Genomic DNA, 225,308 nt, shown 5'->3' on the forward strand with positions numbered 1-225,308 from the left:
ATGGCCGAGCAGGACGCACCAGATGTACCGTTCTGGCCTGCCGTCATGGAGATCCTGGCGTCGGATGAGCGCGTCACCCCGCAGCTTCACGGCTTCCTGAACCTCGCGGTGCCGCAGGGCGTCATCGGCGGGACGCTATATCTCGACGTCCCCAACGACCTCACCGCCGCACAGGTCAACAAGCGCATGCGCGCTCCTCTGCTCGAAGCCCTGTCACGGGTCGACGTGGAGGGAAACCCCGCGGCCAGTGCCTTCCGCGTGGTCGTGAACCCCGACCTCGTCGACGCTCCGATGTCGGCCCCGTCCGTCCAGGGCGCCCCGGCGGAGACCAACGGCACCGCACCGGCGGTCACCGCGCCGCTCACGCCGATCCGCTCGCCCCGCGAAGAGCCGGTCGAGCCGGCATCCGGATCCCGCACCGACACCCGGCTGAACCCGAAGTACACCTTCGACAACTTCGTCATCGGGCAGTCCAACCGCTTCGCCCATGCTGCGGCGGTCGCGGTGGCCGAGGCTCCCGCGAAGGCCTACAACCCGCTGTTCATCTACGGCGACTCCGGGCTCGGCAAGACGCATCTGCTGCACGCTATCGGCGACTACGCCATCAGCCTCTACGCCGGTATCAAGGTGCGGTACGTCTCCAGCGAAGAGTTCACGAACGACTTCATCAACTCCATCGCCAACAACCGCGGCTCGGCGTTCCAAGCCAGGTATCGCGATGTCGACATCCTCCTCATCGACGACATCCAGTTCCTGCAGGGGCGTGCCGAGACGCAGGAGGCCTTCTTCCACACGTTCAACACGCTGCACGATCACGACAAACAGGTCGTCATCACCAGCGACGTGCCTCCGAAGCATCTCACCGGCTTCGAAGACCGCATGCGCAGCCGGTTCGAGTGGGGCCTGATCACCGATGTGCAGGCCCCCGACCTCGAGACGCGCATCGCGATCCTGCGCAAGAAGGCGCAGTCCGAGCGCCTGCACATCCCCGACGAGGTGCTGGAGTACATCGCCACCGTCGTCTCCAGCAACATCCGCGAACTCGAGGGCGCCCTCATCCGGGTCTCGGCCTTCGCCAGCCTCAACCGGTCGAGCCTCGACATGTCGCTGGCCCAGACAGTGCTCCGTGACATCGTCGATCAGGACGACGCGAACATCATCTCGCCGACCGACATCATCACGGCCACGGCACAATACTTCAAGCTCACCGTGGACGACCTCTACGGCTCGAGCAGATCGCAGGCCGTCGCGACCGCGAGGCAGATCGCGATGTACCTGTGTCGCGAGCGCACGAATCTGTCGCTCCCGAAGATCGGCCAGCTCTTCGGCAACCGCGATCACACGACCGTGATGTACGCGTACAAGAAGATCAGCGACCTGATGAAGGAGCGTCGCTCGATCTACAACCAGGTGACCGAGATCACCACGCAGCTCGGTCGCGGCGGGCGCTGACCCGATCGATCCTCGCTGCCGCATGCAACGCGGTGCCGCATGCCCGTGTATGCCGAAATCCGTGCTTGACACGACCCCCTGGGCGACGCCATTATCCGTTTCCTCACAGTGTGGAAAACTTGTGGATAACTCCCCGGCCCTGCGGAATCACTGTGCACGCACCGTGCGCACCTGTGGACAACTGTGGATGACTCAGGGTCGGCGCTCGATCTGTGCACGTCGCCGTCCGCAGCCGATCCACATCTCACACGCGTGTAGTTCCGGTGTGCGCCATGGCATCCACGGAGTTGTCCACAGTTTCCACAGCTGTTAACAAGATGACAGAAATCCTTCTCTAGAAAGCTCATCCGATCACCTCCACAGGCTCGGTCGGTGGAGCGTTCGGGTCCGGATGCCGCCGGATGCGGGCACTAGCATGGGCCAGGCCGACTACTAGCATGAGAAGGCCCAACCCGCCGTCAAGGGAGCGCCCGTGAGGTTCCACGTCAATCGCGATGTGTTCAGCGAAGCCGTCTCGTTCGTGGTGAAGCTTCTTCCGCAGCGCAATCCGCAGCCGATCCTGGCGGGTGTCCTGATCGAAGCGAGTGACGCCGGTCTGTCGCTCTCGGCCTTCGACTACGAAGCCTCGGCGCGGACGACGATCGACGCGACCGTCGACGAGCCGGGCACGATCCTCGTGCACGGTCGTCTGCTGTCCGAGATCGCCAGCCGTCTGCCGAACGCCCCGATCCAGATCGCCGTCGAGGATGACGGCGGAATCCTGCTCACCTGCGGTTCGGCGCGGTTCACGCTTTCGTCCATGCCGGTGCAGGAGTACCCCGCGATCCCCGAGGTCTCGGGCGAATCGGGCCTCGTGCCCGCCGAGGACTTCGCGACCGCCATCGCGCAGGTCGCCTTCGCCGCGTCGCGCGACGACGTCACCCCGGTGCTCACCGGCGTGCAGCTCGAGGTCACCGGCACCCGGTTGAGCCTGGTCGCGACCGACCGGTACCGCGTCGCGCTGCGTGAGATCCCGTGGGACGGCGGCTCCGCAGCATCCGACGACGCCACCACCGCCCTCGTCCCCGCCCGCACGCTCACCGAGGTCGGCAAGACCTTCGCGCACGGTGGCGACATCTCGATCGCCTTCTCGGGAGCCGGAGACCGCGAGATCATCGCCTTCACCGCCGGGAACAAGACGGTGACCTCGCTCCTGATCAAGGGGAACTTCCCGCCCGTTCGGCGGCTCTTCCCCGAGCAGACCGAGCACCACGCGGTCGTGAACACCGCTGAACTGGCCGAAGCGGTCCGTCGTGTCTCGCTCGTCCTCGACCGCTCCGCCCCGCTGCGGTTCACCTTCACCTCCGAGGGTGTGGCCATGGACGCCTCCGGTACCGAACAGGCCCGGGCGACCGAGTCGGTGGACGCCACGCTCGTCGGGGATGATGTGACGCTGGGCCTGAACCCGCAGTATCTGCTCGAGTCGCTCGGCGCGGTGCGCAGCGAGTTCACGCGCATCACGTTCACCTCGAGCGAGAACGCCAACAAGCTGAGCCCCGTGCTCATCACGCCGCAGACCTCGGTCGACAAGGGCGGCGCCGAGTCGTTCAAGTACCTGCTGCAGCCGAACCTGCTGCTGCGCTGAGCGACTGCCGGCCCGGGGGTCGAGGTCGGAGCGTCGAACTAGGCTGTCACGGTGATCGTCGAGCACCTGAGTCTGGTCGACTTCCGCAACTACGCGGCCGTCGACCTGGCTCTGCGCCCGGGTCCGAACGTCTTCGTCGGCAAGAACGGGCAGGGCAAGACCAATCTCGTCGAGGCGATCGCGTTCTTCGCCACGCTGGGGTCGCACCGGGTCTCCAGCGATGCGCCCATGGTGCGCGACGGAGCCGAACACGCGATCGTCCGCGCACGGCTCGCGCACGGCGAGCGTCGTGTGCAACTGGAGGCGCAGGTGAACCGGCGCGGATCCAACAAGGCCCGCGTCAACGGCACCCCCGTGCGCACCGCTGAACTTCCGCGCTACGCGCAGGTGGTGCTCTTCGCTCCCGAAGACCTCCAGATCGTCCGCGGCGATCCGTCTGCCCGTCGCCGTTTCGCCGATCAGCTGCTGGTGCAGCGCGCGCCGCGCATGGCCGGGGTGCTGGCCGACTACGACCGCGTGCTCAAGCAGCGCACCGCGCTGCTGAAGTCGGCGCGCGCCCGGGGTCTGAAGGCCGAGGCACTGTCCACCCTCGATGTCTGGGACGACAAGCTCGTCACTCTGGGTACGGAGATCATCCGGGCGCGCACAGCCCTCGCCATCGACCTCACCCCACCGGTCGCGGCGGCCTACCGGGCGATCGCGGGGGAAGACCACCGTCCCGAGCTCGAGTGGGCGCTGTCGTTCTCCCGCGATGCCGACGGCGATGCCGAGTCCGATGAGGACGATGAGGCGGCGCCGCGAGCGGCGGAGACGGATGCCGCGGCCGCGGTCATGCCCACCGCGGCCGACGTGGTCGCGCAGTTCCGCGCCGCGCTCGCCGCGCGGCGCTCTGCTGAGCTCGACCGGGGCATCACCCTGGTGGGACCGCATCGTGACGACCTGGTCCTGCGCGTGCGCGGGCTGCCGGTGAAGGGGTACGCGTCGCACGGCGAATCCTGGTCCGTCGCGTTGTCGTTGCGCCTCGCATCCGCCGAGCTGCTGCGCGCCGACTCGCAGCTCGGCGACCCGATCGTCATCCTCGACGACGTCTTCGCCGAACTCGACAGCGGGCGCCGCGGGCGCCTGGCCGAGCTCACGGTCGGTTTCGAACAGGTGATCGTGACGGCCGCGGTGGACGCCGACGTGCCCGGCGCGCTGCGCGCGCACACTCTCCGCGTGGAGGCGGGGGCGATCGTCGATCCCGAGGACTCTTCGCCGGTGGGTGCCGGCCGTGGTCACGGCGAGGGCATCGACGGGGGCGCTCATGGCTGAGCGCGGCGAACCCGACACCTCAGGGGGCACCGGGTCGGCGGCCGAGGCGCTGCCCGAGACGATCGCGACCTACCTGCGGCTGCGCGGGCTCGACCCCTCCCCTCGTGCGCTGCGACGTCGTCGCCGCACCCGCGACGTCGACGAGGCGCATCAGCCCTTCGCACCGGGCCGCGATCCCAAGGGAGTCGCGGACGTGCTCGCCGATCTCACGAAGCAGGCAGGGTGGGAGCCTCAGCTCGCCCGAGAGGACGTGGTGCGCACCTGGAACGAGGTGGCCGGCGAGAACACCGCGCAGCACACCCGCCCGGTCGCCTTCGACCGCGGCATCCTCACCGTCCAAGCCGACTCGACGGCGTGGGCCAAACAGCTGCAGTTGATGCGCGCGCACATCCTGTCGGAGATCGTTCGGCGCTATCCCGAGGCAGGGGTCGAATCCATCCGTTTCATCGGGCCGGACGTCCCCTCCTGGAAATGGGGTCCGAGAGCCATTCCAGGGCGCGGTCCGCGCGATACCTACGGCTGAGCCACGTCAGATCCTGTCCGAGCGCATTTCATGCCGCCACAGCGGCGTAGAGGCGTGAAACGAGCCATCCGCTTGATAGACTGTGAAGGTTCGTGAACCGATGTGGAGCGCTGGAATTCTATGACGTCTGTGACCCCTGAAAGCGTTCCCGGAAGCACCGAGCCGCGCAACGCGGACAATCGGGTGGAGGGCGACTACGGAGCCGACGACATCCAGGTGCTCGAGGGCCTCGAAGCGGTCCGCAAACGCCCCGGGATGTACATCGGCTCGACCGGCGAGCGCGGCCTGCATCACCTCGTCTACGAGATCGTCGACAACGCGGTCGACGAGGCGCTCGCAGGCTACTGCGACGCCATCGAGGTCACGATCCTCGAAGACGGCGGCATTCGCGTGATCGACAACGGCCGTGGCATCCCGGTCGACATGCACCGCACGGAGGGGAAATCCACCGTCGAGGTCGTGCTCACCGTGCTTCACGCGGGCGGCAAGTTCGGCGGCGGCGGGTACGCCGTCTCGGGCGGCCTGCACGGCGTCGGCTCGTCGGTGGTGAACGCCCTGTCGTCCCGGCTCGATGTCGAGGTACGGCGACAGGGACACGTCTGGCGGCAGTCGTATCGAAACGGCGGCGTCCCCCAGGCGCCGCTGTCGAAGGATGAGCCGAGCGACCAGACCGGCACGACGGTCACCTTCTGGCCCGACGCCGGCATCTTCGAGAACGTCGACTTCGATTACGAGACGCTGCGCACCCGCTTCCAGCAGATGGCGTTCCTCAACAAGGGGCTGCGCATCACCCTCAGCGACGAGCGCGAGAGCGCGGTGTCGGTCGAGGCCGACGAGACCGGCGAGGAGAAGCCTCACCATCCGCGCAACAGCTTCTTGTACGAGCGCGGGCTCGTCGACTACGTCGAGTACCTCAACAAGGTGCGCCGCGCCGAGATCGTCAACGACGAGGTGATCGCGTTCGAGTCCGAGGACACCGATCGCAAGATCGCCCTCGAGATGGCGATGCAGTGGACGACGAGCTACACCGAGAACGTCTTCACCTTCGCCAACACGATCAACACCCACGAGGGCGGCACGCACGAGGAAGGGTTCCGGGCGGCGCTGACCGCCCTCGTGAACCGGTATGCCCGAGCGAACAACCTCCTGAAGGAGAAGGACGAGAACCTCTCGGGCGAGGATGTCCGCGAGGGACTGACCGCCGTCATCTCGGTCAAGCTCTCGGAGCCGCAGTTCGAGGGTCAGACCAAGACGAAGCTCGGCAACACCGAGGCCAAGGCCTTCGTGCAGAAGGTCGTCGGCGATCGCCTCGGCGATTGGTTCGACCGCAACCCGGTGCAGGCGAAGAACATCATCCGCAAGGCCATCGATGCCGCGACCGCGCGTCTGGCTGCGCGGAAGGCCCGCGAGACCGCGCGTCGCAAGAGCGTCTTCGAGTCGGCGGCGATGCCCGACAAGCTCAAGGACTGCACGAGCAAAGACCCGTCGATCAGCGAGATCTTCCTCGTCGAGGGTGACTCCGCCGGCGGATCGGCAGTGCAGGGGCGCGACCCGCGCACCCAGGCGATCCTCGCCCTGCGAGGCAAGATCCTCAACGTCGAGCGTGCGCGGCTGGATCGCGCCCTCGGCAACAAAGAGGTGCAGGCGATGATCCAGGCCTTCGGCACGGGCATCGGCGAAGACTTCGACATCACGAAGGCGCGCTATCACAAGATCGTGCTGATGGCCGATGCCGACGTCGACGGACAGCACATCACGACGCTTCTGCTCACCCTGCTCTTCCGGTACATGCGAGGCCTGATCGAAGCGGGATACGTCTACCTCGCGCAGCCTCCCCTGTTCCGCCTGAAGTGGTCCAACGCCGATCACGAGTACGCGTTCAGCGATCGCGAGCGCGACGCGATGCTCGTCGAGGGCCAGGCCCGCGGCAACCGGCTGCCGAAGGCCAACGACGGCGGCATCCAGCGGTACAAGGGTCTCGGTGAGATGAACGACCACGAGCTGTGGGAGACGACCATGAACCCCGAGACGCGGATCCTCCGTCAGGTGACCATCGACGACGCCGCGGCGGCCGACGAGATCTTCTCGGTGCTCATGGGCGAAGACGTCGAGTCGCGGCGGGGATTCATCCAGCGAAACGCCAAAGACGTGCGTTTCCTCGATATCTGACGACTCGATCACGGCGCGTCACGTCTCGGTACGACGAGACGGAACGAAGAAAGTAGAGACAACTGATGGCTGACGACGAGCGTCCCGACGCGAACGCCGGACACAACCACGGCCGCATCGACCAGGTCGACCTGCAGCTGGAGATGCAGCGCAGTTACCTCGACTACGCGATGAGCGTCATCGTCGGGCGTGCCCTGCCCCGGGTCGAAGACGGACTGAAGCCGGTGCACCGTCGGGTGATCTACGGCATGTACGACGGCGGCTATCGCCCCGACAAGGCGTTCTCGAAGTGCACCCGCGTCGTCGGCGAGGTCATGGGTCAGTTCCACCCCCACGGTGACGCCCCGATCTACGACACCCTCGTCCGCCTGGTGCAGCCCTGGGCGCTGCGCTACCCGCTCGCTCTCGGGCAGGGGAACTTCGGCTCTCCCGGCAACCAGGGAGCGGCTGCTCCCCGGTACACCGAGACGAAGATGGCCCCCCTCGCGCTGGAGATGGTGCGCGACATCGAAGAGGACACCGTCGACTTCGAGCCGAACTACGACGGCCGCACGCAGGAGCCCGTCGTCCTGCCGGCTCGGTTCCCGAACCTGCTCGTCAACGGGTCCGTCGGCATCGCGGTGGGTATGGCCACCAACATCCCGCCCCACAATCTCCGCGAAGTGTCCGCCGGTGCGCTGTGGGCGCTGGAGCACCCGGATGCCACACGGGAGGAGCTGCTCGAGGCGCTCATGGAGCGCATCCCCGGCCCCGACTTCCCCACGGCGGCGCAGATCCTCGGCACCCGCGGGATCAAAGAGGCCTACCGCACCGGTCGCGGCTCGATCACCATGCGCGCGGTGGTCAACGTCGAAGAGATCCAGGGCCGCACGTGCCTGGTGATCACCGAACTGCCGTACCAGGTGAACCCCGACAACGTCGCGGTGAAGATCGGCGACCTCGCGCGCGAGGGGAAGATCACCGGTATCGCCGACATCCGTGATGAGACCTCGGGTCGGACCGGCCAGCGCCTGGTCATCGTGCTCAAGCGGGACGCGGTCGCGAAGGTCGTGCTGAACAACCTGTACAAGCACACCCAGCTGCAGGAGAACTTCGGCGCCAACATGCTGGCGATCGTCGACGGCGTGCCGCGGACGCTCTCCCTCGACCAGTTCATCTCCTACTGGATCACCCACCAGGTCGACGTCATCGTCCGCCGCACGCGCTTCCGGCTGCGCAAGGCCGAGGAGCGGATGCACATCCTGCGTGGCTACCTGAAGGCGCTCGATGCGCTGGATGACGTCATCGCGTTGATCCGCCGCTCGCCGACCGTCGACGACGCCCGCGAAGGACTGAAGACCCTCCTCGACATCGACGACATCCAGGCCGACGCCATCCTCGCGATGCAGCTGCGCCGCCTCGCGGCGCTCGAGCGCCAGAAGATCATCGACGAGGCGCGCGAGATCGAGACCCAGATCGCCGAGTTCAACGCGATCCTCGCCGACCCGGCGCGTCAGCGCCAGATCATCCGCGACGAGCTCACCGCCATCGTGGACAAGTTCGGCGACGATCGCCGCACCGAGATCCTGCCCGGGTTCGACGGCGACATGTCGGTCGAAGACCTCATCCCCGAGGAGGAGATGGTCGTCACCGTCACCCGCGACGGATACATCAAGCGCACCCGCAGCGACAATTACCGCTCCCAGCACCGGGGCGGCAAGGGCGTGAAGGGCGCGCAGCTGCGCGCCGACGACGTGGTCGAGCACTTCTTCGTCACCACCACCCACCACTGGCTGCTGTTCTTCACCACCAAGGGCCGGGTCTATCGGGCGAAGGCCTACGAAGTGCCCGAAGCCGGCCGCGATGCCAAGGGCCAGCACGTGGCGAACCTGCTGGCGCTGCAGCCCGGTGAGGAGATCGCGCAGATCCTCGACATCCGCGACTACACCGTCGCCACCCACCTCGTGCTCGCAACGCGCAGCGGTCTGGTCAAGAAGACCCGACTCACCGAGTACGACACCAACCGTCAGGGCGGGGTCATCGCCATCAAGCTGCGCGGCGCCGACGAGGAGAACGGCGACGAGCTCGTCAGTGCACTGCTGGTGAACGACGGCGACGACCTCCTCCTCATCAGCAGGCACGGGATGTCGCTGCGCTTCACCGCCACCGACGAGGCCCTGCGCCCGATGGGACGCGCCACCGAAGGTGTGAAGGGCATGTCGTTCCGCGGAGACGACTCGCTGCTGTCGGCCTCGGTCGTCTCCGACGACGGATTCGTCTTCGTCGTCACCGAAGGCGGCTACGCAAAGCGCACCTCGGTGGACCAGTACCGCAGCCAGAGTCGCGGGGGCCTCGGCATCAAGGTCGCACGGCTGACCGAGGATCGCGGCGTGCTCGCGGGCGGTCTCATCGCCTCGGCGGACGACGAGGTCCTGGTGGTTCTTGCCAGCGGCAAGGTGGTACGCTCTGCGGTGGCCGAGGTGCCTGCCAAGGGACGCGACACGATGGGTGTCGTCTTCGCCCGTGCCGGCGACGATGATCGGATCATCGCGATCGCCAGGAACTCCGAGCGCAATCTCACAGAGAACGGCGAGGCACCCGAGGCAGACTCGAGTCTGGCGGCCGATCCAGATCTCCCGGCCGGTACGGTGCCGCAGGAGGCGGATGCACCCGACACCCCCGAGACGCCCGAAGGAAGTACTGACGCATGAGCACGGTAGCCGACAAGCTCGCCCGTAAATCCAGCAGCAAGACCAGCGCCAAGCAGGTGCGGCTGCGGCTGGTGTACGTCGACTTCTGGTCGGCGGTCAAGCTCTCGTTCCTCGCGGCGGTCGCCGTGGCGATCGTCACGGTCGTCTCGCTGGTGATGATCTACCTCGTGGTGTCGACCACGGGACTGATCGCCGAGGTCGACGAGCTGCTGGCGAGCTTCACCGACGGCGGCTTCGTGCTGGCGCAGTTCCTGGGGCTTCCGCAGGTGCTGGCGTTCGCCGCGGTGGTGGGCATCCTGAATCTCGTCGTGGTCACGGTGCTCGGTGCTGTCATGGCGGGCATCTACAACCTCGCGGTGAAGGTGACCGGCGGCCTGCTGGTCGGCTTCACCTCCAACTGACCGATTCGAGAAAACCGGTCGCGTCCGGTAATCTCTTGGAGGTTGGCGACGTGAGTCGCCGCCACAATCGGGGCTATAGCTCAGGCGGTTAGAGCGCTTCACTGATAATGAAGAGGTCCCAGGTTCAAGTCCTGGTAGCCCCACCATCCCAGCCCCGGGGCCTTAGCTCAGTTGGTAGAGCGCCTGCTTTGCAAGCAGGATGTCAGGAGTTCGAATCTCCTAGGCTCCACAACGCGTGAAGGGCCGGCCCGAAGGGTCGGCCCTTCATGCGTTATTCGGGCTGAGTGATTCGAGGAGGAGCCGAGCGAAGCGAGGCGACGGAATCTCCTAGGCTCCACCTACCATCATCCCGAGGCCAGACGGGCTTCTCCCCGCTCCGGGGAGCTACTCCCCGGAGCGCCTGGACGCCACTGTGTGTGCCGGGTCTGTGCTACTTTCCTTTGCCCTGAGGCCGCGAAGAGAAGCGCAGACCGGTGCCGAGACGACGGGAACTTCAGGACGCCGCGGACGGCATCACCGGGCACTTCGTGTTCGACTCTGCCGCCAACCCCGACTGGCCACTGGCCTACGTCGCGTTCGCGGTGCGCGCCGGGCACGGGACGACCTTCTCCTTCGACATGCTCGATGGAACCGTACAGCCCGCGGCGCCTGAGGTCGCCGATCTCGCGCGTTATCTCCGCGAAGATCTCACGCGTCATCTCCCCGCGCGTCGAAGCGACCCAGAATGGGTGGCGGCCGCCACCCTGTTGCTCACAGCGCAGGCCGATATTCAAGGCGCGCGCGTTCCGGTGCGCTGTCAGGTGGCGATCCGTGATGATCGCGGTGTCGTTCACACGTCGACGCGACGCGGAGCGATGACCATTCCTCAGTGGGGGCTCGGCAGGAGGCTGACGCAATGGGTGGGACAGAGCTTCACGACGTCCCGCGGGTCTCGGAAAGACGGCGGGGAACGGTTTCCGGTGCTTTAGGGTCGTCGTGTGGACCTGCGCGTCGCCGCGTACGCGGTCGTCGTCGACGACGCGGATCGCCTCCTCCTCGCACACTGGAGCGAGGGGCGGCGCGCAGCCTGGACACTGCCGGGTGGCGGTCTGGAGCCTGGCGAGGATCCCGCGTCGGCCGCGCGTCGAGAGGTGCGGGAAGAGACCGGGTATGACGTCGAGCTCGATGAGCTGCTCGGCATCAACTCCCGCGTCATCCCGGGCAACCGCCGCATCACACCCGGTGCCACCGAGCCGCTGCACACCCTGCAGATCGTCTTTCGCGCACACGTCACGGCCGGCCGGCTCCGTCACGAGATCGGCGGCAGCACCGACAGAGCGGGATGGTTCCCCCTTGACGGTGTGGCCGGCCTCCAGCATGTGCGGCTGGTCGACGTCGCCCTCGGTATGGCGGGTTACGTCCGCCACGACCCGGCCGCCGCGGGCGCGTCGGACTAGCGTTCCTCCGCGGGTTGCGAGATGTCGGCGACGGTCGCCCCGTAGGCGGCGATGAGCGCATCGGCCTCCACGAACAGGCTGTACCCGTGCGCGCCCGCACCCATGGCGATCCGCTCCCCGACGATGCGCTCGTCGGCGTAGATCGGCCAGTCGGTGGAACTGCCGATGGGCACGATCGTCCCCCGCTCGTAGCCGGTCGCCGCCAGCGCGGCATCCGGATCGGGGAGCTTCAGACGATTGACGCCGACCACGGCGCGCAGCTTCGGCCACGAGATCGCGCGGTCACCCGGAACCAGGGCGAACAGATATGAGTCATCCGCCCTCTTGACCACGAGAGTTTTCACGATCCCTGCCGGAGGGATGCCGAGAAGCTCGGCCGCCTCGGGCAGGCTCCGCGCTGCGGGGCGTTCACGGAACTCGACAGAGAGGCCGCGCGCCTGCGCGGCCTCTCTCACGTGTTCCAATCCTGAGCTCAAGCGTCGGGGGCGCGCAGCGGGTCGTCGGCCACCCACAGCTCGTCGTCGGCCCGCAGAGTCTGCCACGCGGCGTAGAGCACACCGGCTGCAGCGGCGACACCGAGGATGATCGCGATGACCCCGCCGGCACCCATGCCCTGCTTCTTCGGCTCGAGCGCCGAGAACTTCTTCGACAGCGCCTTGGTGGCATCCTTGCCGTACTTCTCGGCCTTCTTGGCGTACGTCTTCGAGTCGGGAAGCGACAGACCCTTGCCCTTGGCGAGCTTCTCGCGGGTGTCGTTGGCCGCATCCCACACCGACATCGCCGAACCGACCACGGCACCCGTGGCGGGAAGGACGCGGTGCGTCAGCACGTCGCGCGAGACGTCGACGCCCTTGCTGATGTAGGGCTGGGCGTACTTGCCGTACGTCGCCTGCACCTGCGGACCGAGGTCTTCGCGACCGTACTTGCCGAGCTGACGACCGGCCTCACGGGCGACATTGGCCGCCTGGCCCACGAGCACCTGCTGCGACTCCCACAGATTGTTGGCTTCGCGCTGAAGCTTGCGGAGTTCCTTCTTGCGCTTACGGCTGAGGCTCACGGGGCCCTCCCTTTGGACAGGCGTGATCGGACGTTTCGTCCATCTTGCCAGACTGCCCCCTGACCGCCAGGGCTTGCACGGGACTCTGAAAGAATGTACTCATGCCCATTCACACCGCTGTCGCCACCATCCACACCAACCACGGAGACATCGTGGTCAATCTCTTCGGCGAGCAGGCCCCCCGCACGGTCCAGAACTTCGTCGGTCTCGCCGACGGTTCGGGCTCCTGGACCCACCCCGCCACCGGCAAGCCGGGCGAAGGCCCCCTCTACAACGGCGTGATCTTCCACCGCATCATCCCCGGCTTCATGATCCAGGGCGGCGACCCGCTCGGGCAGGGAACCGGCGGCCCCGGGTACACCTTCAACGACGAGATCAGCCCCGAGCTCGACTTCAACGCCCCCTACAAGCTGGCCATGGCCAACGCCGGTCTGCGCCGCAACGGACTCACCGGCAAGCCGGAGGGCACGAACGGGTCGCAGTTCTTCATCACCACCGACCCCACCCCCTGGCTGCAGGGCAAGCACACGATCTTCGGTGAGGTCGCCGACGACGACTCACGCGCCGTCGTCGACGCGATCGCGAAGGTTCCCACCGCCGCCGGCGACCGTCCGGTCGAGCCCGTCGTCATCGAGTCGATCGACGTCGTCGCCGCCTGATCGGCGGCGCCGCTGACACGGACGTGACCTCCGACGACCTTCGTCGCAACAGCGACAACTTCTGCTACCGGCATCCCGATCGGCAGAGCTTCGTCCTGTGTCAGCGGTGCCTGCGCACCATCTGCCCCGAGTGCCAGACGCCGGCACCCGTCGGCGTGATCTGCCCGGAGTGCCTCGCCGAGCAGCAGGCTTCGCGCACCCCGGCGCAGAAGAAGGCGGAACGCCGGTGGGCACGGCGCCCCGCCGTGGTCGCCGTCGGCGACACCCGGCCGCTCGCGACCTACGCCATCATCGGCATCACCGCCCTGGTGTACCTCATCTCGCTGATCCCCGGGTTCGGGGGCACCGTGACCGACATCCTGTCGTTCTGGGCGCCGACCCTCTACCCCGAAGCGTTCGGGGTCTTCCAGCCCTGGCGCCTGCTCACGGTGTCGCTCGTGCACTCGGGGTTCTGGCACATCGGTCTGAACATGCTGGCGCTGTGGCTCATCGGGCGCAATCTCGAGCCGCTCCTGGGCCGGTGGCGCTTCGTCGCGCTCTACCTCATCAGCACGCTCGGCGGCTCGGTCGCCGTGGCACTGCTCGCCTTCGGTACGCCGGTGGTCGGCGCCTCGGGCGCGGTGTTCGGCCTCTTCGGCGCGCTCCTCATCATCGGCCGGCATCTCGGCGCTCCTGTAATGGGAATCGCCATCGTGCTCGGGATCAACCTCGTCATCGGGTTCATCCCGGGGTTCAACATCTCGTGGCAGGCCCACGTGGGGGGTCTGATCGCGGGACTCCTCGTCGGAGTCATCCTCACCCAGACGCGCGCGCGGTCGCGGCGGCCCCTGCAGATCGCCCTGCTCATCACGCTGACGGTCGGGTTGCTGGCGTTGCTGCTCGTGCCGCCCGTGCTGTACTTCTGACCGGACTTATCCACAGGTTCATCCCCAGGTGGGGATGAATCACACGAGTGTAATTAGGTCCTGTGGAGAGGACGGATGCTTCGGCATCCGGCATCCGGCTGCTTCGGCATCCGGCATCCGGCATCCGGCATCCCCGGCGCGAGCCCGCGCCAGCGGGCCCTGCCTCCCCGGGGCTGCGTACCCGCCCTTAGCCGTGCCCCTGCCGCGGAGATCCACCGTGCCTCGGCTGGCAGGTGCTCAGGTCACCGAGCTTGGGGATATCGCCGCGGCAGGAGTGCGAGCGTCGTCGACAGCGACGCCGCCCGCGCGGGCTGCACGCCCGTCGCCGTACCCGTCCCGCGGAGATCCACCGTGCCTCGGCTCGGAGGTGCGCAGATCACCGAGGTGAGGGATATCGCCGCGGCGAGGAGTGGGAGGGTTCGGCAGTGACCGCGCCACCGTTCTCGCGGGCGCGGTGCGCAGGGACCACGCCATCAGGCTCAGCGGACTTTCGGAGTCGGGGACGGCAGGTGAGCCGCGTGAGGGTCGACGATGACCGGGTCGCGGCCAGGGGGCTGGGACGGCTAGCGCCAGCGCGTGGTCATGAGGAACCCGATGAACGCGATGCCGAAGCCGATCGCGAGGTTCCAGGCACCGATGCCGGGGATCGGCCACTGCATGCCGCTGATGTAGAACACGAGGACCCAGACGAGTCCGACCAGCATGAGGCCGATCATGATCGGCTTGAACCACACTGGGTTGGGGGCGGCTTCGCCCTCCGCGCGCTCGATGAGCGTGTCGTCGTCCCTGCCTGAGCGTGCCATGGCCCCATTCTATCCGGCAGCGGCATCCCAGCGAGAGGTGACTACAATCGCCCCGTGGGTGACGAGCGTGACGAGCGGATGACCGAGCCGGCGCTGCGCCGCGATCGCACCGCCCGGAGTGCTCCACCGGAGGCGCCGCAGGCGACGGAAGCGCCCCGCCGCGCGAAGCCGCGACCTCGCCTCTCGATCGTCGGGGTGTTCGGCGAGCTGCTCATCACCGCCGGCGTCGTGACGCTGCTCTACGTCGGCTGGCAGATGTACTTCGGTGACCTGATCTTCGGCGCGCAGGCGAACGCCGAAGGTCAGGAGCTGTCGGAGCAGTGGGCCGAGCAGTACGCCGAGAGCCTCCCCGAGACGGTGCCGACCCCCTCCGGCGAACCGACCGCCGAGGCCGAGGCCGCGCCACCCGAGCCGGTGATCCTGCCCGAACCGACCGGAACCGAAGACTTCGCCATCATGCGCATCCCGCGCTTCGGCGCGGACTACGAATGGATCATGGCGGGCGGAGTCACCCGCGCCGGCACCCTCGACAACTTCCGCATCGGCCACTACCCCGGCAGCAAGATGCCCGGCGAAGTCGGCAACTTCGCCGTCGCCGGGCACCGCACCACCTACGGAGCCCCCTTCAACCGAATCGCCGAGCTCCACGTCGGCGACGCCATCGTCATCGAGACCCCGGCGGGATGGTACACCTACCGCTTCCGCACCCTCGAGTACGTCACGCCCGACGAGGTCGAGGTTCTCAGCGCTGTTCCCCAGATGCCCGACGTCCCGGCGAACGGGCGCTACATCACCATGACCAGCTGCAGCCCGATGTTCTCCCTCGCCGAGCGGATCGTCGCCTACGGCGTCTTCGAGTCGTTCCAGCCCTATGCTGACGGACCGCCGGCGTCGCTCACCGAGGCGGTGAGCTGATGTACGCCGCCTTCTGGCGCATCCTTCCCGGCCCCTGGTGGGTGCGGCTGTTCATCGTCATCGTCCTGGTCGCGGCCATCCTTTACGGGCTGTTCTTCTACGCCTTCCCGTGGGTGAGCCAGTTCGTCAACCCGCAGGAAGTCACCGTCGAGTGACGGCTGACGTGCTGGTCGTCGACAACCACGACAGCTTCGTCCACACCCTTGTCGGGTACCTCCATCAGCTCGGGGTCACCACCGTGATGGTCGAGGCCGATGCACTCGATCCGGCCGCGCTCCCGGGCGCCCTCGACGCTCACCGCGGCATCCTGATCTCCCCCGGTCCCGGCACTCCTCGCGAGGCGGGGGCATCGATCGAGGTCGTCCGCGCGGCGGCGGCCCGCGGCATCCCTCTTCTCGGGGTGTGTCTCGGCCACCAGGCGATTGCCGAGGCGTTCGGTGCGCGGGTCGGACACGCCCCGGAGCTGATGCACGGGATGACCTCGGCGGTCCGTCACGACGGCAGCGTCCTCTTCGCGGGCCTCGCCGACCCGTTCACCGCCACCCGGTACCACTCCCTCGCGATCGAGCGCTCGACCCTGCCGCCCGAGCTCGAGGTCACGGCCGAGACCGACAGCGGGGTGATCATGGGGATCGCGCATCGCTCGGCGCCCGTGCTCGGTGTGCAGTTCCACCCCGAGAGCGTGCTGACGGAGGGGGGCCACCGCCTGCTCGGCAACTGGCTCGAGTCCGTCGGCGTCGTCGGTGCCGCCGCGCGCGGAGCGCGGCTCAGCCCGCAGCGCTGAGACGCGCGGGCGCGCCCGACGCATGGCCGCGCGCCGTCCGCACGCGCGCAATCGGTCGAGGCGAGGACGATCCCGTCCCGAATGTACGCGTCCGAGCCGAAGACGCGCGTCTGAGCCGGTCGTCCGGGCGAGGAATCAGGATGCCGCGGGCCGGCCCGCGCGGCAGACCCGCCGGAGCGTCAGGCTCCGGTGCAGTAGGTCAGTGTGATCGTCGAACGCACCGGCACGTCGCCGGGGGCGAGGGACTGCTGCGACACCGTCGCGGGGTCGGTCGCGGGGCACCCGGGGTCTTCAGCCGTCTCGACGGTGAGCCCCAGCTCTTCGGACTGCAGCTCGCGGGTCGCCGCGTCGACGGTGTAGCCGCGGTAGTCGAGGATTGTGACGTTCCCGGTGGCGACGACGAGGTTCACGACGGTTCCGGCGGGCACCTCGGTGCCGGCGTCGCGATCGGCCGACAGCACCATCCCCGCCTCGCGGCCGGGATCGTTCTCGGTGCGGATCGTCCCGACCCGCAGTCCCGCGGCGCTCAGGGCCTCTGCCGCGGCATCGCGTGTGAGTCCTTCGAGGGTCGGCACAGTCGAGAGGTCCTGCCCCTGCGACACCACGACGAGCACGCCCTGGCCGGGCGAGACCGAGACGCCCGATGCAGGGTCGGTGCGGATGACCGCGCCCTCGGGCACGTCGACGCTCGGCTCGGTGATCTGGGACGGAACGAGGTCCTGGGCCTCGAGCTCGGTCACCGCGCGCTCGTAGGTCATGCCCGACACGTCGGGGACGATGCGCGCGCTCGAGGGCACCTCGTTCGCCGGCTGGATCGTGACCACCCAGAACAGCACCGAGATGAGAAGGACGGCCAGAAGCGCGACCCCGGCCCAGATCCACGCCACCGGTGGGCCCGCCTGGGTGCGCTTCATCGTCGTGTCGGTGCTGAGCTGGCGCAGCGACCGGGCGGTTTCGGCGGCGGCACGGGGATTGGGGCCGTACAGCTCGCTCGTGAGGGCGCCCACCTGGCGCTTGGAGGGCGTGCGCCCGTCGATGGTGGCATCGAGTGCTTCGCGGAAGCCCGCGGCATCCTGATACCGCTGGAACGGATCCTTCGCCAGCGCCCGCAGCACGACGGTGTCGAGCGCGCGGGGAACGGTCTCGACGACCTCGGACGGGGCGAGCGGCGTCTCGCTCACGTGCTGATACGCCACCGCCACCGGCGACTCGCCCCGGAAGGGCTGACGACCGGTCAGCAGCTCGTAGAGCACCACGCCGGTGGAGTACAGGTCGGCACGGGCGTCGACCGGCTCGCCCTTGGCCTGCTCGGGCGAGAAGTACGCGGCGGTGCCGAGGATCTGGGTCGTCTCGGCGACGGTCGACGACGAGTCGGACACCGCGCGGGCGATGCCGAAGTCCATCACCTTCACCTGACCGGCTTCGGTGACCATGACGTTGCCGGGCTTGATGTCGCGGTGCACGACACCCGCACGGTGCGAGTACTCCAGGGCTTCGAGGATGCCGTCGACGTATCGCACCGCGTCGGCGACGGGTACCGGGCCTGCGGCGATGATGTCCTTCAGGAGGCGCCCTCGCACGAGCTCCATCACGATGAAGGGCACCGGCCGTGTCACGCCGTCGACGCCCGACTCGGAGTCCTCGCCCGCGTCGTAAACGCGGACGATCGCGGGATTCGCCATGCGCGAGGCGGCTTGCGCCTCGAGGCGGAAGCGGGTGCGGAAGGCATTGTCGTCGGCGAGATCGCGGTCGAGGATCTTGATCGCGACCTGACGGCCGAGCGTCAGATCCTCGCCGCGGTACACCGTGGCCATGCCGCCGCGACCGATGATCTCGTCGACGCGGTATCGCCCTGAAAGCACGCGCGTCTCAGTGGTCACAGTCACCCCCTGGTGGAACGGGTACAGCCTAACGGACGGTCCCGGCGGTCTCGCTGGGACCGGAATGGATGCCGCGGGTCAGCCGTCCGCGCCGTCGTCGCCCCCGCCTTCGCCGCCGTTGCCGTTGCCGTCGCCGTTGCTCGCGGACGGCGAGGGCGACGCCGCCTGGACCGACGCCTGCGCTTCAGGAGACGCACCCGAGGTGCGCTCACCCGAGGGCCCGCCGGTGCAGGTGACGGTGTAGGTGACGAGCACCGTGCCGCTGGCGTTGTTCGGCACCGTCAGCTGGGCCTGCCGCGTGTTGGTGTCGAAGGGCATGGTGTTCTGGCCGTTCGAGAACGTCCCGTTCACCGCGGTGAGCGTGTAGGCACCGGGTGAACCCTCGCCGGCCGGGCAGGAGTAGCCCTGCCAATTGACGGTGAGGTTGCCGCCGGGCGCGACCGTCGCCGAGCTCAGCGTCGGGGCGGTGGGCTGCGGGAGCTCGGTCTGCGGGCCGTAGAACGACAGCGTCAGCACCTGGTCGGGGGTGACCGACCCCTGCGGTTCGTAGTCGTACACCAGGGACACATCGTCCGCGGTCGGAGCGGCGTTGCCCTGCTGGCAGTTGACGGTGAGCACACCGGCATTCAACGCCGCCGCCCGCGCGGTGTCGCAGTCGACGCCGACGAGACCCAGCGAATCGAGGTCGATCCGGTCCTGCGTCGGCGTCGCCGACGGGGTCGTCTGCGAGGGCGACGGACGCGAAGTCGAGGTCGATCCCGAGGGGTCGGGCGACGCGCCGCCCTGATTGGCGAAGAGGGCCCAGAGGGTGCCGCCGAGGACGAGGAGCAGGATGACGATGAGGGCGACGAGCGGCCAGGTCCAGCGGCTGCGCTTCTTCTTCTCCGGCTCCTGCGGCTCGGCGTAGTCGGGAAGCGGCGCCGAGAGGATCTGCGTCGCGGCCGCGGTCGCGCCCGCGGGGGCGAGGAGCTGGGTGGCGTCGTCGGCGAGCGCGGCCGCTCCCGCGATGGCGGGCACCGCGGCGGCGGCCGCCGCGAGGTCGCCCCGGCGAAGAGCCGATGCCGCGCGGGCGACCGCGGCGGCGGAGGCGGGCCGATCCTCGGGCTTCTTGGCGATCATCGCCATGACGAGGTTCTGCACCGGCTGCGCGACCGTCGGCGGAAGCGGCGGCGGCTGCTCGTTGATCTGCGCCATCGCGATGGCGACCTGCGACTCGCCGGTGAAGGGGCGCTTGCCGGCGAGGGACTCGTACGCGACGATCCCGAGCGAGTAGATGTCGGTCGCGGGCGATGCGGGGTGCCCCGAGGCCTGCTCGGGCGAGAGGTACTGCACCGTGCCCATGACCTGACCGGTGGCCGTCAGCGGCACCTGGTCGGCGATGCGCGCGATGCCGAAGTCGGTGATCTTGACGCGGCCGTCGGGGGTGATGAGCAGGTTCCCCGGCTTGATGTCGCGGTGCACCAGGCCCGCCGCGTGCGCGGCCTGCAGGGCCGCCGCGGTCTGGGCGACGATGTCGAGCGTCTTGTCGGTGGACAGGGCGCCGTCGCGTTCGAGGATCGTCGACAGCGCCTCGCCGGGAACGAGCTCCATGACGAGGAAGGCGGAGCCCGCCTCCTCGCCGTAGTCGAAGACGCTCGCGATGCCCTCGTGGTTCACGAGGGCCGCGTGCCGGGCCTCGGCGCGGAAGCGCTCGAGGAACCCGGGGTCGCCCATGTACTCGTCTTTCAGGATCTTGATGGCGACGGTGCGTCCGATGACGTGATCGGTCGCCTCCCAGACCTCGCCCATCCCGCCGATGGCGATGCGCGAGTCCAGTTCGTAGCGTCCTCCGAAGGTCACTCCCTGCGTCGGTCTCATCTTCCCAACACCGCCTCCATGACCGTCTTCGCGATGGGCGCCGCGATTGTGTTCCCGCTGCCGGACTGGCCCTGTCCGCCACCGTCTTCGATGACCACCGCGACGGCGACCTGGGGATCGTCGGCGGGTGCGAAACCGGTGAACCAGAGCGTGTACGGCTCGTCTGATCCGTTCTCCGCCGTGCCGGTCTTCCCGGCCACGTCGACCCCGTCTATTCTTGCACCGCTCGCCGCGCCGTCCTGGACATTGGCGACCATCATCGTCACCATCTCGGCAGCCAGATCCTCGTCCAGCGCACGGCCGAACTCGGTGCTCTCGAAGGTTTGCTGCACCGACAGGTCGGGCCCGATCACCTGATCCACCATCCGGGGGGTCATCACGACGCCGCCGTTGGCGATGCCCGCCGAGACCATCGCGATCTGCAGCGGCGTCGCGTCGACCTGCCCCTGGCCGAACCCGGTGAGGGCGGTCTGCGGATCATCGAGTGCCCGGGGGTAGGGCGAGGCGGTCGAGGTGAGCGGGATGTCGAAGCTGCGGTTAAAGCCGTACTTCTCGGCCTCTTCGCGGATCGCCGTGTCGCCGAGTTCGACCGCGAGCTCGGCGAAGGGGATGTTGCAGCTGAGCCGCAGCGCGTCGGCGAGGGTCACCGTCTCGCCCGGGCCGCAGGCGCCCCGGCTGGCGTTGAAGACCACGTTGCTCGACTGCGGCAGCTGGTAGACGGCCGGGTTCGGCAGCTCCGACTCGGGGGTGTAGTCACCCGAGGCGAGGGCGGCCGAGGCGACGACGAGCTTGAAGGTCGACCCGGGCGGGTTCAGGTCGCCGCCGATCGCGCGGTCGATGAGGGGGTCGGCGGGGTCGGCGAGCAGCTGCTCGTAGGTGGCGTTGACCTGCTCGGGGTCGTGGATCGCCAGCTGGTTGGTGTCGTAGCTCGGGCTCGTCACGAGCGCCAGCACGCGCCCGGTGTCGGGCTCGATTGCGATGACCGCGCCCTGAAGGTCGCCGAGGGCGTCGTAGGCGGCCTGCTGCACCGTGGCATCCAGACTCAGTTCGACGTTCGAGCCGCGCGGCGGCTGACCAGTGAAGATCCGCTCGATGCGCGAGAGGAACTGCGAGTTCGAGGTGCCGCTGAGCTCGCCGTTCATGGCCTGCTCGATACCGGTCGTCGACCCGAGGGCCGGGTTGATGTACCCCGTCACCGGAGCCCACATGTCGCCGTTCTGGTACACGCGCTGCCAGCTGTAGACGTCGTCGGAGGGGACGGATGACGCGATCTCGATGCCGCTCGCGACGATCGAGCCGCGCTGCACCTCGTACGAGTCGTAGAGGGAGCGGGTGTTGGCGGAGTTCGCGGCGAGGGTCTCGGCCTGGATGACCTGGATGATGCTCGTCGACCCGAAGAGGGCGAGGAACATCAGCAGCACGATGATGCTGAGCCGGCGGAGTTCCTTCGTCATTTCTCTCCACCTCCCAAAAGGCGCGAGGCGAGCGGAGCGGTGCCGGTTTCGGCGACGCTGGCATCGGGTCTGGCGGGAGCCGGCCGCAGGCCGGCGGGGGCATGCGTCGCCGAAACCGGCACCGCACAGCGCACACCGAGACGCGTCATCCGATCACCACCCGGGGCCGGCTGCGCACGGCGTCGGAGATGCGCAGGAGGAGGGCGACGATGATCCAGTTCGCAACGAGCGACGACCCGCCCGCAGCGAGGAACGGGGTCGTGAGGCCGGTGAGGGGGATGAGGCGCGTGACGCCCCCGACCATGATGAACACCTGCAGCGCGATGGTGAACGCCAGGCCCGTGGCCAGGAGCTTTCCGAAGTCATCCTGCCCCGCCAGCCCGATGCGGATACCGCGACTGACGAAGACCATGTACAGGCACAGGATGGCGAAGACGCCGACGAGCCCGAGCTCTTCGCCGAGGCTCGGGAGGATGTAGTCGCTCTGCGACAGCGGCGTGATGTTGGGGCGGCCCTGACCGAGCCCGGTACCGATGAGTCCGCCGTGAGCGAGCCCGAAGATCCCCTGCACCAGCTGGTAGCTGCCGCCGGAGCGCTCGATGATCTCGGGGTCGAACGCGTTCAGCCAGTTCGCGAACCGCCCGCCGACGTAGGGCAGCACGCGCGAGGCGAGGAAGGCACCGGAGGCGGCGAGAGTCACACCGATCAGCACCCAGCTGGTCTTCCCGGTGGCGACGTAGAGCATCGCGACGAACATGCCGAAGATGAGCGTGCCGGTGCCGAGGTCGCGCTGCATCACGATGATGCCGAGCGAGACGAGCCAGATCACCAGCAGCGGCCCGAGCTCGCGGGCGCGCGGCCAGGTGATGCCGAGGAACCGTGTTCCGGTGGAGGTGAGGCTCTCCCTGGTGCGGACGAGGTAGCCCGCGAAGAAGATGGCGAGGGCGATCTTGGCGAGCTCCCCGGGCTGGAACGACACGAATCCGAGCGAGACCCAGACGTCCGCATTGGCGTTGGTGCCGAGGCCCGGAACGATCGGCAGGAGCAGCAGGGCGATGCCGGCGAAGCCGGAGACATAGGTGTAGCGGAACAGCACCCGGTAGTTGCGGAGGAAGATCACCACGACCACCGCGGCGACCACCGCGATCGCCGCCCACGCCATCTGACGGGTCGAGGCGGCATCCCATCCCTGGGAGCCGATGGCGATGTCGATCCGGTAGATCATCGCGATGCCGAGGCCGGTGAGGATCGTCGCGATGGGCACCACGAACGGATCGGCGTCGCGAGCCCGGAAGCGCAGCACGATGTGCAGGGCGAGCACGAGGACGGTGAGCCCGCCGCAGTAGTAGAGGAACGTCGGCTCGATCGCGCCGATCGCACCCAGCTGCACCAGGGCGACCGCCCCCCAGGTCAGCGCGCACGCGAACAGCAGGAGGAACAGCTCGCGGTTGCGCTGGGTCTGCGGCACCTTCAGGCGCTTCAGGGCGCGCAGCACCGCGGTGTCGGTCGACGGGGCGTCCGGGCGGGTGATGCCGGGAGGGGCTGCGGTCATGAGTTCGCCTCCGCGGCGATGCGCAATCGGTCGGCGATCGTCCGCGCCTCGTCGAGCGAGTCGGCCGAGATCGTCCGCTCGACGGTGGTGCGCGTGAACGGGGGAAGGTCGGACAGGTCGATGCCGGTGTCCTCGTAGGGGGTCGACAGCGGCAGGGGGCCGATGTCCTGCTGCACGCCGCGGTAGATGACGACGGTGTCGTCGTCGGCGCCGACGAAGTAGCGGGTCTGCGTCCACTGGTAGGCCAGGATCAACGTCGTCGCGAGGGCTGCGATCACGAGGATCAGCCCCGCGAACCAGGCGATCCGGCGCCGGCGGGCGCGGCGGCGGTCTTCTTCGATGAGCTCTTCGAGGAACTCGGCGTCAGGCTCGAAGTGGGTGGGTTCGTTCGCCGCGCCGCGGTTGGGGTGCAGCCAGCTGCTGCGCCCGGGACGGGCGGCGGGCACCTCGACTCCGATGGGGTTGGAGGCGGAACCGACGATCGTGGGGGTGCCGAAGAAGACCGGATGCTGCCCGCCGACGTCGACCAGGACGATCGTGACGTTGTCGGGGGCTCCGCCGTCGAGGGCCTGCTTCAGCAGCGAGTCCGCGGTGCGGCCCGGGGCGAGCCCGAGTCCGAGGGCCTTGGCGGTGTGGGCGTCGTCGACGACGCCCGACAGTCCGTCGGAGCACAGCAGCCACCGGTCGCCGGGTTGGGTGGGCATGATGAACGTGTCGACCTCGGGGTCGGGATCCATGTCGCCGAGCACCCGCATGAGCACCGAGCGGCGCGGGTGGTAGCGCGCCTCCTCGGGGGTGATGCGGCCGGAGTCGACCAGGCGCTGCACGAAGGTGTGGTCGGTCGTGATCTGGGTCAGCGCGCCGTTGCGGTACAGATAGATCCGCGAGTCGCCGATGTGGGCGATCACGGCGTAATCGTCCACCATCAGCAGCGCGCTGACGGTGGTTCCCATACCGGCGAGCTCGGGTTTGACCCCGACGGTGTCGATCAGGTGCTGCGCGGTCTCGGCGATGGCGTCGCGCAGCGCGCTCTCGGCGGCCGAGGTCGAGGTGAACGAGTCGTCGAGATCGCGGAGGCGTTCGATGGCGAGGCTCGAGGCGACATCGCCCCCGGCGTGGCCGCCCATGCCGTCGGCGACGACGAAGAGGTTGGATCCGGCGTAGCCGGAGTCCTGGTTGTTGGAGCGCACCTTGCCGGTGTGCGAGATCGCGACGCTCGAGCCTTGGAAGACCATGAAGGAGGGGACCGCCCGCTACTTCCGGAGCTCGAACGTGGTCGCCCCGACGCGGATGGGCGCACCGACGGTGATGGCGACGGGCGCCGACACGCGGGCGCCGTCGTGCCAGGTGCCGTTGGTGGAATCGAGATCCTGCAGCATCCACTGGTTGCCCCAGAGCATGATGCGGGCGTGGTGGCTCGAGGTGTAGTCGTCGCGGATCACCAGGCCCGATTCGCTCGAGCGCCCGATCGTGAGCGGCTCGGTGCCGAGCGGCAGCTCGAGGCCGGCCTTCGGGCCGCTGGTGATGACGATGCGCGACACGGTGGTCGGGGTCGCCGGGCCCCCCTTCTGGGGAGCGGCGGGTGCGGCGGCCGCGGCCGGGCGGGCGCGGGCGACGGGTTCGGTCATCGCCGACGGCGAGGCGGGCGACTTCGTCACCGCGGGCCCCGCAGGCGCCGCCGCGGCGGCCGCGGGCTCGGGCATCTTCCGGGCCTTCATGCCGAACAGGTCGGCGCGCAGCGAATAGACCACCGCGAAGACGAAGAACCACAGCAGCACCAGGAAGCCGATGCGCAGCAGCAGCAGGGTCAGTTCACTCACGGCAGCGGCCCCTGTTCGCGGATGTCGAAGGCGCGCGTGGCGTCGGGAGCCGGCCGGGACGGCCGCGGAGGTACCGCCTGCGCCACCACGCGGAAGACGATATCGGTTCGTCCGATCGTGATGGTCGAATCCGGAGAGAGCGGCGCCTCGCTGACGCGGCTGCCGTTCAGCAGCGTGCCGTTGGTCGAGCCGAGGTCGCGGACCATCGCGCGCTCGCCGTCCCACAGCACCTCGACGTGCTTTCGGCTCGTCCCGGCATCCGAGATGGTGACGTCGGCGTCGCTGCCCCGGCCGATCACGGTGCGGCCCTTCGTGAGCGGGTGGCGCTTGCCCTCGACGTCGATCACGCCGCGCCACGACACCGCGCCCTCGGCGCTGGAGCTGTCGACGCGGAGCGTGCCGGTGGAGAGCTGGTCGTCGCGCTCGAGGGTGATCGTGACCGGGCCGGCGAAGCTGTACCCCTGAGCGCGGGCGTGCTTGTGCACCAGCGACTGCAGCTCCTCGCCCAGGGCGGGGCCGATCGCGCGCATGCGCTCCTCGTCGCTCGGGGCCAGGCGCACCGTGAACGTGTGCGGGGTGAGGATGCGGTCGCGGCTGACGACGGCGGCCTTCTTGTCCAGTTCGCTGCGGAGCGCGGACGCGATCTCGACAGGCTGGATCCCGCTACGGAAGGTCTTGGCGAAGGCGCTGTTGACGGCGCGTTCGAGTCCCTTCTCGAAGCTGTCTAGTAGTCCCACGGGGCTCCTCAGGCAGGCGATCCAGTCGGTACATGTTAGTTGTCCAGCCTGGACAGGCCATCCACACCCCGGACGACACGCGCCGGCGGGCACGCCGGCCGTCGCCGCACCCCGCCGCACCCCGCCGCGATCCGTCAGAGAATGCGGTCCCCGAGACGCCGACGCGGCAATTTCTGACCGATCGCGAGGGTGGAGGGTCGAATGCCGCGGGCGGGTCGGGTCGCTCGGGCGGGTGGGCGGCGGGGCGAAGGACGGATGCCGCGGGCGCGGCCGAAGGCGGGGCAGGCGGCGTGATATCCTCGGGAAGTTGAGTTCTGCGGGTCGATGACCCGCGGCTCGCGCGAGTGGCGGAATAGGCAGACGCGCTGGCTTCAGGTGCCAGTGCCCGAAAGGGCGTGGGGGTTCAACTCCCCCCTCGCGCACAGCGACGAATCAGCCCCCGACCGGGGATTTCCCGGACGGGGGCTTCGTCATTCCCCACCCGCGGCGCGCGCGACGCGCGCATCCTGGCGGAAAACACCTTCCTGTCAAGGCGTAGAGCGGCGGCGGTCCGAGGGTCATGCTCGGACCAGGAGGCGCGATGCGCGTACGCGTCGCGCACGACGAGAGGACGACGATGTCAACGAACAGGGCTGTCGCATACAAGGGTCCCGGGGTGGTCGAGGTGATCGACACCGCGTATCCGGAGTTCGAGCTCAAGGACGGGCCGGGCGTGAACCCGGCGAACGTCGGCCGGAAGGTTCCGCACGGCGCGATTCTCCGGACGGTGTCGACGAACATCTGCGGATCGGACCAGCACATGGTGCGCGGTCGCACGACGGCGCCCGAGGGCCTCGTCCTCGGACACGAGATCACCGGTGAGGTCGTCGAGGTCGGCCCCGACGTCGAGTTCATCAAAGTCGGAGACATCGTCTCGGTCCCCTTCAACATCGCATGCGGCCGTTGCCGCAACTGCAAAGAGGGCAAGACCGGCATCTGCCTCAACGTCAACCCCGATCGGCCGGGAAGCGCCTACGGCTACGTCGACATGGGCGGCTGGGTGGGTGGCCAGGCCGAGTTCGTGCTCGTGCCCTACGCCGACTGGAACCTGCTGAAGTTCCCCGATCGCGAGCAGGCGCTGGAGAAGATCCTCGACCTGACGATGCTCTCGGACATCTTCCCGACGGGGTTCCACGGCGCCTACACGGCGGGGGTCGGACCGGGCTCGACGGTGTACATCGCCGGCGCAGGACCGGTCGGGCTCGCCGCCGCCGTCGGTGCGCAGCTGCTGGGTGCGGCGGTCGTCATCGTCGGAGACCTCAACGAGGAACGGCTCGCGCAGGCCCGCTCGTTCGGCGCCGAGACCGTCGACGTGTCGAAGGGCGACCCGAAGGATCAGATCGAGCAGATCCTCGGGGTGCCCGAAGTGGATTGCGCCGTCGACGCCGTCGGTTTCGAAGCACGCGGGCACGGGGCCGACGCGGCGCACGAGGCACCGGCGACGGTGCTGAACTCGCTCATGGACCTCACTGCCGCCGGCGGCGCACTCGGCATCCCCGGTCTCTACGTCACGGGCGATCCCGGCGGCGTGGACGACGCGGCGAAGGTCGGGTCGCTGTCGCTGAGGCTCGGTCTCGGGTGGGCGAAGTCGCTGTCGTTCACGACGGGACAGTGCCCGGTGATGAAGTACAACCGGCAGCTCATGATGGCGATCCTCCACGACAAGGTGCAGATCGCGCAGGCAGTGAATGCGACCCCCATCGCGCTGGATGACGCGCCCCGGGGCTACGAGGAGTTCGATCAGGGCGCCGCGCGCAAGTACGTGCTGAACCCGAACGGATACATCAAGGCCGCGTGACCTGAGGAAGGCGGACGAGGGGTGGCCATCCGGCGTCAGCGGTCGCCGCCGGCGAAGTCCTGCGCGCCGACGACGCCGAGCAGCCGGATCTTCTCCTCGTCCGCCGATCCCGGAACAGCCGTGAGCACGAGGAGGGCCTGCCCGCGATCGTCCGTGTAGAGCACCTGGCAGTCCACCTCGATCTCCCCCACCTCGGGATGGATCAGCACCTTGTGGTCGGCGAAGCGGTGCGCGACCTCCTGGCGCTCCCACAGATCGGCGAACTCCGCACTGACCCGTTCGAGCTCCCGCGCGAGGTCGCCCGCGGTCGAGCCCGCTCCCAGCGCCCCGTACGCATCGCGGAGCCCCGCGACGAGCGCCCGGCTCTGGCGGTCGTGGTCGGCAGCCGGGTAGTGGGCGCGCTCGGTCGCCGGACGGGTGAACCATCGGTACACCTCGTATCGGCTCCACCCCGTCTCGCCGCGGTGGTCGCCGAGCAGGGTGAGGGCGAGGGCGTTCTGGGCCAGCGTCTCGCCGAGGCGCGAGATGATCAGCGCGGGGGTGTCGTCGAGCCGATCGAGCACGCGCTGGAGGGCTGGCGCGACATGCGACATGGCGCTGACCCGATCGGGCACCGCGTGCCCCGCCATCCGATAGAGGTAGTCGCGCTCGTCCGCGGTCAGCCGGAGAGCCCGCGCGAGGGATGCGAGGATCTGGTCGCTCGGCTGGGGTCCCCGCTGCTGCTCGAGACGCGTGTAGTAGTCGGTCGACATCAGGGCGAGCGATGCCACCTCCTCGCGGCGCAGTCCCGCGGCACGGCGCCTCACCCCCGGTCCGAGACCCACGTCCTGCGGACGGAGGCTCTCGCGGCGACGACGGAGGAAATCGGCGAGGGCGGCGCGGTCCATCCGTTCATGATGCCTGCGGTGCGCCGTGGCAACCAGGGACCGGCGATCCCCCGATCATCCGTCTCTCGTGCGGCTGCGTCCGCCGCGGTGGACTCGTGTCATGCGAATCCACGGAAACGTCATCTTCATCCCCGGTGCCACGAGCGGGATCGGCCTCGCGCTCGCGGAGCGACTGCACGACGAGGGCAACACCGTCATCGTCGGCGGGCGCCGCGCAGACATCCTCGACGACATCGCCGCCCGGCATCCCGGCATCGACACCGTGGTGATCGACGTCGCGGACCCCGCCTCGATCACCCGAGCGGCGGGCGAGGTCCTCGCGCGGCATCCGGATCTGAATGTCCTCGTGACGATGGCGGGCATCATGCGCGTGGAGGACTGGACGACCGCGAGCGGTTTCGTTCACAGTGCCGAGGAGGTCGTCACGACCAACCTCCTCGGCACCATCCGACTCATCGGCGCCTTCGTCGAGCATCTGCAGACCAGGCCGGACGCGACGATCATGACCGTGTCGTCGGGCCTCGCCTTCACGCCGCTTCGCACGACACCCAGCTACAACGCCACGAAGGCGGCCATCCACATGCTGAGCGAAACCCTGCGGCTGCAGCTGGCCGGCACCTCGGTGCGGATCATGGAGCTCGAGCCGCCGTCGGTGGCCACCGACCTCTTGCCCGGCCACCGGGACGAGGCATCGGCGATGCCGCTCGACGCGTTCATCGACGAGGTCATCGACATCCTGCGCGAGAACCCGGATGCGACCGAGGTGCAGGTCGAGCGGGTGAAGTTCCTCCGTTACGGCGAGGCGCGCGGCGACTACCCGGAGGTGGTCGCCGCGCTCAACGCCCCGGCGTGAGCGGGGGTCAGCGGAACCGCCGTCGGTACGCCAGCGCGGCGCCGAGGTAGGCGGCCACGAGGATCCCGACGCACCAGGCGAGGGCGATCCACAGATCCGCGCCCGGGGTGTCGCCCGCCAGAAGGGCCCGTATCGCGTTGACGATGGAGGTCACCGGCTGGTATTCGGCGAACCACCGCACCGGCCCGGGCATCGTGTCGGTGGGCACGAACGCCGAGCTGAGGAACGGCAGGAAGATCAGCGGGTACGAGAACGCGCTCGCGCCGTCGACGGTCTTCGCCGAGAGGCCCGCGATCACCGCGAGCCAGGTGAGGGCGAGGGTGAACAGCAGCAGGATGCCGCCGACGGCGAGCCACGCCCCGACGCTCGCGGGGCTCCGGAATCCGATGACGAGGGCCACGGCGACCACCACCGCCAGCGACACCGCATTCGCGACGACGGAGGTGAGGACGTGCGCCCACAGCACCGACGACCGCGCGATGGGCATCGATTGGAAGCGCTCGAAGATCCCGCCCTGCAGATCGAGGAAGAGCCGGTAGGCGGTGTAGGCGACGCCCGAGGCCACGGTGATGAGCAGGATGCCGGGAAGGAGATAGTCCACGTACGACTCGCCGCCCGTCTGGATGGCCCCGCCGAAGACGAAGACGAACAGCAGCAGGAAGGCGATCGGCATCACCGCGGTGGTGACGATCGTGTCGGGGCTGCGCAGGATGTGGCGGAGCGACCGTCCGGTGAGCGCGGCGGTGTCGCCGACGACGTGCGTGGTCATGGGGTGTCCTTTCCGCCGACGATCGCGAGGAAGATCTCCTCGAGGGTCGGCTGCTTCTCGACGTACTCCACGCGCGCCGGCGGAAACCGTCGCTTGAGGTCGTCGAGGGTGCCTTCGGCGATGATGCGGCCCTCGTGGAGGATCGCGATGCGGTCGGCCAGCTGCTCGGCCTCGTCGAGGTACTGGGTGGTGAGGAGGATGGTCGTGCCACCCCGGGCGAGTTCGCGGACGGCATCCCACACCTCGATGCGAGCCTGCGGATCCAATCCCGTGGTCGGCTCGTCGAGGAGCACGACGGGCGGCTCGCCGATGAGGCTCATCGCGATGTCGAGGCGCCGTCGCATCCCGCCGGAGTAGGTCGCGACGCGCCGGCCGCCCGCATCCGTCAGCGAGAACCGGGCGAGCAGCCCGTCCGCCACGGCTCCCGGCTCGGCGACATGACGCAGCCTCCCGACGAGGATGAGGTTCTCGCGGCCGGTGAGCACCTCGTCCACTGCGGCGAACTGGCCGGTGAGGCTGATCGCCTCTCTCACGCGCGCGGCCGCGGTCGCGGCATCCTGTCCCTGGACCTCGACGGTGCCCGCGTCGGCGCGGAGCAGGGTGGCGAGGATGCGGATCGCGGTCGTCTTGCCCGCGCCGTTGGAGCCGAGCAGGGCGTAGATCGTGCCGGACGGCACGTCGAGATCGACGCCCTTCAGCACGGAGAGGTCGCCGAAGGCCTTCTCGAGCCCGCGGATCCGCACCGCGGGGCGATCCGCCGTTGTCGCCGCGGTGTTCACGACGTCTCCTCCTTCTCGGCCTGCTCGATCGCCGCGGTCAGCCGCTTCTGCTCCTTGGTGATCCACGAGCCGATGCCGTAGTTGGATTTGAAGGTGTCGACGAATTCGACCGGGTCGTCGCCGACGATCTCGCGCACCGGCGTGCCGTCGGCGGCGGCGCCCTCGAAGAGCTCGGCCAGGTCGTCGAACATCTGCAGCAGCAGTTCGCCCTGATCGGTGCCGCCGTTGTACATGAGGTAGCGCTCGACGCCCTTGGCGGCGGTGCGGTACGGGGCCGGCAGCGCCTCGACGCGGGCGCGGTAGGCGCGCCAGCGGCGTTTGTCGGCGAGTGAGCCGGTCACCCATTCGATCCAGTTGGTCATGATGATCCCCCTTCGCGGAGCTGTTGCAGTCGTTCGGAGAGGAAGCTCCAGGTCCTCCAGAACTCGTCGAGGTAGTCGCGGCCCGCGGCGTTGAGGCTGTAGACCTTGCGCGGCGGGCCCTTCTCCGACGGCACCTTCTGGACATCGACCAGCCCGCGCTGCTCGATGCGCACGAGGAGCGCGTACACGGTGCCCTCGGCGATGTCGGTGAAACCCTGGTCGCGCAGCCACGTGGTGATCTCGTAGCCGTAGGCGCGACGGGTGGCCAGGATCGCGAGCACGATCCCCTCGAGGATGCCCTTCAGCATCTCGGTGGTCTGCTTGCCCATCGGTGTCTCCCTCAGTACTCAGTGTTGATGAGTACTGGTACATAGTATCGCTGACTAGCGAGAATGCAAGGGGCAGGCGTGAGCAACTGCGGGGATCATCGCCGACTCGCCGCCCCGCGGCATCCGTCTCCGGGGTGTCGGTGGACCGACCCGCTGTTGTGTGCAGCCGGGCGGGTGGCAGCCGGGCGGGTGGAGAGGGGAAGGAGGGATGCCGCAGCGCGGCGTCAGTTGCCGTCGAGGACGGGGAGCAGCGTGTAGACGGCTTCTTCGACGTCGCGCCCGACGCCCGGAGCGAACGACGTCGTCCGGGACACCTCGGTGAAGCCGCATCGGGTGAGGACCGCACGGGACGCGGCGTTGTGCACGGCCACGCGCGCGAAGAGCGGACGCACGGGCTCGCGCGAGACCAAAAGGCGCAGCGCCTGCGTCGCCACGCCTCTCCCCCACGCATGCCGCGCGATCCAGTAGGTCACCTCGCGGTCACCGTCGACGGTGAACGACCCGACGGCTCCCGCGAAGGCACCGTCTTCGGTGACGACGCGGTAGAGCACGTCGTCGTCGCTGCGGATGCGCGCTGTCCAGCGATCGAAGGCGCCGCGATCATCCGGATCGTCCGCGGTGAAGGCGGCCAGTTCGACCGCGGCGGGGTCGCGCATCATCTCGAACACGGCGTCGAGATCGTCGTCGTCGAGCTCTCGCAGTTCGATGTGGCCCACGAGGCCAACCTACCGAGGGTCTGGCCCGCAGGGGGACGGGAGGTGGTTCAGCTCCATCAGCAGGCGTTCGGCCGCGTGGCCGTCGCGGGCGACGACGGCCTCCCGCAGGCTCCGGTAGCGCGCGGTGCGGACCTCGACGTCCTCGTCGGGCTTCGTCCACCCCTGGAGGTTCCGCTGCAGGGCGAGGCCGGCCTCCCGCATGATCGTGATGAACACCCGGTTGGCCGTCGCGCGGATCAGCAGCTGATAGAAGGCGGTCGTGCTCCCCAGGATCCCCAGGCCGTCGTCGCGCTCCGAGCAGTCGATGAGGGCGTCCACGGCGTCGACCAGGTCGGCGTGCTCCTGCTCGGTCGCGCGCGCCAGCCCGAGGATGGCCGCGTCCCCGGCGACGTAGGTCATGAACTCGGTGGTGTGGGCGTAGGCGTCGGGATGCGGCGCGCTCACCCGGGTGTACTTGTTCGCCGCGACCTCGATGAGACCGAGGCGCTCGAGGCGCTGCAGGGCCTCGCGCACCGGGGTTCGGGAGACGCCGAGGCGCGAGGCGAGTTCGACGTCGCGGAGGCGGTCGCCCGGTCGCAGGGTGCCCCGCAGAATGGCCTCGCCCAGCACCGCGTAGACGTCGTCGCCGAGGGCCGCTCCCTCGCGGGGCGTCAGCGGTGTGAAGGCGGTGTCTGACATGACGGCACAAGTGTATTCATCCGTCATATGAACTCGCATCACCGGCGATATATCAGTACAGTGTGAGTTGTCGCGACACGCGCCGTCCCTGCGACGGCGCCGCGACACATCCGGGGGGATCCGTCGACGCCCGGGCCTCGAGCTCTCTGGCTCGGCCCGGGCGGACGATGGAACCGGATGCATCGGCTGGTCGCGGCACCCGTCGGCGCCTCGTTTCGCAACGTTTCCGTCACCATCTCGCTCCTGTGGGGGCGGCCTTCGTTAGCGTGGGTGACGCAGCGCGGGCATCGGGCTCGCGCGCCGAACGAAGGCAGTAGATGAGCACGCAGGGCACGGTCAAGTGGTTCAACTCCGAGAAGGGCTTCGGTTTCATCGCACCGGATGACGGGAGCGCCGACGTGTTCGCGCACTACTCGGCCATCGAGGCCAGCGGATACCGTTCCCTCGAGGAGAATCAGCGCGTGGAGTTCGACGTCGTGCAGGGTCCGAAGGGCCTGCAGGCCGAGAGCATCCGCCCTCTCTGACGCGGGTCAGTCCTTCCCCCGCACCAGCTCCAGGCCCGCGCCCGCGAACTGACGGAACGTCGCGTCGGGCAGGAACGCGCGGGTGAGGCCGGCGGCGATGCGCGACAGGTCGCCCTCGTCGCGGTAGAGCAGGTACATCGTCTCGTAGCGCGGGTTGAACTTCTGCTTGAAGCGGTGCAGCGAGCGGAACCCGTAGACCGGCTCGAGCATCTGCGCGAGCCGATCGGTGAGATCGGCGATGATCCCCGCATCGGCGGGGTTCTCGTGAGCGAGCGGTGCGCCCGACAGCGACAGCACGGCCGCCCCCTCGTCGGCGAAGTGCCGCGCGGACGAGCCGATGAGGAACTCCATCACCGGCCCGAATCCGCCGTCTCGACGACGCATGAGATCGAGCGTCCATCCGCGCACCGCACCGCCCGGGCCGTAGACCGGCAGCCACGAGAGGAAGCCGTCGACGTCGCCCGCGGGTGAGAGCGCCAGCGCCATGCGCACCTCGGGGTCGGCGGCCTCGATGAGCGTCCCCAGAGTGAATCGCATCTCGGGAAGTCCCTTGTCGCCCACCCACGACTCCGAGATCGCGCGCAGCTGCGCCTGGACGCCCCACGGCTCGTCGCCGAGCCGCGTCATTCGGAACGACATCCCCTCGCGCTCGGCGCGATTGAGCGACGAGCGCACCGCGCCCCAGGCCTTGCCGGTGAACTGGAGTCCGGGCAGGTCGACGATGGTGTCGTCGGCGACGACGAGGCTCCGCCATCCGTCCGGGACCGCGGCGCGGGTGGCCTCGCCGGCACTGAAGAAGCAGGGGATGAGCCCCGCGCGCTCGGCCGCGTCGGCGAACCCGCGCACCGAGTCGGCCCGCGAGTCCTCGGGCCCGAGCGGATCGCCGAGGGCGATCGCCGTGCCCAGGTGCCGCTGGTAGGGGACGACGCCCCCGGTGGTCCGGGCGTAGGCCATCCCCTCCCACGTCGCCATCCACGACAGGGTGCCGCCGCCGTCGGCGCGGATCAGGTCCTTCACCTCGGCCACGGTCGGTACCGGCGCCGCGCCGAGCCCGCGCCGGGGCTTGGCGCGGAAGGCGGCCCGCACCCAGATGAGGTAGATCACGAGCAGCAGCCAGAGCGCCGCCGAGACGAGGCCGATCTCGGTCTCGCCGTCGATCACGACCTCGACCTGCGCCTCGTTGCTGAGGGCGATCGCGACGACGATCAGCACGCCCACCAGCACGTTCAGGGTGCCGAGGATGACCGCGAGCACCCACGCCCACCGGCGCCCGAGACGCAGCCCGTTGGCGATGACCGCGATCACGATGGTGTCGAACGCGACGTCGAAGAACCCGCCCGAGACCGGCTCGGTGGGGCCGAACGGCCCGTTGGTCGGCACGATGACCAGAGCGATCTGGATGACACCGAGCACGAGGATCGACACGAAGGCCAGCAGTCGCTGCTCGCGCACCGTGATGCGCTGCACGCGCAGCGACCGGTCGGCGAAGAGGATGAGCACGACGGCCACGACGTGCTCGAGGTCGGGGAGCGCCCCCCAGAACAGCAGCGCGACGAAGACGAAGCCGAGGAGCACGAGCCACGCGCGCACGCGCCAGGGCGGCGGGAAGAGCCCCACTGCGGCCGCGATGCACGCCATCGTCCCGCCCGAGGCGCCGACATCGAGCGCGGCCGCCTCGGTCTGGGCCCATTCCCAGGGCAGCAGCGCCGCGAACCACAGCAGCAGCGCCGTCGCGCACACGGCGAAGAGCTGTCCGATCCAGAAGTACGCCAGCGCGACGCGCGTGCCGCGGTGGTACTCCAAGTACGCCATGCCCCAGAAGCCGGCGATGGTGAAGACATACACCCACGGCTGGTTGACGAAGAAGGTGCCGGTGACCGGCGTCCACCAGCGTCCTTCGAGGAGGGCGGGGAGGCCGTAGGCGACGGTGTCGTAGAGCTCGGCGTCCTCGAAGGGCCGCCAGAGACCCTGCCAGATCACCCCCGCCGCGAGGATCAGGGCGACCAGGGCGAGGGTCGCGGGGATGCGGCCGATGACCCGGAGGATCGGACCCGCCGTGCGCGGCGCCGCGCCCGCGGCATCCTTCGTCGTGGTGCCGCCCGCGTCGTCGCCCGCCCCCGCCATGGCACTCACCCTAGCGAGGGCCCGGCACTCTCACACGGGGTCGCCGGCGCCGCCCTCGTCGGCGGCGTACCGCGCGAGCGCCTGGGCGTCCTCGGCGTGCCGGAGCGCGCGTCGCGCAGCGTCGAGGGCCTCGACGGGATCCTGCGCCTGCCGCGCCGCCGCGAGGTCGCGCTGCGCCGAGATGAGGCGGGCCCGCGCGTCTGCGCCGGGGCGCACGCCCGACATCGCCGCCTCGGCGAGGGCGACGCCGTTGCGCGCGGCGGCGAGCGTACCCGGCAGGGCGGTGCGGGCTCCGCGGAGCCGTTGCTGCGCGGTCCGTGCGTCGCCCAGAGCCGCGTCGAGGCGGTCGCGCAGCCGCGCGATCTCGCCGATCGTCTGCGTGGGGCGGCGGGCAGCTCCGCTCTCGAGGGCATCGAGGGATGACGCGACGGCGCGGATCTCTTCGCCCAGACGCTCCGCGTGGGCGGGTTCGAGCTTCGCCCGTGTTGCCGTGGCGGCCCGCAGCGCGCCACGCGCGGAATCGAATTCGTCCGGGAGCGCCTGCGACGCCTGAGTGATGAGGCGATAGGTCTCTTCGAGCGTGCGGGCGTCGGCCTCGGCGCGGCGGAGGGCGCGCTCGCCGGCGGCGAGGTCGGCGAGGGCGTTCCGGCTCGGGTCGGCGGCGGAGCGGGACGCCTCGGCGAGGCGCTCCTCGGCCTCATCGGCCTCGGTGACGGCGGCGCGGGCTGCCGCCGCGGCATCCTGCCATTCGCGCTCGTCGAAGCGGGCGAGCTGCGCGATGAGTGCCTCGGGATCGCCCATCGCGGCGCGCACCTCGGCCAGCCGCGCCTGCGCCGCGCGGACCTGTTCGGCGGCCGAGACGTGCGAGGTCACCCACGCGGCGTGCGCGGTGCGCGCGACCTCGACGGTGCGCAGTGCGGCATCGACGCGTCGGGTGATGGCCTCGGCGCTCCGGCGCACTCGAGCCGCCTCCTCGCCGCCGGCCAGTCGGTCGGCGAGGCGCCGGTACTCCTCGAATCCGTCGTCGCGGACGTGCTGGGCGGTCATCCGGGCGCGCCGGAGCGCCGTGGGGGCGTCGCCGCCGTACAGCGCACCCGACAGACTCACCTCCACATCGAGGTCGTCGACCGCGTCGTCCAGGCGCACCAGCGCGCGTCCGGCCTCGTTCTGCGCCGCCTCGGCGGCCGCACGCGCCTTCGGAGATCGGCGTGCGCGCCGCAGTGCGAGAAGTCCGGCGATCACCGCGAGCGCGGTCACCCCGAACACGACCGCGGCGGGAATCACCCAGCGGAGGAACTCATCGGCCGGCTCGGTCACGGTGCGCCCCGCTCACCCGTCGCCGCGGCCGGCGTCGTCGTCGGGGAGGAGCAGGAGCCTCCGCAGCGCCGCCGGATCCTCGACCACGGCCTGGGCGCCCTCGGCCTCGTGCGGCCAGCTGAAGCCCCAGGTCACGAAGATCACGGGCACGTCGTGCTCGGCGCCGCCCTCGATGTCGTGGTGGCGATCGCCGATCAGCACCGGACGGTCGGTGTCGACGCCCGCGGCCTCGAGGCGGCGGAGCGCCTCGGCGACGATGTCGGACTTCGCGCTCAGCGTCCTCTCGTCCGGGGTCGCCCCCGCGATCGCCGTGAACAGGGGTGAGAGGTCGAAGTGCTCCATGAGGGCGACGACCTGCACCTCGGGCTTCGAGCTGGCGGTCGCCTGCGGGATGCCGGCGGCGTGGGCATCGCGGATGATCTCGGCGATGCCGGGGAAGAGCCGCGCGTCGGTGGTGTAGCCGTCTTGCTTGCCAAGGGTCCGGTAGAAGGCCACCGCTTCGGTGGCCTCGGCGGGCGTCATCCCGACGTTCACCTGGAACGACTCGTACATAGGCGGGCCGATCCAGTGGGCGAGCTCCTCGCGGGTGGGCGCGGGCTTTCCGAAGTGCTCGAGCGTGATGGTCAGGCGGCGGAGGATGCCGACCGACGCGTCGATGATGGTGCCGTCGACATCCCACAGGATGCAGGTCCAGGGTGAGCGCGTCGACATGACCTCCACGCTACAAGTCCGCAGCGGGCGCGCGGACCGCGGGTCAGAACAGGCGCAGGTGCCCCGAGTCCACGCCCTTCATCTCCTCGTAGTCGAGGGTGAGGCACCGGATGCCGCGGTCTGCCGCGAGCACGCGCGCCTGGGGCTTGATCTCCTGCGCGGCGAAGACGCCGCTCACCGGCGCGAGGTGCGGGTCGCGGTTGAGCAGCTCGAGGTAGCGGGTGAGCTGCTCCACGCCGTCGATGTCGCCGCGGCGCTTGACCTCGATGGCGATGGTGCCGCCGTCGGGATCGCGCAGCAGCAGGTCGACCGGGCCGATCGCGGTGGGGAACTCGCGCCGCACGAGCGAGACCCCCTCCCCCACGAGGGCGACCTGCTCGGCGAGGAGGCGCTGCAGGTCGGCTTCGACGCCGTCCTTCTGCAGACCCGGGTCGACGCCCAGGTCGTGCGACGAGTCGTGCAGCACCTCGTAGAGGTGCACCAGCAGCGCATCGCCGGTCTTGGCGTGGGTGACGCGCCACTGCTCGACGACGCCCGCCGCCGCGGCATCCTCATCCGGCGTCTGCACCGTGAGCGTGCAGGGCGGACTCATCCAGTTCAGCGGCTTGTACGAGCCGCCGTCGGAGTGCACGAGCAGACTCCCGTCGCCCTTGTGGACGAGCAGCCGCGTCGCGAGCGGCAGGTGAGCGGTGAGACGGCCCGTGTAATCGACGGAGCAGCGAGCGATGACCAGGCGCACCCGTCGAGCGTAGTCGCCGGAGGTGCATGGTGCCGGTGGATCGGTGGTTCGCCGGAGCTCAGCGCTGCGGGTGACCGGCGCCGACGGTGGAGCCGGCGATCGGGCGCGCGGCCGGCGACGCGATGCCGGATGCCACGATCAGCGCGACGAGGATGAACAGCGTGTTCAGCAGACCGATCTGCTCGCTGATGAACCCGAGGATCGGCGGCCCGCAGAGGAACGCCACGTAGCCGATCGTCGCGGCGGCGCTCACCCGGGCCGCTGCGCGGGCGGGGTCGTCGGCGGCGGCCGACATCCCGAGCGGGAAGCCGAGCGACGCGCCCGCTCCCCAGAGCGCGGCGCCGACGAAGACGAGCGGCAGGTTCGGGGCGAGGATGAACAGCAGCAGCCCCACCGCGGCGGTGACCGCGAGGATGCGAAGGGTGTTCACGCGACCGAAGCGGTCGACGAGGGGTCCGCCGAGCACGCGCACGACGGTCATGCTGACCGAGAACACGGTGAGCCCCGCCGCCCCGACGGCCTCGGTGGCACCGTGCCCTTCGACGACGCCGAGCGCCAGCCAGTCGTTGGCCCCGCCCTCGGCGAAGGCCATGCCGAGCATGATCACGCCCAGCGCGTAGGTGCGCGGCTCGCGCCAGGCCGAGAGGTTGGTGTGCAGGCGCTCGCGCCAGCCCGCCCGCTCCCCCGGGGCCGGGTCCTCGGCGAGGTCGCGCGCCGGCACGGCCGGGTAGGTGGTCAGCGCGATTACGACCACGACACCGGCCATGGTCACGGTGTGGGCGAGCACGTTGATCCCCGCCGCCGCGGCGAGGGCTCCGACACCCGCGCCGATGACTGTGCCGAAGCTGAAGAACGCGTGGAAAAGCGGGAGGATCGTCTTGTTCGACTGCTTCTCGATCGCCGCGCCGTCGATGTTCATCATCACGTCGACCGCGCCGTTGCCGAAGCCGAACAGGCAGAGGCCGAGCAGCACGATCCCGTACGAGGGGACGGCGTCGGTGCCGACTCCCACGATCGCGACGCCGATCGCGAAGGTGATCATCGCGCCGAGCATGCCGCGCTTCGCGCCGAACCGGGCGAGGACGGCCGACGCGATCGACAGCCCTACGATCGAGGCGACGCCGGCGCCGAGGAGGAGGAACCCGATCTCGACGTTGTCCACGCCCAGCGCGCTCTTGATGGCGGGCACCCGCGAGGCCCAGGTGGCGATGCTCAGTCCACTGGCGAGGAAGATCGCGAAGACAGCGGTGCGCCAGCGCACGAGCTGAGGACGGGTCAGGACGAGTTCCACCCGTGAAGGATACCGAATCGTTTCGATCCGCGGAACGGCGGGCGGTTACGCTGGACGGATGAAACGCACCGACGAGCGTCGCCGCGCCACGATCGCCGATGTCGCCCGTGAGGCCGGCGTCTCGGCCTCGACGGCATCGGTGGTCTTCAGCGGCAAGACGCCGGTGTCGGATGCGACCCGCGCGCGCGTGCTCGCCGCCGCGGCGGCCCTGGGGTACACCGGACCCGACCCGCGGGCGGCGTCGCTGCGTCGCGGCCGATCGGGCATCGTGGGCGTCGTCTTCGAAGAGCACCTGGGCACCGCCTTCCTCGACCCGGTGAAGACCCTCATGATGGACGGCCTCACTGAGGGGGTCGCTGGACTCGGCGCCGGCCTGCTGCTCCTCCGCGACGACGAGAGCGCCGAGACCGGGCCGTCGCTCACCACCGCGCCGATCGATGCCGCCGTGCTCATCGGGTGCAGCCCGCTGATGCGGCGATCCCTCGACACGGTGCGGGCCCGTGGCATCCCGGTCGTGGTCATCGAGGGGGATGCCGGAGGCGACATCCCCCGCATCGGGCTCGACAACCGCGAGGCCCAGCGCCACGCCGCCCGGCACCTGCGCGCCCTCGGTCACGAGCACGTGGTCATCCTCACGCTTCCGGTGAACGCCGATCGCCCACGGGGCTTCTTCGGGGCCGACGCCGAGGTGACGGTGGATGTCACGCGCGACCGACTGGCCGGGGCACGCGACGTCTACCCCGGGGCCCCCGCCTACGCCGCCGCGGGCAGCTTCATCGACGAGGGGCTGGCGGCGGGGCGCGTGCTGCTGGCGGGGCCTGACCGGCCCACCGCGATCATCGCCCAGAGCGATCTGCTCGCGGCGGGCGTCATCCGGGCCGCCGAGGAGCAGGGCCTGAGGGTGCCCGACGACCTCAGCGTGACGGGTTTCGACGGCATCGTCGTCGACGGCCTGGCGCCGTACGCGCTGACCACCCTCGTGCAGCCGGCCGCCGACAAGGGCCGCGCGGCCGGCCTCGCGGTGGCGAGCATGCTCGAGGGCGCGAGCCCGGTCTCGATGCACTTCACCTGCGCGTTCCGCGAGGGGAACACGTCGGGCCGCGCTCCTGCTGCCCAATAGAATGGACGCGACCCCGATCGCCTGAGTCGCGCCGCCCCGCACGACCGACGACCCTGAGGAGGCCGCAATGCTGGTCTTCCTCGGAGTGTTCGCGGCCGCCGCGCTCGCGCTTCCCTGGCTGGTCCACCGCCTGGGCGCTCGCGCCTTCTTCTTCGCCGCGGCCGTGTCGGCGGCGGCCTTCGTCTACACCGTCGTCCTCGGGCCCGCAGTCCTCGCCGGGGATATTCCGTTCGAGTCATACGAGTGGATCCCGCCGCTCGGCATCGAGCTGTCGATGCGGATGACCACGCTGTCGTGGATCCTCGCGCTCGTCGTCACGGGGGTCGGGGCGCTGGTGCTGCTGTACTGCCGGTGGTACTTCCGCGACAGCGCCGAGGGCCTCGGGCAGTTCGCCGCCGTCCTGCTCGCCTTCGCGGGAGCCATGTACGGTCTCGTTCTCACGGACGACCTCGTCGTGCTCGTGATGTTCTGGGAGACCACGAGCGTGCTGTCGTACCTGCTCATCGGGTACTACCACCGCCGCGGCGCGAGTCGCCGCTCGGCCCTGCAGGCGCTGCTCGTCACGACTCTCGGCGGTCTGGTGATGCTGATCGGCGTCGTGCTGCTCGTCGTCGACACCGGCACGTCGAGCATCTCCGAGATCCTCGTCGCCCGCCCCGAGGGGCCGGCTGTGGTCGCGGCTCTCGTGCTGCTGCTCGTCGGCGCGCTGAGCAAGTCGGCCGTCTTCCCCTTCCACTTCTGGCTTCCCGGTGCCATGACCGCCCCGACGCCGGTCAGCGCGTACCTTCACGCCGCGGCGATGGTCAAGGCCGGCATCTACCTGATCGCGCTGTTCGCCCCGTTCGAGGCGAACGAACCCGGATGGCGCCCCATCATCGTCTCGCTCGGCGTCTTCACAATGCTGCTCGGCGGCTTCCAGGCGCTTCGTGAGACCGACCTCAAGCGGCTGCTCGCGTTCGGCACCGTCAGCCAGCTCGGCTTTCTCACCGTCATCCTCGGCTACGGCGTCCGTGACACCGCGCTCGCGGGACTCGCTCTGCTCCTCAGCCACGCCCTGTTCAAATCCGCCCTGTTCCTCGTCGTCGGCATCATCGACCGTCAGCTCGCCACGCGAAACATCGGCGAGCTCTCCGGACTCGGGCGGCAGGCACCCCTCCTCGCGACCGTGTCGATCGTGGCCGTCGCGTCGATGGCGGGTCTGCCGCCCACCATCGGCTTCGTCGCCAAAGAGACCGCCCTCACCGCCCTTCTCCACGAGGCCGTGGGCGGCGAGGCGTGGGCGATCGTCGGCATCCTCGGTGTCGCGGCGGGTTCGGCATTGACGATGGCCTATGGCATCCGCTTCGTCTGGGGTGCCTTCTGGACCAAGCGGACAGTCCCCGACGGCACCCCGCCCGCCCGGACGGAGTGGCCGGGCGCGCCGGCGGGCTTCCTCGCCGCCCCGGTCATGTTGTCCGCCCTCACCCTCGTCGCCGGGCTCGCCGCCCCCGCCCTGGACACCGCGCTCGCCACGTACGCCGACGAGGCTCCGCTCGCGACTCCCGGCGTGGCCGAGCCCGAGCCCTACTACCTCGCCCTGTGGCACGGCCTGGAACCGGCACTCTTCCTCTCGATCGGTACGATCGCGCTGGGCGCGGCGATCTTCTGGGCGACGGTGCGGCGGGATCTTTCCCGGCGCGTCCTGCCCTTCGAGGCGTTCGACGTCTACAACGCCGTGCTCCGCGGCATCGCCCGACTGTCGGTGGCCACGACTACGTTCACCCAGCGCGGGTCACTGCCGGTCTACATCGGGACGATCTTCATCGTCTTCGTCGTCGCCGAGGCGACCGCCCTCATCGTCGGCGGTCCGGAGTGGCGCGCCGACGTCGACCTGTTCCAGAACCCGGCCCAGCTGGCGATCGCGCCGGTGATGATCGTCGCGGGCGTGGTCGCCGTTCGGGCCAAGAAGCGCTACACCGGTGTGGTGCTGGTCTCGGTGACCGGGCTCGGCATGGCGGGGCTCTTCGCCATCAGCGGCGCCCCCGACCTCGCCCTCACCCAGATCCTCATCGAGACGGTCACCCTCATCGCGTTCGCCCTCGTCCTGCGGCGGATCCCGTCGCGGATGGGCGAGCACAACGCCTCGGTCGCCTCGATCCCCCGGGCTCTCGTCGCCGGCGCGGTCGGCGTCACCATGATGGCCGTCGCGGTCATCGCGACGGGAGCCCGCATCCACGACCCGATCTCGGTCGCCTGGCCCGAACTCGCGTACGAACTCGGTCACGGGCGCAACGTCGTCAACGTCGCCCTGGTCGACATCCGTGGGTGGGACACCATGGGCGAGCTCGGGGTGCTGATCCTCGCCGCCACCGGTGTGGCATCCCTGGTCTTCGTCACCGACCGCAAAGACAACCTCACCGCCACCAACGCCCTCCCCCGGGTGGGAGGCCGCGATCGCCGGCTCCTCGTGGAGACCCCGTCCGGCGTGAAGCCGCGCAACGCCGACGGCGGCCGGCAGCGGATGGCCTGGCTCGTCGGGGGCCAGCAGGTGCGGCCGGAGAACCGCTCGATCCTGCTCGAGGTGATCGTGCGGATCCTCTTCCACTCGATCATCATCGTCTCGCTCTACCTGCTCTTCGCGGGCCACAACCTTCCCGGCGGCGGCTTCGCCGGAGGACTCGTGGCGGGTATGGCGTTGGTGATGCGCTACGTCGCAGGAGGTCGCTACGAGCTCGGCGTCGCCGCCCCGACCGACGCCGGGCGCCTGCTCGGTGTGGGCATGTCGATCGCCGTCGCCTGCGCGATCGTGCCGCTCTTCTTCGGCGCGCCCCCGCTGACCAGCGCCTTCGTCGAAGCGGAGCTGCCGGTCCTCGGCCACGTCGAGTTCGTCACCACGACGCTGTTCGACATCGGGGTGTACCTCGTCGTCGTCGGACTCGTGCTCGACGTGCTGCGTTCGCTCGGCGCCGAGGTCGACCGTCAGATGCAGCGCAGCAAGGCCAGCGGGGTGAGCGTGTCGTGAGCGTCTCTCTCATCCTCATCGTCATCATGGGCGTCCTGTTCGCCTGCGGCGTCTACGCGATCCTGGAGCGCAGCCTCACCCGCGTGCTCATCGGCTTCCTCCTGCTCGGGAACGCGGCGAACCTCTTCCTCCTCGTGGTCATCGGCGAGCCCGGGATCGCACCGTTCTTCGGCTCCGGCGAACCCGAGGAGATGTCCGATCCCCTCCCCATGGCGCTGACCCTCACGGCGATCGTCATCACCTTCGCGGTGTCGGCGTTCCTCCTCGCCCTGATCTACCGCTCGTGGCAGCTCGGTCAGGCCGACACGGTCACCGACGATGAGGCCGACCTGGCGGTGCGCGACCGCGGCGCCGCCGAGGAGGACATGATCGACGACGAGACCGAGATCGAAGACACCGACGACGACGCGACCACCGACTTCGTCGGTCTCGACACCGCACCCATCACGGTGCTCGGCAGCCGCGACATCTCCGGCCTGCAGGATGACGCGCCGGTGAACCTCCCCGAGGCGTCGTCGCGTCGATCCCGGCGGACCGACACGACCGAGCGGGGGGATGACGGATGATCGCCCTCGTCCCGCTCCTGGCGACCCTGCCGATCCTGGGCGCCGCACTCGCCCTGGTCGCCGGGCGGCACAGGCGCACCCAGGTCGCCATCTCGATCGTCACGCTGACGACCGTCACCGTCATCGCCGCCATCCTGCTCGTCGTCGTCGACCAGGGCGGTGAGGCCCTCGCGGTCTCGGTCGGGGATTGGCCGATCCCCTTCGGCATCGTGCTCTACGTCGATCGGCTCTCGGCGCTCCTCATCGTCGTTTCGAGCATCGTGCTGCTCGCAGTCCTGCTCTTCTCCGTCGGACAGGGCGCGGCCGACAACGACGACGAGACACCGGTGTCGATCTTCCACCCGTCGTACCTGCTGCTGGCGGCGGGGATCTTCACCGCGTTCATCGCGGGCGACCTGTTCAACCTCTACGTCGGGTTCGAGATTCTCCTCGTCGCGTCGTACGTGCTCATCACCCTCGGCAGCACCGAGAACCGCATCCGCACCGGCGTCGTCTACATCGTCGTCTCGCTGGTCTCGTCGATCCTCTTCCTCGCGGCCATCGCGGCGATCTACGGGGCGCTCGGCACCGTCAACATGGCGCAGATCTCCGAGCGGATGATGGAGCTCCCGCAGGACACCCAGACGGTGCTGCACCTGATGCTGCTCGTGGCGTTTAGCATCAAGGCGGCCGTCTTCCCGCTGTCGTTCTGGCTGCCCGACTCGTACCCCACCGCGCCGGCTCCGGTCACGGCGGTGTTCGCCGGCCTGCTGACCAAGGTCGGCGTCTACGCCCTCATCCGCACCGAGACGCAGCTGTTCAACGAGAACGACCTGAACTTCCTCCTCATGTGCGTGGCGCTCGCCACGATGATCGTCGGGGTCCTCGGCGCGATCGCGCAGGCGGAGCTCAAGCGCATCCTCTCGTTCACCCTCGTCAGTCACATCGGGTACATGATCTTCGGGCTCGCGATCGCAACCCCGGCGGCGATCGGCGCGACGATCTACTACACCGTGCACCACATCGTCGTGCAGACGACCCTCTTCCTCGCCGTGGGACTCATCGAGCGTCGTGCCGGCAGCACGTCGATCCTGCGGGTGAAGGGGCTCATGCGGGCGGCGCCCGTCATCGCGGTGCTCTACTTCATCCCGGCCGTGAACCTCGGCGGTCTCCCGCCGTTCTCCGGCTTCATCGGCAAGTTCGCTCTCTTCGACGCCGCCGCCGAGGTCGGAACCCCGATCATGCTCGTCCTGATCGTCGGCGGCGTCGTCACGAGCCTCCTCACTCTGTACGCGCTGATGCGCGCGTGGAACCTCTCCTTCTGGCGCGAGGACGAGGACTCCACCGAGACCGAGGCGCGTATCTCGTACCTCGGCAACGCCCCCGCCGCCGGCATCCAGACCGAGCGCCGCGCGATCCCCCGCATCATGACCGCCGCGACGACCGGGATGGTGGCGGTCACGGTCGCCCTGACGGTCTTCGCCGGGCCGCTGTACGGCGTCTGCGAACGGATCGGCGCGGCGCTTCTGGAACCGATCCAGCTCGTCCAGCTCGAGCAGGAGGTCGATTCGTGACCGACGACCGCGAATCCGCCCCCGTGTCCCGCGGTGTGCTGGGTGTGACCTGGCGTCAGCTGCCGTTCTTCCTGTGGCTGATCGCCCTGTGGATGCTGCTGTGGGGCCAGTTCACCCTGCTCGCGTTCCTGACCGGCCTGGTCGCGGCGGTGGTCGTCACCCGCGTGTTCCGGCTTCCGCCGGTGTCGCTGTCGGGCCGGCTCAACGTCTGGTTCGGGCTGGTCTTCGTGCTGACCTTCCTCGTGTCGCTGGTGCGCGGCTCGCTGCTGGTGGCCTGGCAGACGATCCGCCCCGGGAAGCTGCCGGGCGCGGCGATCATCGCCGTGCACCTCCGCACCGACGACGACCTGATCATGACCCACACCGCGGTCACCTGCTCCCTCATCCCCGGTTCGCTCGTCGTCGAAGCCGATCGTGATCGTCGCATGCTCTACCTGCACGTCATCGGCGTCGACGACGACGATGACATCGAACTGCAGCGCCGGACGGTGCTCGGCTGGGAGGCGCGGATCGTGCGTGCCGTCGGATCCACGGCGCAGCTCGACGTCATCCGCGAGGCGACCATCGACACCCCTCGGAAGGGAGGAACACCGACATGAGCACCGTGCTCCTCATCGCCATCTTCGTGGTGTTCGTCGTCGCGGCACTCCTCACCCTCTGGCGGATCATCGTGGGACCTTCGATCCTCGACCGCGCCGTGGCATCCGATGTCCTCCTCACGGAGGTGCTGTGCGTGCTGGGGGCCGAGATGGCCATCAACCAGCACACGCGGACCCTTCCCGTGCTCCTCGTCATTGCCGCAGTGGGGGTGTTCGGGTCGATCTCGATCGCCCGGTTCGTCGCACGGAAGGACACCGTGGAGCGATGACCGACACCCTCGACCTCATCGCCCTCGTGCTGATCCTCGCGGGGGCCCTGCTGTGCCTCACGGCGGCGGTCGGCCTGCTGCGCTTCAGAGACGTCGGCTCTCGGCTGCACGCGGCGACGAAGCCGCAGATCCTCGGTCTGCTCCTCATCTGCCTCGCGATCGCCCTGGCCCTGGAGTCGTGGCCGGTCGTCGCCTTCCTCGTCCCGGTGATGCTGCTGCAGATGGCGACCGCCCCGCTTTCGGCGCACATGATCGCCCGCCAGGCGCACCGCAACAGAACGATCGACGAGCGGGACCTTCTCGTCGACGAGCTCGCCGAGCAGGAGCGCACCCCGCCCGCCGCCGGCGGGTGACGCGTCAGGCGGAGGGGTTGCACGGCGCTCGCCGCGCCGGTTAGCCTTGCTCGCGACGCCGGGCCGGGGGGCCGGAAGGCGGGGCCGGGGGGCCCGACACGGCCGAAGGCCGTGGATTCGAGACGCGCCGGTGAGCAGCTGGGCGGGCGCACCGGGGGAGTTGCCATGCGTGCACTGTTGCGTCGGATGGGGGCCGTGGTCGCCATGGTCGTGGCTGTGTCCGCCGTGTCGGGCACCGCCGCGATGGCGGAGAGTCGGACGGGAGCGGCTGGGAGCGACATCACCAGACCCACCGCGACGATCACCGCCCCCACGGGAGGCACCGTGACCGGCTCGACGACGGTGGTGGTCAGCGCTCGGGACGACGTCGCCGTCGCCTCGGTCTCGATCTGGTCGGGATCGTTGCGCGTCGGCAATGCAGTGCCCCGACCTGACGGCCACTGGGCATTGTCGGTCGACTCCCGCGCCTGGCGTGACGTCGGCTACTCCATCACCGCCCGCGCCACGGACGCTGCCGGGAACGTCGGCACCAGCCCAGCCGTGAGGGTCACCGTCCGCAATGCGAATCCGACCCCTGGGCCATCCCCGACCCCGACGGCGACGCCCACCCCGCCACCGCCGACTCCATCACCGTCGCCGACGACGAGTCCGTCGCCGACGCCGAGTCCCACGCCCACGCCGAGTCCCACGCCCACGGCGACCACGACTCCGTCGGCGACGCCCACTGCCACGCCCGCACTGCCGACGGGTTTACCGGCGCCCATCGCTGAGTGGCGCTTCACCGAGTCGGCGGCGCCCTACCGCACCACCGACGGGGATCTCCCGCTCACGCAGGCAGGGCGCACCACGGCGACGTCGACGACGACAGCGTGGGGAGGGGGTCTCGTCCTGGACGGGCGCAGCTACCTGCGGCTTCCCGCAGAATCCGTCGAACGCCTCAACGTCGGAGCATCCACGAATCAGGTGACGGTCGCCGCATGGGTCTACATGACTGATTCGAGTACCGGCGTGATCGCCGGGATCTGGCCCGAGACCGCCACCGATCCGCGTCGCTCCTACGCCCTGTTCTACGATCTCGGCCTGTACGGCGGCGATGAGCGCTCGAACTTCCACGTCTCGAAGCATGGTGGTGCGACGGCGGGGTACCCCTACAACCGCGACTATTCAGCATCCGGACAGGTCTTCCAACGCCGCACCTGGCAACTTCATGTCGGCACCTACGACGGTCAGCAGGCGGTCTCGTATCTGGACGGCACCTCGGTGCCCATTCCTCGATTCACGGACAACAAGCGGCAGACTTACGCGAAGAACCCGTACATCTACCGCGAGGGACTGAACGCAGAGCCCGCCGACTTCACGGTGGGAGCCGTGCAGCTGGCCAGCGGGCCCGGCAACTTCGGTCAGGGCACGATCGCCAAGCTCCGAGTGTGGGATGTCGCACTCACCCCCGAGCAGGTGTCGGCCCTGCACGCCGCGGAGTCACGGCTCCTCACCCGTTCGGGATGAGCCGGAGCGTGTGGGTCGTCGTTGCGGCGACCGCGTCAGGCGTGAATGCCCAGGGGAAGAGCTCGGCCCGCTGCCACGCCGGTGTCTGGTCGACGTAGTTCGGGTGGAACGCGTGCCCGCTCGTGCCGGTCAGGTGCTGCCAGCTCGAACGGTCGAGGTCGCCGAGGTCGACGATCATCCGCATCGACGGCACGGTCACCGTCTCGAAGCCCTGACCGAGCACCCAGCCCGTCGCATTCGCCACCGACGACCCGCCTCCGACGGGGTAGGGGCCGCGGTTGAACAGCATCTCGATCGGCGCGATGCCCGATGTGCCGAAGGTGTCGTTCCTCAGGGTGAGGGCGTGGAGGTCGCCCCACTCCCACATGGCGGGGGTGTCGCCCTGCAGCTCGACGAGCCGCGCGTAGGCGTCGGTGGCGCTCCGCTCGAGCATCTCGGCCTGCGACGTCACGTCGAGTCCCTCGTTCTGCCACCACGGCGACGACGCATCGGCGAGCAGCGTGTCCACGACGAGGAACATGCGGGCCTGGTTGCCCGTGGGCGCGGGCGACTCGCGCTCTCGCACGAAGACGTTCTGGACGAGCTCGTCCCAGAGCACGTTGGCGTAGGCGGCCGCGGCCGACCCGGAGTGGTTCTGGGCGTCCCAGCCGCCGAGCAGGTCGAGGGCGGCATCCGTCCCCTCGTCGCCGGTGCGGATGCCCGCGTAGGCGGCGATGAGACGCGGACCCATCCACATGGCGTTGTCGGCCTGGATGTCGCGCATGTCCGTCGCGGTCAGGGGGCCGGCGGCGATGCGCCGCTCCAGCATCTCCACGATGCGCGCAGCGCGCCATCCGTAGTCCCAGTCGCGCGTGAGCTGGTAGGGGTAGTCCTCACCCACGATGGGGTTGTTCGCGGTGACGATGTAGCCCGCAGAGGGGTTCAGTGACACCGGCAGCTCCTCGAACGGGATGTAACCCTGCCAGGCGTATGCGGAGTCCCACCCCGGTTGCGGCAGCGACCCGTCGCCGGCGCCGCGGATCGGGAGCTTGCCGGGCGTCTGATAGCCGATGTTCCCCGCCGTGTCGGCGTAGACGAGGTTCTGCGCCGGCACGTCGAAGAGTGATGCGGCGATGCGGAACGAATCGAAATCGGCCGCCTGGTTGAGGGCGAAGATGGCGCTCGCCGTCGTGCCCGGCTCGAGCGCCGTCCATCGCAGGCTCACGGCGTACTCCCCGTCGGGGGCGCCGCTCGGCGCGGCAGGCACGCCCTCGGTGCCGACGAACGGCTCGTCGGCGATGCCGGCGTACTCGCCGCTGGCGTCGGAGATCAGCGGGCCGTTCTCGGTCGCGCGCACCGTGATCTCGACATCGTCGCCTCCGGCGACCTCGATGGTCTCCTGCCGCGTCGTGAGGGGCAGCAGCTGCCCGTCGCGCCAGTACGCGTCATCCTGCACCCGCTCCAGGTACAGATCGGTGACGTCGGTGGTGAGGTTGGTGAACCCCCAGGCGATGTCGGCGTTGTGGCCGATGATGACGCCGGGCATGCCGGAGAACCCGAAGCCCGCGACGTCGAACGGGCAGTCCTGCTGCACCCGTTCGCACTTCAGCTGCACCTGGTGCCAGACGCTCGGAAGCGAGGCGCCCAGGTGCGGGTCGTTGGCGAGGAGCGGCATCCCGGTGTCGGTGAGGGCCCCCGACACCACCCACGAGTTGGAGCCGATGCCCTCGCCGATGGGTCCGACGAGGGTGCTGACGGCTTCGACGACGTCGCCGACCTCGGCCCAGTCGACGGCCGCTTCGACGTTCGGTGCGGTCTCGGCCGAAATGCGCGCGCTCGCCGGGAGCGGCGTGCCCGCCTCGTCGATGACCGGCACGATCACGGGGTTCCGGTCGAAGGGGTAGGTCGGGTAGAGGTCCGCGAGCTGCTCGGGGGTGAGGGATGCCGCGGCGACGGCCCGGTCGGTCTCGTCGCCGATGTTGGAGCGGAGGTCCCAGGCCATCGCCTTCAGCCACGCCACCGAATCTTCGGGCGTCCACGGCTCGATCTCGTAGTCGGGGTTCTGGAGGCCGAGGACGGCGTACTCGAACGAGGCGTCGGGGCCCTGGTGATCGGCGAGATACGCGTTCACCCCGTCGGCGTAGGCGTCGTAGTACGCCCGGACGGTCGGGTCGAGCGAGGCGACCTCCTGGGCGGCGACCTCGCGCCATCCGAGGGTCCGGAGGAAGATGTCGGTCTGCAGCTGCGACTCGCCGAACAGCTCGGACAGCCGGCCGCTGGTGACGTGTCGGCGGAAGTCCATCTCCCAGAACCGGTCCTGCGCGTGGACGTAGCCCTGGGCGTAGAAGAGGTCGCGCGAGGTCTCGGCGGTGATGGTCGGGATGCCGAGGGCGTCGCGTTGCACGCTGACCTCGGCGGTGAGGCCGGGGAGGGTCTTCTCGCCGTCGAGCTGCGGGAAGGACCGCTGGATGGAGAACACCACGACGCTCGCCGCGATGAGGGCGAGCACCACGAGACCGACGAAGACGGCGTAGAGAGTGATGGCGATGCGGCGGCCGAGGGAGCGCCTGGCGGGCGGCTCGGGGTCGTCGAACTGTGCGACGTCATCGAGTACGTCTGCGGGCTTCGTCATTGAAGGGGACCTCCGGTCGCGAGACCCAGTGCCGGAGAGGATGAGTCTCGGTGCCGTTCGGGCGGCACCGGAGAATCGTAACCCCTGGTCGGCGGTGCGGCGTGCGGGGTCAGTCGGTGCCGGCGTCGAAGGCGGCCGCCTCCGAGGCGGCGTCGGTCGCTTCGGCCAGCCGGCCGCGCTCGTCGGGCTCGGCCGGCTCGATGATCTCGTCGGCCCCGCCCTGCTCGAGCGTTCCGACCAGCTCTCCGGTGGCGCCGCCGATGAGGCCGAGCCCGGCGAAGAGCTCGAGACGGGCACGCGAGTCGGCGATGTCGAGGTTGCGCATCGTCAACTGGCCGATGCGGTCGGTGGGCCCGAACGCGGCGTCCCCGACCCGCTCCATCGACAGCTTCTCGGGGGCGTACGACAGGCCCGAGGCCACCGTGTCGAGGATCGTGTAGTCCTCGCCGCGGCGAAGGCGCAGGGTGACGGTGCCCGAGATCGACGACCCGACCCACTTCTGGATCGACTCGCGCAGCATCAGCGACTGCGGCTCGAGCCACCGTCCCTCGTACATGAGACGCCCGAGGCGACGGCCCTGCTCGTGGTAGGTCGCGAGGGTGTCTTCGTTGAGGATGCCGTTGACGAGGCGTTCGTACGCGATGAACAGCAGCGCCATCCCCGGCGCCTCGTAGATGCCCCGCGACTTGGCCTCGATGATGCGGTTCTCGATCTGGTCGCTCATGCCGAGGCCGTGGCGCCCGCCGACGGCGTTGGCCGCGCGGACGAGCTCGACGGGGTCGCCGAACTGCTCTCCGTTGATCGCGACCGGTCGGCCCGCGTCGAACGTGATGCTGACGTCTTCGGGGGCGATCTCGACGGAGTCGTCCCAGAAGCGCACGCCCATGATCGGCTGAACGGTCTCGAGCGAGACGTCGAGGTGCTCGAGGGTCTTGGCCTCGTGGGTCGCGCCCCAGATGTTCGCGTCGGTCGAATACGCCTTCTCGGCGCTGTCGCGATAGGGGAAGCCGTGCGCGACGAGCCACTCGCTCATCTCGGTGCGACCGCCGAGCTCGGTGACGAAGTCGGCGTCGAGCCACGGCTTGTAGATGCGCAGCGCCGGGTTCGCGAGCAGACCGTAGCGGTAGAACCGCTCGATGTCATTGCCCTTGTAGGTCGACCCGTCGCCCCAGATGTCGACGCCGTCGTCCTTCATCGCGCGCACCAGCAGCGTGCCGGTCACGGCGCGTCCGAGCGGCGTGGTGTTGAAGTAGGTGCGGCCGCCGGAGCGGATGTGGAACGCCCCGCACGCCAGCGCCACGAAGCCCTCTTCGACGAGGGCGGTCTTGCAGTCGATCAGGCGCGAGATCTCGGCGCCGTACTGCAGCGCGCGGTCGGGGATCGAGGCGATGTCGTCCTCGTCGTACTGACCGAGGTCGCCGGTGTAGGTGCAGGGCACGGCGCCCTTGTCGCGCATCCACGCGACGGCGACGGAGGTGTCCAGGCCCCCCGAGAAGGCGATGCCGACGCGCTCGCCGACGGGCAGGGACTGGAGGACCTTCGACATGCCCTCAAGTCTAGTGAGCGGGCGTTTGCGCCATTTCCCGCGCTAAGGGAAAGTGGGGTGATGACGATGCATGTCGATGTCGACACGTTCGTGAGAGCCGAGACCGATCGGATGTTCGCCGACATCCAGCGGGATGCAGGCGGGGTCAATCTCTTCCGTCACAACCGGGAGCCCGCCGAGGTCGCGCATCAGACCGTCATCCGACTGAACCGCGACACCCTCTACAGCTTCGCGATCGTCGATCTCTCGGACGGGGCCCGGCTGACGATCCCCAACGCCGCCGGCCGCTATCTGTCGGTCATGGTGCTCGATCGGGATCACTACGTCCGGGCCGTGCTGCACGAGCCCGGCGACCACGACGTCGCGGATCTCGCACCGGACGCCGACTACGTGCTCATCGCCGCGCGGACCCTGGTCGACCCGACCGATCCCGCCGACATCGCCGAGGTCGCCACGCTGCAGGACGGGCTGACGGTCGAGGCGGGGGCGGCGACGCCGTTCGAGCCGGGTGAGTGGGATGCGGCCTCGCTGAACGCCACCCGCGACGCACTGCTCGCGCTCGCGCGCGGGCTGCAGCAGTTCGATCGCACCTTCGGCGGCCCCGACGAGGTCGATCCGGTGCGCCACCTCATCGGCGCCGCGGCCGGATGGGGCGGGTTGCCGCTGTCGGAGGCGTCGTACATGGGCGTCGAGCCGAAGGTGCCGTTCGGCACCTATCGGCTCCGGATGGCCGACGTTCCCGTCGACGGGTTCTGGTCGGTCTCGGTCTACAACGCGCAAGGCTACTTCGAGGTCAATCCCGAAGGCCGATACAGCGTCAACAGCGTCACCGGGGTGCGCGACGAGGATGGCGCGATCACGGTGCGCTTCGTCCCGCCCGGCGGCGTGGAGGGCGCCAACGACATCCCCGTGCCCGAGGGCTGGAACTTCCTGGTGCGGCTCTACCGGCCGCGCGAGGAGATCCTCGAGAGGCGCTGGACGGTGCCCGACCTCGTCGCCGAGGAATCACCCGAGGCGCCCTGACCGCGCCTCCGTCCGACCCCGACGACGATCGTGGCGGTGACGATGATGCCCGCGGCGATCGCGACCACCCAGAAGGCCACGCCCCCGTACCCGGGGAAGATGAGGTCGGGGTTGTTTGGGTTCAGGAACGGGTACGGGTACCAGAACGGCTGCTCCGAAACGGGGTTGGTGATGAGCGGACCGCGCACCAGGGTGTACACCACCCACAGGATCGGGAAGATCAGGATGACGCCCACGTCGCGCCATGGCAGAGCGCGGCGTCCCGGGCCGAGGAAGAGATCCAGCAGCAGGAAGAGCGGCGCGACGACGTGGAGGATCTCGTTCGACCAGGGCACCGTCGTCCCCTGCGGGAGGTCGACGTTGCGCAGCAGGGTGTTGTAGACCACGCCCGTGATCACCATGTAGGTCGTCACGCTCGCCAGCGCGACGGCGAGGGCGGCGGGATCGGTCGCCGGCGCGGCATCCGCTGTCCTTCTCCGCCCGACCGACACCCACCCCGCCACGGCCCAGAGCAGCACCACCGCGGCGGCGCAGTTGGAGAGGATCGTGAAGAAGCTGAAGAAGTTCGTCACGACCGTGGGAAGGTGCTGGCCGGCGTCGATGCCGATGCCGATGGTGCGAGCGGCCTGACCGATGACGGCGGCGATGATGGCGATCGCTGCGAGAAGGCGCAGCACCGTCCATATCAGCGCCCAGCGCGAGGTGCGGAGCATGCTGCGACTTTATCGGCGGGGCGAAGGCCGCGAACCCGGGGCGGGCGAGACACGCCCGATAGGATCGGGTGTAACCGTCCGACAACGGGGGAGTGGGCCATGCCAGGCATTGTGATCGTCGGCGTCCAGTGGGGTGACGAGGGCAAGGGCAAGGCCACCGACCTTCTGGGTGACCGCACCGACTGGGTCGTGAAGTTCAACGGCGGCAACAACGCCGGCCACACCGTCGTCATCGGCGACGAGAAGTACGCGCTGCACCTGCTGCCCTCCGGCATCCTGTCGCCGGGGGTCAACGCGGTCATCGGCAACGGCGTCGTGATCGACCTCGAGGTGCTCTTCGCCGAGCTGAAGGCGCTGCAGGCGCGCGGGCTCGACACGTCGCGACTGAAGATCAGCGCGAACGCGCACGTGATCACCCAGTACCACCGCACCCTCGACAAGGTCACCGAGCGCTTCCTCGGCAAGCGCCAGATCGGCACCACCGGCCGCGGGATCGGTCCGGCCTACGCCGACAAGATCAACCGGGTCGGCATCCGCGTGCAGGACCTCTTCGACGAGAACATCCTGCGCCAGAAGGTCGAGGGGGCGCTCGATCAGAAGAACCACCTGCTGCTGAAGGTCTACAACCGCCGCGCGATCGCCGTCGAAGAGGTCGTCGACGACCTGCTGTCGTACGCCGAGCGTCTGCGTCCCATGGTCGCCGACACGTCGCTGCTGCTCGACGAGGCCCTCGACCGGGGCGAGGTCGTCGTCTTCGAGGGCGGCCAGGCGACCATGCTCGACGTCGACCACGGCACGTACCCGTTCGTCACGTCGTCGTCGGCGACCGCCGGTGGCGCCGCGACCGGCTCGGGGGTCGGCCCCCGGCGCCTGGACCGTATCGTCGGCATCGTCAAGGCCTACACGACCCGCGTCGGGTCTGGTCCCTTCCCCACCGAGCTGTTCGACGAGCACGGCGACTTCCTGCGCTCGCGCGGTTTCGAGTTCGGCACGACGACCGGGCGCCCGCGCCGCGTCGGCTGGTACGACGCGCCCATCACGCGGTACGCCACGCGCATCAACGGCATCACCGACCTCGTGCTCACCAAGCTCGACATCCTCACCGGCCTCGACGAGATCCCGGTGTGCGTCGCCTACGACGTCGACGGTGAGCGGTTCGAGGAGGTGCCGGTCAACCAGACCGACTTCCACCACGCGCGGCCGATCTTCGAGATGTTCCCCGGATGGAAGGACGACATCTCGGGCGCCCGCTCGTTCGACGATCTGCCGCTCGCCGCGCAGGACTACGTGCTGGCGCTGGAAGAGATGAGCGGCACCCGCATCTCGGTGATCGGCGTGGGCGCGGCTCGCGACGCGGTCATCGTGCGCCACGACCTGGTCGACTGATGCGCTTCCTCGTCGGCGGGTACTCCGCTGACAGCGGCGGGATCGCCACCGGGATCGGGGTTCTCGTCGCCGGTGAGCCTGGCGCCGCCTCGGCCGGCGGGCCGCTCGCCATGGTCGGGGATGCGGTCGCGGCCAGCTCGCCGTCGTGGGTCACCTGGAGCGAAGGGACGGATGTCGCGTACGCGACCCTCGAGGCGGAGGGAACCGTGCAGGCCTTCCGGCGCATCGGTGAGGCGCGGTTCGCCCCTCTCGGCGACCCCGTCGAGGCGGGGGAGGCGGTGTGTCACGCGGCGGTTTCTCCCGACGGGACGATGCTCGTCGCGGCGTGCTGGGGCGATGGCCGGGTGGTGCGGTACCCGCTCACCGCCGATGGCCGCATCGGCCGCCCATCGTTCGCGCCGGCCGCGACAGATCCGTACGCGGATGCGGTGACGGGTGGGCAGCCGCGGTCGGACCTCGAGGCCGCGGCGGCCGAGGTCGGCATCGACCTCGCCGCTCTCGGACTCGGGGGGCGTGAGGATGACGGGTCGTTCGGGCTGAGCGGGTCGGGCGGGTTCGGCGGTGTGGGCGAGTTCGGCGGTGTCGGCGAGTTCGGCGGTTCAGGCGGCTTCGATGGGCGCGAGCTGCGCGGCACCGCGTCCGACCCCTTCGGTGCTGCGGGCGGGGCGCGCGCTGCTGCGGCGTTCGGCGACGGTGGACCGGCCGCCGGTGATCCGGCTTCCGCGTCGGCGCCGGTCGAAGAGCGGGTCTCGCGGGCGCACCAGACGGTGTTCCTGCCGGGCGGGCTCGTCGCGACATCCGATCTGGGGTTCGATCTCGTCCGCTTCTGGCGACTCGTCGAGGGACGGATGCGGCCGCTGCACGACGTCGCCCTTCCGCTCGGCAGCGGCCCGCGGCACATGGTGTGGCATCCGAGCGGGCACCTCTACGTGGTGACCGAGTACAGCTGCGAGGTCTTCGTGCTCGCGCCCGATGAGACCGGGCGCTGGCGCATGGTGGCGGGCGTGCCGCTCGGCGCCGGGACGCTCGCCGGCGACAGCGCCGCCGAGCTCGCGGCTTCGCGCGACGGCGCGTTCCTGTACGCCGGTGTGCGTGGCAGCAACACGATCGCCGTCGTCGCCGTGCGCGGTGCGGGCGAGACCCTCGCGCCCGCCGCGCTCGTCGAGGCGGGCGTCGACTGGCCGCGCCATCATCGCGTCGTTCGCGACACCCTGCTCGTCGCCGGTGAACGTTCCGACGACGTCGTGTCGATGACCCTCGACATCCGGTCGGGCGTCCCCGGTCGCGCGCGCTTCCGCGCCCCGGCGCCGTCGCCGACCTGCCTGACACCCCTCGCCTGAGGGCGGGATTGGTGGCGCTCGGGGCTCGGGGCTCGGCGGCGATTCCCCGGTATCCGCGCCCCGCGGCGCGTCCCACCCCCGCGATCCGTCGATTTCTGCGGTGCGGATGTCGCGCGAGCGACGTTTTCTGACGGATCGCGGTGCCTCTGAGGCCCTCGGTCGGGTCGTGGACCGCGCGGATCGCTCGAAACCGACCTCCGTTGTCGAGACCGACCGTCGCGCGGTGGGTTTCGACGGGGCGGCTGGGTTTCGGCGGGAAAGCCGGGGAGGGTGTGGGTCGTCGGCAGCGCGACGAACCTCACCCCCGCGATCCGTCGATTTCTGCGGTCCGGATGCCGCGTGAGCGACGATTTCTGACGGATCGCGGTGCCTCTGGGGCCCTCGGTCGGGTCGTGGACCGCGCGGATCGCTCGAAACCGACCTCCGTTGTCGAGACCGACCGTCGCGCGGTGGGTTTCGACGGGGAGGGTGGGTTTCGGCGGGGCGGGCGGGGGCGGCGACGGCGGCGGCGAGGCGGCGAGTCGGCGGGTCGGGGTGCGCGCCACCCGCGCCGGGCGGACCGCCCGCTACAGCTTCGCGTCCTGCCGCGGGATCACGACCTGCTTGATGATGAGCAGGATCGACGCGGTCACCGGGATCGCGACGAGCGCCCCCAGCAGTCCCAGCAGCGTTCCGCCGACGAGGGCGCCGATGACGACGAGCGCCCCGGGCACGGCGATCGCGCGGCTCATCACGCGCGGGGTCAGCACGTAGGCCTCGATCTGGATGTACACCAGGTAGGCGATTGCGAAGATCAGCGCCGTGAGGGGGCTCGTGAACAGGGCCAGGATGCTGGCGAAGATCCAGTACAGGACCGGACCCACCAGCGGGATCAGCGTGATGGAGAATGCCGCGACCGCCATCAGGGCGGGGAAGGGCAGGCCCAGGATCAGGTGGAGGAAGAACGCCACCAACGAGTTGAAGAACGCCAGCACCACCATGCCCATGAGGTATCCGCCGATGGAGTCGGTGATCTCGTCGGTCATCGACCGCACCTTGACGCGGTACCGCGCGGGGCTCAGGCGGGTGAACGCCACTTTCATCGTGTCGAGCGACGCGAGGAAGTACAGGCTCAGCACGAGCACGATGAGCAGGCCCGAGACCGTGGTCGCGATGGTCGCCCCGACCTGCAGCACCCCGCCGCCGATCGCGGCGATGTTTGCGGGGTTGGTGATGAAGGTCTCGAATTCGCTGAGGAGGTTGCCGATCTGGTCGCCGAAGGTGTCTTGCAGCCAGGCGTAGACATCGGACGACTGGAAGGTGTTGATGGTCGCGGGCAGATCGCTGAAGAACTGCGTGATCTGCCGCACCAGGGTCGGCACGACCAGCGACACGACACCGACGAGGATGACCGCGAACCCGGCGAACACGATGAGGATCGCCCAGCCGCGCCCGAGCCCGCGACGCTCGAGGAAGCGCACGATCGGGTCGAGCCCGAGTGCGGCGAAGAGGGCGAAGGCGATGTAGATCAGCACCGTGGACAGGTTGATCACGGCGACGCCGAGTCCGAGGGCGACGAGTCCGCCCAGCGTGAGGAAGAAGCCGATCGCGAAGGGGTTGCTCACGCTGGCGAAGAGGGTGCGGCGCGGCACGTACGTCGTCTCGACGGGGGTGTCGGTCCCGCCGGCGGGCGCGTCGTCCGCGGGCGGCGGAACAGCCGGGGTGGCGTCGGTCATGGTCACACTCTAGGGGCGCGGGGCCTGCGGCCTCAGCGGCGCTCGGGACCGCGCGGTATGGTCGTGGATCGGGGGAAGGACTGCCATGACGACTGAGGATCCCACGGCCACTCTGCGGCGCTTGCGAGCGAGCATCGACAACGTCGACGCGGCGCTGGTCTTCCTTCTGGCCGAACGCTTCCGCTGCACCCAGCAGGTGGGTGCCCTGAAGGCCGTGCACGGGATGCCCGCCTCCGACCCGGGACGCGAGGAGCAGCAGATCGCGCGCCTGAAGCGACTGGCCCAGGAGGCCGACCTCGACCCGGAGTTCGCCGAGAAGTGGTTCAACTTCGTCGTCGCCGAGGTGATCCGCCACCACACCGCCGCGGGGGCCACGGGCGCCACCGACGTCGTGCGCGAGGGGCACTGACATGACCGACCGTCTCGAGATCGGCGCCCTCCTCGAAGCCGTCGACCCGGCGCCCGCGCATGTGCTCGCGCGGAAGCTCAACCGGCACACCTTCTGGTGCGGCCAGAGCGGGTCGGGAAAGACGTACGCCCTCGGCGTGCTGCTCGAGCGCGTCATCCTCCACACCCGCCTGCCCCTGGTCATCCTCGATCCCAACTCGGATTTCGTCGGCCTCGGCACGGTGCGCCAAGGAGCGGATGCCGCGGTGAAGGCGGCCTGGGAGGAGCGCGACATCCGCGTGTTCCGCCCGGGGCGCGACCGGCCCGACGCCCTGCAGGCGCGCTTTCTCGACATGCCCTGGCGCTCGCGCGCTGCGCTGCTCGATCTCGATCCCATCCGCGACGCGGAGGACTACAACGCCCTGGTGCGGCTCGAGGACGAGCTCGAGATCATCCGCCGCGGGAGCCTCATCGCCCACCTGCGATCGGGTGACGACCCGGCGCGCCACCGCCTCGCGACCCGGCTCGAGAACCTCGGCCTGGGCGGATGGGGCCTGTGGGCCTGGCGCGGCCGCAGCGTCACCGACGACATCGCCGAGCAGCCCGACGCCACGGTGCTCGACCTCGGCGGCTTCCCCACGAGAGCAGAGATGCTCGCCGCTGCGCTCGCGGTGCTCGATCATCTGTGGGAGCACCGCGCCGACCGGGTCGGCCGCCTCATCGTCATCGACGAGGCGCACAACCTCGTGCAGCCGAACCCGGTGACGCCGGTCGAGAGCGAGCTCACCGAGCGCATCGTGCAGATCGCCGCCGAGGGGCGGAAGTACGGGCTCTGGCTGCTGCTCTCGACGCAGCGGCCCTCGAAGGTGCACCCCAACGCCCTGTCGCAGTGCGACAACCTCGCCCTGATGCGGATGAGTTCGCCGCGCGATCTGGCCGAGCTCGGCGAGGTGTTCGGGTACGCGCCCGCGGCGCTCGTCGAGCGCTCGCCGCTGTTCTCGCAGGGTCAGGCGCTCTTCGCGGGCGGCTTCGTCGAGACGGCCGGGCTCGTGCAGATGGGCGAGCGCTGGACGGTCGAGGGCGGTAGCGATGTGAGCGTGCCCATTCGATGACCTCGGCCGGCCGGGTTGTCAAGGGGCGGACGGATGTCGGTGATCCGACGTACCGTCGAACACATGTCCGATAACACCTCCGGCGCCGAGACTCTCGGTGCGACCACGTCCGGCGATGGCAGCAATCCGGCAGAGAAGGATCCGGCTGACTGGGTCACCGGTGACGAGCCGATGACCGCCGCGCAGCGCAGCTACCTCGACACCCTGGCCCGCGAGGGGGGCGAGGAGCTCTCGGCCGACCTCACGAAGGCCGAGGCCTCCGAGCACATCGAGCGCCTGCAGGACAAGACGGGCCGCTCGTCGAGCTGACCCGGCGCGCGACGCGCGGGCGATTCCGGGACGATGACATCATCGGAGCGTGAAAGGCTCCGACCGTTTCGAACTGGATCTTCTTCGTCGGCGGGCGTACGGGCCGGCCGCCGACATCGACGACGATCCGGACGCGCTTCGCCGACTGAGGGAGCTCGAGCAGCAGACGAGGAGTTCGTCTGCCGACGGCGTCCGGTCCGGGCCATCCGACGTATTGCGGGCGTCGCCGTCGACACGGGATGCGTCGTGGGAGGCGACTACTCCGGTGGAGACGCCGGCAGTATCGGAGCGCGTACTGCGGGTGGAGGCCCTGCCGGGGGAGGCCCCGTCTGGGGAGGCATTGTCTGGGGTGGCACTGTCGGGGGAGGCCCTGCCGGGGGAGGCCCTGCCGGGGGAGGCCCTGCCGGGGGAGGCCCTGCCGGGGGAGGCCCCGTCGCGGAATCCGTGGTCGGATGGGCGCGTCGTGTCGCGTGATTTCGAGGCGCCGCCCGTCGGACTCGACGCGGTGGCGGCCGGGCCTGTTGCCTCGATCGGGGCACCGCGGCATCCGATCCGCTCTTCCCCCCGCCTGAACGCGCCCGCCCTCATCTGGGTCGGATGGATCGCCTCCCTCGCCGCGGTGGCGGCCGTGACGGCGGTGGTGACCTTCGGGCTGGTCCGTCTGGCGCCGGTCGAGTCATCTCACGGCGCGTCCCAGATCGCGGCCCTCGAGCCCGATCCGACGACGACGATCCCGACCGGGTGGTTCGGAGTGGGAGCCAGTTCCGCGGCGTACGAGTTCTACGGGCTGACCCTGTTCCAAACGACGACCGGGTTCTACGGCGTCGGCGGTGACTGCTTCACTGTCGTCCTGACCGCCGACCTGCCGGCGGATGAGGAGGCTGCTCAGAACGGCTATTCGACGTCCGGCCCCGTGTACTCGGGGTGCCGTGTCGGCGAGTTCCCGGCGACCGTCTCGTTCGCGGTCGACAGCGGGTCCCCTCCCGAGCTGCGGGAGCGATTCCCCGGTGCGGCGCTGCAGTTCGTGAAGGTGGACGACCGGATCGGGGTGTTCCTGGGATCGCTCCCCTCGGACTAGGACTGCGTCCTGACCCCGCGGCCCTCGTTCGATCGCTCCCCCGTCACGTTCCGCCCTCGTTCGATCGCTCCCCCGTCACGTTCCGCCCTCGTCGGAAGAGGAGGGGGGCAGAACGTGACGGGGGAGCAGAGGGCGGAGGCCACGCATCGGACGATCAGGGCGTCGCGCGACGGAGCGTGGCGAAGGCGGCGGCCCCGAGGGCCGCGGCGGCGACGAGTCCCCACGCCGCCATGCCCAGGGGGCCCTGCTCGCCGATCCATTCGAACACCTGGCCCCAGGCGTTCAGTCGGCCGATGACGAAGAGTGCGGCGACCAGCAGAGCACCCAGCCCGATGAGGCTGACGGTGAAGATGGTGGGCCCAAACCGCTTGTAGATGGTCGCGCCCGTGAACCCGAGCGTGAACATCAGCATCGCCACGGTGAAGAAGATGAAGGCTGCGCCCAGCGGGCCGCCCTGCCAGATCTCGGCGGAGTAGAAGAAGTAGCCGTTGAGTCCCCAGCCGCCGGTGAGGGTCTCGATCCACCCGCCGATGACGAAGATCACCGCCAGGCTCGCCGCGCTGAGCGCGGCGATGAGGTAGGTGCCGAAGAAGAACTCGCGCCGCGTGACGCTCATCGCCTGCGAGAACGGGAACGTCAGGGTGAGCGCCTGGACGCCGACCACGGCGAGATACCACAGTGGCGCCTGGGCGCCGCCGCCGTAGAAGTTGCCCGTCACGCCCGATCCCGAGAGGATCCACCAAATGGCGACCGACAGGACGAAGGCGCCGCCGAGGACCAGGAGCGGTACCCAGACGTAGGTCTGACGGTTGATCAGCTGCATCCGGACGACGCGAAGCGTGCGGTTCATCGGAGTGCTCCTTCCTCGAGCGAGGTGAACGAGCCGCCCTGCTCGGCGGCGTGCTGGGTGGTGCGGACGATGAGCTGCTGCAGCGAGACGGGAGCGACGTCCAGTCCGGCGGCAGCCATGCGGGCACGATCGTCGGCCGAGAGTCGACCGAGGACCGTGACCGAGGTGGTGCGCCCGAGGCTCTGCCGGTGGATGATCTCACGGCCGGCGGCGAAGCTCTCGACGGCCGCGGCGTCGCCGACGACGTTCGTCGCGCGATCGCGGATCTCGTCCGTCTCTTCATCCATGACGATGCGGCCGCGATCGATCACCAGCACCCGGCCGAGGAGGTTGGACACCTCGTCGATCAGGTGGCTGGAGAGGATGATCGTGCGGGGGTGCTCGGCGTAGTCGCTGAGCAGCCGGTCGTAGAAGATCTGGCGAGCGACCGCGTCGAGCCCGAGGTACGGCTCGTCGAAGAAGGTGATCTCGGCGCGCGAGGCCAGGCCGATGATGACGCCGACTGCCGAAAGCTGACCGCGCGAGAGCTTCTTGATCGTCCGGCCCTTGAGCGGCAGCTGGAAGTCGTCGACCAGCTGGTCGGCGAGCTCCTGGTCCCAGTGGGGGAAGAACAGCCGGGCCATCCGCAGCGCGTGACGCGGAGTCGCGTCATCCGGGTACTTCTGGCTCTCGCGCACGAAGCACATGCGCTGCAGCACGCGCGCGTTCTCGTAGGGGTGCTCGCCGAACACGCGGACCGTGCCGCTCGTGGCGAAGTTCTGCGCGGTGAGGATCGACATCACCGTTGTCTTGCCGGCGCCGTTGCGGCCGAGGAGGCCGTAGATGGTGTCCTTCTCGATGGAGAAGCTGACGTCGTCGACCGCGACGGTGTCGCGGTAGCGCTTGGTCAGGTGCTCCACCTCGATCACGTGCGTCATCGTGGTGTCCTTTCGGAGGTACGGGGAACTCAGGGTTCGGTGACCGCGGCGCGGTCGTTGATCAGGGCGGTCAGGTCGGCGGGGCCGAGGCCGAGCTTGCGTGCCTCGGCCAGCAGCGGTTCGACGTACCGGTCGGCGAAGGCGGTGCGGCGCTCGTCGAGAAGACGCTCGCGGGCGCCGGGGGCGACGAACATTCCGATTCCGCGGCGCTTGTACAGCACGCCCTTGTCGACGAGCATGGTCACTCCTTTGGCGGCGGTGGCGGGGTTGATGCGGTGGAAGGCGGCGAGCTCGTTCGTCGACGGCGCCTGGCTCTCTTCGTCGAGGCTGCCGTCGATGATCGCGTCCTCCACGCTTTCGGCGATCTGGAGGAAAAGCGCTCTGCCTTCTTCGACCACGGTGTTCCTTACTGGTTCATTAGTTGACTAACTAACCATGCAACACCGGATGCCGCGATGTCAACCCCGCGCGGGGCGAACTGCCACGGGGAGGCTGTCCGCCCGCCGCGTCCCCCGTCGCGTTCGGCCCCGATTCCGCGGGGGTAGGGGCGCATTGCGCCGGGGGAGCGGGAGGGGCTTGTCCCTAGGTTGCTTCCCCCGTCAGGTTCGGCCCCGATCCCGCGGGGGTAGGGGCGGATTGCGCCGGGGGAGCGGGAGGGGCTTGTCCCTAGGTTGCTTCCCCCGTCAGGTTCGGCCCCGATTCCGCCGGGGTAGGGGCGGATTGCGACGGGGGAGCGGCGAGGGGGGACGCGGGAGCGAGGGATGCCGCGGAAGCGGCGTTCAGGCGGGTGTCGGCGGCGCCGCGGGCGGCGCGGCGGGCGGCGGCGCGGTGGAAGGACGCGCGGGAAGCTCGTGCGCCACCTTCTTCTCGAGGACCTCGATCGCGTCATCCGACAGCAGCAGCAGGCCATCGAGCTCTTCGCGCACACGCCGGTACGCGAGCTGTCGCTCGGCGGGGGTCGCCGCCTCGTCGATCGCGACGGTGAGCAGCTGCTGGGCGGTGTCGAGGCGCTTGCGCTCCTCGGCGCTGAAGTTGGCGTCCTTCACCCGCCGCGCATCGCGCTCGGCCAGGTCGAACGCGACCTCGTAGTCGGTCACCGCCTCGCGGTACTCCCTGAGCTGCTCGGGGCTCAGCCGCGCCGATGCGGAGGGCGGCCGCAGCCGATCAGCGACGCGCTTGGCGCGGAGGAAGGCGGCCGTCAACGGCTGTCGTCCATCGCTCATCGCGGGAAAGGCGATGAGCTTGGCGACATCCAGCTCGTAGTCGAGCCAGCGGGCCGTGACGTCGTCGTGGATCGCAAGCAGCCGCGTGAGGGGCGTGTCAGCGGATCCGGATGCCGCGGCGTCGGCGTCCGCACCCGTCTCGCGCCCCGTGTCCTGTGCCGTCGCCCGCCCCGACCGCACCGCCGGCACGGTGCCCGCCCGCAGCTCGGCCTTCGCGTGAAGCATCTCCAGGCGCCTCCGGTGCCGGCGCTCCGACAGTCGGTCGAAGGACTTCACTGCGCCGCCGAGCGCGGCGCCGATCGGGAAGATCAGCCACCAGAACCACCAGATGTTCGACCAGTCCACCCGTCACCCCCACTCGATCGTCATCGGCACACACCGCATGCGGCGATTCACTCCGCTTCGCGCCGCGCTCCGCGCGAGGGCACGGGCCACACCGGCGTCCGGGGCTGCTGGGGCGCGCGGGTCTCGTGCGGCTCGGCGCCGGCCGGGTCCGGCGAGGGCGACGCTGCCCCCTCGGCGCCGCCCGCGGCATCCGATCGCCCGCTGCCGCGTTCGCGGTTGCGCGCGTTCGACTCCGCGACACGGGCGATCGCCTCGGTCCCGCGGGCGATCACAGTCTGGGCGACCGACTGGGCCAGGTCGACCCAGTGCGGGTCGTCCTGTCGCGACGGACCCGAGCCCGCGCCCGCCGCCCGCCACGCCTCGCGCTCGGCCCGCTCGAACAGCTTGCCGAGGTTCTCGACGGCGGCGCGGTACTGGGCGAACTCGGCCGGGGTCATGCGGGTGGTGGCCGTCGGCGGGCGAAGGCGACCGGCTTCGGCGCGCGCGGCGAGGTAGGCCGCCGTCGACGGCTGACGCACATCGCTCATCGCCGGGAAGGCGATGCGTTTGGCCGGGTCGGTCTCGTACTCCAGCCAGCGGGTGTCGATCGCGGTGTGCGCGGCCATCAGGCGGCCGAGCGGCAGAGCGTCGGGGGTCGACTTCGCGCGCGGGATCGTCGCCCGTGCCGCCGACACCTGGATGCGGCGCAGGCGGATCTCGGCGTGCGCTGCGCGCACCTCGCGCTGAGCCTGCTGGAGTCGTTGCCGGGCGAGGGACACCTCGGATGCCGGGACCCGGTCGGCCGCGCGATCGGCCTGCGCCCGGGCGAGCTCCGCCCGCGCGACCCGCACCTCGACGCGCGAGGCGGTGACGACGTCGCGCGCTTCGCGCAGCTCGTGGCGGGCGGCCTGGAGCCCGAGTCGCCTCGAGCCCTTCGCGCGCTGAAAGCGCAACCCGAACCATCCGATGGTTCCGGCGCCGGCTGCCGACGCCCCGATCCACCAGAACTCGGCGATGGCCGTGATCGGGTCCACCCGGCCATGCTAGCCACGGTGGCTGGATGCGGGCCACGAATCCCGAAACCGGCGTCGAATCCTAGCGCGAGTGCGCGGGGCGAGCCCGAGCGACGACCGGCCTCAGCCGAACAGCAGCGACAGGACCGTCGCGCCGCCGCCGACGAGGATGAGCGAGAGGATGACGACCCACGCCACCGCCTTGATCCGGCGCTGGCGCGCGTCGCTGTACAGGGCGAAATCGTCGTCGTCGCTCATCGGCTCTCCGTCCGGGGGTCTCGTCCAGTCTAGAGAGCGCCCCGCGGCATCCGTCCTCAACGACCGCAACCTCGACGACCGCAACCTCGACGAGCGCAGACGCGAGCGCGCGACGATAGCCGACCGATCGGCGGGCGTCAACGCCGCCGTGTCATCCACCCGCGCTCGATAGGTTTCCAGCGACGGGGCCGACCCCGGCTTCGTCGACGAAAGGAGCGCGACATGGCGCGCATCATCGAAACCGTCGATGTCGATGTCCCGGTCTCCACGGCCTACAACCAGTGGACCCAGTTCGAGACCTTCCCCGAATTCCTCAGCTTCGTCCAGTCGATCACCCAGCTGGATGACACCCACAACCACTGGCGCGTGAAGATCGGCGCTGTCGAGCGCGAGTTCGACGCCGAGATCACCGAGCAGCACGCCGACGAGCGTGTCGCGTGGCGCAGCACCGGCGGCGAGGACCACGCCGGTGTGGTGACCTTCCACAAGCTCAGCGACACCGAGACCCGCGTCACGGTGCAGCTGGACTGGGAGCCGCAGGGCTTCGTCGAGCACGTCGGGGATGCCCTCGGCATCGACGACCGTTCGGTCAAGAAGGACCTGAAGAACTTCAAGACGTTCATCGAGTCGCGCGGCGCCGAATCCGGCGCGTGGCGCGGTGACGTGCAGGCCTGACACAGGTCTGCAGGCGGGGGCCGGAAGAGCCGGGAGCGCGACGCTCCCGGCTCTTCGCCGTCTCTCGGCGCCTCAGCGGGCGACCGGCTCGGTGACGGTGGGCCCGAAGGCGTCGGGCAGAGTGGCGCGCGAGATCATCCCGAGCTCGGGCACCGGCACCGAGAAGAGCCCCTGCACCTGCAGCTCGGCGTCGCCCTCGGCGGGGGCGTCGGTCACGCCGATGCGCAGCACGGGGTAGCCGCGGCCTTCGCAGAGCCCGCGGAACTTCACGTCGTCCTCGCGGGGCACCGACACCAGCACGCGACCGGTCGACTCGGAGAAGAGCGCGGATGCCGCATCGACGCCGTCGCGCTCCATGATCTCGCTCAGCCACACCCGCGCGCCGACGCCGAAGCGCAGCACGCAGTCGGCGAGCGCCTGCGCGAGCCCGCCCGTGGAGAGGTCGTGGGCGCTGGAGACGAGCGCCTGCAGCGAGGCCGCGTGCAGCAGTTCGGCCAGGCGCTTCTCCTGCGCGAGGTCGACTGCCGGCGGGCGCCCGCCGAGGTGGGAGTGCACGGTCTCGGCCCACGCCGATCCGCTCAGCTCGGTCGAGGTCACCCCGAGGAGGTAGATGTTCTCGCCGGCGTCCTGCCAGCCTGAAGGGATGCGGCGGGCGACGTCGTCGATGATGCCGAGCACACCCACCACGGGGGTGGGGTGGATCGGCTGGTCGCCGGTCTGGTTGTAGAACGACACGTTGCCGCCCGTGACCGGGACGCCGAGCTCGAGGCATCCGTCGGCCAGTCCTTCGACCGCACGCGAGAACTGCCACATCACCTCGGGGTTCTCGGGGCTGCCGAAGTTCAGGCAGTCGGTGACCGCGGTCGGTTCGGCGCCGGTGACGGCGACGTTGCGGTAGGCCTCGGCGAGGGCGAGCTTGGCGCCCTCGTAGGGGTCGAGCTGGCAGTAGCGGCCGTTGCAGTCGGTCGCGATGGCGAACCCGAGGCCCGATTGCTCGTCGACGCGGATCATGCCGGCGTCGTCGGGGAACGACAGGGCGGTGTTCCCCATCACGTAGTAGTCGTACTGGTTGGTCACCCACGACGGGTCGGCGAGGTTCGGGCTGCCGACGAGCGCGAGGAACTGCTCGCGCAGGCTCGCCGGGTCGTTCTGGCGGGGGAGGGCGGCGGCCGAGTCATCCCGCAGCGCGTCGATCCACGCCGGGTAGGCGACGGGCCGCTCGTAGACCGGGCCGTCGACGGCGACGGTGGACGGATCGACGTTGACGATCTCCTCGCCGTGCCAGAAGATCTGCAGCCGTCCGTCGCCGGTGACCTCGCCGAGGACGCTCGTCTCGACATCCCACTTCCCGGTCACCGCGAGGAAGGCGTCGAGCTTCTCGGGGGCGACGATCGCCATCATCCGCTCCTGGCTCTCGCTCATGAGGATCTCCTCCGGCGTGAGCGTGGGATCGCGCAGCAGCACCTTCTCGAGGTCGACCCGCATGCCCGACCCGCCGTTGGCGGCGAGCTCGCTCGTCGCGCACGAGATGCCGGCGGCGCCGAGGTCTTGGATCGCTTCGACGAGCTCGTCGCGGTAGAGCTCCAGGCAGCACTCGATGAGCACCTTCTCGGCGAAGGGATCGCCGACCTGCACCGCCGGGCGCTTTGTCGGGCCGGTGGCGTCGAACGAGTCGGAGGCGAGGATGGATGCTCCGCCGATGCCGTCGCCCCCGGTGCGGGCGCCGAACAGCACCACCTGGTTGCCGGCGCCCGAGGCGTTGGCGAGCTTCAGGTCCTCATGGCGGAGGACGCCGACGGCGAGGGCGTTGACGAGGGGGTTCCCCTGGTACACGCGGTCGAAGACAGTCTCGCCGCCGATGTTCGGCAGGCCCAGGCAGTTGGCGTAGAACGAGATGCCGCTGACAACGCCGTGAACGACGCGCCCGGTGTCGGGGTCGTCGATGGCGCCGAAGCGGAGCTGGTCCATCACGGCGACGGGCCGCGCACCCATCGAGATGATGTCGCGGACGATGCCGCCGACACCGGTCGCGGCGCCCTGGAAAGGCTCGATGTAGCTCGGGTGGTTGTGCGACTCGACCTTGAAGGTCACCGCCCAGCCCTCGCCGATGTCGACGACGCCGGCGTTCTGCCCCATGCCGACCATGAGGCGCTTCTTCATCTCGTCCGAGACCTTCTGGCCGAACTGGCGCAGGTAGATCTTGCTGGACTTGTAGGAGCAGTGCTCGCTCCACATGACGGAGTACATCGCCAGCTCGCCGCTGGTGGGGCGACGACCGAGGATCTCGCGGATGCGGTCGTATTCGTCGGGCTTCAGACCCAGCGCGGCGTACGGCTGCTCCTTCTCCGGGGTAGCGAGGGCGTTCGAGACGGTATCGGCCAAGGAGGCGGAGGGGGTGGTCACGCGGCTGAACTCCTGAGAATCGCGGGGCGCCGGACGCGATCAGTCTAGTTGTGCCCCCGACATCCCTTGCGAGCCGTCGTGACCCTCGTCACCACACCTGGTTGACGAGCGCACGAAGGTCCGCCGCCAGCTCGGCGGGCTCCTCCATCGCCGCGAAGTGTCCCCCGTGATCGGTGACCTCCGTCCACCGCACGATGTCGACGTCGCGCTCGGCGAGGCGGCGGATTCCGATGTCGTGGGCGAACATGATCGCGCCGACCGGCTGCCAGGGTTTCTCGGGCTGCGAGCCCCAGTCGCCGGATTCCGCAGCGTAGACGGTGTAGGCGGCCGAGCCGGCGCTGCGGGTGAGCCAGTAGAGGGTGACGTGGGCGAGGATGCGGTCGCGCCCGAGGCGACCGTCGGGCTCGGCGTCGAAGGGGAACGTCCAGGCCCGGAACTTATCGAGCATCCATGCCAGCTGTCCCATCGGGCTGTCGGTCATCGCGACGCCGATCAGCTGGGGACGCGTCGACTGGATGGCGATGTACCCGAACTCGGACTGCATGAACTCCGCGACCCGCCGGTACCTGTCGAGTTCGACCCCGCTGCTGCGGTTCTTCTCTTCGTCGTCGGGTTCGCCCATCGGCGCGCCGATCGAGCCGTTCACGTGGATCGCCGCGCAATGGTCGGGGTCGAGCCGCCCCATGGCGGGTGCGACCCCGGCGCCGTAGTCGCCGCCTTGCACGACGTATCGGTCGTAGCCGAGGTGCGCCATGAGCTCGGCGAACGCCCCGGCGACGCGATCGGTCGTCCAGTCGCCGTCCCTGAGCGGCGTCGAGAAGGCGAACCCGGGCACGCTCGGGATGACCACGTGGAACGCCGGGCCTGAACCGGGGTCGGTGAGCAGCGGCACGATGTCGAGGAATTCCAGGTAGGAACCCGGCCACCCGTGGCAGAGGAGGAGGGGCACGGCATCGGCCTGCGAGGAGCGGACGTGCGCGTAGTGGATCGGTTGTCCGTCGATCTCGACGAGGAACTGCGGGATGCCGCGGAGCCGCTCCTCGATCGCGCGCCAGTCGAACTCCTCGGCCCAGGTCTGCGCCATCGACGCGAGGACGGACAGGGGCACGCCGGTGCCCCAGTCGTCTCCGGCCAGGGGAGCCGGCGCACGCCACGCCCTGACACGCGCACGGAGGTCGTCGATCTCGGCGTCGGAGGCTCGGACGATGAAGGTCTCGGGTTCTCGTGTGATCGTCATTGCACCAGTGTCCGGAGGTCGAGGACGTCGGGTGACCTCATTCCCGCGGGTCGTGCGGACCTCTGGCGGGCCGCGAGGGGGTGGCGTAGCGTCACACCATGCTGACCGTCGGATCCGTCGTCATCCGCGTCGACGACCTCGAGAAGCAGATCGCGTTCTGGACCCGCGCCCTCGACTACGAGGTGCGCGAGCCGAGGGATGAGGATTTCGCGCTGCTCCGGCCGCGGCGCGGTTCGGGGCCGAACGTTTCGCTGGACGCGGTGCCGGCGCCGCGGACGCTGCCGCCGAAGATCCATCTGGACCTCTACGCCGAGGATCAGGATGCCGAGGTGGAGCGGCTCTCCGCGCTCGGCGCGCGCGTCGTGCCGTGGGACCGCATGCCCGATGACGCGGACTTCGTGATCATGGAAGATCCCGAGGGCGTACGGTTCTGCGTCATCGACGCCGGAGATCAGCGCTCCAGCACGAACCCCGCGTGATGCAGCTGATCGCCGTGGAACTGTCCGAACGCCCAGAATCCTGAGTCGTCGAGGTAGGTGATCCTCGACCTGTCGATCCAGAACTGCCCGGTCCAGGCGTCTCGCCGGCCGCCGCGGGTCTCGCTGTACCTGCCGTCCGCCGTCAGATACTGAGTCATGTCGCGGCGCGTATCGGTCCACGCCGTGAGGCGCGGATCGGTGGAGCTCAGACCGACGCCCGCCGGGCGGAGTGCATGACCGTCTCGGACGATCACCGCACCGTCGACGACGACGGCGCGAAGTCGCTCGGGGCGGACGACGAGCATGTGTCGGATCTCGTCGGGCCCCACCCCGCCGTCGACGACGGCGAAGGTCGCAGGGTTCCCCGGGGCGAGATCGAACGCATCGGAGGCGGGTGGCTCGGGCGCGGCGAACACCGTCTCGACGAAAAGCGGTACGACCGAGGCGCCTCGCCCGTCGATGACCGCCGGATCAGCTGCCGGGGATGCCTCGGCGACGATCGTCGAGTCGCGGCTGACGAGGTCGCCGAGGGCGGTATCGGTGGCCGTCCCGTGAACGCTGGCACCGGAAACGATGAGGTCGGTCATCCCAGGGATGCTACGGCCCGCTCGTGGCGTTCGCGACGACCGACGTCGGCATCAGGCCGCTCGACGGGAATGATCCTCGCGGCTGTGCGTTAATACGCATCGATCGGTGCATAAATAGCCCCGACGCCGCGACGAAGGAAAGGGCATGATGTCCGAGTTCGACATCCGAGAGTTCTACGACCGTTACGTCGATGCGATCAACGCACATGCGTGGGACACGATCGGTGACTTCATGGCTGACACCGTGCTCTACCACGGGCAGACGGTGACGCGTGGGGCGGGAGTCGGGAATTTCCGCACCATCACCGACGCAATGCCCGACTACAGGGTCGAGGTGAGGGCCACCGTCTACTCCGGTGACACGGTCGGAACCTACTCCGTCACGCGTGGGACGCCGGTCACTGACTGGCTCGGTCTCGCCCCGAACGGGAAGCTGATCGAGATCGAAGAAGTCACCGTCTACAAGATCGAGAACGGCAGATTCACCCAGATGTCGAACGTCTGGGACATCGACGCTCTGCGCGACCAGCTCACCCGCTGACCGAACCCCTCCACACCATGCCCCACGAGGGCGAAAAGAAAGAAGTGACCCATGTCCAGCCCGTACGAAGGATTTCAGACCTTCGTCGACCAACTCCCTGAGTTCCTCCAACCGCTGCTCGTCGCTCTCCTCGGGATGATCCCGTACGTGGAAGGCGAGGGATCCGCAGCAATCGGCATTCTCGGCGGTATTCATCCCGTCGTCGCCGCGCTCGCCGGTATCGCCGGCAACCTCCTGAGTGTCGTTCTCGTCGTCCTGCTCGGCTCCCGTGTCCGGGAGTCGGTGGTCGCCCGCCGAGCCGCGAAGACCGCCGTTGCTTCTACGGGTCCGCACACCACCAAGACGTCGACGATGGTGATGGAACGGCCGACGGCCACCGACGCCGACACCGAGCGCGATTCGCGGCGGGCGAAGGGCCGTCGCCGCCTGCAGCGGTGGCTGGTCCGATTCGGCGTCCCGGGCGCGAGCATCATTGCGCCGTTCGCACTGCCGACCCAGCTGACCGCAGCGTTCTTCGTCGCCTCCGGCGTCAAGAAGGGGTGGGTGATCCTCTGGCAGGGGGTCGCGATCGTGCTGTGGACGGCTCTCGTCGCAGCCGCAGCGCTGGGAGTGGTCAACCTCTTCGGGTGGCAGTGATCACCCGCGTGGATCACGCCGGCATCCAAGACACGACGCTCGCGCTCGGACTGAACCCCGAGCGCGAGCGTCGTCGCGTCCTACCGCCCCGGGCGGGAGGCTTAGGTTGATGTCATGGAGCAGATGAAGCGCGGTCGTCCGCGGTCCTTCGACTCCGATGCCGCCCTCGAGAAGGCGCTCGCCGTGTTCTGGGAGCACGGATACGAAGGCGCAAGCCTCGCGCTCCTCACCGACGCCATGGGCATCTCGCGAAAGAGCATGTATGCCGCATTCGGGAACAAGGAAGACCTGTTTCTGAAGGTCTTGCAGCTCTACGAGAAGGGCCCGGGCTCCTACGCGCGGGAGTCGGTCGCCGCGTCCACTGCGAGGGAGGTGGCTCGCGCGTACCTCGACGGGGCCGTTCGGGCCGGTACGCAGCCCGGACGACCGTCCGGATGCTTCGGGGTGCGCGCGGCTCTGGCCGTCGGCGTGACCGGCGAGACGGCGCAAGGCATCCTCACGACGTGGCGCGCTCGGACGCGATCCGACCTTCGCGACCGCTTTCGGCGCGCCATGGCAGAAGGGGATCTCCCGGCCGACGCCGATCCCGACCTGATCGCGCGATATCTCACGGCGGTCGCGGATGGGGTATCCGTCGAGGCGGCCGGAGGAGCCTCGGCGCACGAGCTGCAACGGGTCGTCGACGCGGCGCTCCTGCACTGGCCGCCGAGCTGACCTGTCAACGCCGCCGGGGGTCACCACGCGAGCGGCTAGCGTTAGGGCGGGTGGTCTGAGTGGTCGGAACCGATGCTCGGGCCGAGAGGAGAAGCACGTATGTCGGTAGGCCTGCTCGCCGTCGTCGATGACATCCTCACGGCTGCGCTGAAGGCGAGCGCGAAGACCGCCGGCGTCGTCATCGACGATGCCGCGGTGACACCTCAGTACGTCCAGGGCATCACCCCTGCGCGTGAACTCCCCGTCGTGTGGAAGATCGCGCTGGGAAGCCTTGTCAACAAGTTCGTCATCATCATCCCGATCGCACTGCTGCTGACCGCGTTCGCTCCCTGGGTGCTGCCGTACCTCCTCATCATCGGTGGCGGCTTCCTCTGCTACGAGGGCGCCGAGAAAGTGCTCGAGTGGTTCGGCGCGCACCATGAGACCGAAGACGACGAGCCTCGGGACGAGAAGAAACTCGTGTTCGGCGCCATCCGAACCGATCTCATCCTGAGCACCGAGATCATGCTCATCGCCCTCACGAACCTCGATCCCGATTTCGGACTGGGCATGACACTGGCCGCACTCGCTGTCATCGGACTCGGCATGACCGCTCTCGTCTATGGCGCCGTCGCCCTGCTGGTCAAGATCGACGACATCGGGCTCCGACTGATGAAGAGTCCGTCGCGCCGGGTCCGTCGCACCGGCGCGCGAGTCGTCGCCTCGATGCCCGCGGTGTTCCGCGTGATCAGCGTGGTGGGGACGGTCGCGATGCTCTGGGTCGGCGGTCACCTCGTCATCACCAACCTGGCGGAGACGTTCTGGCACGAACCGTACGATCTCCTTCACGCGATCACTCATCTGGTGGAGGCGGCGGGCCCGGTCGTGGTCTGGATCATCGACACGGCAGTCTCCGCCGTTTTCGGCCTCATCGCCGGTCTCCTGATCGTCGGCGTGGTGATGGGTGTGCGCCGCCTTCTTCCCTCCTCTCGGCGAGCGCACGCACCTCGGACACCTTCGGCGTCGGAGTAACCCCGCGAGACAGCTGCCGACGCGCTTCGAACACTGCCACCCAAGATCCCACGGGACCTCTGCGCCGAGGGGTCAGCATGCCGAGTTCGCACGGCTGACCGAACGGGAACTCTCAGAGGGAGCGCTTCCGCGTGATCGCTGCGGCCCTCCCGCGCCAGACCTAGAGCATGGGAAGCCGCCGCGGCCGCGGCCCGACGGGGAACGCCGCGTCGATCCGGGCGAGCTCGGCTTCGGTCAGCCGGAGGTCGCCCGCGCCCGCATTGTCGTCGGCGTGCTCGGCCCGCGACGCCTTCGGGATCGCGAAGACCGGCGGCCGCCGCACCAGGAATCGCAGCGCCACCTGCCTTGCGGTCGCGCCGTGTGCCGCGGCGATCTCCTCGAGAACATCGCCGCCTGGTGTGCCGGGGCCGGGGAAATCGCCGTGTCCGAAGGGACTGTAGGCGACGACGGCGATGTCGTGGTCTTCGCACCACGGGAGCACGGCGTGCTCGATGGCGCGCTCACCGAGGTGGTACAGAACCTGGTTGCACGCGATCCGGCCCTCGCCCCCGGATCTCCATGCCGCCTCCAGATCTGGCACGTCGAAGTTGCTCACGCCCCACGCCAGGATCTTGCCCTGCTCGCGGAGCTGCTCGAAGCCGGCGAAGGTCTCCTCGAGCGGATGCTGCCCCGGCCAATGCAGGAGATAGCAGTCCAGCCTGTCCGTGCGCAGGCGCGAGAGCGAGCGCTCGCAGGCTGCCACGGTCCCGGCGCGCGAGGCGTTGCTCGGCAGGACCTTGCTGACGAGGAAGACCTCCTCCCGACGCCCCGCGATGGCCTCGCCCACGACGAGCTCGGCGTCGCCGTACATCTCAGCGGTGTCGATGTGGGTCATTCCGAGGTCGATACCGCGGCGCAGTGCGGCGACCGCCGTGGGTCGATGCGCGTCGTCGATGTACCAGGTTCCCTGTCCGATCACGGGAATCTCGCGCGGCACCGGACCGAATGGACGTTTCTCCATGACTCTTCCCCGATCCCTCCGACGGTCGTCGTTCCCGCGCGAGCGCCGCCCGCGTCACGCGGGCCGCTTCTCCGCGATAACGTCGAGCTGCTCGATCGTCGGCTCCTCGAAGAGGACCCCTACGTACTGACCGAGCGCCTGCGCGACTCGACCCGACAGGTGCGCTTGACGGCCCGCCTCATCGGGGAAGGCGTCGAAGATCCCGAACGAGGACGGCCCGAACTGAATGGCGAACCACCGGACGGTCTGTGGCTCATCCTCGACGATCGACAGTCCCTGGTTCAGGAAATCGCGAACGTCGTCCTCCTTGCCGGGCAGTGCATCGAGCTGGACCAGAAGCGCTTTCGTGACCTGCGTGGACATCATGGATCTCCCTTGCTCGGTTGATTCTGTTCGACGTCGGAACGCGGATGCCGCGGATGCAACTGCCTCGTCGAGGCTGATCCTCCTCGCCCCTCCCGGGCGCCGTCCTAGTATCTTGACCGATGAACCGAAGTCCGATATCAGGCCCGGGCCTCCATGGCACGGTCGCGGGGGCGAAGACCGCGACGAGCCGCGGGACGACATCGTCGGCGTGGTCACACGCCTTCTTCCCTCGTCCCGAAACGACATCGCACCGCACGACGCGCGTTCGTCGGTGACGCCGCGGTCGGAGTCGGTCCGCAGTGATGGCGGAGCCGACCCCGACGGAGGGTGGGACGTCAACGAGCTCCCGCCTCCGCACGCGCCTTGGGGGCGGTGCGGGCCGCGGTGGCGATGACGTCGGCGACGGTATCGGCCTGAGTGATGAACAGGGCGTGGCTGCCGGGGACGTTGGTGATCTCAGCCCCGATGCGGGTGGCCATGTGCTGCAGCATGGCCTGGTCGAACGCCTTGTCCTCGGTGGCGATGACGGCCCAGCTCGGCTTGTCGCGCCACGCGGCAACCGTGACCGCCTCACCGAAGACCGCCATGTTCACCGGCACCTGGCTGTCGGCCAGGAACGCGGCATCCGCCTCGTCGAGGTCGGCGGCGAACCCACCGCGGAACGCGTCGCGATTGAGGTAGCCGAAGCCGTCCGGGGTGACGTCGATGACGAACTCCGGTGTCGGAGCGAAGCCCTCGTACTGCTGCCCGCTGGTCTCACCGACATCGGGAATGAGTGCCGACACGTAGACCAGCCCTGCGACGTTGGGGTGCACGCCGGCTTCGGTGATCACGGTGCCGCCCCAGGAGTGGCCGACGAGGATCGTGGGTCCGTCCTGCAGGTCCAGGACGCGCGTGGTGGCGGCGACGTCGTCGGCGAACGAGGTCAGCGGGTTCTGCACGATCGACACCCGATACCCACGGGCGGTGAGCAGGTCGTAGACCCGGCGCCAGCCGGATCCGTCCGCGAAGGCCCCGTGCACGAGGACGACGTTCTTGATCTCTTCGTTGGTTGTCATGACTCTCTTCCTTTCCGATGCGACTCGTGTGAGCCGGTGGGTGATGAGGGGTACAACATCGACGATCCGCAATATATTGCATATAGGTTCATGACGGGCCGACGGCGTATGTCGAAGTGATCGCGTCGGCGGTTGACCCCTCGCATGACGTGACGATCGGTCTCGCATGATCGAGCACCGGTATCTGCAAAGTGGGGGTTGACCACATCGACGCGGAGGTCTAACGTACAACCAAATGGTTGTACAAACGGAGCTCAGTGATGATGACATCGACCGCGTGTTCCATGCGCTCGCCGCGGCGACGCGTCGCGACATCCTGCGCCGCGCGATCGAGGCCGAGCACTCGGTGTCGGATCTGGCCCGTGAGTACGACATGTCGTTCGCCGCGGTGCAGAAGCACGTCGCGGTGCTCGAAGCGGCCGGCCTCATCGTCAAGCGCGCCGAGGGCCGGGAGCGGCTGGTCCGAGCGGACCCGGCCATGATCGCCCGTGCCCGCGCGCTGTTGGCCGCCTATGAGGCGCTGTGGCGTGCGCGCATCTCGCGCCTCGACCTGCTCCTCGCCGAAGATCCGCCGACACCGGCATCCGCCGCATCCAACGAAGGAGAATGACATGCCCGTCACCGACGTGACCACCGACGCCGAAGCGCTCACCATGACGCTCGAGGCCGAGTTCGACGCCCCCGTCGAGCGGCTCTGGCGCGCGTTCACCGACCCGCAGCAGCTCGAGCGCTTCTGGGGTCCTCCGGGGTGGCCGGCGCGTTTCCCGAAGTTCGACTTCACCGTCGGCGGGCACGCGCGCTACGTCATGACCAGCCCGCAGGGCGAGCAGTCGTGGGGGTCGTGGGAGTTCCTCTCCATCGACGCCCCGCGGGGCTTCACCGTGCTCGACGCCTTCGCCAACGAAGAGGGCGCGCCGCTGGAAGGGATGCCGGTCATGCGCGTCGTCTTCGCCTTCGAGTCGACCGGCACCGGATCGCGCCTGGTCAACACGACCTACTTCGCGTCGTCCGAGGCCCTCGAGCAGGTCGTGGCGTTCGGCGCGGTCGAGGGTTCGACACTCGCGATCAACCAGCTCGACCTCGTGCTGCACGACCTCCGCGACTTCGCCGCGGGGCGCGGCACCGAGCTGGAGCTCCTCGACGATCAGCACGTGCGCATCACCCGTGTCATCCGCGGCCCGCGCGCTCTGGTCTGGAGGGCCCACCACGACTCCGACCTGCTGAAGAAGTGGATGCTCGGACCCGACGGCTGGACGATGCCCGTCGCCGAGCAGGCCACCGCCGTCGGCGACACCTACCGGAACGTCTGGGCTCCCGAGCCGGGCACCGAGGGGGAGGAGTTCGGCTTCGAAGGCGAGCTGCTCCTCAGCGACCCGCCCCGTCGCGAGGTCTCGACCGAGCGGATGATCGGGATGGACAGCCCCGGCACCCTCAACGACCTCTCGTTCTACGAAGAAGACGGGATGACGCTCCTGACGCTCGTCATCGAGTACCCCGACAAGGAGACGCGCGACATGATCCTCGCCACCGGCATGGTCGACGGCATGGAGACCAGCTACGAGCGGCTGGAGGGCGTGCTCGCGACCGTCTGAGCGGCGTCATCCGATCGACGCAGAGATCACGGGGGGTGGCCGGTTCGGTCGCCCCCCTACGATGTGACCGTGGACTTCAGCTTCGCTTTCACGCCCGACCTGATCGCGGTCTTCCTCACGCTGTTCGTACTCGAGATCGTCCTCGGCGTCGACAACGTCATCTTCATCTCGATCCTCGCCTCCAAGCTCCCGAAGGAGCAGCAGGCGCGGGCGCGGAACCTGGGCCTGACGCTGGCGATGCTGATGCGCGTCATCCTGGTGTTCTTCGCCGGCTGGCTCATCACCCTCACCGAAGAGGTCTTCGCCCTCGGCGACCTGAGCTTCTCGTGGAAGGACATCATCCTCATCGCGGGCGGCCTGTTCCTGCTCTACAAGGCCGTCACCGAGATCCACCACAAGCTCGAGGGCGCTGAGGACGAGCACGGAGCGTCCGGCTCGAAGGCGATCTCGTTCGGCGCGGTGATCGGTCAGATCCTCGTGCTCGACCTGGTCTTCTCGCTCGACTCGGTGATCACCGCCGTCGGGATGACGACGAACCTCATCGTCATCGTCACGGTGGTCGTGCTGTCGTTCGGCATCATGCTCTTCGCTGCCCGATTCATCTTCGAGTTCGTCAACAAGCACCCCACGGTGAAGATGCTGGCCCTGTCGTTCCTGCTCCTCATCGGCGTGTTCCTCATCGCCGAGGGCTTCGGGTTCTACATCGACAAGGCCTTCATCTACGGGCCGATGGCGTTCGCGATCTTCGTCGAGGCATTGAACCTCACCTACGCCGCGCGCCGGGCAAAGCGGGAGAAGAAGCCCGAGCGCCCGGTCAAGCTCCGCCCCCGCTACCGCGATGTCGACGAGTCGGTCGCCGTCGCGGCGGCGCTGTCGCGCTCGAAGGACCCGTCGGCTGGTGCCGTCGGCCTCTCGCGCAAGCCCGTCGCCGGCGAAGGTGCTGTCGGCACGGAGCGCGCCGGCCTCGGGTGACGCCGAGGCACGGCTGATCCGACGAGCACGTATCAGGATCACCTCGAGACTCCTCTGCACTGGGGTGGCGGCCGGAGCGGCATGCCATCAGACTCAGCACTGACGACCACGGGCCGTTTCCCGACGCCCAGAACGAGGAAGTTCGCCATGACCCTGTCCGACACCACGATTCATCCCACCGCCCGACCGGGCGCCGACGCGCGGGCAGAGCGCCTCCGCTCCGCCCTCGGCAGCCGCGTCGTGCTGCCCGGCGACGCGGAGTGGGATCTCGCCCGGATGCCCTGGAACCTCGCGGTCGACCAGCGTCCCGTCGCCGTCGCCCGACCCGAAACGGCCGAGGACGTCGTGGAGGTCGTGCGTGCCGCGACCGCGGCCGGTCTGAGGATCGCCCCGCAGTCCACCGGGCACGCCGCCGGTGCCCTGGCCGAGACCGGCCTCGCCGACACCGTCATCGTCAGCCTGGCGCGCCTTCGCGGCGTCACGGTCGACCCCGTCGCCCGCACAGCCCGCGTGCTGGGCGGTTCGCACTGGAACGACGTGCTCGAAGCGACGGCGTCCCATGGCCTGACCGCTCCCCACGGCAGCGCCGGAGACGTGAGTGTCGCCGGGTGCAGCCTCAGCGGGGGCCTGTCGTTCTACGCGCGGACACACGGGCTGGCGGTGAACTTCGTCCGCGCCGTTGAGGTGGTCACGGCCGACGGCGCACTCGTCCGGGCGAGCGCCGACGAGAACCCCGACCTGTTCTGGGCGATCCGCGGCGGCTCCGGTGCCTTCGGGGTCGTGGTGTCGCTCGAGATCGATCTGCTCCCGTACGCGGACGTGTTCGCCGGGATGCTGCTGTGGGATGCCGCGCGAGCGCCCGAGGTCGCCCGCGCCTGGGCCGCGTGGACCGCGACCGCTCCCGAGAGCGCGACGACGACCCTGCGCATCCTGAACCTCCCGCCGCTGCCCGAGCTCCCGCCCTTCCTCTCCGGACGGTCGGTGGTCGTCGTCGACGGCGCGGTGCTCAAGACGGATGACGCGGCCGCGGCCGTCCTCGCGCCGCTGCGCGGCCTCGCGCCCGAGATCGACACCTTCGCCCGCATCCCTGCGGCCGGGCTGGTGGCCGTCCACATGGATCCGCCGCAGCCGACTCCCGCCGTCACGCAGCACGCCGTCCTCGACGAGCTTCCGGATGACGCCGTTGCGGCGTTCCTCCGCGCCGGCGCGAATCGTGACCTCTTCATGACCGAGCTGCGCCACATCGGCGGAGCCGTGGCGCGGCCGGCCGCCCACGGCGGTGCGGTCTCGGCCCTGCGCGGGCAGTACCTGTGCCACACCGTGGCGATGATCCCCGTGCCCGAAGCTGCGGCCGGTGCCACCGCCACGGCCCGGGCGGCCGTGACGCTGTTCGCGCCGTGGCACATCGACGCCCTCGCCCTGACGTTCATGGACGGCGGAGTCGATCGCCGCATCGGGTACGGCGAGGCGGCCGGTCGGCTCGGTGAGCTCAAGCGCAGGTTCGATCCCGGTGCGGTGTTCTCGGCTGCCCAGCCGGTGGGCTGACCTCCGGCGCCGCGGCGGTCACGACGCGGTCGAGGTCAAGCCCGGGAGCGCCTCGCCGAGCGAGGTCACGATCGACTGCACCGCGATCGCGAGGAGGAGCAGTCCGAAGATCCGGGTGAGCACGTTCATGCCGGCGGGACCCAGGAGCTTCGCGACGAACGGCCCGAAGTAGAGCACGACCGAGCAGATCAGCCCGACCACGATCACGATGCCGAGCCCGGCGACGTAGTCGATCACCGAGGTGTACGAGTGGGCGAAGGTGATCGCGAGGGCGATCGCGCCGGGCCCGGCGATGACCGGGATGGCCAGCGGCACGACGACCGGCGACCCCGCCGGGTCGTTGGTGGCGACCGGGCTCGGCCGGGCGAGGAGCATCGCCCATCCGATCGCGGCGACGAGCAGGTTGCCGGCGATCTTGAACGCGGTGATGTCGATACCGAAGATCTGCAGCACCCAGGTGCCGGCCAGGAGCGACACGGCGAGGATCACGATGACCGCGAACCCGACGAGCAGTCCGATCCGGCGCTGCTGCGCCGGGGTTCGCCCCTCGGTCACCTGCAGGAAGACGGGCAGCGTGCCGATGGGGTTGCAGATCGTGAACAGCGCCACGGCGCTCGTGATCAGGGTGGGGGCGGCGATCGCGGTGTCCATATGGCTCCGGGTGAGGACGGGGGCGCCCCTCATCCTAGGAGCGCGGTGGGCGGGGCGGCGAGAAGCCGAGCCCCGTCGACACCCTCACCGTCACAGCCAGCGCTTGTGCTTGAACACCCCGTAGAGACCTGCGGCGACCCCGACCATCAGCACGAGCGAGAAGGGGTAGCCCCACTCCCACGACAGCTCGGGCATGTTCTCGAAGTTCATGCCGTAGACGGTGCCGACGAGAGTGGGCGCGAAGATGATCGCCGCCCAGCCCGAGATCTTCTTCAGCTCCTCGTTCTGTGCGAGGTTGAACTCCGTCATCCGCCGCATCTCGTCGTTCTGCCGCTGCGCGACGAGGGTCGACTCGACGGTGAGGGCGTTCTCGAGGATGGTGCGGAACGCCGCCGACCGCTCCACGACCCGCAGCGCGTGGTCGAGCACGTCCCGCAGGTTGCGCTGGAGCTCGACCTCGACCCGGTACTTGTCCGATCCGCGCAGCAGCGCCTCGAGCATGCCGACGAGCGGCCGCGATGCCCGCTGGAAGTCGATGACCTCGCGGGAGAGCTCGTAGATGCGGCGCGACACGCTGCTCTCGTCGTCGAAGAGCTGATCCTCGATCTCGTCGATGTCGTTCTCGAGCCCGGCGATGACGGGCTCGTACTCGTCGACGACCTCGTCGAGGATGGCGTACAGCACGGCCTCGGGCCCCATCGAGAGCAGCTCGGGGGCGTCTTCGAGACGCCGCCGCACGCGACCGAGGTTCGGCGACTCGGCGTGACGGATGGTCACGACGAAGTCGGGACCGACGAACAGGTGCAGTTCGCCGAACTCGACCCGCTCCTCCGCATCGAGGTAGCGGGCGGGCCGCAGCACGACGAAGAGCGTGTCGCCGTAGCGTTCGAGCTTCGAGCGCTGGTGTCCGCTGAGGGCGTCCTCGACGGCGAGCGGATGCAGCGAGAACTCCTCGGCGACCTGGCGGACCTCCTCTTCACTGGGTCGATAGAGCCCGATCCAGGCCATCGCGCCACGCGCGCGCATGACCTCGAAGGTCTCGTCGAGGTCGGTGGGGTCTTCGGTGCGGACTCCGTTGACGTACACGCCGTTGTCGATCAGCGCCATCATCTCTTCTCCGGTCGGTTCGTGCCGCGCGGGCGGCGAACAGCAAAGGGGCGGATGCCGCGCCACCGCGCTGCTGCGGAATCGATCCGGACGAGCGGGCCGAACCCGCCCGAGGGGCGGGATCAGCGAACCGGGAAGCCCGACACCGGCAGCAGGACGGTGACGCGCGGACTATGACCAGCCATCACGCACCACCTCCTCTCGGCTCGGGACCGCCCCCACGATAGCCCATCAGGCCGCCACCCGCGGGTCGAACCTGACCCACGCCGCCGACCAGGCCGCCTCGAAGTCACCCCGCGAGCGGCGACCCGCCCGCCAGGACTCCTCCGCGTACGACAGCGCGCGGGCCACGCGGTTCAGTTCGCGCCGGCGAAGGTCGGAGTCCTCGCATCCGATCGCGCAGGTCACCCACTCCTCGCGGATGCGGCCGAGGAACGGCCCCATCGCCACCCAGAGGGCGATGGCGGGCGCCAGCCACACCACCGCGGCGAGGATCACCGTCGCGGCCGTTCCCAGGACGTCGGACAGGAGAAGGCCCGCCGCGACCCCCACGACCAGTCCGACGAAGGGCCAGAGCCGCATCAGCACCCACAGGCGCCGTTCGAGGTCGGTGGTGTCAGGGGGGAGGATCACCAGGCGCACGCGCATCTCGCCGTAGCGGGCGATCGTCGTTTCGAGAAACCCCCAGCTACCGCGAAGCGGTCGCGAGCCGGGAGCGGTGGGAAGCGGACGCATGACACGATCCTCGTCACCGGCCGCCCGGCGGTCGCCGGTCCCGACGGATCACCTACGCGACGCGGCGTGATCCTCACGGCTTCCTGACGCCCCGGCCCGGCAGGATGACACCATGCTCACCATTCGCGTGACCGCACCCTCAGCGCTCGCCCGCGAGCTCGCGGACCAGCTGCGGGCGCAGCCCACCGTGATCGATCTCGCCGTGGTGGGGGGTGCGTGCGATGCGGGGAGTGGCGACCTGCTGCTCTTCGACGTCGCCCGCGAAGACGTCAACAACATCGTGCGGCTGCTCCGCCACGCCGGGGTGCCCGCGCAGGGGGCGATCGTCGTCAGCGAGCCGCTGGCGGTGGTGTCGGATGCCGCGGACGCGGCCGAACGGGCCGCCCCGGGGCATCCCGCTGACGGCGTGCTGTGGGCGCAGCTGGCCGGCCGCTCCATGGAGGACTCGCGGCCCTCGTGGAGCTTCTTCGCCTTCCTGCTGCTGGCGACGATGATCGCGGGGATCGGGCGGCTCCTGGATCAGCCGATCCTCATCATCGGCGCCATGGTGGTGGGGCCGGAGTTCGCCCCGATCGCGGCGATCAGCTACGCCCTGGTCCGCCGGAGGAGGGGGATCGTGGGGTCGGCGTCGATCACGCTGTTCGGCGGCTTCGCGATGTGCGCCCTGATCGCCTGGGGGGTGTGGGCGCTCCTCTACGCCCTCGGGGTCTTCACCTACACCCAGGCGACCACCGGTGAGGCGACGCAGTTCATCGTCAGCCCCGACGCGTGGTCGTTCGTGATCGCCGTCCTCGCGGGCATCGCGGGGGTGCTGTCGCTGACGACCGCGAAATCGTCGGCCCTCGTCGGGGTGTTCATCTCCATCACCACCGTGCCGGCGGTGGGCACGATCGGGCTGACCCTCGCGGTCGGCGCCTGGGCCGAGGCCGGCGCGGCGCTCGTGCAGCTCGCGCTGAATCTCGCCGGGCTCCTCCTGGCGGGAACGGTGACGCTCTTCGTGCAGCTGCACGCCGGGCGGGCCATCTCGCGCCGTGTCCAGTCGCGCCGGGTGGCGCGCGCCGCGGCCGATCAGGCGGGGTCGAGCACGAGCCGGTAGCCCATGCCCGACTCGGTGAGCAGATGCACCGGATGCGACGGATCGGGCTCGAGCTTGCGGCGCAGCTGCGACATGTACAGCCGGAGGTACCCCGAGTCCTGCACGTTCTCGCTGGCCCAGATCTCCTTCAGCAGGGTCTGGCGGGTGACGAGGGCACCGGGGTTGCGAGCGAGGAACTCGAGCATCCGCCACTCGGTCGGCGTGAGGTGCACGCGGGTGCCGGCGCGGGTGACGGCGCGCGCCGAGAGGTCGACCGTGACGTCGCCGAAGATCACCATCGGTTCGGATGCCGCGCCGCCGCGTCGGCGCGAGAGCGCGCGCAGCCGCGCGAGCAGCTCGTCGATCTGGAAGGGCTTGGTGACGTAGTCGTCGGCGCCCGCGTCGAGCGCGTCGACCTTGTCGGCCGAGCCGGTGCGCCCCGACACCACGATGATGGGGGCGCTCGTCCAGCCCCGCAGGGCCTCGATCACCTGCATGCCGTCGAGCCGCGGCATCCCGAGATCCAGCAAGATGATGTCGGGATGCGCCTGGGCGGCCATCGCCACGGCGGCGGCGCCGTCGGGCGCGGCCACCACCTCGTAGCCGTGTGCGGCCAGGGTGATGCGGAGAGCCCGGACGAGCTGCGGGTCGTCGTCGGCGAGGAGGATCTTCACGCGCGCTCGCTTCGGGTCGGGATCGGTGCGGGGGTGTCGGCCAGCGGCAGCGAGATCACCATCGTCAGGCCGCCACCGGGGGTGTTCTCGGGGGTGAGCGCGCCGCCCATCCCCTCGGTGAACCCCCGCGACAGGGCCAGGCCCAGGCCGAGCCCGGTGGTGTTGTCGACATCTCCGAGACGCTGGAAGGGCGCGAACATGTCCTCCTGGCGCTCGGCGCTGACTCCTGGACCGCGATCGACGATGCGAATCTCGGCACTCTGTCCGAGACGGCTCGTGGTCACGAGCACCCGGGCGCCATCGGGGCTGTGCCGTCGAGCGTTGGCGAGCACGTTGACGAGCACCCGCTGGAGCAGAACCGGGTCGGCGGTGAGTGCCGGAACGTCGGGGTCGAGCCCGAGCTCGACGTCGTCCGGCCCGAGGTCGAGCTCGTCGAGGGCCGCGAGGACGGCGCCGGCGGCGTCGACGGGAGACAGCGACACCGCGAGCACACCGGCCTGCACCCGGCTGACGTCGAGCAGATCGGTCACCAGCTGCGCCAGGGTGGACAGGCTCTCGTCGGCGGTCTCGAGGAGCTCCCGCCGGTCGGCGGGGCTGAGCTGATCGCCCGCGGCGCGGAGGCCCCCGATCGCGGCGAGGGCGGCCGCGAGGGGGCGCCGCAGATCGTGGCTGACCGCCGACAGCAGCGCCGAGCGCACCTGGTCGGCCTCGGCGAGGGCGTCCGCCGCGCGCGCCGTCGCGGTGAGGTCGGTGTGCTCCAGGGCGGCGGCGAGCTGGGCGGTGATCGCGTCGAGGAGACGTCGCTCTCGGGCGCCCAGCGTCCCGTGCAGCTCGAGGCGGCCCCGGGGTTCGCCGTCGGGCCCGCGGCCGATGTCCATCGTGACGAAGTCGTCGCCGCGCACGGGCTCGCCGTCGGTCGCGATGGTCGTGCCGTCGGCGGTCGCCAGACGCACCCCGGCCAGTCCGAGGGCCTCTCGGGTGCGGGTGACGAGGGCGGGGATCGCGCTCTCGCCGCGCAGCACGCTGCCGGCGACCGTGGCGAGGAGCTCGGACTCGGCGGCCGCGCGCCGGGCGACGCGCGCGGCGCGGGCCGCCTGGTCGACGATGTAGCTGACGAGGATGGCGATGATCACGTAGAGGCCGAGCGCCAGGGCGTGCAGCGGATCGTCGATGGTGACGGTGTAGAGCGGCTCGACGAACAGGAAGTCGAGGGTCAACCCCGACAGCACGGCGGCGAACAGCGCGGGCCAGATGCCGCCGATGAGGGCGACGACCACGACGAGCAGCTGGTAGAAGAGCACGTCGGATGTGATCGACTCCTCGCTGCGGAAGGTGGAGAGCACGGCCGACAGCAGGGGTCCGCCGACGAGCGCGGTGACGAAACCGAGCACGCGGCGTTTGACACTGAGCGCTCCGCCACGCACCCGGGGGAGGGCGAAGCGCCCGCCGGCGGCGGCGTGCGTGACGATGTGCACGTCGATGTCGCCCGACTCGCGGATGACGGTCGCGCCGATGCCCGGGCCGGTGAGCGCGGCAGCGAGCCGCCCGCGGCGGCTCACCCCGATCACGAGCTGCGACGCGTTGACCGACCGGGCGAACTCGACCAGCGCGCGCGGGATGTCGTCGCCGACGACCTGGTGGTAGGTGCCGCCGAGCGACTCGACGAGGGCGCGCTGCTGGGCGAGCGCGGCCGGGCTCGACGTCCGCAGCCCGTCCTGGCTCGACACGTGCACCGCGAGCAGCTCGCCGCCGGCCGAGCGGGCGGCGATGCGCGCGCCGCGACGCAGCAGGGTCTCGCCCTCGGGTCCACCGGTGAGGGCCACGACCACACGCTCGCGGGCCTGCCAGGTGCCCTCGATGCCGTGCTCGGCCCGATAGGACTTCAGGGCGCTGTCGACCTCGTCCGCCAGCCACAGCAGGGCGAGTTCGCGGAGCGCCGTGAGGTTGCCGAGGCGGAAGTAGTTCGACAGGGCCGCGTCGATCCGCTCCGCGGGGTAGACGAGCCCTGACGAGAGCCGGTCGCGCAGCGACTGGGGGGCGAGATCGACCACCTCGATCTGGTCGGCGCCGCGCACGACCGCGTCGGGCACGGTCTCGCGCTGCGGGATGCCAGTGATCTGTTCCACCACCCCGTTCAGCGACTCGATGTGCTGGACGTTGACGGTGGTGATCACGTCGATCCCCGCGTCGCGGAGGGCCTCGACGTCCTTCCACCGCTTGTCGTGCCTGGATCCCGGCGCGTTGGTGTGGGCCAGCTCGTCGACGAGCGCGATCTCGGGGCGTCGCGCCAGCACCCCGTCGAGGTCGAGTCCGGTCAGCTCGACCCCGCGATGCTCCACGATGCGGCGCGGCATGACCTCCAGACCCTCGATCTGCGCGGCCGTCGCGGCGCGGCCATGGGTCTCGACGATCGCGACGACGACGTCGCGCCCCTCTCCTGACAGGCGCCGGCCCTCTTCGAGCATCTCGTAGGTCTTGCCCACGCCCGGTGCCGCTCCGAGCAGCACGCGCAGCCGCCCGCGCTTCACCGTCTCACCCCGGCGAAGGTGATGCGGTGGGCGCGGGCGGCGGGCATGACGGGTGGTCCTTCTGTCTCTGCGGCGTCAGTCCTGATTCCGGGCGTCCAGCGCGAGGTTCAGCTCCAGGACGTTGACGCGCGGTTCCCCGAGAATCCCGAGGTCCCTGGACTGGATCATAGACTCCACCAGATCGCGGACGTCCTCCTCGGGCAGCCCGCGGGCCTCGGCCACGCGCGGCACCTGGAGGAGTGCGTAGGCGGGACTGATGTGCGGGTCGAGCCCCGAGGCCGACGCGGTGACCGCGTCGGCGGGGATCTGTTCGGGCGAGACGCCCTCGAGCTCGGCGATCGCGGCCTTGCGCTCCTCGATCGCGGCGATGAGGTCGGCGTTCTCGGGCCCCTGGTTCGACCCGCTCGAGGCGCCGCCGTCGTAGCCGTCGCCGGCGGCCGAGGGGCGGGACTGGAAGTACTCCGGAAGCGCCTCGCCGTCGGCATCCGTCCAGGACTGCCCGATGAGGGCCGAGCCCACGACGGCGCTCGATGCGTCGCGCTGCAGGGATCCGTTCGCCTGCCAGGGGAGCGCCAGCTGGCCGATGCCGGTGATGAGGAGGGTGTAGCCGAGACCGAGGATGACGGTGAAGGCGACCATCGCGCGGACGGCGACGCCGACGCTGCGAAGGGTGGTGCGGGTGGCGGACATGGGTCGACTCCTTGGACGGGTCTGTGGGGGCGGTTCGTGGGCGACGGGTCAGAAACCCGGGATGAGGCCGACCACGAGGTCGATGAGCTTGATGCCGATGAACGGGGCGATGACGCCGCCGAATCCGTAGATCAGCAGGTTGCGCGTCAGCAGCTGCGAGGCGCTGGCGGGACGGTAGGCGACGCCGCGGAGCGCGAGCGGGATCAAGAAGACGATCACGATCGCGTTGAAGATGATCGCGCTCGTCACCGCCGACGCGGGCGACGACAGGCCCATCACGTTCAGCGCGGCGAGCCCGGGGAAGACCCCCATGAACATGGCCGGGATGATCGCGAAGTACTTCGCGATGTCGTTGGCCAGCGAGAAGGTCGTCAGGGCACCGCGGGTGATGAGCAGCTGCTTGCCGATGCGCACGATGTCGATGAGCTTCGTCGGGTCGCTGTCGAGGTCGACCATGTTGCCGGCCTCCTTCGCCGCCGACGTCCCCGTGTTCATCGCCACTCCGACATCGGCCTGTGCGAGCGCCGGAGCGTCGTTGGTGCCGTCACCGGTCATCGCGACCAGGCGTCCGCCCTCCTGCTCGCGCTGGATCAGGGCGAGCTTGTCTTCCGGCGTCGCCTCGGCGAGGTAGTCGTCCACCCCGGCCTCGGCGGCGATCGCCTTGGCGGTGAGGGGGTTGTCGCCGGTGATCATCACGGTGCGGATCCCCATCGCGCGCAGTTCGTCGAACCGCTCGCGGAGGCCGTCCTTGACGATGTCCTTGAGGTGGATGACGCCGAGGATGCGCCCTCGCGGCTCGCCGGGCTGCGCGCGCTCGACCGGGGCGAGCGTCGCGACGACCAGCGGAGTGCCGCCGGACGACGCGATCACGTCGGTCTCGCTGACGACCTGGGCGCGCACCTGGGTCGACACCGCCGCGCCCTCCGCCTCGAGCCACGCCAGAACCGCCGACCCGGCTCCCTTGCGCACCTGGGTGCCGTCGGGCAGGTCGAGCCCGCTCATGCGGGTCTGCGCGGTGAAGGGCACGGCGACCGCTCCGGCGGGCATCCGGGCGCTGACGCCCTCGGCGGCGGCGAGCTCGACCACCGACGTCCCCTCGGGGGTGGGGTCTGCCAGCGACGACAGCGCCGCGGCCTCGGCCACCTGCCGGGCGTCGACCCCCGGCATCCGCACGAACGCGCTCGCACGACGATTGCCGTAGGTGATCGTGCCGGTCTTGTCCAGGAGCAGCGTGGTGACATCGCCCGCGGCCTCGACGGCGCGTCCCGACATGGCCAGGACGTTCCGCTGCACGAGCCGGTCCATCCCCGCGATGCCGATCGCCGACAGCAGCGCACCGATCGTGGTGGGGATGAGGCAGATGAGCAGGGCGATCAGCACCGGGATGCTCGCGGGGGCAGCGGCGTAGTCGGCGATGGGGTTCAGCGTCAGCACGACGATCACGAAGACGATCGACAGGCTCGCGAGGAGGATGTTCAGCGCGATCTCGTTCGGCGTCTTCTGCCGGCTCGCCCCTTCGACGAGGGCGATCATGCGGTCGACGAACGTCTCGCCGGGCTTGGAGGTGATGCGCACGACGATGCGGTCGGACAGCACCCGGGTCCCGCCGGTGACGGCGCTGCGGTCGCCGCCCGATTCGCGCACGACCGGGGCGGACTCGCCCGTGATCGCCGACTCGTCGACGGTGGCGATGCCGTGCACGATGTCGCCGTCGCCAGGGATCAGCTCCCCGGCCGAGACCACGACGACATCGCCGAGGGTCAGGTCGGCCGACGAGACCGGCGCGGTCGCCGCGCGCTCGGCGGCGGGGTCGCCGGCGGCGTCGTAGCCCGACACCCGGTTCGCCATCGTGGAGGTGCGGGTCTTCCGCAGGGTCGCCGCCTGCGCCTTGCCGCGCCCCTCGGCGACCGATTCGGCGAGATTGGCGAAGATGACCGTGAGCCAGAGCCACACCGCGATGCCCCAGGTGAATCCGGCGGGCACAGGGGTGCCGCCCGACTCGCCCGCGCCGCCGAGGAAGGGCTCGGCGATGGCGATCACGGTGGTGAGGGCGGCGCCGACCCACACGAGGAACATGACGGGGTTCCGCCACAGTGCGGCGGGGCTGAGCTTCTTCAGCGCGCCGGGAAGGGCCTGGGCGAGCTGGGCCGCGCCGAAGGCGCGCGGGGCGCGCGGCTCTTCGGTCGAGCGGGGGGACGGAGTCGAGACGTCAGGGGTGCCGGACGACGTGGTGAGTGTGGACATGTTCAGACGAGACCTTCCGCCAGGGGACCCAGCGTGAGAACGGGGAAATAGGTGAGCGCGGTGACGACCACCGCGAGGATCGCGAGAAGGCCGACGAACTGCGGCCGGTGCGTCGGCAGGGTGCCCACCGTCGTCGGGACGGGCTTCTGGGCCGCCAGCGATCCGGCGAGGGCCAGCACGAGCACCATCGGCACGAAGCGGCCGAGCAGCATCGCCACCCCCAGGGCGGTGTTCAGCCACGGGGTGTTGGCCGTCAGGCCGGCGAAGGCCGATCCGTTGTTGTTCGCCGCCGAGGTGAAGGCGTAGAGCACCTCGCTCAGTCCGTGGACGCCGGGGTTCCAGATCGAGGTCGACTCGACGTCTTCGCGGATGCCGGGGAGGGCGAAGCTCAGCGCCGTCCCGGCGAGCACGAGGGTCGGGGTCACGAGGATGTAGAGGCTCGCGAGCTTGATCTCGCGCGGCCCGATCTTCTTCCCCAGGTATTCGGGGGTACGGCCGATGAGCAGGCCGCCGACGAACACCGCGATGACGGCGAGCACCAGCATCCCGTACAGTCCCGAGCCCACGCCGCCGGGCGCGATCTCGCCGAGCATCATGTTGATCATCGGGATCATGCCGCCGAGGGCGGTGTACGAGTCGTGCATCGAGTTGACCGCGCCGGTGGAGGTCAGCGTGGTGGCGGCGGCGTAGAGCGTCGAGCCGAAGATGCCGTAGCGCACCTCCTTGCCCTCCATCGCACTGCCGGCCAGCTGCGGGGCGGTGCCGAGGGCGAGCGACTCCAGCCAGCTGACCGCGGCGATCGAGACGATCGCGATCGAGGCCATCACGGCGAGGATGGCGTAGCCCTGGCGGTTGTCGCCGACCATGCGGCCGAAGGCCCGGGGCAGCGCCACGGGGATCGCGAGGAGCAGGAGGATCTGCAGCACGCTCGTCCACGGGGCGGGGTTCTCGAACGGATGCGCCGAGTTGGCGTTGAAGAATCCGCCGCCGTTCGTGCCGAGCTCCTTGATGGCCTCCTGCGAGGCGACCGGACCGCCGGGGATCAGCTGGGTGCCGCCGGTGGCGGTGGTGATCTCGGTGAAGCCGGTGAAATTCTGCACGACGCCGGCGATGAGCAGGGCGATGGCCGCGAGGATCGACAGCGGCAGGAGCAGGCGCCCGACGCCGCGGACGAGATCGACCCAGAAGTTTCCGATCGTGGCGGCGCCTCGCCGGGCGAATCCCCGCACGAGGGCGACCGCGACGGCGATGCCGACGGCCGCGGAGACGAAGTTCTGCACGGCGAGCCCGGCGAACTGCACCGTGTAGCCGAGGGTCAGCTCGGGCGAGTACGACTGCCAGTTCGTGTTGGTGACGAACGAGACCGCGGTGTTGAACGCCAGCGCCTCGGGCACGGCGGGGAGACCCAGCGAGTAGGGCAGGAACTGCTGGAGCCGCTGGAGGGTGTAGACGAAGAGCACCCCGACGACCGAGAAGATCAGCACGCTCCGCGCGTAGACCTGCCAGCTCTGCTCGGAGCGCGAGTCGACGCCGATGAGGCGGTAGAGCCCCCGCTCCACGCGCAGGTCGCGGTCGGAGCTGAAGAGGTGGGCGATGTAGTCGCCGAGGGGACGGTAGATCAGCACGAGGAGGAGGACGACGGTGGCGACCTGCAGCACACCGGTCCAGACGGAGGAGGCGTCCATCAGAACTTCTCCGGCTTCACCAGGGCGACGACGAGGTAGACGACGGCCGCCACGGCGAGGGCGGCGGCGATGAGCGAGAGCGCGGTCACAGCCGCTCCACCCCCTTCACGGCGAGGCCGACGAGGGCGAACAGGGCGAGGGTCGCCAGCAGAAAGATGAGATCGAGCACGAGATGCGATGCAACACCCTTGGATGCGGGTGCTCCGGCATCCTCACGGAATCCCTACGGCCCCGCGGCTGCTCCTCACGGGTTGCTCACGCTCGCGTTGCGGGTCTCGCGCGCCTCGCTCTGCTCGCGCCTCTCCTTTCGCGCCTCTCCCCTTTCCCCTCTCCCGAGACGAGGACGATCGGCCCGGGCGCGTACGTTCTGCCGCGAAACGTCCGCGTCTCGGCCGATTGCCCTCGCGCCGCGCGGTCAGGTCACGGTCGCCACAGCCGACTGCGGCCGGCCATGACCCACGCGACGACCAGGAGCACGGCGAATGCCGCCGCGAGCCCTGCGACCCACCCCGTCCCCATTCCGATGACGACCGCACCGATGCCGGCGAGCAGCGTGGTGCCTGTCGCGGTGCCGACGTCCTCCCCGACCCCGAGGACCACTCCGCCGTGCGCGCGATTTGTGCCGTCGAGGCCCCGGAATCGTTCGAACGCCAGCGTCATCACCTTCGGATAGACCACACCCATCGCCATCCCGATCAGTGCCGAGACCAGGCCCAGCCCGATCGCCCCGATCGCCACGCTTTTCGTGAGGCCCACGGCGAACATCGCCACTCCGAGGGCTGCGAGGGGGAAGGCGACGGCGGCCAACAGGTACGAGCCTCTCGCTGACACGCGCGCCCCCAGGCCGCCAGCACTGAACAGCGCCCACGCGAGGGGACCGATCGACACGAGCACCGTCCCGATGACTCCGGAGGCGTCGAGATACGTCGCCGAAAGGAGCGGGACGAGCGCGTTGATGCCGAAATAGCTCCCACAGACGAGCGCCAGAATCCATCCGCCCGCCTGGGCCTGACGCTCGCCCGGGACGGTCAGCCGAAGGGCGCGACGGAAGGGCACGGCGAGAGTCAGGGCGAGGGCCGCCACAGCGATCGCGACGCCGAGCGGTGTCTCCGATGCGATTCCGAATTGGGCGACGAGCACGCCGGCGGCGATCGACAGGAACGCCCATGGTGCGCGAATCTTCGCCGGATCAGGGGGTCGTTGCCATCCGACGACCCGCAGGTATCGGGACATCAGGGCTCGCGCGATCACGATGAGCACGGCCGGCCAGGCCATCGATGCCCGCCAGCCGACGGTGACGAGGAGGACGCCGTTGACCGCAGGGCCGGCAAGGGCGGGTGCCACCCACATGAGCGCGTAGAGACCGAACGCGCGCTCGCGCTCCTTCGCGTCGGGAAAGACGTCGGAGAGCACACCCATCCCGAGCCCGCCCATGATGCCGGCCGCGACGCCTCGCACTGCGAGGCCCGCGATGAGTACCTCCATCGACGGGGCGCCGGCGGAGAGGGCCACGCCGACGATGAGCATGGCCGTGGAGATCCCCAGCTGTGCCTGCGCGCCGATACGGCCGTAGAGGTAGGCACCGAACGCCATGAACGCGATGCTGACCACACCGGTGATGGTGACGGCCGGTCCGTACAGCGCGAGTCCGTCCAATTCGGCCGCTGCTACGGGGAGGACGGCGGCGTAGCTCAGGCCGGTCACGCTCGCCGCGAACTCGGCCAGCAGAAGCGCGGCCAGCAGCCGACCCCGCGGCCCTCGGAACAGAAGGCGGAGTGCGGGGCGATCGGCGGCGGTCATCGCCGACAGCCTAGACAGTCCGGTCCGCTCAGGGTCCGGCCGCAACGATCATTGCGCTGAGACGAGGACGATCGGCCCGGGCGCGTACGTTCCGCCGCGGATCGTCCGCGGCTCGGCCGTTTGTACGCGCGCCGGCAGAGGGGGCCGAGGGGGAGAGGGATGCCGCAGGGTGGCGTCATGCCGCAGGGTGGCGTCATGCCGCGGGGCGGCGTCATGCCGCGGGGCGGCGGCATGCCGCGGGGCCGGCGTCACTCGTCGGGGCGGGCCTCCAGGCTCGAGCGCTCGGCGATCGGAGGCGCCTCGATGTCGGGCTCGAACGGCCGGCCCGCGCGGTCCTGACCGGGGAGCGGGCGCGAGCGGCGTCCGTAGATGAGCTCGGACGAGTCCAGCAGCCACGGCACGAGGGTGATGGTCACGCCGTGGATGAGCATGAGCTGCTGGGCGATGCGCCGCGCGCGGCGGTTGTGCAGCAGGGTCTCCCACCAGTGCCCCACGATGTACTGCGGCAGGTAGACCGTCACCACGGCCGAGCCGTGCTTCTCGCGGTACTGGCGGATGAACTCCGCGACGGGTCCGGCGTAGTAGCGGTAGGGCGACTCGAGGATGACGAGGGGCACCGGCATCCGCTGGTCCTGCCACTCCTGCTGAAGGGCCTCGCCGTCGTCGCCGGCGACCGAGACGTGCAGGGCGATCGTCTTGTCGTGCTTCGCCGCGAGGGCGTAGTCGACCGCCTTGGCGACGGGCTTCTGCAGGCGACTGACCAGGATGAGCGCGATGTCGCCCGACGAGCCGTACTGCACCGGCTCGTCGATGCGGATCTCGTGCTCGACGTCGCGGTAGTAGCGGTTCACCCCGATCATGAGGACGGCGAGGACCGGGATGGCGAGGAAGACCAGCCATGCCCCGTAGACGAACTTCGTCGCCGTGACGATGACGAGCACGGCGACGGTCATCGCCGCACCGGTGGAGTTGATCGCGAGCCCCGTCAGGGCCGAGCGGCGCTCGGCGGCGGCTCGCGTGTCGCGACGCGCCTCGACGCGACTGGTCTGCCGGAGCTCGCGCCGCCAGTGGCGCACCATGCCGATCTGGCCGAGCGAGAACGACACGAAGACGCCGATGATGTACAGCTGGATGAGGGTGGTGAGGTTCGCCTGGTAGACGACCAGCACCACGATGGCGGCAAGGCCCAGGATGATCATGCCGTTGGAGAAGACCAGCCGGTCGCCGCGGGTGTTCAGCGCCTTCGGCGCGTAGCCGTCGCGGGCGAGCACCGAACCGAGGAGCGGGAACCCGTTGAAGGCCGTGTTCGCGGCGAGGAGCAGCACGCAGGCGGTGGCGGCCTGGACGATGAAGAAGGGGATCGAGCCCATGCCGAAGGTGGCCGCGGCGATCTGCGCCATGAGGCTGGGCTGCGGATCGTTCACGCAGTCGAAGCCGACCAGGTTGCACGGGTCTTCGGCGTAGTGGATGCCCGAGATGAGCCCCACCGCGGTGAGGCCTGAGAAGAGCACGATGGCCACCCCACCCATGAGGACGAGCGTCCACTGCGCGTTCTTGACCTTCGGGCGGCGGAAGGCGGGCACGCCGTTCGAGACCGCTTCGACACCGGTGAGGGCGGAGCATCCACTCGAGAACGCCCGCAGGATGAGGAGGATCGTCGCGGCCTGCGTCAGTTCCTCGGCTTGGACGGCGTACTCGGCGCTCGAGGCGATCGGAGGGTCGCCGAGCGCGGTGCGGATGAGGGCGACGACCACCATCACGGCGACCGAGCCGATGAAGACGTAGGTCGGGATCGCGAAGGCGAACGAGGCCTCGCGGACGCCGCGGAGGTTGACGATCACGAGCAGGATGACGAAGCCGACCGCGAACTCGATGCGGAAGGGCGCGAGTTCGGGGATGGCCGAGATGATGTTGTCGACCCCCGAGGCGATCGACACGGCCACGGTGAGGACGTAGTCGACGAGGAGCGCCGAGGCGACGACGACGCCCGGCACCTCGCCGAGGTTCGTGCGCGCCACCTCGTAGTCGCCGCCGCCCGAGGGGTAGGCCTTGATGAGCTGGCGGTAGCTCAGGACCACCACGATGAGGAGCACCACGACGGCGACCGCGACCCCGGGGCTGAAGGCGAGGAACGCCGTGCCGCCGATGAGCAGGATCATCAGGAGTTCCTGCGGGGCGTAGGCGACCGAGCTCAGCGCGTCGGAGGCGAAGATCGGCAGCGCCCGACGCTTGGGCAGCAGCTGGTCGTCGAGTTTCTCGGAGGTGAGGGGGTCTCCCAGCAGGAGGCGTTTCGCGCGAGGGGACTCCTCCACCGGCTCGCGACCATCAGTCGTCACGGCGGATGACATTACGCCTGTCGGGGCTCCAGCGCACGCAGGAAGGGTGCCGCCACGCTGGGCGAGATCCGGCAGTCGAGCAGAACGAGCTCGTCGCGATGCGCCCGGAGGAAGGATGCCGCGATCCGCAGCGTCTCGCGGTCGTAGACCGCGAGGGTCCGCAGACCGAAGGCCCCGGCCACCAGCGCGAAGTCGCGGGCAGGGAAGCGCATCGGTGACTCCGCGAAGCCTTCGGAGCCGAACTGGTGCACCTCTGCCCCGTAGGCGGCGTCGTTGAAGACGACGATCGCGCCGCGGGGGACGAGCCGCGCCGCCGAGTCGAGATCGGCGAGGGACATCAGCAGCCCGCCGTCGCCGACCCCGAGCACCGGGTAGGCGTCGCGCCGCGCGGCGGCCGCTCCGACGAATGCTCCGAGGCCCAGACCGATCGACTGGAACGCCAGCCCAGCGGGCACGAACGACCGCGGCCGACGGGGCCGCCACGACGCCAGCGGCCAGGCCATGAAGTTGCCGCCGTCGACCACGAAGACGGCGTCTGACGGGACGGCGTCGGCGACCGCGTCGGCGACCGCGGCCGGGTGCAGACCGTCGGCGAGCATCGGCGCGGGCGTCTGCGAGCGGACGACCCCGACTCCCCGCCAGCGGTCCGCGCGTCGGGCGCCCGACGAACTCTGCAGCAGCAGCTCGACGAGGGCGTCCTCGGCGTCGGCGGTGACGAACTGGTCGACGCGCGTCGACGTCGGCTGGGGTGCGACATCGATCTGGGCGACGTGCGCCTCGGGGGCGAACACCGAGCCCCTTCTCGTGGTGTGGCGGTTCAGGCTCGCGCCGACCACCAGCACGACGTCGGCACGTCGTACGGCAGCCGCCTCGTCCTCGGTCGCGAAACCGCCGGCGATGCCGAGATGCGCGTCGCCCGAGCCGAACGCACCGAGTGCGAGCGTGGTCGTCGCCGTGCGCGCCCCATATGCGGCCGCGGTGCGTCGAACGGCCTCGGTGGCACCGAGTGCGCCCCGACCGGCGAGCAGGAGCGGGCGGCGCGCGGCGCGGAGCCGGTCGGCGAGGCGGGCCAGCTCGTCGCGGGTCGGCGCCGCGAGAACGGGGGACGGCCCTTCGGACGATTCAGCAGACCGTGCGCGCGCGCCGGGCCGCGTGACCGTGCGGCGGGAGACATCCGCGGGGACGCACAGCACGGCCGGCCTGCTCTCGGCCCGTGCGGTGCGGAACGCCGCCCGCACTGTTCCGACGGTGTCCTCCTCTTCGACGAGCCACGCTCGTGCGCCGGCCAGCGCCGCCGCCCGCCGGATGTCGATGTCTCCCGACCGCGCGCCGCCGAGAGGCGCAGAACCGGTCAGCAGCACGAGGGGCGATCTCGCCCGCGAGGCCTCGGTCAGGGCCGTGAGGGCGTTGGTGAACCCGGGCCCGGACGTCGTCGTGCACACGGCCGGACGATCCGACATCCGGGTGTAGGCATCGGCCGCGGTGATCGCTCCCGCTTCGTGCCGAAGCGGGGAGTACGACATCCCGAGCCGGATCATCCCGTCGATCATCACGGCATTGTCGGCGCCCATCACACCGAAGGCGTGCGCACTGAACTCCAGAGCGGATGCCGCGACGACCCGTCCGACCGCGTCGGCCGGCCGCGCGCCCGTCGAGCGCGCGCGCGGCCGGTGCGGCTGGACCGTCGTCATACGAGCGCCCCGGCGGCCTGGAGGAGTCGCAGGCGCGACGCATCGAGATCCCGGCGGAGGGACGCGAGGTCGTGACCGACGATCCGGCCGCCGCGCTTTCGGAACTCACCGGCGACCAGGACGTGCTCGACGGCGTGCGCGTCGGCGGCGACGATCTGCGATGCGAGGGTGTCGGCGCTCGGAGCGATCGTGGTGTCAGCGCGCAGAACGATGATGTCGGCCTGCTTGCCGGGCGTGAGCGAGCCCGTGACCTCGGCCAGGCCCAGGGCTCGGGCGCCGTCGATGGTCGCCATGCGCACCATGTCGTGGGCGGTCAGCCGAAGGGCGCCGGGCCACTCGTGGCGGCTGAGCGCCGCGGCGTTCTGTCGCGCACGTTCGGCCTCCATCGCCGCGCGCATCTCTCCGAAGAGGGTGCCGGGGATGCCGCTGACGATGTCGACGCTGAGGCTCGGCCGAAGGCCGGCATCCCGCATCCTGCCGGTGGCGGGGTAGCCGTGACCCATCTGCATCTCCACGCGCGGAGACACCGACACCGACCCGCCGGTCTGCGCGATCCGCGCGAGTTCCGCGTCGGTGGCGGTCGTGGCGTGGATGAACTCCAGGTCGTCGCCGAGGAGCCCCCGGGCGTCGAGCTCGGTGACCGCGCGCGCCGCGCCCATCATCCCGACCCCGATGTGCAGCGAGGTGCGCAGTCCCAGCTCGCGGGCGAGCTCGATGTCGCGCACCGTCGTCGGGACATCGGCGAACTCCGGGCCCCAGCTGGCGAGCGCCAGCGAGAGAAGCCCGTCGGGTCGGCGGAAGTGCTCGGAACCGGCCAGTCGCCGGAGGTCGGACTCGAACCAGTCGGCGGCCGGCAGCGCGGCCAGGCCGTACCCGTAGACGGCGCGGACGCCGGCCGCATGGAGGGCGTCGATCGCCGCCTCGGCGTGAGCGGGCGTGTGCACGATGTGCGACCAGTCCATCACCGTCGTGGTGCCGGCATCGAGCGCCTCGAGACTGCCGACGAGACCGGCGATGCGCACGTCCTCGGGCGTGAAGCCCGGACCGATGCCCTGGATCATCCCCGCGACGTAGTCCGACATTGTCCAGTCGGCGGCGACATGACGAAGGGCGGTCTGCCACATGTGGCGGTGGGTGTCGACGAGGCCCGGCAGGACGATGGCGCCCTCGAGGGGGAGGACCTCGGCGTCGGGAGCGATGATCTCGCGGCCGACCTCGCGGATGACGCCGTCGACGATGAGCACGTCGCCCGACGAGAGCTCGCCGAGGCTGTCGTCGCTGGTGAAGAGGGATGCGCCGCGGAGGAGCAGTCGGCGTTCGGACATGGGGTTCCTTTCGTGAAGGCGTCGATCGACGCGACTCATCACGTTAGGAATCAGCGGGTGCTCACCTCTTCGGGGATTGCACGGAGATGTCCACGGAAATGATCAGGACGGCTGCCTCATCAGCACCGCCAGTTCGCTGCGGGACCGGACCCCGAGCTTGCGGTACGCCGCCGACAGCTGCGACTCGACGGTGCGGACGCTGAGGTGGTACTCGTCGGCGATCTCGCGGTTCGTCGCGCCGCGGGCCACGGCGAGTGCGACGACCCGCTCGCGCTCGGTGAGCACGCCCGCCGGTGTGGAGGCCTCGATCTCGGCACGGAGCGGGGCGACCCGCGCCAGCACGTTCGCGTCGGCCGACGCGCGCGCGCTGATCTCCGCAGCGTCGAGCGCCGCGACCGCGTCGTGACGCGCCCGTCGCGCGTGATGGGCGCGGGCGAGCGCGAGCTGCGTGCGGGCACGTTCGACGGGCAGCTCGGCCTCGCGCAGCAGCGCGTCCGCCCGCGTGAGGGCCTCGACGGCAGCGGACGAGTCGTCCCGGGCCAGGGCGATCTCGCCGCGGATGCTCGCGGCGACACCGTCGAGCAGTGGTCTCCGGCCCACCGAGATCGCCTCGAGCCGGGCGGCGACCTCAGCAGCCGCGGTCAGGTCGCCAAGGGCGATCATGCTGCGGGCGAGATCGAAGTCGAGCCAGAGCCGGCGACCCGGCTCGATCATCCCCAGCGAATCGGCGAGCGATCGAGCGGCGGTCAAGGCGGTCAGGGCGGAAGCCCAGTTCTCGCTCCGCGCGGCGGACAGACCGAGAAGCGCCTGTCGCACGAGGCGCCCGACAGCCTCGCCGCCCGGTCCGTGCGGGAGGCGGACGATGCGCTGGATCTCGTCCGCGTCGGCCTCGCGGAGCGCTCGCAGGCCCATTGCGGCGATCGCGCTCGGCGGCGGGGTCTCGGGCCAGGGGGTCACGTCGTCCCACAGCCCCAGCCAGTGGTCGGCGCGCGCGAGGTCGCCGGCGTGGGCTTCGGTGGCGGCCAGGTGCAGCGCGAACACACCCGCCACGACCTCCTGGCCCTGCTCGACCGCGACGGCGTGCACCGCCTCGAGAGCCTGGCGCGACCGCTCCAGCTGTCCGACCTGGTGGGCGTAGAGCCCCGTCATCGCCCGCGCGCTGTCGTTGACGGCGAGAAGGTCGATCTGTCGCTCGAGATCGGCGCACTCGGCGAGGAGGGCGTCGTCCAGGCCACGACCCGCGTCGAGGTCGTCGAGGATGAGCGCGCCGAGTGCCCGGTGCCGAGACACCGGCGCCGCACCGGCCGCGCGCAGCAGCTCGGCCGCTCCCCGCGCGAGAGCCGGCCGGTCTCCGGCTTCGTGGCCTGCCTCGGCCCGGTACGTGTCGTACACCGCCTGCCTGACGGGGTCGTCTGTGGGCGAGATGACGGCGTCGAGCATCGCCCGCGCGGCCGCATCGCCGCGCTCGGCCGCCGCGGCGGTCACCAGAAGCGGCAGTGCGCGATCGAGGAGCGCGACGTCGAGACGGTCGAAGGCGACGTCGCCGAGCGCGTCGAGCACGCCGGCGAAGTCGCCGGCGCGGAGCGCCAGGTCCGCCCACGCGATGCGCCGCCGCGCGACGGCGGGGTCGCCCACGGGAGTGCGCCGCACGGCGCGTTCGGCGAGGTCGGTGGCTTCTCCGGCGGCTCCTCGCGATCGAGCGGCGATCGCTGCGCGGTCGAGCGCTGCGGCGAGCTTCGGCTCCGCTCCGGGCGGCGTGGCACGCTCGAGATGGTCCGTGCGGGCGACGGGGTCGACGACGACCGCAGAGATGCGGGCGTGGAGCGACCTGCGGTCGGGTTCCGCGAGGTCCTGAACGGCGGTGCCCGAGAGCAGGGGATGCCGCGCCATCACCCGTCCTCGATGCTCTTCGACCGCGCCGTCGTCGATCGCCGCGAGGATGTCGGCGGCCGACACCGAGGCCGCAGCCTGCACCTGTTCCCCCGACAGCGGACCGGCGGCGCCGAGCGCGGCGAGGATGCGCCGGGCGGCCGGGGTGGCACGGTCGAGGCGATGCCGCATCGCCTCCTCGAGAGAACCCGAGACCTCCGCGTCATCCACCGTGGCCAGTTCGAGGGCCCACAGCGGATTCCCTCCGCTGAGCGCGTGCGCCCGCGTCGCCGCCCCCAGAGGCAGGGCGCGACCGGTCGCATCCTCGGTGACGACCTGGACGTCGCGCGCGCTCAGCGGCGGGAGTGCGACGACGGGCTCGGTGAAGGCGTCGTCCGGGCGCGGTGTCGCGTAGGCGAGCAGGAGCGACGGAGCTCCTCCCGCCGGATATCGCCGCGACGTCAGATAGCGGACGACCTCTGCCGACTCCGCGTCCAGCGCATCCCAGTCGTCGACGACGACCGCGACCGGGGAGCGCTCCAGGAGGCGAAGGACGACGCTGTGGGTCGACATCATGACCCGCGCGGGCGTCAGCTCGCCCTCGATGGAGGACCGACCGAGTGCGGCGCACAGACCGGAGGCATGACCCGGGGGCAGGTCGAGGGATTTCGGATCCACTCCGGTGAACAGCTCGTGGAGGCCGACGTGGGGGGTCGGCACACTCGACCGCACACCGCGCGCGAACAGCACGCGGGTGCCCGGCGAGCGGGCCCCGACGAGATCGAGCACGCGGTCAACGACGGTCGTCTTGCCGAAACCCGCCTCCGCCGCGACGAGCGTCGTCGTGCCCGGGGTCGCGAGACGGCGGGCGAGGTCAGCCGCAAGCTCCTCCCGCCGCGGCGGCAACCGCGGGTCAGGGGGTGGAACGGCAGTGTCGGGAGAGATTCTCCGTGTCATCTTCCGTGTTTTCTCGGATGGCGCGTGGCCGGCGGATTTCTAGCGTGGAAGGCATGAACGACACGAAGACCCTCACCGTGGCATCGCCCGGCGAATCCCCCTACGCCGTTGCCATCGAAGCGTACAACCTCCTTCCCCAGCCGGCTCCCCGTCGGACGGTGATCGCTCGCTCGGTCGATGACGTGTGCGCCGCCGTCCGCTTCGCGCGCGACAACGACCTCACGGCGAGCGTGATCGCGACCGGGCACTCCGTCGCCACCTCGCAGCCTCTCGACGACGCGCTCCTCATCCGGACCGCGCTCGACGAGCCCGTTGTCATCGACCCCGAGGCGCAGACCGCCACCATTCCCGCCGGGACGCGCTGGGCCGCCGTGGTCGCCGCGGCGGCCGAGCACGGTCTGGCCGTCCTCCACGGTTCCAGCGGGACGGTCGGAGCCGTCGGCTACCTTCTGCGCGGCGGGATCAGCTTCTACGGGCGCACCCACGGCATCGCCGCGAACAGCATCGTGAGCATCCGCCTCGTCCTGGCCGACGGTCGGATCGTCACCGCGAGCCCCGCCGAAGAACCCGAGCTCTTCTGGGCGCTCCGGGGCGGAGGCGGCGGATTCGGCGTGGTGACCTCCGTCACGATCCGGCTGATGCCTATGTGGAAGGTCTACACCGGCATCGCCTTCTGGTCCGCCGAGCACGCCGAGGAGATCATCTCGGCCTGGCGGACGTGGACCGAGGATGCGCCGTGGACTCTGACGACGAGCATGCGCGTGCTGAACATCCCGCCTCTGCCCGGCATCCCCGAGGCGATCGCCGGTCGGACGGTGGTCGCCCTCGACGGCGCCGCCGGCATCCGCGACCCCTACCTGCTCACCGACATCAGCCACCAGGCGGCCGCGCTGCTGGATCCCCTGCGCGCGATCGCCGAGCCAATCATCGACACCTGGGACCTCCGCGACCCGATCGAGCTCCCCCTGACCCACATGGATCCCCCCGATCCGATCCCCTACGTCGGTGACCACCTGCTGCTGTCGGGCCTCGACCAGGGCGACGTGCGGATGCTGGTCGAGATGGTCGGCGCTGCGTCGGGCTCGACTCTGACCAGCGTCGAGCTGCGACACCTCGGCGGCGCCTTCGCCTACCCGCCCGAGAACGGCGGTGCCTTCGACCGCACCGACGCGGAGTTCGCCCTCCTCGTGGTCGGTGCCGTCGGCGGCCCGCTGACACCCGAGATGCAGGAGGATGCCGCTGCCCGTATCCGTCTCGCCTTCGCTCACCGCGACACCGGGCGCACCCTTCCCACCTTCGTCGAGTCGGCCGCCCAGCCGTCTCGGACCTTCGATGCGGCGACGTGGGAGGCGGTCCAGCGGGTACGTCGCTCGGTCGACCCGCGGGGTCTCTTCCTGCCGAACGTCGTTCCGTTCGTGGACGCCGGATGACCCGCGCGATGACGACCCATCCCGTCGCCGAGGGGGTGACGTTCGTCGAGGGTCCCGCCTCGAACTGGACCGTCCTCGTCGGCGACGGAGAGGTCGCCCTCATCGACACCGGCTACCCGAACGACTACGCGCTCGTCGAGGAGTCGATCGCGGCGGCCGGCGGCGCGGGGCTCCCCGTCACGACCGTCCTCATCACCCACGGGCACAGCGATCACATCGGCTGTGCGGGAGCCATGGCCCGGGTGCACGGTGCCCGCGTGTTCGCCCACGACGCCGAGATCCCCAACGTCCGAAGGGACATCGTCGAGCAGATCACGCTGCTCGACCTCCTGCCGTCGCTGTGGCGGCCGCGCGTCATCCGGTGGGCGATGCATGCGATCCGCTCGGGCGGCCTCGACAACGTCGGCGTCGAGGAGGTGCGACCGCTCGATGGTCCGCTCACGGTCGCCGGTCACCGCGTGGTGCCGATTCCGACATCGGGTCACACCCGCGGTCATACCGCCTTCCTGCTCCCGGACGCCGCGGCGCTCGCGACCGGGGACGCGCTGATCACCGCGCATCCCACCGTCCCGGACGCCGGTCCGCAGCTCCTCCCCGACATGTTCCACGCCGATCCGCACCGCGCGGTCGTCGCGCTCGGAGCCCTCGCGTCAGCGCAGGCATCCGTCCTTCTTCCTGGGCACGGCCCGCTGTTGCGGACCGATCCGTTCGATGCCGTCGACGCCGCGCGACTGTCACGGCTTCCCGACGTGCCGCGCCCGCCGATTCCCACGCAGCCCCTTGTGTGGTGGCGCGCCGGGTTGGGCTGAGCCGTCCCCGTGCACAGGGGGACGAGGTCCGGCCCGCCAGCAACGCGCTACGGGCCGCGCGGCTGTCAGACTCGAGCGCGTGGATCGCATCACACCGGGGATCGTCGCCCTCTTCCTCGGCGCAGCCGCGGGCTTCGCGCTGTTCGTGCCGTTCGTCGCGATCTCGTATCGTCGCCGTGGACAGCTCAGCGCCGGCCGACTGGTGCTGTGGTCGGCGGCCCTGGTGTATTTCTGGGCGATCTGGGCGTACACCCTCGTCCCGCTCCCCGACGGAATCGCCTATCGCTGCGCCGGGGTGAACCTCGATCCCACGACGTTCGTCCGTGACATCCGCGGCGCCTTCGACGGCGTGGGGTCGCCGCTGGCCGACCCCGCCCTCCTGCAGCTGGGACTGAACATCCTGCTGTTCGTTCCGCTCGGCTTCTTCCTCCGGGTGCTCGGCGGGCGGGGCATCGTCTTCGCGCTCCTGGTGGGCTTCGGCCTGTCGCTCCTGATCGAGACCACGCAACTGACCGGCGTCTGGGGCATCTATCCCTGCGCCTACCGCGTGTTCGACGTCGTCGACCTCATCACGAACACCCTCGGCGCGGGGCTCGGTGCTCTGCTATCTCTGGCCGTGCCGCGGGCGCTGCGCGGGTCACCCCCGGCACCCGATGCCGACCGACCTCGCCCGGTGACCCGCCGCCGGCGCCTGCTGGCGATGGTGTGCGACGTGCTGGTCTACCTGTTCCTCGGCGCGGCCGTGTCGGTGGCGACGCAGCTGTGGCTGCAGTTCGTGATCGGCGACACCGACGCCGTGACGGACGGTGCGGTCGCGTCCGTCACCGGAAGCGTGGTTGCCATCGGCACCGTGGTCACAGTGATCCTCGTGACCGGGCGTTCCCTCGGCGATATCGCGGTGCAGCTGCGGTACGCCGACGGTCAACTGCCGACGTCGGTCATGCGATTCCTGCGCGCGGTCGGCGGGATTGGCGGCTTCGCCGTCCTCGACGCCCTCACGCGCGACAACGGGGCGTGGGCCTCGCTCTTCGCCGTCGCCGCGATCGTCCTCGCACTCGCGACGAAAGACGGACGCGGCCTGCCCGGACTCATCTCCGGACAGCGACTCACCGACGCGCGAGGAACTCCCGCGCCGCGGTGACGAGGTTCGCCACCCCGTTGTCGAGGGTGGGCTGGAGCATCGGGGCGAAGAAGGGCGAGTGGTTGGTGGGGATGTCGCGTTCGATGCGACCGGATGCGGCGGCCTCGGCGTAGACCTGCGGGTCGACGCCGCCCCAGAACCAGAACACCAGGGGCGCGCCCGCTTCGCGGGCGAACCACGACACGTCCTCGCTGCCCGTGAACATCCCGGGGTCGACGACCTTGTCGTCGCCGAAGGCGCGGGCGAACGCAGCGCGCAGGCGCGCGGTCGCGTCGTCGTCGTTGATCGTCGGCGGCAGGCTGTGGTCGACGCGGATGACCGGCTCCTCCTCGGCGCCGGAGGCCTGCGCCTCGGCCCGGACGATGCGCTCCACCTTCTCCAGCACCCGGGCGCGGGCCTCGTCGTCGGGGTAGCGGAGGCTGAGTTCGAGCACGGCCTCGGCGGGGATGATGTTGTTCTTCAGGCCCGCGTGGATCGATCCGACGGTGACCACGGCGACATCGCGCGGGTCGGTCTCACGCGAGACGACCGTCTGCAGGCGCATCACCGTCGCCGCGGCCATCACGACCGGGTCGATCGTCGAATGCGGGCGCGACCCGTGACCGCCTCGGCCGAGGAGGGTGACCCGCAGCCCGTCGGAGGCGGCCATCTGGGTTCCCGGGCGCACACCGATCGTGCCGGCCGGGAGCGGGGTGACGTGCTGGCCGAGCACGATGTCGGGGCGGGGGAAGCGGTCGAGCACACCGTCGGCGATCATCGCCTGCGACCCGGCGCCGTACTCCTCGGCGGGCTGGAAGACCGCGACGATTGTGCCGCGCCACTGGGCGGTGGTGGCGACGAGGCGCTCGAGGGCACCGAGCAGGGCGGTGACGTGCATGTCGTGCCCGCACGCGTGCATCACCGGAACGGCGAGGCCGTGCGGGTCGATGCCGCGCGCGGTGCTGGCGTAGGCCAGACCGGTGCGCTCCTCGACGGGGAGGCCGTCCATGTCGGCGCGGAGCCACACCACCGGTCCGCGCTCGCCGTCGTCCGCGCCGGAGTCCTGCGAGGCATCGTGGTCAGCTGCACCGTCGTTGCGGATCACGGCGACCAGACCCGTGCGCCCGACGCCCTCTTCGAACTCGATCCCGAGCTCCGTCAGACGCTGCGCGATGACGCCGGCGGTGCGGGTCTCTTGGAATGACAGCTCGGGATGACGGTGGAGGTCGGTGTAGATCGCATCGAGGTCGAGGGCCATACCGCCGAGCCTAACCTGCGGGCGCGCGGCCGTTCCGGGCGGCGTCGCCCCGTGCGGCCGGGTGTCAGCCCGCCGCGCGGGCGGTCGAGCCGCGCACGATCAGCTCGTACGGCAGGCGCCGCGAGGGGCGGTCTTCGGGCGGCACCGTCGCGTCGATCTCGGCGAGGATCGCCGCGGCGGCCCGCTCGCCCTGGCCGAGGGGGAACTGGTCGACCGTGGAGAGCCGGAAGAACTCGCCGAGCTCGTGCCCGTCGATGCCGATGACCGAAAGGTCCTCGGGCACGCGATAGCCGAGCTCGCGCGCGGCGAGCAGCGCCCCGATCGCCATCTCGTCCGAGGCGGCGAAGATCGCCGTGGGGCGCTCGCCGGGGCGTCCGAGCAGCTGCTTGGCGGCGCGGAAGCCGCCCTCGATCGTGAAGTCGGCCGGTTCGTAGAGGGCCGGCCGGGCAGGGAAGCCGGCGTCGGCCAGCGCCTGCTCGAACCCCTGCCGCCGCTGGGTCGGCACGTGGAAGTCGACGTCGAACTCGGGGCTCGCGCCGATGTGGGCGATGTCGCGATGGCCGAGGGCGAGGAGGTGTTCGGTGGCGAGCCGGGCCACGGCGACGTCATCCATCGTCAGGGTGTCCAGCCGCGGGCTCGGCCCCCCGATGGCGATGACCGGCAGATCGAGCTGGCGCAGCCGTTCGAGCTCCTCCTCGCCGAGCTCGAGCGAGATCGCGATGACGCCGTCCACGCGCTGGCGGCGCAGGAAGTTCTCGAAGATCGCGTGCCGCTCGGCGGCGTCGTTGGTCAGGCTGTACAGCGTGATGTCGTAGCCGCGGCGCATGAGCGAGGTCGAGATGCCGCTCAGCACCGTGCTGAAGAACCAGCGGTCGAGGAACGGCACGAGCACGCCGATGTTGCGCCGGCGGCCCGACGCCAGGCTCGACGCCGACGCCGACACGACGTAGCCGAGGCTCTTCGCGGCATCCTCGACCCTCGTCTTGGCTGTGGCCGAGACATGGCCCCGGCCGCTCAGGGCGCGGGAGACCGTGGCGGTGGACACGCCTGCCAGGCGTGCCACCTCATCGATGCTGACCACGTCGCCCCCTCGCGTTAGCCGCGCCGCCCCGCGGGCGGTGCCGTTCAGTCCTCGGTGAGCCAGACCGCGGTGTCGACGGGCAGCGATCGACCGTCGATCGGGCCGCTCGCGACCAGGATCTCACCCGCGGGCAGCTCCACCGGTGCGCCGCCGAGGTTCGCGACCACGCGCACCGGGCCGTTGCGGAACGCCACGACGTCGGCGCCGAACCCGTCGAGCCACTCGAGCTTGCCGGCACCCAGCTGGTGGGTGCGGCGCTCGGCGAGCAGGCTGCGGTAGAGCGACAGGGTCGAGGCGCCGTCGGCGCGCTGGACGTCACGAGCCAGCGTCGTCCAGTCGGCCGGCTGCGGCAGCCAGGCTTCGCCGGTGCTGCTGAAGCCGAATGCGGGCGCGTCGCTCTGCCACGGCAGCGGCACGCGGCACCCGTCGCGGCCGTATCGCTCGCCGCCGGTGCGGAACCAGGTCGGGTCCTGACGGGCGTCATCGGGCAGGTCGACGACCTCGGGAAGGCCGAGCTCCTCGCCCTGGTAGAGGTACGACGACCCGGGCAGGGCCAGCATGACGGTCGTCGCCGCGCGGGCACGCCGCAGTCCGACATCTGGGATCGGCTTGCCGGGCGACTTCGGACCGATGCCGTGGCCCTGCGGGTTCTCGGCCGTCAGCGCCAGGCGCGAGGCGTGGCGGACGACATCGTGGTTCGACAGCACCCAGGTGCTGGGGGCGCCGACGCCCGGGAATGCCCGCAGCGACTCGTCGATGACCTCGCGCAGCTCATCAGCGTTCCACGGCGTGGAGAGGTACGGGAAGTTGAACGCCTGGTGCATCTCGTCCGAGCGCACCCAGAGCGCCGTCTTGTCGGCCGTGGGCAGCCATGCCTCGGCGGCGAGGACGCGGTCGCCCTCGTACTGGTCGAGGAGCTCGTGCCAGTCGCGGTAGACGTCGTGCACGCCGTCCTGGCCCCAGTAGGGGACGTTGACTTCGCCGCCGCCCATCGAGTCGGCGGTGGACGGCGGGGTGTAGTCGGGCAGGCCCTCAGCCTTCACCAGGCCGTGGGCGACGTCGACGCGGAAGCCGTCGACGCCGCGGTCGAGCCAGAAGCGCAGGATGCGACGGAATTCCTCGCGCACCTCTTCGTTGGTCCAGTCGAAGTCGGGCTGCGAGGTGTCGAAGAGGTGCAGGTACCACTGGCCGGGGGTGCCGTCGGCCTCGGTCACGCGCGTCCACGCCGGGCCGCCGAACACCGAGTCCCAGTTGTTCGGGGGCACGTCGCCGTCGATGCCGCGACCCTCGCGGAAGATGTAGCGCGCACGCTCCGGGCTGCCGGGCGCGGCGGCCAGAGCCTGCTGGAACCACTCGTGCTGGTCGGAGGAGTGGTTGGGGACGAGGTCGACGATGACCCGGATGCCGCGGGCGTGCGCGGCCTCGAGCATGTCGTCGAAGTCGGCGAGCGTGCCGAAGAGCGGGTCGACGTCGCAGTAGTCGGCGACGTCGTAGCCGGCGTCCTTCTGGGGACTGCGCATGAAGGGCGAGAGCCAGATCGCGTCGACACCGAGCTCGGCGAGATCGTCGAGGTGAGCGGTGACGCCCGGGAGGTCGCCGATGCCGTCACCGGAGGTGTCGGCGAACGAGCGGGGATAGATCTGGTAGATGACGGCGGTGCGCCACCACTCGGAACCGGGGGTGGAGGCGCGGTCGGCGGGGGTTGTGACCGTATCGGGCGAAGTCATGCGCTCACAATACTGCAAGCGCTTACATTTCCCTGAGTGTGTTTCACGCGCGGCTGTGTTTCGCGCGAGACTAAGGTGGCGGGGTGAACGCTTCCGGCCCCCTCGCTCGCGCCGAATCGCTGATCGCCGTCATCCCCGACTACCCGTCGCCCGGCATCCAGTTCCGCGACATCACGCCTCTCCTCGCCGATGCCGACGCGTTCCGCGCCGTGATCGACGCGCTCATCGCCCCCTTTGCGGGCACCTTCGACGTCGTCGCGGGCGTGGAAGCCCGCGGGTTCCTCCTCGCCGCCGCTGCGGCGATCGCCGCCGACACCGGCGTCGTGCCGGTGCGGAAGGCCGGCAAGCTCCCGCGGCCGGCTGCCGCGGTCGACTACGCCCTCGAGTACGGCCAGGCGACGATCGAGGTGCACGACGACCTGCCCCGCGGTGCGCGTGTGCTGCTCGTCGACGACGTGCTCGCCACTGGCGGCACCCTCGCTGCCGCCCACGAGCTGTTCACCGCCGTCGGCGCCGAGGTCACCGGCACCGCGGTGCTCCTCGAGCTCGAGGCGCTGGGCGGTCGGGAGGTGCTGGGTCGCGTGGAACGCGACATCCACACCGTCTTCCGCGCATGACCGCCTGAACCCGAACCCTGGCGCTTGACCCTGACACGGTGTCAGGCTCTGTCGTGGAATCACCATGTTGAGTATCGGAGAATTCGCCCGGCTGGCCGGAGTGTCGGTCCGGATGCTGCGCCACTACGACCACCTCGGTCTGCTCGTCCCCGAGCGTGTCGACCCCTGGAGCGGCTACCGCTCGTACGGGGCCGCACAGCTCGAGCGCGCCAACCGCATCGTCGCCCTGAAGGATCTCGGGTTCACCCTCGATCAGGTCGGACGGATGCTGGACGGCGGCCTCTCGCAGGAGGACATCGCGCTCCTCCTCAGCGAGCGGCGCGAGGAGCTGAGGTCGCAGATCGCTGCAGACCGGCATCGGCTCGCCGCTGTCGAGGCGCGTCTCCGCGTCATCCAGAAGGAGATTCCCATGACGGAATACATCGAAACCGCTCTGCCCGAACTGCACGTCGTGCAGCAGACCGCGCGCATCGAGGAGATGTCGCAGATCGAGGCCGAGATCGGCTACATGTTCACGCGGGTGAACGAGGCCATCGCCGCCGCGGGGGCGCCGCACGTCGGCCCCGGGGTGGCGATCTACACCACCGACGGCGACGGCATGATCGCCGCCGCGGCGGAGCAGATCGGGGATGCCGAAACCCCGCCGGGGCTCGAGCGGGCCACCGTGCCCGCGGCATCCCGCGCTCTCACCGGACGCTACGAGGCCGACGACCTGCTGGGGATCCAGCGCGCGTGGCAGGACCTCGTCGCCGAGGGCGAGCGACGGGGACTGTCACCGGCCGGGCCTGCCCGCGAGGTGTACCTCGAGACGCCGATGGACCCGGCCGGCACCCGCTGGGTCGTCGACCTGCAGCAGCCGGTCGGCTGACCCGGCGCTGCGCCGCGCCCGCACCGCGCTGCGCCGCACTGCACCCGCACCGCCGAGACCCACCATCCCCGCCGAGACCCACCGCGCCAGGGTGGGTCTCGGCGGCGGAGGTGGGTCTCGGTGGTGAACCGACGAGCTCGGGCGCACGACGGGTGTCGAAAAGCGACACCCGGCTCCGACACACTGAGAGGGCCGCGCGCCGCGGCCGGAAAAGAGGGAGTTCCGATGCAGTACCTGATCCTGATCCACAACAGCCCGGCCGTGATCGACCTGTTCGCGAAGATGAGCGACGAGGAGAGGAAGGCGGCCTTCCAGATCTACTGGGACGTCGAATCCGACCTGCAGGCCTCGGGCGAACTGGTCGACTCCAAGGCCCTCGACACCGACGCCCAGAAGCACGTCGCCCGCGGCGCAGACGGCCCGGTCGTCACCGATGCGCCTCTTCCCGAACTGACCGAAGTGGTCTCGGGCTACTACCTCGTGGATGTCGCCGACGAGGCCCGGGCCGCCGAGATCGCCGCGCTGTTCCCCGAGGCTCTCGTGCCCGGCGGGATGCGCATCGCGCGCATCTGGACTGACGCGGACTTCGCCGCGAACACGTGAAGCCGTCGCCGCTCGGGGCGCTGACCGCCGCCGTGCGGTCGGCCGCCCCGCGCGCCCTCGCGGTGATGGTGCGCCGGACCGGGTCGTTCGACGACGCGGAGGATGCGGTCCAAGAGGCTCTCCTCGCGGCCTGGGCCCAGTGGCCGCGCGAGGGGATCCCCGACCACCCCGCGGCGTGGCTCGTGTCGGTGGCGTCGCGCCGGTACGTCGATGCGGTCCGATCGGATGCTGCGCGGCGGGCGCGCGAGGAGAGGTCGGCCAGGGAGGAGCCGGGCGGCGACGCCGTGCAGGCCGACGACACGCTGCGCCTGTTCCTCCTGTGCTGCCACCCGACGCTGTCGCCGGCGTCGCAGATGGCGCTCACCCTGCGCTGCGTCGGGGGGCTGACCACGCGCGAGATCGCACGCGGTCTGCTGGCCGCTGAGTCCGCGGTCGCGCAGCGGATCTCGCGGGCGAAGGCGGCCCTGCGCGGGGTGCCGCTCGAGTCGGCGGGCGCGCTCGCGGACCGCGTCCCGGTGCTCCTCGACGTGCTGAGCCTCATCCACACCGAGGCGCACTCGGCCGTCGAGGGTGAGGACATCACGCGTCCGCTCCTCAGCGCCGAGGCGCTGCGCCTCGCGCGGCTCCTCCTCTCCCTCGCGCGCCCCGACGATCCCTGGCGTCCCGAGGCGATGGGCCTTGTGGCCCTGATGCTCCTCACCGATGCGCGGGCACCTGCCCGAGTGGACGCCGACGGCGTGCTGGTTCCCCTCGCGCTCCAGGACCGGTCGCTGTGGCGCGCCGACCTCATCGCCGAGGGCGCCGCGTTGCTCACTGACGCGCTCACGCGGGAGCGCGCGGGGCGCTATCAGGTGCGTGCGGCCATCGCCGCCGTCCACGATGAGGCGGTGACGGCGGATGACACCGACTGGCGACAGATCCTCGGACTGTACGAGGTGCTCCGCCGCCTCGACCCGGGTCCGGTGAGCGAGCTCGGCCGCGCCGTCGCGGTGGGGGAGGTGATCGGCCCCGCGGCCGGTCTGCAGATCGTCGCCGCATGGGAGGGGCAGGCCTCGCCGCTTCGCGTCGCGGCGGTGCGCGCACACCTCCTCGATCGGGCGGATCGGGCGGCGGAGGCGGGGCGGGAGTACGAGCTCGCCGCGCGACTCACCCGCAACGGCGCAGAGCGCCGATGGTTCCTCCGCAAGGCCGGTGAACTTCATCATTGACACTGTGATTCAGATACTGAAGTATTGCGGACATGGACAAGCGCACCTACGGCCAGTTCTGCGGACTCACCCGCGGGGCAGACCTGCTCGGCGGTCGATGGACGCTTCCGATCGTGCGCGACCTCCTTCTCGGCCCGGCGCGCTTCGGCGAACTGCAGGCTGCCTTCCCCGGCATCTCGACAGCCCAGCTGACCGCGAGGCTCAAGGAGCTTGAGGCGGAGGGCATCGTGCAGCGCGAGGTCGGCGAGATGCGCGGTGTCCGTTATGCGCTCACGTCCTGGGGGCGTCAGCTCGAGCCGGTCATCACCGCTCTCGGACGCTGGGGCGCCATGCGGATGGATGTGCCGCGCGAGGGCGAGATCGTCACGGCCGCCGGCATGGCCACGATGCTGCGCACCGGGTTCGCCGGCCGCGCCGCCGACGGCCCCGCGCTGCCGACGACGTTCGAGATCTTTGCTGATGGCCTTGTCGCCCACGGCACGGTGATGGGCGACCTTATCGACGTCGCGGTCGGCCCCGCCGACGCCCCCGATCTGCGCCTTTCGGCGGGCGACCACTTCCGCGCGTTCGTCGCCGGCGAGCTGACCGCCGATGAGTACGCCGCCCTGCCCGGCGTCACGGTCGAGGGGGATGCCTCGCTGCTCCCGATGTTCGCCGACCTCTTCCGTGTCCCGTTCGAGCCCGCCGCCTGACGTTCACGCATCCACCCGCCGCATCACTCAATGGAGAACGACATGTCCGGACAGGCCTATCTGACAACGATCGAGCAGCAGACCGGCAAGACGCCCCGCGAGCTCATCGCACTCGCCAATGAGGCGGGGCTCACCTCTGAGTCGAAGGCGGGTGAGATCGGCTCCTACTTCACGAGCGAGCACGGCCTCGGCCACGGTCACGCGATGACCCTGGCTCAGGTCATCCGCCACCTAGACGACATCGACCTCGCCAACGCCACGCCGGCCGGTCCGCCGCCCGGCTCCATCGGTCGTCTCTGGCTCGACGGGGCAGCCACGAACCCCGCCTGAGCACCACGATCAGCCAACCCGCGACAGGTGACACGGGCGACACAGGGGAACAAGGAGAACACGATGGACACCGTCGCAATCCCGGCGGATGCGCTCCGCATCCCCGGCAGCCGCACACTGCGTTTCGAGGGTGCCGCCCACGGCGCCGGGATCTCGTTCTTCCTGGTCACCGCCGATCCCGGCCAAGGTCCCGAGCTGCACCGGCACCCCTATGACGAAACCTGGATCGTCCTCGACGGCGAGGCCACGATAAGGGTGGATGACGCCGAGGTCGTCGCCCGGTCCGGCGACACCGCCGTGGTCGGCGCCGGCCGTTGGCACGGCTTCATCAACAGCGGAACGGGCACTCTCCGGATCGTGTGCATTCACGCGTCCGCCGTCATGATCCAGGAAGACCGGTCACTGGTCGACGGGTAGGTCACGGTTCCTTTCCCACGCGCGGCCGGAAGATTCCTGGCGTCCCGACGCGATGGGCGTTGTGGCCCTCGTGGTCCTCACGCTGCCGGGAACCCACGACGCGCGCGCGAGATCGACGCGCACACCCGTGTCGCCGTCGAGGAACGGTGTGCCTTCTTCGCGGTACTTCGCCCGTGTCGCTTCGACGGCGTGCGGGTACGGGCGCCCATCGGCGGTCACCACTCGCCACCAGGGGATCTCGTGGCCGCCGTGGTGCAGGATCCGTCCGACCCCTCGGGCCGACGTCCCTGTCGCGCGGCCGATCTCGCCATAGGTCGTCACGCGTCCCGGCGGGATGTCCCGAACCACGTGGAGGACGCTCTCCGACAACTCCGTCATGATCCCTCTCCTCGTGCGATCGCCGGCGGCTGAGTCTCCGACATCGTCTGCAGGACGAAGTCGACCTCGGGCGAACGTGCGCCGTTGGCTTCCACCGTCAAGACATGCCTCCCCGGGTAGTACCGGCGTGTGGTGATGCGCCGGAACGAGTGGGTCTTCGACACCGTCACCTCCTCGCCCGCGGCGAGGCTGCGGGTGGCGAGGACGAACGTCTTCGGGCTCATCGATCCGTTGGCGCGCAGGAAGCCGATCGTGTAGTTGATGGAGGCGACGGCGTCGCGATCTCCCTCGTTCTCGATCCGAGCGGTGAAGGTGATCGATCCCTCGGGAGCGACCACCTCTGTCGAGAGCTGGACCGGCCCGACCCTCAGCCGGTCTCCCGAGTATCCGACCAAGGCGAGCGCAGCCGGGTCGGCCCGTTTCACCAGGGTCCGCAACCCGTGCCGGACGACGCGCGCGGTGTTCTCGTCGGGATCCGTGGTCCATGCTCGCGCGTGGGCGACGGCGACAGCCGGACTGAGCCGGCTGAGGTCGTTCAGATGATTGGCCACCGAGCGCCGGACGTACTCCGATCGATCGCGGTAGAGCGCATCGAGGATGGGTCCGGTGGCGTCGGGGTTGTCCACCAACCAGGGAACTCGTCTGCCCCAGGGCAGATGAGAGCGCGTTCCTTCGCTGGCCAGACGGCGCACATGTTCGTTCTCATCAGCCGTCCAGCCCAGAACCGACGTGAGGGCGCGTTCCGGACGCGCGAGGAGCATGTTCCTGATGGCGAACTCGCTGCTCAGTCGTGTGGTCAGTCGCGCGAGCAGCGCCATCGCGGAATCGAAGGCGCGCTCGGACCCCTCCTCCAGGGCTCGCGTCGCGACGAACTCCGTCGTCGGCCAGACGATCCAGCCGGTGAACCGGGGCTGCGAGAGTAGCCCGTCGATGATCTCTTCCGTCGCGACGAAGCCGCCCGGCAGATCGGCCAGCATGGCGCCTCTCACGAGATCCACGCGTTCTCGCAGCCGACGGTCGTCCACCATGACGCGCGTCAGTTCCAGCTGCGGTGTCGCGACCGTCGGCACGACGGTCGAGAGCGATTCGCGCAGGAGGTCGATCGCCGCCGCGTTGATCAGCTCGTCCATGGCTCCCACGGGGTGCTCCTCCCATCATGCGGACGTGCGAAACATTTACTGTCCTCTTGGACAGTACCATAATAATGTCCGCTGGGACACCTTCGTCTGTACAGTGGGGCTGTGGCTGATCAGACAGGCGCGGAGGCGGCGCGACCCCGCCAGGCGAGCGACTTCCCCTATCGTTCGGAGCTGCTGGCGAATCTGAGCGCGCTGATCCTTCTGTGGGATTCACCCGCGTTCCAGGGGCAGATCCTCGCCAAGACCGGGGAGAGCATCGATCAGCAGTCGCATGCCACGCTGCGCCACCTTCTCGCGTGGGGTCCGATGCGACCCACGGCACTGTCGGAGGTGCTCGCCACGGGGGCGTCCCATGTCAGCAAGATCGTCCGACGACTCGAGGCGGCGGGCTGGGTGACGCGGGGGACCGATCCATCCGACGGGCGGGCGACACTCATCTCCCTCACCGAGGAGGGCGAGAAGGCGGCGCACAGCGTCTACGCGCTGGGTGACCGGATGATCGCCGAGGTCCTCGACGGCTGGACCGAGAAGGACGTCCAGGAGTACACGGCGCTGACGTCCCGCTTCGTCAAGGATGCGATCGCCTCCGCAGAGCGGATGCTCGAGCGAGGCCTTCTGCCGGCGGCCACCGAGTAGCCCGTCGCGCGTTCCTCGTGGCCCCGAGCGGGTCGGGAAAACGGAGGAGGCTGTCCCCGTATGGGAACAGCCTCCTCCGCTCCGACGTGCTCAGACCGCCGCGGACGCGAAGTCCAGCGCGACGATCCGGCCGTCGTCGTTCAGTCGGAACTGGTACTCGAGCTCGACGACGCCACCGGGGAAGTCTCCTTCGATCCGGTACGAGGCGCCGACCATCTCGTCGTCCTTCCGTGCCCCCAGGAACGTGACGGTCGTCGAGAACAGGTCGATCGTCTCGTCGACCCACGAGTCGATCTCGTCCTGCCCGCGGTGCGTGCGTCCCTCGTCGGAGACGGTCGCGTCCTTCGCGAAGAGTGCCTTCACCTTCGCGCGGTCATGGGCCTGCCATCCGTCGACGAACGCAGTGACCGCGGTGGGCAGCTGCGTGGCCGGCAGCTGCGTGGTCTCCCGTGTGTTCTCCATCTTCTTCTCCTTCTCTCCCGGGGTGTCCGACGGTCTCGAACACCGCACCTCAAATACCGTCCTATAGGACAGTATTGCACATAGTGTCCTAAAGGACAACATCTGTTCGTCGCAACGCGCATATGATCGAGCCGTGCTCGTGCTCGCGGCGGTCGTCCTCTTCATCAATGCGCTGTTCAACGTCGTGGTGTGGCCGCGGTTCTACCCGCGCATCGCGAACGACCCCCGCGCCCGCGATGCCGAGGGGCGCCGCACGGCGTTCTTCCGCGTGCACGTCGTGCTGATCACGATCGCGCTCGTGCTCGCGGTGGTGAGCGTCGGGGTCGGAATCGCCCTTCTCGTCGCCGGCTGACCCCGGGCCGGATTGCCCGGATGTTTCCGCCGGTGAACGTCGCGCGACAACCGTGGCCGCGCGCTTCTGTCGCGAGCCGGCACCCCCTACCGTCGACCCATGACCACTGACGAGAAGGCGGACGAAGCGACGCAGCCGACGGGCAAGCAGGCCGCCCGGCGCGCCCGCGCCGCCGAGAACACCGTCGACGGCGTCCCGCCGCTCGCGCGGCTCTTCCCCCTGGGTCTCCAGCACGTCCTGGCGATGTACGCCGGCGCCGTCGCGGTGCCGCTCATCGTCGGCGGCGCGCTCGGCTACTCCGCCGAGGACCTCGCGTTCCTGATCAGCGCCGACCTCTTCGTCGCGGGGATCGCGACCATCATCCAGTCCGTGGGGTTCTGGCGCTTCGGAGTGCGGCTCCCGCTCATGCAGGGCGTGACCTTCGCCGCGGTCGGGCCGATGATCGCGATCGGTCAGGCCGAAGGCATCCAGGCGATCTTCGGGGCGACGATCGCGTGCGGTCTGTTCATGATCCTCGTCGCACCGTTCTTCTCGCAGCTGTTGAGATTCTTTCCGCCGATCGTGACGGGCACCGTCATCCTCATCATCGGCCTTTCGCTCATGCGGGTCGCCGCGGGCTGGATCGTGGATGGCTCGGAAGAGGGCGCTCCACCGGTCAACGTCGCCTTCGCCGCCGGCACGCTCCTCGTCATCATCCTCATCGAGCGCTTCGCGCCGCCGGCGCTGCAGCGCGTCTCAGTCCTGCTCGGGCTCGCGATCGGCACCGTGGCGGCGCTCTTCGTACCCGGGATGGTCGACTGGTCGGGCGTCGGCGAGGCGGGCTGGTTCGCCCTGGTCACCCCGTTCCACTTCGGTCTGCCGACGTTCCAGGTCGCCTCGGTGGTGTCGCTCATCATCGTGGGGATCGTCATCATGACCGAGACGACCGGCGACATGATCGCCGTCGGCGAGATCGTCGACAAGCCGGTCACCCGCCGGCGCCTCGCCGACGGCCTGCGTGCCGACGGCCTCGGCACCGTCATCGGCGGCGTGTTCAACACCTTCCCGTACACCGCCTTCGCGCAGAACGTCGGTCTCGTCTCGCTCACCGGCGTGCGCTCACGCTGGGTGGCGACAGCGGCGGGAGTCATCCTGGTAGTCCTCGGGCTCATCCCGAAGATCTCAGCGGTGGTCGAGGGGGTGCCGCGCGCGGTGCTCGGCGGCGCGGGCATCGCCCTGTTCGGGATGGTCGCGGCGTCGGGCATCCGCACCCTGTCGAAGGTGCGCTTCGACAACAAGAACGTGCTTATCGTGGCGATCTCGGTCGGCGTCGCGCTCCTTCCCACCGTCGCCCCGACGATCTACGACCAGTTCCCGCAGTGGTTCACCCTCATCTTCGATTCGGGGATCAGCGCCGGGGCGATCACGGCGATCCTGCTGAACCTGCTGCTGAACACCGAGGAGATGCGGGCGAGCCGGACCGGGCAACCCGCGTTCTCTGCCCACGATGCCGTCCGCGGGCCGGCGGCCGCCGCGCTGGTGCACCCCGAGGCCCAGGGGACGGGCCTCATCCCGACGCAGGTGCTGGATGCCGACCGCCGCGCCGCCGCGGAGACGGATGCCGCCGTGCCCGGCGACGCCATGCCCGAGGAGGGCTCCGGACGGATGCCGCCGGAGCCGCCGACCCGCTGAGCCACCGACCTGCTGGGCCGCCGACCCGCCGACCCGCTGACTCGCCCTACAGCAGCCCCACCCCGAGGTTGATGGGGCTCCCGTCGATGTTGCCGATGATGCCGCGGATGATCGCGGTGCCGTCGGTGCCGCGCAGGCTCTCGTACCAGGCGGCGGTGATCGACGGGTCGTAGCCGTGGGTCTCTTCGCCGCGCTTGCGCGCGCGCAGCACGAGCTCGCCCGCGCGGTCGGTGCGCATCCGCTCGTAGCGACGGAGCGAATCCTCCACCCCGACGGTGTGGGTGGTGAGGCTGATCGCGAGGGCGAAGCTGTCTTCGAGCGCCGAGCAGGCGCCCTGCCCGATGTCGGGCGCGGTGTTGTGGGCCGCGTCGCCGAGGATCGCCACGCGCCCGCGCGTCCAGGTGTGGAGGGGGTCGATGTCCCAGATCTCCACTCGGTTCAGAGACTCCGACGGACGGATGCCGCTGATCAGGCGTCGCACCTCGGGCGACCAGTGCCCGAAGGCGGCCTCGAGGGGCGCGACGCCATCCTCGCGCTCGTACGGCAGCCCGGCGGGCTGGGGGATGTCGAACCAGAAGTAGAAACGGTCGTCGGCGACGGGCATCACGGCGGCGCGCTTGCCCTCGGCGACCCAGGTCGTCCACTGATCGAGCGGCGCGATCGCCGGAGAAGCGGCAACGAGCCCGTTGAAGTTCGTGTACCCCGAGTACTGCCGCTCGACGCGGAACCCGCCCTCATCGGCCCGGGTGATCCAGTCGCGGGTGAGCGAGCGCGCCCCGTCGGCGCCGATCAGCAGATCGGCGGTGTCGGTCGACCCGTCCGCGAACACCGCGGTGACCTTGTCGCCCTCCTCGCGGATGCCGACGAGCTCGCGCCCGAGGTGGATCCGGTCGAGACCGAGGGTGCGCATGAGCAGCGCCTGCAGGTCGGCGCGCGAGACCGGGTAGGGTCGCTGCCCCGTGTGCGCCGTCACCGGCTCGAGGCTGAACCGGCACAGCTGATCGCCCGTGTGGCCGTCGTGATAGGCCATGTGGTCCATCCGGCCCCCGAGGCGGGCGACCTCCTCGCCGAGGCCCAGCCAGTTGAGCACCTTCACGCCGTTCGACCACAGCGACAGGGCGGCGCCGACGGGCTTGTTCTGCCGCATCCGGTCGTAGATCACCACGTCATGCCCGTGTCGGGCCAGCGCGATCCCCGCGCTCGTGCCCCCGATACCGGCTCCGATGATCACGACCTTCACGATTCAGCTCCCGCGGTAGGTGGAGTAGGAGAACGGGCTCAGCAGCAGCGGCACGTGCAGGTGCGTGTCGTCGGTGACGCGGAAGGTCACCGTGACCGAGGGATAGAAGGTCTCCACCCCGAGCCCGGCGTAGTACGCGCCGGTGGCGAAGCTGAGCACATGGGTGCCCGCGTCGAGGAACTCGGGCCCGAGGCTCAAGCGCCCGTCGAGGTCGGTCTCGCCCGAGGCGACCTGCAGGATGCGCGGTTCGTCGCCCATCTTCGACAGGACGACGGCGACCCCGCTCGCGGGGAAGCCGGTGGAGGCATCGAGGACGTGGGTGGTGAGCTGGCTGGTCATGGCATCATCCTGCTCTCACCGTGTCTCGGCCGGCACGGTCTCGGCAGGAACGGCCTCGGCCGACACCGTCTCGCGCAGCCGCAGCAGGGCGATCTCGGCCAGCTGGCCCGCCGCCTCGGCGACCTCGGACTCGGGGGTGTTCGCCAGGCGCCGCTCGAGCTCGGCGAGCATCTCGTCGGCCGAGCGCCCGCGGGCGCGGATGAGGAACACGCGCCCGAACCGCGCCTCGTAGCGGGTGTTGCCGGCCGCGATCCGCTGGGCGACGTCGGCGGCGGCATCCGTCATCGCGGCTTGCTCGCGGCGCGATGCGCGCGCGGACGCGTCGTCACCGGCGGGGCGCTCTCCGATCCGCGGATGCTGCGCCAGCGCCTCGTCGAGATCGGCGGCGTCCCAGGTCGCGGCCTCGGTCGCAGCCGCCTGTTCCAGCGCATCGCGCGTGGGGTAGGGGCGCCCCGCGACCACCGCAGTCACCCACCGCGGGATCGCCGCCCACAGGCTCACCAGATCACGCGCTTCGCCCTCGTCGAGGGCGTTGAAGTCGCCGATGCGCATGACGGTCCTCTCGCGGGGGTGCTGCGTGCGCCCCACGCTACGAAGCGGGTCGACACGTTTCGGTTTCCCTCGTGTAAACATCGCGTTGCCGTGCACCGTTCACACCGCCGAAACGCGTCGGGGGGAGGATGGGGCCTCCACTGGACATCCGCCGCGCAGCGGACACCGACGAAGGAGCGCCGATGGCCTACCCCCGGAGCGCCGGCAGCGGTGTCATCCGCGCGGCGCGCGCGTGGGTCGGCGGCCGGTTCCGCCCGGCCGACGTCGAGTACGTCGACGGTGTGATCACCCGGGTCGACGACCCGTCGGGCAGCGCACGCGGGGCGCAGATCGTTCCGGATGACGCGGTGCTGCTGCCGGGTCTCGTCGATTCCCACGTGCATGTGAACGAACCCGGCCGCACCGAGTGGGAGGGGTTCCGCTCGGCGACCCTCGCCGCCGCGGCGGGCGGGGTGACGACGATCGTCGACATGCCCCTGAACTCGCTCCCACCCACGACGACGGCCGCGGCGCTCGCCGTGAAGCAGGCGGCCGCCGCGCCCTCGGCTTACATCGACGTGGGGTTCTGGGGAGGAGCGGTGCCCGAGAACCTCGGGCGACTTCGCCCGCTCCACGGCGCGGGTGTGTTCGGGTTCAAGTGCTTCCTCTCGCCCTCGGGCGTGCCGGAGTTCGGTCACCTCGACCGCGCCCAGCTCGCCGCGGTGATGGACGAGATCGCCGCGCTCGGCTCGCGCCTGATCGTGCACGCCGAAGACCCTGCGCTGCTCCACGACGACGGCCCGCTCGGCCGCGACTACGCCGCGTTCCTTGCCTCACGCCCCGCCGAGAGCGAATCCTCGGCGATCGACGCGGTCATCGCCGAGGCGCGCCGCTCCGGTGCCCGCGCGCACATCCTGCACCTGAGCGACGGCGGCTCGCTCCCGGCGATCCGGCGAGCCAAGGCCGAGGGCGTCGACCTGACCGTCGAGACCTGCCCGCATTACCTCACGATCGCGGCCGAGGAGATCCCCCCCGGGTCGGCCGAGTTCAAGTGCTGCCCGCCGATCCGTGACGCCTCGAACCGCGACCGGCTGTGGGAGGGCATCGTCGACGGCACGATCGACGCGATCGTCAGCGATCACTCGCCCTCCACGCTCGACCTCAAGCGCACCGGCGACGGCGATTTCGGCCTGGCCTGGGGCGGCATCTCGGGCCTCCAGGTGGGGCTCTCGGCCGTGTGGACCGAGGCGCGCCGGCGTGGCATCCCGCTCGAGACCCTCGTGCCGCTGTTCACGACAGGGCCTGCGGACGTCGCAGGGCTCTCTGCCGGGGTCATCCGGCCCGGCGCCCCGGCGCACCTGACCGTCTTCGGCACCGATGACCCGTACCCGATCAGAGCCGCAGAGCTGCTGCACAAGAACCCCATCACGGCCTACGAGAACCGTGTGCTGCGCGGCCGCATCCGACGGACGTGGCTGCACGGCCGGTCGGTGTTCGACGTCACCGAGGGTGGTCCCGGCGAGGCGCCGGAGTTCCGTGGGGCACCCGGAGGCCGCCTGCTGTCGCGCGAGGGTGCCTGATGGTGTGGGATGAACGAGTGCGAGGGATGACGACGTGCCCGCGGTGACGCAGATCCTGCAGCCGGGCGTCGGCGCGATCCCCGGCGACCACTACCTGCGCGCGACGCCGGAGACCGTGCTGTGGGGGCGACTGCCGTGCGAGACGGATGCCGCGGTGCTGCGGATCCGCTCGGGGGAGTCGGTCACCATCGACACCGTGAGTCACGAGGGCATCCTCGAAGATCACGGCAAGGACCCCCTGGCGTACTTCACGAGCGAGGGCGTCGCGGCGGAGGCGGTGCTCGAGGACGCGATCGCGATCGCCGCGCGGCTCGCGCGCGACCCGGCGACCGATGGCCCGCACGTCGTGACTGGACCGGTCTTCGTCGAGGGCGCGGCGCCCGGTGACGTGCTGCGCATCACGGTGGAGAAGCTCACACCGCGCGTGCCGTACGGCGTGATCTCGAACAGGCACGGCAAGGGTGCGCTCGTCGGCGAGTTGCCCCGAGGAGATGGGCACGTCAGCGTGTTCACGCCTGTCGAGGAGCGCGACGGACGCCTGGTGGGTCTGCTGCCGATCGTCGACGGCGGCGACCGGGTGGTGTCGTTCCCGCTCGCGCCGTTCCTCGGAACGATGGGGGTCGCCGTCACCGGTTCCGAGCGCCCCCACTCGGTGCCGCCCGGATCGCACGGCGGCAACATCGACATCAACCTCCTCGTTGAGGGGACGGCCCTCTTTCTCCCCGTCCAGGTCGAGGGCGCGCTCGCCTACGTCGGCGACCCGCACTTCGCGCAGGGCGACGGCGAGGTCGCGCTGACGGCGCTCGAGGCGTCGCTGCGCGCGACGCTCCGCTTCGACGTCATCCCGCGCGCGCGGGCGCTCGCCGAGTTCGGTGAGCTCGCCGGCCCGCTCGTGCGGACGCCCGACTACCTCGTCCCCACGGGTCTCGACCCCGATCTGAACGTGGCGATGCGCCGCTGCGTCCGCGCCGCGCTGACCCTCATCGAGGCGCGGTGGGGCGTGACCGAACACCTCGCCTACGCCTACCTCAGCGCCGCGACCGACTTCGACATCTCGCAGGTGGTCGACATCGTCTGCGGCGTGCACGCGCGCATCCGCGAGGCCGACTTCGCCGAGGTCGACCGCCGGCGGGGGAGGGCGGTGCCGGATGGCTGATCCGCTCGGCGCCGACCATGTGCCGGCCGATCTGCTCGCGGCGTTCACCGCGTACGAGCGGGCTCTTCAGGAGAACGACCTCGACGCGCTCGATGCAGCCTTCGCACCGGGCCCCGACACGCTGCGGGGCGACGCCGCGGGGCTGCTCGTCGGGCACGAGGCGATCAGCGCCTTCCGCGGCGCGCGCGGCGGCGTCGCCCCGCGGGTGATCGAGCGCATCGAGTACCGTCCGTTCGGGCCCGACGCGGCGCTGCTCGTCTCGGTCTCGCGCTTCGCCGGTGGCGGAACGGGCCTGCAGACCCAGGTGTGGGAGCGTCTCGACGGGCGGTGGCTCATCACCGCCGCCCACGTGACCCCGCGCCCGCAGGCGCTCGACCGCACCGTCTGGCGCACCGTCGGCGATCCGCTGTGGCAGGGCGCGTGGGAGGGACCGCTCGTGGGGCTCACCGTCGCGGTGAAAGACCTCTTCGCCATCTCCGGCTATCGCGTCGGTGCAGGAAACCCCGCCTTCCTCGACGAGGCCCGGCCCGAGAAGACCACCGCGCCCGCGGTCGCCGACCTCCTCCGCGGGGGAGCGTCGCTCCGCGGCATCGCCCGCACCGACGAGTTCGCGTACAGCATCGCCGGCGACAACGCGCACTACGGCACCCCGCCGAACCCCGCCGCCCCCGGTTCGCTCCCCGGCGGTTCGTCCAGCGGACCCGCCGCCGCCGTCGCCCTCGGCCACGCCGAGGTGGGCCTCGCCACCGACACCGCCGGGTCGATCAGGGTGCCCGCGTCGTACCAGGGACTCTGGGGCCTCCGTACCACGCACGGTCTCGTCCCCCGGCAGGGCCTCGTGCCGCTCGCGCAGTCGTTCGACACGGTCGGCTGGCTCGCGCGCGACGGCGACACCCTGCAGCGGGTCGCGGACTGGTGCCTGAGCTACGACTCGTCGGAATCGACCGAGAACGTCTTCGGCGCCTCCGACGACGACCTGCCGTGGCGCTTCGTCGTGCCCTCCGAGGTGCTCGCGGCCGCCGATCCCGAGACCTGTGCGGCCTTCGAGGCGCTGCTGGCGCGGCTGGTGCGGACGGATGCCGCGGACGTCGCAACCGTCTCGATCGGCGACCTCGACGACTACCTCGTCCCCTTCCGCACCGTGCAGGGCGCCGAGGCATGGCGCAATCACGGGGAGTGGGTCGAGGGGCATCCGGGCGCGCTCGGGCCGGCGGTCGCGGAGCGCTTCCGCGCAGCATCCGTCATCGACACCGAGCAAGAGGATGACGCCCGCCGCGCCCTCGCACCGCTCGCCGCGCGCCTGCAGGCGCTCGCCGCCGATGCGGTGCTGCTCATGCCGACCGTGCCCGGGCCCGCACCGCTGCGCACGGCCGCCGGGGCCGACATCGACGCGGCGCGCACCGCGACCCTTCGGATGACGACGCCCGCCGCGGTCGCCGGCTTGCCGTCGCTGTCGGCGCCGCTCCTGAGGGTGGCCGCCGGGGGTGGAGCGACGGCACCGGTCGGCGTGTGCGTCACCTCGCGCGCCGGCACCGACATCGCCCTCGTCCGCCTCGCCCGCCGTCTCGCCGAGGCGGTACGAGCATGACCAGCCCGACCACGACCACCTCGCCCACGACGATCTCGCCCACGACTCAGGACGCGCCATGACCCACCTCCCCGGACCCATCGCCCCGCCCCCGCGCCTCCTCATGGGCCCCGGCCCGATCTCGGCGTACCCGAGTGTGTTGACAGCGATGTCGGCGCCGCTCGTCGGACAGTACGACCCGTTCATGACGGCGACGATGACCGAGACACAGGAGCTGTACCGGCGCGTATGGCGCACGCGCAACGACGCGACGGTGCTCGTGGACGGCACCTCGCGGGCGGGCATCGAGGCGGTCATGGTCTCGCTCATCCGCCCCGGCGACCGGGTGCTCGTGCCGATCTTCGGCCGGTTCGGGCACCTTCTCGCCGAGATCGCCGAGCGCGCGCTCGCCGAGGTGCACACGATCGAGACCGAGTGGGGGCAGGTGTTCCCCGACGCCGTCATCGAAGAGGCCGTCGAGCGGGTGCGCCCGACTCTCCTTGCGCTCGTGCAGGGCGACACCTCCACGACGATGAACCAGCCGCTCGCCGGGATCGGCGAGATCTGTGCCCGGCACGGGGTGCTGTTCTACACCGACGCCACCGCGTCGCTTGGCGGCAACCCGTTCGAGGCCGACGGGTGGGGACTGGATGCCGCGACGGCGGGCCTGCAGAAGTGCCTCGGCGGCCCCTCGGGCTCGGCGCCGGTGACCCTCTCCGACCGCGCGGTGGAGATCATCCGGTCGCGGAAGCGGATCGAGGCTGGCATTCGCGAAGAGGGCGACGAGGCGGCATCCGATTTCATCCGGTCGAACTACTTCGATCTCGGGATGATCCTCGACTACTGGGGGCCAAGGCGCCTGAACCACCACACCGAGGCGACCTCGATGCTCTACGGCGCCCGCGAGTGCGCGCGGCTGCTGCTCGAGGAGGGCGTCGACAACGTGCTCGCGCGGCACGAGCGCGCGGGAGCGGCGATGCTCGCCGGGGTGCAGGGGCTCGGGCTGGTCGTGTTCGGCGACGTGGCGCACAAGATGACGAACGTGGTCGCCGTGGAGATCCCCGACGGTGTGGTCGGCGATGCGGTGCGCAGCGACCTGCTCGAAGACTTCGGCATCGAGATCGGCACGTCGTTCGGGCCGCTTCACGGGCGCGTGTGGCGGATCGGCACGATGGGCTACAACGCCCGCGAGGACGCGGTGCTCACGACCCTCGCCGCGCTCGAGGCGGTGCTGCGCCGTCATGGCGTCGCGGTGCCCGCCGGGGGCGGGGTCGAGGTGGCGACCGACGTGTTCCGCGGTGCGGGGGAGGCCGTGTGGACCGCACACGCGTGACGCGTGCGAGCGTGATGACGCCGGCCGAGCGGGTGATGGCGCGGTGCGACGAGCTCGCGCGCATCAGCAGCACCGAGGGCGGCATCGAGCGGGTCTACCTCTCGCCCGAGCACGCGCGGGTGAACCGGCTGGTGGCGGAGTGGATGCGCGAAGCGGGGATGACCACGAGACAGGATGCCGCGGGCAACCTCATCGGGCGGGCGGGGCCAGCGGCGGGTGAGGCGCCGGCGCTCGTGCTCGGCTCGCACCTCGACACCGTGCCCGACGCGGGCCGGTACGACGGAATCGCCGGGGTGCTCATGGCGATTGAGGTGGTCCGCGCGCTGCGCGCGGAGGCGCTGCCGTTCGCGCTCGAGGTCGTCGCCTTCTGGGATGAGGAGGGCACGCGGTTCGGCCGCGCGCTGCTCGGGTCGTCGGCGGCTGCGGGCGCGTGGGATCCGGGGTGGTGGGAACTGACGGATGCCGCGGGCACGACCCTGCGCGAGGCGTTCCTCGACTTCGGTCTCGACCCCGGGCGCATCGGCGACGCCGCGCGACGGCCGGGCGACCTCGTCGGCTACCTCGAGGCGCACATCGAGCAAGGCCCCGAGCTCGACGAGGGCGACGAGCCGCTCGCGGTGGTGTCGTCGATCGCGTCGGCACGGCGGTTCCGGCTCGACATCGCCGGCGAGGCCCGGCATGCCGGCGGCACTCCCTACGACCGGCGGCGTGACGCGTTGCTCGGCGCGGCCGAGATCGCGCTCGCGGTCGAGCGTGTGTGCCGCGCCGAGCACCACATCGTCGGCACGGTCGGCGAGCTGCAGATCCACCCCGGGGCGATCAACGTGGTGCCGGGCGACGCGCACCTGTCGCTCGACCTCCGCGGCGAGTTCGACGGCGACCGCGACCGGGTCTGGCGGGTGATCCAAAACGAGGTCGCCGCGGTCACGGCGCGCCGAGGCCTGACGTGGTCGGCGCGAGAGGTGCACGAGGCGTCGGCGGTGTTCTGCGACCCGCTGCTGCAGGGCGTTGTCGGCGAGGGAATCCGGTCGGTGGTGCCGGACCGTGCGGGGGAGGCGCCGACGCTCTTCAGTCGCGCGGGTCACGACGGGATGGCGTTCGCCTCGGTGACGGGGGTCGGCATGCTCTTCCTCCGCAACCCCGACGGCATCAGCCACCACCCCGACGAGGCGGTGTCGGGCGCCGACGTCGACCTCGGCATCCGCGCGCTGGCCGCGGCCGTGCGTGCCCGCGCGGTCGCCTGATCGGCTCGCCGTCAGCGGCTCTTGGCATCCCGCTGTTCTGTCGCGGATGTGGCACCCTTGTCGAGCACTTCAGCGGGCGGGTCATACGCGAGTCGGTGACTCAGACGGTACGCCCGCGCTCTTGACGCTGACGTTCCCTCTCAGCGACACCCCGCGCGACGGTCATGCTCAGCGAACGCCGATCCGCCCGAGGCAACCACGCCCGACCGAGGTCCGCCCGGGGTGCGCTTCCTCGATGCTTGCGTGACACGCTAGTATCAGTTGGTGAAGTTCGCGGACCGGGACATCGAGGAGTATTGGCTCGGTGGCCCGGCACCACGCCGAGTCCCGCCCGATGTCCGGAAGCGTCTGGTGCGAAAGCTCCAGATGCTGGACGCCGCGGCGGAGCTGCACGATTTGAGAATCCCGCCGTCTAATCACCTCGAGAAATTGCAGGGTGACCGGTCCGGGCGATACAGCATTCGCATCAACGACCAATGGAGACTGGTCTTCGACTGGGACGGAGGAGAAGCAACCGATGTCACCTTCATCGACTATCACTGACGACCTATCGACGCCGGGCGAGATCTTGCTTGAGGAATTCCTCGAACCGTTCGGCGTGAGTCAGTATGAACTCGCCAAGCGCATCGGCGTCGACCAGACGCGCATCTCACGGATCGTCCGTGGCAAGCAGGCAATCACTGCAGACACCGCGCTGCGCCTCGCCGCGTTCTTCGGCACGACGCCCCAGTTCTGGCTTCGACTGCAGGAAGGCTACGACCTCGCCCTCGCGCGCACCGCGACCCCGCTCAGCTCAATCCGGCCCCTCAGCGCGTAACGAATCCGCACGGAAGACGACCCACTTCCGAGCGGTCACGCAGTCGATCGCGGCGCTCGCCGCAATGCGTAGGCCGTGATTGATCGCCGCTTCGGTGGCACCGTCATTGCTGGATCACGATGCTTCGGCGCTCGCCTCACGCCGGAGTGAACTCGCTTCGCCATCGAATACGCCCGTAGTGGAGAGTATTGCGCGTGCTGCGGATGCCGCGTCCGTCTTGCCGTCGCTCACGTCTCGCGCGACGGTCAGGAGTTGAAGACTCGTCAAGAGGCAGTGACTCCGCGCAGTTGCGTAAGGGACCATCTGGTCGGGAAAGTCGGTCCCACGCTGATCCGGCGCCTTCTCGCGCCAGGTGTTCACAACGAGCACCCCCTTTGCCGTAACGCCGTCTGCCATTTCCTCCGCGACCCACTTCTCAAGTTGCGCCGCGTTCTTCTCGGCGGCGCTCTTGGAAAGTCCCTTTACCTCGACAACGACCCGCTCGGTCTCCCACTGCAGTCTCAGGTCGCTTCGTCCGCGCTGCGCTTCGAGCACAGTGAACCCAAGCACCTCAAATGCGCGGCGGACCTGATCTTCGAGCGACGTTCCCGAGCTGAAGCTCAATCGCTTCCACCGGTCGTCCTCAGCCTGTTCATGTTTCAAAGATTCGACTTTCGTCGCTAACTTCGCGATCGATCGCTCGAGGCGAGTCAGCTCTTCTTGCCGCTGAATCTCGGACGTGAACTTGAAGACTGAGGCCCAGGCTGGGATTGGTTCCAACTCGTGCAGACTCAAACCGCGCGCCCACGCAATCATCTGCGCGGGCACGTCCACGAATCTCTCAAGGTCGTCCTCAGCGACGTCTGTGTCACGGTCCTCAGCATCGCTTGTGCCGCGGGAGCCCTCCCCGGGTTCGTCGTCTTCGTCGTCTTCGCCGTCAACCTCGTCGTCTTCGGCGGGAGTCCACGGCTCCGGAAGCAGCGCGAGCACGCCGCCGTCCGGCGACACCTCTACAGTCGCCACGACCTTCTCGGTGCCCGCCACGACAAACAGCTTTTCGCCCGGGAACTCGTTGAAGAAGCACCGGTAGATCCAGCGATCTCTTGTCTCCCTCCAAAGCGAGGCCGCCGTCGGGCTCACAGGACTGAGCTCAAGGCCCCGGCCCGCAACTGTCGAAACTTGGCCGGGGATCGCGTCGAGCAAGTCAACGTCGTCCACAATCCGGGTGACCTTCTGATTCCTGCCGGTCCCGGATGTGTCCTTCTTGCCCGTGTCGACCCAAATCTTCTGAGGCGGCGAGGCGATCACAATGATGCTCCGCCCGAGGCTCAGAAAGTCAGTGAACTCCTGCTTGCGCCTCGCTAGTGCTTCGAGAAGGGCGACAGACTCGGCTTCGGTCGGCGCTGGCCGTCCCCGATACTGACCTCGGTAAGCCCCTTCGTACTTGTTGCTCGTGCCGACCGGATCCCAGATGACGACGTCGTAGTCGAATGCCGAGACCATGCTGGTGAAAGCGTAACGGTCCGCATCATCTGCCTCGAAGGCGGTATCGAGCAGCAATGTCCTCATGGACATATCTTGGCAAGGTCGTGGGACACGAACCGACGCATATCGGCGTGGTCGAGATCACGTACGGCTGTCGCCGTCAGTTCGATCGCTAGTGAGCCTGCCGCTTGACGGTGCATTCTGTGCGACAGGCGATAGGGCCGCCCATTGCACGCATCGCCCGGACAGGGACCGGGTTACGGGCGTGTCTCCCGCTTCGCCGTCGTGCCCGTGCAGACCCCATGACGTCTCCCGGCTGACAGAGGCTTCAGGTACCTCGCGCGCGCAGTATCGCTTCCAGGTGCGCAAGCGGTGGCATCGCACCAAACGCATCTCTTACGCGTCCATCCGCAGACGACCAGCCTCAAGCATCCCAAGGGTCGTCGGGATCCGCCGTGGCGCGGCGATTGGCCGCACCCGGCGGAGGTTGAGCTTGAGGTCTGGACCTGCTTCACTCCTGGGCCGCTCGGATCATTGCGGGGTTCACGTGCCGAGATGCTCTCGCTCGAACCGTCGCACTTCGGCGAGCAGTTCAAGGTCTTCCGGTGCGGACCCGCCGAAACTCCCATGCGGCATCGCCTCGAAGACATGGAGCTCCACAGACACTCCCGCTTTGAGCAGGCGGCGGTGCATGCGCACGGTGTTCGAGAGGAAGAGGTCTCGGGTCCCGGTCTGCAGAAACGTGGGAGGGAACCCCGTGACATCCCCGAACAACGGGGACAGATACGGGTGGGCCAAGTCCGCACCCGCGGCGTACAGGGCGTTCTCCAGTTCGAACGGGACGATCAAGTCGATTCCGTTGTTGGTCTTGAACGAATCGCCCGATTCGGTCAGATCAAGCTCCGGGGTGAGCAGCACGACCGCGGCCGGCATCGGGAGGCCCTCATTTTTCGCGCGGAGCAGGAGGGCTGCTGCGAGGTTTCCGCCGGCTGAACCACCGCTGACGACGATCTGTTCGGGGCTGCGCTCCGCTAGCGCCCGCTTGTACACAGCGATGCAGTCGTCCAGCGCAGCCGGATATGGGTAACGCGGAGGCATCCGATAGTCAGGCACCCACGTCGTGCCGGCCCGGCCGAGCGCTGCAGGCATCGCAAGCATCCACGCGAGATCACCGCCGCATTGGATCAGCGCGCCACCGTGCAATTCCAGGAACAGCGGTCCATCGGGATCGGCTTCCACCGGGCGAAGCGTGTAGGTGCGAACTCCGTCGGCGTCGATCTCTCCCCGCTCGACCGCCTCAGGCGGCGGCATCAACGGAGCGAACATGTCGATCACCGGAAGATCTCTCGCCCGTATGAACTTCACCCACCCCTCAACATCCTCCAGAGCGGGCTTCTGCATGACATCGATAAACGACGGCAATGAAAGATAAGCCTGGGCTTCCTCACTGACGCTCGAGGGCGCGGGCGGCCGGACCTGCCGGACCGGTGCCGAGCTGGTGGTAGAAGGTTGAGGACCTTCGCTGGTCATGAGACCTGCTTCGGTTCGGTACCCGCGGTGAGTGCGCGACGCATGAATTCGTCGCGTGTCGCATTTGAGGCCGCAGAAATTGCGGCGGGCACCTGGTCGAATCCGTGGAACCCTCCGCCCCACATGTGCAGGTCCACGACCACCCCGGCTTGGCTGCGAGTATCGGCCCGAGCGCAACGATCGACGGGGGCGCCCGGTTCTACAGAGGTGTGGAGGGGACCATGCTGAATGTGTTCGAGACGCCGAACGCGGGATCGACGCGGGCAACGGTCGCCACCTGGTACGTCGACGACATCGACGCGATTGTCGACGAGCTGACCGCAGCAGGCGCTGAGCTCGTCCGGTACGACGGTGCTGGCCAGGACGATCGCGGGATTGGGCCACGTGCGGGCGGTGGGCGCATCGCGTGGGTTGGAGACCCGGACGGAAACATCCTCGCTCTTGAGACCGACACCTAATTACCGCACGCAACACGCCACGGTTCGGATGGGATCTCTATCGGGGCCTTCGCCCCTGCCCGACGGTGGCGCTCGCTAGCATCAACAGATGTCGCGTACATCAAGTGAGATTCATGGCACGAGCCGCATCACGATACATGAAGGCAAGCTCGACGAATTCAAGCGCCTCGCCGCGGAGTGCGCTGCGATCGTGCGCACCAAGGACACCGGAACCATCGAGTACAACATGTACCTCAATGCGACCGGCACTGAATGCTTCGTCCACGAGCGATACAGAGATTCGGCTGCAGGGCTCGAGCATATGAATAACATTGCCGTCATCATGAATTCCCTCTCGCAGGTCTGCACCGTGACTGGTGAGGTCTGCGGCACACCCAGTGCGGATCTGCGTGAGGCGCTCGAGTCGGCTGGCGTGACCATTTACGAACCGCTGGAGTCGATCGAACGCTAATCGCCGCATCGTCCATCCGTGTCCGTGTCACCTAAGAGACCTCGCACCGGTAGAGGTCGTGAGATGCGCGAGGAACACGAAAAATCGTGGGACACATCTTCCGATCACCCACCTCGATGCCGACCCGAGTCTCCGCGTTAGGAGGACCCCAGTGCGCTCGCTGGCGGATCCGCCTGCGCGACAAAGCCGTCGCGGTGAACGACCGGCTTACGGCGCGCGCGCGTATCCCACTTGTAGGCCGAGACAGGTCCATTCCAGTTCGGTCGGCTGCGGAGCAGAGTTTGAGGAAGAGCGAGCCAACAGGAGTGGGCGGGTTCACCTTCAAGAATGGTCAGGTCGAAGAGTTAAAGCGCCTCTCCGAACGCTGCATGCAGATCGTTCGGGAGAAGGGCACGGGAACATTGCAGTACGACATCTTCCTAAGCGACGACCAGTCCGAAGCCGTCGTCATTGAGCGCTACCGCGACTCGCAGGCTCAGACCGAACACCTGGAACACATTGGCCCCGACCTGCTAAGCGCCGTCATCGCGAGCACCGCCACCGTAGACGGCTGGACCCTGGGTAACCCCACCGAGGAGGTACGACAGCAGCTCGCCGGAACAGAAGTGCTAGTGCTGCCAACCTTCCTGTCGCTGAACGGAAACGCATAGCCGGCCGCAAGGCATGAGCGACGACGCCCTACGTCCACCCGTGGCCCTCACGGGCGGCCAGCGCCGCTGAGCCGCAATGAGATCGACACGTACGCAGTGGATACGAGTTGGTCGGGACGGACCGCTAGGGCCACCACGACTTGCTCAGCCTCCGCTGTCCCGCCAGCGAGGTCGTTGTCATCGGCCAAGACAACCTCGAACTCCAAGAAGTCGCCGAGTGTGTCGACCCGGTCGAGGTGGATTCGTGTTCGGCCAGCGATCAAGACAACGTGTCATCTTGTTCGATATCCACTCGCTCTGATCCGCCACTTCAGCTGCCCTCGCGATCAGTGCATCCCGGTCGGCTACGCGGGCCCTGAACTCGATGTTCGTCGGCATCCGGTAAGCCAACACCGCTTGACCTGCGGATGTGGCCGGGTATCCGGTTCGTCAGCATGCAGTCGACGAAGCTCGGGTTCTGGTTCCTCGCCTTGAGCTGCTTTGCGGTGCCGAGATCAGCTCACCTCCGGTGTCGGCGGCGCTAGATCTGCGTGTCGCTCATCCAGTGAGCCGCCTACCACGAGGTATCTGAGGTGGGTGAGCTCGCCCCAGTCCTCGCTGCTGATCTGTTTCAGGTGCACGGAGCCGTCGGGGAGAAGGCAAGTCCCGTTTCCGAGCCAGACGGGTGCGATGAAAAGGTCGAGCTCATCCACGAGTCCGGCTTTGACCAGAGAGTGGGTCAGAGCGAGCGACCCCCACACGACCAGCGTCCCATTGCCCTCGTGTCGGAATCGGCGGACGTGATCTTCGACGTCCGTGACGACGGTGACGGGACGGTGGTCACCCCACGGAGCGGACTGCAAGGAGCGCGATGCGACGATCTTCGGCAGCGCATTGACCCGAGCGGCGATTGGTTCCTCGGCGGTGGGCCAGTACCGGGCGAACGAGCTGTACGTTTGTCTGCCCAGCAGCACCGCAGACACCGCCGCGAGGAAGACCGCGTTGTATGCCTGGCTGCGCCGGTCTGCGTCTTCGGTGACGACGCTCATGATGTCCATTTCATTCCTCGGTCCGGACGCATATCCGTCCAGCGAGACCCACTCCTGCACCACCACGCGTGGACGATCCGTTGCGGTCACGATAACTCCTCTCGATCAGTACTTGCACGGTTCGACGAGTGAATAGGGCGCCAGCCTGTCGATACGAGCAAGCATCGCGATGGCGATCGCCCCGACGGCGTCTCCCAGGGGTAGTCAGGCGCGGGCGACAACGTCGTAGTCGAGGACGATGTTGTCGGAGTCGGGGTAGCGGGTGACGTCGCGGAGTGTGAGCTCGGTGGCCGGTGTATTCGTGAAGACGGGACGGTCGCCGGCAACGAGTTTCGGTCCGATCATGAGCGAAAGCTGATCGAGGAGCCCCGTCTCGAGCAGAGCCGCGATGAGGGCCTGGCTGCCGAAGATCACGGCCGTCTCGTCGGACTCCCGGATCTCGGCCAGTTCCCTTGCGGCGTCGCTGCGACGGATGATGGTCGTCTGCTGACGCCAAGGGCCGGTCTCATCAACGGTGAGCGAGTCGGAGATGACAATGATGGGAATGCCGTCCGCGCATCGTTGCGCGATGTTGCGTTCCGCGTCGGACGCGTTCGGGTCGTCGAGGACGTTGGGCCAGTGAGCGACCATCATCCGATACGTGTCGGCGCCGTAGATGAGTCGGTCGGCGGCAGCGATGAGCTCGGCGTTATGGATATTGAAGGCCTCATCCATCGGCATGACGCTGAGATCGCCGCCGGATCCTTCCGCGTACCCGTCCACGCTGATTGCGAGGGCGGCAATGATTCGTCCCATGGCTTCCTTCTCTCTGTGTGGGGGCGCGTGACTACTGCTGCTGATCGATGCGGGTGGCGACACGGTCGCAGAGGGTGATCCACTCGCCGTCGGGCCGGTACTCCCAGTGGTGGGTTTGCGTGTTGCCGTCGTCGGAGAAGGTGATGGTGGCGCGTTCCGTGTCGCCGGTGAACGTCCAGGTCTGTCCGTCCACGCTGAGGAGGTATTCCCGCGCGAAGCCGTGATTCTCGATGCTCCAAGCGAAGTACGTATCGCGATCGCCGTCCCATCCGAGGAAGCTCATCGTCTCGAACGGGCCGTTGGCCCGCTCATCCTGGATCACGAAGTGCTCGCCGGTGTGCCACCGAGCCGAGTGGATGCTGCGCCACGGCGCCCCCTCGCTGTCGGCGCCATAGGCGGTGCCTTGAGCAGACCAGTCACCCAGGAACGCCGCAAGGTCCTCATGTTCGTTCGTCATTTATCATTCCTCTTTTCGGAATCAGGCGTTCTGATAGTTACGGAACCTAGCATTCTGCTATTCTGGTGTCAACGGTTCGGGGTGAGGGAGACATGGCGGGTGCGGCGGGTCGACCTCGAACTTCGGATGCGGCGATCATCGAGGGAGCTCGTCGCGCGCTGATCGAGAACCCGCGGGCGTCGATGGCGGAGATCGCGCGGAGCGCGGGTGTGGGAATGTCGGCGATCTACCTTCGTTTCCCGAACCGCGTCGCCATCCTCCGACACTTCGCCGACGAAGCGAACGCCGTCTACGACGATGTACTCGACGCCGTCGAACAACAAATGACCGGCAACGCCGACCCCCGGGTCGTTCTTCACCACTTCGTGGCCGCGATCGTCGATAGCGGTGTGCACCGCCTCGTCATCGCCATCGCCGGCACATTCATCCGGACGGATGAGGACATCGCGGAATCGACCCGCCTACGCGACCGCGGACGCCTGTTCATCCGCCACCTGCACCTTCGGCGCGCATTGCGCCCCGGTGTGACCTGGGAAGACCTCGGCAAGCTCATCGAGGCACTCAGCAGCATCCGCGGGGCCGATGACCAGCGGACCGCCGCCTTTCACAGGAGAGCCATCGACGTCGTCGTCACGGGCCTCACCGCCGGCGACCAACCACTCGTCGGCGATCCCGCTGATGCCACCGATTTCCGCGAGAACAGGCCACCGGAATCGCCAACCCACGAGAACAATGACACCCGGCTACGGCTCCTTCCGACCCCACCCCACACCGACTCGCCGGACGACCCAAGCCCATCCTGAGGGTCGGCCGACAGCCGTAGAAGGATCCGCAACGTGACGTTGCTGCCGGTTCTACCGCAGCGCACCGCGCGGCTCGATTCGCGCTTTCCGCACAAGTGTCCAAGTCGTGGCGATGACCGCCCCAGCGAGAGCGAAAGGCGATAGCAGCGCGAGCCAGAACAGGATGGGCGCCACCCCGAGATTCATCGAGGAAGGCACACCGGGGGACGCGATCGAGCCGATCAAGGCACCACACCCGAGCGCGAGTGACCATCCGAGGATCATCACTGCCGCGACCGGTCCTGTGGCGTACTTCCGATCGCGCATGACGCGAGCAGCTACAACTAAGATCACAGCGGCGGGAACCACCAGGAACAGCGCACCGATGGCCATGAAGATCGCCCCGAACGGACCGGCCAGCAAACCGAGCAGCAGCATCACGCCAGCGACAATCGCAGCAGACGCCAGCCAATCCGAGCCAAGAGCGACTTCGTTGGCGCTTCGTTGGACATGGACTCAGTATCGCCTTCAGCATCTACGGGCGCGACTCGGCCGTCGCAGTGAAGGATCGCTCACCGCGACAAGCGGTGGGATAGGGCTTGATCTCTCAGTTCTGTGAGAGCACGGTTGTTGCATGGCTCTTAGTGACCACCCGGTGAGGGCTTCGATCGGGGTGACAGACATCAAACAGTCGGCGTTGTTCTACGAACCTGCAGCTCCGATACTTCGCCAGCGACATGACACTCATCGACAGTCAACGCAACGACTGGCGGGACCGATTCCTGTCTCTCGCCGCCGACGTTGAAATCGGGGAGCAACGAATTCTCGTCGCACACTTAGCCGCCTAGCGGCATCGGCGCGAGGATCGTCGAGCGGGCGTCGGCGCGGAGTTGGTGACATCTGCGCCATAGACCGCTGGGCCTTCGAGCTCTTGTCATTAACCTCGCACGCACCGGGCATCTTTCGTTCCCACCCCTCGAATTGCAGGGCTTCTGAACCTGGACGGCAGGCGAACCGCTGAGCTGCCAGCCTGCGGCCGGCTCACGAGCGAAGAGCGAGCCAACAATGCGAATCCCGCGCGAGGTCGACAGGATGGGGGTATGGCCAAGATCGTTGTGAGCAGCATGGTGAGTCTCGACGGGTACACCGAGGGAGCGGGCGGCGATGTGTCGCAGATGCCCATGGACCGGGCGTTCGCACAGCACAATGCCGATCGGGTGCGCGCCGCCGGCCGTCTCCTCTTCGGCGGAACGAGCTACCGCGGGATGATGCAGTACTGGCCCGATCAGGTCGACAATCCCGAGGCAATCCCCGAGGACCGATACATCGCATCCCGCTACGCGACCGATCTCTCCCTGACAGTCGTCTCCGACACCCTCACTGAGGACGAGGTGACGGTATGGGGTGACCGCACCGAGATCGTGCGCCGCACAGATGCACATGACCGCCTCAGGCAATTGCGCGAACGCGAGACCGACGACATCCTCGTCTTCGGCAGCCGGACGCTGTGGACCGACCTGCTTGCGCACGGGCTCGTCGACGAATTGCACCTCCTCCTTGGCCCGAAGGTGGTCGTCGGCGACCACCGCGCGTTCGACGGAATTCCGCCGCTCGGCTTTGATCTTCTTGGGGTGCGCACATGGAAGGACTCCAGCGTCGTGGTCGTAACGTACCGTCCCGACAATGTGGCCGCTCCGACCGATCGTGGCGTCGACTACAACTAACGTCCCAGGCCGTCGACGAATACTCCAGGCTCCCGTCGAGAGGAACTGACCTCGGCTTCCCGCCGCTACAGATTCTCAGAGAGCGACGGGTCTCGAACGTCGACCGACTTGCCCGCGTGAGGATGGTCTCCGGGACGTGTGACCAAGGTGCAATACGGGGGGTGTCAGCCGTTGGTCTGGGTGTCTTCGGGTTTCACAAACCAGTCGGTGAACGATCGGGCGTGACCCGCATCGGCCAGCCGGATGACCATGAGGTTGTCATAGTGGCGACTCTTCTCGGTCGACGTCGGGTAGCTGGTCCAGCCGCGGACGATGGCTACGTTGCCGTCAACCGCGGTGAGCTCGTACTCGAAAGACCACTTGCCGGGATCATCCTTCTGGGCGAGCCAACCAGCGACGATAGCGTCGTGACCGACCCATGGCTGCGTCGAGGGGCCATCGCGGTACTCCGCGTCCTCCGTGAACAGGGATCGGATGTCGTCCGGGTCGTTTGTCTCCCATGCGTGAATGTAGCGAACAACCCACTTGTTGGCGGCGGCCGCTGCCGCCTCGCGATCCCACATGACCACAGGCTCGCCGACGATCATCGCGAGCGCAATCCGCCACGACTCATTGAGGTCCGGTCAGCGAGACGCTCGGCGCACGTCCAGCCAAACGTGTTCGCTGAGGGACCCTCGGCTGTGCAGGTCGCGCAGAGTCGACCTAAGCGAGCGCGGTTCTCGCAGTCCGGCGGGCGTGTGAGCTGAGATCATCGCCGCGCGCGTTGAGGAACCTCTCGAGCGCGTCTCTGTCGATCCGGCCTATCTCGCGGAGCGCGACACCGACGTTGGTCTGAACAAGGTGTTCCGGGTCGTCGGCGAGCAGTTCGCACAGTTCCAGCGGGTCCGACACATCGCCCGAACGGATGATCCAGAAGGCCGCGGTGATCGCGGTCCTACGATGCCACCGATTCTCGGAACGGGCGAGAGCAAACAGCACGTCTCGCGGCCGATCCAAGAGATACCAGCCGATCACGCGAGGTGCAGCACGATCGATGTAATCCCACGTGTCGATGTACTCGAGATTGCGCATCCATGCGTCGAACAACCCAGCGCGATCGGCACCCTTTGCCCGGGCCTTGAAATCGAGAATGCTCACCCCGACCATCTTCAATTCATAGACACCCGAAGCGAGGAGCCCGTCGACCTCAGTCAACGGCACGCTCATGTACTGTCGCGCGAGATCGAAGACCGTCCCCATTCGCACCCCGATGACCTTGGTAGCCGCATCGGTCATTCGAGCGCGAATCTTCTCAGCTTCGACTTCCGACGACGCAGCCTTCAAAGCTGCGACCAAAGTATCCCGTTCCGCTCCCATGGGCCCCTCCCCAGAGCTCATACCCACCCTGCCTCAGGCTTTCCATTCCGCACCACCGCGCGCTCAGCGACCCCCAGAAGGACAGCGGTGGAGGACTCGTTCTGTGGGGCCTCCACCTGAGTACCTCATCGTTGCGGACGATCCGCCTCGCGCTTCGAAGAGGCGACCGAGCGGGTTTACCAAGGACTAGTGAGATTCTTGAGACGCCAGCGCGGGTAGGGGGTATGTAGTAGGTGAGCCGCGGAGCGAGCGGCAGTGAATGAGAGGACCTCGCATGACCAGCGTGGATGACCGGCTGAGTGATTCTGATCCCGCGCGGGAACTCAGCGACGCCGCCCTCTCGCCCCAGGTCCTCGCCATGTGGGAGAGGGCACAGTCCAGCCCGCCCGTCCGCTCACATCGGAGAAGATGGCGAATCGCGATTCCTGTGATCGTTGTTGGGCTGGTGGCGACCGGCGCGGCGATCGCGTTCCCGATTCCGACGACCATGAATATTGGTGAGCAGGGCACCATCGTTGAGCCCGATGCGCGGATCCCGATCAACTACACCACCCTCACGGGTACGGAAGTCTCCTGCCAATACCTCGTCTACCTCGGAGACGATGTGCGCACGACTCGCGACAGCGAGGTAGCCGCAATCCTCGGAGAAACGGATTGGACAGGCATAGGACAGGACATCTACGACTATGCAATCAACAACCCTCGAGGCCCAGTCGACGGCGAGGTATGGACGAACGATTCCCCCGAGATGCGGGACACGCACTCCTTCATTCTGGCTGTCCAGCCAATGTTTGAGGGGCGTCTTCCGGCCGACATGCAAGGAGACGTCGGCACCTGGCGCATGACCAGCACATGTGAAGGGCCGTACCGGTGACAACCGACGACGTCACCGCGAGATGGGCGACCACGGTCATCGAAGACATGGGGTTGATCTTCTCCGCTACCTCGCGCGCCGCGCCGCCCAAGAGGACGTTCCCGACCTGCTCAACGACACCCTCAGCGTCGTATGGGAGCGACGGGCCGACCTCCCGAGAACCTCGATCGACGCACGAATGTGGGCTTTCGGAGTCGCACGCAACACGCTCCGAAAACACAGACGCAACCACTCCAAGCGCACCCGGCTGACCGAAGCACTGCGTTCAGTCATCCGATCCGGCGGCCACACCAGCCCTCACCCACCCGACCCGGCGGATGCCGCAGAAGGGAGCGAGAGACACGCTGACGTCCGAGCAGCGCTCGAAACCCTTCGGGATAGCGATCGCGAGCTGATCACCCTCGTGCACTGGGACGACTTCACACTCGCGCAAGCCGCCGCTCTCATCGGCATGAACCCCTCCACCGCACGGACGAGATACGCACGCGCAAAAGAGCGCCTCTCCGCGCAGCTAGAGCACCACAGACCCCACTCCCCACCCCACCCCAAGCCCTTTCTTGGCGATGCCCAAGCCCAACCCTGAGCGCCATCGAGCCTGCACCATCAGATCTGAGGGCGTCAGCGCCGTACGCTGACCGATCGGCGTACGGGACCGCCGCCGTCCGTCGCGCGACGCGCCCATCCGCGATGCAGATCGCCATGGGCAAAGGCATGGCTGCACCCGACACGACAATCGTCATGAGTCGAGGGTCGGGGCGCCGTGCGACGATTAGCCATGTCCCAGATCAAGGTCACAGCCGGTCGCACGCTGCTTGAAGGGTACGTAAAGAGCCCTCCTGTGGGTATCTGTGAACTCGTCTGGAACGCGTTCGATGAAGACGCGAAGCTGGTGAGCGTCGAGGTCGAGTCCGGTCCGGTCGGAGGGATCGAACTGATCCGTGTCCGGGACGATGGCAACGGTATGACGCGTGAGCGCGCGGAGCTGGCCTTCTCACGGGTTGGTGATAGCTGGAAGATGCCGGTAGGGACCACGAGCGCCGGCGGCCGTCCCGTTCACGGCAAGTTCGGGAGAGGGCGCTACTCCGCATTTTCGCTCGGGGCTGTCGTGCAGTGGACGTCCACGAGCGAAGCAGTGGAAGGCGGCGCGCTCGCGACGATTCAGGTGCGCGGCAGCTACTCGAGTCTGGACCAGTTCGAGATCGACGACGTTGCTGTTCCGGAGACGGAGTCCGGCACCCGAGTCGAGGCCGTCTCGATAACGCCCGAAGCTGCAAATGCCTTTGAAGAGCGGGAGCAGTTGCGACAACGACTTCTAACGGAATTCGCCTTGCATCTTGAGCGCCATGAGGACTTTTCGATCGAGTTCTTGGGCTCGCCGATCGATCCATCCACGGTGGTTCAATCCCGTACGCCGATTTCACTGACGCCCCTCGAGGGCGTCGAGGGCGAGGCCACGCTGACGGTGATCGAGTGGAAGCTCAGCAACGTTGAGCGCCGGCTATACCTATGCAATACGCGAGGCGTCGTCGTCGATCAGGTTTCCCCTAACATTCAGGCGGTCGGTGCGGAGTTCACGGCGTATGTCGAATGGGACGGATTTGCGCAAGACGAAGCATTCCAGCTGGCGGGGAACGATGCGACTCCTGCAGGGAAGGTCATCAATGCTGCCCGCACTGCGCTGAAAGATCACCTCGCGCAAGCCTCGCGGCGCCGCGAGGCTGAGACCGTCAAGCGTTGGAAGGCTGAAGGCGTCTACCCCTACAAGAAGGAGCCGGCCAACGATGTAGAGAAAGCCACTCGAGACACGTTCAATCTCGTCGCCATGGCCGCCTCACGAACGGTGGACGAGTCGAAGACAATCTCATCGAAAGCGTTGGCGCTGGGATTGCTCAAAGAGACTTTCGAGAACGACCCTGAGGCTTTGCTGCCGATCCTTCGGAAGTTTTCGCAGCTCCCAGCTGCTCGCATCGACGAGCTGCGTGAGATCCTCGAACACACGACACTTACTCAGTTGATCGCGATGGGTAAGGAGGTCGGCGATCGGATCGAGTTCGTTACTGGATTGAATGCTCTCCTGTTCGACCGTGCGACCAAGAAGCGTCTCCTCGAGCGTCGACAGCTACACCGGATTCTGGCTCACGAAACCTGGATTTTCGGCGAAGAGTGGTCCTTGACAGGGGATGATGAACGCCTGACTGAAGTGCTGAAAAAGTTCCTAGGCAAGCTCGGCGAGAATGTCGATCTGGTCGGCGGCAAGCCCGTCCTGCGGGAGGACGGCTCCGACGCTATCCCTGACTTGGTTCTAGGTCGGCGGCTCGAAACGCGCGCTAATCACTTCGCTCACCTCGTTGTAGAACTCAAACGGCCGCGTCACAAGCTCACCGATGAGGATGTCTCGCAACTGCGCAGCTACGCCAGTGCCATCACAAATGATGAGAGGTTCGACCAGCCGAACACATCGTGGGAGTTCTGGCTCGTCGGGAACGAGACGACGAACGCCGTCGATGAGCAACGTGAGCAAGATCATTTGCCATTCGGAGTCGTCCAGAGCAGCAAGAAGTATCGACTCATCGTCCGCACCTGGGCCGAAGTGCTAGGTGATGCCGAGCACCGGCTGAAATTCGTGCAGAACTCGCTTCAGTTCGAGTCAACTCGGGACACCGGGCTCGCATCGATGCGCGACAAGTATGCGGATTATCTTCCAAAGGAAGCGTTCGAGGAGCTCGAGAGTATGAACGACTTCCCGTCTGAGCCGGCCATCTTGATCGAAGCTGAAGCGGACGAGGCTGGGGCCGCGTAAGGACCCCGTTACGCACCGTCCTTTACGGGGGTTTGGCGCCAACAGGCGGTCGAGGGACTGGATGAGGGAAGACTGGGGCGGTGGAGAATCTGAGTGCGGACGTGACTCGGCCGGCGGAGGCCGTGCGGACTGCGTTGCGCGAGAATCTGGTGGGTCTTTATCTGTATGGGTCTGCCGTCGCCGGTGGTCTCCGACCAGACAGCGACGTCGACCTCCTCGCGGTGACGAGTGGCCGGCTGCAACACGGTGAGCGTGCTCGGCTCATCGCGGTTCTGCTACATGTGTCCGGTCGGCGTGCGTACGACGGTCCCGCCCGTCCCGTCGAGCTGACGGTGATGCTGGCTGAGGATCTTGATCCGTGGCGGCCGGTCGTTCAGTTGCAGTACGGCGAGTGGCTTCGTGAGGACGCGATCGCTGACCGTCTGCCTGGACCGCACGTTGATCCGGATGCGACGCTGCTGCTCGCGATGGCACGCGACACGGGCATGTCGTTGTTCGGGCCCAGTGCTCAGGAGCTTCTGCCGGATATCCCCCACGGGGCGGTGCGCTCAGCAATCGTTCAGTCGCTGCCATCTCTGATGGAGGACCTTGATGGCGACGAACGCAACGTGGTGCTGACGCTCGCCCGCATGCAGGCAACGCTGGACACTGGGCGATTCCTGCCGAAAGACGCCGCCGCCGAGGAGCTCGCCCTCACCGCGCCGAGGGATCAGGCGGACATGCTCAGAACCGCCGCCGCGGCCTACCGCGGCGAAATGGTCGATGACTGGGGTCAGCTGGCACCGGCGATGAAAGACTTCGTAGCTCGCGTGTCCGCCTCGATCAACGCAGCGAGCTGAGCTGCACCACACGTGGTCGCTGGAGGATCCCTATGCGCGATCCTTGTGCGGACGCGGCTAGCCGGCTGGGTGTTGCCTGGCCAGGACGTTGCTGACGCCGCCCCATCTAGGGTTCCGCTTCTCTCTGCTGCTTCGGGCTGATCTGGTGAGGGATACGACTTTTCAGAGCATGGAACATCGGGCCTAAGTCCTTTTGCTCTCGTAGCGTCGGTTCTGAAAAGGAAGGTGAGTAATGGAGCGACTCAATAGGGCGATGGCGCTGGTTGAGCAGCAGCTGGAAGGCGAGGTCGACGTGCGTCGCGCGAGTCAGATCGCGTTGATGTCTGAGCATCACTTCCGCAGGATGTTCTCGGCCTTGGCGGGGATGTCGCTATCGGAGTACCTGCGCCGCCGTCGGATGACGATTGCCGCGGCGTCGGTCGTGTCGGGCGCCGAGGCGCTCCAGGACGTGGCTGTCCGAATTGGGTACGGGTCCGCCGATGCGTTCTCGTGAGCGTTCAAATCCGTTCACGGGGTCGGCCCCGAGGGCGCGCGTCGCCCCGGTGTTGTTCTGCGGTCCCAGCCGAAGCTCACCTTCACCGTCACGATTGAAGGGAGTACGACCATGGATTACCGGATTGTCGAGAAGGGGGCGTTCACGCTCGTGGGTCTGAGGACCCGAATCCCGCTCATCTACGAGGGCGTGAACCCCACCGCTGCGGCGTTTGTGGAACAGATCGGCGAAGAGCAGTGGACACAGATAGCCGACCTCTCCGACCAGGAGCCCCATGGGGTCCTCAGTGTGCACGACGCTATCTCGCCGTCGCGGGATGAGGGGACTGAACTCGATTACTACGTCGCCGCTGCGACGACCGAGGCTGTCCCGGCTGATTTCGAAGCTCTCGAGGTGCGGGAGTCAACCTGGCTCGTGTTGGAATCGAGCGGAGAGTTTCCGGCGGCGCTACAGGAGCTGTGGCCGAAAGCGTTCCGGGAGTGGTTCCCGGCAAATCCGTACCAGAGCATCCCCGGGCCCGAGATGGTTCTCACGGAGTACACCGATGACGAGCAGACTTCTGGCCGGTACGAGCTGTGGATCCCCGTCGAGAAGCGGGAGAACGCCTAGCTGCTCGACGGGCAGCGTGCCCGGGTCATCGCGGCTCTGCTACAGGTGTCCGGTCGACGTGCATACGACGGTGCCGCCCGTCCCGTCGAGCTGACGGTGATGCTGGCTGAGGATCTTGATCCGTGGACGTCGCAGAGCTACAGGGGCACCCTTCGCCGGCGGCCCTATTCACCGGGACGGTTTCGATGTTCACCGCCGCAGGCTTTCACGAGGTCGGACGCACATGTCCGAGCGGTCCAGTGATGCGCATCGTGCCTCACTGGAGGACCGGTCCGCGCGCGAACAGTACGAAGAGCTGGCCGGGACGAGGGGCCGCTACCGCTCGCGACCTCTGCGCGGACCGGCTTTCGATTTGAGACGGCTCGCCACCACGACCAAGATCAATCCGGCAGCGCACAATGCGAGATTTGCTCCAAAGTATGCGGCGCCCTCGGCTCCGCCTTCCCGCACAGCAGACCAGGACGTGATCGTGCCGACGGCGGCAAGGGCTAAAGCGACGACCCCGAACAGCGCCAGCCATTGCGATCGACTCACCTTTACCCCCCCCGTCTCTTCGAGTCTCTCGAAACGACGCCGCCATGTCGAGGCGATCCCGGCTCCGGAAGGCCCGCTCGACCACCGATGATAGGGCGGGCACTCCTCATGGAAGATGGGGGTGTGAGCGGAAGTGTCGGGCGACAGTGGAATCACAACATCCACTTCCACCGCACGGTGCTGAACGCGCTCCCCGACGGCGCATCAACCGCATTGGACGCGACATCGCGGACAGCGGCCTCGAAGGAGTAATCCGTCGAAGCCCTGGATTTGCGCCCCCGAGCCCGCTCGTCGTAGGTGATGTGCCTCCACTGCGGCCCGAGCTCGGCGATCACCCGCCGCCACTAGCCTTGGGTCGCGAACTGCCCGTTCAGGTAGATCACCGCGCAACCGGAGCCTCCCGAATCGGTGACAGCCAGGGCCGTGTCATCCACCGGCACCATTCCTGCCCAGGCGAATATGGAGGTCGTGCGGGCCATGGCGTCTCCCTTCGCCTTCCATGCGTGAATCCAGCGTGCAGGGCTGACCTTGCGTCAGGGTCAACCCTCGCTACCTGAGGGCTCCAAGAGACGGCCAGCCACTTCATCCGTGTCGACGGGTGTCTTCCTCCGCGATGCAACCGACAGAAGAACCGCTCGCCCGCATCGATCCCTAGTCGTGCGACGGGCGTTTAGAGTCGCTCGCGAGCGTCTGTGATGGGGGTTTCGTTGGCTGGAAGCTCCGGGTTCGCGTCAGCTCTTGTCGTGGAGTGTGATCTGATAACCGTCGGGGTCAGCAAAAGTGAATGTGCGACCGAACGGACCGTCAAATGGCGCGGTAGTGATGGTGTGGCCATCGGCCAGGAGTGCGTTGTGGATGTTCTGGACCTCGCTCGCTTGCAACCAGAGAGCGATACCGATCCCTGGCTGAGCGGCGGCAGCCAGGTCGGTTCCGGGGATGATGTCGCGGAGCGCGAACGTGATCGGCTTGGTGTCGAAGACGACTGCATGCGGCGGGCCGGCCGGCGAGCGGACCAGACCTAGGTACGTCTCGTAGAAAACTTCCGAGGCAGCCAGGTCGCGCACTTGAAGGGAGATGAAATCGGGGCCGATGGCAGGCATGGTTTCTCCTTAGGACTGATGTCAGTTGGCTGACATTGAGCGTATGTCAGAATGCTGACATGAGTCAAGGCGGGATCGATCTACAAACGTCGCTGGGCTACCTCCTCAAAGAGGCGGCCACCGCGCTACGGACCGCGATGGGGGAGGTGCTGCGGCCGCTCGGCATGACGGTGACGCACTACTCCTGCCTTGAGTTGTTGGCCCAGCGCCCGGGGCTGTCAAACTCCGAGCTCGCGCGAGGCGCATTCGTGACGAGGCAGTCGATGAATGTGCTGCTCCAGACCTTGGAGCAGAAGGGCGACGTGACCCGACCCGCGCAAGCCCCGATCGGTCGAGCTCTTCCCACCCGACTCACAACACAGGGCCGGCAAAACCTTGAGCGGGCGTCCGCAGCGGTCCGCGCCGTCGAAGTTCGCATGCTGTCCGGAATGACAGCAGATGATCAATCGGCGGCGTTCACGTCGCTGCGGAGCATGATCGATTCTCTACGCAACGACTGACCGAGATTTGGATGGGCTCCACTAGGCGATCTCTCGGAGCGGGATCCACTCAACACTGCGTCGCTGACGAGATCCGGCGCATCTCCCACGGCGCGATGCTACAGGCGGTCGACGTCGCGGTGAAGAAGTCTCATACAGCCCCTCGGCGAGCGACGTGCACGTCGGACACCTGACGCTCGGCAAGTCTGCCCTCCGACACGGTCGCCTCCGGGAGGCGTTGACGGGATCCCGCGACTTAGCAAGGATCGCGGCATGGTCCTGTTCTTCCTTCACGGCGCCGGCGGACACGACGAAGACCGAACGCTGGCCGACGCAATCGCCGCCGAGCTCGGGCTGCCGCTGGAGTACCCTCATCTTCCCGAGGACGACATGTCTGTCGAGCATCAGGCGCTTCGTGCGGGCAGCCCTCGAAGCCGTCGCTCCCGATGACTTCGTCGTCGCCCACTCGTTCGGGGCCACGATGCTGCTGCAGATACTCGCCGAAGGTGTGCGCGTCGCGCCCCGGTGGGTCACGTTGCTCGCCATGCCCGACTGGAGCCCAGAAGGCTGGAACGTCGCGGACTACGCATTCACGGGGCCCGAGCCTACACAGAACATCTCGCTCCACCACTGTCGGGACGATGAGGTCGTGGAGTTCGCCCACCTCGCCCTCAACGCCAGAAGACTCCCCCGCGCTGCGCGGCACGCGCACGACTCCGGCGGTCACCAATTCACCGGGCTTGCTCCCGAGATCGCCCACGACCTTATGGGCGTCCCGCCCCGCTGAGCGACGCGACTCGACCAACAGAGCCCGAGGAGGAGGCGGAAGCCCTCCGAGTCGAGCTCCAGCCCGCACCTCGTACGCGCAGCGACCGAACAGGGATCAGCGTGCGCTCCTCCCGGTGCGCACGATGCGGGCGGTGACTGTGGCGTGTGGGTGTTTTCGTGTCAGAGTGCGGGGGTGGGCAAGCGGAATGTGCTCGTCGAAGGCGGGTCAGGGACAGGGAAGACCGGGGTGTGCGATGAACTGAGTCGGCGCGGGTTCGATGTGGTTCATGGTGATCGTGTGTTGGCGTACCAGGGTGACCCGATAACGGGTGCTCCGGTGAGCAGGGTGACGGGGCTCGCGGTTCACGCTCATCATCTCTGGCGGGCAGATCAGGTCCGTGCGCTGGCCGATGACAGTCGGGCGCCAGTGACCTTCTTCTGCGGCGGCTCGCGGAACGTGGACGAATTCATCGACGTCTTCGATGCTGTGTTCGTGCTGGACGTGGACCTCCCGACGCTGCGTCGCCGGCTGGATTCCCGTCCCGCAGATGAGTGTGGTGGCGCGGGTCGGGTCGAGGAGCGCGAGCTGATCGAACGACTTCATCTTTCAGGGAACGACGTCCCCTCTGAAGGCGTGCACATCGATGCGACCGCGCCACTTCGCGAGGTCGTCGATGAGATTCTGCACCTGTGCGGCCTTGGCTTTGAAGCATCCCGCGACTGACAAACGAGCCGTCCGTGTAAGGTCCTAGGCGCGTGTCGACACGCCAAATGGCACCTTCGGCGGTATTGACTCGGGAGGCTGCTTCGAAGCCCGTTGACTGGTATCGGGCTGGGTCGGCTGTACGGCGTCCGAAACGGCATCAAACTCGTCGCGAAGATACCTCGGAGCCTGAACGCGCCAGGCGTCGGTTACGAGCTCGGCGAGGTGGTCTGCCTTGATCGCGGCCAGCCGAAAAGCCACTTTCGGCTCGCTCCAGGGGGTGGTCGTCCGCAGGAACACGTCGGGCTGCATCTGGACCAGTGCGACTGCATCCATCCGGTCTGCGACCTTGACGGCGACGACGAGCTCGGTTGCGAGAATCGCTCGAATGTCGTCGGGGATGCTGGGCCACGGGTGACACTCCCACGCATACGGCTTCCTCCGGACGAACCAGGCGATGCCGCCCGTCGTCGCGCGCTCCTCGCTGCCGGGCAGGCCATCGGCGATCCTTCGCACGTCATCGAGGGTGGCCACGGCGCGAGCCTACGCCGCCCCCGCGACATCCACGCCCCTCTCGGCGAGCAGACGACTGCTCCAAAGCGATCCGCTCAGGCGTCGGTAACCTCATCGTCTGGTCGGCCTGCCCACCACTCCGAGACGGAGCCGATCGGCCTGGCACAGCAGGTACTGCTGCTCGAGGACGCTGGTCGCCCGGCGCGCCGCCTCCGCATACTCGGAGGCCGCGACATCCGTCTCTCCCGCTCGTTCGTGCAGGTAGGCGAGCGCCGCATGGAACCTTGGCACCTGGGCATCCACCTTGGTGAGCGCCGCAAGGCCCGCCTGCGGACCATCTGCTTCACCGACAGCGAGCGCGCGACCGAGTCGGATGACCGGCGAGTCACCGAGACGGAGGAGCTCGTCGTACCACTCGACGATCTGCACCCAGTCGGTCTGCGCCGCGCTCAACGCATCCGCGTGGAGCGCGGCAATGGCAGCCTGAGCCTGGTATTGGCCGAGGCGGTCTCGGGCCAGCGCCCGCTGCAGAATGTCGACGCCCTCGGTGATCGACGCGGTGTCCCACAGGGCGCGGTTCTGCTCCGCCAGCGGAATGAGCCGGCCGCCGACCACTCGTGCGGGCCGCCGCGCATGGTGCAGAAGCATGAGTGAGAGCAGACCGCTGACCTCGGGGTGGTCGGTGAGCACGGCGAGCTGACGAGTCAGGCGGATCGCTTCGATCGAGAGGTCGACCTCGCCGGAGTAGCCCTCGTTGAACAGCAGGTAGAGAACGCGCAGCACTCGCGAGAGATCACCGGGCTGGTCCAGCGGGATGCCGGCGAGTCGCTGTTTCGCACGACTGATCCGCTGCGCCATCGTCGACTCTGGCACCAGGAAGGCATCGGCGATCTGGCGGGTCGTCAGCCCCGCGACCGCGCGCAGCGTAAGGGCGATCGAGGATGTCGCGGTCAGCACCGGATGCGCGCACAGGAAGTACATCGCGAGCGTGTCTTCGCGCTGTGGAACCGGCCCGGTTTCCGGCTCGTCGGCGTGGCGCTGCTCGCGCGCGGCGCGCGCCGAGTCGCTGCGCACCTGGTCGAGGAACGCCCGCCACGCGACAGCGACCAGCCAGGCCCGGACGTCTCGAACCTCGTCGAGGTCGGGTCGCTCCAGCGCTCGCAGCAGGGCCGTCTGAACGGCATCCTCGGCCGACGCGAAATCGGCGCCGCGCCGGACGAGGATGCCGGTGATCTCGGGGATCGCTCGACGCAGAGCGGTGGCATCCGCGATCATCATCCCGCGTCTGCCGGGGGTGCGCCCATCACCTCGCGAAGCTCGAGCCACTCACCAAGCGGCGTGCCGCCGGCCCACGGCGCTGCGGACAGCTCCGAGGCGAGCTCGAGCGCGCGATCGTATGAGTCCACTTCGATCAGCATCCAGCCCGCGATGAGATCCTTCGTCTCGGCGAAGGGGCCGTCGACGACCGGCGGGCGTCCCTCGCCGTCGAAGCGCACCCACGCGCCGTCCATCGACAGTCCCTCCGAGGAGACAAGTTCGCCGGACGCGAGAAGTCGCTGCTCCATGTCCTTCATGTACTGGACGTGCGCGTTCCATTCGTCCGGCGTGAGCTGGTCCATCGGAACCTGGTTCACCGCAGGGCGACCACCGCGGTAGTGCTTGAGCATCAGGTACTTCGGCATGTCAGCCTCCCGTTCGTGCGGCCCATTCTGGCCGCTTCATGAAGGAGACGGAACGGAGGCAGCGTTCTCGACATCCGCGCTGGTTTCCTTCCCGTTCGACGCGTCGCCGAACGACCGCGAGCCGGTCACCGTCCGACCTCATCCTCCGGGCCGCGTGGAGCGCTATGCCGCGTCGGGATAGAGCAGATCCAGAAGGATGCGCGTCGCCGCGGCGGGCGCGAGGCCGTCGAGCTTTCCGGGCGGCACCGGGAGCGGCGGGAAATGCGCGGGTATCGGTGCGCTCGCGTCGATGGGCAGCCCGGCGGCCTGCTGCAGATCCGCCGCCGCGATGATGCCCTCGCGGTCGAGCGTGAGCCCTTTCGCATTGAGCTCGAGGATCGGGAGGGATCCCGACGCCGCGTGCCGAGCGGGCGATTCGAACAGCAGCGGCAGTCCGTGCCGGCAGGCGAAGTCAGCGGCATCCTCGATGTCGACGATCTCCGTCGCGCCCGCCTCGTTCATCGATGTCGCGGCGACCCAGTGGACCCCGGCCTGCCACAGTGCCTCGATGAAACCGAAGGTTCCCGGCATCCTCCGCGGGTCGAACACCTGCACCCACGGCCGGCCGTCCCGGTCGGAAACGAGGTGGGCGGGAATCTCGTTCGCGGGGTGAGCCGGCGCCCGAACGGCGATCATGCACGCCAGCTCGGCAGCGAACCATGGGCTTTCGAGGAGCCCCCTCACGTCGGGAGATAGGGATGTCGCGTCAATGAGATCGACGAATTCTCGAGCGCCGACGCAGATCCCGAGCGGCTTGAATCCCCGAGCTGCGCCCTTGATCGCCATGATCCGCTCGGCGACACCGTCGTGAGCTCCATCGACAAGGAGCCCGAACACCGTGCCGAAGTGAGCGCCGACGACCTCACCCGACTGGATGAGCGAGACGGCGCGAGCGATCGCAGCCCTGTCATCGAAGGAAGCGATCTCCACGGCTTCATTCCATCACGGCATAGCGGTCGGATCCCGTCGCAGCCGTCGACACTGTTGCCGCTGGGCCACTGTCCCTAGTGTGTTGGCCATGCGCTCCATGCTGCGCTTCCTTCCGGTCGGCCTTGCGCTGCTGTGCGTCCAATTGGACTTCTTCTCGCTCAACCTCGCCGTTCCGACCATCGCCACGTCACTCGACCTGCCTGTCACGGACCTGCAGTGGCTGACCAGCGCGTATCTGCTCGGTATCGGCGCCATCACCGTCCCATCAGGCCGCCTCGGAGACATCCTGGGACGTAAGCGGGTGGTGATCGCGGGCCTAGTGATCTTCGCCGTCACGTCCGCCATCTGCGGCGCCAGCACGGAGCTTCTTCCGCTCGTCGTCTCGCGCGCCATTCAAGGGGTTGGCGCGGCGCTCATCCTGCCCAACGCCTTCGCCCTGGTGACGAACCAGACATCCGATAAGGAGCGTCCCGTCGTCATCGGCACCATGATCGGGTTCTCCGGCATCGGCACCGCGATAGGCCCCGTCGTCGGAGGGCTGCTGGCCGCGACCGTCGGATGGCCCTGGGTGTTCTGGATCAACGTGCCCGTCGCCGTCGCCGCGATCATCGGCGCGCTCGGGTTGCGGGAGTCGCGCAACGACGCACTCGGCAGGAACCTCGGCGGCCTCGACTGGTGGGGCATCGCCACCGTCGTCCTCGGCCTCACCCTCGCCAGCCTCGGCATCGACAATGTCAACGCCTACGGGTGGGCGTCCCCGCTGTCGAGCGGCTTCATGGTCGCGGGCGCGGCCATCCTGGCGGCCTTCGCGCTCATTGAACTGCGTGTGGCGAAGAATCCGCTCGTGCACCCCGAGCTCGTCCGGAACCGCCCCTTCGTCGCACTCCTCGTCGTCGGCACGATCGGAAACATCGGAGCGAACGTGTTCCTGCTGATGGCCACGTTCGAGCTGCAGAACGTCCGCGGCTTCACGCCGGCGGTGACGGGGCTTCTTTTTGTCAGCGCCTCGGTCGGGGTGGCGCTGTCGGGGCCGATCGGGGGCTGGGCCTGTGCACGGTGGCCCGCACCGCGCGTGCTCGCGGTGGCGAACGTCGTCGGTGCGGCGAGCCTCGTGCTGCTGGCATTGAGCGGCTGGCTACCGCTTTACCTCGTGGCGATGTTCGTCAGCGGCGTCACCTGTGGCATGGCCTACTCCGTCGCGCAGATCGGGGTGCAGTCCGCCGTTCCGCCGCAGCAGGCGGGCGAGGCGACGAGTTTCCTCCTGATGCCGGTCATCGCGCTCGGTGGCCTGAGCGTCGTGATCGCGAGCGGCGTCGTCGAAGCGATCGGGAACGGTACGCCCACCGCCGGCGGCATCGACGCGGTGCTGGTCGGTGCGGCGGCGGCAATGGTGGTGTCGGGCGTCTCGCTCCTTTTCGCCGAGCGCGCCGGAGCTCTGGGATCACCGGGCACGCCGGCTTCCTCCGGTCCCGCGGGTGCGAACATGGCGGTGTGACGGAGCCGGTTCAGCACGAAGCGAGGGAGACGCGTTTCGACGGCTGAATGGGCTACGGCTCAGGCGGTGCTGTCGAGCACCAGTCGGGCCGTCTCCGCTGGCTGGTCCCAGTGTGGGAAGTGACCGCAGTTCTCGAACCAGTGCAGCGTGGCATCCGGGAACAACTCCGTCGCCCGCGCTGCCTCGCTCGGAACGGTGACTCTGTCTTTCCGCCCCCATCCGATGACCATTCGGCCTTTGAGTGAACCGGCCGGGGCGCCCGCCTGGCGGGGCCCGTTGATCAGGGCATCGAGGGCTGGGTCGAGGCTGGTTGATGTCTTGAACCCCCGAAGCTCGTGCAGCACCAGGTCCTGCGGCAGTTTCCAAGGATGAGCGGAGAACTGCAACAGCAGGGCGGTGCGGCCCACGCGATTGCCCGTGAGGACGGGGAGTGCCGGTTGTATCCGGCGCACCAGAGCGACGGAGGCCTTGATACTCGCCCCGAAGATCGCAGCCTGGCGGTCGTTCCAGAACCCACCGGGCGCCAGTGCGACGGTGGTGCCCGCATGCCCGCGCCGCGCCATCTCCATCGCCATCCGTGCGCCCATGGAGCTGCCGACCACATCGATGTCGCCCAACTCCGCGTCGCGGACAAAGGCTTCGACAGCATCGGTCAGCGTGGCGATCGTGGTTTCCCCGCTCAGCGGCGCGGACTTTCCGCACCCAGGGAGGTCGACGGCGATCACCTCGCGTTCGGCTGCCAGCGTCGGGATGATCGGAGACCAGTTGCCGCTACTGGAACCGAGCCCATGAATGAGGAGCAGTGGTTTGCCGGAGCCTTGCCGGGTCGAGTGCAGCATGGGTCCAACGTAAGGTGGCGGGGTGCGCCCGCCGAGGCGGTTGCCAAAGGGGCACCGAGGGCATACGCATCCTTTCGGATCTGGTAGCGACTCCGCTCCGCTTCGCCGAAGCCGCCCATCGACCGGTCCGTGCGCCGGGGCGTTAGGGTTGCCGGATGCTCCGCCTCATCGCCCGCATCTACTGGGCGTTCAGCAGATGGACTCTCGTCACCGAACCTGCACCCGCCCGGCCCACCGTGGTCCTCGGGGCGCCGCATACTTCGAACTGGGATTTCGTGCTCATGCTGGGGATCGCGTGGCGCCTGAAGATGCGCTTCCGCTGGTTGGGCAAGGAGAGTCTTTTCCGCGGGTGGCGGGGCCCGATCATGCGTGCGATCGGCGGCATCCCGGTCGACAGGTCGAACCCCGCCGGTGTCGTCGATGCGCTCGTCAGCCGCATCCGGGACGGCGACGTGTTCGGCCTCGTGGTGACGCCGGAAGGAACCCGGGGTGGTGTCGCCCACTGGAAGTCGGGCTTCTATCGGATCGCCCGCGAGGCGGGCCTCCCCGTCACGCTCGGCTACGTGGATCGCACCACGATGACCACTGGGCTCGGGCCGACGCTTTCGCTCACCGGCAACGTCAGCGCGGACATGGACGCCATCCGCGCCTTCTACGCAGACAAGGCGGGAATGCTTCCGGCGCTGCGCGTCGAGCCGCGGCTGCGCGAGGAGGACGATCCTCGCCCGGCCACCTCCGCCTAGCCGAAGGTGCCGCTTGACCTCCGACGGAAGGGCGCGGGGCGCGGGCCAACCACCTGCCCAGGGTTAGCCTGGGTGCTTTCACAGACCTGGCGAAGCGCTATCTGGGAGTCGATCGCGCCGATAAGGAGATGGGGGCTCATGGACGCCAACGCGCGGATGCCGGACCCCCAAGAGCTCGGGCATATCTGCCGCGTTCTCGGCGGATGGCAAGACGACGACGGACCACTGCATCTGCATCCGGGTGATCTCGGGTGGTACTCGCTACGAGGATCTGCAGCCACTGCCGCTGCGACGCGTGTGTGGTCCGAGAACGGCACCATTGTCGCGATCGCACTGCTCGACGGCCCCGACCTGCTGCGGTTCGCGATAGACCCGGCGCGGAGCCAGGACGCCTCGCTCGCATCTCGAATCTCGTCGGACGTCGGCAATGCGGAAGCCGGTGTCTTGAAACCCGGAAATGCGACGATCGAAGCGCGCGGCGCGACTGCTCTCGCCGAAGAACTTGCGAGCCACGGATGGGTGCCGGACGAGCCGTGGACACCTCTGCGCCGGGATCTTGCAGAGCCCGTATCCGTGGGGGTTTCCGGGCTTCGCGTCGAGACGGTGGAGCCGGAGCGCACCGCGGAATGGGTGGCCGTTCATTGGTCGGCTTTCCGCGGGACGCCAATGCCCCGCGAGCGCCTTCGAAGTTTTGTCGATGGGTGGTGCGCGGCTGCCGAGACTCCGTTCTTCGAAGCCGGGCGCATCCTCCTGCTGCGAGACGAACACGACCGCCCGGTCGCTGTCTCCACCGTGTGGTCCGGCGGCGCCGGGAGTCCGGGGCTCATCGAGCCGTTGGGAGTTCATCAAGAGCATCGCGGGCGAGGGTACGGCGCAGTGATGTCACGAGCGGCCGCGGCTGCCCTGCGCGAAATGGGTTCGTCCAGCGCAACGGTATGCGCGGAAAGCTCCAACGTCGGTGCGATCGCAACGTAACTTGCGGCCGAGTTCGTCGCCGACACGGAGGTCCCCGACTGGCGCCGCGATGGGTGATGCGCCACCGATTGCTCGCGAAGACTGCGGCTGAGACGGTTCGGGGCGGACGTGCCGCAGTTGCCGTCCGATCGCGTGGAATGTCTGCAGCAGCGAGATCGCTTCAACAGGTGTGAGCAACGACGTCATCGATGCCCTGCACCAAAGTCAGATCATCGACCTGACGACGACCGGTCGCCGTAGCGGTCTGCCGCGCCGCATCGAGATCTTTCTCCACTATGAAGACGGTGTGCTGTTCATCACCGGGATGCCCCGTCGAGACCGCACCAGGGACTGGATACGCAACATCACCGCAGACCCCCGTGTCATCGTGCATCTGAAGCAGGGAGTCGAGGTCGACATTCCTGCCACGGCACGCGTGATCGCCGATCCAGACGAAGCACGGCCGCTCATCGAGGCCGCCGCACGCCGATGGCGCAGAGACGATGTCGAGGAGATGATCGCGCATAGCCCGCTCATCGTGCTGACGGTCGCTCCTTCGCCCCCCGCCTGACGGAGCTCCAAGCCGCTCGACGCGATCCTCGGCGCAAAGGGGCCGAGATTTCCTGCGGTGTGAAGGCGAACGCAACGGGACCGCATAACACGACCCGTTCGCGGGCGGCCCCGCGCGATACTTCGGCGCTTCGCTGGCGCTGAACGCGCAGATCGCGGCCTCGGCGGCACCCCGGTGCGTCCAGGCTCGCTCACGCTGATGTCCCACGGGCGGACGCCGGAAAAAGACACCAGTCCGCTGTTACGTCCGCACGCCTCGCTTCTGCTTCGCGCACTGCCCGCTGAAGGATCGGTCAGACGGCCCGGATCTCACTCACCGGTGTGTGCATCGGGGTCGCTGTCACCGGACGGGGAGGGGTCGATCAGGCGGCGTGGGCCGGGGCCTTCCCGACCGAGCCGGTCGTCCGGGTTGAAGAGCGTGCATCGGTCGATGGACAGACAGCCGCAGCCGATGCATCCAGTGAAGTCGTCGCGAAGCCGGTGCAGTTCCCGGATTCGCTCGTCGAGCAGGCGTCGCCACCGGTCGGAGATGTGTTGCCAGTCGTCGCGGGTGGGTGTGCGTCCGCCGGGCAGTGAATTCAGTGCCTCGGCGACATCCTTGAGCGGAATGCCGACGCTGCGCGCGATCCTGATGAACGCGACACGCCGCAACATCTCGCGACGGTAGCGGCGCTGATTGCCGGAAGTGCGATCGCTGCTGATGAGGCCCTGGCGCTCGAAGAAATGCAGGGCCGACACCGAGACGCCGGCGCGTCGCGCCAGCTCGCCCACCGTCAGGCTCGCCCTCGGGGATGCCACGTGCTCGTTCATTTGACCTCAACAATACTTCAGGTTTTAGCGTCGGGACATGACCGATAACGAACCGACTCCTTACCTCGTCGTGCCGGACGTAACGGTGCTCCGCGCGGAGCAGATGATGGCCGCACCGATTCGGCCTTCTCGACTCGGTCGACTCTTCCGAATCGCCATGGTGGGAGTGGCGACAGCCGTCAAGGTTCTGCGCCGACGATTGCATGAGCGGGGCGCTCTGAGTGATCGAGAAGCCCTCGCATCAGCGCCTCGATCGCGATCGCGGGGTCGAGTTGCTCGGCAGAAGCGAGAAGCCGGCGTGTGATCAGTCCGTAGACGAGAGCGAGCAGCATGCGAGCTCGTCGACGAGCGACTGCGCATCGACAGGAGGAGCGACGGGAAGCGATCGGCCCGCCCAGAGCGTCACGCGCCGAGGCTAGCCCCGCCCCGGCACCTTCGCCTTCACGATCGGAATCGGCCACTGGGTGACATCCAGTTCGACGAATGCCTCCTGGTAGTCGGTAATCTCGGCTGTAGGAACGCGCCCCACGACACGGCCGAGCCAGGGGTTGTTCGTGAGGCCGGGCAGCGTGGCGACCCGTGCGTCCGACTCCGGCGGGCCAGCGTATGTGAGATCAGCCTCGCCGGAGTCCTCAGCGCGAGGTTCACGGATCCGGTCGCGATCGGCGTCGAAGAACTCGACGCTGAACGGCCCCTCATCCGCGTACCAGCCGTACGCGTCGACGCGCCGAAGGCGGGTCAGCGACGCATGCTCAACAATGATTCGGCGGTTCTCATCGAGGAGCTCGGCAACCCAGGGCAGGTCGGCGATGTGATGGGCACTCGGGAGAAGAAGGACGGGCCCACGGTCCCACATCACCCGGGAGCGGAGCGACACGGCGAACTCTGTGTCGCGAACCGTCGCGAGGAGGTGTGACCCCCACCTGCCTGCGCGCGAGTCCATATCCACAACCCTGACACAGCTATCAGCTCGTTGACGCGTGCACTGTGGCGCGGGGGATCCGCCACATAGGAAGCGCAAAGGTACGTCCAACGGCACGCCAATCCCCGCCCTCGAATGTTGCTGCAACGCACCGATAGAGGAGGACGCCGTGAGCAACACCCCCGAACCCGACCACACCCCGCAGGGCCCAAGCTACGAGGGGCGTGTTCTGCCCCGTCCGGAGGATGAGGTCGTCGACCAGGGCGCCGGATTCGATGTCGCGACCATGGTCAGCCGTCGACGGGTGCTCACGCTGGTGGGACTCGGCGTCGGCGCGGCGACTCTTGCCGCGTGCGCGGCGACGACCGAGTCATCCGCTGGTTCGACCTCGACCGCCACGACAGACTCGACCCCCACGACCGACGCGACCGATGCGACGGACTCGACGACCACCACGACCACGACGACGGCGGCCGGAGAGATCCCCGAGGAGACCAACGGTCCCTACCCCGCGGATGGCACGAACGGCGTGAACGTGCTCGAAGAGTCGGGCATCGTCCGCAGCGACATCCGGTCCAGCCTCGACGGCGGCACGACCGCCGAAGGCGTGCCCCTGACCTTCACGTTCTCCGTGACCGACATCGCCGGCGGCGACGTGCCGTTCGAGGGTGCCGCGGTCTACGTGTGGCACTGCGACGCGCAGGGTCTTTACTCGATGTACTCCGAGGGGGTCGAGGACGAGACGTTCCTCCGCGGCATCCAGGTCGTCGACGCCAACGGCGAGGCCACGTTCCAGACGATCGTGCCGGGTTGCTACACCGGCCGCTGGACGCACATCCACTTCGAGGTGTACCCCGATGTCGCATCCGCGACCGATGTCTCGAACGTCATCGCCACGTCTCAGGTGGCGTTCCCCGAAGAGATGCTCAACGCCGTCTACGAGCTCGACGCCTACTCCGGCTCGGCCCAGAACCTGGCGCAGATCGGCGGCCTCGCCAATGACAACGTCTTCAGCGATGGCACCGAGCTGCAGATGGGGACGTTCAGCGGTGACACCTCGTCCGGCTACGTCGGCACCCTTGCCGTCGGTGTGGACACCGCAACCACCCCGGGCGTCAGCGCCGGCGCCGGTGGCGGGCAGCCGCCGTCCGGCGGAGGCCCTGGCAACTGACCTCTCGACACATCAGAAAGGAACGCTCATGCTGCAGAACCTCACGGGCTGGCACGCCCTCATCATCCTCGCCGTCATCGTGCTGATCTTCGGAGCCGCGAAACTCCCGGCGCTTGCACGAAGCGTCGGTCAGTCGATGCGCATCCTGAAGGACGAAGTCCGGGAAAGCCCGGAGGACGCTCCCACCCACCGAGCGGATGGCGCGGGGGCGGCGTCTCTCCCGCGTGACGCGTCGACCGCGCCCCGGCAGGCCGCCCGCACCACTGCAGGCGCGGGAGGAGTGGGCACGTCATGACCGCCGCGACCGTCGCCCGAGGCGACATGCCCCTCGGATCGCATGTGAGCGAAGCCCGTCGGCGTGCCGTCCGGGCGGCGGTGGCGCTCACGATCGGCATGATCGCCGGATTCGTGTTCTCGGACCAGGTCATCGATGTGCTTCGCGCCCCGATCGAGGTCCTCGCCGAGTCGCGCGACGCGAGCCTGAACTACGACTCTGTGACCGGAGCGTTCGAGCTCAAGCTGAAGATCGCCCTGTTCGCAGGAGTCGTGCTCTCGAGCCCAATCTGGATCTTCGAGCTGTTCGGTTTCGTCTCGCCCGGCCTCACACGTCGTGAACGTCGGCTCACGGTCGGGTTCTCCTTCGCCGCACTCGCGCTGTTCGCCACCGGAAGCGTCACGGGTTTCCTCCTGTTCCCGCACATGGTCGAGTTGCTGGCGAGCTTCGCGTCGGCCGAGGACAGCACGATCCTCAATGCCGCGTACTACGTCGACTTCGTGATGAAGATCGTCGTGGCCACCGGCATCGCCTTCACCCTGCCGGTTTTCATGGTGCTGCTCAACGCGCTCGGACTGGTGTCAGCCCGCACGCTCCTGCGCAGCTGGCGTCTCATCGTGGTCGCGATCGTCGTCTTCAGCGCCCTGGTCACCCCCGCGGCGGATGTGCTGTCGATGTTCCTCATCGCCGTGCCGATGGCGGCGCTCTTCGCCGGCGCACTCCTCATCACTCATCTTCACGACCGCCGCGCGGCCCGGCGCGCGAGCGCCGCTGGCCTTCCCGACCCCGTCGCCACGCCCTCGGGTGTCTGAAGCACCCCGACCCAAGGAGACCCCGTGTTCGGCCTGACCTTCGAGAAGCTCTTCGTCGTCGCCGTTCTCGCTGCGCTGATCATCGGACCGCACCGCTTGCCCCACCTCGCCCGCCGGGCGGGAGAGATCGTGAGGGGACTGCGCGCCTTCGTCGAGAGCACGCGCACCCAGGCCGAGAACGACCTGGGGGTTCCGCTCGACCGTGCTCGCTGGGAGACCATGGATTTTCGCCAGTACGACCCCCGGCGGATCGTGCGCGAAGCTCTCGAGGATGCCCCCCCGCCGAGAGCCGGCACGGCAACTTCGGCAGTGACTCTCGACGATCCTGTCTCTCCCGGCATCGACGACCCGGACATCAGCTCGGGCTCCGTTGCGGAGCTGCCTGCCACCCCGCGGCTGGCCCGCCCGAGCTCAACCGGGCGCGGACAGAAGTACGTCGTCTCAGGTTCGGCGGCGCACCCCCGCCGCATCCTGGTTCCGGCATCGATTGAAGAGGATGCCGCGCCTGCGCCGGCGACCAAGGTCGCCCCGAGCGAGGAGAACGCGGGCGTGGACGCCGTGCGCGTGGTCCTCTGACGCAAGCGACACGCGCTCCCCACACCGACCCCCGCTGTCGAAACCGACCGCGGGGCAGCGGGTTTCGACGGTGCAGGTCGGTCTCAGCGTGGCGGCCGACGGAAAGGAGGTTCCTTACGGAGGAGTGTCGATCGGGGACGCGTTCGATCGTCACCCCAGTGACGCCGACTCCGGCGCACGAAAGGATGACATCATGCGATACGCACTGCTCTTGCACTACCCCGAGATGACCGCGGACGAACTCGGCGCCGAGGCGCTGGCCGAAGGGATGCGAGCCTTCGACGACTACGCGAAAGCCCTCGATGCGGCGGGTGTTCTCATCAGCGCCGAGGTGCTGCAGCCCTCCAGTCTCACTACGACAGTCACGGCAGCGAACGGTGCACTCCAGGTGCAGGACGGCCCCTTCGCCGATACGAAGGAACAGTTGGGCGGCACCTTCGTCATCCAGGTCGACAACCTCGATGACGCCATCGCCTGGGCGGGTCGTGCGCCGTCCGCGCAGTACGGCTCTGTCGAGGTGCGCCCGTCGGGCACCTACTTCGCCGACGGTGCGTGGCAGGCCTTCGATTACCGATGACCGCGGAGAGTCACGCCAGGGCCGTCGCCGAGCGCACGGCGCGGGTGTCATACGGACGCGTTTTGGCGGTGGTGGCGTCGAACACACGCGACGTCGCCCTCGCCGAGGACGCCCTGGCCGATGCTTTCGAGCGAGCCTTGCGGCTCTGGCCCCGCGACGGCGTCCCTGCGAATCCGGAAGGGTGGGTGATCACCGTGGCACGAAACCGACTGCGAGACGCGCTCGGGTCTGCAGCTCGGCGAACCTCTGCTGATCTCGACGACGGCCTCGCGGCGCGCCTCGCCCACCCGGCGTCCACCGATGCCCTCGACGAGCTGGAGCGGCTCGAGAGCATTCCCGACCGCCGATTAAAACTGCTCTTCGCCTGTGCCCATCCCGCGATCGACGCCGCCGCACGCACGCCCCTCATGCTGCAGACGGTGCTGGGGTTCGAGGCGTCGGAGATCGCCGCCGCCTTCGCGGTTCCGAGCGGGACGATGGCCCAGCGACTCGTGCGGGCGAAGCGTCGCATCCGCGGTGCCGGCATCCCGTTCCTCATCCCGCGCCGCGACGACATGCCCGCGCGTCTGCCCGCAGTGCTCGAAGCGATCTACGGCGCATATGCGATCGACTGGCTGAATCAGGGCGACGAGCCGCGCGAGTCGCTCGCGGACGAAGCGCGGTGGCTCGCGGTGCTCACCGCCGCGCTGCTGGGCGACGAGCCCGAGGCGTGGGGGCTTGCCGCGCTGCTGACGTTCGCCCAGTCTCGCGCGGCGGCCCGCATCGGCGATCCCTGGCCGCCGCTCGACGAGCAGGACACCGCGCTGTGGGATCGCGCACTGATCGCCGAGGGCGACGCGCTCCTGCAGCGGGCGTCGGACCTCGGCCGCCCGTTGGGGCGATTCCAGCTCGAGGCGGCCATCCAGGCGGTGCACTGCGACCGAGCCCGCACCGGAGAACTCGAGGTCGAAACCCTCGTGCGGCTCTACCGCGGACTCGTTGCCATCGCCCCCACCGAAGGGGCACGCGCGGCCCTCGCCGCGGCCGAAGCGCGTGCGGCGTCAGCCTCTCCGCTATGAGACTCCGGCTTGTCGAACCCGGCGCTGCGTCACTGTGCCGATGTGTGCTTGCTCAGCCCAGGAGCGCTGCTCGATTGCTGCGAGCCCAGTCTGCGAGTGATCGGGGTGCCCGACCAGTAAGGCGCTCGACGTCGTTGGTCTGCGTGGCGACCCCGTCGAGGCCGCGGCGGGCGACGCGCCCGAACTGCTGGCGCAGCCCCTCGGCCTTCCAGGCCGACACCCCGGTGGCTCGCAGGATCACAGCGAACACTCGGCTGGGAAGGTGGATGTACCGCACCCTCCTCCCCACACCCGCGGCCAGTTCCCGCGCGATCCCGCGGCCGTCGAGGAGTTCGGGCCCGGTGAGGATGGGCTCGGCACCCTCATGTGTTCCGTCCTGAAGGATCTGGGATGCCACGCGGGCGATGTCGGGGGTGTCGATCCAGGGAACCTGCCCGCGGCCGATGGTCTGCGGAAAGATGCCGCGCCGGATCGCCGGTGCTGATGCTTCGAAGTTCGTCATGAAGCCCGAGGCGTGCAGCAGGGTGTACTCGAGTCCGCTCGAGCGCACCAGCTCGTTCACGCGCCAGATCGCGCGACCCCAGGGCAGGGGTGAGTCCTCGACAGCGTCTGCACTCGAGAGGTGGACGATCGCTCTCACTCCGGCGTCGCGGGCGGCTGCGACGGCGTTGGCGCCGTGCTCTGCTTGGCGCTCGGTGGCGGCGACGACAAGGAAGAGCTGATCGACTCCCTCCAGGGCACGGGTGAGAGCCGCGGGGTCGTCGAGGTCGGCCACGCGAGCGTCCACGCCCATTTCGGCGAACTCGTTGGCCTGCTTCTGCTTCCTCACGATCACGCGGACGGGGACTCCCGCTTCGTTCAGAAGCTTCGTCGTCTTCCCGCCCACATCGCCTGTTGCTCCGGTGACCGCGACCAACTTGTTCATTGCGCCTCCATGTATCAGTTATCTGATACCCAACTCTATACCGCTACCATCGAACGGTGCCCTTCACGCCTCGGATCTCCCGCGAAGACGTCGACGGTCTCGCGGCCTGGGCTGTGATCCGCGCTGCGCGGGAGCTGGCGCGCCGGCTCGCGACGGAGCTGGCGCCGTTGCACCTCAGCCCCGTCGAATTCGGAGTGCTGGCGCAGTTGGCGGCAGCAGATGGCCTCAGCCAGGCCGACCTCGCCCGCGCGGTCGGGGTGAGGCCGCAGAGCATGACCGTTGTCATCGCGGGACTCACCGACCGCGGCCTCGTCGAGCGACGCGCCGAACCAGGTCGCGGCCGACACTCTCGTCTCACTCTGACGGATGACGGCGGTGCTCTCCTGGGCGAGGCGTGGACGGTCGCGGCTGCGAGCGACGATTGGTTCGGAGATGATCCTCAGCGCACCGCCTCACTCGCAGAGTTTCTGCATCCGCTTCTCACCCGCGATGACACGACAGGCTGACGGCGTCGGCTCCGCATAGAACTGGACGGCGTCGCCGAAGTGCGGCCCGAGTTCCTGCTCTGACGCAGCGGCGGGCCACCCGTACCCCACCGAAACCGACCCTGGGCGCCGAAACCGCGCGCAGCGCGGTGGGTTTCGACAGCGCGGGTCGGTCTCGAAGGGGCGGGGGGGCGAGGGGGCGCGCGGCGACGCTGCGCGCCGCCCCGCGCGTCACCGCGACCCGGTCGGCATGCCCATCCGCGCGAGCACGACGTTCTCGATCACCTGCACCACGTTGTAGAGCACGAGCGTGATGACGGTGATGAGCGCCACCGAGGCCCACAGCTCGTCGAAGCGCGCCGAGGCGCTGAACTTCTGGATCATCCCGCCGATGCCCTGACCGGTCGAGAGCCATTCGGCGAGCAACGCTCCGGTCACCGCGCCCGGCACCGACACCCGCGCCGCCGCGAAGAGCGACGGGAGGGCTCCGGGCACGTTGACCTTCCGCAGCTGCGTCGCCCGCCCGCCGCCGTAGACGTGGACGAGGTCGAGGCTCTCCTTCGACGCCCGGCTCAGGCCGAACAGCACCGACGCGAGCGCGGGGAAGAGCACCACGATCGAGCCGATCACCGCGACCGAGGCGGGAGTTCCGCGCCCGGTGATGAGGATGATGACGGGCGCGATCGCCACGAGCGGGACGCTTCGCAGCAGCAGTGCGAGAGGCATGACCCCCATCTCGACCGAGCGCGACAGCGAGAACGCGATGGCGAGGACGACGGCGACGAGCATGCCGACGACGAAGCCCAGTGCGGCATCGGAGAGGGTCTGCACGAGGAGGGGCGCCATCTCGGCACGGTGCAGCGCAGCATCCTCATCCGTGAAGAGGAACTGCCACACGTCCACCGGACCCTTGGCGACGTACGGCGAGATCCCCGTGAGGTTCACCACCGCCCACCAGAGCGCGACGACGATGACGAGGGTGAGGAGGGCGTTCAGGAGTGAGCGGCCGACGGCCCGCGCGGCGCCGGTCATGCCGCCACCGCCTTGCCCGAGACCCACGGCGTGACGGCGCGGGCGAGCAGCCCGACGACGGCGTAGCCGACGAGTGCCACGATCGCCGACAGCAGGAACACCGCCCACACGCGTGCGGAGTCGAGGTCGCCCTGCAGCCGGATGAGGGTGATGCCGACGCCTCGGTCGGTGGCACCCATGTACTCGCCGAGGATCGCGCCGAGGAACGCGGACGGGACCGCGATTTGGAGGGCGTTCAGGATGGCGGGAAGGGCGGCGATCAGCCGGACCTTGCGCAGCTGCATCCATCGGGATCCGCCGTAGACGCGCACGACGTCGAGGCTCGAGCGGTCGGACGAGCGGAAGCCGAGGAGCGCCCCGACGACGGTGGTGAAGAACACCGCGAGGGCGGCGAGGAAGATCGCCGTCGCGCTGGGGTCGCCCGCGCGGCGCGCGCCGCCGAGCACGACGATCGCGATGCCGCCGACGGCGACGACCGGCAGGCAGTAGCTCACGACCGCGATCTGCACGACGACCGTCTCGATCTGGGGGAGGAGCAGCACGGTCGAGGCGACGAGGAGAGCCAGCCCGTTGCCCCAGGCGTATCCGATGAGAGCCTCGGTGATCGTCACCTCGAAGACGCCGATGTAGGGGGCGAGGCCGTCGGTCCAGATGGTCTGGAACACCACGAACGGTGAGGGCACGGGGGTGAAGGTCGTGCCGGGCGGCGGCTGGAAGACGGTCGCCGAGAAGACCCACCACGCGGCGAGGAGCCCCGCGGCACCGATCAGCCCGGCGAGCCATCCGGGGATGCGGCGGACGCGCATCAGGCTTCCGCCGCGGCGCGCCCGTCGGCTCCGAAGAGCAGTTCCGACGCGCGGTCGACGAGGGCGTGGAACTCGGGAGTGCGCTGCAGATCAGGCGTACGGGGATGCGGCAGGTCGACGTCGATGATTTCCTTGATCCGCCCGGGACGCGGCGACATCACCGCGACGCGGTCGGAGAGGAAGATCGCCTCGGAGATCCCGTGGGTGACGAGAAGGGTCGTCGCGGGCTTCTCGGTCCAGATGCGCAGCAGCTCGAGGTTGAGGTTCTGGCGGGTCATGTCGTCGAGCGCGCCGAACGGCTCGTCGAGGAGAAGCACCGAGGGCTTGAGGGCGAGGGCGCGGGCGATCGACACGCGTTGGCGCATGCCGCCGGAGAGCTGGGCGGGCTTGGCCTTCTCGAAGCCGGTGAGACCGACGAGCGAGATGAGCTCGTCGATGTATGCCTTGTCGGCGCGGCGGCCGGCGACTTCGAAGACGAGCCGGATGTTGGCATAGACGCTCCGCCACGGAAGGAGCGCGTGGTCCTGGAAGGCGATGCCGAGCTCGCTGTCGCGCCGCAGCTGCGCGGGCGTCTTGCCGTCGACGCGGACGTCGCCCGTCGTCGGCGTCTCGAGGTCGGCGAGGATGCGGAGGATCGTCGACTTGCCGCATCCCGAGGGGCCGAGAAGCGCCAGGAACGAGCCCTTCTCGGTGTGCAGGTGGGTGTCCTGCAGCGCGGTCACGGTGCGGCCGCGACCGGTGGCGAAGGTCTTGGTCAGACCGTCGATGGCGATGCCGGAACCGCCGGCCGGCGCCGCCGACGGGGTGACCCCCGCTGACGGCGCCGCCGCGGCATCCGATGTTGTTGTATCGGTCATGATGGTGCGTCGCTCGGGCTACGGGAGGTAGTCGATGAGCTCCGGGTTCTCCTCGTAGATCTCGTCGATGATCGTGGTGTCGAACAGGTCGTCGACCGACACCTCCCAGCCGGCCGCGGCGAGCGAGGCCACGGTCTGCTCCTTGAGGGCGTCGGAGATGGTGAACAGGCCGTTCGCCTCGGTCTCCTCGGTGGAGATGAGGAGGTTCTGCGCCTCGATGCCGAGCGCGGTCTTCTCAGGGTCGAGGGCTCCGAAGACGGCCTCGAGCCCCTCCGACGACTCTGCGGCGGCCTCGTTGTAGTACTGCTCCACGAGGGTGACGGTGTCCTCGACCGGCTGCTGGAAGACCTCGGTCCAGCCCTTGATCTCGGCGGTGAGGAACGCCTCGAGCAGCTCGCGGTTCTCGGCGAGGTACTGGTCGGTGACGGTGAAGGTCTCGGCGACGTAGGGCACGCCGTTCTCGGCGTAGGCGAGGTTGGTGACCTCGTACCCGGCGAGCTCGACGGTGAGGGCCTCGTTGGTGAGGTAGGCCATGAAGCCGTCGACGTCGCCGTTCATCAGCGGGGTCGGGTCGAAGTCGACCGGGACGACGTTCACGTCGGCGGGGTCGATGCCGTTGGCGTTGAGCAGGGCGGCGAACACCGACGCGTTGGAGTCCTGCACGCCGATCGTCTTGCCGACGAGGTCTTCGGGGGTGGTGATGTTGCCGCCGTCGGCGAGGGACAGGATCGTGAACGGGTTCTTCTGGAAGGTCGCGCCGATGATCTTCAGCGGCGCCTCCTCCTCGGCGATCGCGGCACCGACCGACGCGGCGTCGCTGAGGGCGACCTGCACGGTGCCCGAGAGGAGCTTGGCGACACCGGTGTCGGGACCTGAGATGCCGATCACCTCGTTGAAGCCGGCCTCGTCGTAGTAGCCGTTCTCGTAGGCGTAGAACTCGCCGGCGAACTCCTCGTTCTTGATCCACGAGTACTGGACGCTGATCTCGCCGTACGAGGCCTCTTCGCCGTCGCCGCCGGCGGCGGTGGTCGTGCCGCCCGACGCGCAGCCGGCGAGGACGAGGGCGGATGCGACGAAGGCGGCGGCGCCGGCGGCGAGGCGGCCGCGGCGGCTCAGGGTGCTGTGTGTTGCCATCGGGTGTTGGCTCTTTCTTGTGCAGGTGGAGCTCAGGGATGTGATCAGGCGACGCTATGGCGCCGACGTTTCGAAGGTCGGCGCGGGGTGTTTCGGATGTGTGACGGATGGTGCGGGTCGGTGCGTCGCGCGAAGTCTCGGCGCGGGCCTCCGCACCGGGGTCCGTCGGCTAGCATCCCGGGATGCACGCGATACCGGCATCGTTCCTCGCGATGCCGCGCTGGTGGCACGACGACGAGGGCAGGGAGTGGCTGAGCGAGTTGCCGAGCCTGATCGACCGGCAGTGCGCCACGTGGCAACTGACTCCGGACGGTGAGATCCGCCACGGCTCGAATGCCCTCGTCGTTCCGGTTCGCCGCGGTGACGAGCCGGCGATGCTCCGGCTCGCCCCTCCGGGTGACGACGTCGCCGCGGAGGCGCGAGCGCTTCGCCACTGGGCGGGCGCTCCCGTGGTCGAACTCCTCGACCTCGACCCCCCTCAACGGGCCATGCTGCTCGAGAGGCTCGACGCGAACCGATCGCTGGCCTCCGAATCGGTCCTGGCGGCTATGAGTGTGCTCGGCCGCCTTGTCAGCGAACTCGCGACTCCCGCTCCCGTGACGGTACCGAGCACGCGCGAGATCGCTGCCACATCCCTGTCGACCTTCCCGCTCGACTGGGAGAGTCAGGGACGCCCCACGTCCCGATCCGTTCTGGACTCAACGCTCATCGCCGCAGCCGAGCTCTCGTCCGCGCCGGACGAGGATGCGTCGGTCAACGGCGACGTGCACCCGGATCAGGTGCTGGCAGGCCCTCGCCGCCGTTGGACCGTCGTCGACCCCGTGCTGCTCCGGGGAGACATCGAGTACGACGGCGCTCGGGCGCTGTGGTCCCTCCTGCCGCGGATGCGCGGGGACGACGACATCCGTCTCGCCTTCCACACGTTCGTCGACGCCGCGGGCGTGCCTGAGGAACGCGCCCGAGCCTGGGTCCTCGTGCGATCGATGTCGTATCTGCTGTGGGGCCTCGACCACGGATTGACTGTGGATCCGCCCAAGTGCCGGCGACTCCTCGAGGTGTTCACGTGAGTGCCCCCCGGAACGCGGCCCGTACAATCGCGAAGATGGAGCATGCTCGTGGCTGAAGACCGTGTGGATGCAGGACCGGTGGCTGCGGTCACCGACGACGAGGTCACCGTCAACGGTGCGCTCCGCTCGCTGGACGGCGTGCCGGTGCACACCAACGCCCTCGACTGGCTCCGCTCGTGCGGTCTGACGGGCAGCAAAGAGGGCTGCGCCGAGGGGGAGTGCGGGGCATGCGCCATGCTGATCCTGACGCCGCGGGCAGATGAGGGGGCGGATGTCGCGGGCGCGGCGTGGACCGCGGTGAACTCGTGCCTCGTCCCCGCCCAGGCGCTCCGCGGCCAGGAGATCGTGACCGCCGAGGGCCTCGGCACCCCCGAGGCGCTGCACCCGGTGCAGGAGGTCATGGCCGCGGGGGGTGGGTCGCAGTGCGGCTACTGCACGCCCGGCTTCGTCTGCAGCATGGCGGGGGAGTACTACCGGCGCGATCGCACCCCCGTCGGGGACGAGCGCACCCCCGCGGGGAGCGAGCGCACCCTCGCGGGGAGGGAGGGGAACGGGTTCGACCTGCATGCGCTGAGCGGCAACCTCTGCCGCTGCACCGGCTACCGGCCCATTCGCGATGCGGCATACGAGCTCGGGATGCCGGACGGTGACGATCCGCTGGCGGCGCGCCTGCGGCATCCGGCCCCGGACCCCAGCCCCACCGACGTCACCGTCGACGGCGCACGGTTCGTCCGCCCGGAGACCCTCGACGAGGCGCTCACCCTCCTCGCGAGCGAGCCCGACGCACGCCTGGTCGCCGGGGCCACCGACTGGGGCGTCGACGTGAACCTCCGCAGTGTGCGGGCCCCGCTCGTCGTCGCGATCGACCGGCTGCCCGAGCTGCGCGCGTTCCGCGCCGACGACGCCGAGATCGAGCTCGGCGCGGCGCTCACCCTCACCGAGGTCGCCGCCGCCCTCGGCGATCGCGTGCCGCTCCTCTCCGAGCTGCTGCCGCAGTTCGCCTCACCGCTCATCCGCAACCGCGCGACCCTCGGCGGCAACCTCGGCACCGGGTCGCCGATCGGCGATGCGCTGCCGGCACTCCTCGCCCTGGGCGCGAGTGTCGTCCTCGCCTCGCGCGACGCGGAGCGAGATGTACCGCTCGAGGAATATTTCACCGGCTACCGACAGACCGTCCGGCGCGACGACGAGATCATCCGCGCCTTGCGCTTCCCCGCGCCCCGCGGCGAGCTCGCCGCGTTCCACAAGATCGCCAAGCGCCGGTTCGACGACATCTCCAGCGTCGCCGTCGCGTTCGTGCTCGACCTGCGAGGCGGCGTCGTCGCCGACGCGCGCATCGGGCTCGGCGGCGTCGCCGCCACTCCTCTGCGCGCCCGCGCCACCGAGCAGGCGCTCATCGGCCGCGATTGGAGCCTCGCCACCGTGCGCGAGGTCGCCCCGGTACTCGGCGCCGAGGGCACCCCGATGTCCGACCACCGCGCAAGCGCGGCGTACCGCGCCGCGATGCTCGAGAACGCTTTGCGCAAGCTCTTCGCGCGGCATCCCAAGCCCACGGCCAGGGCGGTGGCGCGATGAGCGACCTTGCCCGGCGTCCCGCCGACCCGATCGTCGGCCGCACCGTCGCGCACGAGAGCGCGGCCCTCCACGTCACCGGCCGGGCGATGTACACCGACGACCTCGCCGTCGAGACCATGGGGGTGCTCACCGCGTGGCCGGTGCAGTCCACCCACACCCATGCGCGCGTGACCCTCGACGTCCTGCCCGCCTACGGCGTGCCCGGGGTGGTCCGGGTGCTCACCGCCGAGGACGTGCCGGGCGTCAACGACGCCGGGGTCAAGCACGACGAGCCGCTCTTCCCCGTCGAGGCGATGTACCACGGGCACGCCCTCGCCTGGGTGCTCGGCGAGACGCCCGAGGCGGCGCGGCTCGGTGCCGCCGCCGTCGAGGTGACCTACGAGCCGCTCCCGAGCATCGTCACCCTCGACGAGGCGATCGCCGCCGAGTCGTTCCAGGGCGCCCAGCGCACTCTCGCCCGCGGCGACGCGGCCGCGGCCCTCGCCGACGCCCCCCACGTGTTCGAGGGCGTCACCGCGTTCTCGGGCCAGGAGCACTTCTACCTCGAGACCCACGCGGCGCTCGCCCGGATCGACTCCGAGGGGCAGGTCTTCGTCGAGTCGTCGACGCAGCACCCGAGCGAGACGCAGGAGATCGTCGCCCACGTGCTCGACCTGCCGTCGCATCAGGTGACCGTGCAGTCGCTGCGGATGGGCGGCGCCTTCGGTGGTAAGGAGATGCAGCCCCACGGACTGGCGGCCATCGCCGCGCTCGGGGCGAGCGTCACCCGGCGCCCGGTGCGGCTGCGCCTGAACCGCACGCAGGATCTGACGATGACCGGCAAGCGGCATCCGTTCCACATCTCCTGGCGGGTCGGATTCGATGACGACGGCCTTCTCCAGGCGCTGGAGGCGACGCTCACCTCCGACGGCGGCTGGGCGCTCGACCTGTCGGAGCCGGTGATGAGCCGCGCGCTCTGCCACGTCGACAACGCGTACTGGATCCCGAACGTCCATGTCGTCGGCCGCGTCGCCCAGACCCACAAGACCTCGCAGACCGCGTTCCGCGGTTTCGGCGGTCCGCAGGGCGTGTTCCTCATCGAAGACATCCTCGGGCGCACCGCCCCCGCGCTCGGCCTCGATCCGGCGGAGCTGCGCAGTCGCAACTTCTACGCTCCCGGGCAGGACACCCCCTACGGCCAGGTGGTGAAGGACGCCGAGCGGATGCCCGCGATCTGGCAGCTGCTCCGCGCCGAGGCCCGGGTCGATGAACGACAGGCCGAGATCGCGGCGTTCAACGCCGAGCACGACGACGTCAAACGCGCGATCGCGATGACCCCGGTCAAGTTCGGCATTTCGTTCAACTTCACCGCCTACAACCAGGCCGGCGCCCTGGTCCACGTCTATAAGGACGGCTCGGTGCTGATCAACCACGGCGGCACCGAGATGGGGCAGGGCCTGCACACCAAGATGCTGCAGGTCGCCGCGACCGCGCTCGGGGTGCCGCTCACCCAGGTGCGGCTCGCCCCGACGCGCACCGACAAGGTGCCGAACACCTCCGCGACGGCGGCCTCGTCGGGTGCCGACCTCAACGGCGCGGCCATCAAGAATGCGTGCGAGCAGATCAAGGAGCGGATGACGGGGGTCGCCGCCGGGCTCCTCGGCACCGATCCGGATGACCTCGTCTTCGCCGGCGGCCAGGTCAGCGCCCCGCATCTGCAGCGCTCGGTGTCCTTCGCCGAAGTGGCCTCCGTCGCGTACTTCTCGCGGGTGCCGCTCTTCGCCGCCGGGTACTACCGGACCGAGGGGCTCTCCTGGGATCAGGAGCGCATGACGGGTTCGCCCTTCAAGTACTTCGCCTACGGCGCCGCGGCCGCCGAGGTCGAGGTGGACGGCTACACCGGCGCCTACCGGCTGCGCCGGGTCGACATCGTCCATGACGTGGGCGACTCGCTCTCGCCACAGATCGATCGCGGGCAGATCGAGGGCGGGTTCGTGCAGGGGGCCGGATGGCTCACCCTCGAGGATCTGCGGTGGGACACCTCCGACGGCCCCGGCCGCGGGCGGCTGCTGACGACCTCGGCGAGCACGTACAAGCTGCCGAGCTTCTCGGAGATGCCCGACGACTTCCGCGTGCACCTCTTCGCCGACGCGCGGGAGGACGGCGCGGTGTACGGGTCGAAGGCCGTGGGCGAGCCGCCGCTCATGCTCGCGTTCGCGGTGCGCGAGGCGCTCCGCGAAGCGGTCGCCGCCTTCGGCGAGGCGGGCCGTAGCGTCGAGCTCTCCTCGCCCGCCACTCCCGAGGCGGTCTTCTGGGCGATCGAGGCGGTGCGCGCCGCCCTCCCCGTCGCGCGCTAGCGGAGAGCGACGCCGATGGACTGGGTCGACGAGCTCCGACGGCTGCGGGATGCTCGCGTGCCGGCGGTGCTCGTTACCCTCGCCGCGGTGCGGGGCCACGCGCCGCGCAACGGCGGCGCGAAGCTCGTCGTCTCACCCGACCGGCTCTTCGGCACCGTCGGCGGCGGCAATCTCGAGGAGACCGCCATCGCCACAGCCCGCGAGATGATCGACGCGGGCGAGAACGAGCCGCGACTGCTGACCCTCACCCTGAGCGACAAGGCCGCGACCGAGTACGGTGTGCAGTGCTGCGGGGGAGAGGTGACGATGCTGCTCGAGCCGGTGCGCGTTGTGCCCACGGTCGCGGTCTTCGGCGTCGGACACGTCGGGCTGGAGCTCGCCCGCGTGCTCGCCCGCCACGAGATCGGGCTATGGCTCGTCGATGGGCGGGCCGACATGGTGGCCGAGGAGCGCCTCGGAGTTCCGGGGCGCTCGGGGATCTTCGCCGACGCCGTGGCGACCGTGCACGTGCGTCACGCCCCGGTGCCCGAGACGGCGATCGCCGAGTTGCCGGCCGGGGCGCACGTGCTCATCATGACCCACGACCACGTCGAGGACCTGGCTCTCGTCGACCAGGCGCTCCGCAGGAGTGACGTCGCGTCGATCGGTCTCATCGGCTCGCGCGCGAAGTGGGCGCGGTTCGCGGCGAAGCTCCGTGACCTCGGGCACACCGACGATGACCTCGCGCGGGTGACCACGCCCATCGGGGTGCCCGAGGTGTCAGGCAAGGCGCCGGCCGTCATCGCGGTGAGCGTCGCGGCGCGGGTGCTTCAGCTGATCGACGACGCGGCGCGCGCGCCGCGCGCCTGAGAACGCGGTGGCGTCAGCCGCCGAGGACGACGTTCAGCGGGGCCTCGCCCCGCGACATCCGCTCGATCTGGCGGCGGACGAGCCGCGCGATGCGGGGGCGCATCGCGCTCGATGCGCCGCCGACGTGCGGCACGACGAGCACTCCCTCGGTCGACCAGAGCGGATGAGCCGGGGGCAGCGGCTCGGGATCGGTGACGTCGAGCGCCGCACGGATGCGGCCGCGACCCGCGTGGTCGACGAGCGCGTCGGTGTCGATGAGCGGCCCACGGCCGACGTTGACGACGAGGGCGCCGTCGGGGAGCGCGGCGAGGAAGCCGTCGTCGACGAGGTGGCGGGTCGCGTCGCCGCCGGGCAGCGACGCCATCACGATCTCGGCATACGGGAGGAGGTCGGGGAGCTCGTCAACGCCGTGGATCGTCACGCCGTCTTCCTCGCGGTGCCGTGATGCCACCCGCGTGAGCTCGACCTCGAAGCCCGCGAGTCGCGCTTCGATCGCCTTGCCGATGCCGCCGTAGCCCAGGAGCAGGACGCGGCGGTCAGCGAGACTCGCCGCTCGTTCCGGGGCCCAGCGGCCCTCGGCCTGAGCGTGCACGAAGGCGGGGATCTGCCGCTGCGCGGCCAGCGCGAGGGCTACGGCGAGCTCGGCGGTGGACGTCTCGTGCACACTGGAGGCGTTGGCGAAGGTGTATGTCGGCGGGAGAATATCCCCGATGCCGTCGTATCCGATCGACTGGCTCTGCACCAGGCGGGTCTCGACCTGGTCGAGAAGCGGCACCGCGTCGGCGAGCGACATGTACGGCGGCACGACGATGTCGATGCGGGATCTCGGCGGCGGACCGTCCATCGCCCACTGGATCACCTCGACCCCCTCGGGCAGGGGACCGAGGTCGTCGGCGAGCTGGGCGGTCGGAACGGACACGACGAGATTCGCACTCACCGCTCCCACGCTACCCGGCGCGGCGGGAGTAGGTTCGGCGGCAGGAGGCGGCCGAGCGTGCCGGGATGGATATGGTTCCCGAGATCAACTACTGGGCGGTTCTCATCGCCACGGCCTCGACGCTCGTCGTCGGCTCGGTGTTCTACGCGCCGAAGGTGTTCGGCACCCGCTGGGCGCGGCTGGCGAACGTCGACATGAACAGACCCGGCGCCACCGCGGTCATCCCGATCCTCGTCACGATCCTCGTGAGCTTCGTCACGGCGTGGGTCCTCGCCGGAGCGATCAACATCGCATGGCACTTCTACGGGGGCGGGTATCTCCTCGCGGCGCTCGGCACCGCCATCATCCTGTGGGCGGGGCTCACCGCTGCGCGGATCATCACGCACGACGCGTTCGAGGGGAGACCGTCGTCGCTGACGGTGCTCACGATCGGCCACGAGCTGGCGACCTTCGTCGTGATGGCGCTGATCATCGGGGTCTGGCCGCCCGCCGGGACGGTCTGACGCGCGCGGCGCGGCTCAGGCGGCGGCGACGAGCGACGCGATCGCCGAGGTGAAGAACCGGCGGCCGTCGACGCCCGAGCGCATGGCTAGCCGGGTGTCGGGGCCGAAGCCCTCTTCGACGGCGTGCTCGGGGTGCGGCATGAGCCCGACGACATTGCCGCGCTCGTTGCGCAGCCCCGCGATGTCGTTGAGCGACCCGTTGGGGTTGACACCCAGGTAGCGGAAGGCGACGAGACCCTCGCCCTCGATGCGCGCGAGGGTGTCGGCGTCGGCGATGTAGCCGCCGTCGGCGTTCTTCAACGGGATGACGATCTCTTCGCCGTCGGCGAAGTCGGCCGTCCAGGCGGTCGACGTACTCTCCACGCGCAGGCGCTGGTCGCGTCGGATGAACTGCTGGTGGGCGTTGCGGATGAGCCCGCCGGGAAGCAGGTGCGCCTCGACGAGCATCTGGAAGCCGTTGCAGATGCCGAGCACCGGCATCCCGCCCGCGGCCGCGTCCTTCACCTCGGCCATGATCGGCGCCAGGGCGGCGATCGCTCCGGCGCGCAGGTAGTCGCCGTAGCTGAACCCGCCGGGGAGGATGAGGGCGTCGACGCCCTCGAGGTCGTGCGAGCCGTGCCAGAGCGCCACGGGCTCGCCGCCGGCGAGCCGCACGGCGCGACGGGCGTCGACGTCGTCGAGACTCCCGGGGAAGGTGATGACGCCGATCCGGGCGGTCACTCCACGACCTCCACACCGACCACGTCTTCAATCACGTCGTTGGAGAGCACCTCGGCGGCGATGCGACGGGCGGTGGCCAGCACCTCGTCGTCGACCTCGCCCTCGACGGTGAGCTCGAATCGCTTCCCGATCCGCACACCCGAGAAGCGATCGACACCGAGCCGCGTGAGGGCGCCGGCGACGGCCTTCCCCTGCGGGTCGAGCAGCTCGGCCTTGGGCATGACGTCGACGACGATGGTGGGCACGCCCCCATCTTACGGCTCGCCCGTCCGCGCGCCGTCGTGACCTGATCGTTACATAACTTCTTGGGAGCGCTCTCTTGACTTTCGTGAGAGCGATCCCATAGCGTCATCCGCAATCCCGTGGGAGCGGTTCCACGGAAGCCACATCCCGCACCGTGTCGCCGACACAGCATCGTGCTTACCCATCCACAAAGGAGTGATCGTGACGTCATCCACCATGCGAAAAGCGGCCGTCGCAGCCGCGATCGCATCATCCACCGCCCTCGTTCTCGCGGGCTGCAGCTCCTCCGGCGGAGACGCCTCCGGTGGCGGAGCCTCTGGTGAGGACATCACCCTCACCATCACCACGTTCGGCACATTCGGCTACGACGACCTGTATGCCGAGTACGAGGAAGCCAACCCTGGCATCACCATCGACGCCACCAACATCGACACGGGCGGCAATGCCCGGACCGATGCGTTCACCAAGATCGCGGCCGGCTCGGGACTGTCCGACATCGTCGCGGTCGAGGAAGGATGGCTCGGTCAGGTGATGGGTGTCTCCGACCAGTTCAGCGACCTGCGCGACTACGGCATCGAAGACCGCAGGGACGATTGGGTCGAGTGGAAGTACGAGCAGGCCACCGACGCCGACGGACGCGTCATCGGCTACGGCACCGACATCGGTCCCGAGGGGATCTGCTACAACCGTCCCGCTTTCGAAGCGGCCGGCCTTCCCACCGAGCGTGAAGAGGTCGCCGCTCTCCTCGAGGGCGACTGGGAGAACTACTTCGAGGTCGGGCGTCAGTACAACGAAGCGACCGGCGGGGCTTGGTACGACCACTCCGGATTCGTCTGGAACGCCATGGTCAATCAGCTCCCCGAGGGGTACTACACCTCCGACGGAGAACTGAACGTCGAGGGCAACACCGAGCTGGAGGAGCGTTTCCAGCTGCTCGGCGCTGCGACCGAGGACGGCCTGTCGGCTGCCCAGAGCGCGTGGGACTGGAACGGCGGCACCTCCTTCGTCGATGGCACCTTCGCGACCTTCGTCTGCCCCGGCTGGATGCTGGGTGTGGTGGAGGGTCAGGTCGAGGCCGGCGGCGGAGACGCTGCCACCGGGTGGGACTTCGCTGATGTCTTCCCCGGCGGCGCAGCGAACTGGGGCGGCGCCTTCCTGACCGTGCCCACCACGTCGGAGCACCCGGAGGAAGCCGCCGCGCTGGCCGACTGGCTGACGCAGCCCGAACAGCAGGTCAAGCAGTTCGAGGCCGCCGGCACCTTCCCCTCGACCGTCGAGGCTCAGGAGACGCTGGCCGCCGAGGCCACCCCGAACGCGTTCTTCAACGACGCTCCGGTCGGATCGATCCTCGCTGAGCGTGCCCAGGGCGTCGTCGCTCAGTTCAAGGGTCCGGACGACTCGGTGATCCAGGAAAACGTCTTCGGCCCCGCGCTGACGGCGCTCGACCAGGGTGACACCGACACGCAGGGCGCCTGGCAGCAGGCGCTCGGGCTGCTGAACGAACTGGTCGATTGACCGCGACCGCATGACTCGGGGCCTCCGGGCGCATAGCCCGGAGGCCCCGAACCATCTCGCCGAGAGGAACCCCATGACCGCGACTCTGCCGTCCCCGACATCGGCATCGGCCGGTGCCGGCCGCGACGAGCCGGAGCGGATGCCACGTCGCATCCGCTCTCCCTTCCGGCAACGCCTCTCGAAGGCCGACCAGAAGGCCTCCCCGTACCTCTATATCGCGCCGTTCTTCCTGCTCTTCGGCGTCGTGGGCCTGTTCCCCCTCATCTACACCTTCAACGTCTCTCTCTACGACTGGGACCTGCTCCAGGGGCAGGGCGACTTCGTGGGGTTTGGCAACTTCGTCGAGATCCTGAACGACCGGATGTTCTGGAACTCGATCTTCAACACCCTGAGCATCTTCCTGCTCTCGGCGATCCCCCAGTTGACCATCGCGCTGGTCGTGGCCTACCTGCTCGATCGGGGCCTGCGCGCGCCGACGTTCTGGCGCATGAGCGTCCTGCTTCCCTTCGTCGTGACCCCGGTCGCCGTCGCCCTGATCTTCTCCAGCATCTTCAGCGACGCCGACGGCCTTGCCAACAACCTCCTGAATCTCGTCGGGATCGCCGACCAGGAGTGGAAACGCGACCGATTCCTCAGCCACCTCGCAATCGCGATCATGGTGAATTTCCGCTGGACCGGGTACAACGCCCTCATCCTCCTCGCCGCCATGCAGGCGGTGCCGCGTGACCTCTACGAATCCGCCGCCATCGACGGCGCGGGTCCGGTGCGACGCTTCTTCTCGATCACCATCCCGACGATCCGCCCCACGCTGATCTTCGTCATCATCACAGCCACGATCGGCGGGCTGCAGATCTTCGCCGAGCCACGCCTGTTCGATGTGTCCACCGCGGGCGGGATCGGCGGCAGCGATCGGCAGTTCCAGACCACCGTCCTGTTCCTCTGGGAGCTGGCGTTCTTCCGAACGAACCTGGGTGAGGCATCCGCCGTCGCCTGGCTGCTGTTCCTTCTGATCGTGCTGTTCGGCGTCCTGAACTTCCTGATCGCGCGACGCATCGCGACATCCGACTCCCGTTCCGACCGAAAAGCACGCCGTATCGCCCAGCGTCAGGCCCGAGCCCACGGAGGCGTCGAATGAGCATCAGCATCCCCGAGCCGCTTCCCGCGGTGCAGGTCGAGACCATCGACTCCGATCCACCGGAGCGACCCGGCAAGCGCCGACGCGGTCGCGAGACCGGCAACGCCGGGATCGGGAGCCGTCCGGGCTTCCTCACCTACGGACTGCTCGCCGCGTTCATCATCGGCAGCGTCTATCCGCTGTGGTGGTCGTTCGTGGTCGCGAGTGGCACGAATGCCACCCGAGGCGAGACCCTGCCGCTCATCCCCGGTGGCAACTTCCTCGCGAACGCCGCCCGTGTGCTCGACGCCATCCCGTTCTGGCTGGCGCTCGGCAACTCGATCGTCATCTCGGGCATCATCACGATCTCGGTCGTGACCTTCTCCACAATCGCCGGCTATGCCTTCGCCAAGCTGAAGTTCCGCGGCCGTAACGGGCTCATGCTGTTCGTCATCGCCACCATGGCGATCCCCACGCAGCTCGGCATCATCCCGCTGTTCATGGTGATGCGCGAGCTCGGCTGGACCGGCACCATCGGCGCCGTCATCGTGCCCACCCTCGTCACGGCGTTCGGGGTGTTCTTCATGCGTCAGTACCTCGTCGACGTCATCCCCGACGAGCTGATCGAGGCGGCGCGCGTCGACGGGGCGGGCCAGTTCCGCACGTTCCTCACCGTCGGAGTGCCCGCCGCTCGCCCGGCCATGGCGATCCTCGGGCTGTTCACCTTCATGACGGCCTGGACCGACTACCTGTGGCCGCTCATCGTGCTGAGCCCCTCCAACCCGACCCTCCAGACGGCCCTCAGCCAGCTACAGTCGGGCTACTACATCGACTACTCGATCGTGCTCGCGGGCGCCGTGATGGCGACGATTCCGCTCTTGATCCTCTTCGTGATCGCGGGTAAGCAGCTCATCAGCGGGATCATGGCGGGAGCAGTGAAAGGCTGACATGACCATCGACCTCACCGAGGATCCTCGCCTCGACGTCACGGGCCCACGCGCCTTCCCGCCCGGTTTCCTCTTCGGCGCTGCCACCGCGGCGTATCAGATCGAGGGTGCCGCGCACGAGGACGGACGACGCGACTCCATCTGGGACGCGTTCAGCCGTGTTCCCGGCGCTGTCATCAACGGCGACAACGGCGACGTGGCGTGCGACCACTACCACCGCTACCGCGACGACGTGGCGCTGATGAAGGAGATGGGCCTCCAGACCTATCGCTTCTCCACCTCCTGGTCACGCGTGCGACCGGACGGCGGGGCCGTGAACCCCGCCGGAGTCGACTTCTACCGCCGCCTCGCCGACGAGCTGCTCGACGCCGGCATCCTCCCCTGGCTGACGCTCTACCACTGGGACCTTCCGCAGGCGCTGCAGGAACGGGGCGGCTGGGCGAACCGCGACACGGCCGACCGCTTCACCGAGTACGCGCTCGACATGCACGACGCACTCGGCGACCGGGTCAACGTCTGGACCACGCTCAACGAGCCGTGGTGCGCGTCGTTCCTCAGCTATACGGCGGGGATCCACGCCCCGGGGCACTTCAGCATGAGCGAGGGCATGCTCGCCGCGCATCACCTGCTCCTCGGGCACGGACAGACCGTTCGGGAGCTCCGCGCGCGGGATGCGTCGCTGACCCTCGGCATCACCCTGAACCTCACGGTGGCCGATCCCGCTGATCCGACCGACCCGGCCGACGTCGACGCGGCACGTCGTATCGACGGGCAGTTCAACCGCTGGTTCCTCGACCCCCTCTTCCGGGGCCGGTATCCGGCCGACATCCTCTCGGACTTCGAGAAGCGGGATGCCGCCGCCGTCGCCGTCCTCGAGGCGGCGGTGCGCCCCGGCGACCTCGACGCGATCAGCACGCCCATCGACACCCTGGGCGTGAACTACTACCACGGCGAGCTCGTCGGAGGTACGCCGCCGGTCGTCCCGCCGCCGCGCGGCGACGCCCCGACCGACCGCGAGACCGGTTCGCCGTTCCCGGCATCCGATGGGATCTTCTGGCACGATCGCGGGCTCGCCCGCACCGCGATGAACTGGGAGGTGCAGCCCGACGGGCTGACGCGTCTGCTGCGCCGCACGTGGGACGAGTACGCCCAGCCGGCCGGGGTCGCACTGTTCGTCACCGAGAACGGCGCCGCCTACGACGACGAGGTCATCGTCGTCGACGGTGAGACGCGCGTTCCGGATGCCGAGCGGTCGGCGTTCCTCCGCGCGCACCTCGGCGCGGTCCTGGACGCCGTCGAGGCCGGTGTCGACGTCCGCGGCTACTTCTACTGGTCGTTGCTCGACAACTACGAGTGGGCGTGGGGCTACGAGAAGCGTTTCGGCATCGTCCGGGTCGACTACGACACCCAGGTGCGCACGGTGAAGGACTCCGGCCGAGAGTACCGCCGTATCATCGCAGCACGAGAGCTCGACGACATCCACCCGGAGGTCTCGTCGTAGCGTCGACCGCGAGGCGGGTGCCCCGCGGGCAAGGAGGCATCCCATGAGCGTCACACCGGCGATCAGCACCGACACCGCACGGGCTGCCGCAACCATCGAGGAGGTCGCCGCGGCGGCCGGAGTCTCGCGCTCCACCGTGTCACGCGTGGTCAACGGCTCGACGGCGGTGAGCCCGACGGCTCTCGAGGCGGTGCGGCGCGCCATCGCCCAGTTGAACTACGTGCCCAATCGCGCCGCCCGCTCGCTGGCCAGCCGTCAGACCCACGCGGTCGCTCTCATCGTCCCCGAGGACACGACCCGCTTCTTCGGCGATCCCTTCTTCGCGGCGATCGTGTCGGGCATCAATCGCCGTCTGAGTCGTTCCGACTACGTGCTGAACCTCTTCATCGCCAGCGACGATCCGGGCGACAAGACCACGAGCTACCTGCGGAGCGGGTCGGTCGACGGCGCTGTGGTGGTGTCGCATCACACGAGCGATACGTTCCTCGATCGGATCGCCAGCTCTCTGCCGGTCGTGTACGGCGGCCGACCGCCCCGGCTCGGCCCGCTGGACTACTACGTCGACGTCGACAACCTGCAGGGGGGGAAGGATGCCGCGGCGCACCTGATCGGGAAAGATCGGCGCCGGATCGCGACCATCACGGGGTCTCTGACGATGGCTGCGGGTCTGGATCGGCTTGCGGGGTTCCGGCAGGCGCTGGCTGAGGCGGGGCTCAGCGAGGCCGCGGTCGAGGACGGCGACTTCACGACCGACGGTGGGATGCGTGCGATGGAGCGGATCATCGACAGCGGGGTGCCGTTCGACGGGCTGTTCATCGCCAGCGACCTCATGGCTCAGGGCGCCGTCGAGGTACTGCGTCGCACCGGACGCCGCGTTCCCGACGACGTCGCCGTGGTCGGGTTCGACGACTCGCCCATCGCGGTGGCCGTGCAGCCTGCCTTGACGACGATGCGGCAGCCCTCGCTCCAGCAGGGCGAGCAGATGGCGGGCGTCCTCCTCGACCTGCTGGCCGGGAGGAACCCGCCGCACGCGACGATCCTCGGCACCGAACTGGTGGTGCGCGACTCGACCTGAACGGCGGGTCTCATACCTCGGGTTCCGACCGCTCCTCTCGGTTTGCCAGGGCGAGCGGTTTCCGGAATGCTGTACGGGCGCCGGTATACCGGCGTGCTGACGGAGGGAGTGATGTGAACGATTTCCGCACCACCGCACCGCCCTCCGTGGCGATGCAGCTGACCGGTCTGCACAAGCGCTTCGGCGAAAAGGTCGCCGTCGAGGGGCTCTCCCTCACTGTGCCGACGGGGTCGTTCTACGGCCTGGTCGGACCCAACGGCGCCGGCAAGACCACGACGCTGTCGATGGCGACCGGGCTCCTTCAGCCCGATGCCGGGCAGGCCTTCATCCACGGGGTCGACGTCTGGCGGAATCCGGTTGAAGCCAAGCGCATGCTCGGAAATCTCGCGGACGGCGTCAAGCTCTTCGACCGCCTCACCGGCGAGCAGCTGGTGACCTACACCGGCATGCTCTTCGGTCTGCCGCATGACGAGATCGCGCGGCGCACGGCCGACCTGCTGTCGCTCCTCGACATGACCGAGGCCGCCGGGGTGCTCGTGGTCGACTACTCGGCGGGCATGACGAAGAAGATCGCCCTGGCCTGCGCGCTCGTCCACGCGCCGCGCGTGCTCGTCCTCGACGAGCCGTTCGAATCGGTCGATCCGGTGTCGGCGGCGAACATCCAGGACATCCTCACCGGGTACGTCGCCACCGGCGGCACCGTCATCGTCTCGAGCCATTCGATGGATCTCGTCCAGCGCATGTGCGACCACGTGGCCGTCGTCGCGGGCGGTCGCCTCCTCGTCGCGGGCACGGTCGACGACGTGCGGGCGGGGCAGTCGCTGCAGGACCGCTTCGTCGACCTGGTCGGTGGCCGCCGCCACGGGGAGGGGCCGGAATGGTTGCGACACTCCTGAGGCTGCGCTTCCGGGTGCTGGGCAACCAGCTCGCGCGGAGCCCCTGGCAGCTCGTCGGGTTCCTCTTCGGCTGCGTCTACGGGCTCGGGATGCTGGGGGGCGTCGTCATCGGTCTCGTGCTGCTCGGCTCGGCTCCGCTCGATCTCGCCTCGGCCGTCGTCGTGGGAGTCGGCGCCCTGGTCACGCTGGGATGGGTGCTCGGCCCGATCCTCGTCGCCGGGGTCGACACCACGCTCGAGCCCGACCGGCTGGTCACGTTCCCGATGACGGTGGACCGGATGATGGTCGCGCTCACCCTCGCGGGGGTGTGCGGCATCCCGGGCATCGTGACCTCCCTGGCCACCCTGGCCACCGTCGCCACCTGGGTGCGGACCCCCGCGTCGCTCGCGGCCTGGGTCGTCGCCGCACCGCTTTCGATCCTCACCGCGGTCATCGCGTCGCGCACCATGGCGGCGCTCGCGGTGGGGCTCAGCGGCGGCCGGCGGTTCCGCGAGATCGCGGGGGTGCTGATCTTCATCCCGCTCGTGCTCGCCGGCCCGATCATCATCGCCGTCACCACGGGCCTGGCGTTGAACATCGACACGGTCTCGGTCGCGGTCGAGGTCGTCTCGTGGACGCCGCTCGGTGCGGCCTGGGCGATCCCGGCCGCTGCCGCGGCCGGTGATTTCCTCCCCGGTCTGGTCAAGTTCCTCATCGCCGTGGGCACCGTCGTGATCCTGTGGGTGCTGTGGCGTCGAGCGCTCGGCGACGCCCTGGTGAGACCGCGCAACGCCGGCGGCGCGGCGGCCAAGCCCGGCGCGCTGGGATGGTTCGGGCGGGTGCCGACGGGGGGCTTCGGTGCGATCTATGCGCGGTCGTTGACCTACTGGCTGCGCGACCCCCGATACCTGCGTCAGCTCATCGTCGTGCCGCTCGTGCCGATCATCCTGTGGTTCTACGCCCGCGGCGGCGACGCGCTCGGCGCGGTCAGCTGGAGCGGCCTGCTCATCGCGCTGGTGATCGGCATCGTGATCTACGCCGACATCTCCTACGACGGCACCGCCTTCGGCACGCAGCTGGCGACCGGTGTTTCGGGGCGCGCCGACCGGTACGGCCGCACCCTCGCCGCCGCGACGCTCGCGCTGCCGTTGACCCTCGCCGGCACCATCCTGCCCTTCGTGTTCTCGGGCGAGTGGACGCAGGCGCCCGCCGTCCTGGGGGCGAGCCTCGGCGTGCTCGGCATCTCGTACGGCGTCTGCGCCATCACCTCCGCGCAGTTCGTCGTGCCCGTCGCCGCACCGGGCGACAACCCTTTCAAGCGGGTGCCGGGGGTGACCTTCGTGCAGGGACTGGCCTTCATGGGCATCTGGCTCGTGGCCATCGTGCTGTCGGCCCCGTCGGTGGTGACGGCGCTCATCGCGTTCTTCACGGGCAATGCGGTGCTGGGGCTCGTCGCCGGCCTCATCGGACTGGTGATGGGCGCGGTCGTCTTCGCCGCCGGGATGATCGTCGGCGGGCGCACCCTCGACCGCACCGGACCGGTGCTGCTGTCGCGGCTGAAGGCGATGCGCAACGCGTGAGTCGCGCCGGCGGCCGCGCTCAGGCGGTGAGGCGGTCGATCAGCTCGCGGTAGCGGGCGGCGGTGCGTTCGACGATCTCAGTGGGGAGCTCGGGCGGGGTGCCGGTGCGGTCCCAGTTCGCGGCGAGCCAGTCGCGCACGATCTGCTTGTCGAAGCTCGCCATGCGCTCCGCGGGCGTGGTGCCGCTCGCCCAGGCGCCGGCGTCCCAGTAGCGCGACGAGTCGCTCGTGAGCACCTCATCCGCCAGGCGCAGCACGCCCTCGTCGTCGACGCCGAACTCGAACTTGGTGTCGGCGAGGATGAGACCGCGCTCCTCGGCGATGTCCGCCGCGCGGCGGTAGATGTCGAGCGATGCGTCGCGAAGCCCCTCGGCGCGGGTGCGCCCGACGAGGTCGACGGTGCGGTCGAACGAGATGTTCTCGTCGTGCTCGCCGAGCGGTGCCTTGTACGCGGGGGTGAAGAGGGGCTCGGGCAGGCGGTCGCCGTTTCGGAGGCCGGTGGGGAGGGGGATGTCGCAGACGGTGCCCTGCTGCTGGTACTCCGCCCAGCCCGACCCCGCGAGGTAGCCGCGGACGACGCACTCCACCGGCAGCATGTCAAGACGCCGCGTGAGCATCGTCCGCGCGCGCACCGCATCGGGGATCTCGCCGTCGAGCAGGTGGTTCGGAACGCCCAGCTGATCGAACCACCACAGGCTCAGCCGCGTGAGCAGCTCGCCCTTGCCGGGGATGCCGGGGGAGAGCACGTGATCGAAGGCGCTCACCCGATCGCTGGCGACCACCAGCATCCGGTCTTCCGGCCCCTCGGCGGGGAGGTACAGGTCGCGCACCTTGCCGGAGTAGACGTGCCGCCAGCCGGGAAGCTCTGAGGGGAGGGTCACCCGCCCATTATCCCGACGTCCGCCACGGGCGCCCGCCCGGGTCGTTGCGGTGGGGTGCGTTTCGTCTCGAAGCGCTCGCTCAACGCCCGTTGCGGCGCCGAGACCCACCTTCGCGGTCGAGACGCCACGCGGCGCGGTGGGTTTCGGCCGGGGAATGGTGTCTCGGTGAGTCCGGTCGTTGAGCGAGGAGCGGAGCGACGAGTCGAAACGCGCCGCGCGGGCGGAGGGCGTTTCGTTTTGCTGCGCTCGCTCAACGACCGTTGCGGTGCCGAGACCGCGCACGCCGCGGGGTTAGGGGGTGATGCGGTCGACGTAGGTGAACGCCTCGTCGACCGCGGCCGGCCACAGCGCGGCATCCGTCTGCTCGAAGAAGAGCCACTCCTTCATCTCGCGCTCGCGCATCACCATGCGGCGCGCGGGTGTCGTCGCGACCAACTCGCTCGCGCGCTCGGCCGGCACCTTCACGACGAGCTGCCCGTCGAAGCTGAGGAACGCGAAGATCTTGCCGCGGATGCGCAGTCCCTCCGATCCGAAGATCGGTCCGATGTCGACTCCGTCGTGGGCGAGGTGCCGCTCCGCGATCGGGTCGAACAGATCGTGGCCGCGCCGCTTGGCCGCCGCGCGCTCGGTCTCACTCATAGACGCACCGTAGTGACATGCGGCGGAGGCGTCGAGGAAGGAGCGGAGCGACGAGTCGAAACGGGTGGGGGGCGTTTCGTCTCGCTGCGCTCGCTCAACGACCGGGGGCTGCGCTCGCTCAACGACCGGGGGCCAAGCTCGCCCGACGACCGCCGCGGTCAGGCCTGTGCGGCGATGTCGGTGCGGAACTGCCCGCCCTCGAGCGCGATGCGGCTCATCGCGTCGTAGGCGCGGTCGCGCGCCTCGGCGAAGGTGGGCGCGACGGCGACGACGTTCAGCACCCGGCCGCCGGTGGCCACGAGGTCGTCACCGTCGTCACCGTCGGCGCGGGTCGCGGCATGGGCGAGGTGCACTCCCGCGACGCCCGCCGCGGCATCCGTCCCCTCGATCGTCCGGCCGGTGATCGGTCGCTCGGGGTACCCCTCGCTCGCGAGCACCACGGTGACGGCCTTGTCGTCGGTGAACCGGGGGCGCGAGACGCCCTCCAGCCGTCCCGAGGCGGCGGCGAGCAGCAGCTCCGACAGGGGGTCGGCCAGCCGGGGCAGCACGACCTGCGTCTCGGGGTCGCCGAATCGCGCGTTGAACTCGATGACCTTCACGCCGCTGTCGGTGACGATGAGGCCGGCGTAGAGCAGTCCGATGAACGGGGTGCCCTCGGCATCCAGCTGCCGGATGACGGGGGCGGCGACCTCTCTCGTCACGAGGTCGACGAACGCGTCTTCGGTGCCGAAGCGCTCGGCGAGCCATGGCAGCGGCGAGTACGCGCCCATGCCCCCGGTGTTCGGGCCGGCGTCGCCGTCGGCGAGGCGCTTGAAGTCCTGGGCGGGGCTGAGGGGCAGCACTCTGTCGCCGTCGCTGAGGAAGAACAGCGAGACCTCGGGCCCGGCGAGGAACTCCTCGATCAGCACCGGGCCTGTCGGCAGGTACGTCTCGGCGTGGGCGAGCGCGGCGGCGCGGTCATCGGTGACGATGACGCCCTTCCCGGCGGCGAGGCCGTCGGCCTTCACGACGTGCGGGGCGCCGAAGGTGTCGAGGGCGGCGGACACCTCGTCGAGGGTGCGGGCGCGCGTGGCGCGTCCGGTCGGGACGCCGGCTGCCTCCATGATCCGCTTCGCGAAGGCCTTCGACCCCTCGAGCCGCGCCGCGGCGCGACCCGGCCCGAAGGCGGGGATGCCGCGCTCGCGCACCGCGTCGGCGACCCCGGCGACCAGGGGTGCCTCGGGGCCGATCACGACGAGATCGATGTTCTCGGCCAGCGCGAACCCGATCACCGCGGCGGGGCTGTCGGGGTCGAGGTCGACGATGGTCGCGTCGCGCGCGATGCCGGCGTTGCCGGGGGCGGCGAAGATCTCGTGCCGCTCCTCCTCGCTACCGAGGGCCAGGACGATGGCATGCTCGCGGGCTCCCGCGCCGAGGACCAGGATTCTCACCCGGCCAGCCTAGCGAGGGGGCCGTGACGCCGCGGAGGGCTGCGCCGGTGGGCGTCCGGCGTACGGTGGAGGGATGCCGCGGAAGATCACGACCGACGAGGGCCGCGCCGCCCTCGACGCGGCGAGCCTGCCGGGGGCGCCGCGTCCGGCCCAGGCCACGGCGGTGCGGTACCTGCTGCAGCTTCTCGCCGAGAAGGCGCCGGGTCACTCGGTCGAGGTGCGCGTGCCGCCCTTCGGTGCGGTGCAGGTCATCGAGGGTCCCCGCCACACCCGCGGCACTCCGCCGAACGTGGTGGAGATGGGTGCCGCGACGTGGATCGCCCTCGCCACCGGCGCCGAGCAGTGGGCCGATGCCGCGGCGGCCGGGCGCATCCAGGCATCCGGAGTCCGCGCCGACATCAGCGCGCTCCTGCCGCTGCGGCCCTGACCGCCCGGCCCCCGCTCGCTTCCGGCCGTCTCGCACCGCGACCCTCCCGCACCCCCGCGGCCGTTCCACCCCGCGGCCCCTCCACCCCCGGGCCGGTGCCACAATGAGGGCATGGCGCGCGGCCGCGCCGGCCGCGACGGCTGGCCCTCGAACCCCGACGACGAACACGTCGTCGATGAGGAGCGGATTCCGGCCGTCGTCCATCGCTCGCCGCGCTACGGCCGCTTCCTCGTCATCGGCGTGCTGTCGGGTGTTGGGCTGGCCCTTCTCTACGTCTTCGTGGGCAACCCGGGCGGGCCGGCCGCCGACAGTCTCGGGGGCGCATTCCGTGTCGCCGGAGTGCTGAGCGTCGTCTTCGCCGGCCTCGGTCTGCTCGTCTCCGCGCTCGTGGTGCTTGTCGTCGACGCCGTCATCAGCAGGCGCCGGCGGATGCTGCAGGCGCAGCGCGACACCACGCTCGTCGACGACCTCCGCCGCCCCGTCTCCGATGATCCGCCGCCGTGGCGTCCCGCCGACCCCGACCCGAAGAAGCGGCCACGCTGAGCGCACCCCTGCTGAACCAGCCGCCCCGCCGCAACCCGACGCCGCCCGAACGGGGGAGTGGGAGAATAGGGAGCATGGCAGATGAGCCGCGTCGCCCCGACCTCCGTCCCCCCGCCCGGGACGAGCTCGAGACGGTGACGGTGCGCCGATCGCCGAAGTACTCCGCCTTCCTGCTCGCGGGCGCCGCCCTCGGCATCCTCACCGCCCTCATCCTCACCTTCGGATTCAACGGCTCCGCCCAGGTGAGCGAGAACACGGGCCTGGAGTACTCCAGCGGTCAGGTGTTCGGATTCCTGCTGCTGATCTTCATCCCCGTCGGGCTGGCGGTGATGGGCGGGATCGCCCTCATCCTCGACCGCACCTCGGGGCGGCGGACACGCCAGGTGCGCGTGGACCACAGCCTCACCCGCGAGGACTGATCCTCACGCCAGCTCGGCGATGATCGGGTGGATCGCGGTGTCGAACGCCGCGATGTCGCCGCGAAGCCCGTCGGTGACGGCGATCGTGAGAGACCCGATCCACCACACCCCCCGCTGGGCGAGCGGCAGCACCTGCACGTTCAGCTCGAACGAGTGCGCCCGGCGACCGACCTGGCGCTCGTGCTCGGCGATCGCGCTGGCGTACGCGCGGTAGGCGCTGTGCGACCCGGCGTCGCGGCTGTAGCGGCTGTGCGCGTCTTCGGCGTAGGCGACGGCGTCGTCGGCGTGCGGTTGGATCGCGTCACGCAGCTCGTCCATCCCCTCCGTGGGCAGGGCGACGTACACACCGAAGCCGTCCACGAGATCGAGCGGCACCGGCGACGGGTGGGCCTGCGGTTCGACCGTGAGCGCCCAGAACTCCCGCCACTGCCGCTCCAGCAGCGCCTGCGAGCGTTCGCTGCGACCGCTGATGCGGGGAGGGATGCCGCGCAGCGGCGGCAGCTCGTCGGGCGAGCGGATGCCCAGGGCCTGCCGCACGTAGAGGGCGATCAGCACCGGCCGACCCGCGTCCTCGCGGATCAGCCACTCCGGACCGCCGGTACCGCCCATGTCGCCAGTGTAGGGGCCGCTGTTTCGGCGCGGGTAGGCTGAGCGGGTGGACCGCATCACTGGCGACACTTCCCCCTCTTCTCCCGAGAATCCCTACGCAGCCGCCGGCGTCGACACCGCCGCGGGCGACCTGGCGGTGGAGCTGATGAAGGGCGCCGTCGCGCGCACGCACGGCCCCGAGGTGCAGGGCGGGGTCGGCGGTTTCGCCGGACTTTTCGACGCCTCCGCGCTGCGCGGCTACGAGCGGCCGCTGCTGGCGACGAGCACCGACGGCGTGGGGACGAAGGTCGCGATCGCGCAGGCGATCGACAAGCACGACACCATCGGCCTCGACCTCGTCGGGATGGTCATCGACGACATCGCCGTGGTCGGCGCGCGACCGCTGTTCATGACCGACTACATCGCCTGCGGCAAGGTCGTCCCGTCCCGCATCGCCGACATCGTCGCCGGCATCGCCCGCGGCTGCAGCGAGACCGGCGCCGCGCTGGTGGGCGGCGAGACCGCCGAGCACCCGGGGCTCCTCGGCCCGAACGACTACGACGTCGCCGGTGCCGCGACCGGTGTCGTCGAGGCATCCGCCGTCCTCGGTCCCGAGCGCGTGCGCCCGGGCGATGTCGTCCTCGCGCTGGCATCGAGCGGACCGCACTCGAACGGGTACTCGCTCATCCGTCACATCGTCGCCGGCGCCGGGATCGGCTACGGCGACAACGCCGCCGATTTCGGGATGACCTGGGGTGAGGCCCTGCTCGAGCCGACCCGGCTCTACACCCGGCCGCTCCTCGACCTCGTCGACGAGGTCGGCGACGGCGTGCACGCCCTCAGCCACGTCACCGGCGGCGGCCTCGCCGCCAACCTCGCCCGCGTGCTGCCGCGCGGGAGCTGGGTCGAGGTCGACCGCTCGACGTGGGAGCCCCCCGCGGTGTTCCGGGTGCTCGCCGAGCTCGGCGACCTCTCGCTCACCACCACTGAGGGCACCTGGAACCTCGGCATCGGATTCTTCGCCGTCGTCGCCCCCGAGAGAGCGGATGCCGCGACCGCGGCGCTCGCGCGCACCGGCATCGCGACCTGGCAGGTCGGCGTCGTCGGCGACGGGCCCCGCCCGGACGGCGAGTTCGAGCAGGGCGCGAAGGGCGTCGACGGGGGCGCCGTGCGCCTGGTCGGCTCGTACGGCGGCATCCCCCGGATCGGAGCGAAGTAACCCCCCATGTGCGGAATCGTCGGGATGGTCGGGCGCGGGAGCGTCAACCAGGAGATCTACGACTCGCTCCTGCTCCTCCAGCATCGGGGGCAGGACTCCACGGGCATCGCCACGGCCGAGCCGGGCGGTGCCGTCCACATGCACAAGGCGCGCGGGATGGTACGCGAGGCCTTCCGCACCCGCGACATGCGTGCACTCCTCGGCACCATCGGACTGGGGCACGTCCGGTACGCCACCAAGGGCACGGCCTCGAGCGAAGAGGAGGCGCAGCCGTTCTACGTCAACGCCCCCTACGGCATCGTGCTGATCCACAACGGCAACCTCACCAACACGCGCGAACTGACCGACGAGCTCTTCCACAAGGACCGCCGGCACCTGAACACCTCGAGCGACACCGAGCTGCTGGTGAACGTGCTCGGTGGCGAGCTGCAGTCCACGATCTCGGGGCCCGACCTCGACCCCGACCAGGTGTTCGACGCGGTCACGCGCGTGCACGAGCGGGTGGAGGGGTCGTACGCGGCGATCGCGCTCATCGCGGGGCACGGTCTGCTCGCGTTCCGCGACCCGTTCGGGATCCGCCCCCTCATCCTCGGCACCCGCCGTCACGACGACGGCCACTACGAGTGGGTCGTGACCAGTGAGAGCCTCGTGCTCGAGAACGGCGAGTTCGAGGTGGTGCGCGACGTCGATCCCGGCGAGGCGGTGTTCATCGACCTCGACGGGCGCCTGCACACCCGCCAGTGCGCGTCGGACCCGAAGCTGGTGCCGTGCTCGTTCGAGTACGTCTACCTCGCCCGGCCCGACTCGATCATGAACGGCATCTCGGTGTACGAGGCGCGCCTGCGTCTGGGGGAGCGCCTCGCCGACACCATCGCGAAGTACACCCCGCCCGGGGCGATCGACGTGGTCATGCCGATCCCCGACTCCTCGCGCCCGGCGGCGATGCAGGTCGCGCGCAAACTCGGCATCGAGTATCGCGAGGGCTTCTACAAGAACCGCTACATCGGCCGGACGTTCATCATGCCCGGGCAGGCGGTGCGCAAGAAGAGCGTGCGCCAGAAGCTCAACGCCATGTCGAGCGAGTTCAAGGGCAAGAACGTGCTCCTCATCGACGACTCCATCGTGCGCGGCACGACGTCGAAGGAGATCATCCAGATGGCCCGGGATGCCGGGGCGAAGACCGTCACCTTCGCGTCGGCCGCTCCGCCGGTGCGCTACCCCCACGTCTACGGCATCAACATGCCCTCACGTCTCGAGCTCGTCGCCCACGGGCGGACGATTCCCGAGATCGCCGAAGAGCTCGGCGCGGACTACATGGTCTACCAGGAGGTCGAAGACCTGAAAGCGGCCATCCTCGAGGGCTCGGACGTCGACGACCTCGATATGAGCTGCTTCGACGGCCGCTACGTCACCGGCACGGTGACCGAGGAGTACCTCGCCTGGGTGGAGGGCTCGCAGGAGAGCTGACCGCCGCGCCGGTCGCCGCCGCGGTCCCAGAATCGCGCCGTTTCTACACCCGAACGCCCTGCCGGTGTGGCGTTCGCGTGATTCTGTGACTGTGCGATGCGGCGTCGGGCCTCTGCTCACCGGCCTCTCAGGGCTTTCGCGAGCGGGATTGTTACGGTCGAGGGGTGTCCGCATCCGCGAACCCCGACCCGCACCCGACTGACGCCGACGGACTCGAGCGCGAGATCCGCAGCGAGATCGCCGACGCCGAACGGCCCGACAGGCCCATCCGCAGGACGTTGCGTCGCGTGCGCTCTTGGATGGCGGGGCATCCTCTCCTCGAGCGGCTCTACCGCGTCGGCGTCGCCCTCTTCGGCGGGGTCCTGGCCCTCGGCGGACTGATCCTCGTTCCGCTCCCCGGTCCCGGCTGGCTGGTGGTGTTCCTCGGGCTGGCGATCCTCGGCACGGAGTTCCACTGGGCGCGGCGCATCGCGGGATGGCTCAAGCGGCAGCTCGACCGATTCTGGGCGTGGTGGCGTCAGTACCGCGCGCAGCGCGCGGCGCGCCGGGCGTAACAGGCGTCAGGGCGCGCAGAAGAAGCAGACGTCGACGTACGGCGGAGGCTCCGAGCTGTCAGGCCTTCTCGTCCTCGTACTCGTCCGCCCACTTGTCGACGTACTCGTCTTCACGAGTCGGGGAGCCGAGCTCACGTTCGAGCGCAGAGTAGTTGATGCTCTGCATGTCGTACTTGAGCTCACGGGCGATCTTGGTGTTCTTCGCCTTCTGTCGGCCACGCCCCATGCGAGACCCCCTCATGTCTGAGCCGCGGGCTGTTGTGCGCGGGCTTTCCGCGACGGTTACCCGGGCAATCACGAATCCGGCAACGAACCGGCAAGAGTAGCATTCAGAATATCACGGCGCCCCGCCCGACCGGCGGCCCCACGACTGGTGAAACGAGGATATATGAGCGAGGCGGAATCTCAGACCGCGGGGATCGATATCGCGGCGGTGCACGGAGCGGTCATCGCTGGGGTGATCCCCGGTCAGTCGCCTCGCGTCCTCACCGAGGCCGGCCGCTACGCCAAGCTCCTCGGGGTGCCCCTCGTCGTGGTGCACGTCGATGTCACCCGCTTCGTGACGTACGAGGATCCCGACGGCTACGTCCATTCCGCCCCCATCGACATCAACATCGCGTCCGGTGAGGCCGATCTGAAGCTGATCGAGCAGGCGGCTGCCGGCGCCCTCGACGGGCACGGGGTGGACTGGCGGGTGCATCAGCTCGTCGGCGACCCGGCGCTGGCCATCAAGCACTTCGCCGACAAGATCGACGCCAAGCTCCTCGTCGTCGGCACGCGCAAGCGCGGGATCGGCGAGTCGATCCGCGAGTTCTTCACCGGATCGGTCGCGGCCCGCCTCGCCCACCGTCAGCGCCGGCCGATCCTCGTCGTCCCCCTGGGCGAGCCGGTGCCCGAGGACGAGGAGATCTGGCCGGCGTGACGGTCGGGCGGGTCAGCCGCGCAGCGCGCGGATGATCTCGCGCGAGATCCGGTCGAGGTCGTCGGTGAGCTGATCGACGACGGATGACGGGAGCTCGCCGCCGCGCGCGACATGCGTCCTCAGGTCGCCCCGGACCCGGGCGCGGAACTCGGTGAGCGCCGCGTCGGCGCGGTGGAGCTGTTCGCGATTGCGTCCGCGCGGGTCATCCGATGCCGTCCGGGTCTGCTCGCCCGCGCGTTCGTCGACACGGGCGGCGGCCAGATCCGCCCGGAGGCTCTTCATCGCCTCGCGGACGTTTCCGCGCACGCCCTCGGCGATCAGTCGCACCGAGTCGCTGAGGCCGGCTTCGATCCCCTCGAGGTCGCTGGCGCGGGCGCGCACTTCGGCGCGGCCGGCCTCGGTGATCTCGTAGACGGTCTTGCGGCCGTCGACGGACTTGGTCACGAGCCCCTCCTCCTCGAGCTTGGCCAGCCGCGGATAGATGGTCCCGGCGCTCGGCGTGTACGTGCCGCCCGTGCGATCGGCGAGGGCCTGCATCACGTCGTAGCCGTGGCGGGGGCCCTCATCGAGGAGGTTCAGCAGGTACAGACGCAGGTCGCCGTGCGAGAACACCGGTGTCATGACCCGTCCTCCATACGGCGATCGTCGACGCCTTCCACCTGGCCGGCCGTTTCGGCGGGGGCCACGCGCGGTGTGCGGCGCAGCACCGTCATATCGCCCGAGACGGAGTTGGCCCGGATGTCGACGAACCGTCCGCTGAGCTCACCGGAGGAGCCGCTGTGATTGGTCGGTCCGCGCCCCGAGCGGACGACGCCGTCGATCTGGACGCGTCCGCTGACGCTGCGGACGACGTAGTTGGCAGGGAGCGTCTCATCGATGCGGATCGTGGCATCGCCGCTGACGGTGTTCAGGTTGACGCTGTGGACGCTGCCTGACGAATCGACCAGCATCGCTCCCGACACGGTGTCGATCGTGGCCTTGCGCAGCTCGCCGGTGACGGTCACGTCTCCCGAAACGCTGTTGGCCGTAAGGCCGCCGACGAGTTCGCGCACCTGCAGGTCGCCCGACACGGCGTTGGCGGTGAGGTCGCCGGCGTGCCCGTCGACGATGATGTCGCCCGACACGGTGTTCAGGCGCGCGTCGGTGCGAAGCCCGGTGACGAGCGCACTGGCGCTGACGACACCGAGATTGACCGCGACCGAACGGGGGACGGCCACGCTGATCTCGGCCCGCGGGCCGCCGGCTCCGAAGTTGCGGAACACCTCGAGAAAGTTGTCCCAGCGCAGCTGCGGGTGGTCGATCTCGACCATGCTCCCCTCGGCGCCGTCGCTCGTGACCTCGATGCGCAGGTCCTTGACGGTGACGGAGTGCACCTCGATGCGGGCGCCGGGCTCGTCGTGGGCGACGACGTCGATCTGGCCACCCACGAGTCCGATCTTGAGCGCGCGGACGTGCTCGAGGTCGATGACGCGGGATTCGCCCGGGTGGATGATCCACTTCTCCAGACTCATGATTCCTCCATGGGTGAGACGCGATATATCTCGTTGGCCCGAGGCTAACACGATATATCTCGAAAGGGGAAGGTTCTCCGGTCATTTCGCCGCTTGACCTTGACGCTGCGTCAACCTCTACGGTCGATCTCGAAGGGAGGACGCGCCATGGAATGGTCCATCCAAGAGATCGCCCGCGCCGCGGGGACGACCAGTCGCACGCTGCGGCCCTACGACGACATCGGGCTGCTCCCGCCGTCGCGCGTCGGCACCAACGGCTACCGGTACTACGACCGGCCGGCGCTCGTGCGTCTGCAGCGGATCCTGCTCCTGCGCGATCTCGGTCTGGGTCTCGCCCAGATCGGCGAGGTGCTCGATCGCGAGACGAACGAGCAGGACGCCCTCGAGGGTCACCTCGCCTGGCTGCGCGAGGAGCAGCATCGCCTGACGCGCCAGATCGCGTCGGTGCAGGCGACCATCCACGCCCTGAGAGGAGGTGAAGAACTGATGGCAGAGAACATGTTCGACGGATTCGACCACACTCGCTACCGGGAGGAGGTCGAACAGCGCTGGGGCGCCGACGCCTATGCCCAGAGCGACAGCTGGTGGCGGGGCATGAGCCCCGACGAGAAGGCGGCCTGGCAGGACCGGACTGCCGCGCTCGCCCGCGCGTGGGCGGATGCCGCCGAACGCGGCATCGCTCCCGACGGCGAAGAGGCGCAGGCCTTGGCCGAGCGGCACGCGCAGTGGCTGCGCGGCGTTCCGGGCACACCGGGCGGGACGCCGGCGGAGTTCGGCGGCTATCTGCGCGGGCTTGCCGATATGTACGTGGCAGACCCGCGCTTCGCGGCGAACTACGCGACCCGCGACGGTGGATCAGCGGGTGCGGAATTCGTGCGCGACGCGCTCCTGCACTACGCGGACACCGCGCTGTGATCGCCCGATGAAACGACAGAAGGATGCCGGGGGCCGAGGCCCCGGGCATCCTTCTGTGCGTGCTGCCCCCGGAGGGACGGGTTGCGCGTCAGGCTCGGCGGCTGCCGGTGATGACGCGGAACAGGAACGCGATCAGGGCGATGACGCCCACGATGAGCGCGACCCACAGCAGCCACTGAAGAGCGGTGTTCAGCCCGCCGACGATGGCGAGCACGATCGCGACCACGATGATGATGATGAGGGCGAGGTTCATGGGGCTCTCCTTGTCCGTAACCGGCGACCAGTGTCGGGTGCGCCGGGTGCCATTCGGCACTTTCCCAGGTTGACACTCCGCTGACGCGGCCAGCAGGGGCTTGACGTCGTCCCGCACGCGGTGTAGCCGCGAGGCGACGGATATCCCGCGCTCCCGGGGTTGTCAAGCCGCTGCGCGGCGACGGCCGTCGCCCTAGCGTCGGCGATGCGGGCGCCTTGCCGACCCGCGGAGGGAGGCGACATGCCCCAGGGACGAGGCTCATCCAGCCTGAAGGACCCCGAGCTCTACGAGGAGCTCCGCAAGGACGGCGCGTCCAAAGAGAAGGCGGCGCGCATCTCCAACGCCGCCGCCCGCGACGGGCGGAAGACCGTCGGCCGCCGCGGCGGCGAATCCGGCAACTACGAGGACTGGACCGTCGCCGAACTCCGCGGTCGCGCGAAGGAGCTCGGGCTGTCGGGATACTCGAAGAAGAAGAAGGCGGAGCTCATCTCGATGCTCCGCAACCATTGACCGCGACGGCGGAGGGGCGACGGGTGGCGCGACTGGTGCGGGTGCGTCCCGGCGACGATCCCGGCTATCGCCGCGTGCGCTCGGGCTCGAGCTTCCGCTACGTCGACATCCACGGGTCATCCGCTCCCGAGGAGGATCGCGAGCGCATCCATCAGCTGGTGATCCCCCCGGCCTGGCAGGACGTGTGGATCTCCAGCGAGCCCATGGGCCACATCCAGGCGGTCGGCGTCGACGAGGCGGGGCGGCGCCAGTACCTCTACCACCCGAAGTGGCGCGAGCGCCGCGATCGCGGCAAGTTCGCCCGCGCCCTCACCCTGGCCGAGGCGCTGCCGCGCGCGAGAGCCAAGGTGACGACGGCACTCCGCCGTGACGATCTCAGCCGCGAGAAGGTGCTGGCGGTGTCGTTCCGTCTTCTCGACGAGGGCGCGCCGAGGATCGGGTCGGCGCGATACCTCGAGCGGCACGGCAGCCGGGGCCTCACGACGCTGCAGCGGCGCGACGCGACGACGGACGGACCCGTCATCACCCTGTCGTTCCCCGCGAAGAGCGGGCAGCGCGCCCTGATCCGGATCGACGACGAAGAGCTCGCCGAGGTCATCGCAGAGCTCAGCGCCGGGCGCCCGCGCTCGGCGCTGCTGTCGTACCAGCGCGGCCGTCGACGCGTGCCGCTCACGCCCGCCGACGTGAACAACCACGTGCGGGCCCTCACGGGCGGCCGGTTCACCGCGAAGGATTTCCGCACCCTGCGGGGGACGATCATGGCCGCCGAGGCTCTCGCCCGCATCGGCACGGTCGACACCGCCCGCGACCGCAAGCGCGCCGAGAAGCTCGCCGTGCGCGCCACCGCCGAGGCGCTCGGCAACACCCCCGCCGTCGCGCGCAGCAGCTACATCGATCCGAAGGTGTTCGCGCGGTACGACCGGGGCCGTCTGCTCGACCTCACGATCTCGCCCGAATCGGCGATCCGGCAGCTGCTGACCGGCCGCTGACGCCACCGTGTCGCGCGGCGCGCGGCGGGTACTGTGGCCGGGTGCCCGCTCGACCGCGCATCCGCCCTGATGTGCTTCTCGCCGTCATGGCCGGCGGTGCGATCGGTGCGGGCCTTCGGGCCCTGCTCCTCCTGCCGGTGCTCAGCGCGGGACGCGAGGGGGCCGTCGCCGTCACGCTCGTCGAGAACGTCGTCGGATCCCTCATGCTCGGGGTCGTCGTCGCCGTTCTCGGCGATCACCGCCCGCGACTGCGGGCCTTCGCCGGCACGGGCATTCTCGGCGGCTTCACGACCTACAGCACCTTCGCCGTCCAGACGGCGCAGCTGGCGACGGATGCCGCGGCCGCGGCCGTGCTGCTCACGCTGGCCTCGCTGCTCCTCGGCCTCCTCGCCGCGCTCGGGGGGCTCGTGGTCGGCCGGCGGATCACCGGTGGGCGGCCGGGCTCGGATGCGCCGCGGGAGGCCGAGTGAACGCCGTCGATCCCCTCGCCTTCCTGCTCCTCCTCGTGGCCGGTGCCCTGGGTGCCGGTGCGCGCTACGTCGTCGACACCCTCGTCCAGCGCGCCTGGCGGCGCACGTTCCCGCTCGGCATCCTGCTGGTGAACGTGTCGGGTTCGTTCCTGCTCGGTCTTCTCACGGGCGCGGCGCTCGCCCTCGATGACACCGTCGCGACGGTGGTCGGGGTCGGCTTCCTCGGGGCGTACACGACCTTCAGCACGGTGTCGGTCGAGACGGTGCTGATCGCCGAGCGCGGGCGATGGCGGCTCGCTCTCGGCAACGTGATCGGGACGCTGCTCGCCGGCGTCGCCGCCGCCGGTGCGGGCCTCCTCCTCGGCACCGTCCTCACAGGCTGACGTCACCGCGCGGGTGAGATACTGAGGCGGCCGATACATTCCCGTATCGACGCGCCGGCGCCTCCGTCACAGCATTCGCGGAACGCCGGGTCGCGGCATCCGGTGTCTCCTGCAGAAAGCAGCTCATGTCGAATCTCGCCGTCCTGAGCCTGAAGAACCGCGCGCTCATCGCGCTCATCACGATCGTGGCGGCCCTGTTCGGCGGCATCGCGCTCAACAGCCTCAAGCAGGAGCTCATCCCGTCGATCGAGTTCCCGACGCTCATCATCGTCTCGACCTACCCCGGCGCCTCGCCGGAGGTGGTGAACACCGATGTCTCCACGCCGATCGAGACGGCGATCCAGGCCGTTCCCGGCCTGGAGTCCACCACCGCGACGAGCACGACGAACGCGTCGGTCGTGCAGGCCTCGTTCACTTACGGCACCGACCTCGCCACCGCGGAGCAGAAGATCACGCAGGCGATCAACCGCATCGAGAGCCAGCTGCCCGACGGCCTCGACCCGAACGTGCTGAGCGCCAGCATCGACGACTTCCCCGTCATCCAGCTCGCCGTCACCGGCTACGACGACGAGGAGACCATCCAGTCTCAGCTCGAGACGAGCGTGGTGCCCGAGCTCGAAGATGTCGAGGGCGTCAACACCGCCCAGATCGTCGGCGGCACGGGGCAGCGGATCAGCATCACCCCCGATCAGGCGGCGCTCGCCGCCGCGGGGTTCAGCCAGCAGGCGATCCGCGACGCGCTCGACCAGAACGGCGTGCTGTTCCCGGGCGGCGAGATCACCGAGAACGACGAGACCCTCACGGTGCAGACGGGGGTCAAGCTCGGCTCGGTCGACGACATCGCCGCACTGCCGCTGGTGCCGTCAGACGCGGCGCAGTTCGGTGGGGAAACCGTCACGATCGGCGACGTCGCGACGGTGGAGCAGGCCGAAGACCCGGTGACGAGCATCTCGCGGGTCGACGGCGAGCCCGCCCTCACGATCGCGGTCACGAAGCTCCCCGCCGCGAACACCGTCGAGGTGTCGCAGGGCGTGCTCGCCGCGCTCCCCGACCTCGAGGACGCCATCGGCGGCGCCGAGTTCACCGTCGTCTTCGACCAGGCGCCCTACATCCAGAAGTCCATCGAGACCCTCGCTGTCGAGGGCACGCTCGGACTCGTCTTCGCCGTCCTCGTCATCCTGGTCTTCCTGCTCTCGATCCGTTCGACGCTGGTCACGGCGATCTCGATCCCCACGAGCGTGCTCATCACCTTCATCGGGCTGCAGGCGTTCGGGTACTCGCTGAACATCCTCACCCTGGGCGCGCTCACGATCGCGATCGGCCGCGTGGTCGACGACTCGATCGTCGTGATCGAGAACATCAAGCGCCACTACGTCGGCGACGCCGACAAGAAGGCCGCGATCCTCCTCGGGGTCCGAGAGGTGTCGACCGCGATCACCGCGTCGACCATCACCACGGTGGCGGTGTTCCTCCCGATCGCCTTCGTCGGCGACGTCACCGGCGAGCTGTTCCGTCCGTTCGCCCTGACGACCACCATCGCGCTCCTGGCATCGCTGTTCGTAGCCCTCACGATCGTGCCGGTCCTGGCCTACTGGTTCCTCCGACCCGGCAAGCCGATCCTCGACGAGGCCGGCCGCGCGATCGACCCCGAAGACCCGGCCGCACCCCCCAGCCGCCTGCAGAAGGCCTACCTGCCGATCCTGCGCTGGACGCTCGGGCACTCGTGGGTCACCCTGCTCATCGCCGTCCTCGTCCTCGGCGGAACGGTCGCGGCGGTGCCGTTCATGAAGACGAACTTCCTCGGCGACTCCGGCCAGAACACCTTCACGATGACGCAGGACATCGGCCCCGCTCCGAGCCTGGATGCCGAGAGCGCCGCCGCCGAGGAGGTCGAGGCGATCCTCACCGACATCGACGGCATCCAGACCGTGCAGGTCTCGATCGGCTCCAGCGGATCCCCGCTCCAGGATGCCTTCGCCGGCGGCGGCACGGGTATCACCTACTCCATCACCACCGCCGACGACGTCGACCAGGTGGCCCTCCGTGAAGAGGTCCAGGAGCGCGTGTCCGAGCTCGACGACGCCGGCACGATCACCGTCTCTGCGGCGCAGGGCGGGTTCGGGTCGACCGACATCGAGATCGACGTCACCGCGCCCGACTCCGCGACCCTGCAGGAGGCGACCGACGCCGTCGTGGCGGGGCTGGACGGCCGTGAGGGCATCGGGCAGATCTCCAACAACCTCTCCTCGTCGCTGCCCTTCATCGCCGTGACGGTCGATCGCGACGCCGCGGCGGCCCTCGGCCTCTCGGAGGTCGCGGTCGGCGGCATCGTCTCGGCGGCCATGCAGCCGCAGTCGGTGGGCACCGTCGAGATCGACGGCACGTCGCTGACGGTCTATCTGACCGCCGCCGACACACCGCTGACGATCGACGAGCTGCGCCAGCTGCAGGTTCCGAGCGCCACGGGGCCTGTCCCGCTCGAGCAGATCGCCACCGTCGAGCCGTCGACGGGTCCGGCGTCGATCACCACCGAGGGCGGCCAGCGCACCGCCACCGTCACGGTGACCCCGTCGACCGACGACCTCAACGTCGCCTCGGCGACGGTGACCGAGGCGCTGGCCGAGGTCGACCTGCCCACCGGCGCCGACGCCGACCTCGGCGGCGTGGTCTCCGAGCAGCAGGACGCCTTCACCCAGCTCGGCCTCGCGCTCCTCGCGGCGATCCTCATCGTGTACATCGTGATGGTCGCGACGTTCAAGTCGCTCCGGCAGCCGCTCGAGCTGCTGATCTCGGTTCCCTTCGCGGCGACCGGAGCGATCCTGCTGCTCGTCGTCACCGGCATCCCGCTGGGGGTCCCGTCGCTCATCGGCGTGCTGATGCTCATCGGCATCGTGGTGACGAACGCCATCGTGCTCATCGACCTCGTGAACCAGTACCGCGAGAAGGGGCTGTCGTCGTTCGACGCCACCATTGCGGGCGGGTCGCGCCGACTCCGGCCGATCCTGATGACGGCGCTCGCGACGATCTTCGCCCTGACCCCCATGGCGCTCGGCATCACCGGTAGCGGCGGGTTCATCTCGCAGCCGCTCGCGGTCGTCGTGATCGGCGGGCTCATCTCGTCGACCGTGCTGACCCTTCTCGTCCTCCCGACGCTGTACAACCTCATCGAGGGGGCGAAGGAGCGTCGCGAGGCCCGCCGTCGCCTCCGCGACGGCGACCACGACCAGACCCGCGAGGGTGCACTCGCCGGCGCCGAGGGTGCGTTCGCCGGCGCCGAGGGTGCGCTCGCCGGCGGTTCGCGGGGACTCACTCGCCGTCAGCTGCGCCAGCAGGCGGGTGTTGCGACCGGCGCCGTCGCCGTCGCCGCCGTCGCGGTGCCGCTCATCGAGGAAGCGCCCGACGTAGAGACCCCGTCTTCGGGTGATTCGCCCGCCGCGGAGGATGCCGCCGACGGCGACGTCGTGCCGGAAGAGACCTCGGTGCCGGCAGACCTGCCGATCATCGAGCAGGATCCCGACATCGAGACGTCGATGCCCCCGGAGGAGTCAGCCGCCGACCCGGCGCCTAATGACGCGTCGCCTGGCGACGAGGCACGCGCTGAAGAACCGGAACCGGGTGAGACGGAGTCGGCTGCGGAGGCCGGCGACGGGGAGCCGATGTCAGACGGTGGATCGCCTGACGACGGATCGCCTGACGCGGAATCCGACCCTGAGGGGCACGAGCCGCGCTGACCAGCGCCGGCCGAGCGACGCGCCGAGCCGGAACGGGCCCCGCGCGCAGGGCGCCGATCTCGGTGCGGGGCGCGGCCGCGGCATCCGTCTCGGGGATCACCCGCGCCGCGACGGGCGCGCGGTAGGCGAGGGCTCGCGGAAGGGCGCCGAGCCAGATGAGCATCAGCGAGAAGGCCACGATCTCGAACAGGGCGAGCGTGATGAAGCCGGCGGTGAGCACGACCATGCCCGTTGCGAGGACGGCGACGCAGAGGATCGTGAACCTGCGGAACGCGACGTGGCGGCCGCGGATGCCGAGGCTTGAGGCCACCATCGTGAGGAACGACAGTCCGAGGCCCGACGCGGCGAGGTCGTGGAGGACGACGCTCACGGGGATCGGGATCATCCCCACAACGGTCAGGTGCAGCCCGGCCGACACGATCGACCCGCGGAAGATCCGGCCCGTGCGACGCCCCACGCCGTGCGGGAGCGCGACGGCGAGGAGCACGCCGTAGGCGGCGAGGAAGAAGCCCGAGAACAGCACGGTCGAGTTGAACAGCTTGCTCGAGACCGTGCTGAAGGTGCCGAGCTGGGAGAAGTGCAGCTGCCACCAGTCGGGATCCGTGGTGGTGAGGATCGCCAGGATCACGCCGATCGGCAGGGACGAGATGGCGATCGTGCCGAGTCGGTGGACGCGGGGGAGGGCGACCGGTGAGGTCGGCAGCTCGATTATCGGGGCGTGGGGGGAGGGAGCCGTGGCCGGGAGGGTCGCGGTGGTCATGCTGCTCACGATCGGTCGGGCGGGCGATCCGTCCCGGTGGTCGGTTGTGTCCAACCGCTCCTCCGGGAGGTCGACGCGAGTAAGGAAAGGAGGATCCCCCGGGCCAAGCGGTTCCAGCCCGTTGGTGTGATGGTACCGCGTGCGCGTTACAAGCGGACACGCCGATGGTCGGTGCTCTCCCAGGTCGACTGGGTAAGGTGGTAGGCGTCGGGCTGAGGACACCGCCACGTTGTGACGGCCTCTGTGAGTTCTCATGGCCGATTCCCGCGCCCTCTGCCATCGCGAGCCGGCGCTTCACCTCACAGGAATGGCCCCCGGCCGGCGATTGCCCGGGTTGCTCGAGCATGTCCTCGAGCGCTGTTCTCGTGCGAGCACGAAGGACCCCATCATGAGCCCGAAGAACAAGAAGCCCGCCGGCGGACGCCCGGCGCGAAACTACGACCCGCGGTACGCAGCGGGCGCCAGCTACCAGGACCGCAAGCGGCGGCCCGCCGACGGCGCCGCCGGCGGCGGAGCGAAGGCCGGCGGGACGAAGGCCGGCAGCCGCAGCCCCGGTCACCGTGGGTACCGCGCGAACGACGCCGCCGACAACCGCTCCGGTGGCTCGCGCGAATGGGTCGCCCGCGAGGCGAGCGAGCCCAAGCGTCGCTGGAGCGCGCAGGAGAAGGCGGGGCGCGATGAAGCCCGCTCCATCCGCTCGCAGGCGCGCGGCGACCGCGGCTCGTACGCCCGCTCGGCTGAGGATCGTCCCGCTCGCCGTTACGACGGCGGCGATCGTCCGCAGCGCCGGTTCGAGGATGACCGTCCGCAACGCCGTTTCGACGGCGGCGACCGCTCGCAGCGCCGGTTCGAGAACGACCGCCCCGTTCGCCGGAACGACGACCGTCCCGCTCGCCGCTTCGATGGCGACGACCGTCCCGCTCGCCGTTACGAGGGTGGTGACCGTCCGCAGCGTCGATTCGAGGATGACCGTCCGCAGCGTCGTTTCGACGGCGCTGACCGTCCGCAGCGTCGCTTCGAGGATCGCGCGCCGCGCCGCGATGACGATCGCCCGGCCCGCCGCACCGACGACCGCCCGGCGCGCCGCTTCGACGAGCGTCCGCCCCGCGCCGGCGACGAGCGTCCCGCTCGCCGCCACGACGACCGGCCCCAGCGTCGTACGGACGACCGGCCGAAGCATCGCTTCGACGACCGACCGGCTCGTCGTCACGACGACGAGCGCCCGGCTCGCCGCTTCGACGACCGGCCGCAGCGACGCACCGACGACCGCCCCGCGCGCACGGCGCACGCCGAGGCGCAGCTGGACGTCGTCCACGAGCGCCTGCAGGCAGAGGCGGTCGAGGCGCACGAGGTCGAGAACATCGGCTTCGGAGACCTCGGTCTCGGCCAGAACATCGTGACCCGTCTGGAAGAGCTCGGCGCCTCGTCGCCCTTCCCGATCCAGGCGGCGACCATTCCGCCGATCATCCAGGGCCGTGACGTGCTGGCACGCGGTCGCACCGGCTCGGGCAAGACCATCGCGTTCGGCGCACCGCTCGTCGAGGCGATCCTGCGCGCACAGGCCGGGCAGAAGCGTCAGCAGGGTCGTGCGCCGCAGGCGCTGATCCTCGCGCCGACCCGCGAGCTCGCCCTGCAGATCGACCGCACGGTGCAGGCGCTCGCGCGCAGCGTCGGTCTCTTCACCACCCAGATCTACGGCGGCGTGCCGCAGGCACGTCAGGTCGGGGCGCTCCGCAAGGGCGTCGACATCATCGTGGGCACCCCCGGCCGCATTGAAGACCTCGTGGAACAGGGCAAGCTCGACCTCTCGCAGGTGAAGATCGCCGTCCTCGACGAGGCCGACCACATGTGCGAGCTGGGCTTCCTCGAGCCGGTGCAGCGCATCCTCCGCCTGACGGCCGACGGATCGCAGAAGCTCCTCTTCTCCGCGACCCTCGACCGTGAGGTCGCGGCGCTCGTCGAGGAGTTCCTGGTCGAGCCGGCCGTCTACGAGGTCGCCGGCGAGGACCAGGACTCCAGCACCATCGAGCACCGCGTGCTCGTGATCGACCACCGCGACAAGGCCGAGATCGTCACCTCCCTCGCCGACCGGGACGGCAAGACCCTCGTCTTCGCGCGTACCCGCGCGTACGCCGAGATGCTCGCCGAGCAGCTCGACGACGCCGGCATCCCGGCACTGGCGCTGCACGGCGACCTGAACCAGGGCAAGCGCACACGCAACCTCGAGCGTCTGACCTCGGGTCGAGTGCGGGTGCTCGTCGCGACCGACGTCGCCGCCCGCGGCATCCATGTCGACGACATCGACCTCGTGGTCCAGGCGGACGCACCGGACGAATACAAGACGTACCTGCACCGCTCGGGCCGCACCGGCCGCGCGGGGCGTGCCGGGACCGTGGTCACCCTCGTGACCCGTCAGCGTCGTCGTCGCATGTCGGAGCTGCTGAGTCGCGCCGAGATCGATGCGCCGTTCGAAGAGGCGCGTCCTGGCGACGAGGTCGTCGAGGCCCTCGCGGGTCGCCCGACGGTCGCCGACCTCACCTCCTGACGCTGCTCCCTCGCGGGTACGTTCTCACGGCCCCGGCTGAGCGTCGAACCACCCCATCCGCGACGAGCCACCCTGCATCCCAGGGTGGCTCGTCGCGATTCGGGTGGCTCGGAGCGCGCCCGGCGCCGCGGGCTCACGTTCAGAAGAACCGCTCAGAAGAGAGTGGGCGGCGCCGCCGCGCGCCGCCCGCGCGACGTCGTCATCACCGACGCGGCCAGCCGCGCACGGTCGGCGGCCTCGTGCGGGAGCGGTGCACTCCCCGTCCCCGGGCTCCCCGCCAACCCCGTGTACCGAGCGGCGCGCGGATGCGCGTCATCCTCCGCTCCGCCCTCCAGGCGATACGCGCGAAGGAGCGGACGCACCCGGCGTGCGAGCCAGGTGCGGTAGGCCTTCGGTGCGGTCGCCGAGACCCCCGGATACAACCCCCGGTACGACGACACCAGTTCCGGATGCTCGCGCGCCAGCCACTGCAGGAACCACTCCTTCGCCCCCGGTCTCAGGTGCAGGGCGCCGTAGACGACGCGCGTCGCGCCCGCGTCGCGGATGCGGCGGAGAGCCTCGTCGATCGCGGCGATCGAGTCCGTCAGGTGCGGCAAGATCGGCATGAGGAACACCGTCACCGAGAATCCCGCATCCACCGCCGCACGCACGGTGTCGAGCCGCGCCGCCGCGCTCGGCGTCCCCGGCTCGAGCGCGGCCTGCAGACCGTCGTCGAAGACGGCGATCGACATCGCCAGGGTGATCGGGACGGATGCCGCGGCCTCGGCCAGCAGCGGCAGATCGCGTCGGAGCAGCGTGCCCTTCGTCAGGATCGAGAACGGCGTCCCCGATGCCGTCAGGGCGTCGACGATCCCAGGCATCAGGCGGTAGCGCCCCTCGGCTCGCTGGTACGGGTCGGTGTTGGTGCCCAGCTGCACGGGGTCGCGAAGCCACGTCGGTTTGGCGAGCTCGCGTCGCAGCACATCGACGGCGTTGATCTTGACGACGATCTGCGAGTCGAAGTCCTTGCCCGCATCCAGCTCGAGGTACTCGTGGGTTCCCCGGGCGAAGCAATAGGAGCACGCATGACTGCAGCCGCGGTAGGGGTTGATCGTCCAGTCGAAGGGCATCGCCGACGATCCCGGCACGCGGTTCAGGGCGGACTTCGCCATGACCTCGTGGAACGTGATACCCGCGAACTCGGGTGTGGTCACCGACCGCACCAGACCATTGAGGTACTCCAGGCCGGGCAGCGCCGCGGCATCCGCCACTCCCAACTGCTGCCCCTGCCATCGCATGCATCAAGGGGAACACGTCTTCGAATGTCTGTCAAGGTCGGATGACCGCATTATCGAAGGCCCGCCGACCGGACTGGCCACCGGACGCGCAGCCGGGAAGAATGAGGGGGTGCAGGCGCCCGTCCCTCACACTCCTCCCCTCACCCGTCGCGAAGCCAGAGAGCGCGCGCGGGTGCTCGGTGCTGCGCCGACGCGGGCGGATCACGCGGTCCCGGCGCGGCGCGCATCCTCTCTCGGCGGACCGGGTGTGCCGCTCGCCCGGCACGTGCGCCGGCGCCATCGCCGGTGGACGTCGATCCCGGTCGCGGCAGCTGTCGTCGCGGCGTTCGTCCTCGGCTCCAGCGCCAGCGTCACCGCCGCCGTCGCCGGTCTCACCCCCGAGCCGCCACCCCCCACGGTCGCCGCGCCCGAGACATCCGAGCCCCCGACTCCGCTGAGCGCCCTCATCGCCCCGGCGACCGCCGCGCCCACCCCGCCGCCGCTCGCGCCCGTGCCGGCCACCGATCTTCCTCCCGCGCAGCCGGTCGAGCAGCAGGTCGCCGGCCAAGACCTGTGCGCGAACCCGGCGGTGACGTCCGCGCTGGCGGCGCAGGACGAGGCGGCCGTCATCGCCGCCGTCGGCGGTGCCCTGCCGTTCCGCGACGCGATCGTCACGGGCACCGCAGCGTGCCTGCGCCTGGACGACCCGACCCTCAGCTGGGTGGTCGTCAACAAGATCCGCCCCTTCGCCCCGGTCGACTGGGCTCCCGCCTCGGTGGTCTTCCCCGAGGGTGTCCGCAACCTCGGCGAGGGCGCGCTCGCACCCGACGCCGCCTCCGCCCTCACGGCGATGGTGACGGCCGCCGCCGCGGCGGGCGTCGGCGAGATCGGGCTGCAAAGCGCCTACCGCTCCTATACGACCCAGCAGACGTCGTACGGCGTGCAGGTCGCCGACCGCGGCACCGAGGGCGCCGACCTCGTCAGTGCCCGGCCCGGGCACAGCGAGCATCAGTCGGGTCTCGCCGCGGACGTCGTGCCCTGCGCGGACGGAGCGTGCGGCACCCTCGACGACCTCGCTGCCACGCCGCAGGGCGCCTGGGTGGCCGCTCACGCGTGGGAGTTCGGCTGGATCGTGCGCTATCAGGAGGGCCGGACGGATGTCACGGGCTACGCGCCCGAGCCGTGGCACCTGCGCTACGTCGGGACCGACCTCGCGCGGGCGATGCATGAAAACGGCTTCACAACTTTAGAGGAGTTCTTCGGCCTTCCGGCCGCTCCCACCTACGGGTAGCCGACGATCCCTCGCGATCGAGAGACCTTTACTATGCTTTGGCCCCGATGTCAAATCACGGTCCTAGCCTGAACACAGGCGCTGTCCCGGCACCTCTCAGCACCGGCCGACACCGACGTTGAGCCCTCGGCTTCCCCGCCGCCGTTGTTCAGGAGTCGTCATGGATTTCTCCCTCGTGCAGTCGTTCTTCATGCTCGGTTTCGTCGCGATGGCGGCCGGCACGTTCTGGTTCTTCATGGAGCGAGGTGATCTCAAACCCGAGTACCGGTCGGTGGCCAGCTATGCGGCCGTCATCACCTTCGTCGCCGCCATTCTCTACTACGTCATGAAGGACGTCGTGCAGTTCCCCGGTGGTGACATCACCGCGGCCGAGGTCGACGCCACGCTCCCGCTCCGGTACATCGACTGGCTGATCACCACCCCGCTCCTGCTGGTGGAGTTCGGCCTCATCCTCGCGATCGCCGGCGCCGTCCGCCGCGGATTCGTCACGCAGCTGATCATCGCCGACATCATCATGATCGTCTTCGGCTACCTCGGCGAGGTCGGCGTCCCCGGATCGGCGTCCAACTGGATCTTCTTCATCATCTCGGTGCTCGCCTGGTTGTACATCGTCTACCTGATCTTCACGGTGAAGGTGCCCGACGGTGCCCCCGCTCACGTGCGCGGTGCCCTGCAGGTGATGCGGCTCTTCGTGGTCATCGGCTGGTCGATCTACCCGCTCGGCACCGCCATCCAGGAGCTCATCGAGCTCGGCGGCGGCGACGCCGCAGTCGCCATCAGCATCGCCGCGGTGATCTACGTCATCGCCGACGTCCTCAACAAGGTCGGGTTCGGCCTGGTCGCCGTCCGCGCCGCGAAGAAGAGCAGTGTCGACGTCGTCGACGCGGCGCCCGGCGGCCGGCTCTGACCGTGTGAGACCGGCAACCCGGAGTGCCCCGCGACCTGGCGCGGGGCACTCCGTCGTGCGCGGCCGGGCCGCGGCATCCGTCCTCTTCTGAAACTGAGTACCCTTGCTCGTGACACTGAGGGTCGGCGTGACCCGCACTCGACGACGAGAGAGGGAGGCTCGCTCATGGAGCGCGACATCTACGACGAGGACCACGAGGCGTTCCGCGACGTCGTCAAGGAGTTCTGCAAGCGCTACGTCACCAACGAAAAGCGAGAGAAGTGGGATGCCGACGGGCAGATCGATCGCGAGACGCTGCGCGCCGCGGGTGACGCCGGTGTGATGGGACTCTCGGTCCCCGAGGAGTACGGCGGCGCCGGGATGCTGCAGGACTACCGTTTCCGCGCGATCGTCAACGAAGAGGTCATCGCCGCGGGTGCCGGGTCGCTCGCGGGCGCCTTCGGCATCCAGGACGACCTCGCCGTGCCCTACCTCGTGCACATGGGCACCGACGCCCAGAAGCAGAAGTGGCTGCCGGGCATGGCGACCGGCGAGATCATCGGCGCCCTCGCCATGAGCGAGCCGGGTGCCGGTAGCGACCTGCGCGGCATCTCGACCACCGCGAAGAAGGTCGACGGCGGGTACCTCGTCAACGGGGCGAAGACGTTCATCTCCAGCGGCGCGAGCGCCGATGTCGTGGTCACCTTCGTCAAGACGGGGGAGGGAAATCGCCCCGAGGCGTTCAGCCTGCTGCTCATCGAGACCTCGTCGGAGGGCTTCGACCACGGCAAGAAGCTGCAGAAGATGGGCTTCCACGGCCACGACACCGCCGAGCTGTCCTTCACCGACGTGTTCGTGCCCGAGGAGAACCTCATCAGCGGCACCGAGGGGCAGGGCTTCATCCAGCTGATGATGAACCTGCCGCTCGAGCGCCTGTCCATCGGCGTCGCGGGGGCGGCGGCCGCGCAGGCGGCGCTGGACTGGACCCTCGACTACACCCGCAGCCGCGAGGCGTTCGGGCAGCGGATCATCGACTTCCAGAACTCCCGCTTCCAGATGGCGGATGTCGCCACCACCGTCGACGCCCTCTGGGCGTACATCGACCGGGCCCTGCTGGCGTACCGCGACGGCAAGCTCAGCGCGGAAGAGGCGGCGAAGGTGAAGTTCTGGGCGACCGAGCGCGAATGGGACGTGCTCGACGCCTGCGTGCAGCTGCACGGCGGGTACGGCTACATCACCGAGTACCCGATCGCCCGCGCGTTCCTCGACGCGCGCGTGCACCGCATCTACGGCGGCACGAACGAGATCATGCGCGAGATCGTGGGGCGGCAGCTCGCCGGCAAGCGCTGAGGCGCGGCATCCCTCTTCGCCGGGCATTGGCTCCCCTTGCCGCGCCGCGCCCAGGGCCGGCCGCGCCGCTCGCCGCGGCCCGCCTGTGCCCGAGGCTGACCGCCTCGCCTCGCTCCGCCCGCCCCGCCCTTCCGGTCACAGAGTCGCGCGAAGGTCACAGCATTCGCGCGAAAGCTGCGATATACGCGTGATTCTGTGACGCACGTCGGGGGAGGTGGCTCGCTGCGGCGCGGGCGCGGGCACGGGCCGCACGGGCGCGCGCCGCACCGGCGCGCGAGGGAGGCGCGAAGGCGAGACTCGCCGCCGGCCGGATGACCGCCGTCAGCGAGCGAGCGGGGCGGCGAACAGCACGGCGCTCGCGACCCAGAACGCCAGGGTGAACACCGTGTCGCGGGGGCGCCACGGCACGAGGTTCCGCTCGGTGCGGTCGGGGTAGGCGCCGAAGGCGCGGGAGTCCATCGCGAGCGCCACCCGCTCGGCGTGCCGGATCGCGCCGGCCAGGAGCGGGACGACGTACCCGATCCACCGGCGGAGTGCGGCGAAGGGCCCCCGCCCACCGTGCGCGCCGCGCACGCGATGCGCCTGGCGGATGACGTCGAGTTCGTAGCCGAAGCGGGGCACGAACCGGAACGCCGCGAGTGCGGTGTATCCGATCCGGTACGGCACCCGCAGCTGCTGCACCATGGCGCGGACGAGGTCGGGGCCGGTGACCGACAGCCCGGCGATGAGGGCGAGCGAGACGATGGCCGCGATCCGAAGGCCCGTGGCGACGCCCACCTCGAGGGCTCCGCCGTAGAGGGTCCAGTCGCCGATCCGCCAGACCGCGACGCTCTGGTCGACGCGCTCCGGGTCGGTCCACAGGGCGAAGCTCAGCGCCAGCACCGCGGCGAACGCGGGAACGGCGAGGAGGAACCCGACGAGCCGCGGGGTGAAGCGCACCCCGATGAGCAGCACCGCGTAGGCCAGCAGCAGGAAGGCGGCCGGGGTCGCGGCATCCCTCACGAAAACCAGCCCCAGCATGGCCGGTGCCGGCGCGAGGAGCGACGCGAGCGGATTGATGCCGTACAGGAAGCGGAGCGGCGACGCCTCGACGCGATCGGCGTACGGGTCGAACCGGCCGCGGGTCGCCTGGGCCGCGGTGACGGGCCCGGTGACCGTCATGGCGCACCGCCGGGAAGGTCGGCCAGGCGGGTGACCCGACGGAGGGACGGATGCCGCTGAAGCGCCGTCATCGCGCGGGCGAGCGGGGGCGCGGCGAGGCCGGTGGACCCGAGCAGGGCCAGGTCGGAGAGGATGTCGGCGGGCGCGCCTGCGGCGCGGATGCGCCCGTCGTCGACCACCACGACACGGTCGGCGTGCTCGGCGACCAGCTGCATGTCGTGCGAGACGACGAGCACCGTCGTGCCGTCGGCGTTCAGATCCGCGAGGAGAGTGAGGAGCTCGTCGGCGCGCGCACGGTCCTGACCGAAGGTGGGCTCGTCGAGGGCCAGCACCGGTGCACCCGTCACGAGCGCCGTGGCGACGGAGAGGCGGCGCTTCTGCCCGCCCGAGAGGAGGAACGGGTGGGTGGCGGCTTTGTCAGACAGGCCGAAGCGGGCGAGGATCCCGGCGGTCCGCGCGCCGACCTCGTCGTCGGGAAGGCGCTGGAGGCGCAGCCCGTGCGCGACCTCGTCGAACACGCTGCGGGTGATGAACTGGTGCTCGGGGTTCTGGAAGACGAAGCCCACGCGGCGCGCGAGGGTGCGGATGTCGGCGCGGGCGACATCCGTTCCGCCGACCGTGACGGTCCCCCTCGGGGGACGGATGACGCCGGCGACCGCCTGCAGCAGCGTGGTCTTGCCGGCGCCGTTGGCGCCGACGATGGCGACGAACTCGCCCGCGGCGACGTCGAGGTCGACGCCGTGCAGGATCTCGGTGCCGCCGCGGCGGACTGTGAGGTTTCGCACCTCGACGGCAGGGGTGGGTGCGGGTGCGGTCGTGGGGCGCGCGCCGCGCGCGGCGCCGGCTGGGCCGGGCTCGCGGTCGAGGCGAGGAGATTCGGCCGAGACGCGGACGTTCGACGCGGAGAAGTCCGCGTCCGGGCCGATCGTACGCGCCTCGAGGGGGGAGGAGGGCGGAAGCGGGGACGCGGAGGATGCGGTGAAGGGGGACGCGAGAGCGGGGGCGGCGTCGAGCGCGGCGGTCAGCTCGGCGGGGGTCAGGGGGAGCGGGTCGAGGGCGTACCCTGCGGCGCGGAGCCGCAGCGCGGCGAGGGTCGAGACCGGGAGCCAGACCCCCATCTCGTGGAGCTCATGCGCGCGGGTGCGCAGCACGTGGTCGGTCGATCCGTCGGCGAAGAGCCGCCCCTCGGCGTCGAGGACGACGACCCGGTTGACCAGGTCGACGGCGGCGTCGAGGTTGTGCTCGACGAGCAGGATCGCCCGGTCGCCCGCGGCGACGATCTCGGCGAGGGCGGCGTAGACCTCGTCGATCCCCCGCGGGTCGAGGTTCGCCGTCGGCTCGTCGAGGACCAGCAGCGGTGATCCGAGGGCCAGGGCGCAGGCGATCGCGAGTCGCTGGCGGCCGCCGCCGGAGAGCCGGTCGGGGTTCTCGCGACGTCGCTCCCACAGGCCGACGCGGCGCAGCGCCGCCTCGGCGCGCCCGAGCACCTCGCCGACCGGCAGGCGCAGGTTCTCGGGCCCGAACGCGACCTCGTCGAGGAGGGTGCCGGTGACGAGCTGGGCGTCCGGGTCCTGGAAGACCATCCCGACCCGGGTGCTGAGCGTCGACACGGGGGTGGCGGCGACGTCGAGGCCGTCGACGTCGAGGTCGCCGACGACCGTGGCGGGGATCGCCTGCGGAATCAGACCGTTCAGCGCAAGGGTGAGCGTCGACTTGCCCGAACCGCTGGGCCCCAGCAGCAGCACCACCTCGCCCGGTGCGACGTCGAGGGTCGCGGCCGCGGGCGTCGCGACATCCGCTCCCTCGTGGGTGATCGCGACGTCCCGAGCCCGGAGGAGGCGCGGGCCGGCGGCCCGCGCCGTGCGCGGAGCGGCCTGGTCGCGGGGGTGGGCGGGCATGGGTCCTCGATCACTCGGTACCCCCAACTTAGCCTGCCCTAACCTCGCCCGGCGGGGCGGTCTCTCGACGTCGAGCGCAGCCCCGGGGCGCTGGTTGCCGGCACGTCGTGTCCCGAACTCCTGCAGGTGTGCGCGCGGCGCGGTCCAAAACCCCGGACCGGGGCGCTGCGCGCCGAATCTGCAGGAGTTCGGGACGCGACACCCCGCGACTCCCGTCTCGGGCCTCGCGCTTTCCCGCGCGACGAGGTAAGCATGAGGGGCTGAAGGAGGAGCAGTGACGACGGAGCTGGACGAGCCGGGCGGTTTCGCCGACTTCGACGCCCTCGTGCGCGACGCCGCACGGGCACCCGAGGGACTGGCCGACGTCGATCCCCGGCGCCGCCGGCGGCGGCGCTGGATCGGCTGGACGGTCGCCCTGGTGATCCTCGCCCTCGTGATCGGCGGACCGACGGCATACGTGACCTGGGCGCTGACCGCGCCGCTCCCGGCCGCCTCGGCGTCCTTTACCGAGCCGGCCGTCCCGGTCACCGCCGCCGCGACGCTCTCGCTCCCCGCCCAGGGGTCGTCGGCCATCAGCGTCGCCGGCGGGAACGAGTATCTCGGCGCGGAGGCGGCCGGCATCTGGGCGACCTCCGGCCCGCAGGAGCCGGCCGCGATGGCGAGCATCACCAAGCTCATCACCGCGCTCGTCGTGCTCGACGCCCACCCGCTCGCGAGCCCCGAGGACCAGGGTCCGACCCTCTGGTTCGACGGCGCCGACGAGGATCTCTATGACACCTACTACGTGCAGAACGTCACGATCGCGCCGATGCCGGCGGGCAGTTCGATGACCCTCCGCGGCGCGCTCGCCACGATGCTCATCCCGTCGGCCAGCAACTACGCCGACGTGGTCTCGACCTGGGCCTTCGGGTCACGGGCCGGCTTCGTCGCGGCGGCCCGCGCCTGGCTCGACGGCCACGGCCTCGCCCAGACCACCGTGGTCGACCCGACGGGCATCAGCCCCCGGAACACCAGCACTCCCGCCGACCTCATCGCGCTCGGGCGCATCGCCGCGGCGCACCCCGACATCGCGGCGATCGTCGACACCCCGTCGGCGACGATCGGCAGCGCGGGCATCGTCAACAACACCAACGGTCTGCTCGGCACCGCCGGCATCACCGGTCTCAAGACCGGCAACCTCGGCGCCGGCACATTCGCCTTCCTGTACACCTCGCGGCTCGACGTCGGCGTGGGCACACCGCTCGCGGTCGTCGGCGTGATGCTCGGGGGTCAATCCCGCGAGTCGGTCAACGGCGACGTGCTGCGGCTGCTCGGGAGCATCCAGGAAGGCTTCCACGACGTGCCCCTGGTGACCGCCGGTCAGCAGCTCGGAGACGTCACGGCCCCGTGGGGTGGGGCGGCGCGCGTGGTGACCGCGTCGGCCGCAGACATCCGCACCTGGTCGGACACGCCGATCACGGTGACCTCCGACATCCGAACCCCCGAGACTTACGTCGACGGCGAGGTGATCGGCTCGATCACCTGGACCGCGGGGCCGCGGACGGCGACCGTCGACGTCGTGATCGAGGGCGAGATCGAACCGCCCACCGAGTGGTGGCGGCTGACTCACCCCTCCGAGCTGGGCGGCTGAGCCTTGGGGGCCGGGGCCGGGGCGGGAAGCGGCGCGACCGGCGGTCTCACCCCCGCGCGGCGCAGTGCGCGACCGATGCCGAGCCCGACCGCGGTCCAGGCGATCGGGCCAATGACGAAGAGGGCGACGTAGACCACCTGCTGCCACTGGCGGAACTGCGTCACATCGGCGGCGAACCAGATCGCCGCGCCGATCACCACGCCCACGACCACCGCCGACACGAAGAAGCGCCAAGGCTCCCATCGGCGATAACTCGTGAGGGCGGCGACCCCCTCCTGCAGCAGACCGATCAGGATCGCCGTCCCGATGTAGCGCCCGATCCACACCGGCACGACGGCACTCGCCACGAGCGCGGCGATGACATGCGTGAGCAGCGCGACCCAGGGCTGGCGCAGGAGCTCCTGCGCGATCACTCCGGGAAGGACATGGATGCCGAGGACGAGGCCGTACAGGATCGGCCAGGCCGCCACGATCACGCCGCTGAGGGCTCCGGCGCCGGCCTGCAGCACGCCCGTCGCCACGCCGATCGCCGCGCACGTCAGAAGCACGCGAGTCGTCAGGGGCGCGGGTCGGGCCACCCCTCCAGCGTACGGCGGATCTCATCGAGTTCTCATCTGGAATGCGTTCTCTGAGTTTCCCCTGTGAGTTACGTTAGCCCGACGTGCGCGCCGATGACGCCGCGCACGCCTCGCTCTACACCATCCTCGTTGGGAGCCTTCTATGGGTCGATCCTCCGTGCGAGCAGCCGCGGTCGTCACACTCGCCGCCCTGTTCACCGGGTCCGCAGCAACCGGCGCCTATGCCGCGACACCCGTGGAGGAGGTGACACCCCCCACTCCCATCGATTCCCCCACCGGCTCGTACATCGTGCTGCTCGAGGAAGAGCCGGTCGCGACCTACGAAGGCGGCGAGGCGGGCCTCGCGCCCACCAAGCCGGGCGACGGCGAGAAGCTCGACACGCAGTCGCAGGCGGTCGAGGAGTATTCGACCTTCCTCTCCGAACGACAGCAGGATGTCGCTGCCGAGACCGGCGTCGACCCCGCGGCCACCTACCAGCTGACCCTCAACGGCTTCAGCGCGAAGATGTCGCCCGAGCAGGCCGCCAAGGTCGCCGGGACGGACGGTGTCATCGGCGTGTACCCCGACGAGATCCGCCACCCCGACGCGGTTCCCTCCACCGAATTCCTCGGGCTCGAGGGCGCCGGCGGCGTGTGGGAGCAGGTCGGCGGTGTGGATGCCGCGGGTGAGGGTGTCGTCGTCGGTGTCATCGACACCGGTATCGCGCCCGAGAACCCCTCGTTCGCCGGTGACCCGCTGGGCACGACGCCGGGCACGGGTGAGCCCTACCTCGAGGGCAACGAGGTCGTCTTCGACAAGGCGGACGGCACGCAGTTCCGCGCGGAGCGCGTGACCGGCGAGGCGTGGGACGAGTCGGCGTACTCCACCAAGCTGATCGGCGCGCGGTACTTCGGCGACGGCGCCGCCGCCGCCGGCTTCACCTTCGAGGCCGACTACCTCTCGCCCCGCGACAACGACGGGCACGGCTCGCACACCGCCGGCACCGCCGCGGGCAACGACCAGGTCGCCGCGTCGATCGAGGGTATCGACCTCGGCGCGATCTCGGGTGTCGCCCCGGCCGCGAAGGTCTCGGCCTACAAGGCCTGCTGGGCGGGCCCCGACCCGCTCGTCACCGAGGACGACATCTGCGCCCTGAGCGACCTGCTCGACGCGATCGACACCGCGGTGGCCGACGGCGTCGACGTCATCAACTACTCGATCGGTGGCGGTGCAGCATCCTCCACCTGGCAGCCGGACGACATCTCGTTCTTCAACGCGGCCATCGCGGGTGTCTTCGTGTCGGTCAGCGCCGGCAACAGCGGCCCCGACGCCTCGACCGCCGACCACGCCTCGCCCTGGTACGCCACCGTCGCCGCGTCGACGATCCCGACCTGGGAGGGCAGCGTCCAACTGCCGAACGGCTTCCTCGAAGCCGGTGCGTCGGTCACCGTGCAGGAGGGTGAGGAGGTCACCGGTCCGGTCGTCTACGCCGGCGACATCCCCGCCGCCGGCGCGAACGCCGCCGATGCCGCACTGTGCTTCCTGGACACCGTCGATCCCGCGCAGGCCGCGGGCAAGATCGTCGTCTGCGACCGCGGCGTGAACGCGCGCGTGGAGAAGTCGCAGGAGGTCGCCGCCGCCGGCGGAACCGGGATGATCCTCGTGAACGTCACCCCCGGGTCGCTCGACAACGACTTCCACTCGGTTCCGACCGTGCACCTGGATGCCGCTGCGCGCCCCGCGCTGCTGGACTACGTCCAGAACACCGTCGACCCCACGGCGACCCTTATCGGCGGCAACATCACCGGCAACGAGACCCCGGTGCCGCAGGTGGCGGGCTTCTCGAGCCGCGGCCCGATGCTCGCCGACGGCAGTGATGTGCTGAAGCCCGACATCGCCGCACCCGGTGTGGCGATCCTCGCCGCGGTGCAGAACGACGCCGACGGCAACCCCGCGTACGGTGTGCTCTCGGGCACCTCGATGGCGGCGCCGCACATCGCCGGGCTCGGAGCGCTCTATCTCGGTGAGAACCCGCTGGCCACGCCCGACGAGGTCAAGTCGGCGATGATGACCACCGCCTACGACACCGTGAACGCCGACGGGACGGCGAACACCGACCCGTTCGCGCAGGGCGCCGGCCAGGTCGATGCGCGACGCTTCCTCGACCCGGGTCTGCTGTACCTCAACGGCCCGGCCGACTGGGCGGCGTTCGTGGAGGGCGTGGGCAACTTCGACTTCGAGGGCGTCGAGCCCATCGACGGCAGCGACCTGAACCTCGCCTCGATCGCGATCGGCACGCTCTCGAGCGAGCAGACCGTGACCCGCACCCTCACCGCGACGCGCCCCGGCACGTACACGGTGGAGGCCTCGATCCCGGGCGTGAACGTCTCGGTCGAGCCGTCGACCCTCACCTTCGGGGCAGCCGGCGAGAGCCAGTCGTTCTCGGTGACGATCTCGAACGCCACGGCTCCGGTCGAGCAGTGGGCGACGGGCTTCCTCACCTGGACCGGTGGCGACGGCACCACGGTGCGCTCGCCGCTCGCGGTGCAGCCCGTGACGGCGGATGCTCCGGCGACCGCGTCGGGCCAGGGGATCACCGGCAGCACCGACGTGACCATCACGCCCGGCGTGACCGGCGACCTCGCGCTGAACCTCTCGGGCCTCGCCCCGGTGACCCTGCTCACCGACCCGGCGAACCCCGTCGAGGGCCACACCGGAAACGAGAACTCCGGTGACGAGAACGGCGACATCGCGTGGATCGTCGACGTGGCCGAGGGCGCGACGCTCGCGCAGTGGAAGCTGGACTCGTCGGATGACGAGGGCAGCGACCTCGACCTGTTCATCTACCGCGTGGTGGCCCCGGATGACCTCCGCTACTACGAGTCGTGGACGTCGGCGACGGCATCGGCTGACGAGCAGGTGAGCCTGGACGACCCCGAGGCGGGGACGTACCTGGTCATCGCGAACATGTACTCGATCACGCAGCCCCTCACGTGGGACCTCACGTCGGCGGTCGTCACCCCGGGTGGCGCGGGCTCGTTCACCGCGACGCCGAACCCGCTGCCCGTGCAGCAGGGCGTGCCCGCGACCTACAACGTCTCGTGGTCGGGCCTGGAGCCGGGCACGCGCTACCTCGGCGTCGTCGGCTACGGCGACTCGGCGGTGCGGACCGTCGTCGAGGTCGACCCGGGCGCTGCGGCTCCGGTCGCGGTCGAGGCGCCGTCAATCAGCGGGACCCCGAAGGTCGGGCGCACCCTGACCGCCGACCCCGGCACGTGGGACCCGGCCGAAGTCACGGTCGCCTACCAGTGGCTGCGCAACGGCGAGCCGATCGAGGGGGCGACCTCCGACCGGTACCGCGTGACCCGTGACGACCAGGGCGCCGCCCTGTCGGTGCGTGTCACCGCCACCGCGGAGGGGAACATCAACCCCGGTGTCGCGACGAGCGCCGAGGTGTTCGTCAAGGTGGCATCCGACACGCGGGTGACCCTCAACCGCTACGTGGCCTCGAGCTCGCAGGAGTTCGTCGCCACCGTCACGGTCTCGGCCCGGAACGGCGTCGTGCCCGAGGGCGAGGTGACCCTCTTCGTGGATGCGAAGAAGTACACCGGCACCCTCGTGAACGGCCAGGTCGCCTTCCCGCTGCCGAAGCAGAGCCGCGGCGTGCACGTGGTGGTCGCGCAGTACGGCGGCAGCTCCACCGTTGAGGCATCGACGGGACTCTCCGGGTTCCTCGTGCTCCGCTGACACGGCGGACGAAGGCGCTGCCAACGCCAGCGGCGTCCGGGCTTCGGCTCGGGCGCCGCCGGCGTGTCTGTGACCTAGACCCGGCGGCGCCGGCGCGTGAGGCGCACAGCCGGAAGCGGCGGAGCCGGGATCCATTCGTCGCCGTGGTCGATCACCCGACCGAAGCGCTCTTCGCGGGCCTGCCAGGCCTCGCGCGCCTCGACGATCTCTTCGTGGGATCGGCCGACGAAGTTCCACCACATGACGATCTCGTCCTCGAACGGCTCGCCGCCGAGGAGGAAGACGGAAGCGTCATCCGTGCTCGACAGCTCCACCTCGTTCCGGTGGGTTCCGAGATACAGCAGGTGGCGGTTGTCGATGGATGCCGCGGCGCGCGCGTCTCGGGATGCCGCGGCGCGGCCGTCCGCCTCATCGGCGGCGTCGAGCACGTCGACCACGTCGACCACTCCGGTCAGGCCGAGGAGCGCGTGCTCCCAGTCCTGCCGCAGCGGCACGCGGACCCGCGACCCGGCGGGGATGCGGATCTCGGCGCCGACGATAGGCGTGAAGGCGCTGGCCGGCGACGTCACGCCGCCGAGGCTCCCCATCACGACGGTCGCCTCGCCGTCGGCGCCGGCCGTCGCCGCCAGGCGGAGGGTGGGCAGCGACTCGTGCCGCTCGAAGTCGGGGGCGCCGTTCCGGCGTGAGTCGGGGAGGGCGACCCACAGCTGGAGGGCGTCGAGCGCGGTCGGACCATTGCCGAGGGAGTACTCCGAGTGCGAGATGCCCGCGCCGCTCGTCATGAGGTTCAGCGCGCCGCGGCGCACCACGACGTCGCTGCCGACCGAATCGCGATGGCGCACCTCACCGACGAGGGGCCAGGTGACCGTCTGCAGTCCGATGTGCGGGTGGGGCTCGACCCGCATCGTGGTCTCTTGCGGACCGAACCGATCCAGGAAGCACCACGCGCCGACGAGCGGCAGGTCGCGCTGGGGGAGGGCGCGGTAGACCTCCATCCCCCGCACGCCGCCGAGCGGCACCTCCCGCGCCTCGAGCAGCAGAGCCCGAGGTCCGTCGCACTCGACGGCCGCGGAGAGTTCCGCCGAGGCGTCCAGTCCTCCGGCCGTCCCTTGCACCGGTGCGTCGAGGCGGGTCATGGCCGGGGTTCCGGCCAGTCGACCCGGAGGCCCTCGACGTCGTGCTTGCCGAGCCAACGGGCGACGAACGGGCAACGGGGCACGACCGTGACACCGCGCGCCGCGACATCCGCCATCGCCTGTCCGACGAGGGTGCCGCCCAGCCCGCGCCCGGCGAACGCCTCGTCGATCTCGGTGTGGATGAACAGCTCCCGGCCGCGGGAGTCGGTGATGAACTGCGAGAAGCCGCCTAGCTCGTCGCCGACGTGGATCTCGTAGCGGCCGGCGTCGTCGTTGCGGGTGACGGTGATGTCGTCGGTGTCGGTCTCGTCGCTCACGGGCGTCCTTCCGTTGTGGATCCCAACCTAAGCCGCCCCGACGGCATTCCGCGAGGACGCCGCCGGGCCGCGAGGCGCCATCCGGTGCGTGGATCAGGCAGACTCGCTGGATGCCCCTCTCGCTGCTCGACGCCGTCCCGCCCGGGGCCGATGCGGATGCCGCGTACGCGGGGTTCGCCTCGTGGGCGGCCGATCGCGGTCTGACCCTGTACCCCGCTCAGGACGAAGCGGTGATCGAGCTGGTGTCGGGTGCCCACGTCATCCTGTCGACGCCGACGGGCACGGGGAAATCGCTCGTCGCCGTCGCCGCCCACGCGATCGCGCTCGCCCGCGGGGGCCGCACCTACTACACCGCGCCCATCAAGGCGCTGGTGAGCGAGAAGTTCTTCGCGCTGGTCGAGATCTTCGGCGCCGAGAGAGTCGGTATGGTCACGGGCGACTCGTCGGTGAATCCCGACGCCCCGATCGTGTGCTGCACGGCCGAGATTCTGGCAAATCTCGCCCTGCGACAGGGCGCGGACGCGGCGGTCGATCAGGTCGTCATGGACGAGTTCCACTACTACGGCGACTCCGACCGGGGTTGGGCATGGCAGGTGCCCCTGCTCCTCCTGCCGAGGACGCAGTTCGTCCTGATGTCGGCGACGCTCGGCGACACCTCCGACATCGCGGCCGATCTTCGCCGGCGGACCGGCCGTGAGGTCGCCGAGATCACCGGGGTCGATCGGCCGGTCCCCCTCGATTACGCCTACTCCCGCTCGCCAGCGCACGAGATCGTCGAGGAGCTGCTGTCGGATCAGAAGGCGCCCATCTACATCGTCCACTTCTCGCAGGCCGCGGCGATGGAGCGGGCGCAGGCGCTGTCGAGCGTGCGGATCGTCTCGCGGGAGCGTCGCGACGAGATCGCAGAGGCGATCGGCGGATTCCGTTTCACCACCGGCTTCGGAAAGACGCTTTCGCGCCTCGTGCGCGCCGGGATCGGCGTGCACCACGCCGGGATGCTGCCGCGATACCGGCGCCTGGTCGAGACCCTCGCGCAGCGCGGGCTGCTGCGCGTCATCTGCGGCACCGACACCCTCGGCGTCGGGATCAACGTGCCGATCCGCACGGTGGTGCTGACGGCGCTCACCAAGTACGACGGGCAGCGGATGCGGCACCTCACGGCCCGCGAGTTCCACCAGATCGCAGGTCGCGCGGGTCGGGCCGGCTTCGATACCGCCGGCACGGTCGTGGTGATGGCGCCCGAGCACGAGATCGAGAATGCGGCGGCCATGGCCAAGGCCGGGTCCGACCCGAAGAAGCAGCGGAAAGTCGTCCGCAAGAAGGCTCCGCAGGGGTTCGTGAACTGGGGCGAGGCGTCGTTCGAGCGGCTGGTCGCGGCCGAACCCGAACCCCTTGTCCCCCATCTTCAGCTGACCGCGGCGATGCTCATCAACGTCATCGCCCGAGGCGGCGATGTGTTCGCGCATGTGCGCAGCCTCGTCTTCGACAACCACGAGCCGCGCCCGCGGCAGCTCGCCCTCGCGCGTCGCGCGCTGGCGATCTTCCGCACCCTCGTCGTGGCCGGTGTCGTGGAGGTGGAACGGCCGAGCGGCGACATCCGGCTCACCGTGGACCTGCAGCCGAACTTCGCCTTGAATCAGCCGCTGTCGCCGTTCGCGCTGGCGGCGATCGAGGTGCTCGACCCCTCGGTGGAGCGCGGTCGGGGGTCGGGCGCGAATGCGACCGACGTCGACCGCGACGAGGCGGCGGGCACGGCGGGGACCGGCCATTACGCCCTTGACGTCGTCAGCGTGATCGAGGCCACCCTCGACGATCCGCGGCCGATCCTCTCGCAGCAGGAGTTCCGCGCCCGCGGTGAAGCCGTGGCGGCGATGAAGCGGCAGGGAATGGAGTACGACGACCGGATGGCGGCCCTCGAGGAGATCACCTACCCCAAGCCGCTCGCCGAACTGCTGGAGCAGACGTTCGAGGTGTTCGCCTCCAGTCAGCCGTGGGTGCGGGATTTCGCGCTGTCGCCGAAATCGGTCGTGCGCGACATGTTCGAGCGCGCCCTCTCGTTCGCCGAATTCGTGTCCTTCTACCAGCTCGGGCGGAGCGAAGGTCTTGTGCTCCGCTATCTCAGCGATGCGTATCGGGCGATCCGTCAGACGGTGCCTGCCGAAGCCCGGACCCCGGATCTTCTCGACCTCATCGAATGGCTCGGTGAGCTGGTGCGCCAGGTCGATTCGAGCCTCGTCGACGAGTGGGAGGCGCTGATCAACCCCGTGGTCGATCCTCAGGCGCCGGTCGTTCCACCCGCTCCGCCGTCCATCCTGACCAACCGCCGCGCGTTCGGGGTGCTGGTGCGCAACGAGCTGTTCCGTCGTGTCCAGCTGGCCGCGCTGCAGCGCGACGACGAGCTCGTCGCGCTCGACCCCGATGTCGACTGGCCGACCGTGCTCGATGACTACTTCGACGAGCATGACGAGATCCTCACCGGGGGGTCGGCCCGCTCGTCGGCGCTCATCGCGATCGACGAGACCGCCGCGGCCGAGGGGCGATGGACGGTCGAGCAGACGATCGACGATCCGGCCGGCAACCACGACTGGCGCATCCGTGCCGAGGTCGACCTCGCGGCATCCGTCGCCGAGGGCACCGCGGTCGTTCGAGTCACCGAGGTCGTGCGCCTCTGAACCACCAGGGCTCACGCGCGCCAGGCCCCCGGACGCGGCTGCATCTCCGCGGTGTTCGCGTAGCCCTCTTCCCACGGGAACCTTCCGCCACGGTCGTCGTACGTCAGCTGCAGGAGCGGCACGGAGAAGACGTCGGGGCGTTGGTAGTGCCGGTTGGCGCCGAACGCGATCTCTGCGGGATTGGGAATGGTCTCGACGGTCACCCGGTGCGCCCATGCGTCGCCGAAGGTCAGCAGCATCCCCGGAAGCAGACGCTCCCCATCTCTGATGCGCCCGGCGAGCTCGTTGAGGACCGCCTGGGCCGTGGCCGGCTTCACATTGACGATCGCGAGCTCGGGGTGCCCGATCCCGAACAGACCTGTCGTATAGGCGAAGGCAGGGCCCTCGCCCGTTCCCTCGCACGAGCAGCCCGGTGCTCCGCAGGCTCCGCCGACGTAGGTGATGTGCACTCCGTACCGACGGATCATGTCCGCGACGTGCGCGTCCTCTCGGTCGAGCCACGCCGAAATCGCAAGCGGTGATTCTTCGAACATGCATTCCTCCATGGATGTGATCGATTAACGAATATGTGTTCGACACTAGGGCGGGGATCCGACATCGTCGAGGGTGCGGGGCGCGAGGGCGATCACTGTGACGCACGTGGTCGTGTTCTTGCGACGCGACCGACCATCTTCGCCACCTCGATCAGATCGAACGACCCCATACGGGCGGCATCGGGTACAACGAGAGGGTGCCCACGTACCTCGCTTTCCTTCGCGCCGTCAACCTCGGCGCGAAGCGCGTGTTCCCGAAGGACGACATCCGCCGCGTG

General features: G+C 69.5%; 225 protein-coding genes, 3 tRNA genes and 1 pseudogene (1 of these 229 running past the window's edge). 125 read left to right on the forward strand and 104 right to left on the reverse strand.

What is annotated here, in order from left to right; genetic code table 11:
- The 11 genes from dnaA (at position 1) to T9R20_RS00055 (ending at position 11,606) form a co-directional block, all read left to right on the forward strand.
- A complete protein-coding gene (dnaA, locus tag T9R20_RS00005) occupies positions 1-1,452 on the forward strand; it encodes a chromosomal replication initiator protein DnaA (RefSeq protein ID WP_322410525.1) in 1,452 nt (483 codons plus the stop codon).
- A 472-nt stretch (positions 1,453-1,924) separates the two neighbouring features.
- A complete protein-coding gene (dnaN, locus tag T9R20_RS00010) occupies positions 1,925-3,076 on the forward strand; it encodes a DNA polymerase III subunit beta (protein ID WP_322410526.1) in 1,152 nt (383 codons plus the stop codon).
- 51 nt (positions 3,077-3,127) lie between these two features.
- Entirely contained in the window at positions 3,128-4,387 is a 1,260-nt protein-coding gene (gene recF / locus T9R20_RS00015; RefSeq protein ID WP_322410527.1) for a DNA replication/repair protein RecF, read from the forward strand.
- Positions 4,380-4,910 carry a DUF721 domain-containing protein gene (locus T9R20_RS00020; protein ID WP_322410528.1) on the forward strand — a complete coding sequence of 177 codons (531 nt, stop codon included), beginning with the start codon at positions 4,380-4,382 and terminating at the stop codon, positions 4,908-4,910. The genes recF and T9R20_RS00020 overlap by 8 nt, the downstream gene beginning before the upstream one ends.
- A gap of 120 nt (positions 4,911-5,030) precedes the next feature.
- Complete coding sequence (gyrB, locus tag T9R20_RS00025) at positions 5,031-7,079, forward strand: DNA topoisomerase (ATP-hydrolyzing) subunit B (RefSeq protein WP_322410529.1); 2,049 nt, start codon at positions 5,031-5,033, stop codon at positions 7,077-7,079.
- 65 nt (positions 7,080-7,144) lie between these two features.
- Complete coding sequence (gene gyrA, locus T9R20_RS00030; RefSeq protein WP_322410530.1) at positions 7,145-9,769, forward strand: DNA gyrase subunit A; 2,625 nt, start codon at positions 7,145-7,147, stop codon at positions 9,767-9,769.
- Positions 9,766-10,170, forward strand: a complete 405-nt coding sequence (locus tag T9R20_RS00035) for a DUF3566 domain-containing protein (protein WP_124292011.1) — start codon at positions 9,766-9,768, stop codon at positions 10,168-10,170. The genes gyrA and T9R20_RS00035 overlap by 4 nt, the downstream gene beginning before the upstream one ends.
- Before the next feature lie 69 nt (positions 10,171-10,239).
- A tRNA-Ile gene (locus T9R20_RS00040) sits at positions 10,240-10,316 on the forward strand.
- A 10-nt stretch (positions 10,317-10,326) separates the two neighbouring features.
- Positions 10,327-10,399: transfer RNA gene (locus T9R20_RS00045), tRNA-Ala, on the forward strand.
- A 244-nt stretch (positions 10,400-10,643) separates the two neighbouring features.
- On the forward strand, positions 10,644-11,138 hold the full coding sequence (locus T9R20_RS00050; RefSeq protein ID WP_322410531.1) for a hypothetical protein: 495 nt from the start codon (positions 10,644-10,646) through the stop codon (positions 11,136-11,138).
- 9 nt (positions 11,139-11,147) lie between these two features.
- Positions 11,148-11,606 (forward strand): NUDIX hydrolase, encoded by a 459-nt coding sequence (locus tag T9R20_RS00055; RefSeq protein WP_322410532.1) that lies wholly within the window; start codon positions 11,148-11,150, stop codon positions 11,604-11,606.
- On the opposite strand, the gene T9R20_RS00060 is transcribed toward T9R20_RS00055, so the two are convergent.
- Both T9R20_RS00060 and T9R20_RS00065 read right to left on the reverse strand, forming a co-directional pair.
- The gene (locus T9R20_RS00060) at positions 11,603-12,061 is read right to left on the reverse strand and encodes an aminoacyl-tRNA deacylase (RefSeq protein WP_416182920.1); all 459 of its coding nucleotides are present in this window, start codon (positions 12,059-12,061) and stop codon (positions 11,603-11,605) included. The two genes, T9R20_RS00055 and T9R20_RS00060, sit on opposite strands and share 4 nt — an antisense overlap.
- Positions 12,062-12,078: 17 nt before the next feature.
- Complete coding sequence (locus T9R20_RS00065; protein ID WP_322410534.1) at positions 12,079-12,663, reverse strand: DNA helicase; 585 nt, start codon at positions 12,661-12,663, stop codon at positions 12,079-12,081.
- A gap of 101 nt (positions 12,664-12,764) precedes the next feature.
- On the opposite strand from T9R20_RS00065, the gene T9R20_RS00070 reads away from it, so the two are divergent.
- Both T9R20_RS00070 and T9R20_RS00075 read left to right on the forward strand, forming a co-directional pair.
- On the forward strand, positions 12,765-13,322 hold the full coding sequence (locus tag T9R20_RS00070; protein ID WP_322410535.1) for a peptidylprolyl isomerase: 558 nt from the start codon (positions 12,765-12,767) through the stop codon (positions 13,320-13,322).
- 23 nt (positions 13,323-13,345) lie between these two features.
- Positions 13,346-14,227, forward strand: a complete 882-nt coding sequence (locus T9R20_RS00075) for a rhomboid family intramembrane serine protease (protein WP_322410536.1) — start codon at positions 13,346-13,348, stop codon at positions 14,225-14,227.
- 563 nt (positions 14,228-14,790) lie between these two features.
- Here T9R20_RS00075 and T9R20_RS00080 read toward each other — a convergent pair.
- The gene (locus tag T9R20_RS00080; RefSeq protein ID WP_322410537.1) at positions 14,791-15,030 is read right to left on the reverse strand and encodes a cell division protein CrgA; all 240 of its coding nucleotides are present in this window, start codon (positions 15,028-15,030) and stop codon (positions 14,791-14,793) included.
- Positions 15,031-15,084: 54 nt separating this feature from the next.
- Here T9R20_RS00080 and T9R20_RS00085 point away from each other — a divergent pair, with 54 nt between their 5' ends.
- The 3 genes from T9R20_RS00085 to T9R20_RS00095 are packed head-to-tail and all read left to right on the forward strand — an operon-like array spanning position 15,085 to position 16,729.
- Positions 15,085-15,945 (forward strand): class E sortase, encoded by an 861-nt coding sequence (locus tag T9R20_RS00085; protein WP_322410538.1) that lies wholly within the window; start codon positions 15,085-15,087, stop codon positions 15,943-15,945.
- Positions 15,945-16,100: a hypothetical protein gene (locus T9R20_RS00090; RefSeq protein WP_322410539.1), complete on the forward strand. Its 156-nt coding sequence runs from the start codon at positions 15,945-15,947 to the stop codon at positions 16,098-16,100. The genes T9R20_RS00085 and T9R20_RS00090 overlap by 1 nt, the downstream gene beginning before the upstream one ends.
- Positions 16,097-16,729, forward strand: a complete 633-nt coding sequence (locus T9R20_RS00095) for an anthranilate synthase component II (protein WP_322410540.1) — start codon at positions 16,097-16,099, stop codon at positions 16,727-16,729. Before T9R20_RS00090 ends, T9R20_RS00095 begins: the two co-directional genes overlap by 4 nt.
- A 179-nt stretch (positions 16,730-16,908) precedes the next feature.
- On the opposite strand, the gene pknB is transcribed toward T9R20_RS00095, so the two are convergent.
- The 7 genes from pknB to T9R20_RS00130 form a co-directional block, all read right to left on the reverse strand.
- On the reverse strand, positions 16,909-18,609 hold the full coding sequence (gene pknB / locus T9R20_RS00100) for a Stk1 family PASTA domain-containing Ser/Thr kinase (RefSeq protein ID WP_322410541.1): 1,701 nt from the start codon (positions 18,607-18,609) through the stop codon (positions 16,909-16,911).
- A 78-nt stretch (positions 18,610-18,687) separates the two neighbouring features.
- On the reverse strand, positions 18,688-20,466 hold the full coding sequence (locus T9R20_RS00105) for a serine/threonine-protein kinase (protein ID WP_322410542.1): 1,779 nt from the start codon (positions 20,464-20,466) through the stop codon (positions 18,688-18,690).
- Positions 20,463-21,920 carry a peptidoglycan D,D-transpeptidase FtsI family protein gene (locus tag T9R20_RS00110; protein WP_322410543.1) on the reverse strand — a complete coding sequence of 486 codons (1,458 nt, stop codon included), beginning with the start codon at positions 21,918-21,920 and terminating at the stop codon, positions 20,463-20,465. Before T9R20_RS00110 ends, T9R20_RS00105 begins: the two co-directional genes overlap by 4 nt.
- Positions 21,921-22,065: 145 nt before the next feature.
- Entirely contained in the window at positions 22,066-23,472 is a 1,407-nt protein-coding gene (locus T9R20_RS00115; RefSeq protein WP_322410544.1) for an FtsW/RodA/SpoVE family cell cycle protein, read from the reverse strand.
- A complete protein-coding gene (locus T9R20_RS00120) occupies positions 23,469-24,707 on the reverse strand; it encodes a PP2C family serine/threonine-protein phosphatase (protein ID WP_322410545.1) in 1,239 nt (412 codons plus the stop codon). The genes T9R20_RS00115 and T9R20_RS00120 overlap by 4 nt, the downstream gene beginning before the upstream one ends.
- Before the next feature lie 18 nt (positions 24,708-24,725).
- Positions 24,726-25,292: an FHA domain-containing protein gene (locus T9R20_RS00125; protein WP_322410546.1), complete on the reverse strand. Its 567-nt coding sequence runs from the start codon at positions 25,290-25,292 to the stop codon at positions 24,726-24,728.
- Positions 25,289-26,029 (reverse strand): DUF3662 and FHA domain-containing protein, encoded by a 741-nt coding sequence (locus T9R20_RS00130; protein WP_322410547.1) that lies wholly within the window; start codon positions 26,027-26,029, stop codon positions 25,289-25,291. Before T9R20_RS00130 ends, T9R20_RS00125 begins: the two co-directional genes overlap by 4 nt.
- Before the next feature lie 338 nt (positions 26,030-26,367).
- On the opposite strand from T9R20_RS00130, the gene T9R20_RS00135 reads away from it, so the two are divergent.
- Positions 26,368-26,451, forward strand: a tRNA-Leu gene (locus tag T9R20_RS00135).
- Positions 26,452-26,645: 194 nt separating this feature from the next.
- Positions 26,646-27,866: a formaldehyde dehydrogenase, glutathione-independent gene (gene fdhA / locus T9R20_RS00140; protein WP_322410548.1), complete on the forward strand. Its 1,221-nt coding sequence runs from the start codon at positions 26,646-26,648 to the stop codon at positions 27,864-27,866.
- A 35-nt stretch (positions 27,867-27,901) separates the two neighbouring features.
- On the opposite strand, the gene T9R20_RS00145 is transcribed toward fdhA, so the two are convergent.
- Positions 27,902-28,753 (reverse strand): helix-turn-helix transcriptional regulator, encoded by an 852-nt coding sequence (locus T9R20_RS00145; RefSeq protein ID WP_322410549.1) that lies wholly within the window; start codon positions 28,751-28,753, stop codon positions 27,902-27,904.
- Between the two features lie 100 nt (positions 28,754-28,853).
- On the opposite strand from T9R20_RS00145, the gene T9R20_RS00150 reads away from it, so the two are divergent.
- Positions 28,854-29,606: an SDR family oxidoreductase gene (locus T9R20_RS00150; protein ID WP_322410550.1), complete on the forward strand. Its 753-nt coding sequence runs from the start codon at positions 28,854-28,856 to the stop codon at positions 29,604-29,606.
- Between the two features lie 7 nt (positions 29,607-29,613).
- On the opposite strand, the gene T9R20_RS00155 is transcribed toward T9R20_RS00150, so the two are convergent.
- The 6 genes from T9R20_RS00155 to T9R20_RS00180 all read right to left on the reverse strand — a co-directional run bounded on the left by T9R20_RS00155 (position 29,614) and on the right by T9R20_RS00180 (position 33,239).
- Positions 29,614-30,375 carry an ABC transporter permease gene (locus T9R20_RS00155; RefSeq protein WP_322410551.1) on the reverse strand — a complete coding sequence of 254 codons (762 nt, stop codon included), beginning with the start codon at positions 30,373-30,375 and terminating at the stop codon, positions 29,614-29,616.
- Positions 30,372-31,154 carry an ABC transporter ATP-binding protein gene (locus tag T9R20_RS00160; RefSeq protein ID WP_322410552.1) on the reverse strand — a complete coding sequence of 261 codons (783 nt, stop codon included), beginning with the start codon at positions 31,152-31,154 and terminating at the stop codon, positions 30,372-30,374. Before T9R20_RS00160 ends, T9R20_RS00155 begins: the two co-directional genes overlap by 4 nt.
- Positions 31,151-31,516 (reverse strand): DUF1048 domain-containing protein, encoded by a 366-nt coding sequence (locus T9R20_RS00165; RefSeq protein WP_416182921.1) that lies wholly within the window; start codon positions 31,514-31,516, stop codon positions 31,151-31,153. Before T9R20_RS00165 ends, T9R20_RS00160 begins: the two co-directional genes overlap by 4 nt.
- Positions 31,513-31,845: a PadR family transcriptional regulator gene (locus tag T9R20_RS00170; RefSeq protein ID WP_322410553.1), complete on the reverse strand. Its 333-nt coding sequence runs from the start codon at positions 31,843-31,845 to the stop codon at positions 31,513-31,515. Before T9R20_RS00170 ends, T9R20_RS00165 begins: the two co-directional genes overlap by 4 nt.
- 224 nt (positions 31,846-32,069) lie before the next feature.
- Entirely contained in the window at positions 32,070-32,561 is a 492-nt protein-coding gene (locus T9R20_RS00175) for a GNAT family N-acetyltransferase (RefSeq protein WP_322410554.1), read from the reverse strand.
- Between the two features lie 9 nt (positions 32,562-32,570).
- Positions 32,571-33,239, reverse strand: a complete 669-nt coding sequence (locus T9R20_RS00180) for a GntR family transcriptional regulator (RefSeq protein ID WP_322410555.1) — start codon at positions 33,237-33,239, stop codon at positions 32,571-32,573.
- Between the two features lie 317 nt (positions 33,240-33,556).
- Between T9R20_RS00180 and T9R20_RS00185 the strand changes: the two genes are divergently transcribed.
- Positions 33,557-33,763 carry a cold-shock protein gene (locus T9R20_RS00185; protein ID WP_322410556.1) on the forward strand — a complete coding sequence of 69 codons (207 nt, stop codon included), beginning with the start codon at positions 33,557-33,559 and terminating at the stop codon, positions 33,761-33,763.
- Positions 33,764-33,769: 6 nt separating this feature from the next.
- On the opposite strand, the gene T9R20_RS00190 is transcribed toward T9R20_RS00185, so the two are convergent.
- From T9R20_RS00190 to T9R20_RS00210, 5 genes are read right to left on the reverse strand one after another with little or no spacing between them, the layout of a single operon-like run.
- Complete coding sequence (locus T9R20_RS00190) at positions 33,770-35,887, reverse strand: DUF2156 domain-containing protein (RefSeq protein WP_322410557.1); 2,118 nt, start codon at positions 35,885-35,887, stop codon at positions 33,770-33,772.
- 30 nt (positions 35,888-35,917) lie between these two features.
- Entirely contained in the window at positions 35,918-37,204 is a 1,287-nt protein-coding gene (locus T9R20_RS00195) for a hypothetical protein (RefSeq protein ID WP_322410558.1), read from the reverse strand.
- 12 nt (positions 37,205-37,216) lie between these two features.
- The gene (locus tag T9R20_RS00200; RefSeq protein ID WP_322410559.1) at positions 37,217-37,915 is read right to left on the reverse strand and encodes an HAD hydrolase-like protein; all 699 of its coding nucleotides are present in this window, start codon (positions 37,913-37,915) and stop codon (positions 37,217-37,219) included.
- A gap of 43 nt (positions 37,916-37,958) precedes the next feature.
- Complete coding sequence (gene nucS / locus T9R20_RS00205) at positions 37,959-38,654, reverse strand: endonuclease NucS (RefSeq protein ID WP_322410560.1); 696 nt, start codon at positions 38,652-38,654, stop codon at positions 37,959-37,961.
- Positions 38,655-38,712: 58 nt separating this feature from the next.
- Positions 38,713-39,945, reverse strand: a complete 1,233-nt coding sequence (locus tag T9R20_RS00210; RefSeq protein ID WP_322410561.1) for an MFS transporter — start codon at positions 39,943-39,945, stop codon at positions 38,713-38,715.
- Positions 39,946-40,003: 58 nt separating this feature from the next.
- On the opposite strand from T9R20_RS00210, the gene T9R20_RS00215 reads away from it, so the two are divergent.
- The 7 genes from T9R20_RS00215 (at position 40,004) to mnhG (ending at position 47,406) form a co-directional block, all read left to right on the forward strand.
- Entirely contained in the window at positions 40,004-41,065 is a 1,062-nt protein-coding gene (locus T9R20_RS00215) for a LacI family DNA-binding transcriptional regulator (protein WP_322410562.1), read from the forward strand.
- 67 nt (positions 41,066-41,132) lie between these two features.
- Complete coding sequence (locus T9R20_RS00220) at positions 41,133-44,066, forward strand: Na+/H+ antiporter subunit A (RefSeq protein WP_322410563.1); 2,934 nt, start codon at positions 41,133-41,135, stop codon at positions 44,064-44,066.
- Positions 44,063-44,632, forward strand: a complete 570-nt coding sequence (locus T9R20_RS00225; RefSeq protein ID WP_322410564.1) for a Na(+)/H(+) antiporter subunit C — start codon at positions 44,063-44,065, stop codon at positions 44,630-44,632. The genes T9R20_RS00220 and T9R20_RS00225 overlap by 4 nt, the downstream gene beginning before the upstream one ends.
- Entirely contained in the window at positions 44,629-46,185 is a 1,557-nt protein-coding gene (locus T9R20_RS00230; protein ID WP_322410565.1) for a Na+/H+ antiporter subunit D, read from the forward strand. The genes T9R20_RS00225 and T9R20_RS00230 overlap by 4 nt, the downstream gene beginning before the upstream one ends.
- Positions 46,182-46,784 carry a Na+/H+ antiporter subunit E gene (locus T9R20_RS00235; RefSeq protein ID WP_322410566.1) on the forward strand — a complete coding sequence of 201 codons (603 nt, stop codon included), beginning with the start codon at positions 46,182-46,184 and terminating at the stop codon, positions 46,782-46,784. Before T9R20_RS00230 ends, T9R20_RS00235 begins: the two co-directional genes overlap by 4 nt.
- On the forward strand, positions 46,781-47,053 hold the full coding sequence (locus tag T9R20_RS00240) for a monovalent cation/H+ antiporter complex subunit F (protein WP_322410567.1): 273 nt from the start codon (positions 46,781-46,783) through the stop codon (positions 47,051-47,053). The genes T9R20_RS00235 and T9R20_RS00240 overlap by 4 nt, the downstream gene beginning before the upstream one ends.
- Entirely contained in the window at positions 47,050-47,406 is a 357-nt protein-coding gene (mnhG, locus tag T9R20_RS00245) for a monovalent cation/H(+) antiporter subunit G (RefSeq protein WP_322410568.1), read from the forward strand. Before T9R20_RS00240 ends, mnhG begins: the two co-directional genes overlap by 4 nt.
- Positions 47,407-47,888: 482 nt before the next feature.
- On the opposite strand, the gene T9R20_RS00250 is transcribed toward mnhG, so the two are convergent.
- Positions 47,889-48,137, reverse strand: a complete 249-nt coding sequence (locus tag T9R20_RS00250) for a hypothetical protein (RefSeq protein WP_322412232.1) — start codon at positions 48,135-48,137, stop codon at positions 47,889-47,891.
- A 175-nt stretch (positions 48,138-48,312) separates the two neighbouring features.
- Here T9R20_RS00250 and T9R20_RS00255 point away from each other — a divergent pair, with 175 nt between their 5' ends.
- Positions 48,313-48,912, forward strand: coding sequence for a LamG-like jellyroll fold domain-containing protein (locus tag T9R20_RS00255; protein ID WP_322412212.1), 600 nt, complete (start codon positions 48,313-48,315; stop codon positions 48,910-48,912).
- Here the strand turns inward: T9R20_RS00255 and T9R20_RS00260 are convergent.
- Positions 48,896-51,523 carry a penicillin acylase family protein gene (locus T9R20_RS00260; protein WP_322410569.1) on the reverse strand — a complete coding sequence of 876 codons (2,628 nt, stop codon included), beginning with the start codon at positions 51,521-51,523 and terminating at the stop codon, positions 48,896-48,898. The genes T9R20_RS00255 and T9R20_RS00260 overlap by 17 nt on opposite strands.
- Before the next feature lie 109 nt (positions 51,524-51,632).
- On the reverse strand, positions 51,633-53,069 hold the full coding sequence (argG, locus tag T9R20_RS00265) for an argininosuccinate synthase (protein ID WP_322410570.1): 1,437 nt from the start codon (positions 53,067-53,069) through the stop codon (positions 51,633-51,635).
- 60 nt (positions 53,070-53,129) lie between these two features.
- Between argG and T9R20_RS00270 the strand changes: the two genes are divergently transcribed.
- A complete protein-coding gene (locus T9R20_RS00270; RefSeq protein ID WP_322410571.1) occupies positions 53,130-54,092 on the forward strand; it encodes a DUF1254 domain-containing protein in 963 nt (320 codons plus the stop codon).
- Here the strand turns inward: T9R20_RS00270 and T9R20_RS00275 are convergent.
- Positions 54,011-54,805, reverse strand: a complete 795-nt coding sequence (locus T9R20_RS00275; RefSeq protein WP_322410572.1) for a Pr6Pr family membrane protein — start codon at positions 54,803-54,805, stop codon at positions 54,011-54,013. The two genes, T9R20_RS00270 and T9R20_RS00275, sit on opposite strands and share 82 nt — an antisense overlap.
- 99 nt (positions 54,806-54,904) lie before the next feature.
- On the opposite strand from T9R20_RS00275, the gene T9R20_RS00280 reads away from it, so the two are divergent.
- Both T9R20_RS00280 and T9R20_RS00285 read left to right on the forward strand, forming a co-directional pair.
- On the forward strand, positions 54,905-56,191 hold the full coding sequence (locus T9R20_RS00280) for an adenylosuccinate synthase (RefSeq protein ID WP_322410573.1): 1,287 nt from the start codon (positions 54,905-54,907) through the stop codon (positions 56,189-56,191).
- A complete protein-coding gene (locus T9R20_RS00285) occupies positions 56,191-57,531 on the forward strand; it encodes a lactonase family protein (protein WP_322410574.1) in 1,341 nt (446 codons plus the stop codon). The genes T9R20_RS00280 and T9R20_RS00285 overlap by 1 nt, the downstream gene beginning before the upstream one ends.
- A 566-nt stretch (positions 57,532-58,097) precedes the next feature.
- Here T9R20_RS00285 and T9R20_RS00290 read toward each other — a convergent pair.
- Positions 58,098-59,246 carry an AI-2E family transporter gene (locus T9R20_RS00290; RefSeq protein WP_322410575.1) on the reverse strand — a complete coding sequence of 383 codons (1,149 nt, stop codon included), beginning with the start codon at positions 59,244-59,246 and terminating at the stop codon, positions 58,098-58,100.
- A gap of 85 nt (positions 59,247-59,331) precedes the next feature.
- On the opposite strand from T9R20_RS00290, the gene T9R20_RS00295 reads away from it, so the two are divergent.
- The 4 genes from T9R20_RS00295 (at position 59,332) to T9R20_RS00310 (ending at position 62,132) form a co-directional block, all read left to right on the forward strand.
- Positions 59,332-59,655 (forward strand): chorismate mutase, encoded by a 324-nt coding sequence (locus tag T9R20_RS00295; RefSeq protein WP_322410576.1) that lies wholly within the window; start codon positions 59,332-59,334, stop codon positions 59,653-59,655.
- Between the two features lies 1 nt (position 59,656).
- Positions 59,657-60,745: an ATP-binding protein gene (locus tag T9R20_RS00300; RefSeq protein ID WP_322410577.1), complete on the forward strand. Its 1,089-nt coding sequence runs from the start codon at positions 59,657-59,659 to the stop codon at positions 60,743-60,745.
- 63 nt (positions 60,746-60,808) lie between these two features.
- A complete protein-coding gene (locus T9R20_RS00305) occupies positions 60,809-61,054 on the forward strand; it encodes a DUF3072 domain-containing protein (protein ID WP_322410578.1) in 246 nt (81 codons plus the stop codon).
- 49 nt (positions 61,055-61,103) lie between these two features.
- Positions 61,104-62,132, forward strand: coding sequence for a hypothetical protein (locus tag T9R20_RS00310; RefSeq protein WP_322410579.1), 1,029 nt, complete (start codon positions 61,104-61,106; stop codon positions 62,130-62,132).
- A 154-nt stretch (positions 62,133-62,286) separates the two neighbouring features.
- Here the strand turns inward: T9R20_RS00310 and T9R20_RS00315 are convergent, their stop codons facing one another.
- The 6 genes from T9R20_RS00315 to T9R20_RS00340 form a co-directional block, all read right to left on the reverse strand.
- The gene (locus tag T9R20_RS00315; protein WP_322410580.1) at positions 62,287-62,982 is read right to left on the reverse strand and encodes a hypothetical protein; all 696 of its coding nucleotides are present in this window, start codon (positions 62,980-62,982) and stop codon (positions 62,287-62,289) included.
- The gene (locus T9R20_RS00320) at positions 62,979-63,899 is read right to left on the reverse strand and encodes an ABC transporter ATP-binding protein (protein WP_322410581.1); all 921 of its coding nucleotides are present in this window, start codon (positions 63,897-63,899) and stop codon (positions 62,979-62,981) included. Before T9R20_RS00320 ends, T9R20_RS00315 begins: the two co-directional genes overlap by 4 nt.
- A 29-nt stretch (positions 63,900-63,928) precedes the next feature.
- Positions 63,929-64,297 carry a GntR family transcriptional regulator gene (locus tag T9R20_RS00325; RefSeq protein WP_322410582.1) on the reverse strand — a complete coding sequence of 123 codons (369 nt, stop codon included), beginning with the start codon at positions 64,295-64,297 and terminating at the stop codon, positions 63,929-63,931.
- A 381-nt stretch (positions 64,298-64,678) separates the two neighbouring features.
- Positions 64,679-65,467: a hypothetical protein gene (locus tag T9R20_RS00330; protein ID WP_322410583.1), complete on the reverse strand. Its 789-nt coding sequence runs from the start codon at positions 65,465-65,467 to the stop codon at positions 64,679-64,681.
- 47 nt (positions 65,468-65,514) lie between these two features.
- On the reverse strand, positions 65,515-66,480 hold the full coding sequence (locus T9R20_RS00335) for a hypothetical protein (protein ID WP_322410584.1): 966 nt from the start codon (positions 66,478-66,480) through the stop codon (positions 65,515-65,517).
- Between the two features lie 102 nt (positions 66,481-66,582).
- Positions 66,583-66,717: a hypothetical protein gene (locus T9R20_RS00340; protein ID WP_282448959.1), complete on the reverse strand. Its 135-nt coding sequence runs from the start codon at positions 66,715-66,717 to the stop codon at positions 66,583-66,585.
- Between the two features lie 222 nt (positions 66,718-66,939).
- On the opposite strand from T9R20_RS00340, the gene T9R20_RS00345 reads away from it, so the two are divergent.
- Positions 66,940-67,392 carry an SRPBCC family protein gene (locus T9R20_RS00345; protein ID WP_322410585.1) on the forward strand — a complete coding sequence of 151 codons (453 nt, stop codon included), beginning with the start codon at positions 66,940-66,942 and terminating at the stop codon, positions 67,390-67,392.
- Between the two features lie 72 nt (positions 67,393-67,464).
- Here T9R20_RS00345 and purL read toward each other — a convergent pair whose 3' ends face one another.
- Positions 67,465-69,795: a phosphoribosylformylglycinamidine synthase subunit PurL gene (gene purL / locus T9R20_RS00350; RefSeq protein ID WP_322410586.1), complete on the reverse strand. Its 2,331-nt coding sequence runs from the start codon at positions 69,793-69,795 to the stop codon at positions 67,465-67,467.
- A gap of 88 nt (positions 69,796-69,883) precedes the next feature.
- The gene (locus tag T9R20_RS00355; protein ID WP_322410587.1) at positions 69,884-71,032 is read right to left on the reverse strand and encodes an epoxide hydrolase; all 1,149 of its coding nucleotides are present in this window, start codon (positions 71,030-71,032) and stop codon (positions 69,884-69,886) included.
- A 98-nt stretch (positions 71,033-71,130) separates the two neighbouring features.
- Between T9R20_RS00355 and T9R20_RS00360 the strand changes: the two genes are divergently transcribed.
- Positions 71,131-71,511 carry a VOC family protein gene (locus T9R20_RS00360; protein WP_322410588.1) on the forward strand — a complete coding sequence of 127 codons (381 nt, stop codon included), beginning with the start codon at positions 71,131-71,133 and terminating at the stop codon, positions 71,509-71,511.
- Here the strand turns inward: T9R20_RS00360 and T9R20_RS00365 are convergent.
- Positions 71,484-72,098, reverse strand: coding sequence for an Atu4866 domain-containing protein (locus T9R20_RS00365; RefSeq protein ID WP_322410589.1), 615 nt, complete (start codon positions 72,096-72,098; stop codon positions 71,484-71,486). The two genes, T9R20_RS00360 and T9R20_RS00365, sit on opposite strands and share 28 nt — an antisense overlap.
- A 145-nt stretch (positions 72,099-72,243) precedes the next feature.
- On the opposite strand from T9R20_RS00365, the gene T9R20_RS00370 reads away from it, so the two are divergent.
- The 4 genes from T9R20_RS00370 to T9R20_RS00385 all read left to right on the forward strand — a co-directional run bounded on the left by T9R20_RS00370 (position 72,244) and on the right by T9R20_RS00385 (position 75,000).
- Positions 72,244-72,639 carry an ester cyclase gene (locus T9R20_RS00370; protein ID WP_322410590.1) on the forward strand — a complete coding sequence of 132 codons (396 nt, stop codon included), beginning with the start codon at positions 72,244-72,246 and terminating at the stop codon, positions 72,637-72,639.
- Between the two features lie 51 nt (positions 72,640-72,690).
- Entirely contained in the window at positions 72,691-73,275 is a 585-nt protein-coding gene (locus T9R20_RS00375; protein ID WP_322410591.1) for a small multidrug efflux protein, read from the forward strand.
- A gap of 114 nt (positions 73,276-73,389) precedes the next feature.
- Positions 73,390-73,989, forward strand: coding sequence for a TetR/AcrR family transcriptional regulator (locus tag T9R20_RS00380; RefSeq protein ID WP_322410592.1), 600 nt, complete (start codon positions 73,390-73,392; stop codon positions 73,987-73,989).
- 99 nt (positions 73,990-74,088) lie between these two features.
- Complete coding sequence (locus T9R20_RS00385) at positions 74,089-75,000, forward strand: DUF808 domain-containing protein (protein ID WP_322410593.1); 912 nt, start codon at positions 74,089-74,091, stop codon at positions 74,998-75,000.
- A 160-nt stretch (positions 75,001-75,160) separates the two neighbouring features.
- On the opposite strand, the gene T9R20_RS00390 is transcribed toward T9R20_RS00385, so the two are convergent.
- The 3 genes from T9R20_RS00390 to T9R20_RS00400 form a co-directional block, all read right to left on the reverse strand.
- On the reverse strand, positions 75,161-76,000 hold the full coding sequence (locus tag T9R20_RS00390) for an aldo/keto reductase (RefSeq protein WP_322410594.1): 840 nt from the start codon (positions 75,998-76,000) through the stop codon (positions 75,161-75,163).
- 54 nt (positions 76,001-76,054) lie between these two features.
- Positions 76,055-76,363, reverse strand: a complete 309-nt coding sequence (locus T9R20_RS00395; RefSeq protein WP_322410595.1) for an antibiotic biosynthesis monooxygenase — start codon at positions 76,361-76,363, stop codon at positions 76,055-76,057.
- Between the two features lie 338 nt (positions 76,364-76,701).
- On the reverse strand, positions 76,702-77,424 hold the full coding sequence (locus tag T9R20_RS00400) for an alpha/beta hydrolase (protein WP_322410596.1): 723 nt from the start codon (positions 77,422-77,424) through the stop codon (positions 76,702-76,704).
- Between the two features lie 235 nt (positions 77,425-77,659).
- Between T9R20_RS00400 and T9R20_RS00405 the strand changes: the two genes are divergently transcribed.
- The 4 genes from T9R20_RS00405 (at position 77,660) to T9R20_RS00420 (ending at position 81,533) form a co-directional block, all read left to right on the forward strand.
- Positions 77,660-78,034 (forward strand): metalloregulator ArsR/SmtB family transcription factor, encoded by a 375-nt coding sequence (locus tag T9R20_RS00405; protein ID WP_322410597.1) that lies wholly within the window; start codon positions 77,660-77,662, stop codon positions 78,032-78,034.
- A gap of 1 nt (position 78,035) precedes the next feature.
- Complete coding sequence (locus T9R20_RS00410) at positions 78,036-79,016, forward strand: SRPBCC family protein (protein WP_322410598.1); 981 nt, start codon at positions 78,036-78,038, stop codon at positions 79,014-79,016.
- A gap of 69 nt (positions 79,017-79,085) precedes the next feature.
- A complete protein-coding gene (locus T9R20_RS00415; protein WP_322410599.1) occupies positions 79,086-79,988 on the forward strand; it encodes a TerC family protein in 903 nt (300 codons plus the stop codon).
- A 147-nt stretch (positions 79,989-80,135) separates the two neighbouring features.
- Entirely contained in the window at positions 80,136-81,533 is a 1,398-nt protein-coding gene (locus tag T9R20_RS00420) for an FAD-binding oxidoreductase (protein ID WP_322410600.1), read from the forward strand.
- A gap of 18 nt (positions 81,534-81,551) precedes the next feature.
- On the opposite strand, the gene T9R20_RS00425 is transcribed toward T9R20_RS00420, so the two are convergent.
- From T9R20_RS00425 to T9R20_RS00435, 3 genes are all read right to left on the reverse strand, one after another.
- On the reverse strand, positions 81,552-82,217 hold the full coding sequence (locus tag T9R20_RS00425) for a MarC family protein (protein WP_322410601.1): 666 nt from the start codon (positions 82,215-82,217) through the stop codon (positions 81,552-81,554).
- Between the two features lie 57 nt (positions 82,218-82,274).
- Positions 82,275-83,291, reverse strand: a complete 1,017-nt coding sequence (locus tag T9R20_RS00430) for a magnesium and cobalt transport protein CorA (protein ID WP_322410602.1) — start codon at positions 83,289-83,291, stop codon at positions 82,275-82,277.
- Between the two features lie 231 nt (positions 83,292-83,522).
- On the reverse strand, positions 83,523-84,026 hold the full coding sequence (locus tag T9R20_RS00435; RefSeq protein ID WP_322410603.1) for a DUF6611 family protein: 504 nt from the start codon (positions 84,024-84,026) through the stop codon (positions 83,523-83,525).
- A gap of 112 nt (positions 84,027-84,138) precedes the next feature.
- Here T9R20_RS00435 and T9R20_RS00440 point away from each other — a divergent pair, with 112 nt between their 5' ends.
- A complete protein-coding gene (locus T9R20_RS00440; protein ID WP_322410604.1) occupies positions 84,139-85,122 on the forward strand; it encodes a DUF389 domain-containing protein in 984 nt (327 codons plus the stop codon).
- On the opposite strand, the gene T9R20_RS00445 is transcribed toward T9R20_RS00440, so the two are convergent.
- From T9R20_RS00445 to T9R20_RS00495, 11 genes are all read right to left on the reverse strand, one after another.
- On the reverse strand, positions 85,095-85,775 hold the full coding sequence (locus T9R20_RS00445; RefSeq protein WP_322410605.1) for a response regulator: 681 nt from the start codon (positions 85,773-85,775) through the stop codon (positions 85,095-85,097). The genes T9R20_RS00440 and T9R20_RS00445 overlap by 28 nt on opposite strands.
- Positions 85,772-88,303 (reverse strand): DUF4118 domain-containing protein, encoded by a 2,532-nt coding sequence (locus tag T9R20_RS00450; RefSeq protein ID WP_322410606.1) that lies wholly within the window; start codon positions 88,301-88,303, stop codon positions 85,772-85,774. The genes T9R20_RS00445 and T9R20_RS00450 overlap by 4 nt, the downstream gene beginning before the upstream one ends.
- 75 nt (positions 88,304-88,378) lie before the next feature.
- On the reverse strand, positions 88,379-88,993 hold the full coding sequence (gene kdpC, locus T9R20_RS00455; protein WP_322410607.1) for a potassium-transporting ATPase subunit KdpC: 615 nt from the start codon (positions 88,991-88,993) through the stop codon (positions 88,379-88,381).
- A 48-nt stretch (positions 88,994-89,041) separates the two neighbouring features.
- Positions 89,042-91,237, reverse strand: coding sequence for a potassium-transporting ATPase subunit KdpB (kdpB, locus tag T9R20_RS00460; protein ID WP_322410608.1), 2,196 nt, complete (start codon positions 91,235-91,237; stop codon positions 89,042-89,044).
- Between the two features lie 2 nt (positions 91,238-91,239).
- Entirely contained in the window at positions 91,240-92,922 is a 1,683-nt protein-coding gene (kdpA, locus tag T9R20_RS00465; RefSeq protein WP_322410609.1) for a potassium-transporting ATPase subunit KdpA, read from the reverse strand.
- Complete coding sequence (kdpF, locus tag T9R20_RS00470) at positions 92,922-93,011, reverse strand: K(+)-transporting ATPase subunit F (protein WP_124292073.1); 90 nt, start codon at positions 93,009-93,011, stop codon at positions 92,922-92,924. Before kdpF ends, kdpA begins: the two co-directional genes overlap by 1 nt.
- A 331-nt stretch (positions 93,012-93,342) precedes the next feature.
- Positions 93,343-94,722, reverse strand: a complete 1,380-nt coding sequence (locus T9R20_RS00475) for an MFS transporter (RefSeq protein WP_322410610.1) — start codon at positions 94,720-94,722, stop codon at positions 93,343-93,345.
- Positions 94,723-94,970: 248 nt separating this feature from the next.
- A complete protein-coding gene (locus T9R20_RS00480; RefSeq protein WP_322410611.1) occupies positions 94,971-97,070 on the reverse strand; it encodes an APC family permease in 2,100 nt (699 codons plus the stop codon).
- Positions 97,070-98,749: a thiamine pyrophosphate-binding protein gene (locus T9R20_RS00485; protein WP_322410612.1), complete on the reverse strand. Its 1,680-nt coding sequence runs from the start codon at positions 98,747-98,749 to the stop codon at positions 97,070-97,072. The genes T9R20_RS00480 and T9R20_RS00485 overlap by 1 nt, the downstream gene beginning before the upstream one ends.
- Entirely contained in the window at positions 98,746-100,074 is a 1,329-nt protein-coding gene (locus T9R20_RS00490) for an amidohydrolase family protein (RefSeq protein WP_322410613.1), read from the reverse strand. Before T9R20_RS00490 ends, T9R20_RS00485 begins: the two co-directional genes overlap by 4 nt.
- Before the next feature lie 102 nt (positions 100,075-100,176).
- On the reverse strand, positions 100,177-102,900 hold the full coding sequence (locus tag T9R20_RS00495; protein ID WP_322410614.1) for a helix-turn-helix transcriptional regulator: 2,724 nt from the start codon (positions 102,898-102,900) through the stop codon (positions 100,177-100,179).
- A 53-nt stretch (positions 102,901-102,953) separates the two neighbouring features.
- Here T9R20_RS00495 and T9R20_RS00500 point away from each other — a divergent pair, with 53 nt between their 5' ends.
- The 3 genes from T9R20_RS00500 to T9R20_RS00510 all read left to right on the forward strand — a co-directional run bounded on the left by T9R20_RS00500 (position 102,954) and on the right by T9R20_RS00510 (position 106,280).
- Complete coding sequence (locus tag T9R20_RS00500) at positions 102,954-104,330, forward strand: FAD-binding oxidoreductase (protein ID WP_322410615.1); 1,377 nt, start codon at positions 102,954-102,956, stop codon at positions 104,328-104,330.
- Positions 104,327-105,139, forward strand: coding sequence for an MBL fold metallo-hydrolase (locus T9R20_RS00505; RefSeq protein ID WP_322410616.1), 813 nt, complete (start codon positions 104,327-104,329; stop codon positions 105,137-105,139). Before T9R20_RS00500 ends, T9R20_RS00505 begins: the two co-directional genes overlap by 4 nt.
- A gap of 79 nt (positions 105,140-105,218) precedes the next feature.
- Positions 105,219-106,280 (forward strand): VanZ family protein, encoded by a 1,062-nt coding sequence (locus T9R20_RS00510; RefSeq protein WP_322410617.1) that lies wholly within the window; start codon positions 105,219-105,221, stop codon positions 106,278-106,280.
- Here the strand turns inward: T9R20_RS00510 and T9R20_RS00515 are convergent.
- From T9R20_RS00515 to T9R20_RS00525, 3 genes are all read right to left on the reverse strand, one after another.
- Positions 106,246-107,517, reverse strand: coding sequence for an amidohydrolase (locus T9R20_RS00515; protein WP_322410618.1), 1,272 nt, complete (start codon positions 107,515-107,517; stop codon positions 106,246-106,248). The genes T9R20_RS00510 and T9R20_RS00515 overlap by 35 nt on opposite strands.
- Before the next feature lie 64 nt (positions 107,518-107,581).
- Entirely contained in the window at positions 107,582-108,598 is a 1,017-nt protein-coding gene (locus T9R20_RS00520; protein WP_322410619.1) for a LacI family DNA-binding transcriptional regulator, read from the reverse strand.
- 44 nt (positions 108,599-108,642) lie between these two features.
- Entirely contained in the window at positions 108,643-110,325 is a 1,683-nt protein-coding gene (locus T9R20_RS00525) for a glycoside hydrolase family 13 protein (RefSeq protein WP_322410620.1), read from the reverse strand.
- 83 nt (positions 110,326-110,408) lie between these two features.
- Between T9R20_RS00525 and T9R20_RS00530 the strand changes: the two genes are divergently transcribed.
- From T9R20_RS00530 to T9R20_RS00560, 7 genes are all read left to right on the forward strand, one after another.
- Complete coding sequence (locus T9R20_RS00530) at positions 110,409-110,942, forward strand: adenine phosphoribosyltransferase (protein ID WP_322410621.1); 534 nt, start codon at positions 110,409-110,411, stop codon at positions 110,940-110,942.
- Positions 110,943-111,009: 67 nt separating this feature from the next.
- The gene (locus T9R20_RS00535; protein WP_322410622.1) at positions 111,010-111,810 is read left to right on the forward strand and encodes a MerR family transcriptional regulator; all 801 of its coding nucleotides are present in this window, start codon (positions 111,010-111,012) and stop codon (positions 111,808-111,810) included.
- A 225-nt stretch (positions 111,811-112,035) separates the two neighbouring features.
- A complete protein-coding gene (locus T9R20_RS00540) occupies positions 112,036-112,413 on the forward strand; it encodes a YciI family protein (protein ID WP_322410623.1) in 378 nt (125 codons plus the stop codon).
- On the forward strand, positions 112,410-113,621 hold the full coding sequence (locus tag T9R20_RS00545; RefSeq protein WP_322410624.1) for an RNA polymerase sigma factor: 1,212 nt from the start codon (positions 112,410-112,412) through the stop codon (positions 113,619-113,621). Before T9R20_RS00540 ends, T9R20_RS00545 begins: the two co-directional genes overlap by 4 nt.
- A 32-nt stretch (positions 113,622-113,653) precedes the next feature.
- Positions 113,654-114,313 (forward strand): helix-turn-helix domain-containing protein, encoded by a 660-nt coding sequence (locus T9R20_RS00550; protein ID WP_322410625.1) that lies wholly within the window; start codon positions 113,654-113,656, stop codon positions 114,311-114,313.
- A 42-nt stretch (positions 114,314-114,355) separates the two neighbouring features.
- Entirely contained in the window at positions 114,356-114,643 is a 288-nt protein-coding gene (locus T9R20_RS00555; protein WP_322410626.1) for a DUF4287 domain-containing protein, read from the forward strand.
- A gap of 63 nt (positions 114,644-114,706) precedes the next feature.
- Complete coding sequence (locus tag T9R20_RS00560) at positions 114,707-115,060, forward strand: cupin domain-containing protein (protein ID WP_322410627.1); 354 nt, start codon at positions 114,707-114,709, stop codon at positions 115,058-115,060.
- Here the strand turns inward: T9R20_RS00560 and T9R20_RS00565 are convergent.
- Together T9R20_RS00565 and T9R20_RS00570 are read right to left on the reverse strand one after the other, a co-directional pair.
- The gene (locus T9R20_RS00565; RefSeq protein ID WP_322410628.1) at positions 115,043-115,438 is read right to left on the reverse strand and encodes an MGMT family protein; all 396 of its coding nucleotides are present in this window, start codon (positions 115,436-115,438) and stop codon (positions 115,043-115,045) included. The genes T9R20_RS00560 and T9R20_RS00565 overlap by 18 nt on opposite strands.
- Positions 115,435-116,568, reverse strand: a complete 1,134-nt coding sequence (locus T9R20_RS00570) for a hypothetical protein (protein ID WP_322412213.1) — start codon at positions 116,566-116,568, stop codon at positions 115,435-115,437. Before T9R20_RS00570 ends, T9R20_RS00565 begins: the two co-directional genes overlap by 4 nt.
- Positions 116,569-116,679: 111 nt before the next feature.
- Between T9R20_RS00570 and T9R20_RS00575 the strand changes: the two genes are divergently transcribed.
- On the forward strand, positions 116,680-117,213 hold the full coding sequence (locus T9R20_RS00575) for a MarR family winged helix-turn-helix transcriptional regulator (RefSeq protein ID WP_322410629.1): 534 nt from the start codon (positions 116,680-116,682) through the stop codon (positions 117,211-117,213).
- Positions 117,214-117,303: 90 nt separating this feature from the next.
- Here T9R20_RS00575 and T9R20_RS00580 read toward each other — a convergent pair whose 3' ends face one another.
- Entirely contained in the window at positions 117,304-117,675 is a 372-nt protein-coding gene (locus tag T9R20_RS00580) for a nuclear transport factor 2 family protein (protein WP_322410630.1), read from the reverse strand.
- A 133-nt stretch (positions 117,676-117,808) separates the two neighbouring features.
- Here T9R20_RS00580 and T9R20_RS00585 point away from each other — a divergent pair, with 133 nt between their 5' ends.
- Entirely contained in the window at positions 117,809-118,027 is a 219-nt protein-coding gene (locus tag T9R20_RS00585) for an SCO4848 family membrane protein (protein WP_322410631.1), read from the forward strand.
- Positions 118,028-118,126: 99 nt separating this feature from the next.
- The gene (locus T9R20_RS00590) at positions 118,127-119,698 is read left to right on the forward strand and encodes a nucleobase:cation symporter-2 family protein (RefSeq protein WP_322410632.1); all 1,572 of its coding nucleotides are present in this window, start codon (positions 118,127-118,129) and stop codon (positions 119,696-119,698) included.
- 46 nt (positions 119,699-119,744) lie between these two features.
- On the opposite strand, the gene hpxO is transcribed toward T9R20_RS00590, so the two are convergent.
- The 3 genes from hpxO to uraD are packed head-to-tail and all read right to left on the reverse strand — an operon-like array spanning position 119,745 to position 121,829.
- Positions 119,745-120,938 (reverse strand): FAD-dependent urate hydroxylase HpxO, encoded by a 1,194-nt coding sequence (gene hpxO / locus T9R20_RS00595; protein ID WP_322410633.1) that lies wholly within the window; start codon positions 120,936-120,938, stop codon positions 119,745-119,747.
- Positions 120,939-120,941: 3 nt separating this feature from the next.
- Positions 120,942-121,277 carry a hydroxyisourate hydrolase gene (gene uraH / locus T9R20_RS00600; RefSeq protein WP_322410634.1) on the reverse strand — a complete coding sequence of 112 codons (336 nt, stop codon included), beginning with the start codon at positions 121,275-121,277 and terminating at the stop codon, positions 120,942-120,944.
- A gap of 15 nt (positions 121,278-121,292) precedes the next feature.
- Entirely contained in the window at positions 121,293-121,829 is a 537-nt protein-coding gene (uraD, locus tag T9R20_RS00605) for a 2-oxo-4-hydroxy-4-carboxy-5-ureidoimidazoline decarboxylase (RefSeq protein ID WP_322410635.1), read from the reverse strand.
- Positions 121,830-122,011: 182 nt separating this feature from the next.
- On the opposite strand from uraD, the gene allB reads away from it, so the two are divergent.
- From allB to T9R20_RS00640, 7 genes are all read left to right on the forward strand, one after another.
- The gene (gene allB / locus T9R20_RS00610) at positions 122,012-123,388 is read left to right on the forward strand and encodes an allantoinase AllB (RefSeq protein ID WP_322410636.1); all 1,377 of its coding nucleotides are present in this window, start codon (positions 122,012-122,014) and stop codon (positions 123,386-123,388) included.
- 34 nt (positions 123,389-123,422) lie between these two features.
- The gene (locus T9R20_RS00615) at positions 123,423-124,544 is read left to right on the forward strand and encodes an acetamidase/formamidase family protein (protein WP_322410637.1); all 1,122 of its coding nucleotides are present in this window, start codon (positions 123,423-123,425) and stop codon (positions 124,542-124,544) included.
- Complete coding sequence (locus tag T9R20_RS00620) at positions 124,537-126,132, forward strand: AtzH-like domain-containing protein (protein ID WP_322410638.1); 1,596 nt, start codon at positions 124,537-124,539, stop codon at positions 126,130-126,132. The genes T9R20_RS00615 and T9R20_RS00620 overlap by 8 nt, the downstream gene beginning before the upstream one ends.
- Positions 126,133-126,190: 58 nt before the next feature.
- The gene (locus tag T9R20_RS00625; protein WP_322410639.1) at positions 126,191-127,444 is read left to right on the forward strand and encodes an alanine--glyoxylate aminotransferase family protein; all 1,254 of its coding nucleotides are present in this window, start codon (positions 126,191-126,193) and stop codon (positions 127,442-127,444) included.
- The gene (locus tag T9R20_RS00630; protein WP_322410640.1) at positions 127,426-128,688 is read left to right on the forward strand and encodes an allantoate amidohydrolase; all 1,263 of its coding nucleotides are present in this window, start codon (positions 127,426-127,428) and stop codon (positions 128,686-128,688) included. Before T9R20_RS00625 ends, T9R20_RS00630 begins: the two co-directional genes overlap by 19 nt.
- Positions 128,689-128,952: 264 nt before the next feature.
- Positions 128,953-129,231, forward strand: a complete 279-nt coding sequence (locus tag T9R20_RS00635) for a type II toxin-antitoxin system RelE/ParE family toxin (RefSeq protein WP_322410641.1) — start codon at positions 128,953-128,955, stop codon at positions 129,229-129,231.
- Positions 129,206-129,505, forward strand: a complete 300-nt coding sequence (locus tag T9R20_RS00640) for a HigA family addiction module antitoxin (protein WP_322410642.1) — start codon at positions 129,206-129,208, stop codon at positions 129,503-129,505. The genes T9R20_RS00635 and T9R20_RS00640 overlap by 26 nt, the downstream gene beginning before the upstream one ends.
- Before the next feature lie 114 nt (positions 129,506-129,619).
- Here T9R20_RS00640 and T9R20_RS00645 read toward each other — a convergent pair whose 3' ends face one another.
- Together T9R20_RS00645 and T9R20_RS00650 are read right to left on the reverse strand one after the other, a co-directional pair.
- Positions 129,620-131,053: a hypothetical protein gene (locus T9R20_RS00645; protein WP_322410643.1), complete on the reverse strand. Its 1,434-nt coding sequence runs from the start codon at positions 131,051-131,053 to the stop codon at positions 129,620-129,622.
- Between the two features lie 459 nt (positions 131,054-131,512).
- Entirely contained in the window at positions 131,513-132,499 is a 987-nt protein-coding gene (locus T9R20_RS00650; protein ID WP_322410644.1) for an alpha/beta hydrolase, read from the reverse strand.
- A gap of 221 nt (positions 132,500-132,720) precedes the next feature.
- Between T9R20_RS00650 and T9R20_RS00655 the strand changes: the two genes are divergently transcribed.
- The 3 genes from T9R20_RS00655 to T9R20_RS00665 all read left to right on the forward strand — a co-directional run bounded on the left by T9R20_RS00655 (position 132,721) and on the right by T9R20_RS00665 (position 134,058).
- Entirely contained in the window at positions 132,721-132,957 is a 237-nt protein-coding gene (locus T9R20_RS00655; RefSeq protein ID WP_322410645.1) for a hypothetical protein, read from the forward strand.
- 88 nt (positions 132,958-133,045) lie between these two features.
- Positions 133,046-133,408 (forward strand): antibiotic biosynthesis monooxygenase family protein, encoded by a 363-nt coding sequence (locus T9R20_RS00660; protein WP_322410646.1) that lies wholly within the window; start codon positions 133,046-133,048, stop codon positions 133,406-133,408.
- 305 nt (positions 133,409-133,713) lie between these two features.
- Positions 133,714-134,058: a putative quinol monooxygenase gene (locus T9R20_RS00665; protein ID WP_322410647.1), complete on the forward strand. Its 345-nt coding sequence runs from the start codon at positions 133,714-133,716 to the stop codon at positions 134,056-134,058.
- A 494-nt stretch (positions 134,059-134,552) separates the two neighbouring features.
- On the opposite strand, the gene T9R20_RS00670 is transcribed toward T9R20_RS00665, so the two are convergent.
- From T9R20_RS00670 to T9R20_RS00680, 3 genes are all read right to left on the reverse strand, one after another.
- Positions 134,553-135,176: a dihydrofolate reductase family protein gene (locus T9R20_RS00670; protein WP_322410648.1), complete on the reverse strand. Its 624-nt coding sequence runs from the start codon at positions 135,174-135,176 to the stop codon at positions 134,553-134,555.
- A gap of 114 nt (positions 135,177-135,290) precedes the next feature.
- Positions 135,291-135,881, reverse strand: a complete 591-nt coding sequence (locus tag T9R20_RS00675; RefSeq protein WP_322410649.1) for a dihydrofolate reductase family protein — start codon at positions 135,879-135,881, stop codon at positions 135,291-135,293.
- Positions 135,882-135,912: 31 nt separating this feature from the next.
- Positions 135,913-136,338, reverse strand: coding sequence for a DUF1579 family protein (locus tag T9R20_RS00680; protein ID WP_322410650.1), 426 nt, complete (start codon positions 136,336-136,338; stop codon positions 135,913-135,915).
- Between the two features lie 92 nt (positions 136,339-136,430).
- On the opposite strand from T9R20_RS00680, the gene T9R20_RS00685 reads away from it, so the two are divergent.
- Positions 136,431-137,141, forward strand: coding sequence for a helix-turn-helix domain-containing protein (locus T9R20_RS00685; protein ID WP_322410651.1), 711 nt, complete (start codon positions 136,431-136,433; stop codon positions 137,139-137,141).
- 51 nt (positions 137,142-137,192) lie between these two features.
- Here the strand turns inward: T9R20_RS00685 and T9R20_RS00690 are convergent, their stop codons facing one another.
- Entirely contained in the window at positions 137,193-137,561 is a 369-nt protein-coding gene (locus tag T9R20_RS00690) for a hypothetical protein (RefSeq protein ID WP_322410652.1), read from the reverse strand.
- 659 nt (positions 137,562-138,220) lie between these two features.
- Here T9R20_RS00690 and T9R20_RS00695 point away from each other — a divergent pair.
- Positions 138,221-138,844 carry a dihydrofolate reductase family protein gene (locus T9R20_RS00695; protein WP_322410653.1) on the forward strand — a complete coding sequence of 208 codons (624 nt, stop codon included), beginning with the start codon at positions 138,221-138,223 and terminating at the stop codon, positions 138,842-138,844.
- Between the two features lie 164 nt (positions 138,845-139,008).
- On the opposite strand, the gene T9R20_RS00700 is transcribed toward T9R20_RS00695, so the two are convergent.
- The gene (locus T9R20_RS00700; protein WP_322410654.1) at positions 139,009-139,407 is read right to left on the reverse strand and encodes a nuclear transport factor 2 family protein; all 399 of its coding nucleotides are present in this window, start codon (positions 139,405-139,407) and stop codon (positions 139,009-139,011) included.
- A 139-nt stretch (positions 139,408-139,546) separates the two neighbouring features.
- On the reverse strand, positions 139,547-140,200 hold the full coding sequence (locus T9R20_RS00705; protein ID WP_322410655.1) for a DNA alkylation repair protein: 654 nt from the start codon (positions 140,198-140,200) through the stop codon (positions 139,547-139,549).
- A 274-nt stretch (positions 140,201-140,474) separates the two neighbouring features.
- Between T9R20_RS00705 and T9R20_RS00710 the strand changes: the two genes are divergently transcribed.
- From T9R20_RS00710 to T9R20_RS00730, 6 genes are all read left to right on the forward strand, one after another.
- The gene (locus T9R20_RS00710; RefSeq protein WP_322410656.1) at positions 140,475-141,074 is read left to right on the forward strand and encodes a hypothetical protein; all 600 of its coding nucleotides are present in this window, start codon (positions 140,475-140,477) and stop codon (positions 141,072-141,074) included.
- Between the two features lie 22 nt (positions 141,075-141,096).
- Positions 141,097-141,657, forward strand: a complete 561-nt coding sequence (locus T9R20_RS17055) for an RNA polymerase sigma factor (protein ID WP_416182983.1) — start codon at positions 141,097-141,099, stop codon at positions 141,655-141,657.
- A 192-nt stretch (positions 141,658-141,849) separates the two neighbouring features.
- Positions 141,850-143,874, forward strand: a complete 2,025-nt coding sequence (locus tag T9R20_RS00715) for an ATP-binding protein (protein ID WP_322410657.1) — start codon at positions 141,850-141,852, stop codon at positions 143,872-143,874.
- Positions 143,875-143,954: 80 nt separating this feature from the next.
- A complete protein-coding gene (locus T9R20_RS00720) occupies positions 143,955-144,713 on the forward strand; it encodes an aminoglycoside adenylyltransferase domain-containing protein (protein WP_322410658.1) in 759 nt (252 codons plus the stop codon).
- Positions 144,714-144,945: 232 nt separating this feature from the next.
- Positions 144,946-145,206, forward strand: coding sequence for a helix-turn-helix domain-containing protein (locus T9R20_RS00725; protein ID WP_322410659.1), 261 nt, complete (start codon positions 144,946-144,948; stop codon positions 145,204-145,206).
- A gap of 111 nt (positions 145,207-145,317) precedes the next feature.
- Positions 145,318-145,815 (forward strand): GyrI-like domain-containing protein, encoded by a 498-nt coding sequence (locus tag T9R20_RS00730; protein ID WP_322410660.1) that lies wholly within the window; start codon positions 145,318-145,320, stop codon positions 145,813-145,815.
- Positions 145,816-146,693: 878 nt separating this feature from the next.
- Here T9R20_RS00730 and T9R20_RS00735 read toward each other — a convergent pair.
- Together T9R20_RS00735 and T9R20_RS00740 are read right to left on the reverse strand one after the other, a co-directional pair.
- On the reverse strand, positions 146,694-146,828 hold the full coding sequence (locus T9R20_RS00735; protein ID WP_322410661.1) for a hypothetical protein: 135 nt from the start codon (positions 146,826-146,828) through the stop codon (positions 146,694-146,696).
- Positions 146,829-147,080: 252 nt separating this feature from the next.
- The gene (locus T9R20_RS00740) at positions 147,081-147,449 is read right to left on the reverse strand and encodes a VOC family protein (protein ID WP_322410662.1); all 369 of its coding nucleotides are present in this window, start codon (positions 147,447-147,449) and stop codon (positions 147,081-147,083) included.
- 59 nt (positions 147,450-147,508) lie between these two features.
- Between T9R20_RS00740 and T9R20_RS00745 the strand changes: the two genes are divergently transcribed.
- The 4 genes from T9R20_RS00745 (at position 147,509) to T9R20_RS00760 (ending at position 149,420) form a co-directional block, all read left to right on the forward strand.
- Positions 147,509-147,949, forward strand: a complete 441-nt coding sequence (locus T9R20_RS00745) for a MarR family winged helix-turn-helix transcriptional regulator (RefSeq protein ID WP_322410663.1) — start codon at positions 147,509-147,511, stop codon at positions 147,947-147,949.
- A 252-nt stretch (positions 147,950-148,201) separates the two neighbouring features.
- Complete coding sequence (locus T9R20_RS00750) at positions 148,202-148,378, forward strand: hypothetical protein (RefSeq protein WP_322410664.1); 177 nt, start codon at positions 148,202-148,204, stop codon at positions 148,376-148,378.
- The gene (locus T9R20_RS00755) at positions 148,344-148,715 is read left to right on the forward strand and encodes a hypothetical protein (RefSeq protein WP_322410665.1); all 372 of its coding nucleotides are present in this window, start codon (positions 148,344-148,346) and stop codon (positions 148,713-148,715) included. Before T9R20_RS00750 ends, T9R20_RS00755 begins: the two co-directional genes overlap by 35 nt.
- 318 nt (positions 148,716-149,033) lie before the next feature.
- On the forward strand, positions 149,034-149,420 hold the full coding sequence (locus T9R20_RS00760; RefSeq protein WP_322410666.1) for a nucleoside kinase: 387 nt from the start codon (positions 149,034-149,036) through the stop codon (positions 149,418-149,420).
- Between the two features lie 24 nt (positions 149,421-149,444).
- Here the strand turns inward: T9R20_RS00760 and T9R20_RS00765 are convergent, their stop codons facing one another.
- The 4 genes from T9R20_RS00765 to T9R20_RS00780 all read right to left on the reverse strand — a co-directional run bounded on the left by T9R20_RS00765 (position 149,445) and on the right by T9R20_RS00780 (position 152,563).
- Complete coding sequence (locus tag T9R20_RS00765; protein WP_322410667.1) at positions 149,445-149,933, reverse strand: hypothetical protein; 489 nt, start codon at positions 149,931-149,933, stop codon at positions 149,445-149,447.
- A 90-nt stretch (positions 149,934-150,023) separates the two neighbouring features.
- A complete protein-coding gene (locus tag T9R20_RS00770; RefSeq protein ID WP_322410668.1) occupies positions 150,024-151,187 on the reverse strand; it encodes an RNA polymerase sigma factor in 1,164 nt (387 codons plus the stop codon).
- A complete protein-coding gene (locus tag T9R20_RS00775; RefSeq protein ID WP_322410669.1) occupies positions 151,187-151,594 on the reverse strand; it encodes a YciI family protein in 408 nt (135 codons plus the stop codon). The genes T9R20_RS00770 and T9R20_RS00775 overlap by 1 nt, the downstream gene beginning before the upstream one ends.
- A gap of 162 nt (positions 151,595-151,756) precedes the next feature.
- Positions 151,757-152,563, reverse strand: a complete 807-nt coding sequence (locus tag T9R20_RS00780; RefSeq protein WP_322410670.1) for a hypothetical protein — start codon at positions 152,561-152,563, stop codon at positions 151,757-151,759.
- A gap of 88 nt (positions 152,564-152,651) precedes the next feature.
- Here T9R20_RS00780 and T9R20_RS00785 point away from each other — a divergent pair, with 88 nt between their 5' ends.
- A complete protein-coding gene (locus T9R20_RS00785; RefSeq protein WP_322410671.1) occupies positions 152,652-154,058 on the forward strand; it encodes an MFS transporter in 1,407 nt (468 codons plus the stop codon).
- Positions 154,059-154,117: 59 nt separating this feature from the next.
- On the opposite strand, the gene T9R20_RS00790 is transcribed toward T9R20_RS00785, so the two are convergent.
- Positions 154,118-154,897: an alpha/beta fold hydrolase gene (locus tag T9R20_RS00790; protein ID WP_322410672.1), complete on the reverse strand. Its 780-nt coding sequence runs from the start codon at positions 154,895-154,897 to the stop codon at positions 154,118-154,120.
- 155 nt (positions 154,898-155,052) lie between these two features.
- Here T9R20_RS00790 and T9R20_RS00795 point away from each other — a divergent pair, with 155 nt between their 5' ends.
- From T9R20_RS00795 to T9R20_RS00805, 3 genes are all read left to right on the forward strand, one after another.
- Positions 155,053-155,640: a 1-acyl-sn-glycerol-3-phosphate acyltransferase gene (locus T9R20_RS00795; RefSeq protein ID WP_322410673.1), complete on the forward strand. Its 588-nt coding sequence runs from the start codon at positions 155,053-155,055 to the stop codon at positions 155,638-155,640.
- Positions 155,641-155,778: 138 nt separating this feature from the next.
- Positions 155,779-156,615: a GNAT family N-acetyltransferase gene (locus T9R20_RS00800; protein WP_322410674.1), complete on the forward strand. Its 837-nt coding sequence runs from the start codon at positions 155,779-155,781 to the stop codon at positions 156,613-156,615.
- Between the two features lie 169 nt (positions 156,616-156,784).
- Complete coding sequence (locus T9R20_RS00805; protein ID WP_322410675.1) at positions 156,785-157,165, forward strand: nitroreductase family deazaflavin-dependent oxidoreductase; 381 nt, start codon at positions 156,785-156,787, stop codon at positions 157,163-157,165.
- A gap of 308 nt (positions 157,166-157,473) precedes the next feature.
- Here the strand turns inward: T9R20_RS00805 and soxR are convergent, their stop codons facing one another.
- The 3 genes from soxR to T9R20_RS00820 form a co-directional block, all read right to left on the reverse strand.
- On the reverse strand, positions 157,474-157,974 hold the full coding sequence (soxR, locus tag T9R20_RS00810; protein WP_322410676.1) for a redox-sensitive transcriptional activator SoxR: 501 nt from the start codon (positions 157,972-157,974) through the stop codon (positions 157,474-157,476).
- Between the two features lie 179 nt (positions 157,975-158,153).
- On the reverse strand, positions 158,154-158,306 hold the full coding sequence (locus tag T9R20_RS00815; protein WP_322410677.1) for a hypothetical protein: 153 nt from the start codon (positions 158,304-158,306) through the stop codon (positions 158,154-158,156).
- 83 nt (positions 158,307-158,389) lie between these two features.
- Positions 158,390-158,851 (reverse strand): hypothetical protein, encoded by a 462-nt coding sequence (locus T9R20_RS00820; RefSeq protein ID WP_322410678.1) that lies wholly within the window; start codon positions 158,849-158,851, stop codon positions 158,390-158,392.
- 214 nt (positions 158,852-159,065) lie between these two features.
- Between T9R20_RS00820 and T9R20_RS00825 the strand changes: the two genes are divergently transcribed.
- The 6 genes from T9R20_RS00825 (at position 159,066) to T9R20_RS00850 (ending at position 163,364) form a co-directional block, all read left to right on the forward strand.
- Entirely contained in the window at positions 159,066-160,067 is a 1,002-nt protein-coding gene (locus tag T9R20_RS00825; RefSeq protein ID WP_322410679.1) for an intradiol ring-cleavage dioxygenase, read from the forward strand.
- A gap of 28 nt (positions 160,068-160,095) precedes the next feature.
- Positions 160,096-160,362: a twin-arginine translocase TatA/TatE family subunit gene (gene tatA, locus T9R20_RS00830; protein WP_322410680.1), complete on the forward strand. Its 267-nt coding sequence runs from the start codon at positions 160,096-160,098 to the stop codon at positions 160,360-160,362.
- Entirely contained in the window at positions 160,359-161,153 is a 795-nt protein-coding gene (tatC, locus tag T9R20_RS00835) for a twin-arginine translocase subunit TatC (protein WP_322410681.1), read from the forward strand. The genes tatA and tatC overlap by 4 nt, the downstream gene beginning before the upstream one ends.
- A 24-nt stretch (positions 161,154-161,177) precedes the next feature.
- A complete protein-coding gene (locus T9R20_RS00840; RefSeq protein ID WP_322410682.1) occupies positions 161,178-161,729 on the forward strand; it encodes a twin-arginine translocase TatA/TatE family subunit in 552 nt (183 codons plus the stop codon).
- A gap of 193 nt (positions 161,730-161,922) precedes the next feature.
- On the forward strand, positions 161,923-162,306 hold the full coding sequence (locus T9R20_RS00845) for a YciI family protein (protein ID WP_124292116.1): 384 nt from the start codon (positions 161,923-161,925) through the stop codon (positions 162,304-162,306).
- Entirely contained in the window at positions 162,303-163,364 is a 1,062-nt protein-coding gene (locus tag T9R20_RS00850; RefSeq protein WP_322410683.1) for an RNA polymerase sigma factor, read from the forward strand. The genes T9R20_RS00845 and T9R20_RS00850 overlap by 4 nt, the downstream gene beginning before the upstream one ends.
- A gap of 52 nt (positions 163,365-163,416) precedes the next feature.
- On the opposite strand, the gene T9R20_RS00855 is transcribed toward T9R20_RS00850, so the two are convergent.
- Positions 163,417-164,289 carry an NmrA family NAD(P)-binding protein gene (locus T9R20_RS00855; protein WP_322410684.1) on the reverse strand — a complete coding sequence of 291 codons (873 nt, stop codon included), beginning with the start codon at positions 164,287-164,289 and terminating at the stop codon, positions 163,417-163,419.
- A 56-nt stretch (positions 164,290-164,345) separates the two neighbouring features.
- On the opposite strand from T9R20_RS00855, the gene T9R20_RS00860 reads away from it, so the two are divergent.
- Positions 164,346-164,795 carry a MarR family winged helix-turn-helix transcriptional regulator gene (locus T9R20_RS00860; protein ID WP_322410685.1) on the forward strand — a complete coding sequence of 150 codons (450 nt, stop codon included), beginning with the start codon at positions 164,346-164,348 and terminating at the stop codon, positions 164,793-164,795.
- A 210-nt stretch (positions 164,796-165,005) separates the two neighbouring features.
- On the opposite strand, the gene T9R20_RS00865 is transcribed toward T9R20_RS00860, so the two are convergent.
- Genes T9R20_RS00865 through T9R20_RS00880 form a run of 4 tightly spaced genes read right to left on the reverse strand, consistent with a single transcriptional unit; the run spans position 165,006 to position 168,603 of the window.
- Positions 165,006-165,806, reverse strand: coding sequence for an ABC transporter permease (locus T9R20_RS00865; RefSeq protein ID WP_322410686.1), 801 nt, complete (start codon positions 165,804-165,806; stop codon positions 165,006-165,008).
- Positions 165,803-166,612: an ABC transporter permease gene (locus T9R20_RS00870; RefSeq protein ID WP_322410687.1), complete on the reverse strand. Its 810-nt coding sequence runs from the start codon at positions 166,610-166,612 to the stop codon at positions 165,803-165,805. The genes T9R20_RS00865 and T9R20_RS00870 overlap by 4 nt, the downstream gene beginning before the upstream one ends.
- Entirely contained in the window at positions 166,612-167,469 is an 858-nt protein-coding gene (locus tag T9R20_RS00875) for an ABC transporter ATP-binding protein (RefSeq protein ID WP_322410688.1), read from the reverse strand. The genes T9R20_RS00870 and T9R20_RS00875 overlap by 1 nt, the downstream gene beginning before the upstream one ends.
- Before the next feature lie 18 nt (positions 167,470-167,487).
- Entirely contained in the window at positions 167,488-168,603 is a 1,116-nt protein-coding gene (locus T9R20_RS00880; RefSeq protein WP_322410689.1) for an ABC transporter substrate-binding protein, read from the reverse strand.
- A gap of 182 nt (positions 168,604-168,785) precedes the next feature.
- Between T9R20_RS00880 and T9R20_RS00885 the strand changes: the two genes are divergently transcribed.
- Genes T9R20_RS00885 through xdhC form a run of 4 tightly spaced genes read left to right on the forward strand, consistent with a single transcriptional unit; the run spans position 168,786 to position 174,430 of the window.
- Positions 168,786-169,670: an aminoglycoside phosphotransferase family protein gene (locus tag T9R20_RS00885; protein ID WP_322410690.1), complete on the forward strand. Its 885-nt coding sequence runs from the start codon at positions 168,786-168,788 to the stop codon at positions 169,668-169,670.
- A 42-nt stretch (positions 169,671-169,712) separates the two neighbouring features.
- The gene (locus T9R20_RS00890) at positions 169,713-171,245 is read left to right on the forward strand and encodes a xanthine dehydrogenase small subunit (protein ID WP_322410691.1); all 1,533 of its coding nucleotides are present in this window, start codon (positions 169,713-169,715) and stop codon (positions 171,243-171,245) included.
- Complete coding sequence (gene xdhB, locus T9R20_RS00895) at positions 171,242-173,581, forward strand: xanthine dehydrogenase molybdopterin binding subunit (protein ID WP_322410692.1); 2,340 nt, start codon at positions 171,242-171,244, stop codon at positions 173,579-173,581. Before T9R20_RS00890 ends, xdhB begins: the two co-directional genes overlap by 4 nt.
- 15 nt (positions 173,582-173,596) lie before the next feature.
- Positions 173,597-174,430: a xanthine dehydrogenase accessory protein XdhC gene (gene xdhC / locus T9R20_RS00900; RefSeq protein WP_322410693.1), complete on the forward strand. Its 834-nt coding sequence runs from the start codon at positions 173,597-173,599 to the stop codon at positions 174,428-174,430.
- A gap of 13 nt (positions 174,431-174,443) precedes the next feature.
- Here the strand turns inward: xdhC and T9R20_RS00905 are convergent, their stop codons facing one another.
- Positions 174,444-175,367 (reverse strand): 2-hydroxyacid dehydrogenase, encoded by a 924-nt coding sequence (locus tag T9R20_RS00905; RefSeq protein ID WP_322410694.1) that lies wholly within the window; start codon positions 175,365-175,367, stop codon positions 174,444-174,446.
- A gap of 71 nt (positions 175,368-175,438) precedes the next feature.
- Here T9R20_RS00905 and T9R20_RS00910 point away from each other — a divergent pair, with 71 nt between their 5' ends.
- The gene (locus T9R20_RS00910; RefSeq protein ID WP_322412214.1) at positions 175,439-175,870 is read left to right on the forward strand and encodes a DUF1761 domain-containing protein; all 432 of its coding nucleotides are present in this window, start codon (positions 175,439-175,441) and stop codon (positions 175,868-175,870) included.
- A 15-nt stretch (positions 175,871-175,885) separates the two neighbouring features.
- Here T9R20_RS00910 and purQ read toward each other — a convergent pair whose 3' ends face one another.
- Together purQ and purS are read right to left on the reverse strand one after the other, a co-directional pair.
- Positions 175,886-176,590, reverse strand: coding sequence for a phosphoribosylformylglycinamidine synthase subunit PurQ (gene purQ / locus T9R20_RS00915; protein ID WP_322410695.1), 705 nt, complete (start codon positions 176,588-176,590; stop codon positions 175,886-175,888).
- Positions 176,587-176,835 carry a phosphoribosylformylglycinamidine synthase subunit PurS gene (gene purS, locus T9R20_RS00920; RefSeq protein WP_322410696.1) on the reverse strand — a complete coding sequence of 83 codons (249 nt, stop codon included), beginning with the start codon at positions 176,833-176,835 and terminating at the stop codon, positions 176,587-176,589. The genes purQ and purS overlap by 4 nt, the downstream gene beginning before the upstream one ends.
- 214 nt (positions 176,836-177,049) lie before the next feature.
- On the opposite strand from purS, the gene T9R20_RS00925 reads away from it, so the two are divergent.
- The 7 genes from T9R20_RS00925 (at position 177,050) to T9R20_RS00955 (ending at position 185,440) form a co-directional block, all read left to right on the forward strand.
- Positions 177,050-178,348, forward strand: coding sequence for an ABC transporter substrate-binding protein (locus T9R20_RS00925; protein ID WP_322412215.1), 1,299 nt, complete (start codon positions 177,050-177,052; stop codon positions 178,346-178,348).
- Between the two features lie 73 nt (positions 178,349-178,421).
- Positions 178,422-179,483: a carbohydrate ABC transporter permease gene (locus tag T9R20_RS00930; protein ID WP_416182922.1), complete on the forward strand. Its 1,062-nt coding sequence runs from the start codon at positions 178,422-178,424 to the stop codon at positions 179,481-179,483.
- On the forward strand, positions 179,480-180,409 hold the full coding sequence (locus T9R20_RS00935; protein WP_322410697.1) for a carbohydrate ABC transporter permease: 930 nt from the start codon (positions 179,480-179,482) through the stop codon (positions 180,407-180,409). Before T9R20_RS00930 ends, T9R20_RS00935 begins: the two co-directional genes overlap by 4 nt.
- A gap of 1 nt (position 180,410) precedes the next feature.
- Positions 180,411-181,910: a GH1 family beta-glucosidase gene (locus T9R20_RS00940; protein ID WP_322410698.1), complete on the forward strand. Its 1,500-nt coding sequence runs from the start codon at positions 180,411-180,413 to the stop codon at positions 181,908-181,910.
- 43 nt (positions 181,911-181,953) lie between these two features.
- Positions 181,954-182,985, forward strand: a complete 1,032-nt coding sequence (locus T9R20_RS00945; protein WP_322410699.1) for a LacI family DNA-binding transcriptional regulator — start codon at positions 181,954-181,956, stop codon at positions 182,983-182,985.
- A gap of 152 nt (positions 182,986-183,137) precedes the next feature.
- Positions 183,138-183,881, forward strand: a complete 744-nt coding sequence (locus T9R20_RS00950; RefSeq protein WP_322412217.1) for an ABC transporter ATP-binding protein — start codon at positions 183,138-183,140, stop codon at positions 183,879-183,881.
- Entirely contained in the window at positions 183,863-185,440 is a 1,578-nt protein-coding gene (locus T9R20_RS00955) for a hypothetical protein (RefSeq protein WP_322410700.1), read from the forward strand. Before T9R20_RS00950 ends, T9R20_RS00955 begins: the two co-directional genes overlap by 19 nt.
- A 19-nt stretch (positions 185,441-185,459) precedes the next feature.
- Here the strand turns inward: T9R20_RS00955 and T9R20_RS00960 are convergent, their stop codons facing one another.
- The 3 genes from T9R20_RS00960 to purD form a co-directional block, all read right to left on the reverse strand.
- Positions 185,460-186,320: a phosphoribosylaminoimidazolesuccinocarboxamide synthase gene (locus T9R20_RS00960; RefSeq protein WP_322410701.1), complete on the reverse strand. Its 861-nt coding sequence runs from the start codon at positions 186,318-186,320 to the stop codon at positions 185,460-185,462.
- 291 nt (positions 186,321-186,611) lie between these two features.
- Positions 186,612-186,959, reverse strand: a complete 348-nt coding sequence (locus tag T9R20_RS00965) for a hypothetical protein (protein WP_322410702.1) — start codon at positions 186,957-186,959, stop codon at positions 186,612-186,614.
- A 158-nt stretch (positions 186,960-187,117) separates the two neighbouring features.
- Complete coding sequence (gene purD, locus T9R20_RS00970; protein WP_322410703.1) at positions 187,118-188,389, reverse strand: phosphoribosylamine--glycine ligase; 1,272 nt, start codon at positions 188,387-188,389, stop codon at positions 187,118-187,120.
- 73 nt (positions 188,390-188,462) lie between these two features.
- On the opposite strand from purD, the gene T9R20_RS00975 reads away from it, so the two are divergent.
- From T9R20_RS00975 to T9R20_RS00985, 3 genes are all read left to right on the forward strand, one after another.
- Positions 188,463-188,816 carry a sterol carrier family protein gene (locus T9R20_RS00975; RefSeq protein ID WP_322410704.1) on the forward strand — a complete coding sequence of 118 codons (354 nt, stop codon included), beginning with the start codon at positions 188,463-188,465 and terminating at the stop codon, positions 188,814-188,816.
- A gap of 111 nt (positions 188,817-188,927) precedes the next feature.
- Positions 188,928-189,359, forward strand: coding sequence for a hypothetical protein (locus T9R20_RS00980; RefSeq protein ID WP_322410705.1), 432 nt, complete (start codon positions 188,928-188,930; stop codon positions 189,357-189,359).
- Positions 189,360-189,433: 74 nt separating this feature from the next.
- A complete protein-coding gene (locus tag T9R20_RS00985; protein WP_322410706.1) occupies positions 189,434-189,778 on the forward strand; it encodes a potassium transporter Trk in 345 nt (114 codons plus the stop codon).
- A gap of 3 nt (positions 189,779-189,781) precedes the next feature.
- On the opposite strand, the gene T9R20_RS00990 is transcribed toward T9R20_RS00985, so the two are convergent.
- Entirely contained in the window at positions 189,782-190,387 is a 606-nt protein-coding gene (locus T9R20_RS00990) for a zinc-binding alcohol dehydrogenase (RefSeq protein ID WP_322410707.1), read from the reverse strand.
- Between the two features lie 46 nt (positions 190,388-190,433).
- On the opposite strand from T9R20_RS00990, the gene purM reads away from it, so the two are divergent.
- The 3 genes from purM (at position 190,434) to T9R20_RS01005 (ending at position 193,606) form a co-directional block, all read left to right on the forward strand.
- Entirely contained in the window at positions 190,434-191,585 is a 1,152-nt protein-coding gene (gene purM / locus T9R20_RS00995) for a phosphoribosylformylglycinamidine cyclo-ligase (protein ID WP_322410708.1), read from the forward strand.
- Between the two features lie 6 nt (positions 191,586-191,591).
- Complete coding sequence (gene purF / locus T9R20_RS01000; RefSeq protein WP_322410709.1) at positions 191,592-193,052, forward strand: amidophosphoribosyltransferase; 1,461 nt, start codon at positions 191,592-191,594, stop codon at positions 193,050-193,052.
- 164 nt (positions 193,053-193,216) lie between these two features.
- Positions 193,217-193,606, forward strand: coding sequence for a TIGR02611 family protein (locus T9R20_RS01005; RefSeq protein ID WP_322410710.1), 390 nt, complete (start codon positions 193,217-193,219; stop codon positions 193,604-193,606).
- Positions 193,607-193,664: 58 nt separating this feature from the next.
- Here the strand turns inward: T9R20_RS01005 and T9R20_RS01010 are convergent, their stop codons facing one another.
- Positions 193,665-193,832 (reverse strand): DUF3073 family protein, encoded by a 168-nt coding sequence (locus T9R20_RS01010; RefSeq protein ID WP_179561265.1) that lies wholly within the window; start codon positions 193,830-193,832, stop codon positions 193,665-193,667.
- 162 nt (positions 193,833-193,994) lie between these two features.
- Between T9R20_RS01010 and T9R20_RS01015 the strand changes: the two genes are divergently transcribed.
- A complete protein-coding gene (locus tag T9R20_RS01015) occupies positions 193,995-194,528 on the forward strand; it encodes a universal stress protein (RefSeq protein WP_322410711.1) in 534 nt (177 codons plus the stop codon).
- A gap of 12 nt (positions 194,529-194,540) precedes the next feature.
- Here T9R20_RS01015 and T9R20_RS01020 read toward each other — a convergent pair whose 3' ends face one another.
- Entirely contained in the window at positions 194,541-195,149 is a 609-nt protein-coding gene (locus T9R20_RS01020) for a PadR family transcriptional regulator (RefSeq protein ID WP_322410712.1), read from the reverse strand.
- Positions 195,146-196,039, reverse strand: a complete 894-nt coding sequence (locus T9R20_RS01025; RefSeq protein ID WP_322410713.1) for a DUF4097 family beta strand repeat-containing protein — start codon at positions 196,037-196,039, stop codon at positions 195,146-195,148. The genes T9R20_RS01020 and T9R20_RS01025 overlap by 4 nt, the downstream gene beginning before the upstream one ends.
- A 147-nt stretch (positions 196,040-196,186) precedes the next feature.
- On the opposite strand from T9R20_RS01025, the gene T9R20_RS01030 reads away from it, so the two are divergent.
- On the forward strand, positions 196,187-196,954 hold the full coding sequence (locus T9R20_RS01030; protein ID WP_322410714.1) for a MerR family transcriptional regulator: 768 nt from the start codon (positions 196,187-196,189) through the stop codon (positions 196,952-196,954).
- Between the two features lie 88 nt (positions 196,955-197,042).
- On the opposite strand, the gene T9R20_RS01035 is transcribed toward T9R20_RS01030, so the two are convergent.
- Complete coding sequence (locus T9R20_RS01035) at positions 197,043-197,207, reverse strand: hypothetical protein (protein ID WP_322410715.1); 165 nt, start codon at positions 197,205-197,207, stop codon at positions 197,043-197,045.
- 240 nt (positions 197,208-197,447) lie between these two features.
- On the opposite strand from T9R20_RS01035, the gene T9R20_RS01040 reads away from it, so the two are divergent.
- From T9R20_RS01040 to T9R20_RS01060, 5 genes are all read left to right on the forward strand, one after another.
- A complete protein-coding gene (locus tag T9R20_RS01040; protein ID WP_322410716.1) occupies positions 197,448-197,717 on the forward strand; it encodes a Rho termination factor N-terminal domain-containing protein in 270 nt (89 codons plus the stop codon).
- 23 nt (positions 197,718-197,740) lie between these two features.
- On the forward strand, positions 197,741-198,706 hold the full coding sequence (locus T9R20_RS01045) for a DNA topoisomerase IB (protein WP_322410717.1): 966 nt from the start codon (positions 197,741-197,743) through the stop codon (positions 198,704-198,706).
- A gap of 41 nt (positions 198,707-198,747) precedes the next feature.
- Positions 198,748-199,176 carry a CrcB family protein gene (locus tag T9R20_RS01050; protein WP_322410718.1) on the forward strand — a complete coding sequence of 143 codons (429 nt, stop codon included), beginning with the start codon at positions 198,748-198,750 and terminating at the stop codon, positions 199,174-199,176.
- Complete coding sequence (locus T9R20_RS01055; protein ID WP_322410719.1) at positions 199,173-199,559, forward strand: fluoride efflux transporter FluC; 387 nt, start codon at positions 199,173-199,175, stop codon at positions 199,557-199,559. The genes T9R20_RS01050 and T9R20_RS01055 overlap by 4 nt, the downstream gene beginning before the upstream one ends.
- Positions 199,560-199,684: 125 nt before the next feature.
- Positions 199,685-203,290 carry an efflux RND transporter permease subunit gene (locus T9R20_RS01060; protein ID WP_322410720.1) on the forward strand — a complete coding sequence of 1,202 codons (3,606 nt, stop codon included), beginning with the start codon at positions 199,685-199,687 and terminating at the stop codon, positions 203,288-203,290.
- A 199-nt stretch (positions 203,291-203,489) separates the two neighbouring features.
- Here the strand turns inward: T9R20_RS01060 and T9R20_RS01065 are convergent.
- A pseudogene (locus T9R20_RS01065) lies at positions 203,490-204,305 on the reverse strand (hypothetical protein); the annotation flags it as partial.
- A 133-nt stretch (positions 204,306-204,438) separates the two neighbouring features.
- Between T9R20_RS01065 and T9R20_RS01070 the strand changes: the two are divergent.
- Positions 204,439-206,595 (forward strand): DEAD/DEAH box helicase, encoded by a 2,157-nt coding sequence (locus T9R20_RS01070; protein ID WP_322410721.1) that lies wholly within the window; start codon positions 204,439-204,441, stop codon positions 206,593-206,595.
- A 152-nt stretch (positions 206,596-206,747) separates the two neighbouring features.
- Here the strand turns inward: T9R20_RS01070 and T9R20_RS01075 are convergent, their stop codons facing one another.
- Positions 206,748-207,872, reverse strand: coding sequence for an Rv2578c family radical SAM protein (locus tag T9R20_RS01075; RefSeq protein ID WP_322410722.1), 1,125 nt, complete (start codon positions 207,870-207,872; stop codon positions 206,748-206,750).
- 109 nt (positions 207,873-207,981) lie between these two features.
- Here T9R20_RS01075 and T9R20_RS01080 point away from each other — a divergent pair, with 109 nt between their 5' ends.
- From T9R20_RS01080 to T9R20_RS01090, 3 genes are all read left to right on the forward strand, one after another.
- The gene (locus T9R20_RS01080; RefSeq protein WP_322410723.1) at positions 207,982-209,142 is read left to right on the forward strand and encodes a M15 family metallopeptidase; all 1,161 of its coding nucleotides are present in this window, start codon (positions 207,982-207,984) and stop codon (positions 209,140-209,142) included.
- A 160-nt stretch (positions 209,143-209,302) separates the two neighbouring features.
- Complete coding sequence (locus T9R20_RS01085) at positions 209,303-210,049, forward strand: bacteriorhodopsin (protein ID WP_322410724.1); 747 nt, start codon at positions 209,303-209,305, stop codon at positions 210,047-210,049.
- A gap of 165 nt (positions 210,050-210,214) precedes the next feature.
- On the forward strand, positions 210,215-211,378 hold the full coding sequence (locus T9R20_RS01090; RefSeq protein WP_322410725.1) for an acyl-CoA dehydrogenase family protein: 1,164 nt from the start codon (positions 210,215-210,217) through the stop codon (positions 211,376-211,378).
- A 321-nt stretch (positions 211,379-211,699) separates the two neighbouring features.
- Here the strand turns inward: T9R20_RS01090 and T9R20_RS01095 are convergent, their stop codons facing one another.
- Together T9R20_RS01095 and T9R20_RS01100 are read right to left on the reverse strand one after the other, a co-directional pair.
- Positions 211,700-212,539, reverse strand: a complete 840-nt coding sequence (locus T9R20_RS01095; protein ID WP_322410726.1) for an energy-coupling factor transporter transmembrane component T — start codon at positions 212,537-212,539, stop codon at positions 211,700-211,702.
- A complete protein-coding gene (locus T9R20_RS01100; RefSeq protein WP_322410727.1) occupies positions 212,536-214,437 on the reverse strand; it encodes an ABC transporter ATP-binding protein in 1,902 nt (633 codons plus the stop codon). Before T9R20_RS01100 ends, T9R20_RS01095 begins: the two co-directional genes overlap by 4 nt.
- Before the next feature lie 274 nt (positions 214,438-214,711).
- Between T9R20_RS01100 and T9R20_RS01105 the strand changes: the two genes are divergently transcribed.
- Complete coding sequence (locus T9R20_RS01105; protein ID WP_322410728.1) at positions 214,712-216,067, forward strand: D-alanyl-D-alanine carboxypeptidase; 1,356 nt, start codon at positions 214,712-214,714, stop codon at positions 216,065-216,067.
- Here the strand turns inward: T9R20_RS01105 and T9R20_RS01110 are convergent.
- The gene (locus T9R20_RS01110; RefSeq protein ID WP_322410729.1) at positions 216,043-216,645 is read right to left on the reverse strand and encodes an ECF transporter S component; all 603 of its coding nucleotides are present in this window, start codon (positions 216,643-216,645) and stop codon (positions 216,043-216,045) included. The two genes, T9R20_RS01105 and T9R20_RS01110, sit on opposite strands and share 25 nt — an antisense overlap.
- Before the next feature lie 142 nt (positions 216,646-216,787).
- On the opposite strand from T9R20_RS01110, the gene T9R20_RS01115 reads away from it, so the two are divergent.
- Positions 216,788-220,372, forward strand: a complete 3,585-nt coding sequence (locus tag T9R20_RS01115; protein ID WP_322410730.1) for a S8 family serine peptidase — start codon at positions 216,788-216,790, stop codon at positions 220,370-220,372.
- Positions 220,373-220,446: 74 nt separating this feature from the next.
- On the opposite strand, the gene T9R20_RS01120 is transcribed toward T9R20_RS01115, so the two are convergent.
- Both T9R20_RS01120 and T9R20_RS01125 read right to left on the reverse strand, forming a co-directional pair.
- The gene (locus tag T9R20_RS01120) at positions 220,447-221,508 is read right to left on the reverse strand and encodes a pirin family protein (RefSeq protein ID WP_322410731.1); all 1,062 of its coding nucleotides are present in this window, start codon (positions 221,506-221,508) and stop codon (positions 220,447-220,449) included.
- Complete coding sequence (locus tag T9R20_RS01125) at positions 221,505-221,825, reverse strand: GNAT family N-acetyltransferase (protein ID WP_322410732.1); 321 nt, start codon at positions 221,823-221,825, stop codon at positions 221,505-221,507. Before T9R20_RS01125 ends, T9R20_RS01120 begins: the two co-directional genes overlap by 4 nt.
- A 110-nt stretch (positions 221,826-221,935) precedes the next feature.
- Here T9R20_RS01125 and T9R20_RS01130 point away from each other — a divergent pair, with 110 nt between their 5' ends.
- A complete protein-coding gene (locus T9R20_RS01130) occupies positions 221,936-224,497 on the forward strand; it encodes a DEAD/DEAH box helicase (RefSeq protein ID WP_322410733.1) in 2,562 nt (853 codons plus the stop codon).
- An 11-nt stretch (positions 224,498-224,508) separates the two neighbouring features.
- On the opposite strand, the gene T9R20_RS01135 is transcribed toward T9R20_RS01130, so the two are convergent.
- Positions 224,509-225,030, reverse strand: coding sequence for a DUF4262 domain-containing protein (locus T9R20_RS01135; protein ID WP_322410734.1), 522 nt, complete (start codon positions 225,028-225,030; stop codon positions 224,509-224,511).
- A gap of 197 nt (positions 225,031-225,227) precedes the next feature.
- Here T9R20_RS01135 and T9R20_RS01140 point away from each other — a divergent pair, with 197 nt between their 5' ends.
- On the forward strand, positions 225,228-225,308 hold the beginning of the coding sequence (locus T9R20_RS01140) for a DUF1697 domain-containing protein (protein WP_322410735.1). It continues 456 nt past the right edge of the window; 81 of the gene's 537 nt are visible here — the first part of the coding sequence; the start codon lies at positions 225,228-225,230; its stop codon lies beyond the right edge, outside the window.

This window comes from Microbacterium invictum (assembly GCF_034421375.1).
GTDB classification, from domain to species: Bacteria; Actinomycetota; Actinomycetes; order Actinomycetales; family Microbacteriaceae; genus Microbacterium; species Microbacterium invictum_A.

Excerpts from the sequence above, each read along its gene's own strand:
- dnaA (WP_322410525.1), top strand. The coding sequence starts at position 1 with ATGGCCGAGCAGGACGCACCAGATGTACCGTTCTGGCCTGCCGTCATG.
- T9R20_RS00020 (WP_322410528.1), top strand. The coding sequence starts at position 4,380 with ATGGCTGAGCGCGGCGAACCCGACACCTCAGGGGGCACCGGGTCGGCG.
- gyrB (WP_322410529.1), top strand. The coding sequence starts at position 5,031 with ATGACGTCTGTGACCCCTGAAAGCGTTCCCGGAAGCACCGAGCCGCGC.
- gyrA (WP_322410530.1), top strand. The coding sequence starts at position 7,145 with ATGGCTGACGACGAGCGTCCCGACGCGAACGCCGGACACAACCACGGC.
- T9R20_RS00035 (WP_124292011.1), top strand. The coding sequence starts at position 9,766 with ATGAGCACGGTAGCCGACAAGCTCGCCCGTAAATCCAGCAGCAAGACC.
- T9R20_RS00070 (WP_322410535.1), top strand. The coding sequence starts at position 12,765 with ATGCCCATTCACACCGCTGTCGCCACCATCCACACCAACCACGGAGAC.
- T9R20_RS00080 (WP_322410537.1), bottom strand. The coding sequence starts at position 15,030 with ATGGCACGCTCAGGCAGGGACGACGACACGCTCATCGAGCGCGCGGAG.
- T9R20_RS00090 (WP_322410539.1), top strand. The coding sequence starts at position 15,945 with ATGTACGCCGCCTTCTGGCGCATCCTTCCCGGCCCCTGGTGGGTGCGG.
- T9R20_RS00105 (WP_322410542.1), bottom strand. The coding sequence starts at position 20,466 with ATGAGACCGACGCAGGGAGTGACCTTCGGAGGACGCTACGAACTGGAC.
- T9R20_RS00110 (WP_322410543.1), bottom strand. The coding sequence starts at position 21,920 with ATGACGAAGGAACTCCGCCGGCTCAGCATCATCGTGCTGCTGATGTTC.
- T9R20_RS00115 (WP_322410544.1), bottom strand. The coding sequence starts at position 23,472 with ATGACCGCAGCCCCTCCCGGCATCACCCGCCCGGACGCCCCGTCGACC.
- T9R20_RS00120 (WP_322410545.1), bottom strand. The coding sequence starts at position 24,707 with ATGGTCTTCCAAGGCTCGAGCGTCGCGATCTCGCACACCGGCAAGGTG.
- fdhA (WP_322410548.1), top strand. The coding sequence starts at position 26,646 with ATGTCAACGAACAGGGCTGTCGCATACAAGGGTCCCGGGGTGGTCGAG.
- T9R20_RS00145 (WP_322410549.1), bottom strand. The coding sequence starts at position 28,753 with ATGGACCGCGCCGCCCTCGCCGATTTCCTCCGTCGTCGCCGCGAGAGC.
- T9R20_RS00150 (WP_322410550.1), top strand. The coding sequence starts at position 28,854 with ATGCGAATCCACGGAAACGTCATCTTCATCCCCGGTGCCACGAGCGGG.
- T9R20_RS00155 (WP_322410551.1), bottom strand. The coding sequence starts at position 30,375 with ATGACCACGCACGTCGTCGGCGACACCGCCGCGCTCACCGGACGGTCG.
- T9R20_RS00165 (WP_416182921.1), bottom strand. The coding sequence starts at position 31,516 with ATGACCAACTGGATCGAATGGGTGACCGGCTCACTCGCCGACAAACGC.
- T9R20_RS00170 (WP_322410553.1), bottom strand. The coding sequence starts at position 31,845 with ATGGGCAAGCAGACCACCGAGATGCTGAAGGGCATCCTCGAGGGGATC.
- T9R20_RS00180 (WP_322410555.1), bottom strand. The coding sequence starts at position 33,239 with ATGTCAGACACCGCCTTCACACCGCTGACGCCCCGCGAGGGAGCGGCC.
- T9R20_RS00185 (WP_322410556.1), top strand. The coding sequence starts at position 33,557 with ATGAGCACGCAGGGCACGGTCAAGTGGTTCAACTCCGAGAAGGGCTTC.
- T9R20_RS00190 (WP_322410557.1), bottom strand. The coding sequence starts at position 35,887 with ATGGCGGGGGCGGGCGACGACGCGGGCGGCACCACGACGAAGGATGCC.
- T9R20_RS00200 (WP_322410559.1), bottom strand. The coding sequence starts at position 37,915 with ATGTCGACGCGCTCACCCTGGACCTGCATCCTGTGGGATGTCGACGGC.
- T9R20_RS00215 (WP_322410562.1), top strand. The coding sequence starts at position 40,004 with ATGAAACGCACCGACGAGCGTCGCCGCGCCACGATCGCCGATGTCGCC.
- T9R20_RS00220 (WP_322410563.1), top strand. The coding sequence starts at position 41,133 with ATGCTGGTCTTCCTCGGAGTGTTCGCGGCCGCCGCGCTCGCGCTTCCC.
- T9R20_RS00230 (WP_322410565.1), top strand. The coding sequence starts at position 44,629 with ATGATCGCCCTCGTCCCGCTCCTGGCGACCCTGCCGATCCTGGGCGCC.
- T9R20_RS00240 (WP_322410567.1), top strand. The coding sequence starts at position 46,781 with ATGAGCACCGTGCTCCTCATCGCCATCTTCGTGGTGTTCGTCGTCGCG.
- mnhG (WP_322410568.1), top strand. The coding sequence starts at position 47,050 with ATGACCGACACCCTCGACCTCATCGCCCTCGTGCTGATCCTCGCGGGG.
- T9R20_RS00260 (WP_322410569.1), bottom strand. The coding sequence starts at position 51,523 with ATGACGAAGCCCGCAGACGTACTCGATGACGTCGCACAGTTCGACGAC.
- argG (WP_322410570.1), bottom strand. The coding sequence starts at position 53,069 with ATGTCGAAGGTCCTCCAGTCCCTGCCCGTCGGCGAGCGCGTCGGCATC.
- T9R20_RS00270 (WP_322410571.1), top strand. The coding sequence starts at position 53,130 with ATGACGATGCATGTCGATGTCGACACGTTCGTGAGAGCCGAGACCGAT.
- T9R20_RS00275 (WP_322410572.1), bottom strand. The coding sequence starts at position 54,805 with ATGCTCCGCACCTCGCGCTGGGCGCTGATATGGACGGTGCTGCGCCTT.
- T9R20_RS00280 (WP_322410573.1), top strand. The coding sequence starts at position 54,905 with ATGCCAGGCATTGTGATCGTCGGCGTCCAGTGGGGTGACGAGGGCAAG.
- T9R20_RS00285 (WP_322410574.1), top strand. The coding sequence starts at position 56,191 with ATGCGCTTCCTCGTCGGCGGGTACTCCGCTGACAGCGGCGGGATCGCC.
- T9R20_RS00290 (WP_322410575.1), bottom strand. The coding sequence starts at position 59,246 with ATGACCGACGCCACCCCGGCTGTTCCGCCGCCCGCGGACGACGCGCCC.
- T9R20_RS00295 (WP_322410576.1), top strand. The coding sequence starts at position 59,332 with ATGACGACTGAGGATCCCACGGCCACTCTGCGGCGCTTGCGAGCGAGC.
- T9R20_RS00300 (WP_322410577.1), top strand. The coding sequence starts at position 59,657 with ATGACCGACCGTCTCGAGATCGGCGCCCTCCTCGAAGCCGTCGACCCG.
- T9R20_RS00305 (WP_322410578.1), top strand. The coding sequence starts at position 60,809 with ATGTCCGATAACACCTCCGGCGCCGAGACTCTCGGTGCGACCACGTCC.
- T9R20_RS00315 (WP_322410580.1), bottom strand. The coding sequence starts at position 62,982 with ATGAACCGCACGCTTCGCGTCGTCCGGATGCAGCTGATCAACCGTCAG.
- T9R20_RS00320 (WP_322410581.1), bottom strand. The coding sequence starts at position 63,899 with ATGACGCACGTGATCGAGGTGGAGCACCTGACCAAGCGCTACCGCGAC.
- T9R20_RS00340 (WP_282448959.1), bottom strand. The coding sequence starts at position 66,717 with ATGAGCGACGACGACGATTTCGCCCTGTACAGCGACGCGCGCCAGCGC.
- T9R20_RS00345 (WP_322410585.1), top strand. The coding sequence starts at position 66,940 with ATGGCGCGCATCATCGAAACCGTCGATGTCGATGTCCCGGTCTCCACG.
- T9R20_RS00355 (WP_322410587.1), bottom strand. The coding sequence starts at position 71,032 with ATGACGATCACACGAGAACCCGAGACCTTCATCGTCCGAGCCTCCGAC.
- T9R20_RS00360 (WP_322410588.1), top strand. The coding sequence starts at position 71,131 with ATGCTGACCGTCGGATCCGTCGTCATCCGCGTCGACGACCTCGAGAAG.
- T9R20_RS00365 (WP_322410589.1), bottom strand. The coding sequence starts at position 72,098 with ATGACCGACCTCATCGTTTCCGGTGCCAGCGTTCACGGGACGGCCACC.
- T9R20_RS00370 (WP_322410590.1), top strand. The coding sequence starts at position 72,244 with ATGATGTCCGAGTTCGACATCCGAGAGTTCTACGACCGTTACGTCGAT.
- T9R20_RS00375 (WP_322410591.1), top strand. The coding sequence starts at position 72,691 with ATGTCCAGCCCGTACGAAGGATTTCAGACCTTCGTCGACCAACTCCCT.
- T9R20_RS00380 (WP_322410592.1), top strand. The coding sequence starts at position 73,390 with ATGGAGCAGATGAAGCGCGGTCGTCCGCGGTCCTTCGACTCCGATGCC.
- T9R20_RS00385 (WP_322410593.1), top strand. The coding sequence starts at position 74,089 with ATGTCGGTAGGCCTGCTCGCCGTCGTCGATGACATCCTCACGGCTGCG.
- T9R20_RS00390 (WP_322410594.1), bottom strand. The coding sequence starts at position 76,000 with ATGGAGAAACGTCCATTCGGTCCGGTGCCGCGCGAGATTCCCGTGATC.
- T9R20_RS00395 (WP_322410595.1), bottom strand. The coding sequence starts at position 76,363 with ATGTCCACGCAGGTCACGAAAGCGCTTCTGGTCCAGCTCGATGCACTG.
- T9R20_RS00400 (WP_322410596.1), bottom strand. The coding sequence starts at position 77,424 with ATGACAACCAACGAAGAGATCAAGAACGTCGTCCTCGTGCACGGGGCC.
- T9R20_RS00405 (WP_322410597.1), top strand. The coding sequence starts at position 77,660 with ATGGTTGTACAAACGGAGCTCAGTGATGATGACATCGACCGCGTGTTC.
- T9R20_RS00410 (WP_322410598.1), top strand. The coding sequence starts at position 78,036 with ATGCCCGTCACCGACGTGACCACCGACGCCGAAGCGCTCACCATGACG.
- T9R20_RS00420 (WP_322410600.1), top strand. The coding sequence starts at position 80,136 with ATGACCCTGTCCGACACCACGATTCATCCCACCGCCCGACCGGGCGCC.
- T9R20_RS00425 (WP_322410601.1), bottom strand. The coding sequence starts at position 82,217 with ATGAGGGGCGCCCCCGTCCTCACCCGGAGCCATATGGACACCGCGATC.
- T9R20_RS00430 (WP_322410602.1), bottom strand. The coding sequence starts at position 83,291 with ATGGCGCTGATCGACAACGGCGTGTACGTCAACGGAGTCCGCACCGAA.
- T9R20_RS00435 (WP_322410603.1), bottom strand. The coding sequence starts at position 84,026 with ATGCGTCCGCTTCCCACCGCTCCCGGCTCGCGACCGCTTCGCGGTAGC.
- T9R20_RS00440 (WP_322410604.1), top strand. The coding sequence starts at position 84,139 with ATGCTCACCATTCGCGTGACCGCACCCTCAGCGCTCGCCCGCGAGCTC.
- kdpC (WP_322410607.1), bottom strand. The coding sequence starts at position 88,993 with ATGTCCGCCACCCGCACCACCCTTCGCAGCGTCGGCGTCGCCGTCCGC.
- kdpB (WP_322410608.1), bottom strand. The coding sequence starts at position 91,237 with ATGTCCACACTCACCACGTCGTCCGGCACCCCTGACGTCTCGACTCCG.
- kdpA (WP_322410609.1), bottom strand. The coding sequence starts at position 92,922 with ATGGACGCCTCCTCCGTCTGGACCGGTGTGCTGCAGGTCGCCACCGTC.
- T9R20_RS00475 (WP_322410610.1), bottom strand. The coding sequence starts at position 94,722 with ATGACCGCCGCCGATCGCCCCGCACTCCGCCTTCTGTTCCGAGGGCCG.
- T9R20_RS00480 (WP_322410611.1), bottom strand. The coding sequence starts at position 97,070 with ATGTCATCCGCCGTGACGACTGATGGTCGCGAGCCGGTGGAGGAGTCC.
- T9R20_RS00485 (WP_322410612.1), bottom strand. The coding sequence starts at position 98,749 with ATGACGACGGTCCAGCCGCACCGGCCGCGCGCGCGCTCGACGGGCGCG.
- T9R20_RS00490 (WP_322410613.1), bottom strand. The coding sequence starts at position 100,074 with ATGTCCGAACGCCGACTGCTCCTCCGCGGCGCATCCCTCTTCACCAGC.
- T9R20_RS00495 (WP_322410614.1), bottom strand. The coding sequence starts at position 102,900 with ATGACACGGAGAATCTCTCCCGACACTGCCGTTCCACCCCCTGACCCG.
- T9R20_RS00500 (WP_322410615.1), top strand. The coding sequence starts at position 102,954 with ATGAACGACACGAAGACCCTCACCGTGGCATCGCCCGGCGAATCCCCC.
- T9R20_RS00505 (WP_322410616.1), top strand. The coding sequence starts at position 104,327 with ATGACCCGCGCGATGACGACCCATCCCGTCGCCGAGGGGGTGACGTTC.
- T9R20_RS00515 (WP_322410618.1), bottom strand. The coding sequence starts at position 107,517 with ATGGCCCTCGACCTCGATGCGATCTACACCGACCTCCACCGTCATCCC.
- T9R20_RS00525 (WP_322410620.1), bottom strand. The coding sequence starts at position 110,325 with ATGACTTCGCCCGATACGGTCACAACCCCCGCCGACCGCGCCTCCACC.
- T9R20_RS00540 (WP_322410623.1), top strand. The coding sequence starts at position 112,036 with ATGCAGTACCTGATCCTGATCCACAACAGCCCGGCCGTGATCGACCTG.
- T9R20_RS00550 (WP_322410625.1), top strand. The coding sequence starts at position 113,654 with ATGGACAAGCGCACCTACGGCCAGTTCTGCGGACTCACCCGCGGGGCA.
- T9R20_RS00555 (WP_322410626.1), top strand. The coding sequence starts at position 114,356 with ATGTCCGGACAGGCCTATCTGACAACGATCGAGCAGCAGACCGGCAAG.
- T9R20_RS00560 (WP_322410627.1), top strand. The coding sequence starts at position 114,707 with ATGGACACCGTCGCAATCCCGGCGGATGCGCTCCGCATCCCCGGCAGC.
- T9R20_RS00565 (WP_322410628.1), bottom strand. The coding sequence starts at position 115,438 with ATGACGGAGTTGTCGGAGAGCGTCCTCCACGTGGTTCGGGACATCCCG.
- T9R20_RS00570 (WP_322412213.1), bottom strand. The coding sequence starts at position 116,568 with ATGGACGAGCTGATCAACGCGGCGGCGATCGACCTCCTGCGCGAATCG.
- T9R20_RS00580 (WP_322410630.1), bottom strand. The coding sequence starts at position 117,675 with ATGGAGAACACACGGGAGACCACGCAGCTGCCGGCCACGCAGCTGCCC.
- T9R20_RS00590 (WP_322410632.1), top strand. The coding sequence starts at position 118,127 with ATGACCACTGACGAGAAGGCGGACGAAGCGACGCAGCCGACGGGCAAG.
- uraH (WP_322410634.1), bottom strand. The coding sequence starts at position 121,277 with ATGACCAGCCAGCTCACCACCCACGTCCTCGATGCCTCCACCGGCTTC.
- uraD (WP_322410635.1), bottom strand. The coding sequence starts at position 121,829 with ATGCGCATCGGCGACTTCAACGCCCTCGACGAGGGCGAAGCGCGTGAT.
- allB (WP_322410636.1), top strand. The coding sequence starts at position 122,012 with ATGGCCTACCCCCGGAGCGCCGGCAGCGGTGTCATCCGCGCGGCGCGC.
- T9R20_RS00620 (WP_322410638.1), top strand. The coding sequence starts at position 124,537 with ATGGCTGATCCGCTCGGCGCCGACCATGTGCCGGCCGATCTGCTCGCG.
- T9R20_RS00625 (WP_322410639.1), top strand. The coding sequence starts at position 126,191 with ATGACCCACCTCCCCGGACCCATCGCCCCGCCCCCGCGCCTCCTCATG.
- T9R20_RS00640 (WP_322410642.1), top strand. The coding sequence starts at position 129,206 with ATGTCACCTTCATCGACTATCACTGACGACCTATCGACGCCGGGCGAG.
- T9R20_RS00645 (WP_322410643.1), bottom strand. The coding sequence starts at position 131,053 with ATGAGGACATTGCTGCTCGATACCGCCTTCGAGGCAGATGATGCGGAC.
- T9R20_RS00650 (WP_322410644.1), bottom strand. The coding sequence starts at position 132,499 with ATGACCAGCGAAGGTCCTCAACCTTCTACCACCAGCTCGGCACCGGTC.
- T9R20_RS00655 (WP_322410645.1), top strand. The coding sequence starts at position 132,721 with ATGCTGAATGTGTTCGAGACGCCGAACGCGGGATCGACGCGGGCAACG.
- T9R20_RS00660 (WP_322410646.1), top strand. The coding sequence starts at position 133,046 with ATGTCGCGTACATCAAGTGAGATTCATGGCACGAGCCGCATCACGATA.
- T9R20_RS00675 (WP_322410649.1), bottom strand. The coding sequence starts at position 135,881 with ATGGGACGAATCATTGCCGCCCTCGCAATCAGCGTGGACGGGTACGCG.
- T9R20_RS00680 (WP_322410650.1), bottom strand. The coding sequence starts at position 136,338 with ATGACGAACGAACATGAGGACCTTGCGGCGTTCCTGGGTGACTGGTCT.
- T9R20_RS00685 (WP_322410651.1), top strand. The coding sequence starts at position 136,431 with ATGGCGGGTGCGGCGGGTCGACCTCGAACTTCGGATGCGGCGATCATC.
- T9R20_RS00695 (WP_322410653.1), top strand. The coding sequence starts at position 138,221 with ATGGCCAAGATCGTTGTGAGCAGCATGGTGAGTCTCGACGGGTACACC.
- T9R20_RS00700 (WP_322410654.1), bottom strand. The coding sequence starts at position 139,407 with ATGTGGGATCGCGAGGCGGCAGCGGCCGCCGCCAACAAGTGGGTTGTT.
- T9R20_RS00705 (WP_322410655.1), bottom strand. The coding sequence starts at position 140,200 with ATGGGAGCGGAACGGGATACTTTGGTCGCAGCTTTGAAGGCTGCGTCG.
- T9R20_RS00710 (WP_322410656.1), top strand. The coding sequence starts at position 140,475 with ATGACCAGCGTGGATGACCGGCTGAGTGATTCTGATCCCGCGCGGGAA.
- T9R20_RS17055 (WP_416182983.1), top strand. The coding sequence starts at position 141,097 with ATGGGCGACCACGGTCATCGAAGACATGGGGTTGATCTTCTCCGCTAC.
- T9R20_RS00715 (WP_322410657.1), top strand. The coding sequence starts at position 141,850 with ATGTCCCAGATCAAGGTCACAGCCGGTCGCACGCTGCTTGAAGGGTAC.
- T9R20_RS00725 (WP_322410659.1), top strand. The coding sequence starts at position 144,946 with ATGGAGCGACTCAATAGGGCGATGGCGCTGGTTGAGCAGCAGCTGGAA.
- T9R20_RS00730 (WP_322410660.1), top strand. The coding sequence starts at position 145,318 with ATGGATTACCGGATTGTCGAGAAGGGGGCGTTCACGCTCGTGGGTCTG.
- T9R20_RS00735 (WP_322410661.1), bottom strand. The coding sequence starts at position 146,828 with ATGGCCCGCACGACCTCCATATTCGCCTGGGCAGGAATGGTGCCGGTG.
- T9R20_RS00740 (WP_322410662.1), bottom strand. The coding sequence starts at position 147,449 with ATGCCTGCCATCGGCCCCGATTTCATCTCCCTTCAAGTGCGCGACCTG.
- T9R20_RS00745 (WP_322410663.1), top strand. The coding sequence starts at position 147,509 with ATGAGTCAAGGCGGGATCGATCTACAAACGTCGCTGGGCTACCTCCTC.
- T9R20_RS00750 (WP_322410664.1), top strand. The coding sequence starts at position 148,202 with ATGGTCCTGTTCTTCCTTCACGGCGCCGGCGGACACGACGAAGACCGA.
- T9R20_RS00770 (WP_322410668.1), bottom strand. The coding sequence starts at position 151,187 with ATGATCGCGGATGCCACCGCTCTGCGTCGAGCGATCCCCGAGATCACC.
- T9R20_RS00775 (WP_322410669.1), bottom strand. The coding sequence starts at position 151,594 with ATGCCGAAGTACCTGATGCTCAAGCACTACCGCGGTGGTCGCCCTGCG.
- T9R20_RS00785 (WP_322410671.1), top strand. The coding sequence starts at position 152,652 with ATGCGCTCCATGCTGCGCTTCCTTCCGGTCGGCCTTGCGCTGCTGTGC.
- T9R20_RS00790 (WP_322410672.1), bottom strand. The coding sequence starts at position 154,897 with ATGCTGCACTCGACCCGGCAAGGCTCCGGCAAACCACTGCTCCTCATT.
- T9R20_RS00795 (WP_322410673.1), top strand. The coding sequence starts at position 155,053 with ATGCTCCGCCTCATCGCCCGCATCTACTGGGCGTTCAGCAGATGGACT.
- T9R20_RS00800 (WP_322410674.1), top strand. The coding sequence starts at position 155,779 with ATGGACGCCAACGCGCGGATGCCGGACCCCCAAGAGCTCGGGCATATC.
- soxR (WP_322410676.1), bottom strand. The coding sequence starts at position 157,974 with ATGAACGAGCACGTGGCATCCCCGAGGGCGAGCCTGACGGTGGGCGAG.
- T9R20_RS00815 (WP_322410677.1), bottom strand. The coding sequence starts at position 158,306 with ATGCTGCTCGCTCTCGTCTACGGACTGATCACACGCCGGCTTCTCGCT.
- tatA (WP_322410680.1), top strand. The coding sequence starts at position 160,096 with ATGCTGCAGAACCTCACGGGCTGGCACGCCCTCATCATCCTCGCCGTC.
- tatC (WP_322410681.1), top strand. The coding sequence starts at position 160,359 with ATGACCGCCGCGACCGTCGCCCGAGGCGACATGCCCCTCGGATCGCAT.
- T9R20_RS00845 (WP_124292116.1), top strand. The coding sequence starts at position 161,923 with ATGCGATACGCACTGCTCTTGCACTACCCCGAGATGACCGCGGACGAA.
- T9R20_RS00850 (WP_322410683.1), top strand. The coding sequence starts at position 162,303 with ATGACCGCGGAGAGTCACGCCAGGGCCGTCGCCGAGCGCACGGCGCGG.
- T9R20_RS00855 (WP_322410684.1), bottom strand. The coding sequence starts at position 164,289 with ATGAACAAGTTGGTCGCGGTCACCGGAGCAACAGGCGATGTGGGCGGG.
- T9R20_RS00865 (WP_322410686.1), bottom strand. The coding sequence starts at position 165,806 with ATGACCGGCGCCGCGCGGGCCGTCGGCCGCTCACTCCTGAACGCCCTC.
- T9R20_RS00870 (WP_322410687.1), bottom strand. The coding sequence starts at position 166,612 with ATGCGCGTCCGCCGCATCCCCGGATGGCTCGCCGGGCTGATCGGTGCC.
- T9R20_RS00875 (WP_322410688.1), bottom strand. The coding sequence starts at position 167,469 with ATGACCGATACAACAACATCGGATGCCGCGGCGGCGCCGTCAGCGGGG.
- T9R20_RS00880 (WP_322410689.1), bottom strand. The coding sequence starts at position 168,603 with ATGGCAACACACAGCACCCTGAGCCGCCGCGGCCGCCTCGCCGCCGGC.
- T9R20_RS00885 (WP_322410690.1), top strand. The coding sequence starts at position 168,786 with ATGCACGCGATACCGGCATCGTTCCTCGCGATGCCGCGCTGGTGGCAC.
- T9R20_RS00890 (WP_322410691.1), top strand. The coding sequence starts at position 169,713 with ATGCTCGTGGCTGAAGACCGTGTGGATGCAGGACCGGTGGCTGCGGTC.
- xdhB (WP_322410692.1), top strand. The coding sequence starts at position 171,242 with ATGAGCGACCTTGCCCGGCGTCCCGCCGACCCGATCGTCGGCCGCACC.
- xdhC (WP_322410693.1), top strand. The coding sequence starts at position 173,597 with ATGGACTGGGTCGACGAGCTCCGACGGCTGCGGGATGCTCGCGTGCCG.
- T9R20_RS00910 (WP_322412214.1), top strand. The coding sequence starts at position 175,439 with ATGGTTCCCGAGATCAACTACTGGGCGGTTCTCATCGCCACGGCCTCG.
- T9R20_RS00925 (WP_322412215.1), top strand. The coding sequence starts at position 177,050 with ATGCGAAAAGCGGCCGTCGCAGCCGCGATCGCATCATCCACCGCCCTC.
- T9R20_RS00930 (WP_416182922.1), top strand. The coding sequence starts at position 178,422 with ATGACCGCGACTCTGCCGTCCCCGACATCGGCATCGGCCGGTGCCGGC.
- T9R20_RS00935 (WP_322410697.1), top strand. The coding sequence starts at position 179,480 with ATGAGCATCAGCATCCCCGAGCCGCTTCCCGCGGTGCAGGTCGAGACC.
- T9R20_RS00940 (WP_322410698.1), top strand. The coding sequence starts at position 180,411 with ATGACCATCGACCTCACCGAGGATCCTCGCCTCGACGTCACGGGCCCA.
- T9R20_RS00945 (WP_322410699.1), top strand. The coding sequence starts at position 181,954 with ATGAGCGTCACACCGGCGATCAGCACCGACACCGCACGGGCTGCCGCA.
- T9R20_RS00950 (WP_322412217.1), top strand. The coding sequence starts at position 183,138 with ATGCAGCTGACCGGTCTGCACAAGCGCTTCGGCGAAAAGGTCGCCGTC.
- T9R20_RS00955 (WP_322410700.1), top strand. The coding sequence starts at position 183,863 with ATGGTTGCGACACTCCTGAGGCTGCGCTTCCGGGTGCTGGGCAACCAG.
- T9R20_RS00965 (WP_322410702.1), bottom strand. The coding sequence starts at position 186,959 with ATGAGTGAGACCGAGCGCGCGGCGGCCAAGCGGCGCGGCCACGATCTG.
- T9R20_RS00975 (WP_322410704.1), top strand. The coding sequence starts at position 188,463 with ATGCCGCGGAAGATCACGACCGACGAGGGCCGCGCCGCCCTCGACGCG.
- T9R20_RS00980 (WP_322410705.1), top strand. The coding sequence starts at position 188,928 with ATGGCGCGCGGCCGCGCCGGCCGCGACGGCTGGCCCTCGAACCCCGAC.
- T9R20_RS00985 (WP_322410706.1), top strand. The coding sequence starts at position 189,434 with ATGGCAGATGAGCCGCGTCGCCCCGACCTCCGTCCCCCCGCCCGGGAC.
- T9R20_RS00990 (WP_322410707.1), bottom strand. The coding sequence starts at position 190,387 with ATGGGCGGTACCGGCGGTCCGGAGTGGCTGATCCGCGAGGACGCGGGT.
- purF (WP_322410709.1), top strand. The coding sequence starts at position 191,592 with ATGTGCGGAATCGTCGGGATGGTCGGGCGCGGGAGCGTCAACCAGGAG.
- T9R20_RS01010 (WP_179561265.1), bottom strand. The coding sequence starts at position 193,832 with ATGGGGCGTGGCCGACAGAAGGCGAAGAACACCAAGATCGCCCGTGAG.
- T9R20_RS01015 (WP_322410711.1), top strand. The coding sequence starts at position 193,995 with ATGAGCGAGGCGGAATCTCAGACCGCGGGGATCGATATCGCGGCGGTG.
- T9R20_RS01020 (WP_322410712.1), bottom strand. The coding sequence starts at position 195,149 with ATGACACCGGTGTTCTCGCACGGCGACCTGCGTCTGTACCTGCTGAAC.
- T9R20_RS01025 (WP_322410713.1), bottom strand. The coding sequence starts at position 196,039 with ATGAGTCTGGAGAAGTGGATCATCCACCCGGGCGAATCCCGCGTCATC.
- T9R20_RS01030 (WP_322410714.1), top strand. The coding sequence starts at position 196,187 with ATGGAATGGTCCATCCAAGAGATCGCCCGCGCCGCGGGGACGACCAGT.
- T9R20_RS01035 (WP_322410715.1), bottom strand. The coding sequence starts at position 197,207 with ATGAACCTCGCCCTCATCATCATCATCGTGGTCGCGATCGTGCTCGCC.
- T9R20_RS01040 (WP_322410716.1), top strand. The coding sequence starts at position 197,448 with ATGCCCCAGGGACGAGGCTCATCCAGCCTGAAGGACCCCGAGCTCTAC.
- T9R20_RS01060 (WP_322410720.1), top strand. The coding sequence starts at position 199,685 with ATGTCGAATCTCGCCGTCCTGAGCCTGAAGAACCGCGCGCTCATCGCG.
- T9R20_RS01070 (WP_322410721.1), top strand. The coding sequence starts at position 204,439 with ATGAGCCCGAAGAACAAGAAGCCCGCCGGCGGACGCCCGGCGCGAAAC.
- T9R20_RS01075 (WP_322410722.1), bottom strand. The coding sequence starts at position 207,872 with ATGCGATGGCAGGGGCAGCAGTTGGGAGTGGCGGATGCCGCGGCGCTG.
- T9R20_RS01085 (WP_322410724.1), top strand. The coding sequence starts at position 209,303 with ATGGATTTCTCCCTCGTGCAGTCGTTCTTCATGCTCGGTTTCGTCGCG.
- T9R20_RS01090 (WP_322410725.1), top strand. The coding sequence starts at position 210,215 with ATGGAGCGCGACATCTACGACGAGGACCACGAGGCGTTCCGCGACGTC.
- T9R20_RS01095 (WP_322410726.1), bottom strand. The coding sequence starts at position 212,539 with ATGACGGTCACCGGGCCCGTCACCGCGGCCCAGGCGACCCGCGGCCGG.
- T9R20_RS01100 (WP_322410727.1), bottom strand. The coding sequence starts at position 214,437 with ATGCCCGCCCACCCCCGCGACCAGGCCGCTCCGCGCACGGCGCGGGCC.
- T9R20_RS01115 (WP_322410730.1), top strand. The coding sequence starts at position 216,788 with ATGGGTCGATCCTCCGTGCGAGCAGCCGCGGTCGTCACACTCGCCGCC.
- T9R20_RS01120 (WP_322410731.1), bottom strand. The coding sequence starts at position 221,508 with ATGACCCGCCTCGACGCACCGGTGCAAGGGACGGCCGGAGGACTGGAC.
- T9R20_RS01130 (WP_322410733.1), top strand. The coding sequence starts at position 221,936 with ATGCCCCTCTCGCTGCTCGACGCCGTCCCGCCCGGGGCCGATGCGGAT.
- T9R20_RS01135 (WP_322410734.1), bottom strand. The coding sequence starts at position 225,030 with ATGTTCGAAGAATCACCGCTTGCGATTTCGGCGTGGCTCGACCGAGAG.